Annotated in this window: 205 protein-coding genes, 11 tRNA genes, 4 pseudogenes and 1 riboswitch (2 of these 221 only partly in view); of the genes and pseudogenes, 174 read left to right on the top strand and 46 right to left on the bottom strand. The window is 44.0% G+C overall.

Features of this window, described 5'->3' with window-relative positions; translation table 11 throughout:
• The 10 genes and pseudogenes from HXT48_RS06670 to HXT48_RS06625 form a co-directional block, all read left to right on the top strand.
• On the top strand, positions 1 to 568 hold the 3' portion of the coding sequence (locus HXT48_RS06670; RefSeq protein WP_421793046.1) for an ABC transporter permease. Its footprint begins 158 nt before the window's first position; the window shows 568 of its 726 coding nt (coding positions 159-726); its start codon lies beyond the left edge, outside the window; the stop codon is at positions 566 to 568.
• A gap of 13 nt (positions 569 to 581) precedes the next feature.
• A complete protein-coding gene (locus HXT48_RS06665; protein WP_174182795.1) occupies positions 582 to 1,346 on the top strand; it encodes an ABC transporter permease in 765 nt (254 codons plus the stop codon).
• Between the two features lie 229 nt (positions 1,347 to 1,575).
• Positions 1,576 to 2,055, top strand: a pseudogene (locus HXT48_RS06660) (type I restriction endonuclease subunit R, EcoR124 family); the annotation flags it as partial.
• A 241-nt stretch (positions 2,056 to 2,296) separates the two neighbouring features.
• Entirely contained in the window at positions 2,297 to 4,015 is a 1,719-nt protein-coding gene (locus tag HXT48_RS06655) for an FTR1 family iron permease (RefSeq protein ID WP_012913767.1), read from the top strand.
• A gap of 95 nt (positions 4,016 to 4,110) precedes the next feature.
• The gene (locus HXT48_RS06650; RefSeq protein ID WP_012913768.1) at positions 4,111 to 4,755 is read left to right on the top strand and encodes an iron transporter; all 645 of its coding nucleotides are present in this window, start codon (positions 4,111 to 4,113) and stop codon (positions 4,753 to 4,755) included.
• 72 nt (positions 4,756 to 4,827) lie between these two features.
• On the top strand, positions 4,828 to 6,099 hold the full coding sequence (locus tag HXT48_RS06645) for a DUF2318 domain-containing protein (RefSeq protein ID WP_102155495.1): 1,272 nt from the start codon (positions 4,828 to 4,830) through the stop codon (positions 6,097 to 6,099).
• A gap of 12 nt (positions 6,100 to 6,111) precedes the next feature.
• Positions 6,112 to 7,446 (top strand): ABC transporter permease, encoded by a 1,335-nt coding sequence (locus HXT48_RS06640; protein WP_102155493.1) that lies wholly within the window; start codon positions 6,112 to 6,114, stop codon positions 7,444 to 7,446.
• Complete coding sequence (locus HXT48_RS06635) at positions 7,436 to 8,767, top strand: FtsX-like permease family protein (RefSeq protein WP_421793045.1); 1,332 nt, start codon at positions 7,436 to 7,438, stop codon at positions 8,765 to 8,767. Before HXT48_RS06640 ends, HXT48_RS06635 begins: the two co-directional genes overlap by 11 nt.
• A 40-nt stretch (positions 8,768 to 8,807) precedes the next feature.
• On the top strand, positions 8,808 to 9,653 hold the full coding sequence (locus HXT48_RS06630) for an ABC transporter ATP-binding protein (protein WP_103013772.1): 846 nt from the start codon (positions 8,808 to 8,810) through the stop codon (positions 9,651 to 9,653).
• 44 nt (positions 9,654 to 9,697) lie between these two features.
• Positions 9,698 to 10,297 (top strand): FMN-binding protein, encoded by a 600-nt coding sequence (locus HXT48_RS06625; protein ID WP_103013773.1) that lies wholly within the window; start codon positions 9,698 to 9,700, stop codon positions 10,295 to 10,297.
• A 12-nt stretch (positions 10,298 to 10,309) separates the two neighbouring features.
• Here HXT48_RS06625 and HXT48_RS06620 read toward each other — a convergent pair whose 3' ends face one another.
• Positions 10,310 to 10,546: a hypothetical protein gene (locus HXT48_RS06620; protein WP_162861111.1), complete on the bottom strand. Its 237-nt coding sequence runs from the start codon at positions 10,544 to 10,546 to the stop codon at positions 10,310 to 10,312.
• A 182-nt stretch (positions 10,547 to 10,728) separates the two neighbouring features.
• A complete protein-coding gene (locus HXT48_RS06615) occupies positions 10,729 to 11,232 on the bottom strand; it encodes a hypothetical protein (protein WP_012913773.1) in 504 nt (167 codons plus the stop codon).
• A gap of 193 nt (positions 11,233 to 11,425) precedes the next feature.
• Here HXT48_RS06615 and HXT48_RS06610 point away from each other — a divergent pair, with 193 nt between their 5' ends.
• Positions 11,426 to 12,166, top strand: a complete 741-nt coding sequence (locus HXT48_RS06610) for a response regulator transcription factor (RefSeq protein WP_012913774.1) — start codon at positions 11,426 to 11,428, stop codon at positions 12,164 to 12,166.
• Positions 12,160 to 13,377: a histidine kinase dimerization/phosphoacceptor domain-containing protein gene (locus tag HXT48_RS06605; protein ID WP_012913775.1), complete on the top strand. Its 1,218-nt coding sequence runs from the start codon at positions 12,160 to 12,162 to the stop codon at positions 13,375 to 13,377. Before HXT48_RS06610 ends, HXT48_RS06605 begins: the two co-directional genes overlap by 7 nt.
• Before the next feature lie 38 nt (positions 13,378 to 13,415).
• Here the strand turns inward: HXT48_RS06605 and HXT48_RS06600 are convergent, their stop codons facing one another.
• Both HXT48_RS06600 and HXT48_RS06595 read right to left on the bottom strand, forming a co-directional pair.
• Positions 13,416 to 13,676 carry a hypothetical protein gene (locus HXT48_RS06600; protein WP_012913776.1) on the bottom strand — a complete coding sequence of 87 codons (261 nt, stop codon included), beginning with the start codon at positions 13,674 to 13,676 and terminating at the stop codon, positions 13,416 to 13,418.
• Between the two features lie 189 nt (positions 13,677 to 13,865).
• The gene (locus HXT48_RS06595) at positions 13,866 to 14,078 is read right to left on the bottom strand and encodes a hypothetical protein (RefSeq protein WP_004109881.1); all 213 of its coding nucleotides are present in this window, start codon (positions 14,076 to 14,078) and stop codon (positions 13,866 to 13,868) included.
• Between the two features lie 450 nt (positions 14,079 to 14,528).
• Between HXT48_RS06595 and HXT48_RS06590 the strand changes: the two genes are divergently transcribed.
• Both HXT48_RS06590 and HXT48_RS06585 read left to right on the top strand, forming a co-directional pair.
• Positions 14,529 to 14,768, top strand: a complete 240-nt coding sequence (locus HXT48_RS06590; protein WP_219705551.1) for a type II toxin-antitoxin system RelE/ParE family toxin — start codon at positions 14,529 to 14,531, stop codon at positions 14,766 to 14,768.
• Positions 14,762 to 15,049: an addiction module antidote protein gene (locus HXT48_RS06585; protein ID WP_421793044.1), complete on the top strand. Its 288-nt coding sequence runs from the start codon at positions 14,762 to 14,764 to the stop codon at positions 15,047 to 15,049. Before HXT48_RS06590 ends, HXT48_RS06585 begins: the two co-directional genes overlap by 7 nt.
• 211 nt (positions 15,050 to 15,260) lie before the next feature.
• Here the strand turns inward: HXT48_RS06585 and HXT48_RS06580 are convergent, their stop codons facing one another.
• From HXT48_RS06580 to nrdH, 5 genes are all read right to left on the bottom strand, one after another.
• Positions 15,261 to 15,854, bottom strand: coding sequence for a hypothetical protein (locus HXT48_RS06580; protein WP_004109871.1), 594 nt, complete (start codon positions 15,852 to 15,854; stop codon positions 15,261 to 15,263).
• A gap of 367 nt (positions 15,855 to 16,221) precedes the next feature.
• Positions 16,222 to 17,301 carry a class 1b ribonucleoside-diphosphate reductase subunit beta gene (gene nrdF, locus HXT48_RS06575; protein WP_012913780.1) on the bottom strand — a complete coding sequence of 360 codons (1,080 nt, stop codon included), beginning with the start codon at positions 17,299 to 17,301 and terminating at the stop codon, positions 16,222 to 16,224.
• 82 nt (positions 17,302 to 17,383) lie between these two features.
• Entirely contained in the window at positions 17,384 to 19,609 is a 2,226-nt protein-coding gene (nrdE, locus tag HXT48_RS06570) for a class 1b ribonucleoside-diphosphate reductase subunit alpha (RefSeq protein WP_421793043.1), read from the bottom strand.
• Between the two features lie 85 nt (positions 19,610 to 19,694).
• Positions 19,695 to 20,195: a class Ib ribonucleoside-diphosphate reductase assembly flavoprotein NrdI gene (gene nrdI, locus HXT48_RS06565; RefSeq protein WP_004109846.1), complete on the bottom strand. Its 501-nt coding sequence runs from the start codon at positions 20,193 to 20,195 to the stop codon at positions 19,695 to 19,697.
• Positions 20,196 to 20,198: 3 nt separating this feature from the next.
• Complete coding sequence (nrdH, locus tag HXT48_RS06560) at positions 20,199 to 20,459, bottom strand: glutaredoxin-like protein NrdH (RefSeq protein ID WP_012913782.1); 261 nt, start codon at positions 20,457 to 20,459, stop codon at positions 20,199 to 20,201.
• Positions 20,460 to 20,884: 425 nt separating this feature from the next.
• On the opposite strand from nrdH, the gene gndA reads away from it, so the two are divergent.
• Positions 20,885 to 22,339, top strand: coding sequence for an NADP-dependent phosphogluconate dehydrogenase (gene gndA / locus HXT48_RS06555; RefSeq protein WP_421793042.1), 1,455 nt, complete (start codon positions 20,885 to 20,887; stop codon positions 22,337 to 22,339).
• A 98-nt stretch (positions 22,340 to 22,437) separates the two neighbouring features.
• Here gndA and pgl read toward each other — a convergent pair whose 3' ends face one another.
• The 4 genes from pgl to HXT48_RS06535 form a co-directional block, all read right to left on the bottom strand.
• Entirely contained in the window at positions 22,438 to 23,262 is an 825-nt protein-coding gene (gene pgl, locus HXT48_RS06550) for a 6-phosphogluconolactonase (RefSeq protein WP_102155482.1), read from the bottom strand.
• A 54-nt stretch (positions 23,263 to 23,316) separates the two neighbouring features.
• Positions 23,317 to 24,258, bottom strand: coding sequence for a glucose-6-phosphate dehydrogenase assembly protein OpcA (locus HXT48_RS06545; RefSeq protein WP_004109831.1), 942 nt, complete (start codon positions 24,256 to 24,258; stop codon positions 23,317 to 23,319).
• Entirely contained in the window at positions 24,255 to 25,835 is a 1,581-nt protein-coding gene (gene zwf, locus HXT48_RS06540) for a glucose-6-phosphate dehydrogenase (RefSeq protein ID WP_421793041.1), read from the bottom strand. The genes HXT48_RS06545 and zwf overlap by 4 nt, the downstream gene beginning before the upstream one ends.
• 103 nt (positions 25,836 to 25,938) lie before the next feature.
• A complete protein-coding gene (locus HXT48_RS06535) occupies positions 25,939 to 28,359 on the bottom strand; it encodes an acyltransferase family protein (protein WP_081378953.1) in 2,421 nt (806 codons plus the stop codon).
• A gap of 321 nt (positions 28,360 to 28,680) precedes the next feature.
• Between HXT48_RS06535 and HXT48_RS06530 the strand changes: the two genes are divergently transcribed.
• A complete protein-coding gene (locus tag HXT48_RS06530; protein ID WP_004105658.1) occupies positions 28,681 to 29,175 on the top strand; it encodes an inorganic diphosphatase in 495 nt (164 codons plus the stop codon).
• A gap of 149 nt (positions 29,176 to 29,324) precedes the next feature.
• Here the strand turns inward: HXT48_RS06530 and HXT48_RS06525 are convergent, their stop codons facing one another.
• Positions 29,325 to 30,116: a hypothetical protein gene (locus HXT48_RS06525; RefSeq protein WP_004109821.1), complete on the bottom strand. Its 792-nt coding sequence runs from the start codon at positions 30,114 to 30,116 to the stop codon at positions 29,325 to 29,327.
• A gap of 240 nt (positions 30,117 to 30,356) precedes the next feature.
• Between HXT48_RS06525 and HXT48_RS06520 the strand changes: the two genes are divergently transcribed.
• From HXT48_RS06520 to valS, 4 genes are all read left to right on the top strand, one after another.
• Positions 30,357 to 31,148, top strand: a complete 792-nt coding sequence (locus tag HXT48_RS06520) for a response regulator transcription factor (RefSeq protein WP_033888627.1) — start codon at positions 30,357 to 30,359, stop codon at positions 31,146 to 31,148.
• Positions 31,148 to 31,822, top strand: a complete 675-nt coding sequence (nth, locus tag HXT48_RS06515; protein ID WP_004109815.1) for an endonuclease III — start codon at positions 31,148 to 31,150, stop codon at positions 31,820 to 31,822. The genes HXT48_RS06520 and nth overlap by 1 nt, the downstream gene beginning before the upstream one ends.
• Positions 31,823 to 31,952: 130 nt before the next feature.
• Positions 31,953 to 33,440: an ABC transporter substrate-binding protein gene (locus HXT48_RS06510; protein WP_421793211.1), complete on the top strand. Its 1,488-nt coding sequence runs from the start codon at positions 31,953 to 31,955 to the stop codon at positions 33,438 to 33,440.
• A gap of 48 nt (positions 33,441 to 33,488) precedes the next feature.
• Positions 33,489 to 36,266, top strand: coding sequence for a valine--tRNA ligase (gene valS / locus HXT48_RS06505; protein WP_004109807.1), 2,778 nt, complete (start codon positions 33,489 to 33,491; stop codon positions 36,264 to 36,266).
• A gap of 95 nt (positions 36,267 to 36,361) precedes the next feature.
• Here the strand turns inward: valS and HXT48_RS06500 are convergent, their stop codons facing one another.
• Both HXT48_RS06500 and relB read right to left on the bottom strand, forming a co-directional pair.
• The gene (locus tag HXT48_RS06500) at positions 36,362 to 36,628 is read right to left on the bottom strand and encodes a type II toxin-antitoxin system RelE family toxin (protein WP_288231012.1); all 267 of its coding nucleotides are present in this window, start codon (positions 36,626 to 36,628) and stop codon (positions 36,362 to 36,364) included.
• A complete protein-coding gene (relB, locus tag HXT48_RS06495) occupies positions 36,612 to 36,848 on the bottom strand; it encodes a type II toxin-antitoxin system RelB family antitoxin (protein WP_041160461.1) in 237 nt (78 codons plus the stop codon). The genes HXT48_RS06500 and relB overlap by 17 nt, the downstream gene beginning before the upstream one ends.
• Before the next feature lie 103 nt (positions 36,849 to 36,951).
• Here relB and argS point away from each other — a divergent pair, with 103 nt between their 5' ends.
• Positions 36,952 to 38,748 carry an arginine--tRNA ligase gene (argS, locus tag HXT48_RS06490; protein WP_421793040.1) on the top strand — a complete coding sequence of 599 codons (1,797 nt, stop codon included), beginning with the start codon at positions 36,952 to 36,954 and terminating at the stop codon, positions 38,746 to 38,748.
• 257 nt (positions 38,749 to 39,005) lie between these two features.
• Complete coding sequence (gene brnQ, locus HXT48_RS06485) at positions 39,006 to 40,562, top strand: branched-chain amino acid transport system II carrier protein (RefSeq protein ID WP_102704518.1); 1,557 nt, start codon at positions 39,006 to 39,008, stop codon at positions 40,560 to 40,562.
• Between the two features lie 113 nt (positions 40,563 to 40,675).
• Here brnQ and HXT48_RS06480 read toward each other — a convergent pair whose 3' ends face one another.
• Positions 40,676 to 41,023, bottom strand: coding sequence for a phenylpyruvate tautomerase MIF-related protein (locus tag HXT48_RS06480; protein WP_064622123.1), 348 nt, complete (start codon positions 41,021 to 41,023; stop codon positions 40,676 to 40,678).
• Positions 41,024 to 41,107: 84 nt separating this feature from the next.
• On the opposite strand from HXT48_RS06480, the gene HXT48_RS06475 reads away from it, so the two are divergent.
• The 10 genes from HXT48_RS06475 to HXT48_RS06430 all read left to right on the top strand — a co-directional run bounded on the left by HXT48_RS06475 (position 41,108) and on the right by HXT48_RS06430 (position 53,076).
• A complete protein-coding gene (locus HXT48_RS06475) occupies positions 41,108 to 41,614 on the top strand; it encodes a GtrA family protein (RefSeq protein ID WP_064622127.1) in 507 nt (168 codons plus the stop codon).
• Positions 41,615 to 41,648: 34 nt separating this feature from the next.
• Positions 41,649 to 42,341 carry a histidine phosphatase family protein gene (locus HXT48_RS06470; protein ID WP_064622125.1) on the top strand — a complete coding sequence of 231 codons (693 nt, stop codon included), beginning with the start codon at positions 41,649 to 41,651 and terminating at the stop codon, positions 42,339 to 42,341.
• A 28-nt stretch (positions 42,342 to 42,369) separates the two neighbouring features.
• Entirely contained in the window at positions 42,370 to 43,338 is a 969-nt protein-coding gene (locus HXT48_RS06465) for a hypothetical protein (RefSeq protein WP_102704517.1), read from the top strand.
• A gap of 56 nt (positions 43,339 to 43,394) precedes the next feature.
• Positions 43,395 to 44,957, top strand: a complete 1,563-nt coding sequence (gene gltX, locus HXT48_RS06460) for a glutamate--tRNA ligase (protein WP_116431948.1) — start codon at positions 43,395 to 43,397, stop codon at positions 44,955 to 44,957.
• A 185-nt stretch (positions 44,958 to 45,142) separates the two neighbouring features.
• A tRNA-Glu gene (locus tag HXT48_RS06455) sits at positions 45,143 to 45,215 on the top strand.
• Between the two features lie 40 nt (positions 45,216 to 45,255).
• Positions 45,256 to 45,327, top strand: a tRNA-Gln gene (locus HXT48_RS06450).
• A 530-nt stretch (positions 45,328 to 45,857) separates the two neighbouring features.
• Complete coding sequence (locus HXT48_RS06445) at positions 45,858 to 47,150, top strand: metallophosphoesterase (RefSeq protein ID WP_102155474.1); 1,293 nt, start codon at positions 45,858 to 45,860, stop codon at positions 47,148 to 47,150.
• 91 nt (positions 47,151 to 47,241) lie between these two features.
• A complete protein-coding gene (murA, locus tag HXT48_RS06440; protein WP_004109784.1) occupies positions 47,242 to 48,603 on the top strand; it encodes a UDP-N-acetylglucosamine 1-carboxyvinyltransferase in 1,362 nt (453 codons plus the stop codon).
• A gap of 190 nt (positions 48,604 to 48,793) precedes the next feature.
• Positions 48,794 to 50,707 carry a serine/threonine protein kinase gene (locus HXT48_RS06435; RefSeq protein WP_102155469.1) on the top strand — a complete coding sequence of 638 codons (1,914 nt, stop codon included), beginning with the start codon at positions 48,794 to 48,796 and terminating at the stop codon, positions 50,705 to 50,707.
• Positions 50,708 to 50,742: 35 nt separating this feature from the next.
• On the top strand, positions 50,743 to 53,076 hold the full coding sequence (locus tag HXT48_RS06430; protein ID WP_064621460.1) for a hypothetical protein: 2,334 nt from the start codon (positions 50,743 to 50,745) through the stop codon (positions 53,074 to 53,076).
• An 89-nt stretch (positions 53,077 to 53,165) separates the two neighbouring features.
• On the opposite strand, the gene HXT48_RS06425 is transcribed toward HXT48_RS06430, so the two are convergent.
• Positions 53,166 to 53,238 (bottom strand) — tRNA-Ala (locus HXT48_RS06425).
• Positions 53,239 to 53,353: 115 nt separating this feature from the next.
• On the bottom strand, positions 53,354 to 54,040 hold the full coding sequence (locus HXT48_RS06420) for a DedA family protein (protein WP_004109778.1): 687 nt from the start codon (positions 54,038 to 54,040) through the stop codon (positions 53,354 to 53,356).
• Positions 54,041 to 54,267: 227 nt separating this feature from the next.
• On the opposite strand from HXT48_RS06420, the gene HXT48_RS06415 reads away from it, so the two are divergent.
• The 21 genes and pseudogenes from HXT48_RS06415 (at position 54,268) to HXT48_RS06315 (ending at position 79,968) form a co-directional block, all read left to right on the top strand.
• On the top strand, positions 54,268 to 55,011 hold the full coding sequence (locus tag HXT48_RS06415) for a hypothetical protein (RefSeq protein ID WP_004109776.1): 744 nt from the start codon (positions 54,268 to 54,270) through the stop codon (positions 55,009 to 55,011).
• Between the two features lie 130 nt (positions 55,012 to 55,141).
• Positions 55,142 to 55,411: a 30S ribosomal protein S15 gene (gene rpsO, locus HXT48_RS06410; protein WP_004109774.1), complete on the top strand. Its 270-nt coding sequence runs from the start codon at positions 55,142 to 55,144 to the stop codon at positions 55,409 to 55,411.
• A 345-nt stretch (positions 55,412 to 55,756) separates the two neighbouring features.
• The gene (locus tag HXT48_RS06405) at positions 55,757 to 58,537 is read left to right on the top strand and encodes a polyribonucleotide nucleotidyltransferase (protein WP_004109771.1); all 2,781 of its coding nucleotides are present in this window, start codon (positions 55,757 to 55,759) and stop codon (positions 58,535 to 58,537) included.
• 246 nt (positions 58,538 to 58,783) lie between these two features.
• A complete protein-coding gene (locus HXT48_RS06400; protein ID WP_076002605.1) occupies positions 58,784 to 59,647 on the top strand; it encodes an aldo/keto reductase in 864 nt (287 codons plus the stop codon).
• 14 nt (positions 59,648 to 59,661) lie between these two features.
• Positions 59,662 to 60,627 carry a polyphenol oxidase family protein gene (locus HXT48_RS06395; RefSeq protein ID WP_064622117.1) on the top strand — a complete coding sequence of 322 codons (966 nt, stop codon included), beginning with the start codon at positions 59,662 to 59,664 and terminating at the stop codon, positions 60,625 to 60,627.
• Positions 60,628 to 60,803: 176 nt separating this feature from the next.
• A complete protein-coding gene (locus HXT48_RS06390) occupies positions 60,804 to 62,228 on the top strand; it encodes a hypothetical protein (protein ID WP_064622115.1) in 1,425 nt (474 codons plus the stop codon).
• A 111-nt stretch (positions 62,229 to 62,339) separates the two neighbouring features.
• Positions 62,340 to 63,674, top strand: coding sequence for a C1 family peptidase (locus tag HXT48_RS06385; protein WP_064621721.1), 1,335 nt, complete (start codon positions 62,340 to 62,342; stop codon positions 63,672 to 63,674).
• Between the two features lie 198 nt (positions 63,675 to 63,872).
• Entirely contained in the window at positions 63,873 to 65,054 is a 1,182-nt protein-coding gene (locus tag HXT48_RS06380; RefSeq protein ID WP_421793039.1) for a 3-deoxy-7-phosphoheptulonate synthase, read from the top strand.
• 113 nt (positions 65,055 to 65,167) lie between these two features.
• Complete coding sequence (locus tag HXT48_RS06375) at positions 65,168 to 65,665, top strand: hypothetical protein (RefSeq protein ID WP_012913803.1); 498 nt, start codon at positions 65,168 to 65,170, stop codon at positions 65,663 to 65,665.
• Positions 65,658 to 66,368: a 5'-methylthioadenosine/S-adenosylhomocysteine nucleosidase gene (gene mtnN, locus HXT48_RS06370; RefSeq protein ID WP_421793038.1), complete on the top strand. Its 711-nt coding sequence runs from the start codon at positions 65,658 to 65,660 to the stop codon at positions 66,366 to 66,368. Before HXT48_RS06375 ends, mtnN begins: the two co-directional genes overlap by 8 nt.
• A 206-nt stretch (positions 66,369 to 66,574) precedes the next feature.
• On the top strand, positions 66,575 to 67,801 hold the full coding sequence (gene pstS, locus HXT48_RS06365) for a phosphate ABC transporter substrate-binding protein PstS (RefSeq protein WP_012913805.1): 1,227 nt from the start codon (positions 66,575 to 66,577) through the stop codon (positions 67,799 to 67,801).
• Positions 67,802 to 67,907: 106 nt separating this feature from the next.
• Positions 67,908 to 68,855, top strand: a complete 948-nt coding sequence (gene pstC / locus HXT48_RS06360; RefSeq protein WP_064621725.1) for a phosphate ABC transporter permease subunit PstC — start codon at positions 67,908 to 67,910, stop codon at positions 68,853 to 68,855.
• Positions 68,856 to 69,893, top strand: coding sequence for a phosphate ABC transporter permease PstA (pstA, locus tag HXT48_RS06355; RefSeq protein ID WP_012913807.1), 1,038 nt, complete (start codon positions 68,856 to 68,858; stop codon positions 69,891 to 69,893).
• 68 nt (positions 69,894 to 69,961) lie between these two features.
• A complete protein-coding gene (pstB, locus tag HXT48_RS06350; RefSeq protein WP_004109757.1) occupies positions 69,962 to 70,741 on the top strand; it encodes a phosphate ABC transporter ATP-binding protein PstB in 780 nt (259 codons plus the stop codon).
• A 253-nt stretch (positions 70,742 to 70,994) separates the two neighbouring features.
• The gene (locus HXT48_RS06345; RefSeq protein WP_012913808.1) at positions 70,995 to 72,389 is read left to right on the top strand and encodes an NCS2 family permease; all 1,395 of its coding nucleotides are present in this window, start codon (positions 70,995 to 70,997) and stop codon (positions 72,387 to 72,389) included.
• A 391-nt stretch (positions 72,390 to 72,780) separates the two neighbouring features.
• On the top strand, positions 72,781 to 73,302 hold the full coding sequence (gene rplJ, locus HXT48_RS06340) for a 50S ribosomal protein L10 (RefSeq protein WP_012913809.1): 522 nt from the start codon (positions 72,781 to 72,783) through the stop codon (positions 73,300 to 73,302).
• A gap of 97 nt (positions 73,303 to 73,399) precedes the next feature.
• On the top strand, positions 73,400 to 73,780 hold the full coding sequence (gene rplL, locus HXT48_RS06335) for a 50S ribosomal protein L7/L12 (RefSeq protein WP_004105575.1): 381 nt from the start codon (positions 73,400 to 73,402) through the stop codon (positions 73,778 to 73,780).
• Positions 73,781 to 73,930: 150 nt separating this feature from the next.
• Positions 73,931 to 74,104, top strand: a pseudogene (locus HXT48_RS06330) (peptidase); the annotation flags it as partial.
• Positions 74,105 to 74,657: 553 nt separating this feature from the next.
• Positions 74,658 to 75,989: an FHA domain-containing protein gene (locus tag HXT48_RS06325; protein WP_012913810.1), complete on the top strand. Its 1,332-nt coding sequence runs from the start codon at positions 74,658 to 74,660 to the stop codon at positions 75,987 to 75,989.
• A 20-nt stretch (positions 75,990 to 76,009) separates the two neighbouring features.
• A complete protein-coding gene (locus tag HXT48_RS06320; RefSeq protein ID WP_012913811.1) occupies positions 76,010 to 79,768 on the top strand; it encodes a hypothetical protein in 3,759 nt (1,252 codons plus the stop codon).
• Complete coding sequence (locus HXT48_RS06315) at positions 79,765 to 79,968, top strand: hypothetical protein (protein WP_004109746.1); 204 nt, start codon at positions 79,765 to 79,767, stop codon at positions 79,966 to 79,968. The genes HXT48_RS06320 and HXT48_RS06315 overlap by 4 nt, the downstream gene beginning before the upstream one ends.
• Before the next feature lie 131 nt (positions 79,969 to 80,099).
• Here HXT48_RS06315 and HXT48_RS06310 read toward each other — a convergent pair whose 3' ends face one another.
• Both HXT48_RS06310 and HXT48_RS06305 read right to left on the bottom strand, forming a co-directional pair.
• Entirely contained in the window at positions 80,100 to 80,879 is a 780-nt protein-coding gene (locus HXT48_RS06310) for a hypothetical protein (protein ID WP_041160462.1), read from the bottom strand.
• A 112-nt stretch (positions 80,880 to 80,991) separates the two neighbouring features.
• Positions 80,992 to 81,168 carry an FmdB family zinc ribbon protein gene (locus tag HXT48_RS06305; protein WP_004574103.1) on the bottom strand — a complete coding sequence of 59 codons (177 nt, stop codon included), beginning with the start codon at positions 81,166 to 81,168 and terminating at the stop codon, positions 80,992 to 80,994.
• Between the two features lie 309 nt (positions 81,169 to 81,477).
• Between HXT48_RS06305 and HXT48_RS06300 the strand changes: the two genes are divergently transcribed.
• From HXT48_RS06300 to fdxA, 10 genes are all read left to right on the top strand, one after another.
• Positions 81,478 to 82,560, top strand: a complete 1,083-nt coding sequence (locus tag HXT48_RS06300; RefSeq protein ID WP_064622061.1) for a hypothetical protein — start codon at positions 81,478 to 81,480, stop codon at positions 82,558 to 82,560.
• Positions 82,561 to 82,732: 172 nt separating this feature from the next.
• Positions 82,733 to 83,026: a co-chaperone GroES gene (gene groES, locus HXT48_RS06295; RefSeq protein WP_102155458.1), complete on the top strand. Its 294-nt coding sequence runs from the start codon at positions 82,733 to 82,735 to the stop codon at positions 83,024 to 83,026.
• Between the two features lie 193 nt (positions 83,027 to 83,219).
• A complete protein-coding gene (hisC, locus tag HXT48_RS06290) occupies positions 83,220 to 84,317 on the top strand; it encodes a histidinol-phosphate transaminase (RefSeq protein WP_102155455.1) in 1,098 nt (365 codons plus the stop codon).
• A 110-nt stretch (positions 84,318 to 84,427) separates the two neighbouring features.
• A tRNA-Tyr gene (locus HXT48_RS06285) sits at positions 84,428 to 84,509 on the top strand.
• A 1-nt stretch (position 84,510) separates the two neighbouring features.
• A tRNA-Thr gene (locus HXT48_RS06280) sits at positions 84,511 to 84,582 on the top strand.
• 4 nt (positions 84,583 to 84,586) lie between these two features.
• Positions 84,587 to 84,660: transfer RNA gene (locus HXT48_RS06275), tRNA-Met, on the top strand.
• Positions 84,661 to 84,713: 53 nt separating this feature from the next.
• Positions 84,714 to 84,884: a 50S ribosomal protein L33 gene (gene rpmG / locus HXT48_RS06270; RefSeq protein WP_004105548.1), complete on the top strand. Its 171-nt coding sequence runs from the start codon at positions 84,714 to 84,716 to the stop codon at positions 84,882 to 84,884.
• A gap of 124 nt (positions 84,885 to 85,008) precedes the next feature.
• Entirely contained in the window at positions 85,009 to 86,280 is a 1,272-nt protein-coding gene (locus HXT48_RS06265; protein ID WP_102155453.1) for an FAD-binding protein, read from the top strand.
• Between the two features lie 290 nt (positions 86,281 to 86,570).
• A complete protein-coding gene (locus HXT48_RS06260) occupies positions 86,571 to 88,202 on the top strand; it encodes an APC family permease (RefSeq protein WP_102155450.1) in 1,632 nt (543 codons plus the stop codon).
• A 122-nt stretch (positions 88,203 to 88,324) separates the two neighbouring features.
• A complete protein-coding gene (gene fdxA / locus HXT48_RS06255; protein WP_004109733.1) occupies positions 88,325 to 88,657 on the top strand; it encodes a ferredoxin in 333 nt (110 codons plus the stop codon).
• A gap of 34 nt (positions 88,658 to 88,691) precedes the next feature.
• Here the strand turns inward: fdxA and dinB are convergent, their stop codons facing one another.
• Positions 88,692 to 90,002, bottom strand: a complete 1,311-nt coding sequence (gene dinB, locus HXT48_RS06250; RefSeq protein WP_064621618.1) for a DNA polymerase IV — start codon at positions 90,000 to 90,002, stop codon at positions 88,692 to 88,694.
• Positions 90,003 to 90,111: 109 nt separating this feature from the next.
• On the opposite strand from dinB, the gene HXT48_RS06245 reads away from it, so the two are divergent.
• From HXT48_RS06245 to HXT48_RS06040, 42 genes are all read left to right on the top strand, one after another.
• Positions 90,112 to 91,044: an EamA family transporter gene (locus HXT48_RS06245; protein ID WP_004105538.1), complete on the top strand. Its 933-nt coding sequence runs from the start codon at positions 90,112 to 90,114 to the stop codon at positions 91,042 to 91,044.
• Positions 91,045 to 91,156: 112 nt separating this feature from the next.
• A tRNA-Ser gene (locus tag HXT48_RS06240) sits at positions 91,157 to 91,243 on the top strand.
• Positions 91,244 to 91,550: 307 nt separating this feature from the next.
• On the top strand, positions 91,551 to 94,427 hold the full coding sequence (locus HXT48_RS06235) for a peptidase (protein ID WP_102155449.1): 2,877 nt from the start codon (positions 91,551 to 91,553) through the stop codon (positions 94,425 to 94,427).
• 183 nt (positions 94,428 to 94,610) lie between these two features.
• Positions 94,611 to 94,904, top strand: coding sequence for a metal-sensitive transcriptional regulator (locus HXT48_RS06230; protein ID WP_004109707.1), 294 nt, complete (start codon positions 94,611 to 94,613; stop codon positions 94,902 to 94,904).
• Between the two features lie 16 nt (positions 94,905 to 94,920).
• Positions 94,921 to 95,589: a YigZ family protein gene (locus HXT48_RS06225; protein ID WP_102155447.1), complete on the top strand. Its 669-nt coding sequence runs from the start codon at positions 94,921 to 94,923 to the stop codon at positions 95,587 to 95,589.
• A 10-nt stretch (positions 95,590 to 95,599) separates the two neighbouring features.
• A complete protein-coding gene (locus HXT48_RS06220; protein WP_004109701.1) occupies positions 95,600 to 96,226 on the top strand; it encodes a hypothetical protein in 627 nt (208 codons plus the stop codon).
• A gap of 8 nt (positions 96,227 to 96,234) precedes the next feature.
• The gene (malQ, locus tag HXT48_RS06215) at positions 96,235 to 98,409 is read left to right on the top strand and encodes a 4-alpha-glucanotransferase (RefSeq protein ID WP_102703343.1); all 2,175 of its coding nucleotides are present in this window, start codon (positions 96,235 to 96,237) and stop codon (positions 98,407 to 98,409) included.
• 260 nt (positions 98,410 to 98,669) lie between these two features.
• Positions 98,670 to 99,119, top strand: coding sequence for a 50S ribosomal protein L13 (rplM, locus tag HXT48_RS06210; RefSeq protein ID WP_012913824.1), 450 nt, complete (start codon positions 98,670 to 98,672; stop codon positions 99,117 to 99,119).
• A 17-nt stretch (positions 99,120 to 99,136) separates the two neighbouring features.
• Positions 99,137 to 99,625 (top strand): 30S ribosomal protein S9, encoded by a 489-nt coding sequence (gene rpsI / locus HXT48_RS06205; RefSeq protein ID WP_004105525.1) that lies wholly within the window; start codon positions 99,137 to 99,139, stop codon positions 99,623 to 99,625.
• Between the two features lie 356 nt (positions 99,626 to 99,981).
• Positions 99,982 to 102,687, top strand: a complete 2,706-nt coding sequence (gene adhE, locus HXT48_RS06200; protein ID WP_174182675.1) for a bifunctional acetaldehyde-CoA/alcohol dehydrogenase — start codon at positions 99,982 to 99,984, stop codon at positions 102,685 to 102,687.
• 322 nt (positions 102,688 to 103,009) lie between these two features.
• A complete protein-coding gene (gene rpsJ, locus HXT48_RS06195; protein WP_003808013.1) occupies positions 103,010 to 103,318 on the top strand; it encodes a 30S ribosomal protein S10 in 309 nt (102 codons plus the stop codon).
• Positions 103,319 to 103,334: 16 nt separating this feature from the next.
• Entirely contained in the window at positions 103,335 to 103,985 is a 651-nt protein-coding gene (rplC, locus tag HXT48_RS06190; protein ID WP_004105519.1) for a 50S ribosomal protein L3, read from the top strand.
• A gap of 5 nt (positions 103,986 to 103,990) precedes the next feature.
• Entirely contained in the window at positions 103,991 to 104,656 is a 666-nt protein-coding gene (rplD, locus tag HXT48_RS06185) for a 50S ribosomal protein L4 (protein ID WP_012913826.1), read from the top strand.
• A 5-nt stretch (positions 104,657 to 104,661) separates the two neighbouring features.
• Positions 104,662 to 104,958 (top strand): 50S ribosomal protein L23, encoded by a 297-nt coding sequence (gene rplW / locus HXT48_RS06180; RefSeq protein WP_004105515.1) that lies wholly within the window; start codon positions 104,662 to 104,664, stop codon positions 104,956 to 104,958.
• A 34-nt stretch (positions 104,959 to 104,992) separates the two neighbouring features.
• Complete coding sequence (gene rplB, locus HXT48_RS06175) at positions 104,993 to 105,823, top strand: 50S ribosomal protein L2 (protein ID WP_004574091.1); 831 nt, start codon at positions 104,993 to 104,995, stop codon at positions 105,821 to 105,823.
• Between the two features lie 15 nt (positions 105,824 to 105,838).
• Positions 105,839 to 106,117, top strand: coding sequence for a 30S ribosomal protein S19 (gene rpsS, locus HXT48_RS06170; RefSeq protein WP_004114357.1), 279 nt, complete (start codon positions 105,839 to 105,841; stop codon positions 106,115 to 106,117).
• A 16-nt stretch (positions 106,118 to 106,133) separates the two neighbouring features.
• Positions 106,134 to 106,493, top strand: a complete 360-nt coding sequence (gene rplV, locus HXT48_RS06165; RefSeq protein ID WP_004105510.1) for a 50S ribosomal protein L22 — start codon at positions 106,134 to 106,136, stop codon at positions 106,491 to 106,493.
• 2 nt (positions 106,494 to 106,495) lie between these two features.
• A complete protein-coding gene (gene rpsC, locus HXT48_RS06160; protein WP_004574090.1) occupies positions 106,496 to 107,314 on the top strand; it encodes a 30S ribosomal protein S3 in 819 nt (272 codons plus the stop codon).
• Between the two features lie 4 nt (positions 107,315 to 107,318).
• Complete coding sequence (rplP, locus tag HXT48_RS06155; protein ID WP_004109684.1) at positions 107,319 to 107,738, top strand: 50S ribosomal protein L16; 420 nt, start codon at positions 107,319 to 107,321, stop codon at positions 107,736 to 107,738.
• The gene (rpmC, locus tag HXT48_RS06150) at positions 107,738 to 107,989 is read left to right on the top strand and encodes a 50S ribosomal protein L29 (protein ID WP_004105502.1); all 252 of its coding nucleotides are present in this window, start codon (positions 107,738 to 107,740) and stop codon (positions 107,987 to 107,989) included. The genes rplP and rpmC overlap by 1 nt, the downstream gene beginning before the upstream one ends.
• A gap of 2 nt (positions 107,990 to 107,991) precedes the next feature.
• Positions 107,992 to 108,258, top strand: a complete 267-nt coding sequence (gene rpsQ / locus HXT48_RS06145; protein WP_004114365.1) for a 30S ribosomal protein S17 — start codon at positions 107,992 to 107,994, stop codon at positions 108,256 to 108,258.
• A gap of 90 nt (positions 108,259 to 108,348) precedes the next feature.
• On the top strand, positions 108,349 to 108,717 hold the full coding sequence (gene rplN / locus HXT48_RS06140; RefSeq protein WP_004574089.1) for a 50S ribosomal protein L14: 369 nt from the start codon (positions 108,349 to 108,351) through the stop codon (positions 108,715 to 108,717).
• 1 nt (position 108,718) lies between these two features.
• Entirely contained in the window at positions 108,719 to 109,054 is a 336-nt protein-coding gene (rplX, locus tag HXT48_RS06135) for a 50S ribosomal protein L24 (RefSeq protein ID WP_012913827.1), read from the top strand.
• The gene (rplE, locus tag HXT48_RS06130; RefSeq protein ID WP_004109679.1) at positions 109,051 to 109,623 is read left to right on the top strand and encodes a 50S ribosomal protein L5; all 573 of its coding nucleotides are present in this window, start codon (positions 109,051 to 109,053) and stop codon (positions 109,621 to 109,623) included. Before rplX ends, rplE begins: the two co-directional genes overlap by 4 nt.
• Before the next feature lies 1 nt (position 109,624).
• Positions 109,625 to 109,810, top strand: a complete 186-nt coding sequence (locus tag HXT48_RS06125; protein WP_003808046.1) for a type Z 30S ribosomal protein S14 — start codon at positions 109,625 to 109,627, stop codon at positions 109,808 to 109,810.
• Positions 109,811 to 109,896: 86 nt separating this feature from the next.
• Complete coding sequence (gene rpsH / locus HXT48_RS06120; RefSeq protein WP_004105495.1) at positions 109,897 to 110,295, top strand: 30S ribosomal protein S8; 399 nt, start codon at positions 109,897 to 109,899, stop codon at positions 110,293 to 110,295.
• Positions 110,296 to 110,311: 16 nt separating this feature from the next.
• Positions 110,312 to 110,851: a 50S ribosomal protein L6 gene (gene rplF / locus HXT48_RS06115; RefSeq protein ID WP_004109673.1), complete on the top strand. Its 540-nt coding sequence runs from the start codon at positions 110,312 to 110,314 to the stop codon at positions 110,849 to 110,851.
• 1 nt (position 110,852) lies between these two features.
• Positions 110,853 to 111,224, top strand: coding sequence for a 50S ribosomal protein L18 (gene rplR, locus HXT48_RS06110; RefSeq protein ID WP_004109670.1), 372 nt, complete (start codon positions 110,853 to 110,855; stop codon positions 111,222 to 111,224).
• Positions 111,221 to 111,949: a 30S ribosomal protein S5 gene (gene rpsE / locus HXT48_RS06105; protein WP_004574087.1), complete on the top strand. Its 729-nt coding sequence runs from the start codon at positions 111,221 to 111,223 to the stop codon at positions 111,947 to 111,949. The genes rplR and rpsE overlap by 4 nt, the downstream gene beginning before the upstream one ends.
• Positions 111,949 to 112,131, top strand: a complete 183-nt coding sequence (gene rpmD / locus HXT48_RS06100; protein WP_004105491.1) for a 50S ribosomal protein L30 — start codon at positions 111,949 to 111,951, stop codon at positions 112,129 to 112,131. The genes rpsE and rpmD overlap by 1 nt, the downstream gene beginning before the upstream one ends.
• Before the next feature lie 2 nt (positions 112,132 to 112,133).
• Complete coding sequence (gene rplO, locus HXT48_RS06095) at positions 112,134 to 112,589, top strand: 50S ribosomal protein L15 (RefSeq protein ID WP_004109667.1); 456 nt, start codon at positions 112,134 to 112,136, stop codon at positions 112,587 to 112,589.
• Between the two features lie 194 nt (positions 112,590 to 112,783).
• Positions 112,784 to 114,127, top strand: a complete 1,344-nt coding sequence (secY, locus tag HXT48_RS06090) for a preprotein translocase subunit SecY (protein ID WP_004574086.1) — start codon at positions 112,784 to 112,786, stop codon at positions 114,125 to 114,127.
• Between the two features lie 28 nt (positions 114,128 to 114,155).
• Positions 114,156 to 114,716 carry an adenylate kinase gene (locus HXT48_RS06085; protein ID WP_012913828.1) on the top strand — a complete coding sequence of 187 codons (561 nt, stop codon included), beginning with the start codon at positions 114,156 to 114,158 and terminating at the stop codon, positions 114,714 to 114,716.
• 142 nt (positions 114,717 to 114,858) lie between these two features.
• Positions 114,859 to 115,077: a translation initiation factor IF-1 gene (gene infA / locus HXT48_RS06080; RefSeq protein ID WP_004105485.1), complete on the top strand. Its 219-nt coding sequence runs from the start codon at positions 114,859 to 114,861 to the stop codon at positions 115,075 to 115,077.
• 20 nt (positions 115,078 to 115,097) lie between these two features.
• On the top strand, positions 115,098 to 115,211 hold the full coding sequence (rpmJ, locus tag HXT48_RS06075; protein WP_003842636.1) for a 50S ribosomal protein L36: 114 nt from the start codon (positions 115,098 to 115,100) through the stop codon (positions 115,209 to 115,211).
• A 144-nt stretch (positions 115,212 to 115,355) separates the two neighbouring features.
• Positions 115,356 to 115,733 carry a 30S ribosomal protein S13 gene (gene rpsM / locus HXT48_RS06070; protein WP_004105472.1) on the top strand — a complete coding sequence of 126 codons (378 nt, stop codon included), beginning with the start codon at positions 115,356 to 115,358 and terminating at the stop codon, positions 115,731 to 115,733.
• A gap of 83 nt (positions 115,734 to 115,816) precedes the next feature.
• Complete coding sequence (rpsK, locus tag HXT48_RS06065; RefSeq protein WP_004105468.1) at positions 115,817 to 116,215, top strand: 30S ribosomal protein S11; 399 nt, start codon at positions 115,817 to 115,819, stop codon at positions 116,213 to 116,215.
• Positions 116,216 to 116,294: 79 nt separating this feature from the next.
• Positions 116,295 to 117,290 carry a DNA-directed RNA polymerase subunit alpha gene (locus HXT48_RS06060; RefSeq protein WP_004574084.1) on the top strand — a complete coding sequence of 332 codons (996 nt, stop codon included), beginning with the start codon at positions 116,295 to 116,297 and terminating at the stop codon, positions 117,288 to 117,290.
• A gap of 77 nt (positions 117,291 to 117,367) precedes the next feature.
• Complete coding sequence (gene rplQ, locus HXT48_RS06055; RefSeq protein WP_004129014.1) at positions 117,368 to 117,802, top strand: 50S ribosomal protein L17; 435 nt, start codon at positions 117,368 to 117,370, stop codon at positions 117,800 to 117,802.
• 127 nt (positions 117,803 to 117,929) lie between these two features.
• Positions 117,930 to 119,189, top strand: coding sequence for an Mbeg1-like protein (locus tag HXT48_RS06050; protein ID WP_004109646.1), 1,260 nt, complete (start codon positions 117,930 to 117,932; stop codon positions 119,187 to 119,189).
• Between the two features lie 118 nt (positions 119,190 to 119,307).
• Entirely contained in the window at positions 119,308 to 120,225 is a 918-nt protein-coding gene (locus tag HXT48_RS06045; RefSeq protein ID WP_012913829.1) for a tRNA pseudouridine synthase A, read from the top strand.
• Positions 120,226 to 120,315: 90 nt separating this feature from the next.
• Positions 120,316 to 120,401: transfer RNA gene (locus tag HXT48_RS06040), tRNA-Ser, on the top strand.
• A gap of 782 nt (positions 120,402 to 121,183) precedes the next feature.
• Here the strand turns inward: HXT48_RS06040 and HXT48_RS06035 are convergent.
• Positions 121,184 to 122,185, bottom strand: coding sequence for a hypothetical protein (locus tag HXT48_RS06035; protein ID WP_012913831.1), 1,002 nt, complete (start codon positions 122,183 to 122,185; stop codon positions 121,184 to 121,186).
• Between the two features lie 171 nt (positions 122,186 to 122,356).
• Here HXT48_RS06035 and nusA point away from each other — a divergent pair, with 171 nt between their 5' ends.
• From nusA to ribF, 6 genes and pseudogenes are all read left to right on the top strand, one after another.
• Entirely contained in the window at positions 122,357 to 123,439 is a 1,083-nt protein-coding gene (gene nusA, locus HXT48_RS06030; protein ID WP_012913832.1) for a transcription termination factor NusA, read from the top strand.
• Between the two features lie 318 nt (positions 123,440 to 123,757).
• A pseudogene (locus tag HXT48_RS06025) lies at positions 123,758 to 123,905 on the top strand (translation initiation factor IF-2 N-terminal domain-containing protein); the annotation flags it as partial.
• A 176-nt stretch (positions 123,906 to 124,081) separates the two neighbouring features.
• Positions 124,082 to 126,622 (top strand): annotated as a pseudogene (infB, locus tag HXT48_RS06020) (translation initiation factor IF-2); the annotation flags it as partial.
• 2 nt (positions 126,623 to 126,624) lie between these two features.
• On the top strand, positions 126,625 to 127,179 hold the full coding sequence (gene rbfA / locus HXT48_RS06015; RefSeq protein ID WP_004109626.1) for a 30S ribosome-binding factor RbfA: 555 nt from the start codon (positions 126,625 to 126,627) through the stop codon (positions 127,177 to 127,179).
• A 48-nt stretch (positions 127,180 to 127,227) separates the two neighbouring features.
• On the top strand, positions 127,228 to 128,331 hold the full coding sequence (gene truB / locus HXT48_RS06010; protein ID WP_012913834.1) for a tRNA pseudouridine(55) synthase TruB: 1,104 nt from the start codon (positions 127,228 to 127,230) through the stop codon (positions 128,329 to 128,331).
• Positions 128,332 to 128,392: 61 nt separating this feature from the next.
• On the top strand, positions 128,393 to 129,637 hold the full coding sequence (gene ribF / locus HXT48_RS06005) for a bifunctional riboflavin kinase/FMN adenylyltransferase (RefSeq protein WP_004105442.1): 1,245 nt from the start codon (positions 128,393 to 128,395) through the stop codon (positions 129,635 to 129,637).
• A gap of 59 nt (positions 129,638 to 129,696) precedes the next feature.
• Here ribF and radA read toward each other — a convergent pair whose 3' ends face one another.
• Positions 129,697 to 131,184, bottom strand: a complete 1,488-nt coding sequence (gene radA, locus HXT48_RS06000; RefSeq protein WP_421793037.1) for a DNA repair protein RadA — start codon at positions 131,182 to 131,184, stop codon at positions 129,697 to 129,699.
• Between the two features lie 107 nt (positions 131,185 to 131,291).
• On the opposite strand from radA, the gene HXT48_RS05995 reads away from it, so the two are divergent.
• Positions 131,292 to 131,948 (top strand): hypothetical protein, encoded by a 657-nt coding sequence (locus tag HXT48_RS05995; protein WP_012913840.1) that lies wholly within the window; start codon positions 131,292 to 131,294, stop codon positions 131,946 to 131,948.
• 103 nt (positions 131,949 to 132,051) lie between these two features.
• Complete coding sequence (locus HXT48_RS05990) at positions 132,052 to 132,141, top strand: 30S ribosomal protein bS22 (protein WP_004268639.1); 90 nt, start codon at positions 132,052 to 132,054, stop codon at positions 132,139 to 132,141.
• A gap of 718 nt (positions 132,142 to 132,859) precedes the next feature.
• Here HXT48_RS05990 and rpiA read toward each other — a convergent pair.
• The 4 genes from rpiA to HXT48_RS05970 all read right to left on the bottom strand — a co-directional run bounded on the left by rpiA (position 132,860) and on the right by HXT48_RS05970 (position 137,859).
• Positions 132,860 to 133,558, bottom strand: a complete 699-nt coding sequence (gene rpiA / locus HXT48_RS05985; protein WP_004105437.1) for a ribose-5-phosphate isomerase RpiA — start codon at positions 133,556 to 133,558, stop codon at positions 132,860 to 132,862.
• A 346-nt stretch (positions 133,559 to 133,904) separates the two neighbouring features.
• Positions 133,905 to 134,990 (bottom strand): ribonuclease H family protein, encoded by a 1,086-nt coding sequence (locus tag HXT48_RS05980; RefSeq protein WP_012913842.1) that lies wholly within the window; start codon positions 134,988 to 134,990, stop codon positions 133,905 to 133,907.
• Between the two features lie 35 nt (positions 134,991 to 135,025).
• Positions 135,026 to 136,699: a phosphoglucomutase (alpha-D-glucose-1,6-bisphosphate-dependent) gene (gene pgm, locus HXT48_RS05975; protein ID WP_421793036.1), complete on the bottom strand. Its 1,674-nt coding sequence runs from the start codon at positions 136,697 to 136,699 to the stop codon at positions 135,026 to 135,028.
• A gap of 35 nt (positions 136,700 to 136,734) precedes the next feature.
• Positions 136,735 to 137,859: a diacylglycerol/lipid kinase family protein gene (locus HXT48_RS05970; RefSeq protein WP_004110202.1), complete on the bottom strand. Its 1,125-nt coding sequence runs from the start codon at positions 137,857 to 137,859 to the stop codon at positions 136,735 to 136,737.
• A gap of 381 nt (positions 137,860 to 138,240) precedes the next feature.
• Here HXT48_RS05970 and HXT48_RS05965 point away from each other — a divergent pair, with 381 nt between their 5' ends.
• The 5 genes from HXT48_RS05965 to HXT48_RS05945 all read left to right on the top strand — a co-directional run bounded on the left by HXT48_RS05965 (position 138,241) and on the right by HXT48_RS05945 (position 147,369).
• A complete protein-coding gene (locus HXT48_RS05965; protein ID WP_004110203.1) occupies positions 138,241 to 140,058 on the top strand; it encodes a L,D-transpeptidase in 1,818 nt (605 codons plus the stop codon).
• The gene (locus HXT48_RS05960) at positions 140,055 to 141,539 is read left to right on the top strand and encodes an App1 family protein (RefSeq protein ID WP_004110204.1); all 1,485 of its coding nucleotides are present in this window, start codon (positions 140,055 to 140,057) and stop codon (positions 141,537 to 141,539) included. The genes HXT48_RS05965 and HXT48_RS05960 overlap by 4 nt, the downstream gene beginning before the upstream one ends.
• An 89-nt stretch (positions 141,540 to 141,628) precedes the next feature.
• The gene (locus tag HXT48_RS05955; RefSeq protein WP_004110205.1) at positions 141,629 to 144,109 is read left to right on the top strand and encodes a S9 family peptidase; all 2,481 of its coding nucleotides are present in this window, start codon (positions 141,629 to 141,631) and stop codon (positions 144,107 to 144,109) included.
• Positions 144,110 to 144,278: 169 nt separating this feature from the next.
• Positions 144,279 to 144,989: a Crp/Fnr family transcriptional regulator gene (locus HXT48_RS05950; RefSeq protein ID WP_004110206.1), complete on the top strand. Its 711-nt coding sequence runs from the start codon at positions 144,279 to 144,281 to the stop codon at positions 144,987 to 144,989.
• A 58-nt stretch (positions 144,990 to 145,047) separates the two neighbouring features.
• Positions 145,048 to 147,369, top strand: a complete 2,322-nt coding sequence (locus tag HXT48_RS05945) for a transglycosylase domain-containing protein (protein WP_421793035.1) — start codon at positions 145,048 to 145,050, stop codon at positions 147,367 to 147,369.
• A gap of 143 nt (positions 147,370 to 147,512) precedes the next feature.
• Here the strand turns inward: HXT48_RS05945 and HXT48_RS05940 are convergent, their stop codons facing one another.
• Positions 147,513 to 148,667, bottom strand: a complete 1,155-nt coding sequence (locus HXT48_RS05940) for a quinone-dependent dihydroorotate dehydrogenase (RefSeq protein WP_033888573.1) — start codon at positions 148,665 to 148,667, stop codon at positions 147,513 to 147,515.
• A 203-nt stretch (positions 148,668 to 148,870) separates the two neighbouring features.
• Here HXT48_RS05940 and HXT48_RS05935 point away from each other — a divergent pair, with 203 nt between their 5' ends.
• From HXT48_RS05935 to rsmD, 15 genes are all read left to right on the top strand, one after another.
• A complete protein-coding gene (locus tag HXT48_RS05935) occupies positions 148,871 to 149,728 on the top strand; it encodes a DeoR/GlpR family DNA-binding transcription regulator (RefSeq protein ID WP_004105415.1) in 858 nt (285 codons plus the stop codon).
• 512 nt (positions 149,729 to 150,240) lie between these two features.
• The gene (locus HXT48_RS05930) at positions 150,241 to 150,813 is read left to right on the top strand and encodes a peptidase (RefSeq protein WP_421793034.1); all 573 of its coding nucleotides are present in this window, start codon (positions 150,241 to 150,243) and stop codon (positions 150,811 to 150,813) included.
• Between the two features lie 413 nt (positions 150,814 to 151,226).
• Positions 151,227 to 151,523: a 30S ribosomal protein S6 gene (rpsF, locus tag HXT48_RS05925; protein ID WP_004574062.1), complete on the top strand. Its 297-nt coding sequence runs from the start codon at positions 151,227 to 151,229 to the stop codon at positions 151,521 to 151,523.
• Positions 151,524 to 151,673: 150 nt separating this feature from the next.
• On the top strand, positions 151,674 to 152,255 hold the full coding sequence (locus HXT48_RS05920; protein ID WP_004110230.1) for a single-stranded DNA-binding protein: 582 nt from the start codon (positions 151,674 to 151,676) through the stop codon (positions 152,253 to 152,255).
• A gap of 135 nt (positions 152,256 to 152,390) precedes the next feature.
• Complete coding sequence (gene rpsR, locus HXT48_RS05915) at positions 152,391 to 152,639, top strand: 30S ribosomal protein S18 (protein ID WP_004105399.1); 249 nt, start codon at positions 152,391 to 152,393, stop codon at positions 152,637 to 152,639.
• Positions 152,640 to 152,655: 16 nt separating this feature from the next.
• Complete coding sequence (rplI, locus tag HXT48_RS05910; RefSeq protein WP_004110231.1) at positions 152,656 to 153,102, top strand: 50S ribosomal protein L9; 447 nt, start codon at positions 152,656 to 152,658, stop codon at positions 153,100 to 153,102.
• Positions 153,103 to 153,381: 279 nt separating this feature from the next.
• A complete protein-coding gene (mvk, locus tag HXT48_RS05905) occupies positions 153,382 to 154,584 on the top strand; it encodes a mevalonate kinase (RefSeq protein ID WP_012913850.1) in 1,203 nt (400 codons plus the stop codon).
• A 135-nt stretch (positions 154,585 to 154,719) separates the two neighbouring features.
• Positions 154,720 to 155,817, top strand: a complete 1,098-nt coding sequence (gene mvaD / locus HXT48_RS05900; RefSeq protein WP_012913851.1) for a diphosphomevalonate decarboxylase — start codon at positions 154,720 to 154,722, stop codon at positions 155,815 to 155,817.
• Between the two features lie 9 nt (positions 155,818 to 155,826).
• Complete coding sequence (gene fni, locus HXT48_RS05895) at positions 155,827 to 158,166, top strand: type 2 isopentenyl-diphosphate Delta-isomerase (protein WP_076002631.1); 2,340 nt, start codon at positions 155,827 to 155,829, stop codon at positions 158,164 to 158,166.
• 128 nt (positions 158,167 to 158,294) lie between these two features.
• Positions 158,295 to 158,489: a 50S ribosomal protein L28 gene (gene rpmB, locus HXT48_RS05890; RefSeq protein ID WP_012913853.1), complete on the top strand. Its 195-nt coding sequence runs from the start codon at positions 158,295 to 158,297 to the stop codon at positions 158,487 to 158,489.
• Between the two features lie 103 nt (positions 158,490 to 158,592).
• Positions 158,593 to 161,013, top strand: a complete 2,421-nt coding sequence (locus HXT48_RS05885; protein WP_102155428.1) for an ATP-dependent DNA helicase RecG — start codon at positions 158,593 to 158,595, stop codon at positions 161,011 to 161,013.
• Positions 161,014 to 161,302: 289 nt separating this feature from the next.
• Entirely contained in the window at positions 161,303 to 162,451 is a 1,149-nt protein-coding gene (locus HXT48_RS05880) for a PfkB family carbohydrate kinase (protein ID WP_076002633.1), read from the top strand.
• Between the two features lie 320 nt (positions 162,452 to 162,771).
• A complete protein-coding gene (locus HXT48_RS05875) occupies positions 162,772 to 163,710 on the top strand; it encodes a nucleoside hydrolase (protein ID WP_033888576.1) in 939 nt (312 codons plus the stop codon).
• A gap of 118 nt (positions 163,711 to 163,828) precedes the next feature.
• Positions 163,829 to 165,253, top strand: coding sequence for an MFS transporter (locus HXT48_RS05870; protein WP_004110247.1), 1,425 nt, complete (start codon positions 163,829 to 163,831; stop codon positions 165,251 to 165,253).
• Positions 165,254 to 165,507: 254 nt separating this feature from the next.
• The gene (gene rsmD / locus HXT48_RS05865) at positions 165,508 to 166,092 is read left to right on the top strand and encodes a 16S rRNA (guanine(966)-N(2))-methyltransferase RsmD (RefSeq protein ID WP_012913858.1); all 585 of its coding nucleotides are present in this window, start codon (positions 165,508 to 165,510) and stop codon (positions 166,090 to 166,092) included.
• A 707-nt stretch (positions 166,093 to 166,799) separates the two neighbouring features.
• On the opposite strand, the gene trmD is transcribed toward rsmD, so the two are convergent.
• The 7 genes from trmD to cysS form a co-directional block, all read right to left on the bottom strand.
• Entirely contained in the window at positions 166,800 to 167,666 is an 867-nt protein-coding gene (gene trmD / locus HXT48_RS05860; protein ID WP_174182824.1) for a tRNA (guanosine(37)-N1)-methyltransferase TrmD, read from the bottom strand.
• Positions 167,667 to 167,707: 41 nt separating this feature from the next.
• Positions 167,708 to 168,307, bottom strand: a complete 600-nt coding sequence (rimM, locus tag HXT48_RS05855; protein WP_012913861.1) for a ribosome maturation factor RimM — start codon at positions 168,305 to 168,307, stop codon at positions 167,708 to 167,710.
• A 1-nt stretch (position 168,308) separates the two neighbouring features.
• A complete protein-coding gene (locus HXT48_RS05850; protein WP_004105376.1) occupies positions 168,309 to 168,542 on the bottom strand; it encodes an RNA-binding protein in 234 nt (77 codons plus the stop codon).
• A gap of 2 nt (positions 168,543 to 168,544) precedes the next feature.
• Positions 168,545 to 169,015 carry a 30S ribosomal protein S16 gene (gene rpsP / locus HXT48_RS05845; RefSeq protein ID WP_012913862.1) on the bottom strand — a complete coding sequence of 157 codons (471 nt, stop codon included), beginning with the start codon at positions 169,013 to 169,015 and terminating at the stop codon, positions 168,545 to 168,547.
• Between the two features lie 116 nt (positions 169,016 to 169,131).
• Entirely contained in the window at positions 169,132 to 170,307 is a 1,176-nt protein-coding gene (locus HXT48_RS05840) for an endonuclease/exonuclease/phosphatase family protein (RefSeq protein ID WP_102155423.1), read from the bottom strand.
• Positions 170,304 to 171,974, bottom strand: coding sequence for a signal recognition particle protein (ffh, locus tag HXT48_RS05835; RefSeq protein WP_102155422.1), 1,671 nt, complete (start codon positions 171,972 to 171,974; stop codon positions 170,304 to 170,306). Before ffh ends, HXT48_RS05840 begins: the two co-directional genes overlap by 4 nt.
• Before the next feature lie 106 nt (positions 171,975 to 172,080).
• On the bottom strand, positions 172,081 to 173,718 hold the full coding sequence (gene cysS, locus HXT48_RS05830; RefSeq protein WP_102155784.1) for a cysteine--tRNA ligase: 1,638 nt from the start codon (positions 173,716 to 173,718) through the stop codon (positions 172,081 to 172,083).
• 471 nt (positions 173,719 to 174,189) lie between these two features.
• Between cysS and HXT48_RS05825 the strand changes: the two genes are divergently transcribed.
• The 6 genes from HXT48_RS05825 (at position 174,190) to rpmF (ending at position 178,770) form a co-directional block, all read left to right on the top strand.
• On the top strand, positions 174,190 to 175,527 hold the full coding sequence (locus tag HXT48_RS05825) for a nicotinate phosphoribosyltransferase (protein ID WP_004110271.1): 1,338 nt from the start codon (positions 174,190 to 174,192) through the stop codon (positions 175,525 to 175,527).
• A 234-nt stretch (positions 175,528 to 175,761) separates the two neighbouring features.
• Positions 175,762 to 176,091: a DUF3039 domain-containing protein gene (locus tag HXT48_RS05820; protein WP_004110275.1), complete on the top strand. Its 330-nt coding sequence runs from the start codon at positions 175,762 to 175,764 to the stop codon at positions 176,089 to 176,091.
• 126 nt (positions 176,092 to 176,217) lie between these two features.
• On the top strand, positions 176,218 to 176,766 hold the full coding sequence (coaD, locus tag HXT48_RS05815) for a pantetheine-phosphate adenylyltransferase (RefSeq protein WP_012913867.1): 549 nt from the start codon (positions 176,218 to 176,220) through the stop codon (positions 176,764 to 176,766).
• Between the two features lie 15 nt (positions 176,767 to 176,781).
• On the top strand, positions 176,782 to 177,819 hold the full coding sequence (locus HXT48_RS05810) for a hypothetical protein (RefSeq protein ID WP_102155420.1): 1,038 nt from the start codon (positions 176,782 to 176,784) through the stop codon (positions 177,817 to 177,819).
• A gap of 2 nt (positions 177,820 to 177,821) precedes the next feature.
• Complete coding sequence (locus HXT48_RS05805) at positions 177,822 to 178,451, top strand: YceD family protein (RefSeq protein WP_012913869.1); 630 nt, start codon at positions 177,822 to 177,824, stop codon at positions 178,449 to 178,451.
• Positions 178,452 to 178,575: 124 nt separating this feature from the next.
• Positions 178,576 to 178,770, top strand: coding sequence for a 50S ribosomal protein L32 (gene rpmF / locus HXT48_RS05800; RefSeq protein WP_004574042.1), 195 nt, complete (start codon positions 178,576 to 178,578; stop codon positions 178,768 to 178,770).
• 49 nt (positions 178,771 to 178,819) lie between these two features.
• Here rpmF and rnc read toward each other — a convergent pair whose 3' ends face one another.
• Positions 178,820 to 179,659, bottom strand: a complete 840-nt coding sequence (gene rnc / locus HXT48_RS05795) for a ribonuclease III (RefSeq protein ID WP_102155418.1) — start codon at positions 179,657 to 179,659, stop codon at positions 178,820 to 178,822.
• A gap of 127 nt (positions 179,660 to 179,786) precedes the next feature.
• Between rnc and HXT48_RS05790 the strand changes: the two genes are divergently transcribed.
• The 3 genes from HXT48_RS05790 to HXT48_RS05780 all read left to right on the top strand — a co-directional run bounded on the left by HXT48_RS05790 (position 179,787) and on the right by HXT48_RS05780 (position 183,438).
• Positions 179,787 to 181,901 (top strand): ABC-F family ATP-binding cassette domain-containing protein, encoded by a 2,115-nt coding sequence (locus tag HXT48_RS05790; protein ID WP_102155416.1) that lies wholly within the window; start codon positions 179,787 to 179,789, stop codon positions 181,899 to 181,901.
• A gap of 66 nt (positions 181,902 to 181,967) precedes the next feature.
• Positions 181,968 to 182,729: a ribonuclease PH gene (gene rph / locus HXT48_RS05785; protein ID WP_012913873.1), complete on the top strand. Its 762-nt coding sequence runs from the start codon at positions 181,968 to 181,970 to the stop codon at positions 182,727 to 182,729.
• Between the two features lie 22 nt (positions 182,730 to 182,751).
• On the top strand, positions 182,752 to 183,438 hold the full coding sequence (locus tag HXT48_RS05780; RefSeq protein ID WP_012913874.1) for a non-canonical purine NTP pyrophosphatase: 687 nt from the start codon (positions 182,752 to 182,754) through the stop codon (positions 183,436 to 183,438).
• A gap of 13 nt (positions 183,439 to 183,451) precedes the next feature.
• Here the strand turns inward: HXT48_RS05780 and HXT48_RS05775 are convergent.
• Both HXT48_RS05775 and HXT48_RS05770 read right to left on the bottom strand, forming a co-directional pair.
• A tRNA-Leu gene (locus tag HXT48_RS05775) sits at positions 183,452 to 183,532 on the bottom strand.
• 70 nt (positions 183,533 to 183,602) lie between these two features.
• Positions 183,603 to 183,675, bottom strand: a tRNA-Thr gene (locus HXT48_RS05770).
• Positions 183,676 to 184,028: 353 nt separating this feature from the next.
• Here HXT48_RS05770 and pgi point away from each other — a divergent pair.
• The 10 genes from pgi (at position 184,029) to HXT48_RS05720 (ending at position 196,894) form a co-directional block, all read left to right on the top strand.
• Positions 184,029 to 185,723 carry a glucose-6-phosphate isomerase gene (gene pgi, locus HXT48_RS05765; RefSeq protein WP_248893131.1) on the top strand — a complete coding sequence of 565 codons (1,695 nt, stop codon included), beginning with the start codon at positions 184,029 to 184,031 and terminating at the stop codon, positions 185,721 to 185,723.
• A 171-nt stretch (positions 185,724 to 185,894) separates the two neighbouring features.
• Positions 185,895 to 186,055: riboswitch (M-box (ykoK) riboswitch) on the top strand.
• A 104-nt stretch (positions 186,056 to 186,159) separates the two neighbouring features.
• Positions 186,160 to 186,306 (top strand): hypothetical protein, encoded by a 147-nt coding sequence (locus tag HXT48_RS05760; protein ID WP_004110294.1) that lies wholly within the window; start codon positions 186,160 to 186,162, stop codon positions 186,304 to 186,306.
• Positions 186,307 to 186,565: 259 nt separating this feature from the next.
• A complete protein-coding gene (locus HXT48_RS05755) occupies positions 186,566 to 188,314 on the top strand; it encodes an ABC transporter permease (RefSeq protein WP_004110296.1) in 1,749 nt (582 codons plus the stop codon).
• A gap of 80 nt (positions 188,315 to 188,394) precedes the next feature.
• Complete coding sequence (locus tag HXT48_RS05750; RefSeq protein ID WP_041160550.1) at positions 188,395 to 189,909, top strand: nitrate/sulfonate/bicarbonate ABC transporter ATP-binding protein; 1,515 nt, start codon at positions 188,395 to 188,397, stop codon at positions 189,907 to 189,909.
• Between the two features lie 247 nt (positions 189,910 to 190,156).
• Positions 190,157 to 190,522: a 50S ribosomal protein L19 gene (gene rplS / locus HXT48_RS05745; protein WP_004105329.1), complete on the top strand. Its 366-nt coding sequence runs from the start codon at positions 190,157 to 190,159 to the stop codon at positions 190,520 to 190,522.
• 29 nt (positions 190,523 to 190,551) lie between these two features.
• On the top strand, positions 190,552 to 191,340 hold the full coding sequence (gene lepB, locus HXT48_RS05740; RefSeq protein ID WP_004110299.1) for a signal peptidase I: 789 nt from the start codon (positions 190,552 to 190,554) through the stop codon (positions 191,338 to 191,340).
• A 106-nt stretch (positions 191,341 to 191,446) separates the two neighbouring features.
• Entirely contained in the window at positions 191,447 to 192,190 is a 744-nt protein-coding gene (locus HXT48_RS05735; RefSeq protein ID WP_004110301.1) for a ribonuclease HII, read from the top strand.
• 13 nt (positions 192,191 to 192,203) lie between these two features.
• A complete protein-coding gene (locus tag HXT48_RS05730) occupies positions 192,204 to 193,307 on the top strand; it encodes a LacI family DNA-binding transcriptional regulator (RefSeq protein WP_012913876.1) in 1,104 nt (367 codons plus the stop codon).
• Between the two features lie 269 nt (positions 193,308 to 193,576).
• Positions 193,577 to 196,132: a hypothetical protein gene (locus HXT48_RS05725; protein ID WP_012913877.1), complete on the top strand. Its 2,556-nt coding sequence runs from the start codon at positions 193,577 to 193,579 to the stop codon at positions 196,130 to 196,132.
• Positions 196,133 to 196,183: 51 nt separating this feature from the next.
• Positions 196,184 to 196,894 carry an HNH endonuclease family protein gene (locus tag HXT48_RS05720; protein ID WP_012913878.1) on the top strand — a complete coding sequence of 237 codons (711 nt, stop codon included), beginning with the start codon at positions 196,184 to 196,186 and terminating at the stop codon, positions 196,892 to 196,894.
• Positions 196,895 to 196,969: 75 nt separating this feature from the next.
• Here the strand turns inward: HXT48_RS05720 and HXT48_RS05715 are convergent, their stop codons facing one another.
• The 3 genes from HXT48_RS05715 to trxA all read right to left on the bottom strand — a co-directional run bounded on the left by HXT48_RS05715 (position 196,970) and on the right by trxA (position 200,238).
• Complete coding sequence (locus HXT48_RS05715) at positions 196,970 to 198,598, bottom strand: MDR family MFS transporter (RefSeq protein ID WP_012913879.1); 1,629 nt, start codon at positions 198,596 to 198,598, stop codon at positions 196,970 to 196,972.
• 163 nt (positions 198,599 to 198,761) lie between these two features.
• Positions 198,762 to 199,748 (bottom strand): G5 domain-containing protein, encoded by a 987-nt coding sequence (locus HXT48_RS05710; RefSeq protein WP_421793033.1) that lies wholly within the window; start codon positions 199,746 to 199,748, stop codon positions 198,762 to 198,764.
• 148 nt (positions 199,749 to 199,896) lie between these two features.
• The gene (gene trxA, locus HXT48_RS05705) at positions 199,897 to 200,238 is read right to left on the bottom strand and encodes a thioredoxin (protein WP_012913881.1); all 342 of its coding nucleotides are present in this window, start codon (positions 200,236 to 200,238) and stop codon (positions 199,897 to 199,899) included.
• Between the two features lie 106 nt (positions 200,239 to 200,344).
• Here trxA and serS point away from each other — a divergent pair, with 106 nt between their 5' ends.
• Complete coding sequence (gene serS, locus HXT48_RS05700) at positions 200,345 to 201,631, top strand: serine--tRNA ligase (RefSeq protein ID WP_116431903.1); 1,287 nt, start codon at positions 200,345 to 200,347, stop codon at positions 201,629 to 201,631.
• A gap of 196 nt (positions 201,632 to 201,827) precedes the next feature.
• A tRNA-Ser gene (locus HXT48_RS05695) sits at positions 201,828 to 201,912 on the top strand.
• 254 nt (positions 201,913 to 202,166) lie between these two features.
• On the opposite strand, the gene HXT48_RS05690 is transcribed toward HXT48_RS05695, so the two are convergent.
• From HXT48_RS05690 to HXT48_RS05675, 4 genes are all read right to left on the bottom strand, one after another.
• Complete coding sequence (locus tag HXT48_RS05690) at positions 202,167 to 203,462, bottom strand: hydroxymethylglutaryl-CoA synthase (protein WP_415690100.1); 1,296 nt, start codon at positions 203,460 to 203,462, stop codon at positions 202,167 to 202,169.
• A 35-nt stretch (positions 203,463 to 203,497) separates the two neighbouring features.
• Positions 203,498 to 204,832, bottom strand: a complete 1,335-nt coding sequence (locus tag HXT48_RS05685) for a hydroxymethylglutaryl-CoA reductase, degradative (RefSeq protein ID WP_421793032.1) — start codon at positions 204,830 to 204,832, stop codon at positions 203,498 to 203,500.
• A gap of 87 nt (positions 204,833 to 204,919) precedes the next feature.
• Entirely contained in the window at positions 204,920 to 206,167 is a 1,248-nt protein-coding gene (locus tag HXT48_RS05680; RefSeq protein WP_410310977.1) for an acetyl-CoA C-acyltransferase, read from the bottom strand.
• A 570-nt stretch (positions 206,168 to 206,737) separates the two neighbouring features.
• Positions 206,738 to 207,319 carry a xanthine phosphoribosyltransferase gene (locus tag HXT48_RS05675; RefSeq protein ID WP_004110321.1) on the bottom strand — a complete coding sequence of 194 codons (582 nt, stop codon included), beginning with the start codon at positions 207,317 to 207,319 and terminating at the stop codon, positions 206,738 to 206,740.
• 189 nt (positions 207,320 to 207,508) lie between these two features.
• Between HXT48_RS05675 and HXT48_RS05670 the strand changes: the two genes are divergently transcribed.
• The 20 genes from HXT48_RS05670 to HXT48_RS05575 all read left to right on the top strand — a co-directional run.
• Positions 207,509 to 210,502 carry an ATP-dependent helicase gene (locus tag HXT48_RS05670; RefSeq protein WP_421793031.1) on the top strand — a complete coding sequence of 998 codons (2,994 nt, stop codon included), beginning with the start codon at positions 207,509 to 207,511 and terminating at the stop codon, positions 210,500 to 210,502.
• 142 nt (positions 210,503 to 210,644) lie between these two features.
• Entirely contained in the window at positions 210,645 to 211,058 is a 414-nt protein-coding gene (locus HXT48_RS05665) for a DUF4418 family protein (protein WP_004110325.1), read from the top strand.
• 38 nt (positions 211,059 to 211,096) lie between these two features.
• Positions 211,097 to 212,308: an FtsX-like permease family protein gene (locus HXT48_RS05660; protein ID WP_004110327.1), complete on the top strand. Its 1,212-nt coding sequence runs from the start codon at positions 211,097 to 211,099 to the stop codon at positions 212,306 to 212,308.
• Between the two features lie 2 nt (positions 212,309 to 212,310).
• Entirely contained in the window at positions 212,311 to 213,093 is a 783-nt protein-coding gene (locus HXT48_RS05655) for an ABC transporter ATP-binding protein (protein ID WP_421793030.1), read from the top strand.
• A 436-nt stretch (positions 213,094 to 213,529) separates the two neighbouring features.
• Entirely contained in the window at positions 213,530 to 214,156 is a 627-nt protein-coding gene (gene rpsD / locus HXT48_RS05650) for a 30S ribosomal protein S4 (RefSeq protein ID WP_004105277.1), read from the top strand.
• A gap of 141 nt (positions 214,157 to 214,297) precedes the next feature.
• A complete protein-coding gene (locus HXT48_RS05645; protein ID WP_421793029.1) occupies positions 214,298 to 214,972 on the top strand; it encodes a histidine phosphatase family protein in 675 nt (224 codons plus the stop codon).
• A 150-nt stretch (positions 214,973 to 215,122) separates the two neighbouring features.
• Complete coding sequence (locus HXT48_RS05640) at positions 215,123 to 215,569, top strand: DUF948 domain-containing protein (RefSeq protein WP_116431895.1); 447 nt, start codon at positions 215,123 to 215,125, stop codon at positions 215,567 to 215,569.
• Positions 215,569 to 215,814, top strand: a complete 246-nt coding sequence (locus HXT48_RS05635; RefSeq protein ID WP_116431894.1) for a hypothetical protein — start codon at positions 215,569 to 215,571, stop codon at positions 215,812 to 215,814. The genes HXT48_RS05640 and HXT48_RS05635 overlap by 1 nt, the downstream gene beginning before the upstream one ends.
• 206 nt (positions 215,815 to 216,020) lie before the next feature.
• Complete coding sequence (gene alaS, locus HXT48_RS05630) at positions 216,021 to 218,705, top strand: alanine--tRNA ligase (protein ID WP_116431893.1); 2,685 nt, start codon at positions 216,021 to 216,023, stop codon at positions 218,703 to 218,705.
• Positions 218,706 to 218,759: 54 nt separating this feature from the next.
• Positions 218,760 to 219,218 carry a Holliday junction resolvase RuvX gene (gene ruvX, locus HXT48_RS05625; protein WP_004110340.1) on the top strand — a complete coding sequence of 153 codons (459 nt, stop codon included), beginning with the start codon at positions 218,760 to 218,762 and terminating at the stop codon, positions 219,216 to 219,218.
• A 45-nt stretch (positions 219,219 to 219,263) separates the two neighbouring features.
• Positions 219,264 to 220,454, top strand: a complete 1,191-nt coding sequence (gene mltG, locus HXT48_RS05620) for an endolytic transglycosylase MltG (protein WP_116431892.1) — start codon at positions 219,264 to 219,266, stop codon at positions 220,452 to 220,454.
• 172 nt (positions 220,455 to 220,626) lie between these two features.
• A complete protein-coding gene (locus HXT48_RS05615; protein WP_080551028.1) occupies positions 220,627 to 221,043 on the top strand; it encodes a peptidase A24 in 417 nt (138 codons plus the stop codon).
• A gap of 49 nt (positions 221,044 to 221,092) precedes the next feature.
• Positions 221,093 to 222,280, top strand: coding sequence for a chorismate synthase (gene aroC, locus HXT48_RS05610; RefSeq protein WP_012913896.1), 1,188 nt, complete (start codon positions 221,093 to 221,095; stop codon positions 222,278 to 222,280).
• Positions 222,277 to 223,959, top strand: coding sequence for a bifunctional shikimate kinase/3-dehydroquinate synthase (locus HXT48_RS05605; RefSeq protein ID WP_012913897.1), 1,683 nt, complete (start codon positions 222,277 to 222,279; stop codon positions 223,957 to 223,959). Before aroC ends, HXT48_RS05605 begins: the two co-directional genes overlap by 4 nt.
• Before the next feature lie 19 nt (positions 223,960 to 223,978).
• Positions 223,979 to 224,434 (top strand): type II 3-dehydroquinate dehydratase, encoded by a 456-nt coding sequence (locus HXT48_RS05600; RefSeq protein WP_004110700.1) that lies wholly within the window; start codon positions 223,979 to 223,981, stop codon positions 224,432 to 224,434.
• 62 nt (positions 224,435 to 224,496) lie between these two features.
• A complete protein-coding gene (locus tag HXT48_RS05595; protein WP_012913898.1) occupies positions 224,497 to 226,179 on the top strand; it encodes a CTP synthase in 1,683 nt (560 codons plus the stop codon).
• A 332-nt stretch (positions 226,180 to 226,511) separates the two neighbouring features.
• Positions 226,512 to 228,050, top strand: a complete 1,539-nt coding sequence (gene sufB / locus HXT48_RS05590) for a Fe-S cluster assembly protein SufB (protein ID WP_049762345.1) — start codon at positions 226,512 to 226,514, stop codon at positions 228,048 to 228,050.
• Positions 228,050 to 229,297, top strand: coding sequence for a Fe-S cluster assembly protein SufD (gene sufD, locus HXT48_RS05585; RefSeq protein ID WP_116431891.1), 1,248 nt, complete (start codon positions 228,050 to 228,052; stop codon positions 229,295 to 229,297). The genes sufB and sufD overlap by 1 nt, the downstream gene beginning before the upstream one ends.
• A gap of 9 nt (positions 229,298 to 229,306) precedes the next feature.
• Positions 229,307 to 230,083 (top strand): Fe-S cluster assembly ATPase SufC, encoded by a 777-nt coding sequence (gene sufC / locus HXT48_RS05580; protein ID WP_004110671.1) that lies wholly within the window; start codon positions 229,307 to 229,309, stop codon positions 230,081 to 230,083.
• A 69-nt stretch (positions 230,084 to 230,152) separates the two neighbouring features.
• On the top strand, positions 230,153 to 230,686 hold the 5' portion of the coding sequence (locus tag HXT48_RS05575) for a SufS family cysteine desulfurase (protein ID WP_421793210.1). Its footprint extends 819 nt past the window's final position; the window shows 534 of its 1,353 coding nt (coding positions 1-534); it begins with the start codon at positions 230,153 to 230,155; the stop codon falls past the right edge of the window.

Below are 230,686 nucleotides of genomic sequence, written 5' to 3'. Positions count from 1 at the left end.
TCTCACACAGCTTTACGGCATGATTATGGTGTTAAACATGTTCGGCATAATAGTCGCAGCATGCATTATCTACAACATGGAATTTAAGGGAAATGCAGTAAAAAAGATGCATATGCTGTCTATGAGCGTTCCTGCTATGTACCTATGCAAATTTATGCTGCTGACTGTTCTATTACTAATCGCTATTTGCATACAAAATTTAGCACTTGCAAAAATCGGTGTAACAGATTTGCCACAAGGTACGTTTAATGTAAGTACTCTTATATCTTTTGCTGCATATTCATTTATTACGTCAATGCCTGTATTGTCCTTTATGATTTTTGTATCATCACGATTTGAAAACATGTGGGTAACGCTTGGAATTGGTGTAGCAGGATTTTTAAGCGGCATGGCATTGGCTTCTTCAGACATTGTGCTTTTTATGGCATCACCTTTTATAGTTATGCTAAAACCAGCAGTTGCCATGAGCGCGCAACCTAATACTACGGTCGTAATCGTATCCATAGTTGAAACACTTCTGTTTTTATGTTCTGGATTGTGGGCGGCTAAGAACCTGCACTATGAATAAGGAGATTATGAAAATGAGATTTTTTGAACTTCTTAGAATCGAATTTAAGAAAGTAAAGCGTAGTAAAATTATTCCTTTGATTTTTATTGCACCGCTAATTGTGGTTGGATCTGGTGTAGCAAGCCTTCATAGATACTTCACTCCAGAATATACACACGCATGGGCTGCTATGTTTATTCAAAGCGCATTAGTCTACTCATATTATCTGCTTCCGCTTAGTATGATTGTTATTTGCGTGATGATTGCAGGACGAGAAACAAGCAATAACGGAATACTAAAAATGCTGGCACTGCCTGTTAGCAGATACGCGATTTCTGCTGCAAAATTTTGCGTACTGCTATTTTATTTGCTTATGGAAATGGTCGTATTTTTTGCCGTATTCGTTATAGCAGGATTGTTTGCAACCAGTAGCACGGGAGTTGCAGAAACGCTACCAATTATGTATCTACTAAAATGGTGTTTAGATCTGTTTTTGACTATGATTCCAAGCGTAATAGTCATGTGGGCGATTACTGTGCTTTTTGAAAAGTCAATGTTATCCGTTGGATTAAATATACTTCTTGTAATTCCTGGCGTATTAATAGCAAATACTCCACTTTGGATAGTTTATCCTTATTGTTACAGCGGATATATGGTCTCCCGCTCTCTACATGCAGTTACATCAACAGGATTAGGAAACGGATTTAATCTTATACCATTTTTGCCATGTGCAATTGCAATATCTGTGTTTGTATTTTTGATTGCAATAACACAATTTGGTAAAAAAGAGATGAGATAACAAATGAAACGAAATAACAAATGCAGATGTGACTTGCAAAATCGCATATAAGATTATAGCTATACACAAAACGCATAAAACGTTCAAAACGCTCAAACGCAGTATGGAAACAAATAGAACAAAAACAAAAAAGCTTTCGGTTTTGAATGCCCCTAGTAGCAAACAAAACCGAAAGCAACACATTCAACACTCAAAACCCCCACACGCACAACAAACGCCAACACAAATCAGAGATAAAAATGTTCTTGCTTCTATTAGGTTGATGGTTGATGCAAGCCCTCAGTTGCGTAGTAAAAAGAAGCTTATTGAAGGGTTTATTGCGCAGCTTAACGAAAATGAGCTTGATAAGCTTGCGGATTCTGGAGGTAACATTACTGTTTACGATTCGAACGGCAACAAGGTGAGTATTGTTGATTGCTGGAGCGAGTATGTTGAGCAAAAGTATAATCATGACTTGGCGCAACTCGTGCAAAGCGAAGGATTAAACGATGCTTTGACTCGCAAGTTTATGGAGAAATCTTTTAGTGCTGGCGAAGTGAGTGAGCTTGGCACAGACATTAATGATTTAATGCCTAGAATGAGCAGATTTGGCGCTGCGTCTAAGGCGCGCGCTGAGAAGAAAAGTCGCATTGTGGAAAGTATGAGAAACATGTTTAATGAGTTTGTTGGGCTTATTGGCTTTTCTCAATACGATTCGCAAAAAGATTGATAATTATCGTTATCAATATCATTTTTGTAATATTTGCGAGTTTTTTGCGCTGAACTATATCAATCTACCTGATATATCGATATTATGTACCTGTGGGGCCTTTGTAATGGCAAGTTTTAGTTGGGTGCGCTCAATCGGGGTAGGGTGCGTAGATATGCAGGAAATGCGTTAACGCAAAAGGCGTAAAACGCGTGAGAAGTGCGGAATCGCAAGAAGACGCGGAAGAACGCGAGGAGATGTTATGCGCGCGTGTGTAAAAGTGCGCCGAATTATTCGTGACTCGGCTGCACTGATTCTGGCTGTGTGCATGTTGGTAGGTTGCATAGTGAGCTCGTTTGTTACAACTATTCCAGCTTTTGCAACAGATGCAGATCGTTCGTATACTAGCTGGACAGAAGTTTCTAAAGCAATCGACAATGAATTGCTACAAGGTCAATCAGAATACAATAGTGGCAATAATTCTGGAGCTGCAACTCGATTTGAAGCAGCATACAATTCCGTTTACGTTGCTTCTAACATGATTACGGTTGTGCGAGATGCAATCGGGCAGAATAAAGTTCAGGCACAAACTGATCAATTCCAGCAGCTGCAAACGCTTGTGTACCAGCAAAATCAAGGTTCACAAATAAGTGCTATTTCAACGGCTCTTGCAGCGGATGTTGCACAAACTGCATCTAGTCTCGATGCCAACTTAAAAGTGGATAAGCCAAATGTTTATGCACAAAAGTTGCGTGCGCAAATTAAAGCAGAGCGCAAAAAGCTAGATGCTGCAAAAAAGAAAAACCTTGGGCGCAATGGTCGTACGTGGGGTCAAGTTGCTCGAGAAATGAACGTTATTCTCGACAAATCGGTTGCAACCTACAAGTTTGCAAAAGGTAATAAAACTCAAGTAGCATCTGCAGTTGATTTAATTAACGAAGCCTATTACCAGTATTACGAAAAGCTTGGTTTCGAGAAGAACGTGATGAATGCAATAAGCGGAAGTCGCGTTTCGACTGTCGAGTATCAATTCAAAGAGTGCCGCCAAACAATGAACAACGGCGGAACTATTGAGCAAGCTAAAAAATTCGTGACGGATCTTAAATCTATGCTTATTGAAGACGCAGCAAAATTAGACAAAGGCGCATCTTCAAGCGCAAATCCATTTATGCAATTCATAACTAGCTCATTCGGTCAGGCTTTCGTAATTTTGCTTCGTGAAGGTTTGGAAGCGTTGCTAGTTGTTGCAGCAATTATTGCTTACCTTGTTAAATCCGGTCACAAGAATATGGTGAAGTATATTTACCTAGGTATTGCGGCTGGAATTGTGGCATCTCTTGCTGTAGCTGCACTATTCGGCTTGCTATTTAATGGCTCTGGTCCGCAGCAGGAGATTACAGAAGGCGTTGTTGCATTGTTCGCAATGCTTATGCTGCTTTACACGAGTAACTGGATGATTTCTAGATCTTCAGTGCAAGCATGGAATAAGTATATTAGTGAGCAAACAACGGCAGCAGTTTCTAAGGGAAGCTTGGTTTCTTTAGCGTTATTGAGTTTCCTTGCGGTGTTCCGCGAAGGTGCAGAAACTGTAATCTTCTATCAAGCAATCTTTGCAGTTTCAAACGGAGCTGACTCTATGATTTGGGGAGGCTTCATTTCCGCTGCTGCAGTTCTTGTAGTGATATTCTTGCTGATTCGTTTCGCATCTGTGCACATACCAATTCGCCCATTCTTTACTGGAACAAGTGCTCTTATGTCTGTTCTCGTAGTGATTTTTGCAGGCGGTGGTGTGCACGCGTTAATCGAGGGCGATGCTCTCGAAGGAATGTATATTCAAGGCTTGCCAACTAACGATTGGCTTGGGTTCTATCCGTATGTTGAGACGATTGTTGCTCAAATTGTGGCAGCAATTGTTGTGATTTCACTGCTTTGCGTATCTATTGCGCGAAGTCGTGTGAAACGAGCGGTAGAAAATAAATAAGCAAAACAACAAATAACCAACTAATAAATAATTAATAAACAACCAATAACAATAATTAAATAAAAATAACTAACAACAAACACAGAAGGTTAGATATGAAGAATAATAAAATGATGGCAATTGCAGCTTTGGCTCTTGCTGGACTGCTTGCGCTCGCTGGCTGCGGTTCTAATGGCAATTCAGCTAAAACTGATGCTAAGTCACAAGCAACCGAGCAGAAGGCTGACGACAAGGCTGACGACAAGGGCGGTGATAAGGGCTTTGAGGAGGTTCCAGTTGGTCCTCACCAAGATCAGAACATTGGACCTCTTACTATTGGCGCTGTGTACTTCCAGCCAGTGGACATGGTTCCAGCTGGTATGGGCTTGAAGGCAAGCGAAGCAAGCTTCCACCTTGAAGCCGATATCCACGCTAACCAAAAAGGTACAAAGCTTGGCTACGGTAAGGGCGAGTTCATTCCAGATTTGACTGTGAATTATGAGATTGTCGATAAGGCAAGCGGCGAATCCGTTGGTAAGGGCACGTTTATGCAGATGAACGCTTCCGATGGTCCTCACTACGGTGCAAACGTTAAGCTTGACAAAGCTGGAAATTACAAGCTCGTGCTTTCTATTGAATCCCCAGAAAAGAAGGGTTGGATGCTTCACGTCGATCCTGCTACCGGCGTAACCGGTCGCTTCTGGACTGAGCCAATTAAGGCAACCTTCGACGATTGGAAGTACACTCCTCGTCAGTGGTAGTGATAGCTAGTTAATAATTAGCGATTAATTAATAATTTTAGTAAATAATAAGTAATAGCAAAGGAGGGAGTTATGCTCAGACTGTTTGTGGCAGTTATGCCTGGGCTGCTCCCTCTTGCGCTACTCACAATGGGATTAAGCACATCGCTTACTGTTGGCGAGGGGCGAGATAAGCCTCTGAGTGCACGTTGGAGATTGTATGGGCTGTCTGCAGGCACAGTCGCAGCTCTTATTTTTGCTATACTCCGCGCATCTGTGGTAATTAATCAGCGAAACTTTATTAATATGCCGGCGTTGTGTATTGCGGTTCCGCTTGATATTGCTGCAATTATTGTGGTTATTTTTTCACACAAAATAATAAAAAATTGGCGTAATTGCCCGCTTTTAATGCACATAAGTAACGCGATTGGTGCATGTTGCTTAGCGTTTACTGTGTTTTATGCTTTACCAGATGTTATTTTGCAACTTACTATTTTCGTAGATTCAAGCACTCCGCCTTTTACATCAGACATGTTACTTCGCGCGCTTGGTTTTGTGCTTGGCGTTATTGCTGCTATCTGCTTAAGTCTTATGGTGCGTTCTTTGCGCACTACGTCTAACGCTATTTGCTTCAAAATTGCTGTAGTTTTAAGCATGATTATTTTGCTAGTGCAGCACATAACTTCACTTTTGCAGATTATGCAAGGAAGCATTTTGCTTTATATGGATGACTTTTCTTTTAGCGTGCTTGTTTGGCTAATTAATAACGCTCCATTAATGATTATGGCGCAAATTAGCGTGTTCATGATTCCTGCTGCTGCATCCGTAATAATCGGCTTTAAAACGGCTGTAGTTGGTGAAAATGCAGCAGAAATTCGCACGAAGCGAGCGTTTAAAAGGAAATCTCGGAAGTCTGCGCTCGCAGCTCTTTTGGCTGCTATCACAGTAATACTTACGCTTACTGTAGGCGTATCTATTATGAATATTAAACCAACTCTTACTCCGCCAGAACCGTATGAATTGCACGATGGTGTTGCAACTATTAATTACGTTCAAGTTTCAGATGGTCATTTGCATCGTTTCCAATACAAAGCAAAAGACGGCACTGTTATGCGTTTTATAATCATTAAAAAGAATGGTGGAGCGTATGGCGTTGGATTGGATGCTTGCGAAAACTGCGGCGATGCAGGCTACTATGAAAAAGACGGTAAGATTATTTGCCGTAAGTGTGATGTAGCAATTAATTTGGCAACTATCGGTTTTAAAGGTGGTTGCAATCCGATTCCGTTCCCGTATAAGGCTGGACATGGCAAAATCACAATTCATACTGCTGATTTAGACGTGCTCAGTTCGCATTTTAAGTAAGGGAGAGTTGCTATGTTTATGATGCGCATGGTTGCTCGATCTCTTGTGCGGCAATTGAAAAAGCGTGTGTTAATTGCGCTCGTAGTGTGCTTAAGCGCGTGCGTTAGCGTGTCAATGCTTAGCGTTGTGTATGACGTTGGAGACAAAATTAACGCAGAGCTGAGTTCATATGGTTCAAATATTGTGGTTCAGCCAAAATCTAGCGCTGTTGTAAATGATTTGTATGCTTCTCGAGAGCAGATTGATACTAATGGTTCTGAGAGTTTAAAGGCTGCGGAAAGCCACGAGTCTACTGCTTCGCTAAAAGAATCTGATGCTGCAAAAATAAAAATGATTTTCTGGGCGTTTAATATCACTAATTTTGCGCCGAAAATAATTGTTCATGCAAATCTTGAAGCGAAATCTTCTGGCGATTTGGTAGTGCCTATTATTGGAACTTGGTTTAATCGTAAGCTTGCGCTCGCTTCCGGGGAAACAACAGTTGTTGGTGTTAGAGGTTTGCGCTCTTGGTGGAAGATTAATGCAGGTCGTTGGGCAAAAGATAATAAATCTGAAGCAATGGTAGGTGCGCAGCTAGCTGAGCGTTTGCACTTAAAACTTGGCCAGCGTTTGCGTTTGATTCGTGACGAACGCGAGGTTTCGTTGCGCTTGGTTGGCGTATACGATTCTGGCGACGACGACAATAACGCAATCTACGCAGGTTCTAGCGATGCTCAAAGCCTTGCAAATAAGCCGAATAAGGTTGATTCGATTGAAGTAAAGGCGCTTACTACTCCTGAAAATGATTTAGCGCGAAAGGCTGCTAAAAATCCGGCAGTGCTAAGCCAGGAAGAGTGGGAAACTTGGTATTGCACGGCTTACCCGAGTTCGATTACTTACCAAATTGAGGAGGTAATTCCTGGAGCTGTTGCAAAGCAGGTTCGTCAAGTTGCGGCGTTGCAGGGTAACGTATTAAATAAGACGCGTGCTGTTATGGTTTTGATGACTGCGTTGAGTTTAATTGCTGCTGCTGTTGCTGTGGCGAATCTTATGGCTGCTTCAATTTCTGAGCGTTCTGGCGAGCTTGCATTGCTTAAGGCTTTGGGTGCACGTGATGGTGCTGTTGCTCGTCTTATGCTTATGGAAACTGCGGTTATTGCGTTTGGTGGAACGTTACTCGGCATGGCTTTGGGATTTGCGGTGGCGCAGATTATTGGTTTCACAGTGTTTGGCTCTTCGATTTTGTTCCGACCAATGGTATTTGTTCTAGTGTTCGTGCTGCTTGCGTTGACTGTGCTTGCGGCTGCAGGCTCGTCGATTCGTTCGATTTTGAGTGTGCGTCCTGCGGAGGTGCTTCATGGCAGGTAAATCTTATATGACTTCCAACAATTCTATGTTTATTACCATGCTATTTAGCGCGGTATTTCGTAGAAAATCGCGTGCTTTGATGGCTGTTATTGCAACGCTTGTTGGTGCTGCTACGCTGTTTTGTTTAGCTGCAATCTGCCTGGTTGTGCCTCAGCAAATGAGCGATGAAATGCGTGCTTATGGAGCGAATATTATCGTAACTCCAATTGAGGGTGAGTGGAAAAACGGTATTGATCGCGCGATGGTTTTGCACACAAACGATATGGTTCTTGCAAAAGGTGCTATGCGATCTGCTACATATCGTTACGAAAACGTGCGTATTAACGCAGCTCCGTATGTTTTAGCAGGAATAGACGTTCGTTCAGTAAAGTCGCTTAATAAGCATTGGAATGTAGACGGCTCTTGGCCTAGCAGTGGAAATGTTATGGTTGGGCGAGATGTAGCTCTTGCGATGGGCTTAAAAATAGGTTCTCGAATTGCGATTGCATATAGATCTTCGGATAATACTGCCGGCTCGCATAAGCCAGCAGAGAAGTCTGCAAATAAGTCTACAAATCAGTCTGCAGATAAGCCAGCAGAGAATCAAGCGCAAAATTCTTCTGCAAATTCTTCAGATCAGTCTGCGCAAAATTCATCTCAACAAAAGCTCGTTGAAGGCAGAGTCTCAACGGATATTATGGATACTCACGGCACAACTTTCCGCGTTTGTGGCATTTTGGATACAGGCGGTGCAGAGGATTCTATGCTATATGCGCTAAACGCAGATGTAAATTCTCTTACGGGAGTTAAGCGTGGAGCAGATGTAATTGCTTACTCGTCTTCTTCACCTAGCGTTGATGCGGTTGTGAGAAGTATTAACGACATGACTTCTATGCGCGTGCGCGCTCAGCAAGTTACTAAAGTTACTGCTGCTGACACTGGTATTATCACTATGCTTCGCAGCCTGTTCTGCATTGTATCGCTAGTTGTTCTAGTATTGATGATGGTTGGCGTGAGCACTACGATTTCTTCGATTGTGCAGCAGCGTCGAAATGAAATTGGTTTGCGCAAAGCTTTGGGTGCGAGCGCACGGAGTATTGGCGTGGAGTTTACTGCTGAAGCTGGAGTATATGGCTTCGTTGGCGGTATTGCTGGTACTGCGGTAGGGTATGTGTTTGCGCGCTTGCTTGCTGCAATGGTGTTCTCGAGAGATTTGGGCGTGAATTGGTGGCTAGTCGTGTTCTCTATTGTATTTAGCGTTGCTGCGTCTTGCGTTGCTGCATTGCCGCCTGTTTTGCGTGCTTCAAAGATCAACCCTGCGATTGTGCTTCGAGAAGAATAGCTTTTAGAGTGATTTTAGAGTGATTAGTTAAGGATTTAATATGACAGAGAATATAGAAAATAAGTTAGATAGCGCGGAGTCTAAGCCAAAAATGCTGTTGACGTTGGATCATATTTCCAAGATTTACGGATCTCTTCGAGCTGTTGACGATTTGTCGCTCACTGTGCCAGAAGGCGAGTGGCTTTCTATTGTTGGCTCCAGTGGTTCTGGCAAAACAACGTTAATGAACATTATTGGCTGCATGGATTCACCATCTAAAGGTTCCGTGTCTTTGCAAGGTCGCAAACTTGAGGATTTGAATGCCGGTCAACTCGCTGACGTTCGTAAAAACGTAATCGGTTTAGTTTTTCAAAAGTTTTATCTTGTTCCGCATTTAACAGCTGTTGAAAATGTGATGGTTGCGCAATACTATCATTCTGTTGTTGACGAAGCTCAAGCAATGGACGCTTTGGATCGCGTGGGCTTGAAGGATCGCGCTCACCATCTGCCAAGCCAGCTTTCTGGCGGCGAGCAGCAGCGTGTTTGCGTTGCTCGTGCACTTATCAACTGCCCTAAGTTGCTTCTTGCGGATGAGCCGACTGGTAATTTGGATGAAAAAAATGAGCAGATTGTGCTCGACTTGTTTAAGCAGCTGCACAATCAAGGTACGACGATTATTGTTGTAACTCACGATTCTTTGGTTGCTCAATGTGCAGATCGAGAAATTATGCTCAACCACGGTGTGCTTGTTGGTGAGCGTTGGAATAACGAGGATGCTCGCAAAGCGTATGAGGCGATTGGTGGCAAGCCTGCGTTTACGAGTGCTCACCTTGATGAAAGTGTTGTGGAAGCTTTGCAAGACCATGAGCCTACTAAGTCGCCTAAATTAGCGAATTTAGATGATTAGTTGCGTGGGTTTTAAAATATACAAGATTTGAAGGCGATGATTTTATGGTTTCAGATAATATGTTTCACGATGTTTCACGCGACGATTTGAAATCCAAAAAAGTTGCAAAAACTGTTGCTACGCTTGCAATTGTAGCTGCATCGTCTGCTATGTTGTCTGCTTGCGGTGAGCCGAGTGCTGTACCAATGAACGATGAGTTCGCTGGTAATTCTGGTCAAAGCGCGGATGATGGCGGTAATCCTTCTGGAAAGTACGATGCTGGTGCTCAGCAATCTAAATCTTCTGCGCAAAGTGAGGATTCTCAGAACCAGCAGAATCAGCCTAAAACAGACACTGGCAATTACAAAGATGGCGACTATAAAGTCAAAGCTACGTATGGTCCGGTTGCAGAAGACAGTTTCGATGTGCGCTTAAGCGTTGCAAATGGGAATGTTAGCGATGTGCAAATGACGCCTCATCCGTTTACGCCGATTTCAAGAGGCCATATGGATGCATTCTCAAAGGCTATTCCAGGAAAAATCGTTGGAAAGCCGTTGAAAGATTTGCATATTTCAGTTGTTGCTGGAGCAAGTTGGACTAGCGATGCCTTCAACAAAGCACTTGACGTTGCTCGCCAAGAGGCTTCAATCGCATCCGCAAAATAATCTACAACCACCTTAATCTTTGACTTCAAGAATAGTGCCTTCGTCGCGAATCATTGTTGCTGCCATGGCTCCGGTTGCTGCCATAAATGGAATAATAGCATCACTGTATTCGTCCATGAACTGTGCAAAATCATGATTCCAAGAAATAATTGCAACATACAAAAGAAGGAACTCAACTGCTGTAAATAATGCCCACTTAAGAATCCAAATAAGCGTTTTTTTAATAACTTTTATAGAGTTCTTGCTCATGAGTTGCCTTCTTTCCAATTTGCTGTTTTGTTTGTGAGCATTGTAGCTAATTCATGTACATTGCTTCTCGTTCGTATGTATTTTGTATTTCTAGTATAAATATTGCAATTCTTTGCAGCAATATGATGTACTCAAAACTTAATACTCAACGTAATGGTAGATTGCCAATAAGTCTTAAATCTTTACAAATCGCTTTCATCAATAGGGTGACCTTGTGGACGCTTTATTACTCGCCACAAAATCACCAATGTTAAGACGCCATTTGCAATTCCGTAGTAATAAATCCAAGGAACGTGAATAAGCCCACAAATAAAGCATGAAATAATATTTGTTAAATTATTTAGATAATTACTAAGTATTTGCTTATTTTGTGATTCGACTTTTTTGCGTTTTTGCTCAAGAGTTGTTATGTAATCTTTGTTGTTTTCTATATTCTCAACATCACTACTTATGCTGTTAGCGCCTGCGCCGTTAAGATTAGATATATTATTTCCTATATACGCATTTTTTGCTTTAATAACGCTTTTGCGCAAGAAAAAATATGCATAAGAATACAATGCAACAGAAAGAAGTCCTAAAACAAGCCACAAAACGAAAAAGCCAAAGCTACGCATAAAAGCAGCTGTTGAGGCAAGTGCCATCGCAGCTACTTCTGCGGAGTGCAATACTACTAATCGTTTTGTCATATAATCCTGCTGCAATCAATATTGAAAATGAATTTTCAACGCAACTAAAAGCTGCATATTGTTACTTATTATAATCACATTTGACTTACATGCATTACTTGTAATCATTTATTACTACACGATTTGCCCTACTTTGCGCATGCTTATAAAGTAGAATATAAGAAAAGTAGCATAAGATTGCAAGAAAGCCATTATGCAAAAAACGTATGCAATAGTAGATAACGACCCACTAGTTTTAGCGGTTATGCGAAACGTGCTCAGCAAGCTTTTGCCAAGCGAGTACGTGTGCAAATGGTGCGTAAAATCAGGCGTGCAAGCTTTGAAATATTGCCAAGTAACAAAAACGACTCCGGATTATATTTTGATTGATATGTCAATGAAAGACATGTCTGGAGTAGAGGTAATACGCGCAATTCGCGAGAAAAACAATAACATTATTTTAATTGGTATGACTTCGTATGACTGTAGATCCTACGCTTCGTCAGTAGCGCAAGTTGGTGGGCAGGCAATGGTTGCTAAAGACAATTTCAAAGGACTAGCAGAAGCTTTGCAATATTGCGATAATCAGAAGGTGTATGGCTGCCGATGTGTTAGAGATGTTGCTTACGATTTTGCTACTCCGCAAGAATCTTTTATTAGGCTTTCTAAATCAAGGTCGCGTAGCGTTTTGCCGCCTCAAGAACTAAAAATCATGGATCTGCTCTCTAAAGGTTGCACAACAAATCAGATTGCGGCTCAACTTGGTCTTATGCCAAACACTATTAACACGCATATTCATAGGATTTACAAAAAATTGCATGTTTCTAACCGAGTGCAAGCAATATCCGCGTTTGCTGCAATGCAAAATCGTGAGCAAACTAGCAATCTGCAATATTTTAATAATTCGCTTCAGAATCATCCGAATCCTTCTCAAGAAACGGATAACGCATGTTAATGAAAACATTTTCGCGCGTTATTGAGTTGGTTAAAAGCTGGAAAATTCAGCGAACTTTATTCATAATATTGGCGATTCTTGTAGTGTCAATGGATGTGCAATCGTGCAATACAGCTGGGCTGTGGCATAACCCGCAGCAATCTGCGTGTCAATACGTTTGGATGTTTGCAATATTTCTTTTGATTGCTTTTCCGCGTCAAGTATCACTCGTAACTCCGATTTTGTATTGCGTAACGTTAGCAGTACCAGGTGTAAATGCAACTTGCGTGCTTTTTGCGCTGATTGCTAGCATGTTTGTTGCAGGCTTTTATGATTCGTGGAAGTATTTGCTTTGTGCGTACATAGTTTCGCTGAATATTATGTACTTTGCAAAAATTGCGTACATTTCGCTTACTTTTCCTTGTTTTATTCTTATTTCCATGATTTGTGGTTACGTTTTGCGCAAATATTTGAACATGTTGGAAGAAAATAATCGCGCAAAAATGGATATTGTACGGAGTAAGTTCCAGTCTTATATTGCGTCGGTTGCGTTGCAATTGCATGACGATGTGAACAATGAGATTACGGATATTACACTGCTTGCAACGGATGCTTTATATGCTAAGAACAATGAACATACAAAAGAATCGTTAGAGCAGATTATTGAACATTCGCGTAATGCACTTTCCAAAGCGAGACTTGTTATCAGCCTGCTTGAGCAAACTGAACAAAAGTATGATGATTCTTTAGATTCAAATATTGCTAGTACGCAGTTTGTTTATAGTTCTAATAGCAATGATTGCATGAATTTGGCTGATTTCTTATGCAATATTCGTGCGCGTTTACAGGCTGAACGGCAAATTTGTGAGCAGCTTGGGTACTATGGTTCTCTAACAGTGGTTGATAAAAGTTCGGGGAGTGGTGATTTTGCTGCATCTGCAACTGTTAGTACTGAAAAAGCTCAATGTGCTATTCGCATGTGCAGTGAGTTGCTTACTAATATTCGTAAGCATTGCAGTACTAGCGTTGACTTTTCTATGAACGTTACTGTTGATGAGCGAGAATGCAAAATAATGTGTATGAATTCGTTGTCGAATAAGTTTGGTGGAAGACTTGTTTTTGGCAAAGGACTACTATTCCACAAAAAATCCGTGGAACGTTTAGGTGGATCTTTAAACGCGCAAAAAGATGATGATGCATGGTTGGTCAATGTTGTTATTCCGCTAAACTAGTATCAATCAGACTCTCGCTTTATCGTGGTTAATTTACGCTACCTGTCCTCTTCAAGACCAGCAGTGAATTTTTCTGCTAAGATGTGAAAGCCTTCTAAATATTCTTCATAACCATCGGCAATAATCGCATCGTCATGAACTACAAACTTATTATTTTCTAACACTACATACTTGGTAAAGAATTGCTCAAGCTCTGCAGCCAATTTATCAAAATCTTCTTCAGAAAGATTATCGTCATCGTTACTAATATTTGCTGCAGCAGATGGATTCCAATTTTTTACTCCAAAATCTTGACTCATGACATTCCTTCTTCTTAATGTAATCTATGAATATTGCATATTAGCATCTTAGACAGTAACCGAAAAGTTACTGATAAATAAAAACAACCAAATAGGATTAAAATCTACCGTAATATAACTTAGAAAATATGAAATAGAAGATTAGCGAAGTGCTGTGTGCATTTCGCTAATCTTCATGAAATAAATTGTTCAATAACGATTATCAGGTATAAAGGCACGTGCAAAAGCAACAATAAGTGTAAAAACAAATGTTTCAATCCACCTATTTGGAGATGAAATGTAAGCAATTGTATTGCCACTAAATATTGCAAAAATTCCAAGCAAGCCAATAAATGTTAACGGCATATAAGTAGCTTCTCGTTTGATAAGTCGCTTAAAATAAGCCAAGATTTGCTTTTTCATAATGATTTACCTACCACTGGTTGCGACACATTGTCACTGTTGTAACTACTGCAGCTACTGTCTTTGCTAAGCACTTCACCGCATAACTCCTTTACTTAAAACGCTATTTTGCTGCACAAATAAATTGTGCAATGGATCTCAGTGTAATAAAAAAATACTGTCATGTAATCAGCTGTAACTATTTTTAGCGACACAGTAAAATTGGCAATACTTGTAATTGTTATTTTTGGCTCAGTAGAAATTTTATGCTGCAAAAATCAACCCAAACACATACGTTATAGTGGCAGAAATTGCAAAATTAGCAAAAACTGTCACGATAACTGATATGATTGTTTACTTATATTGCAAAACTGTATCCTACAGGATAAAATACTTTTATGGAGATACTTAAAACAGATGAGTATCGCAATTGGATGAAAAAACTTTCGCGGTACTCAATCTAAAGCTCGAATTAACGCGAGGCTGAGATTATGTGAAATTGCAGGTAAGCCAGTAGGTGATTTACATCCAGTTTGCAATGGTATTAGTGAACTGCGTTTCACTTTTGGACCAGGGTATCGTGTGTATTTTGCACAAAAAGGCTTAAAACTAATGCTATTACTTGCTGGTGGAGATAAAAGTAGTCAAAGTAAAGATATTAAGCAAGCGAAGATACTTCTCGCACAATTAATTGAGGAGAAAAAATGGTAAATATAAGTAAATGGGATGCGAGTGAGTATCTTGAGGACGATGATGATGTTATTGCGTATCTCAATGCTGCAGCAGAACTTAACGATCCTCGCTTGTTGCAAGCTGCTATAGGCGATATTGCAAAAGCTCGAGGCATGAAAGAGATTGCTCAAAAAGCTGAGGTTGGAAGGGAAAGCCTTTACAAAAGCCTAAGACGAGATGGCAATCCTAGCTTTCAAACTATTGCGAAAGTTGTTCGAGCGTTAGGTGGAGGCATTGCAATAGAACCAGCAAATGCGTGACATACCAAGTTATCGTGGCAGTTTTGCTAATTTTGCAATTTTTGCCACGATAACTCGTATAGCATAGCGACTGTGCAATTAAAGTTATGCGATACAGTCGCGTAATCAGTTAAAAAATATTGCCTGTTCATCAACGATATTGATGAACAGGCAATATTTTCAAGACAACAAAATTTGGAAACTAATCTAAGTTATATTGCTAAATCGTTTACTATTTTGCTACGTCAAGAACTACTAAACGTTGTCCGCCATAAGTTCTGGCATCGAGACAAGTTTGAATAAAGTAAGCAGATTTAGGGAATTGCTCAACGTACTCTTTGAATACTTTTAGCAACTTATCCGAGCTTCCGCCACCCTCAAAGTCTTTATAATCCGCCACTTTGTAATCTTTGCCGTTTAATTTAACTGGCATGCCTTTTTGGAGTTTCTTTAATAAGATGCCTGAACTGTTCAAACGGTCTACAACCATATAATGGCCAGTGTTAACCTGGAACCAGTCGTCTTGAAGAGTCCAGTGATAGAAAGCATCTTTAACGTAAGCCAACTGATCAGGATAAGCGTCCCAAATAACGCGTTTAGTTTCACCTAGGGCTTCCAAAGTCCCTTCTTGTCCCTTTACAAAAGCTTCGGCGATTTTCTCTTTTGAGGCTTTTTTGATTGGTTTTGAATGTTTTTTGGTAGAATGACGGCTTATTTTTGTTGGTACTGGTTTGTTTGCTTCGGAGTTACCGCAGGCTGCTAGCCCCACTAGCGAGCTGAAGAGCACTACAACACAAAGTAATTTTTTATAAGTCATTTTCCCCATAAATGGATTTCTTTCTTCTTGTAGATGCGTCTAACGGATGTTAGTCATCTTTATAAACTTGAACTCCAACTTTAGTGCCTGCTCAGTTCAGTTCAAAAATCTTGGTTTGAACGTGAGTAGGAAGTGATAATCGCTGCCGATTTTTGCATAAACGAATCAACAAGACCAGTTCCTTTTCACATAGTGTACCATAAAGGCTGAGTGACCTGTGTTGCTTTCTGACTTTTTAGCTTTTTATATAGACTCTATTTAGCTGCAATAATTAACCTAACTAAATTAAAATTGGTTAACTAATTAAATTAATTAGTTAACCAATCAGTTAGTTATTCAGTTATTCAGCAAATCAGTTAGTAAATCAACTATTTGATTAGAAATCCCAATCATCGTCGTCGGTTTCAACTGACTTGCCCATAATGTAGCTGGAACCAGAGCCGGAGAAGAAGTCGTGATTTTCGTCGGCTGCAGGAGAAAGAGCAGCGAGAATTTCTGGGCTTACGTGAGTTTCTTCTTCGCTGTACTTAGCAGGGTAGCCAAGGTTCATTAAAGCTTTGTTAGCGTTGTAACGCACGAAGTCAAAAACGTCATCGTGGAAGTCAAATCCTTCATAAATCTGACCAGAATACTCAACTTCCAGATCATACAAAGTGTCGAGCAAGTTCATAGTGAACTTTTCAAGATTCTTCTTATCGTTCTCGCTTCTAAGCTCCAAACCGCGCTGGAACTTGTAGCCCGAATAATAGCCGTGAATTGCCTTATCGCGCAAAATCAAGCGAATCATATCGGCAGTGTTCATCATCTTGCCGCGAGAAGCAAAGTAAAGCGGAAGATAGAATCCCGCGTAAAGAAGCAACGAAGAAAGCATAGTTGCAGCAATCTTGCGCTTAAGCGGATCTTCGCTCTCATACTCGCAAAGCACAGTGGTGACGCGCTGCTGCAAAACGTCGTTGCCAACAGCCCAACGATAAGCTTCGTCAATCTCTTCGCTAGAGCAAAGAGTAGAGAAAATAGAGGAGTAGGAGCGAGCGTGAATCGACTGCATAAAAGCAATATTCGTGTAAATAGCCTGCTCGTGCTCCGTGCGAGCGTGCTCAATCTGGCAAAGCTCGCCAATAGTTGCCTGGCTGGTATCAAGCAAAGTCAAGCCTGTAAAAACGCGAGTAGTGGTCTTGCGCTCAAGATCGGTGAGGGAACGCCAAGAAGGAATATCGTTGCTCAGCGGAACCTTTTCTGGAAGCCAGAAGTTAGCAATAAGGCGATTCCAAACGTCCAAATCCTTGTCGTCAACAATATTATTCCAATTAACTGGGCGTACGCGCGATCCGTGATGGTAGCGGTACTGAGATGGTGTGATAGAAGCTGCCATCATAGCGTCATCTGCGATTACGCGATTTGTGCCGAAAGGCTTATCGAGGCTACTTCTAAGCTCGGTTGGGCTGAGTTCTGTCATTATTACTCCTGATTCTGTGTTTACGTTTTATAAAATTTTTAAGTTTTTGATTTGGCGTGCGAAAAATTCACAGCGTTACGACTTACAGCGTGCAGCTTACGCAACCTTCGATTTCCGTACCTTCCAAAGCCTTCTGGCGAATACGAATGTAGTAAAGAGTCTTAATGCCCTTACGCCATGCGTAAATCTGAGCCTTGTTCAAATCGCGAGTAGTCGTAGTGTCTGGGAAGAACAAAGTAAGCGACAATCCTTGATCCACATGCTGAGTTGCTTCGGCATAAGTGTCAATAATTGCCTTCCAGCCAATCTCATAGGCGTCCTTAAAGTACTGCATATTGTCGTTCGTCATGTATGCAGCAGGGTAGTAGACGCGTCCAACCTTGCCTTCTTTGCGAATCTCAATGCGAGAAGCAATCGGGTGGATTGAACTTGTGGAATGGTTGATGTACGAGATTGAGCCAGTTGGAGGAACAGCTTGCAAATACTCGTTGTAAATGCCATCGCTCAAAATCTCGTCGCGCAACTGCTCCCAATCGCTGACGGTTGGAATCGCAACGTTAAAACGGGCAAACAAATCGCGAACTTTTTGAGTTTTAGGCTCAAGCGAGCGGCTGCCATCTGTGTACTTATCGAAGTAGTTGCCTTTTCCTGCAGGCTTAGCGTAAGCGCTCGTCTTAAAGTTTGCAAAAGCGTGGCCGCGCTCTACAGCCAAAGCGTGAGAAGCCTTATAAGCGTGGTAAGCAACCGTCATAAAGTACATGTCTGTAAAGTCAAGAGCTTCCTCGCTTCCGTACTGCATGTGTTCACGCGCAAGGAAACCGTGCAAATTCATTTGACCCAAGCCAATAGCGTGACCTTCCGCGTTACCGCGACGAATCGAAGGCACAGAATCAATAGAAGTATGCTCCGAAACAGAAGTGAGCGCACGCACAGCCAAATCAACGCTTGTGTCCAAGTCGCCATCCATTGCCTTAGCGATATTAAGAGAGCCAAGATTGCAAGAAATATCGCGACCAACGTGGCTATAAGACAAGTCGGCGTTATAAGTGCTTGCTTCCTGAGTTTGCAAAATCTCAGAGCACAAGTTGCTCATAGTAATGCGACCCTCAATAGGATTCGTGCGATTCACAGTATCCTCAAACAAAATGTAAGGATAGCCAGACTCGAACTGAATTTCTGCAATCGTCATAAAGAATTCGCGAGCGTCGATGTACTTCTTGTGAATACGAGGATTTGCAACCATCTCATCGTAATGCTCGGTAACAGAAATATCTGCAAAAGGCTTGCCATATTCGCGCTCAACATCGTAAGGACTAAACAAAGCCATCTTTTCCTTACGCTTAGCAAGCTCGAAAGTAATATCTGGAATCACAACACCCAAAGAAAGCGACTTAATGCGAATCTTCTCGTCTGCGTTCTCGCGCTTAGTATCGAGGAAACGCATAATATCTGGGTGATGCGCGCTAATATACACTGCACCTGCACCCTGTCGAGCGCCAAGCTGATTAGCGTAAGAGAATGAATCTTCCAAAAGCTTCATAACAGGCACAACGCCACTCGACTGATTCTCGATTCGCTTAATAGGAGCGCCAAGTTCGCGCAAATTCGTAAGAAGCAGAGCCACGCCGCCGCCGCGCTTAGAAAGTTGCAAAGCAGAATTAATTCCGCGCGCAATAGACTCCATGTTGTCTTCCAAACGCACAAGGAAGCAGCTCACAGCTTCGCCGCGCTGAGCTTTGCCAAGATTCAAGAACGTTGGGGTTGCTGGCTGGAAACGGCCTGCAAGCATCTCGTCCAAATAGTTAAGCGCTGCTTTTTCATCGCCGTCTGCGAGTTCCAAAGCGACTGCAGCTGCGCGCTGAGCGAAGTTTTCCAAATACTTCTTTCCGTCAAAAGTCTTCAAAGCGTAAGAAGTGTAGAACTTAAAAGCACCCAAGAATGTACCGAAAGTGTGGTGAGCGGCTTCTGCGTGCTCATAGAACTTATCTAGAAACTCGTCGCTATATTTGTGGAAAACGTTGCCGTTGTAGTAGTAATTGTCAATCAAATAGTTCAAGCGCTCGCGAGTGGAAGCAAACTTCATGCTGTGTTCTTGCACGTAACCCGAAACATAAAGCTTTTCTGCTTCCTGATCTTTATCAAACTGAATGCCTTTTTCTGGGTCAAAAAGACCGAGCATAGCGTTAAGAACATGGTAGTCGCGGCTGTTGCGGATGCGCTCTGCTGTTGTACTGGCAGTTGCGCTTGCAGAATCAGTGTGATCAAGATTAAGCGAAGTAGATTCGCTCATCGGATCCGTGCTATTCATGGGGTTTGTTCCTTTCTTCATGCGTTATTTTTGCTTTTTTAAACGCTTTTTGTTTTGTTTCTTTTACTTATTTCGTTTGTTTTGTTTATTTTGTTTCTTCTGTTTCTTTGAGTTGTTTTAAAAATCTCGGTATGCCCTGCGCTACTTTTTCTATATCTTCTGCAGTTCCCGTAAGTTCAAACGAGTACATATTTGGGATTCCACACTTTCCTGCAATTTGATCACCTGCAGCGCAATATGCTTCTCCAAAATTCGTATTTCCGGAAGAAATTACTCCGCGAATAAACGAACGATTTTCGCGATTATTTAAGAATTTGCGAACTTGCATCGGTATTGCTTTCGCAATATTTCCACCGCCGTAAGTTGGAACAATCAAAACATACGGTTCGCGCACGTTTAATTCCGGTTCTTTAGGACGAAGCGGTATGCGATATACGTTCACGTTATTGCTTGGAAAATCGCAATTTTGCACAAATCTTAACGTATTTTCGGAAACTGAGGAAAAGTAGACTACAGCTCCGATTGATTCACCTTGTGCGCTAGATTCTGGTTCGCTTTGTTGTGTTATATTTTCTTGCTCACACATTTCTTATGCTTCTTTTGCTGCCTCTGCGGAAGTTCCAAGTTTATCCGCAATTTGCGCAATTAAATCTGGACGGTACCCACTCCAGGATGCGTCGGGAGCAATGACTACTGGAGCTTGACGGTATCCTGCATTTTTTAACTGTTCGAGTGATTCGGGGCTTTTTGACAAGTCTACAGTTTCGAAGTTCACGCCAAGTTTTGTGAACTGTCGCTTAGTTGCATCACACTGTGGGCAATGAGGTTTAGTAAACACTGTGATAGTCATTTCAATCTCCTCTGGTGATGGGGAATTTTGCAATTCCGTGTTGTATCGACAAAAGCCAAGTAGTTAGCTTACTCTGAATAAGCACTATTTATAGTGGTGTGTCGACTGTGTAAACACTATATATAGTTATTATTAAAATAGCTAAAAATAGCGTGTTTGTAAGCGTGTCGTGTTTTATGAAGTAAATATGAGCTTAGTTTTAACGATTAAAAATGTAATTTATTTCACAAAATTTATATTTAAAACTACTTAACTTGCACATTGTTAAGCCTTGTGCATATCCGCCTATAAAATTATTAAGTGCGTTTCTTGAAGGGGCGTAACGCAAAATAAAAAATTGTGTATTTTGTAGATAATGCAGATTGCTTGGGTGCGCAAAGCATGCGTGCAAATAACAAAACAAGTACAAGATAAGAGGTGTCATTATGACTCAAGCTCAGGCAAATATTGGTGTTGTTGGTTTGGCTGCCATGGGTTCGAATTTAGCGCGTAATCTTGCGCATCATGGAAATACAGTAGCTGTTTACAATCGTCATTATTCGCGCACTGAAACTTTAATGAATGAGCATGGCAGTGAAGGTGCTTTTGTGCCTTCAAAAACTGTTGAAGAATTTGTGGCTTCTCTCAAGCGTCCGCGCACCGCAATCATTATGGTAAAAGCTGGTGCTCCTACGGATGCTGTTATTGAAGAACTTGCAAATGCTATGGAGCCTGGAGATATTATCGTCGACGGCGGAAACTCTTATTTTGAAGATACGATTCGCAGAGAGCGTGACATTCGCGCGCGTGGTCTTCATTACGTTGGTTGCGGTGTTTCTGGTGGCGAAGAAGGTGCTTTGCGTGGTCCTTCGATGATGCCTGGTGGCACTGAGGAATCTTGGAAGACTCTTGGTCCTATTTTGGAGTCTATTGCTGCTGTTGCTGAAGGTGAGCCTTGCGTAACGCATATTGGTACCGATGGTGCTGGTCATTTTGTGAAGATGGTTCACAATGGCATCGAGTACTCGGATATGCAGCTTATTGCCGAAAGCTACGATTTAATGCTTCGCGGTTTGGGCATGAAGTCCGACGAAATCGCGGATGTGTTTAGCGAGTGGAATAAGGGCGAGCTTGATTCTTATTTGATTGAGATTACTGCGGATGTGCTTCGCCAGAAGGATGCTAAGACTGGTAAGCCTTTGGTTGAGATGATGGTGGATCATGCTGGCATGAAGGGCACTGGTACTTGGACTGTACAATCTGCGCTTTCGCTTGGCATACCAGTTACGGGTATCGCTGAAGCCGTGTTTGCTCGCGGACTTTCCAGTCAGGTTGCTTTGCGAGAAGCTGCCGAAAGTCAAGGTTTGACTGGTCCGGATGTGCATTTTGATTTGAACGATGCTGAGCGTAAGGCGTTTATTGAGGATATTCGCCAAGCCTTGTACGCTTCTAAGATTGTTTCTTATGCTCAGGGATTCGACGAGATTGCTGCTGCTGCAATTGAGCATGATTGGAAGATTGACCAGGCTGCGGTTGCTCGCATTTGGCGTGGCGGATGCATTATTCGTGCTCAGTTCTTGAACCGCGTTTCTGAGGCTTTTGAGTCCGGCGAAGCAAGCGTTTCTTTGCTTTTTGCTCCTTACTTTAAGGATGCAATTGAAAAGTCTCAAGCTGCTTGGCGTCGTGTTATTGCGCGTGCAGTTGAGCATGGTGTGCCTGTGCCAGCATTCTCTAGCTTGCTTGCATACTACGATGGTTTGTGTTCTAAGCGTTTGCCGGCTTCGCTTATTCAGGCTCAGCGTGATTTCTTCGGTGCTCATACTTACGGTCGTATTGACGAGCCAGGCGTATTCCACACTTTGTGGGCAGATCCTAATCGCCCAGAAGTAAAGCAAGATTAAAAAATAATATTTAGAGATAACAGACCTTTGCATTATTATGCAGGGGTCTGTTATTTATTGTTCTGAGTATTATGCATGTTGCTAGAAAGCTATGAAAGCTACTTAATTGCAGCTTGCAAAGTTTCTGCGGTGGTTAGCCAAGAGATTTCGTCTGTTCCGTTTGCAAAAGACGCAGGATATTCAGGATTATTAGCTCCCGAAAGTGAATTCATTAAAGCAGCGCCCTTTTCTGCTCCGGCAGTCAAAAACCAAGTGCAGCGACTGTGAGCTAATACAGGAACAGTAAGAGTTAAGCGCATAGGCGGCAACTTAGGGGAGTGATTTACTCCAACAACAATGCGATCGCGATTATTAACCTGCGGTAATCCTGGGAAAAGTGAAGCCATATGCGCATCCGGACCCATACCGAGAATTGCTAAATCAAACACTGGCTCTTTGCCAAATATGCTCACAATTTCTTCCTCATAGTCGCGCGCTGCAGCATCTAAAATAGCGTCATTTTCAGCGTCGCTGGCTGCTGCAATTTCCTCCGCGCTACGCTCGTCTGCAGGCATCTCGTGAATATGAGATTCTGCCAAAGCTTTGTTAGAAGTAAGTAAGTTAAGACACATTTCGCGAGCCTTGCGCGCGTTGCGATCCTCGCTATCATAAGCTACGAAACGCTCATCTGCCCACCAAATATGCACTAAATTCCAATTAATTGCTGGTAAAAGTGGATTGCTAACAAGCATTTGGAACATGCGTATTGAATCTGTACCACCAGTAAGAAGTAAATGGAATGGTTTATTGAGATTTTGCACATTATTTTGTGATTCCATAATAAGCGTTACTAGGCGTTGTGCTGCAACAGCTGCAAGTACATCGCGATTATCGTATCCGTAAATACTTGCGTTATGCGCAAAAGTAACTTCATTATTTGTCATAGTTGTTCCTTTTATGCCATTGAAAATGTTTCACGAATTGTTTCACGTAATGATTCACGCATTTTCTGCAGGATTATCTCTAACCAGCTGCGCATAAATTTCGTCCGGATCAATGCGCCGCAATTCTTCACTTAAGCAATCATCCAGAGTGCGAATAGGAAGCGCAATAGGTTGTGCAGCCTGTCCAGGCAGACTAATCAAAGCTTGATCTCCGCCAGCAGGACGAGTGAGTGACAATGTGCCATCCTCGCGTTCTAAAGTTACGGAAGTAATAGCTTGAGCTTCAGGATTTTCAACTATTTCTACAGGAACATGCAAGCTACTCTTAAGCCAAGCTGCCAGTAAGTGCAAAGATACGTAATGAGTAGGACCCACAATCTTCGCGCTAAGAATAGGCAAATGTGGAGGTTGATCGAGCATAGAAGCAAGTAACGCGCGCCAAGGAGTTAAGCGTGTCCAAGACAAATCTGCATCTTGCGGAGACCAGTTTTTGCGCAAGTTTTGCACAGTTTTAAGAGTATCGTCTGCTCGCTGTGCGTCAGTAATTCTGCTACTTGCCATAGCTCCAAGCAAATCGTGAGCAGGATCTTCAGGAGCGTTTGTTGGCCACCATGCAACAATCGGCGCATCTGGCACGAGTAGTGGAATAACAAGCGTATCCGGATGACGAACTAAACCGTTGTGCGGATACAAAATAATAATTTCACCAGCTCCAGCATCTGCGCCGAAACGCACTTGAGCATCAAGATTTGGCACAACTTCACCGCGCTCAGCAGCGTGTTCGCTAGACCAATCTCGAACCATTGCAATAACTCGGCAAGGATGCTCGCGACTAGCTGCGTTTGCTGCATCAAGTGCATGCTCTAATTCTTTAAGAGTTGTATCAATAAGCAAAGTGAGCACTCGACCAGTAGCGGATTCGCCGCGCTCTTCGTGCAATTCGTCGATTTTTGCTGCAATTTTGCTTGTATTGGTATCAGGAAGGTTGATAATCATGGCAATCTCCAATGGCGATTATCTCGAGCAAGCATAGCATCAGCTTCTGCTGGACCCCACGTTCCAGCGCGATACGGTTGCGGTTGTGTGCCAAGCGAACTCCAGAATTCCTCAATAGGGTCAAGAATTTTCCAACTTAAATCTACTTCTTGCGTAGTTGGGAATAGCGGTGGTTCGCCAAGAAGTACGTCAAGAATTAATCGCTCGTAAGCTTCAGGGGAACTTTCAGTAAAAGAGCGTCCGTAACTAAAGTCCATAGAAACGTCTCGAACTTCCATAGCTGTGCCGCCAGGAACTTTTGCGCCGAAACGCATAGTAACGCCCTCATCCGGCTGAACTCGAATCACAATAGCGTTACTGCCAAGTTCGCGCACAGCAGTAGACTCAAACGGCAAATGCGGAGCGCGCTTAAAAATAACAGCAATTTCCGTAACGCGCTTGCCTAAACGTTTTCCGGTTCGCAAGTAGAACGGAACTCCAGCCCAACGGCGAGTATCAACGTCAAGTCGCACTGCAGCGTACGTTTCAGTAGTGCTTTGAGGATCAATGCCTTGTTCTTCCAAGTATCCAACAGCTTTGTAAGAGCCCTGCCATCCTGCTGCATACTGTCCTCGAGCAGTGTTGGCAGCCAAGTCTTGAGGTAGTCGGATTGCAGATAATACTTTTGTTTTTTCAGCAGTCAAATCGCTAGCGCGGAAGCTTACAGGCTCTTCCATAGCAGTAAGAGCCATAAGTTGAAGCAAATGGTTCTGAATCACGTCACGAGCAGCACCGATTCCGTCGTAGTATCCGGCTCTTCCGTCAATGCCAATATCTTCAGCCATCGTAATTTGCACGTGATCGACGTAATTTGCGTTCCAGATCGGCTCGTACATTGCGTTAGCAAAGCGGAAAGCCAGCAAGTTTTGCACAGTTTCCTTGCCTAAATAATGGTCAATTCGGAATACAGAATTAGGATCAAAAACTTCAGAAACGACGCGATCCAATTCTCGTGCGCTTGCTAAATCGTGGCCAAAAGGTTTTTCAATAATTACGCGTCGCCAAGCATGCTCAGAAGAGTGCGAAAGACCTGATGCTGCAAGCTGTTGGGCAACAACTGGGAAGCTGGAAGGCGGAATAGACATGTAAAAAGCGTGATTTCCGCGAGTACCTCTGTCTCGATCAAGTTCGTTCACTGTTTTGCTTAAACGCTCAAACGCGGACGCATCGTCAAAGGTGCCGCGTACGAAACGTATGCCTTTAGCGAGATTAATCCAAGTTGACTCACGAAATGGCGTTCTGCAATGCTGCTCAATATTTTCGCGCACAAAGTTTACGAAATGTTCATCCGTCCAATCGCGTCTCGCAAAACCAGTTAAACCAAATCCTGGAGGCAAAAGCCCGCGATTAGCTAAATCATATACTGCTGGCATAAGTTTTTTGCGTGCTAAATCGCCAGTAATGCCAAAAATTACTAGGCTGCACGGACCCGCAATGCGAGCTAAACGCAAATCACGCGGATCGCGCAAAGGATTCGTCCAAGTAGATACGCTTTCCCCAGCGTCTTGCGAATCACGTAGTGTCCTCAACTCAGTCATAGATACTATCGTAATATTTCGTAGCTATTTTCACCACGCAAAACGCAATTTATTATGCTTAATAACAGTATTAAAAAGTTTTAGCGCGTTATAACTCTAATTTTCAGCCGCCGCATACAGCTAAACGAATCATCTTCGCGTATTGTGGACCGCCGATTGGAGTTAAGTGAACTCCATCGTCAGTCAAATATTCCGAGTGACCATTACTCAAACCATGCCAGTCTATAATGCCAACATTATGATGAGTTGCTGCGAACTTGCGTAAGCTATCGTTCGTTGCATCCTGCCAAGGTTGCGGAACTCGTGTGGTAACGAAATAAACAGGTCTACCTTTTGCGACATCAACCATGTGTTGAAGCACGCTATCGTCATGAGGAGGACCGTTGGTTCCAAGAGCGAAAATCACCACATCTCCAGCGTGTTTTACCGAAATATCTTTCTCGTATTCATCAGCTCCGTGGAAAATTTGTCTACTCACTTTTCCATCTATATAAGCGTTAGGCATAACTTGCATCAAATATGGTTTAGCGCCTTCAGTAATAGAATCTCCAACCATAGTTAAGTTTACGGAACAAGTATTGCGTCGTTTGTCGATCCGCGTATGAGTAGTAACAAGATTTCGTGGAACTTTTTCCGCAATAGGGAAGAGAATGCGATACTTCGATGGTGTAGGTGGAAGAGACTGTTTTACTACATTCTTTTGCACACCTTTTGGAACTGCTTTTTCTTTTGTTTCTTGCTTAGAATTAGTTTTGTCAAAAGCAGTAGGTTTTTTATTTGACGATGAAGATTGCTCTACTTGTGCTGTCAATTCTGGGCGAAGCTGCATTGACCTATGCTTAGCTATATCTTGCCAATTTACTGGCAAGATAATTAACGACACAATAATTATGCAGCACAAAGTTAGTGAGACAGAGCGAATAAGCTTAAATAATTGTTGATCTTGTATTGGCTTTTCAAATAATTGATACAAGCATTCTGCAAGTGCAACTATTACTAGTGCTTGCAAGACTTGCTCTCCTGTAGATACAGCAGTTGTTCTATTTGCTGGGTTGAATAATTCAAGAACAGGGAAGTGAACTAAATAAATTGCAAAAGAGCGTCTGCCGATATAAGCGAGCGGAGCCCATGCAAATATTCTCGAGCAAATATTATCAGTTTGCGTGCAAGACCACAGTATTAGTGTGCAAGCGGCTGCTGTTATTGTGTATCCGCCAAAAACAAATACTGAAGATGTGCCTTCTGCATACACGAAGCAGTAGCACAACACAATTGTTGCCAATAGTCCAATGCAAGATCTCTGCCATGCATGAAGTGGATTATAAAAAACAGTTTTTGGCTTATTGAATGCGTTATTTGGAAGTTCTTGTATATCTGGAGCTACGCTATTATCTGATAAATCAATTTGTAATCCTTCGCGCAAGTCAGCAGGTATTCCATCTTCAGCAAATACTTTTTCGTTATTTGCGTAGGCTTTATCTGATTTTTTCGTTAGTGCTGAATTATCTACACTACTATCTGCATTACTATCTAACTTAACTGATGAAGCTAAGCTGACCGATATGTTCTTTTTGCCCATCAGCAAATGTAATGCATGAATAAGCCACGCGTGGAATGAATGTTTGGCAAACCAAGCACCGTACATTGCTAGCATTGCACCCATTAAGAATTCTGATGCTCTCGTATCTAGAGAATAGTAGACGCGAGCTGGAGTTGTGTAATTGTTAAATAAGTAGGCAAAAGTAAAAGTAAGAATAGAAGAAAGTATGGCTAAGCCTGCTGTGATATACATGCGTATTAGCTTGCTACGCACGAATTTAATAAGTGCAGCAAGGATAATAGGCCATATAACAAAAGCCTGCATTAAAAGTCCGAGATACCAAAGATGTTTGATAGGAGAAGGTAGTCCGGACTGTTCAAAATATGAAAGCTTACGAGCAACATACATTATATTGCTAAAGAATCCGGAGCCTGAAAGAGCATCCGCTTGTAACTTTGGTAGTAGACTTGGCGAAAAAAGCCACATAATTGGTGCTGTTATAGCGATAATTCCAAGTGTTGGCGGCCAAATTCTTTTTACGCGCTTTAGTAAATACTCCCAGTAATGCCTGATTCCTTGAGTATTTTTATTATTATCTTCGATATTTTTTGCATTTTTTGCGTTTTCATCTGCGTTTAAATAGCGCAGAACTGATCTCGTGCAAAAATATCCTGCCAATACCAAAAACAGTGTTACTCCAAGGAATCCTCCCATAAGAAGGCTTGGACGCATATGAAAGCATACAATACCAATAATTGCTAGAGCTCTTAAACCGTCTATTGCTTTATTTCGCTTCGAAACAGTATTTGTAGGTAAAGTAGATGATTGTTTATTTTCAGCTTTTGCGCTATTAATAGTTTTTTCTACGGTATTATTTGCGTTTGCTGAAAGATTAGTTGAGGTCGTTTTACTAGCATTTTTTTCTGCAGGAACCTTCTTTGTTTTGAAGGATTGACCTGCTTGTGAAGCAGTGGAAGTGTTCACGCATCTCTTTTTTGTCATCTTGCCTACGCTTCGGTAACCATACTGGTATGTATGCAACATATCGTGTGTAAAACGTAGCAATAGTAACTGTGTATTGAGACACTTTTATAGCTTAAAGCGTGTCTTGTTGCTATGCCTAGGATGTGTTAGAAATATGTGATTTTATGCTACTTCTGTAAGTGATACAAAACGTTTATTATTTAACGAAATTTGTTAACAAAATTTTGTTTTATATGCTCTATTGCTGTCGTTCGTCGGTGCGCGCTAAAGTGAGATAGAACAGTTATATGAATTGTTATTAAAGTTATCAAAGGAGCCAATATGGCAGAAACTTTTAACGTTGTGGTAGAGATTCCACGCGGTTCTAAGAACAAGTATGAAGTGGATCACGAAACTGGTCGCGTATTCTTGGATCGCACCCTTTTCACAGCTATGGGTTATCCAGATGATTACGGTTATATTGATGGCACTTTGGGCGAAGATGGCGATCCACTCGACGCTCTTGTTATGATTCCAAATTCTGTGTTCCCAGGATGCGTTGTTGAGTGCCGCGCTGTTGGCTTGTATCACATGGTTGACGAAGCCGGTGGAGACGACAAGGTTTTGTGTGTTCCAGCGGACGTTCGTTTCGACGACATCAAGGATATCGATGACGTGAACGAGTATCACAAGGCTGAAATCAAGCACTTCTTCGAGCAGTACAAGGCTTTGGAACCAGGTAAGGAAGTTCTTCCTGGTGACTTCTGGGCTGGCGTTGAGCAGGCTGAGAAGGAGATCGTTGCAGCTCGCAAGCGCTTGGAAGAAAGCGAAAAATAAGTTTCGCTTTTAATGAGTAAAACAATAAAAATTAAAAGTTAATAAATAAAACGTCGAAGACACATACTGTGTTTTCGACGTTTTTATGTAAGTGCGTGCTGCTTTCAGAAGTAAATTAAAACGTAACGTTGCATACGCTTTTAATAATTTTAAGCAGCTACTAGCATTCCAAGGCCTGCAATATACACGAGTATCCCTGAAAGCATTATTGGCAATATAGAAATAGCGATATCGTGTGAAACTATTCCAGTTTCGTATTCTTCATAATTGTTGCGAACCCATAAATATGAAAGTCCTGATAGCGCGATTAGCATAAATATGCACAGTACTATAACGAGTATTCCACCGTCTAAATTGCGAAGCGATGGCATAAAGCTAATAATTGACGGCAAAAATAGCCAACCCGGAAGTGCTGCACAAGCAATACTTGCAGTAAGCGTGTGCGAAAGATTTCGTACTAAATTTGTGCGATTCTCGCGCAGCATTTGCCTCAAGAATGTTACAAATGTTGCTGCTACAAGAATTAGAGCAAAAGATACAGCCCAGCGTTCGTAAGGGTGAATTGCAGCAATGAACTTACTCATTGACACAGTTTCGTTATCAATAATGACGCTTTTTGGTAGCCATCCCTTTAATACTCCGGTTGCAAACCATGTAGAAGCAATTCCTGCGCATAATGCAATAGCTCGGTCAATTACATTTCCGTGCAGTGGCCACAACGCTATAAATGTAAGCATTATGATAAGGCATAATATAAGTGTTATTTTTGCTGTTGCGATTGGCAATATTGCTGCAATTGCGAGAAGTACTACAACAAAAATTTGGCTTACAAACATCGCTAATGCGTTCATGCTAGGTATACGGGTATGTTTTTGAACATTTACGCAAGAATTATCATTTTTCTGCATCTTGTCATTGCAGATACGTGTTTCATTGCTCATACACACTCCCTAGTGCCGTAATTTTATATTTATAAAGCGTAATATGTCCGTAAAACATTAACAAATTACTTTGTTTATTTACTAATGTAGCCTATAACCTGCACTGCGCTTTATTGTGTTGATATTTTTTATCTTTGGAAAATGCAAGTGTTGCGCTTATCGCTATTTTTCGCAGTATGGTTTACAATTCCTGTAAAGGCTGAATTTGCTACTACATCAATTGTTTGTTGGAGGCATCATATGACTGATATCACATTGATGACTTCGTGTGCTTCTCCCTCTTCAGTTTTACCTTCACTTACTTTGTTATCTCATAAAGTGCGTTTACTTTCTTTGGATACATCAAGTTTGGCAAAACTGCCCGCACAAACCATTCTTTTGCTTGATGCGCGTGAGGATTTAGCTCTCGCTAAATCAATGTGTTCTTCTCTGCGTGTTGCAAATATTACGGTTCCTGTCATATTAGTTATAACTGAGGGTGGTTTTACTGTAGTAAATCCTTCGTGGAACATTTCTGATGTTGTGCTGACTAATGCTTCTCCTGCAGAAGTAGAAGGTCGTTTGCGTTTGGCTTCTTTGCAACACGGATCTTCTGATGATTTATTTGTGCATTCGCAAGGCTCTGAAATTGATGATTCTTTCAATTCAGACAATGGAACTATGCGTTCTGGAGATCTCGTTGTAGATATGCGTAGCTACACAGTGAGTTTGCATGGTCATCCTGTTGATTTAGCTTATAAAGAATTTGAATTGCTGAAATACTTTGTGCAGCATCCGCGCAGGGTGTTTACTCGCACTCATTTGTTGCAAGAAGTATGGGGCTACGACTACTACGGTGGCACTCGTACTGTAGATGTCCATATTCGTAGGCTCCGTGCAAAACTTGGTGTTGAATATGAACATTTGATTGGCACAGTGCGTAATGTTGGCTATCGCTTCGATCCTTCGGAATCAGATGAGAATAGCGAGATTTCCGAAAGCAGCATTGAAGATGATTCTGAAAATGATGCAGATAAGCAGTCTGCGCAATAATGATTTATCAAAGTTCTAATATGCGAGAATCAAAACAAGCGAAATTAGCTCGTATTTATGCAGAGTACGATTTATTGTGCAAAGAAATACCGGAACCTAAGTGTGCATTAAATTTCAAAAATCCATTTGAGCTACTAATTGCTACTGTATTAAGCGCGCAAACTACAGATAAGCGTGTGAATATCGTGACGCCTGAACTCTTTTCTATTTTCCCCAACGCGAGTTCTTTAGCTGCTGCTCCTGTATCTCAAGTTGAGTCAATTATTTACCCTCTCGGATTTTATAGAGTAAAAGCACAGAACATTATTTCATTATCTGCATGTTTGCTTAATAATTTTTCTGGTATAGTGCCATCAAATATGGAAGCTTTAATATCGTTGCCAGGTGTTGGTCGTAAAACTGCCAATGTCGTTCTTGGCAACGCATTTGGATTACCGGGGTTTCCTGTAGATACTCACGTAATACGTGTTACAGGTCGTCTTGGTTGGCGTAAGGTTCAGAATCGTCCAAATCCTGTTGCTATTGAGCGCGAAATAACTGCTTATTTTGCTCCTAAAGAGTGGACTAATCTCTCTCATAGACTTATTTTGCATGGCAGAAAAATTTGCACTGCTCGGAATCCAAAATGTGTTTCATGCCCTTTAAATACAACATGTCCGTCGGCAATTATTTAAAGCGTGTTGTTCCCAATTCAGATATTGATATAGACTGTAGGTTATGTCAAGAACAGGCAAATATGCGTGTCACGCTTCCAGGTCATATCATACTCGTACTAGTGCAGACTGGATACCATGGGTTGTGTTTGTGGTTGTGTCTGTAATAATGAGCGGCATTTTGTGGTGTGGATGGCAAATGTACCAGGGTCATTCGCCTTTTGCTGCAATAATGCATCCAGCTAGTAACTCAGTGCTAAAAGTTGGTCTACGTACTGCTCCTGAATCTCTTGATATTAGAAACGACGACAGTGACGCTTTACAGCAAGCTTTAATTGGTAATGTTTACGAAACTCTTGTTAAACGTGGCGATGATAATAGTTTGCAACCAGGTCTCGCGAAGTCATGGGATATTTCGAAAGACGGCTTAACATATCGTTTTAATTTGCGTCAAGGTGTGCATTTCTCTAACGGTAGTGAGATGACTTCAAATTCCGTATTACAATCTTTGAAACAAGGCATCACAAATAATTATCCTGGTTATAGTGCACTTACAAATATTAAAACTGTTAATAATCCGGATGATTACACTTTAGTAATTACACTTAATAATCCAGATGCTTTACTTCTACGTCGTCTTGCTGGACGTGTTGGCATTGTCTATGACACAAAATCGATGATCGACTATGCAAGTGCTGCTCTTGGCACAGGTCCTTTCACTGTAAGTGACTACAATAAAGGCAATTCTTTAGTATTACTTCGCAACGATAAATATTGGGGAACCCCTGCTTCTTGTGCAAGTATTACTTTGCAATATTTCAATAGCGATACTGCTCTAGCTGAGGCAATGGAAAAGGGCAATATTCAAATGGCAGTTCCGCTTGAAGGTAACGAAAATAAGCGCCTTGCTGCTGTTGCTAATACGCAAATGGTAGAGGGTCAGAGCACAAGAGTGCGATTTATTGCAATAAATACAACAGTTTCGTCGATTTTCTGCGATGAGCAGGCTCGTAAAGCTGCGAGATACGCTTTGAATGCGCAAACTGTACTTGCAGCTGATGGCAATGGTGGTGTTCCAGTAGGAGGACCTATTGATCCTCTTTCAACTGGTTATGAAGATTTAAATGGATTGTATCCTTATAATCCAGGCAAAGCTGCTCCTTTGTTCCATTACTTTAGCGCAAGCTATTTAGGAACTATTAATTTTCTTGTTCCACAGGGCGAAGGTGGAGTTGGGGGCGAGCTTTCAAAACAGATTAGTTCCGTGAGCGGTTTTAAGGTCAATCTTGAAGAAGTTGATCAACAAACTATGCGTAAGCGTATTAGTGAAGGTAAGTATGATCTTGCGCTTACTACGAGCAATCGTACTTTAGATGAAGGCATGTTTGCAGAAAGCGGTTCTCCGTTCGTTTTGCAAGACGCGCGTGCTCAACAAGCTTGGATCGATGCGGTTCATTCTAAGAATGCAAACGAATATGAGACAAATGCTCGTGCATATGCGCGCGAAGTAAGCAATAATGCTGCAGCTCACTGGTTATATGCTCGAAAGAGCATTATGGCTGTAAAGTCTAATGTAAGCGGCTATACGAAAAATATGACGGATCAGCTTCTGCCATTGCAGAGCATAGTGGTGAAATAGAAAAGCGTAAGATTTGCGTTGTCGCGCTGAGTTTCTAATATTCAGTTCATGAGTGAACAGGATAATAACGCAGTAAAACACGCATATTTAACACCATTGCCTAACAAGGTTGGTGTTGATGGTCTTGAAGACAAGTGGCGTAGTAATTGGGACGAAGCTAAGACTTACGCATTCCATAATTCTCGCGACCGTAAGGCCGTATATTCTATCGATACTCCACCTCCAACCGTTAGTGGTCACTTGCACGTAGGTCACGTATTCTCTTACACGCATACGGATGTCATTGCGCGATATAAGCGCATGCAAGGCTTTGACGTGTTCTACCCAATGGGTTGGGACGATAACGGCTTGCCAACAGAGCGCCGAGTACAAAATTATTACGGCGTTAGAGTGGATACTTCGTTGAAGTATGACCCTGATTTTAAGCCGCCTTTTGAAGGTACTGAAGGTAAGAAGATTGAGGCAAAAGATCAGGTTCCTGTAAGCCGACAGAACTTTATTGAACTTTGCGAACGCTTAACTTCTCAGGACGAGAAGCTTTTTGAAGCTTTGTGGCGTAGGCTTGGTCTTTCTGTGGACTGGTCGCAAACTTACCACACTATTGGTGAGCAGCCTCGCCGAGTTGCACAAAAAGCATTCTTGCGCAATCTTGCTCGCGGAGAAGCGTATCAGAAAGATGCTCCAGGTTTGTGGGATGTTACATTCCAGACTGCTGTTGCTCAGGCTGAGCTTGAATCGCGCGAATATCCTGGTTTCTACCATAAGATTGCGTTCCGTTTTGAAGATGGTACGCCAATTTATATTGAAACTACGCGCCCAGAATTGCTTGCTGCATGCACCTCTTTGATTGCAAATCCAGAAGATGAGCGTTATAAGAAGTACTTTGGTCAGGAAGTTTATTCTCCACTGTTTAAGGTGAAAGTTCCAATTTTGGCGCATTCTGCTGCTCAAATGGACAAGGGTGCAGGCATTGCAATGTGCTGCACTTTCGGTGATGTAACCGACGTTGAGTGGTGGCGTGACTTGAATCTTCCAACTCGACCAATCATTCAGCGCAACGGCCGCATTGTAATGACCACTCCTGATTGGATTACGGACGAGTCCGGCCGCGAAATGTTCGAGAAAATTGCTGGTAAAACCACTTTCTCTGCTCGTAAGGAAATTGTTGAAGCTTTGCAAGCAGCTGGAGATATGGAAGGCGAACCAAAGCCAACAAAGCGTATGACGAACTTCTACGAAAAGGGTGATAAGCCTTTGGAAATCGTCACTTCTCGTCAGTGGTACTTAAAGAACGGTGGCACGGACGAAAAGTTGAATGCTGAGCTTATTGAGCGCGGCAAGGAGCTTAATTTCCACCCAGACTTTATGCGCGTGCGCTACGAGAATTGGGTTCATGGATTGAATGGTGACTGGCTTATTTCTCGCCAGCGCTTCTTCGGCGTGCCATTCCCACTTTGGTATCCAGTAAACGAAAATGGGGAAGTGGATTACGAGCATCCTTTGACTCCTAGCGAAGACCGTTTGCCAATCGACCCAACTATCGATGTTCCAGAAGGATTCGACGAATCTCAGCGCGACCAGCCAAACGGCTTTACTGCTGAGCAAGACATTATGGACACTTGGGCAACATCTTCCTTAACTCCGCAAATTGTGACCCGTTGGGAAGAGCCAGGTGAGGAAAATCAAGCTTTGTTTAAGGCTACTTTCCCAATGGATTTGCGTCCACAAGGTCAAGATATTATTCGTACTTGGCTGTTTAGTACGGTTGATCGTGCGCATCTTGAAAATGGCTGCTTGCCTTGGAAGCATGCTGCGCTTTCTGGTTGGATTCTTGATCCTGACCATAAGAAGATGTCTAAATCTAAGGGCAATGTGGTTGTGCCAAATAAACCAATCGAAGAGTTTGGCGCGGATGCTGTGCGCTACTGGGCAACTTCTGCAAAACTTGGCTTGGATGCAACTTACGACGAAGGTCAAATGAAGATTGGTCGACGTTTAGCGATTAAGCTTTTGAATGCTACGAAGTTTGCGCTCGCAATTGGTCGCGAAGATGATGAACATCAGGTTCTTGAGCCTGCTAGTGCGGATTGGGATTTTGCAGACGTTACGGAAGTTTTGGATCGCTCTGTTATGGCAAAGCTCGCATCCGTTATTCGTACCGCAACTGATGCGCTTGAATCTTACGAGCATTCCAAGGCTTTGGAAGCAATCGAAACATTCTTCTGGGAGTTCTGCGACGATTACATTGAGCTTGCAAAGAATCGTGCTTATGGTACTGCAGAATCAACTGGACGCACTCCAAGTGAAGCTGCTGTGAAGTCTGCTCGTACAACTCTTGGTCTTGCACTCGACGCTTTGGCTCGCTTGCTTGCTCCTTACTTGCCTTACGCTACTGAAGAAGTGTGGAGCTGGATGCATGACGGCGAAGGATCCGTGCATCGTGCTAGCTGGCCATGCGCTAAGGCGTATGAGGCTGCTGCAAACGGAGTTTCTGCAGACACTTTGGCTTACGCGGGTGAAGCTTTGGCTGCTTTGCGCAAGATTAAGTCTGAAGCAAAAGTTTCTATGAAGACTCCTATTTTGCAAGTAACTTTGAACGTTGCAGAAAACGCTTACAAGGCTGTTGAGGAGACTTTGGATGACGTTGCTGAAGCTGGTCGCGTTACTGGAGAAGTAAAGCTTAACGCTGTTAAGGCTGCAGTTGCTGGAGATTCTTCTGCTTCTGAATCTGAATCTGCTTCTGATTCTGCAGAATCTGATGCAGCTAACGTAAACGTTTCAGTTGCTCAAAGCGAACTCGGCGAAGCTCCTGCAAAAAAGAAGTAGTTGCAAGTAATCGAAAATAATGAATCGCAAAACAAAAGCGCTGGAAGTCAATCTTCGACTCCAGCGCTTTTTGTGTATTTAAAAACTAAGCATAATCACTTATTATAAATCCTGCTGCGATGGTCAATGTCCACAACAAAAACGGTCAGTACATTATTTTCAATTGCACAAATTATTCTGTAATCCCTTACTCTATATCTCCAAAATCCCGAATAGTTGCCAGTTAGTGCCTTGTCTCTGATTCGAGGATTGTCGAGATTGCTAATTTCGCGAAGCTCCTTAACGATTTGCTTGGCAATCGTTTTGTCAATTTTCCCTAGCTGTTTTTCAGCTCTTTTAGATAAATTAATCTTCCAAATCAAGGCGCTTCACCACGTCGTCGAGTGGGGATGTTTCTAATTCTCCACGTTTGTATGCTTCAATATCTGCCATTAGACCATATTCATGTTCAAGTTCATCAATTTGAGCTTCTAGTGCTTGATTCATGTAAAATGAACGGGTGCGGTGAGTGGTTTTAGCGAGCTGATCATAACGATCTAAAACGTTAGAGGGTACTCTTAATCCTGTAATTGTTGCGACCATTTTTAATCTCCAATGTAAAACATATATTACCTTACACTCAGAATAATGCAATCCAATGGGTTGTAATCGCGAAGCATCGCGCGGTAACGCTAGACTGTAAACCATGAATCCAGAAAGCTTAAGTGAATTAATTGAAAAAATTGCTAAAGATTTAGTAGCAAGCGGTAAAGCTGGCAATCTAACAGAAGATTTGATTCCTGCTGCCGAAAAACTTGCAGTTATGAGGCCAAAAGATCGCGCACACGGCGATTGGGCTACGAATGTTGCTATGCAACTCGCTAAAAAAGCTGGTATAAAGCCTCGCGATTTAGCTGAACTTTTTGCCGAGCGTTTGCAAGAAGCAGAAGGTATTGCGTCTGTAGAAGTTGCAGGTCCTGGCTTTATTAACATAACGCTTGATTCTGCTTCTGCGGCGGCGGTCGTAGACGAAGTCTTAAAGCAGGGTGCGGCTTTTGGCAAGAATACGCATTTGAGCGGCAAAACTTTGAATCTTGAGTTTGTATCCGCAAACCCAACTGGTCCAATCCACATTGGTGGAACTCGCTGGGCTGCAGTTGGTGATTCCATGGCTCGAGTTTTGGAAGCGAACGGCGCAAAAGTTGTGCGTGAATACTACTTCAACGATCATGGCGAGCAAATCAACCGTTTTGCAAAGTCTTTAGTTGCTGCAGCTCACGGCGAAGAAACGCCTGCAGATGGTTACAAAGGTGCGTATATTAACGAAATTGCGGACGCTGTTATAAAAGAAGCAAATGCGGACGGCGTTGATGTTCTTTCATTGCCGCGAATTGATCTTGGAAAAGACGAGGAAGGATTGCCTCTTGGCGAAGGCGATTCCGAGCAGCGCGAAGAGTTCCGCAAGCGCGCAGTTCCAATGATGTTTGCGGAAATTCGTAAGTCTATGCGCGATTTTCGTGTTAGTTTCGACGTGTGGTTCCACGAAAACAGCCTGTACGAGGATGGCGAAGTTGAGCGCGCTATTGCAGACTTGCGTGAGCGTGGAGATATTTTCGAAAAAGACGGCGCAACTTGGTTTGAATCCACTAAGCATGGCGACGACAAGGATCGCGTAATTATTAAGTCCGACGGAAACTACGCTTACTTTGCTGCTGATATTGCGTACTATCGCAACAAGCGTCACCGCGAGCAGAATCCTGCAGACGTAGCAATCTACATGCTCGGCGCGGATCATCACGGATATATTGGCCGAATGATGGCAATGTGCGCGGCTTTTGGCGACAAGCCGGGCGAAAACATGCAGATTCTTATTGGTCAGCTTGTAAACGTTATGAAGGACGGAAAACCTGTGCGCATGAGCAAGCGTGCTGGAAACGTTATTACGATTGACGATTTAGTTGATGCAATTGGCGTTGACGCTTCGCGCTACTCGCTTGCTCGCACCGACTACAACACAAGCGTTGATATTGATTTGGATTTGCTTGCTTCTCACAGCAACGATAATCCTGTGTACTACGTGCAATACGCTCACGCACGCAGCTGCAATGTGGCTCGCAATGCGGCTGACGCTGGAATTACGCAAGATGGCGCTGATTTAAGCTTGCTTAATACCGAGGCTGACGGCGAAGTATTGGCTGCTTTGGCTCAATGGCCTGCTGCTTTGGCTCAAGCTGGCGATTTGCGCGCTCCTCACAGAGTTGCGCATTACCTTGAGGATTTGGCAGCAAGTTACCACAAGTGGTACAACCTTGAGCGTGTTGTACCAATGGAGTTAACTGACCCTGAAAATCGTTTGCCAGAAGCCGAGCGTGAAGCTCAGCGCATTGCAAAGTGCCCAGAGCCAGCTCGTGCTGCAGCTCGCTTAAAGCTTAACGCTGCTGTGCGCACAGTTATTGCAACTGGTCTTGATTTGCTTGGAGTTTCTGCTCCAGAAAAGATGTGATTTTGCTTATTTTATATAAGATTTAGAGCAAAGCTATAGAGCATTTTTGATTACATAGGACGTTGGTAGCTTGCCAGCGTCCTTTTTTATTTTTTATTAGAGACACGCACGAATTATAAGTTTCTATCGATTAAGTACATGCAATTTATTAATATACCCTCTAATATTATTTTTGCTTTAAATCCACAAAATTACAAGGTAAGAGATTTAGCTGAATAGTATGTAAATACAAATTTATCCTTATGGGAGGTGTAAGCATGAGCGTCACAACACAAAGTGTCAGCACAGATAGTGCCCCGAAAAAAAGGAACTTGACCATTATTGAGTCCGCGTACGTGGCGGTCATGTTGTTTGGTATGTTCTTTGGCGCAGGAAACCTGATTTTCCCTGTGTTCCTTGGAGCTAATGCAGGAACTAATTTCGTGCCTGCAACAATTGGCTTTATTGTTACTGGCGTTGGTTTGCCATTGCTTGGTGTTACGGCTCTTGCAATGAGTCGCGCAAACGGTCTTTTTGAACTTTCTAGTAAGCCGAGCAAAAAATACGGCATGTTCTTTACTTGTGTGCTGTATTTAACAATCGGACCATTCTTTGCAATTCCTCGCTGCGCAACAACTTCGTACACTGTTGGTTTGGAGCGCGTTATTCCACAAGACGGAAACGGTCAATTGTATTTGTTCTTGTTCTCTGTGGTTTTCTTCGCGTTAGCATTCTTCTTTGCTATGAAGCCTAGCGGAATACTTACATGGGTTGGTAAAGTTCTTACGCCGATATTCTTGGTTTTCTTAGGTATTCTGGTATTTACTGCACTGTTTTCTCCTGTAAGCGGCGCTTCTGCGGATGCTGCTCCTATAGGGAAGTATGTTAATGAATCATTCTTTACAGGATTCTTAGATGGCTACAATACAATGGATGCTTTAGCTAGCTTGGCTTTTGGCATTATAGTTGTTAGTACTATTCGATCCTTTGGCGTAAAAGATCCTAAAGATGTGGCAGTGAATACTGTGCGATCTGGATTCTTTAGCTGCTTGCTTATGGCGTTGATTTACGTCGCAATTGTTGTTGTCGGTGTGCGTAGCCGTGCACTGTTTAAGCCTGCTGAAAACGGTGGCGTAACTTTGGCGCAAGTTGCACGCTACCATCTTGGAAACGTTGGTTTGCTTGTTCTTGCTGCAACTGTTACTCTTGCATGCTTAAAGACGGCAGTTGGTTTAATTGTAAGCTGCTCGGAAACTTTCTCTAAGTTATTCCCTAAGGGTCCTAGCTATCGCGTTTGGTCTGTGTTGATTACGCTTGTTTCGTTTGGCCTTGCAAACTTTGGTTTGAGCACAATCATCGAATATGCAGTTCCAGTATTGATGTTCTTGTATCCACTGTCAATCGTATTGATTCTTTTGGCTTTGTGCGGTCGACTTTTTGGAAATTCCAAAGTCGTGTACGCTTGGACGCTTGGTTTTACTGGTGTTGCAGCGGTATATGATTTTTTGAATAGTTTGCCACAAGCTTTACGCAGTGCATTGCATATGAACGATATGTTGGTGGTTGTTCAAAACTGGCTACCGTTCTCAGAATTTGGCATGGCTTGGGTTTGCCCTGCTGTTGTTGGATTTGTTGTTGGTTATGTCCGCATGGTTTTATTTGAAAACAAGGACATGGAAGAGGTGGCTCGTCTAGCTGCTGGTCCAGATCTTGAAGGCAGTGTTGCTAGCGACGATTATTATTCTTCAAGCGATGCTGAGTTTAAGGAGCCTGCTGACTTCGCTGTATCCGCTAAGTCTACTGTTGACGAACCTAATTTTAGTGAGCAATCCTAAAGTTTTGTAGCGTCGCGTAGACGTCATAATAATCGCCATATTTTGATGCGTATTTTACGTAACAAGATATGGCGATTTTATGCGACTTGCTAATTGAGGCTTGCGACTTGCGCCTAGAAGTTGCCGCCGTTCCAACCCCAGTCAGTAGTTGCAGTGTAACGAATATAAGTGCGATCCTGTGGAATCCCAAGCTCTCGCTCTAAAGCTGCCATAATCTGCTCAGTTAACTTTTCCCAAGCAGACCCTGGCACGCTGGAACCAAACACGTTCACCTCAACGTAAGCTGCAGGCTTAGCATTGTCTCCTGCAAAATAAATCGGCATATTGTCCTCGAATGGGCACATGAGCCAATGCTCGCTTTTTCCTGGAACTGCGCTAATTGCTTTGCCATAAGCAGCTTTTAATGCGTCGCGCTGGGTAGGTGTTGTGCTTACAGAAACATGAGTATGAATAACTGGCATAATCGCTCCTTTGCTAAATTTAGTAAGCTTTATTACGTAACAATTATATGTTATTTGTTAGCAGCCGCGTGTTTAATGGATATTATGAAAAAGCTTATTGAACAGGTTGTAAAGTTTGGAATTGTGGGCGTTATTGCCCTTATTATTGACGTTGCGCTACTCAATTTATTAATGCTTGCGCACTTAAATAATGTGGTTGCGGGTACGATTTCTTTCGTAATTTCACTTATCTTCAACTATATTGCCAGTATGAAATACGTCTTTAAACATCGTGAAGATATGGCAAAGTGGATGGAGCTTCTGATTTTTGTTATTTCCGCAGTCATAGGTTTGCTTATAAATGATTTGATTATTTGGGCTAGTACGTTAGGAATGGTTGAAAGCTTACGCGGATCTGCAGTATACGTTTTGCGCACAAATATAGGAAAACTTGTAGCTACTGTTGTTGTTGCTGTGTGGAATTTTGTTATACGAAAGTGGCTGCTCGATGATACTAAATCTCAACAGCCTGGGTATGTTGCGCAAGAAGATACGAGTTTTGCTCACCGTTTGGGAATGTGGTCGCTTAATCATACAAAAAATCGCAAGTAATTGATTTAATCTTTTAAACAGAAAGTAGAACGCAATGCCAGCTACGACAATTCATTTTGTGCGTCATGGAGAAGTTGATAATCCAAATCACGTGTTGTATGAGCGTCTTTCTGGATTTCATCTTTCTGCTCGCGGAGTGAGAATGGCGCAAGCTACAGCAAAATATATTGCCACTGTTCCGCAAATGCGCGGAATTACTGCAATTTATTCGTCTCCTCTTGAGCGAACACGTGAAACAGCGCGTGAAATCGAAAATGCTTTGCGCAATATTGCAGATTCTGCCTATGTAAAAGCGCACTATGACGAAGATTCTGCGCAATCTCAAGAAAGCGACATTATTTTAGATAAACGCTTAATTGAAGCTGGAAATAATTTCCGCGGGAAACGCATAGGTTACGGTGAAGGCGCACTGTGGAAAAACAACAATTGGAAGCTTGTTGCGAATTTGTGGAAGCCAAGTTGGGGAGAAAGCTACAGAAGTATTGCCACTAGAGTTGGCGATTTTGTGCGCGAGCAGGTTCGTAAGCATCCGGGTGAGCAAATCGTTGCAGTTACTCATGAGTCGCCAATCTGGTCTTATAGACACCTACTGGAAACCGGCCACGCTGAACATAATATGCTTCTTCGTCACACGGCTTTAGCTTCGATTACTTCTATTACTTACGATTGCGAGACTTTGCGTGTGCTTTCAATTACGTATGTTGATCCTGCTGGGCGAGTGAAGTAAGTAACATATAATGCGAAGGAGCATTGAAATGGTTAGTTCTGTTGATTCTGTCAAAGATTCTGAAGATATTAAAAATAATGAAAAAAGTATGCTAATGCTGAATGATGCAGCGCAATCTGCCGCAAAACTAACGGAATTATGGCCATTGACGGAAGCGCGACACTTAGATAACGACGCAAAATATGCGGAAAATCTTGAGGTGCGCTCAATGCGAGCAATAGCACGAATACTCACGAATCTTGATGTTACTGTGCCGGATGCTGAATTTGTGTATGAAGGTGCGGATGAAATTCCTGGACGTCCGCAAGAAATAGTAGACGCGCTACTTGCTGCCGCCGATGCTTACGACAATATGGATTCATGCTATGAGCCTAACTATGATGAAGCAGAAGAAGCAATACTAGAAAATAGTAATAATATAAATTCTATTTTTAGTAAGATTGCATCTCATTCTGCCGAAGATTCTAATGCAATAAATGCAGCAGCCGATACGTTAAATGTTGAAGGTAATTGGAGTATTAACGATATTGACTTTGCAATTAATTATGCGAAACAAATGGTTTCTTGTTATGAAAATAAATCATTGGAAATGCAAAAAATTATTGTAGTTTTAAGCTTATTAACAAATCTAATTAAAAAAACTAACGAGATTTGCGAAACTTTACCAATCTTCTTATATATTAACGAAATATGTGAGTGTGCTGGTTTGCCGCGAATGATGTTCAAGGATGCTCAATGGCGTGAGATTGTTGATTGTGTGCGCAATTCTAGCGATAAGTGTAATTGTGATATAAGTGGCGATATAAGTGCGTTGGTCAATTTTATTTCGCCGCTGCTTATTTCAGAGTGGGGAAAGCATCGTGAAGACGTGCTGTGGGATCCTGAAGTTGCGAAGAAGCTCGCAAAAGAAGAGGATGATAGAAAGTCCCGCGAGGCTCTTGCTGCGAAGTTTGCGCACGTTGAGGGTAATAAAGAATCTACGCAGGCACTTGATTAGTTTTTAGGTTGACTTATGTTTGATGCGAATGCTGCACGTCCGTAACGCGCGGCACAATGGAACCTATGACTGATATCGAGGAAACTCAAGAAGTTGCTAATAATGCAACAAAATCCGCAAAGCCTGAACTTCCAAAGAATGTTCGCGTGCGTTTTTGCCCTTCGCCAACCGGTACACCTCACGTAGGTATGGTTCGTACCGCGCTATTTAACTGGGCGGAGGCTCGCCATACTCACGGCAAATTGCTTTTCCGTATTGAAGATACCGATAATGAGCGCGATAGTGAGGAAAGCTACCAGCAGATTATTGAGGCTCTTCGTTGGCTCAATATTGATTGGGACGAGGGCATTGATGTTGGCGGAGATAACGGACCGTATCGCCAGTCCCAGCGCATGGAAATTTATAAAGACGTAGCACAAAAGCTTTTTGAAGCAGGATACGCTTATGAATCCTTCTCTACTCCTGAAGAAATTAAGGAGCGTAATATTGCTGCTGGCCGTCCTGCTGAATTTGGTTACGATGGCTACGATCGCAATCTTACGGAAGAACAGAAGCAAGCTTTCCGCGACGAAGGTCGCAAACCTGCACTTCGCTTGAAGATGCCAAATGAAGACATTACTTTTAACGATTTAATTCGTGGTGAAATTACTTTTAAAGCCGGATCTGTTCCAGATTATGTGATTGTGCGTCCGAATGGCGATCCACTTTATACGCTTACGAACCCTGTTGACGATGCGTTAATGGATGTGAATGTGGTTTTGCGCGGTGAGGATATTTTGAGCTCCACACCTCGTCAGATTGTGCTGTACCGTTATCTTATGGAGATGGGTATTGCTAAGGAAACTCCGCTTTACGGACATATGCCTTACGTTATGGGCGAAGGTAAGAAGAAGCTTTCTAAGAGAGACCCTGAGTCCAACTTGTTCTTGCATAGGGATAACGGATTTATTCCAGAAGGCTTGCTGAATTACTTGGCTTTGCTTGGATGGTCTATTGCGCCTGATCGTGACGTGTTCACTATGGACGAGATGGTTGAAAAGTTCGATGTGCGCGACGTTAAGGCAAATCCTGCACACTTTGACTTGGATAAAGCAATTTCGATTAACGCTGAGCATATTCGCATGCTTGAGCCTCAAGATTTCTTGAACCGTTCTGTGCCTTACTTGCATAAGGATGGCGTAGTTAGTGCGGATAATTGGGATGCGTTAACTGACCGCGAGCGTGAAGTACTCACCGCTGCTGCACCTCTTGTACAGCCTCGCGTGCGTTTGCTTGGCGAGGTCGCTGGAATGGTTGGCAGCCTGTTAAGTGAAGATGGCTACATTGCTCCAGATGACGACGCTCGTAAGCAGTTGAAGGAATCTGCAGGAGAGGTTCTTGACGCTGCGCTCGCTGCCTTGAAGGACGTTGATGCTGCTGATTGGCATACTGATTCCTTGCACGAGCTTTTGAACAAGAAGCTTGTTGAGGAAGCTGGCTACAAGCCGCGCTTGGCGTTTGGCCCTGTGCGAGTTGCACTTTCTGGTCGTCGCGTTTCGCCTCCACTGTTTGAGTCCATGGAAATCGTGGGCAAAGACGTGACTTTGGCGCGTTTGGCTGGTTTACGCGAGCATTTGTAAATCACCAATAATTTATAAGCGCAAATAAAATTTGAATAAGGCGGAAGTGTGGCACTATTGCTGCATTTCCGCCTTTTTATTTGTTTTATGCTTAATATATTTTCGACACGCCGCGGTTGCAAGTATTTGCTTTATGTTGTAAAGTCGCTATTTGTTGCGTCAAGAGGCGTAGCTGATAAATGAAAGCCCCCGTCGTCTAGCGGTCTAGGACTACGCCCTCTCACGGCGCCAACACCGGTTCAAATCCGGTCGGGGGTACGAAGACGGAACGGTTCCAAGAGCCGCGAAGCTTGTCAATTGGGGTATGGTGTAATTGGCAACACAGGTGATTCTGGTTCATCCATTCTTGGTTCGAGTCCAGGTACCCCAGCGAATAGCTCTCGTAGAACGAGGGCTTTTTTGTTATCTATCTGTATTACTGCGATTTGTCTCAGCGCGCGACCTTTTCTTTACATGGCTGTAAAGTTTCTGCCGCTTGTTGGCGTGAAAGCGGCAGTTTCTTTACATACATGCTCAGTTTTTGCCGTTTACTCCCGTTTACCACGCTTGCCGCACGCTTCTTATGTAGCCTTAAAATCAAAAACCCCAGTGCGTGACCGGGGTTAGAGAAAGAAGAGAAGAAGAGAGGTTAAGTTATTAAAGTCAAATTCAACTACTTGCTTGTAGTTTATTTCCTTTTGATGTATATATAATAACCACCTTATGCTGAGTGCAGTAATGCGATTACCTGTGAATTGTCTGTGAATTTGTAACTATTTTACTGAAATTGCACGTTTTTATCGCCTTTAGGTTATTTATTATCAGTATTTGCTTAATTTAGTATTTTTGAATGTAAATAATTTATGTAAACTTGCGCACAAAATTGAGTGAGTCGCGGCATATCTGCCGTATGCTTAAAGTATGACTGATTCTGCACAATCTGAAGCTCATGTATCTGCGGCACTTCCTTTATCTGTTTCGGCGCGTTTAGGACGTTTGCAGTTCCATCTTTCTGGTAAATTCCGGGTGCTTCAGTGTGCAGATGTTCAAGATGGGTTACGTATTTCACAAGATACTATTCGACTTATTGCTTCTGCTTGCGATGCTGTGCGACCAGATCTTGTAGTTTTTACTGGAAACCAGATTGCAGGTTATGAAAGAGTATTTGCAAAAACTTTTCAGCGTAGACGCTGGCAGGAATCTTCCAATATTTCAGCTTCTGATAAGAAGCAATTGGTTGATAAGGTGCACGAATTTGTTGCTAAGTTAATGAAGCCACTAGAAGATCGCAGTATTCCGTGGGTTGTTACTTATGGGAATCATGATTTCCAGTGCGGTCTGAGTAATGAAGAGCTTGATAAGATATATCAAGATTTTCCATGTTGCATGAATCGCAGTGCTTCTAATGTATCTTCTGCAAGTGCTATGCAATCGACAAAATGTGTGTTGCCAAAGCAGATTATTTTTACATGTGAGCCTGGTACTTTTGCCTTGCCTGTTATGGATGAAAAGCATGAAAAGGTTGTTTTTTCAATAGTTTTAGTTGATTCTGGAGATTATGCTAAATCCGGCGGATATGGTAGCCCTTCTAAAAAAACTATTGAGTTTATTTCTGGTCTTCCTTCTTATTTGCCTGAGCATATTTGCGTTTTTCAGCATTTTCCATTGCCGCAATATTATCGTGTTCTTCGTGAAGTTCCGCAAGAACTTGCTGCGCGCGAACATGCTATTGAAGGGTATCGTACTTTTGCTGGTCGCTATTATGCTCTTGACGAAAAACATGTTCTGCCCGATGGGTATTTAGGTGAAGGAATCAGCTGCCCTGACGTCGATAGTGGTGAATACGCTGCTTTGCTTGATGCAGGAGCTTTTGCGCTAATTGCCGGTCACGATCACCGCAATTCTTTCGCAGCTAAAGATCACGAGAGTAATATGCTATTTGTTGCCACTCCTACATGTGGTTTTGGATCTTACGGCCCTGAACCTGCTAAAAGAGGCGTGCGCTTGCTCGAATTTGATATTCGTCACCCGTTTGAACCGCGTACGCAAATGCTTGAATTTGGGAATCTTGTTGGCAAACCTTCTTCCAAAAAAGCCTATACTTATGCTCTTACAGCTGAATCTGAGCATGAATTGCCAGAAGTGGATTTATTACGTAAACCATCATTACTTACTAGATTGATTCGTCGATGGCGTCAACGATCTACGCGCTAATTTAATCAGTTTTAATAGATTGCATGAGCGCGTTGGCAAATATGCCGGTATTATAGTGAATAGTGTTTTAGCGCGAACGAAAGAGGTAAATGTGTCCGCACACAATACGGCTGAACAGAACAACAATAGTGGCATTGACGCTGCAGATGTGTTGCATGTAGAAGGTGGTAAGCCGCTTAATGGCACTATTAAAGTGCGTGGCGCAAAAAACTTTGTTAGCAAGGCTATGGTTGCAGCTTTGTTGGCACCTGGCAAGTCTGTTCTAAAAAACGTTCCTGAAATTCGCGATGTTCATGTAGTTTCTGATTTGTTGCGTTTGCATGGTGTTGACGTTGAAGTTAATGGACCTGAAGGCATTGTGACAATTGATGCCACAAAAGTGCAGCTCGCAGATGTAGCTGACGTCGACACTCTTTCTGGTTCGTCTCGTATTCCAATTCTTTTCTCTGGTCCTCTTCTTCATCGTCTTGGAGAAGCGTTTATTCCTGCGCTTGGAGGATGCAATATTGGTGGCCGTCCAATTGATTTTCATCTTGAGACGTTGCGTAAACTTGGTGCAAATGTAGATAAAGATCACGAAGATGGTATTCATATTACTGCACCTAATGGCTTACATGGCACTAAAATTCATTTGCCTTATCCTTCTGTCGGCGCAACCGAACAGACTTTGCTTGCAGCGGTTCTTGCAGAAGGTCGTACAGAGCTTTCCGGAGCTGCAATTGAGCCAGAAATTATGGATTTGGTAGCCGTTTTGCAAAAGATGGGTGCGATTATTTCTGTAGATGTTGACCGTACTTTCCGTATTGAGGGAGTAAAAGAGCTTCAAGGATACACTCATACGTCATTAACTGATCGCATCGAAGCAGCTTCTTGGGCTTCTGCTGCTCTTGCAACACACGGAGATGTGTTTATTAAGGGCGCAACTCAGCCAGAAATGATGACTTTCTTAAATGTGTTCCGTAAAGTTGGCGGACAATTTGATGTTACAGATAAAGGAATTCGTTTCTGGCATCCGGGTGGGGATTTGCATCCGGTTGCTATTGAAACCGATGTACATCCTGGTTTTATGACTGATTGGCAGCAGCCTCTTGTCGTTGCGCTTACTCAAGCGAAGGGCTTGAGTATTGTGCATGAAACTGTTTATGAAAATCGTTTTGGTTTCACGAAGCCACTTGTGCAAATGGGAGCTATGATTCAGCTTTATCGTGAATGCTTAGGTTCGCTTCCTTGCAGATTCCAGCAGCGCAATTACAAGCATTCTGCAGTGATTTTCGGACCTACTCCGTTGACAGGTCAAGATATTGATGTACCTGATTTGCGCGGAGGCTTTAGCCATTTGATTGCAGCTCTTACTGCTCAAGGTCCGTCGAATGTGCGTGGAATTTCGCTAATTGATCGAGGATATGCAGATTTTAGAGGCAAACTTTTAGCATTGGGTGCTAATATCGACTGATATATTCTTCTACTTCTTCTACAAAACGTGAGTTTTGTAGGTTTATAAGCTTTTATCCACAATGCTATAAAAAGCTTTTTTACGCATAAATTTATCGGTACAGTAGTCGCAACTGTAATTCAATTACTCAAAAAATTAACTGAAATATTTGATGAGTAGTTGGAGTTTTCAATATTGCGGAGGCGTAACGATGGTTTGTGTAGGCGGACGCTATCAGCTGCTTGGTGAGCTGGGGCGTGGTGGCACTTCAACAGTGTTTCTTGCTGTTGACACCGTTTTGCACAAGCAATGGGCTGTTAAAGAAACGCTTCTGCAAGGAGATGAAGAGTATCAACAACATATTATTCAATCCTTACGCGCTGAAGCGAATGTTTTAAAGGAATGCGATCATCCAGCTATTCCGCGAATTGTTGATTTTTTTGAAGAAAATGGTAGAGCTTATGCTGTTCGCGATTATGTAAAGGGACGTTCTTTAAAATCTATTGTAGAAGAATCTGGATTGCAAAATGTTGAAACTGTTCTTGATTTAGGTATGCAACTTTGCTCAATACTTTCTTATTTACATTCGCATTATCCGCCAATTATATACGGTGATCTTAAGCCTTCTCAGGTTATGATTTCAGAAGATGGCACAGTCCGTTTGATTGATTTTGGTGCTGCAACGCAATTATATGCAAACGGGGGAGTGCTTGATTTGCGCACAATAGACCAGTGCGACGCGCGATTTGCTACTAATATTTTTACCGCTCCTGAAATTTTGAACGAAAACTCTGCAGCAACTACTTCAAGCGATGTGTATTCGATTGGAATGACATTGCGTTACGCATTATTACCAACTGAAGTGCCTAAAACAAACGTGCAATCTGCTGTACTATTGCCTCATGAGAATCGTGAAGTAGTAGAACAATTAGTGTCTGTGCTCGCAATAGCTACAGCTACTAAACCATCTCATAGATATAAAGATTGCGACGAAATGTTTTCTGCACTGGAAGCGTGTGAGCATACAGAAAAGCATTCGCAACAATGCGACACCTCTACGAATGTATTGCGACGCAAACAATGCAAAAATAGTTTTAAGCCTAGAAAAAAGCGCTATGCAATTACGGCATTAATTGTTGTAGTACTAGTTTTTATAGTAATTTTATTCAACTGCTTAGGTTTATTTGTTGGGAATGCTTTTGTAAATCGAAATAAGCAATCTTTTGATGGTGAGCCAAGTAGTAAAAGAATTGAGGAAATACGCAAAAATAATAAAAGCTACGATTCTTACATGCAATTAGCTGAGCGCGAAAGCAATTCGGATATTGCGTGTCGCTATATTTCTCATGCAATGCAAGTGCAAAATAGTATGATCAAGAAGAAATATATAAGCAAAATATCATTTAAACCTCTCCAAATTTTATTGCAAATTCAACTTGCAGATCAGCAATGGAGTGCCAACGAAGAGCAATGTTTTGTTGGTTTGATTAATAAATACGAGCAAAACTTGCGTCCTGTAAATAAAGATTGGTTGAATATTTCTATAGAAATAGGCAAAGCGTATTGGTACTATTTTGCAGGATTTTCTGGAAAAGTTTCGCAAACAGAACGATTATCTCGTATGCGAGTAGCAAAAGTATGGTTCCAAGAGGCTCAAAAATATGAGAAAGATGCGAATAAAGCGTCTTCGCAAGCTGTAGAAACTAATTCTGATGGCATATCGCATACTGTTTCAAATCAAAAAATGTTAAGCGCGTACATCGCTATTTCTGACGCTTATGCGCAACTTGTTGATGTTTCTAAAGATTGTGCAAGCGTAGAAACGTATAAAAATTATGTGAATCAATTACAGCAGCTAATGCAAATTGTTGAGAAAGATCACGGAGACGTTTTATTTGTGGATACTGGAGAACTAGTTTTGCAATCAATTCATTCGTGGTTGCCGATGTTCCTAGAAAGCGGAGCCAGTAAACAAGAGATTCAGCAAATGTGCGACAAGGCAGAATATCTTCTTAAACAAGCGCATGCGTCAAATGATGAGGCTGTAAGTAGAAAGAAAAACGCAATCGATAGCGTCAAAAAAGTTCAAGACGAAATTAATCTAGCTTTTTTGCAAAAGAAATAAAAGAAATAAAAGGAATAATAAAAAGGAGGGAATAAATGTGTAAACAAAGAAATTTGGGGGATATGTGGTTTTTCAAGCGATTTAAATGCGGCTGCGCTCGCATTGGCGTTTATATTGGGATTATTGTATTTATTAGTGCTGCTATAGTTGTTGCATTATTGCCACTTAATTCTATTGCGTATGCAAAAAGCAGCTATAACGCAGCCAAAGGATTGCATATAGCAAATGTTTCTGTTATGACAAAACAGAAAACTGTTCGCACTCAAGGCGAGTACATGTTTACTAAACGTGCTGCTTCGCTACTTATAACTTTTGATGGATTGGACGCTTCGGAAATTAGGAACGCGCATAAAGCTACTGTTAGCGTTGGAAGATATCAAATAGTGAGTGCCAAAGTTGATTTAGCTAAGATTGAGGCGGTGTCGTCGCTAGTTAATATTCGTTATAAGATCCGACCTCGAGTATTAGGAATAGTAAGAGTTGAATTGCAAAAAGAAGGAATATACGATTTGCAAGATATCTCTATAAGACTTGCTGCTGTAACAATGCATCCTAAACGCATATGGGGAGGAGTTGACTCTAATTCTCATGTTTCAAAGCAAACTAACTATATTTCTAATGAAAGTAAACTTTCTGGCAACAAATTGCGCTCTCGTAAGCCAATATTAAGTATTCCTGATTCAGTTTTGAATGCTTCAGATTTAACAAAAGATAATTCTTATAGCAAGCGTCCAAGATATATTGTTATTGACAAAACTGTTCCTCGCTTGAGTGTTAGTTATGACAACAACGCATCGTATGAAGGCAAATATTTTCGTAATAATCGAGCTTCAAGAATATTAATACAGGATGATTCGTTCGTTTTCTCGTATTTGCTTCACGATTCTTATCCTATTGCGAAAGTTTTTGCTGATGGTAAGCAGGTTATGGTACTTACAGCTAAAAGCTTTAAAAACGATGGTGTGCATACAAACGTGTGGTATGCTGATGTTTCTTTTTCGGGGGATGCTTCTTGGGATGTTCGCTATTGTGTTGAAGATTTATCGGGTAATGCGAGTTCTTCTATCAGTAATAAATTCATTATTGATACGCTTTCGCCAACTGTTTCTATTACTGGAGTGCAACAAGGCGGAGCGTATTCTCATGCTGTAGTTCCAACATTAGTTATAAAAGATCGTTGGCTAAAACCTGCAAGCGTAACGTATTCGCTGAGAAGAATGCGATATGCTAAGGAATTGCGTTCTTTTGTGTCTAGAAAAGCTGATTCGCAAAGCGTAAGTGTGCAATACGCAGGTTTTTATAATGGAATTCAAGACGATGACGTATATCAGCTTCAGTGGAGTGCTAAAGATTTAGTAGATCATGTTATTTCTGGTAAGTTGCAATTTTCTATAAATAGAAGCGGTTCCTCATTTAGTATAGATAGTTCCACTAAAGCAATGAATCGTAAACAATTGCAAAATGCTAAAGATATTCATATTGAAGAACTCAATCCTAGCGGACTGGCAAGTCCTGCAAAAATTAGTGTTATGCAAGACGGTGTAGAGAAGATTTTATCAAAACAGGATTTTTCTGTAAACAGTCGCACAGATCGTGGCTGGCAACGATTGACTTACACTATTTTTAAACGGAATTTTGCCGATAACGCTCATTATCGTGTGCGCATTATGTCAGTAGACAAGGCAGGCAATCATTCTTGTAGCGAAAGTGCAGTTAGCAAAAAGGAAGGAATGTTGCAATTTGCACCAGCTTCCGTGCAATTTACAGTAGATAATCTTGCTCCAATCACAACAGTGTTTGATATGCAAAATAATTCTACTTATCGCACTAATAAAGAAGGAAAAATTTTACGTATTAGTGCAAAAGATAACATAGCATTGCAATATGTAACAATCGATGTTGATGGTAAAACAAATCGTATTTGGAGCGGTAAAGATGTGAATAAATCAGTTTTATCTATAAAACTAAAACCAGACGGTTTTACTCACGACGTATTAGTAAAAGCTGCAGATTATGCGGGAAATATAACAACTTTGCAATATAAAAATGTAAAAATTGTTTCTATTGCAAATAAGCTTGTAAAAAAATCTGAAGCAGATAAAAAATCTAAAAATAGCGAGAGTAAAGATGCTGATAGTTCTGATGATGGTTTAGATGATGATTCCGACAATAGCTCCGATAACGATGATTGGATAGCTCGTTCGCAAGTGAAAAAATCGGAAAAATCTTTTGAAAATGCTGATTCCTTTAAGCGAAAATCGGTAAATTATATAGAAATTGTGGCTTATATTGGCACTGGAATTATAGCAATTCTTTGTGCTGCATTAGGAATTAGCATTATTTTTAAAAAGAAAATTAGCAATCAGTAAACTATTCTAATTAGTTTTGCTAGATTTGACAGGCATTGTGCGAGAAAAATAAAAAGCCCACTGCGGTGGAATGAATGCAGTGGGCTCAGTGGAGCTAATGGTAATCGAAACCACGACCTCTTCGATGCGAACGAAGCGCTCTACCAACTGAGCTATAGCCCCAATGTCTAAGACAAATCATCTTACGACAACTCTGCACACTGTACTACAAAGCTTGTATAAAAACAACATTTCTTGTAGTGCAGCGTGCTTGAGTGTCGTAAGTTAAAATACTAGTTTATTTGTTTTCTTTATTAAGTTTTGCTGCTTTCTTTGCTTTGTGCGCTTTGTATAAACCAATAAAAGTTGGCACAAGCGAGATAAGCAAAATTGCAACAATTACTAATTCAAAATTCTTCTGTACGAAATCAATCTTGCCGAAGAAATATCCAAGAAATGTGAAAAGCGACGACCAAACGAGACCGCCTAGTACAGAAAATGGTGTGAAGCGTATCCAACGCATTCCAGAAATTCCGGAGATGAACGGCATAAAAGTGCGTATGAATGGGAAGAATCTACCCAAGAATACTGCCAGCGGACCCCATTTATCAATCATTTTTTCGGTTTTTGCAACTCGTTCTGGAGTGAGCGCTTTTACTTTCCCGGATTCTACAATCTTTCGTCCGAAGAAATGACCAATAAAGTAATTGCACTGATCGCCAATAATTGGGGCTAGCCACACTACGGCAAGTAATAGTGGAAGTGGAAGCGCGCTATGACCTGTTTGAGCGTCAGGAGCTGCAAAAAACCCTGCTGCGAAAAGAAGTGAATCTCCTGGAAGGAATGGGAAGAATACTACGCCTGTTTCAATAAAAACAATGAGAAAAATAAGGCCTAATGCTGGAGCTGTGCCCATTGCAATCCAACTTGCAATAGCTGAGCGTGGATCCTTGAGTAGGTTAACAATAAAATGAATAAATCCCATAATGTCCTGTCATAAATTTTGCGTATTTAGTGACGCTTGTTAATTAAAAATCAAGCGAAACAACTGTTATTTTGAGCCTAGCAGTCGCCATAAACGGTTGACACTTTTTGTGCACACGCTATCAGTTAATTGCGTTATAACATACAATAATAGTTAGTAATGTAATGTTGCATGGTTAAAACTTGAGAAATTGCTTGGCAATTAAAGATGGGCAGGAGAAGTAACGTATGAAGTTAAATGATGAGCATGATGGTGAATATCCACAAAGTTTTGCTCCGCTAAAGCCTAGGAAACGTTCTGCTCGTGTAATCAATGCTAATGAAGTTTTAAAAAAGAATGATGATTCGAAAAGCAAAATTCCTGACGAATATGTAAACATTGGTTTGCCGGAAACAGACTTGTCGATTGCTGATTTTTCTCGTAAGCATTCTAATCCAAAGAATTGGTGGATTTATTTTGGCGTTCTGCTTGTCGCTATTGTTATTCCGTATTGGATTGGTCGCACTATGGCAGCTCGTCATACTTCGTGGGTTATTTCGCATTGCTCTGGATTATCTTCGCAAGGTGTTGTTTTTATTTCGTGGGTAATCACAGTGTCTGCTTTTACAAGTCTTGCTATGGCGTTGATTGACACTCATCGTTGGATTTGGCGGATAATGTTTGCTGTTTTTCTGGCTTTAGAACAACTTATTGCCGGATTATGCATGCTAAACATGAGCTTCTGGTATTCGACGTATGTGGTCTATGGTCATGCTTCAGGTTTAGCGAATGCGGCAAATCTTGGCATTATTTCTGCAGGTATTGGAGTAGCTGTATTTGCTGTCATTTTTGTTGGTTTGCTTGTCATTGTTCCTAAAACCTCGGCTTTGAATGTTCTTACGCGTAGTTGGGCGTCGTTCATAATGTTTTATGCAATTGAGGTTTTGGCAATTCTAGTTGTGTTATTTGGTGGCTTTATGACCGCAATGTAATATTTGGATTTTGCGAAAATAAGTTGTTTGCAAGTGGTTGTATGATAGAGACTTGGCGTGTAACGCCCGCGGATTGAGAGCGCTACAGCAGAAGGTTGTGGCACCGCGCAGTGATATTAAGGAGGACGCCGTGGCATTAACGGCTGAAGATAAGAAGAACATTATCAACGAATACGCGACGCACGAGGGTGACACGGGTTCCCCAGAAGTGCAGGTCGCTTTGCTTAGCAAGCGTATTGCTGACCTTACTGAGCACTTGAAGGAGCACAAGCACGATCATCATTCTCGTCGTGGCTTGTTGCTCATGGTTGGTGATCGTCGTCGTCTTCTCGATTACTTGAAGCGTGTTGACATCAACCGTTATCGTTCTTTGATTGAACGACTTGGCTTGCGTCGATAGTCTTGTAGCCCGGGCTTAGCTCGGGCTTTTGTATTCTTTGTGCTGTACGCAGGTACGTGTACGCATAAAAATTGTTCACATATTCACAGATTTGGGGTAAGTGTTGTGAACAATATTTAAAATTTATAACTAAAAAGAATTAACGAATAATTCAAAAAATAATTAAAGATTGATGTATAACTGAATACGGATGATTGAAGTAACCGAAACAAAAAACACTACGAAATATTGACGTAACGCAAGTGTTGCAAAGAGTGCAAATATTCGCATATAAGTAATAATGCGAAGTCGTCAATGTTATTACGCATGTTGGTTGATTAGGTAAGTTAAGAAAAGGAGGAACCCGTGGAGGGTCCCGAAATTAAGGCTGTAGAAGCCGTTATTGATAATGGTTCATTTGGTAAGCGTACGCTACGCTTTGAAACTGGTCGACTTGCTCAGCAAGCAGATGGTGCTGTTGCCGCATATTTGGATGACGATTCCATGATTTTGTCGACGACGACTGCAGGATCTAGTCCGAAGGAAAATTACGACTTCTTCCCATTAACTGTTGATGTGGAAGAAAAAATGTATGCTGCTGGAAAGATTCCAGGTTCGTTCTTCCGCCGTGAAGGTCGTCCTTCTAACGAAGCAACGTTGGCATGCCGTATTATTGATCGCCCGTTGCGTCCGTTGTTCCCACACACTTTACGTAACGAAGTGCAAGTTGTTGAAACAATTTTGGCAATTAATCCAGATGATGCTTACGATGTTATTGCTTTGAATGCGGCGTCTGCATCTACTATGATTTCTGGTTTGCCATTTGAGGGCCCAGTTTCTGGCGTTCGTTTGGCTTTGATTGATGGCCAGTGGGTTGCTTTCCCACGTTGGAGTGAGCGCGAGCGTGCAGTATTTGAGATTGTTGTGGCTGGTCGTGTGATTGAAAACGGCGATGTTGCTATTGCAATGATTGAGGCTGGTGCTGGTAAGAATGCTTGGAATTTGATTTACAATGATGGTCAAACCAAGCCAGATGAGCAAGTCGTAGCCGGAGGTTTGGAAGCTGCAAAGCCATTTATTAAGGTTATTTGCGATGCTCAAAATGAGTTGAAGCGTATTGCAGCTAAGGAAACTAAGGAATTCCAACTCTTCCCAGAATATACTGACGAACTTTATGCTCGTATTGACGAGATTGCTCATGCTGATTTGAATGAAGCTCTTTCTATTGCTGAAAAGCTTCCTCGTCAAGATCGCATCGCTGAAATTAAGGAAGGCGTGCGTGCTGCAATCGCTGAAGAATTCACTGATATGGACGAAGCCGAAAAGGAAAAGGAACTCGGCAATGCGTTTAAAGAATTGCAGCGTCAAATTGTTCGTCGTCGTATTTTGACTGAAGATTATCGTATTGATGGTCGTGGTTTGCGCGATATTCGTACGCTTTCTGCAGAAGTTGATGTTGTGCCTCGCGTACACGGTTCTGCACTTTTCCAGCGTGGTGAAACTCAGATTTTGGGTGTGACTACTTTGAATATGCTTAAGATGGAGCAGCAGGTTGATGCGCTTTCTGGTCCACAGACTAAGCGTTATATGCACAATTACGAAATGCCTCCATACTCCACTGGTGAAACTGGTCGCGTTGGTTCTCCAAAGCGTCGTGAAATTGGTCACGGTGCTTTAGCTGAGAAGGCTTTGGTTCCAGTTTTGCCAGGTCGCGAAGAGTTCCCATACGCTATTCGTCAGGTGTCTGAAGCTATTGGTTCTAACGGTTCTACTTCTATGGGTTCCGTTTGTGCTTCTACGCTTTCTTTGCTTGCTGCTGGCGTGCCTTTGAAGGCTCCAGTTGCTGGTATTGCTATGGGCTTAGTTTCTGGTGATGTTGATGGAAAGCATATCTTCAAGACTTTGACTGATATTCTCGGTGCAGAAGATGCATTTGGTGATATGGACTTCAAGGTTGCTGGTACTTCTGAATTCATCACTGCTTTGCAGCTCGATACGAAGCTTGATGGTATTCCAGCTGATATTTTAGCTGCCGCTTTGCAGCAGGCACATGAAGCTCGTGCAACGATTCTTGAAGTTATTAACGAATGCATTGATTGCCCAGCTGAGATGAGTCCATTCGCTCCACGCATTATTACAACCACAATTCCTGTAGACAAGATTGGTGAGGTAATTGGGCCTAAGGGCAAGATGATTAACCAAATTCAGGAAGAAACTGGTGCTGAAATCGCTATTGAAGATGACGGTACTGTTTACATTTCTTCTGAAGGCGGAGAAGCTGCTGAGAAAGCTAAGGGAATCATCGATTCTATTGCAAATCCTCGTGTGCCAAAAGCTGGTGAAACTTTCACAGGCAAGGTTGTTAAGACCACAAGCTTTGGAGCTTTTGTGAATTTGACTCCTGGAACTGACGGTTTGCTTCACATTTCACAGATTCGCAATTTAGCAAATGGTGAGCGCATTGACACTGTTGAAGATGTGCTGAAGGAAGGCGATAATGTTGAAGTTATCGTACAAAGCGTAGATGAGCGTGGCAAGATTTCTTTGGCTATTCCAGGTTTTGAAGATCAAGAATCTTCTGCTCCAGCAGTGCGTGAAAATCGTTCCCGCAGTTCTCGCGACGATCGCGATTCTCGTGACTCTCGTGGCGATTACCGTCGTTCTCGCCGTGACGATCGCGATAATCATGACCGTGCGGATCGTGCAGATCGCGATGAGCGTCCTCGTCGCCGCATGCGCGATGACCGTGACGATCGAGATCGCATGGATCGAAATGACCGATACATGGATCGCGATAACCGTTATGATGACCGCAACACTCGTCGAGACGACCGTCGTGCAGATCGTGCAGATCGCGATAACCGTTACAGCGATAACGATTTTGATGAGCGTCCTCGTCGCCGCGTGCGCGATGACCGTGACGATCGTTACGAAAATCGCGATGACCGTGACGATCGTGCAGATCGTGACGACCGTGAAGATCGCTCAAATCGTCGAGATTCAGAAAATCGTCGCGTATCTGATAGAAAGCCGCGTTATGCAGCTGATGACGATCACTATGACGAGTATCGTTCGGCTCGCGAAGAGCGCGCAGAGCGTCCTCGTCGCCGCGTGCGTCGCGATTTTGATCCATTTGAGGAAGATTAATTGCGCAAATAGTATTAAAGCAAAATTATTGCTAGATACTAAATAAAAATAAATATTCGTAGAAATGCCTTCAAGCTGCGTTTGCGTTTGGAGGCATTTCTTTTAGATAGCTATTTAAATGTTTTATGCAATCTGTGCAATAAAATAAAATATAAAAAGTAGTAAAATATTGTGACCGCGTAAAGTAGCGTAATGCAATAATAAATACTCACGAAAAATATAAAACTTACAAAATAGGGGTGAAATATGGTTATGCATCGCGCATTAGGTTCGTTTGATACAACCGCTATTGGTTTTGGCGAAATGCCATTGACAATAGAAAACAATCTTGGTCACGATATGGGAATTGAAACAATTCACGCAGCTCTTGATGCAGGTTGTACGCATATTGACACAGCTTGGGCATATTACTGCTCTGGTGGTGAAGAACAAACTGGCGAAAAGCTTGTTCGTGAGGCTTTAGAAAGCTGGAAAGGCGACAAATCTTCTATTTTGGTTGCTACTAAAGTCGGTCACTTCCGTAACTTTACTGACGGGCGACCAACGTGGGGTAAGGATGGTAAGCCAGAGCATTTGATTGCGCATGCCAAAGAGTCTGCAATGGCTCTAGGCGTTGACACTATTGACTTGCTTTACTTCCACAGGCCAGATCCAGAAGTTCCATACAATGAGTCTATTGAAGCAATGCAAGAGTTGCTTGATGAAGGTGTGGCTCGAGAAATCGGTATTTCTAACGCTTCTGTGGAGCAAATCGATATTGCGCGCAACATTTTAGGAGAAAAGCTAGTAGCAGTACAAAATCAATATTCTCCAGTTCATTTAGAGAATGAAGATACGTTGCAATATTGCGAAAAGCTTGGAATTGCTTTTGTTTGCTGGAGTCCATTAGGTGGATTCCGTCATCCTTATGACGAGCATCTTTTCGATCCATTCCGCAAAGTTGCTGAAGATCATAACGTAAGTTATCAGCAAGTAGTTTTGGCTTGGGAGCTCGCTAAAGGCGATCACATATTTGTCATTCCTGGAGCTCACAGACCAGCTACAATTTTAGATAGTTTGAAAGCTTCCGATTTGCAATTAAGCAATGAAGAATTGGCTTATTTAGGCTGAAAGAAAACAATAAAATGCAAGAAACAAGCGTAACTGGTATGCCATTGCCTCACGAAGATGAGGATGGTACGCCAATTCCTGTAACCATTCCAGTGCCGTTAGGGTCTCGCACTCATGCAGTTTTTACTACTAGACTGGGTGGAATTTCTGAAGGTTCATTTGCTTCACTTAATTTAGGCGGACGCGCAGGAGATAGTGAGGAGGCTGTAGCAAGCAATCGCGCAGCTTTACAAAAAGCTTTGCAAGCTGACTTGTCGCTTGTTGCTCAAGTTCATAGCAGAGAAGTATTTGACGCAGATAGTGTAGTAGATTCATGGAATACTTCTTACGGCTTTGATGCAACAGGTTTTGCGGATTCGCAATTGAGAATTGAAGCAGATGCGCAAGTTTCAACTGCGTGCTCGCTTGCATTAGGAATGTTTGCTGCAGATTGTTTGCCAGTTTTACTTGCGGACGACGAAGCTGGAGTAATCGCTGCAGCGCATTGTGGACGAAAAGGATTGATGGCTGGAGTGCTTGATGCTGTCATCGAAGCAATGTGCGAAAAGGGAGCTGAGCGTTCTCGTATAGAAGCAGTGCTCGGTCCGTGTATTTGTGGAGATTGCTACGAAGTTGGTGAGAGTATTGCGCGCGATTTTGAAAAACGTTATCCGCAAACTGTAACAAAAACGCGTTTCGGTGGAATTGGTATTGATATTGCTGAAGCTGCACGCATTGATTTAGCGCTCGCAGGAGTTGCGAATATTGTTGACGCTTTGCCAAGAGTTACTGCAGCTACGCAATATTTGCAGGAAGATGAGGAATTGCGCACGATTTGCGAAGTAGATGGGGAAGGCGAGTCTTTGCCGGAACGTTTGCAAAATTTGCAAAACCCAATGTGCACTTTGGAAAATCCGCTATGGTATTCTCATCGACGTGCTAGTTTAGCTGGAAAATCGCATGAAGGTAGACTTCTTGCTTTAGTAATTCGCGACAAATAATCGCATATGCTATATAAACATTACTGTATTTGAGCTAGGTAGTAAGTGCAGTTGTGTGAGCTTAGCAAAAACGTGCGCAACACACGAGTGTTTTTTGCTTGTAAGTGATAGCGTTGATTCTGATGGTGTAGCACAGCGTTTTGTGCAGCTGTGTGGGGGCTTGTGAAAGGAATATTATGGTGGCTGATTTATTTCCAACCGCGTTGCGTGGGTACGATAAAGACAAGGTAAATGAAGCATTTGCAAACTATGAGCGTACTATTTCTCGTCTGCGTGAACAAGTGCGTTCAAGCGATGAATCAATTTTGCAATTACAAGCGCAATTGCAAGAAGAAAAAAATAATGTAAAACGTGCAAAAAGCGGAAATACTTTTGCATCCTTAGGTGCAAATGCGCAACAATTGCTGGCATCTGCAGAGCAGACTAGTTCTCAATTGCTTGAGCGCGCTAAGCAAGATGCTGCATCAATTAAAAAGAATGCACAAGCACAAGCTGGAACTTTGCTGAACAATGCAAAACTGGATGCTGCACATTTAATGCAAGAAGCACAAACTAAAGCAGACACAATGCTTTCCAATGCCACGCAAAAGTCGACACAACTTATGCAAGCTGCACAAGAAGATTCTGCACGTTTGCGCGATACTACTGCTAAAGATGTGCAAGCTCAAAAAGACGCTGCAGAATTAGCTTTACAAAACACTCAAGAAGAACATACGAAGCGCATGGCTTCTGAGCGCGCTCAGCAAGAAAGCAGCATTTCGCAACTTAAGTCGGAAGCTGCGCAAAAAATTGCTGAGCAGCGTGCGGCTGCAAACGAAGAGATTGCACGTGCTAAAGCTGAAACAAACGATCAGATTGAATCTGCTCTTGCAGAAGCAAATAAAAAGCTTGCTGATATGCGCGAACACGCTTCGAAGATGATGGCTGACGCACAGCGCAAAGCTGGCGAAATTACGGATGCTGCTGCTGCTAAAGCTCAAGAAATTGCAGATGATGCTCAAGTTGAACGCACGCGTACGTTAAGCCAAGTTAGTGCAGAAGTTGAGCAGATTCGAGCAGATATTGCTGCTCAACAGGAGGAAGCTACAAAGAAAGTCAATGCCTTGCTTTCTGGTTTGAAAGAGAAAGAAAGAGCAGCTCAGGAAGAAGCAGATGCTTTGGTTGATCGCGCAAAAACTGTTCATCAAGAAGCTGACGAATATGCAGCGCAAACGCATCAGGCTGCGGATAGTCAGGCTGCTGATATTGTGCGCAAAGCTATGCAGGAGGCAACTGCTCAGGTTGAAGAGCGTAGAGCTGCAGCGCAGCAAGAGCTTGATGGCATGACGACTCGATTAACCCAATTGCAGCATCGTGAGGCAACTATTACGCAGCGCGTTACGGAATTGCGTTCGCTGTTTGCGAATGCTTTCTCTGGATTTGATTTTGGGGATGCTCAACAAAACCAACAAGTTGCGCAAGCTTCTGACGATAATGAGGATTCGTCGGATGCTCAATCTTCTGCAGATGCGAAGCAGGCTCAGCGAGATGTTCAAGCTGCGTTGGCTGAATCTGAAGAAGCTAACGAGTCTCAAGAAGACCAAGACACAGATAACCAATAAAGAAAATATTGTAAAATTTGTAGATTGGCTTAAACATCGTACGCTAGAATGTGCTGGTATTTGAATAAATATTTGAAATAAATATTGATAATTAACAGGAAAGGTAGCATTGTGACTGAAATCACTGCTCTAACTGATGAAAAATTACAAGGTTTGCGTGAGGATTTTGACGCAAATCCTTTAAACCGTTTAGCTATGAATGGTGTGACTGCTGCTGGTATTGATAAAGTCGCGCGTAATTATGATCGTGCGCGCTTATTGCAGCGTCGTTTTTCTACCATTGTTGACAACGGAGATGCAACACATCAGGATCGTTCTGGCCGTTGCTGGCTGTTTAGCTCGTTGAACGTGGCTCGTTTCATTGCGAAGAAATCTCTTGGATTGAAGGAATTTGAGTTTTCTCAAAACTACGCAATGTACTACGACAAGCTTGAGCGAATTAACTACTTCTTGAAGGATGTTGCTGCTTTGGTGCGTGCAGGTGAGCCTTCAGATTCTCGCTTGATTCAGCATTTGTTGCATGACGTTATGGGCGATGGCGGCCAGTGGACCATGGCTATGAACGTTTACAAGAAGTATGGTGCTGTTCCTAAGGATTTGTTCCCAGAAACTGCTTCTTCTAAGAATACTGGTGCTATGAATACGCAGTTGCGTGCGCTTTTGCATACTGCTGTTGCTCATATGTATGTGAATGCCACTGAAATTGATGAGATTATTGCGGATGCTACTGCTGCAGGTCACAGGATTTTGACAATTCACTTGGGTGAGCCACCTAAGAGCTTCGATTGGGAGTGGACTGATAGCGACGGCAAGTTCCATCGCGATGGTGAGATTACGCCAGTTGAGTTCTGGAAGAAGTATGTGAATGCTGGTCTTGAGGATTATGTGTGCTTGGTTGACGATCCTCGCGCTGAACATCCTAAGGGCAAGAAGATTGCTATTGAGCACTTGGGTAATGTTGCTGGCGGAGACGCAACCGAGTATTTGAACGTGCCAAACCAGTTTATGAAGGATTGCGTGCGTAAGATTTTGGTTGAGAAGGGCATTCCAGTGTGGTTTGGTGCCGATTGCCATCCTATGATGGATCGCGAGAATGGCGCTTGGGCTACTGATTTGTTCGAGTATGGTCGCGTTTATGGCGTTGATTTTGATTTGGATAAGGAAGCGCGTGTGCGTTTTGCTGATTCTGCAATGAATCACGCTATGGCTTTTGCTGGTGTGGATGTTGCTGATGATGGTACGACTACTCGTCGTTGGCGCGTAGAGAACTCTTGGGGCACTGATATTGCAGATAAGGGTTACTTTACGATGAGTGACGATTGGTTCACTGAGTACGTGTATGAAGTTGCAGTGCCGAAGAATCTGCTTCCGGAAGAATATCGCAAAGCCCTAGAAGAACCAGCAATCGTATTACCGGCGTGGGATCCAATGGGCGCATTAGCATAGCTTGAAATCATTAGGATTTCAAGCTAACCTAATGTGCCGAGCTTGCTCAAAGTTGAAAGCACGGTGTGCTTTCAACGCAAGCTCGGCGGTGTACGCATCTTTATTTCAAGATGCGTACACCGACCCCACCAAGTTAGGTTGATTCTCTCCTCGCACCCACCGATCACACCAAGCACAGTTTTTATAGGATGGTGACAAATGGCTTCTACAGCTGAGCAGCGTACTTCTCGCGCGGTAAAGAAGGAAGTTGAGGAGGGGCGTAACCCTCTTAATTCTGCGAAGTTTCAGCGCTGGGAAGACCAGGTTGGCGTGGATCGCATAATAAACCGCCGCGTGCTTGAGCTGGAGCCTTTGCCAACTCCTGCTCAGGTGCTTGGTGAGTTACCATTGTCGCCGTATGCGCAGGATATTGTTGCTGAGTCGCGCGATGAGATTCGTAGCTGTTTGAATGGCGAAGATGATCGCTTGTTGGTTATTGTTGGCCCATGTTCTGTGCATGATCCTAAGGCTGCTCTTGATTATGCGAGTCGTTTAGCTAAGTTGCGTTCGGAGCTTGAAGATGAGCTTCTTATTGTTATGCGCGTGTATTTTGAAAAGCCGCGCACAGCTCTTGGCTGGAAGGGTTTGATTAACGACCCGGATATTGACGGAACGCATGATATTCATAAGGGTTTGTTGCTTGCGCGTAAGACTTTGCTCGGCGTGTTGGATGCTGGTTTGGCTGCTGCTACTGAATTTTTGGAGCCGACCAGCCCTCAGTTTATTGCGGATGCTGTGAGCTGGGGTGCGATTGGTGCGCGTAATACTGAGTCTCAGATTCATCGTCAGCTTGCTAGTGGTCTTTCTATGCCGGTTGGTTTTAAGAATGCTACGGATGGTTCCGTTTCTGCGGCTGTAAATGGCTGCTTAGCTGCGAGCCAGCATCATACGTTCTTTGGTATTGATCATCTTGGTCGCGCTTGTGCTGTGCAGACTCTTGGCAACCCTGATTGCCATGTGGTTTTGCGCGGTTCTAGTAAGGGTCCTAATTATGATGCTGCGTCGGTTGCTTCTGCTGTTGCTTCGATTCGTTTGCGCTTGGGCACTGGTTGTATGGCTTCTAACGGCGTGGTTGTGGATTGTTCGCATGGTAATTCTGGCAAGGATGAGCGTCGCCAGATTGAGGTTGTGCGTGAGATTGCAGATCGTTTGGCTGATGGCGAGCAGGGTATTAAGGGCGTTATGATGGAGAGCTTCTTGCAGGGCGGCAATCAAGATCCTGCTCCTCTTAGCGAGCTTGAATACGGCAAGTCTATTACGGATCGTTGCATTTCTTGGGAAGATACTGCCAATTTGCTAAGAATTTTAGCTAAATCTGTAGCAACTCGCCGTAGAGCTTAGAGATTAGAGATTGTAGTAAGATAATCTCAATTAATTTCTACTTGGCTTATATTCCTTACTGTATTTGCCGCCTATTTTTGCATTATATTTTGCGTACAAGGGAGTGTGTTGAAATGTATAACAAAGACTTGAATAAAGCTAATAAAGCGAATAAAGGTTTTATGTGTAAAGCATTACCGGTGGTGCGTTATATATTGTTAGCTTTGATTTACAACGGTGTGCTTTTGTTGGCTTTTGCATGGTATCGTGGCACGCATAGCGCTGGGTATACGCTTGTTACGTTTTCTGCTTTGTGGTTTAGCGTTTTTATACCGTTTGTAACTGGGATTGCTTTAATTGTTTTTGCTAGCGGATGGCGTCGCATTGTTGGTACTTTAGTTTGTGTGCTTCTTATAGCTGGATTTTTTGCTTTTCTTGCTTTGCAGGATCAAATTATTGCGTTTTTCAATGTTCCTGTTGTGAATCCTTGGTTTGATTTTACGTGCGGAGCATTGCTGAAAATTGCGACTTTGACTTTTGTTATTATGACTTTAGTATGCGTGTTTTTGGTTAAGAATAACGATAAATGCGTAAGTAGCGAAGTAAAAAAGGATGATTCTGCTAATGCCTAGTACTGAGAAAATTACGAAAGTCGCTGTTGTTGGTGCTTTAGAGGAAGAAGTTGCGCATATTGCCAGTGCGCTTGAAAACGTGACTCACGATCACTCTGCAAGTCTTGATGTATCTTGCGGCACTCTTGACTCGGCGAATGGCAGTAAAATCGAAGTCGCGGCTACTGTTGGCGGAATGGGTCTGGTTAATGCTGCTGCAACTGTGCAATATCTTATTGACGCATATAACCCTCAAGTCGTAATTTTTTCTGGTATTGCAGGAAATCTTAATAAAAATTTGCATACGAACGATGTTGTTCTTGGAAAAACTGTAAAATATCTCGATACCGATATGCGCTTAATCGGTCAATGGAAGCCATTTGCAAGCGAATTTAATTCGGATGATTATCTTCTTAAAGTAGCTAGTAAAGTGCTTACCGATATGAAAATCACGCATATCGCTGGCACTATTGCATCCGGCGGATATTTTGTTGATTCGCCAGAAAAAGTAGTGGAGGTAATTGCAGCTACTCAAGCGGATGCTGTGGAAATGGAAGGCGCAGCAGTCTTGCATGTGGCTGCTCGTAACGACGTTCCTGCACTTGTTGTGCGCGCAATGAGCGATAATGCGGATACAAAATACGAGGATTTTCACACTTTTGATATTTCCGAGTATGCGGACACTGCTGCAAAAATTACGGTAAATATTCTTCGCAATTTGTAGCATTTCGACACGCTGATGTGGTCGCCGACCTTCATTTTGCTTAAGTCGCGTTAAATATAGCGCCAAATACCGCCATTTTTGGTACCCACTTTATTTTTGCCGGTGAGGTTTTACCCACCTGTTTACGATGGTTGCGTTAATAAAAAAAGATAGGGATTAATTAAGAAAATGCGCCCAATTCGCAATACGGCTATAGGAACGCGAAAATGTGGTGGGGCGCAAGGCAATTCTTCGCGAAAGGAAAGAAGAATATGCGTAACGATATGAATAAGTCAAATATGAATAAATTTAATACGACTAAAAGCGCACTTAAGTTCCGCAGTATTGCTGCGGCGGCGCTAACTTTCGGCTTGTGTGCAACCTGCTCTGCTTGCGGAGACAATGTTCCTGCTGATAATTCCAATGCGTCAGGTTCGCAAAACACTAAGATCTCCGGCAATTTCCAAGGCTCGGGTGCTTCTTCCCAGCAGGTTGCAATGGAAGCGTGGATTGCAGGATTCCAATCTAAAAATCCGGGTGCAAAAATTGCTTACAATCCTACTGGTTCTGGTGCTGGCGTTACCACTTTTATGACTGGTGCCACGGCTTGGGCTGGTTCAGACAAAGCATTGAGTAACGACGAAGTTGAAAAGTCTAAGTCGGTTTGTGCTCATGGAACTACGGCTTTCGATGTGCCTGTGTATGTTTCACCAATTGCGATTATTTTCAACCTTAAAGGTGTTTCGGATGCTGGCAAGCATATTAATTTGGACGCTTCGACGATTGCTAAAATTTTCGACGGAAAAATTACGCGCTGGAATGATGAGGATATCAAGAAACAGAATCCTAAGCTAAAGCTTCCAGACACCCCGATTACTGTTGTTCACCGCTCCGATAAGTCCGGTACAACGCAGAATTTCTTAAGCTACGTGAAGGATGCAGCTCCGGACGATTGGAAATATGATCTTTCTGAAAACTGGCCGAATAGTGTCGGTCAAGGTGCAAAGGGCACTTCGGGCGTTGTATCTACTATTCGCATGGCAAATGGTGCGATTGGTTACGCTGATTTTTCACAGGTCGGTAAGCTCGGTACTGTTGCAGTGAAGGTGGGGGATACTTACAATGAGATTTCTCCGGAAGCTGCTTCTAAAACTTTAGCTGATTCTGAAATTGACGCAGACGCTTCTGCAAAATATCCTAATCGCGTTGTTATGAAAATTAATCACAATACGCAATCTAAGGGTGCTTATCCAATTGTGTTAGTTTCTTACGATATTGCTTGCCCGGTTTATAAAGATGCTGGAACTGCTCGATTTGTGAAGTCTTGGCTTAGCTACGTAACTAGCGCGGAAGGGCAGAATGCTGCTTCTTCTGCTGCTGGAACGGCTCCACTTCCACAAAATTTGGTAAGCAAAATTAACGCATCGATTAAGTCTGTTAAAACAGGAAAGTAAAAACTTTACAAACTGATATTATGAACGTATCGGTTATAAAGGAGAATGATTGAGTTCTACGAAAAATGCGAAAGCAGTTGCGAATAGTGCAAACGAAACTGCTCAAATTTCTGAGAGCAATAGCAAAAATTATGTTGGCACTCATCTTGTAGACCGTCTTTTTAAAGGCGTGGCTGCAGGCTGTGGCATGCTAATTTTGCTTGTTCTTACAGCAGTTGCAGTATTTCTGCTGTTTCGTGCTTTGCCGTTATTAAGTGGAAATCACAATCAAGTAAGTCATGTGTTTGCTGATTTTACTGGTGGTAAAGCGCATGATTTTATAAGCTATGTGGCTCCGCTTATTTTTGGCACAGTGCTTATGTCTGCGCTCGCGCTGCTGTTCGCATTTTTTGTGGCAATTGGTATTGCTCTGTTTATTTCGTATTATGCGCCTAAAAAAATTGTTCCGCTTTTGAGTGGAGTAATTGATTTGCTTGCTGCGATTCCGTCCGTAATCTATGGTTTGTGGGGTGGATTGGTTTTGGTTCCAGCTATGTATCCTTTCTGGGATTGGGTTTCTAAACTTTTTGGCTGGATTCCGCTATTTTCTGGTCCGGCGGCTAATCCTTCTCGTTCTGCTGCTACGGTTGCATTAGTTTTGGCTGTGATGATTTTGCCGATTATTACTTCTATGGCTCGCGATATTTTCCAGCAGGCTCCTCGCTTGCAGCAGGAAGGTGCGCTTGCGCTCGGCGCTACGAAGTGGGAGATGATTAAGTTAGCTGTTTTGCCGTTTGCAAAGTCTGGTATTGTGTCGGCTTCTATGCTTGGGCTGGGCCGTGCTTTGGGTGAAACGATGGCAGTTTTGATGATTTTGTCTCCTGGATTTACTTTTGGTATCAATATTTTCAAGGCTTCTCAAAATCAAACTATTGCCGCAAATATTGCAGCGCAGTATCCGGAAGCGAACGGACTTGGCGTAAGTGCGCTTATTGCAACCGGCTTAGTTTTGTTCGTTATTTCTTTTGCAGTCAACTTTATTGCTCGCAAAATTACCGGAAAGGCGGGCGCATAAATGGAGCATCAAATTAATAAATCTAACGAAGGTGCTGAAGTCTTCGCAGAAAATTGCGTAGAAAATCGCGCAGAAAATTCTGCGGCTCCGGTTATTGACTTCAACAAATTCCGCCCAACTCGCTCACACATAGCTGCGCGCAAACGTAAAGACATGCTTATGCGCGTGCTGATTTTCTTGTCTTTTGTTGTGGCACTTATTCCGCTTATTTCTTTGCTTTTAACAACCATTATCAATGGTATTAAGCGTTTAAATTTTGATTTTCTCACTCATAACATGACTTACGTTGTGGGCGGAAATGCTACTGGAACTGGCGGTTACGGCGGAATTTTGCACGCGATTATTGGAACTCTTGAAATAACGCTAGGAGCTATGGTTATTTCAATCCCGATTGGTTTAATGTGTGCTGTTTATTTGGTTGAGTATGCTCGCGGAAACAAAATTTCGCGCATAATTAATCTGCTTGTTGACGTTATGAGTGGTATTCCGTCTATTGTTGCTGGATTGTTTGCATTTTCTATGTTTGCTCTTCTTGCTGGTCCTGGCACAATCAATGGTTTTGAAGGATCTGTGGCTCTTTCACTTCTTATGATTCCAACAGTTGTGAAGTCTTCTCAAGAAATGCTAAAAATCGTGCCTAACGATTTGCGCGAGGCGTCTCTTGCTTTGGGAGTTACTCAGCAGCGCACAATTACAAAAATCGTTTTGCGCACTGCTCTTCCGGGAATTGTGTCTGGCTGTATTCTTGCGGTTGCGCGCGTTATTGGCGAAACTGCACCACTTCTTATGGCTTCAGGCTTTATTGCTTCCACGAATCTCAATTTATTTGATGGGCAAATGACGACTTTGCCGGTGTACGTTTACCAAGAATATTCCAAACTTTCTGCGAATTGTCCAGCTAATGCGCCGGCTTCTTGCGTAACGTCAATTCCAATGGAGCGCTCGTGGGCTGCAGCTTTAACGCTTATTGTGTTGGTGTTGTTGCTAAATATTTTGGGGCGAGTTGTAGCTCGAGTGTTTTCTGTAAAGGCGAAATAAAGCGAAGTAAATCTTAAATAAAGTGAGTTAAAGCAAAGCGAATTAAATTTTTAGAAAGTGAGCATAAAATGGGTCAACGAATTGATGTGAAGCATCTTAATATTTACTATGGTGATTTTCTTGCTGTAGAAGATGTGAATATTAATATTGAGCCAAATAAAGTGACGGCTTTTATCGGACCTTCCGGATGCGGAAAATCAACAGTTTTGCGCACTTTAGACCGCATGCACGAAATCACTCCTGGCGCGCGAGTAGAAGGTCAAGTGCTTCTTGAAGGCCGCGATTTATACGGTAAAGACGTGGATCCTGTGGCTGTCCGCCGCGATGTTGGCATGGTTTTCCAGCGTCCAAATCCTTTCCCAACAATGTCTATTCGAGAAAACGTGCTCGCTGGAGTTCGTTTGAATAATCGCAAAATTGCTAAGAGTGATGCTGACGATTTAGTTGAGTGGGCTTTACGAGGCGCGAACTTGTGGAATGAAGTTAAGGATCGCTTAGATAAGCCGGGTATTGGTCTTTCTGGCGGTCAGCAGCAGCGACTTTGCATTGCTAGGGCTGTGGCTGTGCATCCGCAAGTTTTACTTATGGACGAGCCTTGCTCAGCTCTTGACCCTATTTCTACGTTGGCTGTAGAAGATTTGATTAATGAGCTTAAGCGTGACTACACGATTGTGATCGTGACGCATAATATGCAACAGGCTGCGCGTGTTGCGGATTACACGGCATTCTTTAATTTGAAAGCTGTAGGTCAACCTGGTCATCTGGAATACTTTGCAGACACAACTACTATGTTCAACAATCCGCGCAATGCTGAAGCTGAGCGTTATATTTCCGGTCGTTTTGGCTGAGTTGTTATATACTTCTTTGATTTCGGTGTATTTCCTTGGTCAGCACGTGCGCGTAAGGTCAGAGCTGTTCGGTTGTTCAAAGGTTTCGCAATTTTCATAATTTTATGTGAGATTTTGTGATGCCTTCGTTCATTCGACGAGTCGCAGTAACCTCTGCGTGAATGCCCAAATGTAATTGCGTACGCGATTGCTCAAGTGCTTTCGCCGCGCTTTTCTGGTCTTTTGCGCTTGTAAACCAAGGAACAGAGAGTATATGGAAAAGTTCTTCCATCTCAAAGAAAACGGCACGAATGTATCAACGGAGATCACTGCAGGTCTCACTACATTCTTCGCAATGTCGTATATTATCGTCGTAAATCCAATGATTTTAAGCCAAACTGGCATGCCTAAAGGTGGCGTTTTCCTCGCTACAATCATCGCAGCAATCATTGGTACCCTTGTTATGGGCTTGTTTGCTAACGTACCTTACGCACAGGCTGCTGGCATGGGTCTTAACGCATTCTTTACTTACACAGTTTGCTTCGGCCTGCATTTTACTTGGCAAGAGGCCATGTGCATGGTGTTCTTGTGCGGTTTAATTAACATTATTATTACCGTTACCAAGATTCGTAAAATGATTATTCGTGCCATTCCGACTTCGCTTCAACAAGCAATCGGCGGTGGCATTGGTTTATTTGTGGCCTATGTGGGCATGATGAGTGTTGGCTTGATTACTTTTACTTCCAAGGATCCTGCTGCCGCTGCAAAGAGTAAACCAACTGCTGCTATTCCAGGTCTTGCTGTTATGAATAACCCTGTGCTTTGGTTATTCCTTATTGGACTTCTTTTTGCTATTGTTCTTACAGTTCTTAAAGTTCGCGCAAGCTTGCTTATTACAATTATTGCAACTTCTTTAATTGGTATTCCTTTGGGATTGACTTCTTTGAACAATGCAGTGTCTGTTACTGATGCTTTTGCTCAGCTTCCAACTACTTTCGGTGCTATTTTTAGCGATAAGGGTTTTGCATCTTTGTTTGCTGATCCTGCTCGTTTGCCGCTTGTGTTGGTAACTATTTTCGCATTCTCAATGTCGGATACTTTTGACACTCTCGGCACCTTTATTGGTACTGGCCGTCGTACAGGTATCTTCTCTGAGGCTGACGAAAAGGCTCTTGAAAACGGCTCCGGATTTAGCTCCAAGATGGATCGCGCATTGTTTGCTGATTCTATTGCTACTTCTGTTGGCGCAATTTGCGGTACTTCTAACACCACTACTTATGTAGAATCTGCTGCTGGTATTGGTGCCGGTGGTCGCACTGGTTTGACTTCCGTAGTTGTGTCTATTTGCTTCGCGCTTTCTATTGTTCTTGCGCCTTTTGCTTCTGCAGTTCCTGCTGCAGCAACTGCAGGTGTGCTTGTTGTTGTTGGTTGCATGATGGCAAGCTCCTTGAAGGAAATTGCTTGGGACGATATTTCCGAAGCAATTCCTGCATTCTTTGCTGCCGTATTCATGGCGTTCTCTTACTCCATTTCTTACGGCATCGCTGCAGGCTTCATCATGTACTGCTTAGTTATGACTTGCAAGAAGCGTGCTAAGGAAGTTCATCCAATGCTTTGGATTGTTTCCTTGCTGTTCTTGCTTGATTTCGTTGCTAATGCTGTGCTGTAAATGTGCATTTAATGTAAGGGTGCATTTTGCAAGTAGTGAACTTGTGAAACATAAAATATAAAAGTAAAAATTAAAAAATTCGAGGGTATGTAAATTACATGCCCTCTTTTTTATTTTTATAGTATTTCTCTTGACATTGTCCTAACGGCGTATTAAACTTACCCAACGTAAACCACAGACCGTTGGCGGAATTAAAAATTCCTGAAATTGATGTGTCAGGCCAGCACAGGTTGAGCGATGATTTATAGCGAATTTCGTTATGAGTCGAAAATTTAAGCACGCCTTAGTGCTTCTTATGTTGCTCTGCCAGTGCGCAGGGCTTTTTTTATTGCTCTGTTTAATTAAGCTTGATGCGTTTCTTTCACCTACGGCCAATTTAGGAAGGAACGCCATGAAGAGGCCCGAAAAGGAAGCGGTAGTTGCCGAGCTTACGGAACTTTTCCGTAACGCAGACGCTATCTACCTCACCGAGTACCGCGGGCTTACCGTTCCGCAGATTTCTACTCTGCGCGAAAAGCTAGGCCGCGATACTTCCTACTCTGTGGCTAAGAACACGCTTGCTCGTATTGCTGCTAAGGAAGCGGGCATTGAAGGTCTTGACGAGCTTCTCGCCGGCCCAACTGCAGTCACCTTCGTTAAGGGTGATTTCATTGAGGCTGCTAAGACCTTGCGTGATTTTGCCAAAGAGAATAAAGCCCTCGTCATTAAGGGCGGTTTCGCAGATGGAACCGTTTACGATGCCGAAGGTGCAAAGCAGCTCGCCGACTTGAAGTCGCGCCCACAGTTGCTTTCCGAAATGGCCGGCGCGCTCAAGGGCACCATGTCCAAGGCCGCTTACCTGTTCAACGCATTGCCAACCAAAGCAGTTCGTACAATCGACGCTTTGCGCGAGAAGCAGGAAAAGGCCGCTTGATTCCCTTGCAGCTTGCTGCATGAGACCAACCAAATGTAAAAATGTTATGGTCGTAAGGCATAAGGTATGCCCGGCCAAGTAAGAAAGGAAGCCAATTATGGCTAAGCTCACTAACGAAGAGCTTCTTGAAGCTTTCGGTGAAATGACCCTCGTTGAGCTCTCTGAGTTCGTCAAGGCATTCGAAGATAAGTTTGATGTCGAAGCTGCTGCTCCTGTAGCCGCTGTTGCCGCTGCTCCAGCTGCTGCTGGTGCTGCTGAGGAAGAGAAGGACGAGTTTGACGTCGTTCTCACCGCTGCTGGCGATAAGAAGATTGCAGTCATCAAGGCTGTGCGTGCTTTGACCAGCCTTGGCTTGGCTGAAGCTAAGGCTCTCGTGGACGGCGCTCCAAAGGCTGTTCTCGAGAAGGCTAAGAAGGAAGACGCTGAGAAGGCTAAGGCTGCCCTCGAAGAGGCTGGCGCTTCCGTTGAACTTAAGTAGTTCTAACTTTTTGTTGCTTTGCGCGTAACGCAGTTTTATGCGTGCGTGTATAGTGAAAATTAGGCGGTAGGATTATTCCTGCCGCCTTTTTTGTTGCGCTGCGACCTTTTCTTTACTTGCGCGTAAAGTTTCTGCCGCGCGTGTTATGCGAAGGTTGATGACAAGGCTGCCGCAAAGAAGTCTGATAAGAAGTCTGAAGCTAAGAAGTCTTCCGAGAAGAAGGCTGCTCCATTGGCTAAGACCGGTGCTGCTGTAGCTTTGGCTGCTGTTGCTGCTTCTGTGCTTGCTGGCATGGGTGCTGCTCTTCGCAAGATCCGTCACTAAGCTGAAATCTGATTCAGTGATGAATCATTTGGGCTTTAGCTTATTGGTTGATCGTTGAGTCGGTTTTACTGTGAATTACTTAGTCTAGTGTGCTGAAAGGTGCGCTAGACTAAGTGCTTTTGTAAAAAATTTTGTGCTCTGCACGCTGTGTAGATCTTTTAGTTTTATACAGCAATTAATTGGTTTGCGTTTGCTTGTTGATATGGTTTGCCAAATTTCCTTTTTTACTATTGATTCAGGCTTCGTTAACCGATTAATGCTGAGCACTTTGCGTTGTTGCTTTCCGCTAGGGACGGTTGGTAATATCGCAAGTTTCGAGGCTCGGAAGTTTCTTCCGAGCCTTTTGTTATTTCCATTTGCATAAAGATTTTAAAAATTATTGCAAATAAAATTCTTTGCAAAAGTTCTAGTAAAATTCCTTATAAATTTTCTTGTAAAATCTTCAAATATGAATATGTGATATTTTTATGCTTAAAATCAACAAATACTAGCGCAATATACACAAAGCATGACACAATAGTAAGTAGTGTGTTTTTTGAAGGGAGCAGATCACGTGAGTGAGCGACAAACCGTGCAGCGCTGGATGATTACAGTTGGTGGTGTCGAGCAGGCACGTGTGGGTGCAGGTCAGTCTGTAGAGATTGGTCGAAAGCCTATACGCCCGTTGCGTGAAGATGGTTTCGCGCGCGTCGACATAGTGGATAATAAACGTTCTATGTCAAAGAGGCATGCGCTGCTAATTGTAGACATGCGAGGCGTGGCAACAATACGAGATTTGCATTCAACTAACGGTACATATTTAGTCAGCGCAAATGGTGATTTGCTGCGTCTAGAGCCTGATGTTGATTTTCAGCTTCCAGATAACTTAATGCGCATGCAATTCGGTGATGTTCCTGTTGATTTTGTGCGTGTAGAAGAAGAATCTGCTGAAGTTGAAAAAGATAACGCAGTGCGTAATCTGTTCTCTTATGCTACAGATGAATCGCATGATGAGCCTGCAGCTTCAGATTTATCAGTAGATCAAATTCTTGATTTGCGCGCTGGTGAGCCAACAGGTGTTTTCCATGCTCAATCAGTTTCGCATCCTGGATTGTCTTGGAAACAAGGCATGCAGAATCATACTCAGCTCAATGATGATTCGCAAACAGATGTTGCTCCAATCAATCATGATGTAACTTTGCCTGTTATGCGAGAACAGCAGGAGGTTCCTGTAGAGCCGCGTAATTTATTTGCAGATGCGCAAGCGATTCAGCAAGAAAGTTCAACTAAAGAAGAACCTTCACAACAAGATTCTGTGATTTCTTCGGTTTCTGCAGTTGATCAAGCTGATTCAGTTGCTCAAGCTTCTCCGGTTACGCCAGTTAATCCGGAAACAAATATATTGCAAAACGAAAGTTCTCAAGAATTTCTAGTATCTCCATTAAATTCAACTGAAACTTTTGCTGAAAATATTGCCAATACTTCAGCTTTTAATGGTGCAAATACAGGTTCTAATAATCTCGATATTAACAGTTTTGGCTCTACGAATCTCGGTACTACAAATCTCGACTCTAATAATCTCGATATTAACAATTCTGATGCGGAGTACACACCTGCATTTGAGCCAGGCTCCGTATTTGAAAAAGTATCAAAAGGCGAATTTGACTCTCAAGAAAATGTAGTGGAAGCCGGCGGATTTACGTCAAAAGAAGCTGAAGAAAGTAGTGATTTTTCAAAGCAATTTGAGATGGCGCAATATTCGCAGTTGCTTCCGTTCTTGGCTGCAAACACTGGGTTATATGATGACTTATACGCGTGGCTCGCAGCTCAAGGTAATTCTGAAGTAGATGCTGCACTAGCTAGAAACAGCGGTTATAGTGCATATCGCAAAGCTATTGAACAGTAAGCAAGTAGTAGGGTGGGAATATGAGTGATACAAACAACGTGGAGCAGGATTCGTCAGAGCAAGTTTTTACTGATACAGTAGTTGAAAATACTACGTCAGAAGGTGATTCTTTAGAAAAATCTGGCTCTAACAATACCAACAGCGCTCGTACTAACGCTTTACAACATATAGTTGGGTGGAAGCAGCAATATCAGGCTCAGCTATCTCCTTCTCCACTAGAAGATATAACGCAACTTGCTGCACAATTAGAGTTGACGCATGCTCATCCTTCCGGAATTGCGCAACTTTTTGCAAGCGGAAAAGTAACATTAAAATCTTTATTCCGAGACGCTGGAATGTTGCGGGCTGCTGGGCGAAGGCTAGATCGAGTTTTTGAAGATAGAGACGCAAAAGCACACGAAAGTGGCGTTTCCGAACTTTCTTTAATAGTTGGTGTTGCATCGTGGAATGGCAACCATGTGCCTGTTCTTACGTATCCTGTGAAAGTTGTTCGTGACACTAATCAAGATGAGACCTCCGCCACTATTTATTTCTCTGGAAGTGTTGGGCTGAACAATTCGCTTGTGTCGCGTTTAAGTGAGCGTGGTGTTCAACTTAGGGAAGATGTTTTATTCGACGGATCTCAATATGAAAGTGGAACGCCAGAAACTTCTGTAGTGTTTGATGCTATTTGTAAGCAAGCTCGCTCAGCTTTTACAGATTTTGATATTGAGCGCGATATTATACTTGGCTGCTTTACAGATGCTGGTTCGCGTTTTGTAGCAGAAAGTGAACAAATTATTGACGCTTTGCAATCTGGCAATGTTGGAAATGCGATGATTGACGCTATGGCTGGCGATGATCGAGCTATTCATAAGCTTCAGTCTGCAAATAAGCTAGAATATAGTCCTTTCGACGCAGATCCTCATAGCGAATGCGAAGTTGGTGAAGTAGATAACGTTGTGCGTTATGCAGCGGAGCTTGTTGCTTCTGGAAATTCTCTGTTCGTGGATATTGATTCGGGCTCAGATTCAGCTGCGATTGCTGCTGCGATTGCTTCTCGTTCTGTGATTGCAGGACATTCTGTGTTGTATGTGCCTAATGTTGTTGAGCAGCAGAGGCGTTTCCGTTACACGTTGAATACGCATGAAATTTCCTCATTAGCATTAGACGTTGCGGATGGTCATATTGCTAAGCATGTCGATGCGCAGTTGATTGCAGCAGTTGGTGCTAGACATAGTATTGCGACTTCACGATTTGAGCAGGTTGCAGATGAGTTGGTTGGAGTGCGTTCTCGCCTTACTCGTTATTTAGGCGATCTTCATGGTATCAACGAAACTTGGGGAGTATCTGCATATCAAACAATCCAGAATCTTGCAGCAATTGCAATGTTTCCAACCCATCCGTCTACGCATGTGCGTTTAGATGTTTCTGCAGCGCACGCCATGACCGGTCATATTGAAGAGTGGTCGAAAAAATTCCACCAAGCCGATGAGCTTGGAGAGTTTAGGATAAATCCTGAAGATACTCCTTGGTTTGGCGCGTCGATATTTGACGAAAATGAAGCTATATCTGTATATCAGCGTGTTGTAGACGTGCTTCTTAAGCTTCTTCCAGCAACTCGAGAACAAGTTAAAAGCACTGTGCAAAGCTGTGGTTTCCCTGTGCCAACAACAGCTCGTGAGTGGAGTCGTCAAGTTACAGTTCTCAAAAATTTGCGACGTGTACTTGACGTATTTCAGCCTGAAATTTTTGAGCGCGATTTAGATGCAATGATTGAAGCGAGTAAGCCGAAAGTTCAGCGTAAAGCCGAAGGCACAATTATGGGCTTCTGGGAACGTAGACATCATGTTCGAGAAGCGCGCAGCTTGCTAAGAGTTGGAGCTAAAGTCGATGATTTGCATGAGGCATTAAAGATTGTTGCGCAGCAAGCAGCTCAGTGGCGTACTTTCGTGCCTCATGGCGGATGGCCTGTTTTGCCGCCAAAATTGGATGATATTGTAAATACTCAAGAATTATTAGCAAGGCATTTAGTTGCTCTTGATGCAGTGTTAGCAACAACTCTTAAGGGCGCGGATCTTGAAAATATTGAATTTGCGCAGCTTGAAGCTCGTTTGCAAGATTTGCATGACGACAGAGCATCTCTAGATACTCTCCCTGGTCGTTGCAATTTGGAGCGTGAGTTCAGCAAAGCGGGCTTATCTGATTTAGTTAGCGATTTGCGTCGTCGCAACGTTACAGGTAATGCAATTGACGGTGAGTTGCAATTGGCTTGGTGGACTACTGTTTTTGAAGATATCGTTAATTCTTCTGCAATTATTTCTCACCAAGATGGCTCCGCAATGCAAGATGTCTCTGATCGATTCGTGCAAGTTGATACAGAACATGTGCGTTCAATCGGTCCAATGGTTCAGCAAGAAGCTATGAGGCATTTGTGCGATTTATTGTTCTCGCACACGCAAGAAGCTAATCAGTTACATACTATGCTTGCAGGAAACCGTTCTGGAATTACTTTTAATAAATTATTGCGCAATTATGCGGAACTTGTGTTGGCTGCGAAACCAATACTTGTAGCTATGCCATCTACTCTTACTATGATGACTCCGTTGAGACCTATTGCAGATACTGTAATAATTGATTCGGCATCTCATATATCAAATATTGAGTTGCTATCTATTTTGTCTCGTGCTCGTCAAGTAGTAGTTTTAGCGCATAAGCAAACAGTAAGTTCTGAAAGTTTGCGTTCGCTTATTTCATTACTACCATCTGTAACAGTAGTTTCTAGAGCAACAAGGCGCTCGCTTCGTTTAGCGCGATTCTTGGAAGAACATGGTTACGGAAAGTTGCGTCACGACGTTCCTGTTGAGCGTTTGCAAGGTAAAGTTCGTTTGCATCAAATTGAAGCAACTGGAGTTCCAGTAATGTCTTCTGGGCTTATTGAAAGCAGCCAGCGTGAAATTGATGAAGTAGTTGAGCTTATTCGTCAGCGTGCGAATACGTTTACGGTTGTTCCTTCAAGCTATGTGCTTGTCGTAGTTACGTTGACAAACGTGTTCCGCAGTCGTTTAGGAGCAGAGTTGAAGTCTTTGTCTATTAAAGACGAAAACATGGCTAGATTCTTGCGACATGTGAGACTTTTGGGCGTTAATGAAGCTTCTGGAGCAATAGCAACAGATGTAATTATGTCGCTTTGCTATGCAAAAACATCTCATGGCAGACTTCTTCAGCAGTTTGGATTGCTTGAAGAAGAAGGTGGAAGCAGTATGCTTCTTGACGCTTTGGCTCTAGCTCGTCGTCATCTAGATATTGTTAGTGCGTTTACATCTAAAGATATGGAAGATGAGCGTTTGCACCAAGATGGTCCAAAGCTTTTGAAGAACCTTTTGCAATGGGCTGAGAAGTTAAGTGATAAGCCGCTTCGTCCAGAAGATGCCAACGATGTTGAAGCGCAAATTGCTGCAGAAGCTGCACAAAGAAATGTGCTATTTACTGATTTAGCTGAGCGTATTCGCTCGCGTGGATTAAAAGTTGCAGTCAACTATGGCTTCGATAATGGCGTTAGAATTCCTCTAGTAGTTGGACTTGCGGACAAGTCATTTGCTGTTGCTGTGCTTACGGATGATGCGCAATTTATGAGCGTGCAATCAACTCGTGAACGTCATCGCATGATTATTCAGGATTTGGAATCCTTGGGCTGGTCAGTTATGACAGTGTGGAGCGTTGGAGCTTTTGTCAATCCTGAAAAAGAGGTTGACCGTGTTGTTTCTCGTCTCGGGGAATTGTATGGTGACAACGAATGAGTAAATACGATCCCAATAGAAGATCTCCCCGCAGGTCAGTTAGGGTTGTTCGTGAAGGCTCGGAGCTTTTTGATGCAGATGGCGTTAAACTCGAGCCTTCTGACGAGCTTACTTTGCAACAGCGTAATCAAGACGACGATAATCGTATTTTAAGCGAATTGCCGCCTCACTGGGCGGTGTTTTCCGAGCGTATTAGTTGAGCTTGAAATACGCGAGAAGTAGCAGAATGATTTATTCTTGTTGCTGCTTGTTGCTGACTGGTCATTATCGCTAATTGCTAATAATTACCGCTGATTTCTACTAATCGTGTACGTATTCCATGACGGCAATCTCATTGTGACAATTTCATGGCAACAATTGCCAAAGAGGGGTTTGCAGACTGAGCTTGTAATAATCGCAACGCATCTGCAGCAGGCATAGCAAGAGTGGTAGTATTTTGCTGATTTTGTGAAACTTGGGTGCTTTGAGTTATTTGCATTACCGTAACATTATGAACTACGCTAACATAGCGTTCGTCAATTTCTGCAATATTGTTTTCTTCAATATCCTGGTTTTTGTTTTTATCGTTATTTTCTATAGTGCTGCTTTTAGATTTTTCGTTGTTGTGACTTTCTGCATTTTTAGAGTTAGAAATTTCTTCATCTTGTACCGGCTTGCTAAAAGCTAGATCAATTTTTTCGCCAGGAAGCAGTGTGTGATCTGCACTAGCTAAATGAATGGTAATAGAAGTGAATCCTTCTGGAATGCGCGGAATTTTACTCAATAGTGTTTGCAAAATTGGCATGCCTTTACGTATTTCGCATGTTGCAATAATAGAAGCATTCGCGCTTATATTATTAGATAGCGCTTGATTAAATACTTTATGTTTAGGCACTCGAACGTATGCAATATCGTTTACGCTAACGCGTGAACCTTTCTGAATATTGTGTTTAGCTACTGCTATAACTTGAGTTTCTTGTGAGTCAATAATAGTTGACACAACGAGTAAAGCCATCATTCCAGCACATAGCACAATAATGATTTTCCGCACGAAAGCGCGTTGCCTTCGCTGCAATAACGCACTATTTTTTGCGTTATTTTGAGATTTAAATAAAGAAAAATTTATGCTCATACCTGCATTTTGAAATATAAAAAATGCAAGAGCAAGAAAAATTGCGCGCTGTGGATAAAACCTATTAGCGCGCAATATTTAAACAATAATTAATATTTATAATTTTACAAAATCATTTATCGGTTCGATAAAAGCCTTTGCCTTTAAAGTTGATTGGAGGAGCAGAGTACACTTTGTGCACTGCATCTTTTCCGCACTGAGGGCAAATGGTAATAGGGTCATCTGAAAATGATTGATGTTCTGAAAAATCGTATCCGCATTGCTTGCAACGATAATGATAAGTAGGCAAAAGTCCCTCCGAAGTTACACGAGCACATAAGTAGCAGCTTACTGTTCCTTCACATATCCTAGTACATACTATGACAGTTATTATAGGTGTTAAATTTGCTTAGTGAATGATTGCGGCACAGCATATTGTGTGATGTCGCGCGCAATAATCCCACATTTTGGCGACACGCCGAAATGTTTATGTTGCTACACATCCTATGACTTCTTTATATTAATACTTATGGGTTATGAATCGGTGAGTGCGGTACTCGTATTAGTCATCCTCGTAGCCTTATGGTTCGGGTGGTTGCCTAAACGCACGGTTAACGGCATGAAGTCTATGCTTGAACATCGCGAGGATAGGTTTTCACCAACACTTCATCTTGTAGGTGAGTGGAGTACTGCGCGCATTTGCGACGGTACTAGTATGTTGGCAAAAGGGGCTTGTATGCAACCGACACAACAAAAACGAACATTAACTCCTGAATATATTGCGCGCATTCGCGCTGCTAGGCGTGCTGCAATACGCCGTCGTTGTGTGTTGGTAGTTGCGCTTGCTGCCTTGACTTTTGTCGTATTCTTAGCAGGATGCTCTGGTATATTTTCTCCAGTTTTTGCTCTTATTCCTGGAGCTATGTTGGCAGTAGTGCTTTATTTTGGAGCTCGTGCTTCTAAGCATGCTCGTGCTTGGGAGGCGCGTATTGCAACAATGCGCGCTGCTTCGAAATGCAAAGCTGAGGATGAGCTGTGCGAACGCCACAATAGTGCTGTTATACGCCAGTTGAAAGATTATTCTTCTGCATCTGATTCTGATTTTAATGGAGAAATCAACAGTAGTGATGCGATTTCTCAAAACGACAGTGCTGAATATTCTGTATCTCAGACTGTAGTGCCTGTTCGAAATGATGCGTCTCGTGACAATACTGAAACTTCGGTTATGGAGCAGAGCGAAATTCGTGTTGCGTTACATCGTGCGGAGCAAGAGCGCAATGCAGCGTTGCGTGAGCGTTTGTATAAAGAAGAATCTGAATCTAAAGAGTCTAATATCGTTGAGGCGGAAAATAAAGACGCATACGATTCTTCTAACGCTTTTGTGGCTTCGGAGCAAAACTATCAGTCTAATCAAGATTTAATTTCGTTCTCGCTTGATTCACAAACTAAGTCTGATTCAGGTAATGCTAATTTAGCATCTCGTACTCCAGAAAGTTTGGAAATTAAGTCAACTAAGCAAGTAGTTAAAGCTGTACCAGTTGCTAATGTTGATAATGCCAATGACGCTGCTAATTTTGCTGCTACAAACTCTTCTCAGTTCCACGAAAAAGAAAAAGTGAGCGAAGTGGATGCTCCAGAGAGTTCTGAAGACTCACTCGGCGTGGCAAATTTGCATGATGTTCTTGCTCGTCGAAATGCATGATTTAAGAGTTTTCTAAAAATTTTCTTAAAAGATTAGCACTCGAGTTGTTAGAGTGCTAAATTCGCGGTATTATGAGGCATAGAGCGTAAGTGCGGTTGCGGACGTGATCGTCAGCCTCGTCGGATTGTTTCTTGCGTACGAAATAGTATCTCTTATGAAAGGGGTGGCAACAGTGTCGATTAAGCTCACACCGTTGGAGGATAAGATTATTGTTAAGCAAGCTCAAGCGGAAACTCAGACTGCTTCTGGCTTGTATATTCCAGATAATGCCAAGGAAAAGCCACAGCAGGGTGAAGTTCTTGCCGTAGGTTCTGGTCGTCGCGACGATAAGGGCGAGCGCATTCCTATGGATGTTAAGGTTGGAGACAAGGTCCTTTATTCCAAGTACGGCGGAACTGAAGTGCATTATGAAGGTGAGGACTACTTAATCGTGTCTTCTCGTGATGTGCTTGCAATTCTTGGCTAGTATTTAGCCGGTTGAAACAATAAAACTTACGCTGGAAATGACGGAAACGTTGTTCCCAGCGTTTTTTATTGCGGTACGTAAGAATGTCTGTGGAATATTTGGATAGGCGGCAGAAACTTTACGTGGTTGTAAGGTTTTGGTCGGATTTTTGCTATTGCACAGTTAAGGCATGTGTGGAGTATGATGGAGAAGTATGACATACAAACACCGCAATATTGTAGATACAATTCCTAGCTACAAGCAGGGTAAGCCAGCTCCTAAATTGGACGGCATTCGTGCGTATAAGATTTCTAGTAACGAAAATCCTTATGAGCCTTTGCAAAGCGTAAAAGAAGCGATTTCAAATCGCGCTCTTAATGTAATAAACCGTTACCCTAATATGTGTGGCACAGAAGTTGTTGAAGAACTTGCCAAGCGTTTTGGTGTGACTGCAGACGAAGTCGTGCTTGGTTGCGGCTCTACGGAAGTTATTACGCAGCTTGTTGACTTGGTTGCAGGTCCGGGAGATGAGGTCATATATCCTTGGAGAAGCTTTGAAGCTTATCCGATTATTGTGACTGGAGCTGGTGCTACAAGCGTTCAGATTCCTAACCGTGCTGATGGTTCCCATGATATTGACGCTATGATTGCGGCTATTAGCGATCGCACGCGTTTGGTTATTTTGAATAATCCTAATAATCCAACTTCTGCTTCACTTAGCGAGGAGGAAGCTCGCAAGGTATTAGATGCTGTGCCAAGCGACGTTCTCGTACTTATTGACGAAGCTTATGTGCAGTTTAACACAGCAAAAGGCACTGCAAATGGCATAAAACTGTACCATGAGTATCCAAATGTAGTTGTTGCTCAAACGTTCTCCAAGGCTTATGGATTGGCAGGTTTGCGCATTGGTTATGGTATTGCTCCGGCTGAAGTCGTAGACGGTATGCGTAAAGTTGCTGTGCCATTTGGAGTGTCTCAAATAGCGCAGGTCGCAGCTTTGGCTTCTTTGGAAGATGACGCAAGCAAGGAGATGAATACTCGTGTTGCATCTCTTGTTGCTGAGCGTGAGCGCATTCTTGAAGCTTTGCGCGAGCAAGGTTGGAATATTGAAGATGCGTATGCAAACTTCTTCTGGATGCCATTTGGGGCAGATACCGAGCGGGCAACAGAACATTTTATTGCTGCAGGATTGTCTGTTCGCGCTTTTGCTGGTGAAGGTATTCGCATTAGTATCGGCGAGCGCGAGGCTAATGACAGGGTTTTGACAGTTTGCGAAAATTTAAAAAAAGAAGGTTTTTCGCTAAATAACTAGCTTTTTGCATAAAAGTTTTGCTTTCGGCGTGTCTTAATCTTGCATTAGTCGCGATTTCGTGGCAAAATAACAAAGTTGCCGTTTGAAGTTCACTTCTTACGGAGACTGCTGGCGGGTTTCCCAAGTGGTCAAAGGGAGCTGACTGTAAATCAGCCGCTTCGTGCTTCAGTGGTTCGAATCCACTACCCGCCACGCCTCGATAGCTCAGTGGTAGAGCACTTCCTTGGTAAGGAAGAGGTCGTGAGTCCGATTCTCACTCGAGGCTCTCTGGCGGGGTAGCTCAGCTGGCTAGAGCGTACGACTCATAATCGTAAGGTCAAGAGTTCGAGTCTCTTCCTCGCTACAACGGCCAGTAGGAGACTGGCTGGCCAATAATGAATTGTAGAGGTGAACGAAATGGCAAGCAAGAGCGCCGACATCCGTCCGGGCATTACGATGGCATGCACGGAGTGCAAAGAGCGTAATTACATCACGACGAAGAATCGTCGCAATACGCCTGATCGTCTTGAGTTGAACAAGTTCTGCCCACGCTGCGGCAAGCATACGCTTCATCGCGAGACTCGCTGAATCTTCAGCTTACTGCGCTCACGATTTTGGCTTGTTTAAGCTTATTGCTAGTTGCGCAGATTTTATGCTTATTACCCCGCTTAATGCGGGGTTTTTGTTATTTATTGCTGTTAATATTTAAACCATGAGTATGCAAGCATCTTTAGTAAATAATCCATCCTTTGCAGATATAACAACTGTTGGCGTAGGTGGCAAAATTGCGCGTTTTATAGAGCCAAAAAGTCGCGTTGCTGTTATTGAAGCGGTAGAAGATGCTGATGAGCTTGGTCTGCCTTTATGCGTTATCGGTGGCGGCTCTAATATGCTTGTTAGCGATGAGGATTTCAACGGCGTTGTTGTGCGAGATGCTAGACGTGATATTCATGTGCTTGATGAAGCAGCACCTTCAGAAGATGGCATTGATTTGCAAAGTGGTGCTCATTTAGTGCATATCAATGCTGAAGCTGGTTGTAATTGGGATGATTTTGTTTCCCATACAATTTCTCTTGGCTTAGAGGGTGTAGAAGGTCTTTCTGGCATACCTGGCACTGTTGGGGCTTCTGTTGTGCAAAATATTGGCGCTTATGGTCAAGAAGTATCTCAAAGTGTTACTTCCGTAGAAGTCTGGGACCGCAAAACAAAATCAACTATGGAGTTGCAGAAGGATGCTTTAAATTTTGGGTATCGCACTTCATTGCTTAAAAAAAGCATGTACTCTTCAGTAGGAGTTCCTGCGGACTCGTATTTTCCTACTCCTCGTTACGTTGTGCTGTCTGTTACTTTTTGTTTGAAACACAATTCAACCGGCGTTGTCTCTCATTCGCAATTAGCTAATGCTTTGCACGTAGAATTGGGTGAGCGCATGCAAACAGCAGCAATACGTCGTGAAGTTTTGCGCGTTCGTGCCTCTAAAGGCATGCTTGAGGATGCTTCTCGTTACGATAAGCTGTGGATGCGTGGTACAAAGTGTGCTGAAGGTGTTGAATTTGCTTTGCGATTGCAAAGTGAAGACTATGTTACTGGCGAATTTTTAGAGGGCGATAATATTTACAGTGATCGTCATAGTTGCGGTAGTTTCTTTATGAATCCAATACTTAGTACTAGTGAAGCCGATACTTTGCCAGAAGATGCTCCTAAATTTGATGCAATTATGCAAGATGGATCGCATGGTATAAAAACTTCTGCAGCTTGGCTTATTGACCATGCTGGATTCCATAAGGGTTTTAGGCTTATAGAAAATGGGAAACCTTCGCCTGCGGGGCTTTCTTCATTGCATACTTTGGCACTTACCAATCGTAATAATGCTTCTTGTGACGATATTGCAAATTTGGCAAAAACTATTATCCGTGGTGTGCAAAGTAAGTTTGGTGTAACGCTTATTCCTGAACCTGTTGTAATAAATATTTCTATAAACTGAAAATTTTACGAATATGATGCGTTTTATGCAGTAATATATAAGTTTATTATTTAAATTTTCACAAATAATAAAGGAACACACGGTAAAACTACCGTGTAAGCAATGTTTTGTGTAATATTTACCTACATTATCTATATAAATTTTTTATTTAATTACATTTACAGGAATAAATAAAGAAAATTAAGTAGAAATTTTATATAGGTGAAGTCGCAACTGTTTCGCAAATTTGTCGATGCGCTTCTGATTGCGGCATACCTTTATACCTATACCTCAACGAAAGTGCGTTTATTATGCAAATATGGAGAAAAAAGTCTGTTGAACAGACTATCGCTGAGACTATGGATGGTGAACGCCATCTTAAACGTACATTAAATGCTTGGGATTTGGCAGTTATGGGTGTTGCTGTCGCTGTTGGTGCCGGTATTTTCTCTGTTGGCGCTCAGGCTGCAGCATTTCATGCTGGTCCTGCTGTAATTATTAGCTTTATTATTGCAGGCATTGTATGCGGTTCTGCTGCAATGTGTTACGCAGAATTTGCTTCTATGATTCCAGTTGCTGGATCTGCTTATACGTTTACATATACTACAGTTGGTGAGCTTATTGCTTGGATTATTGGCTGGGATATGATCCTAGAAATGCTGATGGCTGGCTCAGTAATTGCAAAGTATTGGGGCGTTTATCTTAACGATTTAATGAAGCTTTTCGGTTTGAATATGACCACAAGTTTTAACTTAGGTGGTTTCACTATTGATGTTGCTCCGATTATAATCGTTGCATTCTTTACAACTATGCTTGTCCTTGGAACTAAGCTTTCTGCACGCTTCGACGGCGCTTTAACAATCTTGAAGATTGGTATCGTTCTATTCGTGGTTGTTGTGGGCTTCTTCTACATTAAAGCTTCCAACTTTACGCCATTTGTGCCACCTGCAACCGACGCTGCAAGTGTAAAGGGAATAGAAGTCTCTGGGGTTATGGCACAGCCTTTGTGGCAGTGGGTAACAGGCATGCAGCCAGCTGTTTATGGCGTTCCAGGTATTCTTTCCGGCGCGGCTCTCGTGTTCTTCGCATTCATCGGTTTTGATGTTGTTGCAACAACAGCAGAAGAAACTAAGGATCCGCACAAGAACATTCCACGAGGCATTGGCCTTGGTTTGTTTATCGTTACTGTTCTTTACATCCTCGTCGCGGTCGTAACAACTGGTATGGTTTCCTATAAGGATTTGGCAAAGCAAGCCGCTCCTTCGCTTTCTACAAGTTTCGAACTTGTGGGTGCTACTTGGGCTGCAAAGATTATTTCCCTCGGTATTGTTATTGGTTTAACAACCGTTGTGATGGTGCTTTTGCTCGGTCTTACGCGCATTATCTTCGCTGTGAGCCGCGATGGCTTGCTTCCACGTAGCTTCTCTAAGGTAAGCAAGCGTGGTATTCCTGCAAGACTTCAGATTGTTGCTGGTATTGTCGTGGCAGTCGTTGCTTCCACTCTCGATATTGGCATTCTTTCCGACATGGTGAACATTGGTACGCTTTCTGCATTCCTGCTTGTTTCTGCTGGTGTGCCGATTATGCGTATGCGCAGACCAGATTTGCACCGTTCATTTAGCGTTCCTGGCAATCCAGGGCTTCCGCTGTTTGCAGCGCTTTCTACATTCTGGCTCATGCTTAACTTGTCTGTATTGACTTGGATTCGTTTTGCAGTGTGGCTGGCAATAGGCTTTGCGGTATACTTCGGCTACTCTTACCGCAATTCTTTGCTTGGCAGGCAGTTGCGTAAAGCTAAGCAGCTCGGTGTTCCGGTTGAAACTTTGTTTGCTCAAGATGCTGCTGCTGCAGAGAAGGTAGCTGAAGGAGAAACAGAGGAGCAGGCTCGTGCAGAAGCTCAAGCTGAGGCGACTGCTGCGGCCTCGCAAGATAGTCAAAATTAATAAATTATTTATTTAGCAAGAAGTCGGCATACGGTTATATCGCATGCCGACTTTTTGTGTCATAGACTTTTCAAAAATGTTCTATAATAGAAAAGTTGCATAAAAGCAGAAAGGAGGGCGTTATGCCATATGTAATCGCAGAGCCTTGCGTTGATGTAAAAGATAAAGCGTGTGTAGATGAATGCCCTGTAGACTGCATTTATGAAGGCGATCGAACGCTTTATATTAACCCAAACGAGTGTGTGGATTGTGGAGCTTGTGAACCGGCTTGCCCAGTAGAAGCTATTTTTTATGAAGATGATTTGCCAGAAGACTGGGAGTGGTATCGCGATGCTGCGGTTGATTATTTCGACAAGCTCGGAGATTTGGGAGGAGCTACAGATGCTGGAGCTTCCGGATGGGATGAAGCTCGCGTTGCGGCATTGCCTCCGCGTTCAGATAAAGCAAGTAATTAATTATTTGCAAAGTATTATTTAATGTGGCGCGAGTTTACAATCCAATGTGGGCAGCGTTGTTGCCGTATTTTTTGCGAACGGCATCTAAAGCGTGTTCTGCGTGACGCAATCTAGTATTTTTATTCATTGTGGACATGATGTTTTGTGTAGGATTTTTAGATTCGCGAGTATTTTCCTCCAGAATATCGTTTAGAGAAGGCTGAAGTGAAACTTTGTTTGCTGGCACAAGATTATTCGCTGTAACACCAGCTAAACGAACTGGGCTTAAAAGCTTTGTGTTATTGCCTCCAAGAATGTAATTATGCACAGTTGGATTAGCTTTAGAAAGCAAAACAACGACATGCTCGTAAAACTCGTGTGTTGAATCAGTTGCGTTTTGCAAAGTAGAAGATCTAGTAACATAATGCAAGTCGCCAAAGCGTAGTTTTAACGTTATAGTGCGTGCCATAAGTTTTCTGTTTCGCAACTGTTGAGTTACTTCGCTGCAGCATTGCTGTAGTAATTGTTTAACAGCATTCTCGTTCGTGGTATCTGTATCAAGAGTTCGCTCAGTTCCAATGGATTTTTCAGGGGCATGTGCAGTCACAGTGCGCTCGTCTATGCCCCTAACTGATTGATATATCATTCTTGCTAAGATTTGCGAACCCGTTATGCGAGTAAGCGTTGCTTCGTCAACATTTTTAAGCGACGCAACAGTAGATAAGCCCCAATCCTCAAGCTTATGTATTAAAGATGAGCCAATTCCTGGTATTGCGCGCAAGGGCATTATTGACACAAAATCTTCATTACATTTTTGCGGAATAAGAAGCATTCCGTTAGGTTTTGCGTTAGTTGAAGCCATCTTTGCAATAAGTTTATTGCTGGCAATGCCAACCGAGCATGTAATATGATACTTTTCAAATACTTCTTTTCGTACCCAAGTTCCAATATTTACAGGCGATTTCCACTGTAATAAAGCCGATTTAACATTCATATAGCATTCGTCAACAGAAACTTTTTCAACTTGATTAGTAATATGCAAAAAAATATTTTCAAAAATACTTTTGGAAACGCTTGAATAGTAAGGAATGTCAACTGGCAAGAAAACTCCTTGTGGACAAAGATTTCTAGCTTTAACAACGGGCATAGCGGAATTAACGCCGTAAGCGCGCGCTTCGTAGCTTGCTGCAGAAACAACAGCGCGATTGCCTGTGCCGATAATAAGCGGCTTTCCTTTAAGCTCCGGGTGTCTTGCAACTTCTAAAGAAGCATAAAATGCATCCATGTCGACATGAAGTATGTTACAACCTGAGGTGTCGTGCCCCCAATCACGTTTCGCTGCTTGTACTCTCGGTGCTGTACTCATAAGTTTATAATAGAACAAACGTTCGATTTTATGGAAAAAATTTGTGGATTAAACTAATGTTTTTGTAAAAAAGCGTATGTCGGATCAATATTCATGTAGGGTTGTTGCTATGAAGCAATTTGTCGTCAATCTTTTACATCGCATGCCTGTGCTGCTTATTATCGTCATTGAGGCTTCAATGGTGTATACAGCAACTTCTGTTGCAAAAGTAGCTTTTAGCCAATTGGATCCTCTGTATGCAGTGTGGTATCGCGTAGGATTTATGACATTGTTGCTTTTGGCTTGGAGAAGACCATTTTCTCGCAGCAAACGTAGTCTTTTGCCAAAAACGCTACGAGAATGGGGGATTGTTGCAGCTGTTGGCGTGTCGTTAGTTGCTATGAACACTATGTTCTATGTTGCTATTAGTTGCATGGCTGTTGGTGTTGCGGTAACTATAGAATTCATAGGTCCCTTGCTTGTAGCTGTTATTACAGGTCATGAATGGCGAGAGCGTGTGGGAATTGTGATTGCTGTTTGTGGCATTATGCTGTTAGCTAGCGCTTCTATACATAGTTCAGTAAGCCCGCATTTTCTAATTGGGTTATTCGCCATTCTTGTTGGCGGTTCAATGTGGGGCCTATATATTGTTTCAGGTCGCATGTTGGCAAAAAGTTCGCACGCTATTGATCGTGTAAGTGTTGCAGCTCTTATTGGTTGGCTGTTGCAATCTGTTGTTCTTGCTGTTCCTGCAGTGCAGCATGTTATTTCGCCTAAACCAGAAGCTACTTGGGCTGCTCGCCCTGGTGGTTCTTTTGCTTTACTTGCGTTAATGTTGGTTATTGCAATATGTGCTTCTTTCTTCCCAACTTTGCTTGATCAGGTTTTATTGAAACGTGTTACTTCTGCAAAATACTCTGTTATGCAAGCGTTGTATCCTGCAATCGCGGTTATTATTGGAATGGGATTTGGTGAAATTCCAACATTGACTGATATTGCAGGAATAATTCTTGTTATGTTTGCTGTAGTTGTAACGTTTTCTGGAGATCACAATCCTGTGTAGCACTGGATATTGTTATATTAAATGTTATCTTAAAGTGTGTCGCCAAGCTTGTTTACAGTCCTTAAGAGGTGCTATAGTGTCAATTTGTTGCTGTTATGTACAGTAAACAAGTGGAGTCATGCCTGAGTGGCCGATAGGGGCACCCTGCTAAGGTGTTAGTCGTGTAAGCGGCTCGAGAGTTCGAATCTCTCTGACTCCGCGGATTACTCCGGATTGCTTTTTGCAGTCCGGAGTTTTTGTTTTTTTAAAAATCTCCACATGAAAAAATTGGGTAAGCGGCGGGTAAACGGCAAAAATTTAGGCAAGAGATTTAAGCAAAATTGTGGATTTGTGCATAACTTTTATCCAAATACTACCTTTTAACCACAATACTAAAAAAATATTTACGCAAATCTTTTCTAAAGTCATAGTTGATGTCATGAGCGCTTACTCTAGTGTTCAATGCAAATAGAAAATTATTCTCATAATTCGCTATTGCATTAAGGGTTGGGTTAAAGGAGATTTTTATGGAAACATATTTGGGGAAGCATACTAATTTTAGTTGTGCGAATAAATTGCGAAACCTCATGAAACAAAAAAATATTCGCAAAATGTTGGCATTGTTTACTTCCGCAGTACTAGTTCCTTCGGTGCTTTGTTCGCAAATTGCTATGGGATCTGTCGATAAATTAACGGGTTATTATTACAAAAAGTCGAATACTGTTGAATGGCTAAGCGAAAAGATTGCAAGGCTAAGGCTCGGTCCTGTTACGGATAAGTGGGAGGGTAGAAAGAATTCTATTTTTTGCATGGAATCTTCCGTGTTTATAGATTACAAAGGCAATATTAAGCAGATGAATGGTGAAGATTATCGTATTGCTGCAAATATTATTAAAACGCACAACAACAATGACGATGATTTAACTCAGGCTGCTTTGGCGTTTATGATTCATAATCATTTTGATATTAATCAAGATAGATGGAAGGAGGCTGTTGAAAACGGATTTGTAGACGTTGAAACAGAAACTTTAAGGAATAAGGCAGATAAGTTGTGGCAGCAGGGTGTTAAAGAAACTCCGGTTAAGGCTGTGCTAAAAAATGATTACACTAAGGGCAAGCGCATTGGCGTAATGCATATTAGTCTGCAAAATTCTAATGGAGATTCTTTAGGAGGAGTACCTATTAAAGTAAAATCCTCAAATAATCTTATTAAATTTGCTAACGGATCTGAGTCTTTTGAAGGAAAATCTAAAAAAGAAGGTTTAGATATTACTTGGAACGCACTTGATGCTGGAAACGCTCGAATTGAAGTTTCTTTTAACGCTCCAAAAGCTGAACGTTTATTCTCTCCAGATGGTCAAGATGTGATTAGATCTTTTGAAAATACATGGTATCCGCAAGATTTTTCTTTTGGTGTAGAAAAAACTTTCCAGCCGTTACTTAAGTCGAAAATATCAAAGCATGAGCTGCGTGCAGGAGAGCAGGTAGATAGTACTGTAACTAGCAGTGTTGCAGGAAATGATTCTTGGCCAGAAAATGTTCGTCTTCGCGCGCAAGGCTACTATTTTGTAGGTTCAGCTGAAGATATTTTGCATATTCAACAGCGAAATAGTGGTGAATCTGCTAAAGAGTACTTGAATCGCATGCGTTCTATGCCTAATTTGCGCCAAGTTGCTGCGGCTAAAGCTAATTTCTCTAATTCTGGCGAAACTATAACTGCAGTAGCAAAACGCGCTAATGGCGATATTACAGCATCTGATCTTGATAAAGCAGAAGCTTATAAAGTAAATGATTTAGAAGCAGGTTTGTTTGGCACATGGGTTTGGATTATTTCTCGCGATTCTCAGAATAAATCTGACCGAGAGTTTCTGAAAGATGATGTTGTGCAGCTATTTGGTTCTACAGACACTACGGCTGTTCATCAAGCAACCGTGAGCTCAGATATTGTTGCTAAGCAGCAAACTGTTGGGCTTAATACGGAAATTGTTAATGAGATTACTGTAAGAGGTCTTCCTGAAACTTACGGATCTTTTAAGGGAAATAACAGTTACGGCTTTAATGAAGATAAAAAAGCGCATATTCGCGTTTGGTGGGCTGGTGCAGGTAGCGAAAATCCTACTAAAAAAGACAACGAAAATTATATGCCGGGATCTAAAGGCGAGCCGTCTTATCAAGAGCCAAAAGAAGATAGTCATCATCGTTTGGTTGCAAAGTGGGATGTTCCTGCAGTTAATGGCGTGTACAAGATTGGCAACGGAAATATTACGCTTAGACCTATTGCTGGAACTGATAGGTCTACTACTGAGCCGAAAGTTTTGGAAAATAACGTGCATATTCGCGCTAATAAAAATAGTGAGTCAGGATGGTATGTGTTTGTTTATGATTTTCCTGGTTCTTCACGCGCTTTAGCTCATAAATCCGCGTATGACGGATTGTGGAGTCGTGCCTTAGTTGAACCGGATGTTTTAACTACCCCTGTATCTGTTACAACTAGAGTAAGCGATGAAAAAGTTAAGGCTGGTGAAAAGTTCCACGATAATGCTCGTATTACTGGCACGTTGCCAAAAGGAAGTTACGTAGTGTTTAGTGCATACGAGTATGAAGATGGTAAGGGGAATAAGAGTGATTCTAGTGGAGCTAAATGTAGCGATGCTAAGAATGGTGATGCTAAGAATGGTGACGCTAAGAAGGGCAGTGATTCTGAAACTAAGGAGATTAAGGAAGCTAAGGAAGCTAAGGAAACTAAAGAGACTAAGGAAACTGTAATATCTGCTGGAATTGAGAAAAAAATGCCTCAATCTCGCGTAAATATTACAAATAAACAAGCTGAAGAAAGTAAAAAGTCTTCTATTTCTGTAAGTTCTGCAGATATTACATTAGATCATGAAGGAACTGTTTATTGGAAAGCTGAAGTTTACGATGCTCAGGGTAATCCTTTAGCAACTCACGCATTGGGTGTAGAAGGAGAGACTGTGCAAGTTTCCGGCGGCGAGGATCGTTCTAAGAATGATGAAAATGATGAAAATGAGGAGAATAATAAAGAAAACAAAGAAAATGTAGAAGAAAATCATAGTAAAACTGGCAGTGATGAAACGGCTAGGAGTGATGATTCAACTGATTCGAAAAATGATGTGAATGATAATGCTTCCAATCAACACGACAGCACAAATAGCAACGAAAATGCTAATAAGAATTATGTTAATCAAAGTAATACAATTCCAACATCGCTTGCTGTTACTGGTGCTTCTTCAGTAACTGTGATACTTCTGGCTGTTATTACGTTAACCTTTGCTTCAGGTTTATCGTTAGGTCGTTTTTCATCTATAGTTCCTAAGCATGGGAGAATGTCTGGTGGAGCGCGACATGGCGGGATTCCTCCAATGAGGCGTCGGTTAGTGAAATAGCGCATTTTTAATGTAGAATATTTGGCGCGTTAGTCTATTGAGATTTTTTTGAAGTAGATTAACGCGTCATTTTGCAATAAATAATACGATGATGCATAATATAGATACAACGATTTATTGTATTAATTTATATATGATGTTATAACCTTTATGTGGTTGTGTAATTGATAAATCGGAGTAACGATGAAAAATTATGATATTGATAAAGAAAAACTGATAGTACGCATGCATCGAGTACAAGGTCAGCTTGCAGCAGTCAATACTATGATTGAAAACGATGCGAAGTGTCAAGATGTTCTTATGCAGCTTTCCGCTGCAACTGCTGCTTTACATTCTTTAGCAGTGATAGTGGCAAGGGAACATGTCAATAAAGAAATACATGAATCTGTAAAAATTGGTACCGAAGAAGGTGCCGATGCAGCAATGGAAGATATTTCTGGTATCATTGACAGGTTATTGCGTTACGAAAAAGCGTAGTATTGGGTAGTATCTAGTGACTAATTCGCATAATATTCTGCACACTGTTCGTCAATTGCAATCACAGCCTTTCGAGGCTTCTTTCGTAGAGAAAAAATCAGAGTTTATTGGATGCATTTGTCATATTGATAATCTTGACGATGCTGCGGAATTTATGCAATCAGTGCGTTTTAAGAATCCTAAAGCTCGTCATGTTGCTTATGCTGCAATTTGTGGCTCGTCGAAAGCTCAATTGTGTGAGCGCATGAGTGATGATGGTGAGCCAACTGGAACAGCAGGAAAACCAATATTAGATGTACTTAGATCGTCAAATTTAACAGATTGTGTAGTAACAGTAACACGATATTTTGGCGGTATTTTGCTTGGAGCTGGTGGCCTAACCAGAGCTTATGCGCGTGCAGCAAGTATGGCAGTAGAATCTGCGCAAATAGTTGATATTATTACGTGCACTCGTTTTACTTGCAAGTTGCAATATCAACAATTGCGAATGTTGCAGCATATTGTAAGCCAAATGGAAGGCATAATTGACAACGAAATTTATGGTGCTGAAATTTCCCTTAATATTGCTATTCCAACTTTAAAATCACAAGAATTTCTTGATATGGTTCAGAATGCTTTTTCTGGAAGTGTTGTGCCGGAAGCAGATGGTACTCTAAGTAATAAGCTGATAGATACTAAGCGTTAAAGGTGATTTCATGGAAAAGACTAATGAAAAAACAAACACTATTGACGATTCATCTTATGAACCTTTAACTGCTGTATATGAGCATTTACGACATAGCGAAGATTCAGCTGAGCTTCATGAATTTGCTAGGAGAGAATTACCGGATCGATCAGACCAAGCGGCATTTTCTAGAGCCACCTCCTTGCTTGAAGCAGTTGCAGGTAATATCAATACTCCAGAAGAAGACCGTATTTATTTAGCTACAGAAATGCCTTTCCCAAACATATTAGTGAAACTTTCTGAAGATTCTGCTGATAAAGTACGTTTGGCTGTTGCTGAAAATAAAAATGCTAAAAATTGGTTAGTTGGAAGACTTACTAAAGATTCATGTAACGCAGTTCGAAATGCTGCATTATGCAATCCAAAAGCTTCTTGGAAAATGCGTTTAGAGGGTGCGCAATCGGATGGCATAAGTGCTGAAACATTGAAATATCTCGCCTCCCTTGGTGTTAGTGCAGAAGAAAACGCTCCAATTGTATTAGCTTCCATGGTACGAAGAGCTGTTGCGCTAAATCCTGGTGTTCCACAAAATGTGCTGCAAGAACTATGCAACGATAAATCTGAAGATGTATCATCAGCGGCGCGCAGTCGTTGCTAACGCGAATAATGGAGCGTATGGATAATACAACAGATGAAGAAGTAGCAATGAAGCCATTACACCGTCTTGCTGAATTAATGGGCGTTGGCGTGAGTTTTATTGGTTCGGATAATCAAAAACACGAGATTCAAGATAACGTATTAGTTTCTGTCTTAGGCGCATTAGGCGTAGATGCTTCCACAAATGAGACAATAGAAAGATCTACAAACGACGTTTTAGCGTATCGACACGGTCGTATTGTTGCTCCAACAGTTTTGCACACTGTTGGCAAATGTGATGAAGTTACAGTTAATACGGGAATATTAGAATACCCAGTTGCAACATTGACATTGGAAAATGGTGAACAATATAAAGGCGATTTAACTATTGTTCCTAACGAAAATGATGTTGCATACCCTGTAAATGGAAAATTTGTTGCAACATCTCTTATAAAAATTCCTGAAGATGTGCCAATGGGTTATCACACATTGCGTGTGATAGTTGGTGAGAGACAAGAAGAAGCAACACTTATTAGTGCTCCAGAAAGCATTGATACGCTGAATTCCTTAGAGTCCAATGGAGAACAGCTTTGGGGATGGATGGCACAACTTTACTCAATCCGTTCTTCGAAGTCTTGGGGTGTTGGTGATTTTGCTGATTTGGCGACTCTTCTTACTGAAGCTAAGCAAAAAACTGGCGCTGACTTTGTGTTAATAAACCCAATGCATGCAGGTGAGCCTATAACTCCGCTTACTCCATCCCCATACCTGCCGGTTGCTCGAGGAATGGTAAACGTAACGTATATTAGCCCAGAAAGTATTCCTGAGTACGAAACGTTAAATGATAAAACTCGCAAAGAAATTGAAAAGCTTCATGGACAGGTTGAGCCGCTTAACAATGACGCGCAAATAATAGACCGTGATTCCATGTGGCGTGTAAAAATGCGTGCATTGTGGCTGATTTTCAAGGCTGGTATGTCTGAAGATCGCGCTCGCATTTTTAATGAGTTTAAGCATGAGATGGGTGACAGGCTTGAATCTTATGCCACTTGGTGCTTGTGCTACGACAAGTGGGGTGTTCCAAAGGGTGACGATTGCTGGGAGAAAACTCTTACTAAGGATTCTGAGCAAGTTCGCGAATTAGCTAATCGTTTCCCAGATACTCTTGAGTTTTATCGTTGGCTTGAGTGGGTTGCTTTTACGCAATTGCATGATGCTCAAGTTGCTGCACGTAAAGCTGGTATGAAAATCGGCATTATGTCTGATATGGCTGTTGGCGTGCATCCTGCAGGATCTGAAGTTTGGTGGAATCCGGAGAGATTTGCTAACGGAGCTACTGTTGGCGCTCCACCTGATTACTTCAATCAGCAAGGTCAAGATTGGTCTCAGCCACCTTTGCACCCATTTGAGCTTGAGCGGACTGGTTTTAAAACATACCGAGATATGGTTCATGGAATGTTTGCTTCAGCAGGTGCTGTTCGCATTGACCATATTCTTGGACTTTTCCGCTTATGGTGGATTCCAGAAGGTTCAGCTCCAAGTGGCGGTGCTTATGTTTACTACGATGCTGATATTATGCTTGGCATTTTGGCAATTGAAGCCGCTCGTGCTCACGGTGTAGTTGTTGGCGAAGATTTGGGTGTTTTGCCCGCAAATGCTTTGGAAGTGTTGCGCAAGAAGGCTGTGCTTGGTTGCACGGTTGAATGGTTCGAAGAGCGTGACGGCGAATTCCGTACTCCAGACAAGTGGCGCGAAATGACGCTTGCATCTGTAAATACGCATGATTTGCCTCCTGCTGCCGGCTATTTGCGCTATGAGCAAGTTAATATTCGTGAGCGCTTGCACTTGCTTACTGGTTCTGTTGAAGAATTCCGCGCTGGAGCTGAGGCAGAGCATCGCGCTATGATGCGAATGTTGGTCAAAGGTGGTTATTTGGATGCTCAGTTGCTTGAGGATGAGGATGCTCATACTCAGGAGATTGTTGAAGCATTGTACCGCGCTTTGAAGGCTGCTCCTTCCAGATTGTTGGCTGCTTCTTTGGTCGATGCAGTTGGAGAGTGTCGTGTGCAAAATCAGCCTGGAACGAATGACGAGTATCCGAATTGGCGTATTCCATTAGCTGATGGTGAAGGCAATCCTGTGTCCTTGGATAATATGTTTGATTTGCCTCGAGTGCAGTCGCTTTCTGCGATTATGAATGCATAACATTTTGTGCTTTATTTTGTTTGACAATTTGTTTAGCAATTTGTTTTGTATTCGTCTCAGCCTTATATAAAATAGACACTTGCAAGTAGTCGCCACTTGGCGATATACTTGCAGATTGTTGTGTTTCCCTAAGGGGTCCTTCAAAGCGCTTTTCCCACTCGCCATCGAGGACTTTCAGGGAGCCCACGGATTATGAGTAAAATATTTTCTATAAACCAAGAAGATATACGCTCGAAACACAATAGAGAAAAGGTACGATTGTGAAGACTTTCACACCGAAACCAGCAGATTTAACTCATGACTGGTACATCATCGATGCCACTGACGTGGTACTTGGTCGTTTGGCCTCTCAGGTAGCAATCTTGCTGCGTGGTAAGAATAAGCCAACGTTTGCTCCTCATGCTGATTCTGGCAATCACGTTATTATTATTAACGCTGAAAAGATTGCTTTGACTGGCAATAAGTTGAGCAAGGAACTGTATTCCCACTCTGGTCGTCCGGGCGGCCTTCGTCGTGATAGCTATGCAGAGCTTTTGGAAAGGAATCCAAAGCGTATTATCATGGCTGCCGTTAAGGGTATGCTTCCAAAGAATCGTCTTGCTAAGGTGCAGCTTGACCGTCTTCGTGTGTTCACCGGAGCTGAGCATCCGCACACTTCGCAGAAGCCACAGGTCTTCGAGATCGCTCAGGTCTCTCAGCAGGCTAAGTGAGATCAAGGAGAATAGATATGGCAGAAAATAACAACTCCGCGGTTCTTGAGAACGAAGAAGAACTGACTAGCTACACCACTGAAACCAATGCTGGTGCAGGCACTGGTACTTCCGCCATCGAGCCAGGCTACGGCACTGGTCGTCGTAAGGAAGCTGTTGCTCGCGTGCGTTTGGTTCCTGGCTCCGGTAAGTGGACTATCAATGGTCGCACTTTGGAGGAGTACTTCCCATCTCGTTTGTTGCAACGCGAAGTGAATTCACCAATCGTGTTGCTCAAGCTTGAAGGCAAGTTTGATGTTGTAGTCCTCGTTGACGGTGGTGGTACCACTGGTCAAGCTGGTGCTATTCGTTTGGGTGTTGCTCGTGCATTGAATGCTATCGATCGCGATGCAAACCGTGTTGCTTTGAAGAAGGCTGGCTTCTTGACTCGTGACGCTCGCGTTGTGGAACGCAAGAAGGCTGGTTTGCACAAGGCACGTCGTGCACCTCAGTTCTCGAAGCGTTAAGTTTCGCGAATTTATATTTACAAATGGCTCCTGGTTTTGCTGGGAGCCATTTTTGTATTTTTTATTATTTATTAAATTTGTTGAGTAAATGTTATAAATAGTGTGTAATTATCTGTCAAAATTGACATTCTAGAAAAATTTATCTATTAATCGAACATAAATCATTACAAAAAAGAACAAATAACGAACAATAGAGGATAAAGCTCGCTCATAAATAGCGCAACTCGCTTCAAAGATGCGAAAGTACAGCAAAGAGACTAAATTGTGACTTGTATCACATATTTAGCGGTGAATACTAAATTAGTTTGTTCATAAGTCTATTGATACCGCTGGTGGAACTATCGAGGAGGATACTCATGGTTGAGGCACAACACCAAGCCGAAACTGGCAAAACTGCTAGTGCTGATGACATTGCGTTAGCTGCTCAAAATGAAGTTGATAAACTTGTTGAAAAAGCAACTGTCGCTTTGAATGAGTTTGAGAAGCTTAATCAGCAGCAAATTGATCATATTGTTGCTAAAGCTTCAGTGGCAGCGTTGAATAAACATTTGGTTCTTGCAAAGATGGCTGTTGATGAAACAGGTCGTGGTTTAGTAGAAGATAAAGCTACAAAAAATATCTTTGCATGCGAACATATTACGCATTATCTAGCAGGTCAAAAAACAGTTGGTATTATTCGCGAGGACGATGTTCTCGGAATTGACGAAATAGCTGAACCGGTTGGTATTGTTGCAGGCGTCACTCCAGTTACAAACCCAACTTCTACAGCTATTTTTAAGTCGCTTATTGCACTTAAGACTCGTTGCCCAATTATTTTTGGATTCCATCCTTTCGCGCAAAAGTGCTCTTCTGAAGCAGCTCGAATTGTTCGCGATGCTGCTGTGGCTGCAGGCGCGCCAAAAGATTGCATTCAGTGGATTGAGCATCCTTCAATTGAAGCTACTGGTGCATTGATGAAACATCCAAAGATCGCAACTATTCTTGCAACAGGCGGTCCTGGAATGGTTAAGGCGGCGTATTCTTCAGGAAAACCTGCTCTTGGTGTTGGTGCTGGAAATGCTCCTGCATATGTCGATAGTGATGTTGATATTGTGCGTGCTGCAAATGATTTGATTCTTTCAAAGCATTTTGATTACGGAATGATTTGTGCAACAGAGCAAGCAATTATTGCGCATAAGGATGTATATGAGCCATTGCTTCGCGAATTGAAGCGCAGGAAAGCATATTTTGTTAACGCTGACGAAAAAGCTAAGCTTGAACAATATATGTTTGGATGCACTGCATATTCTGGAAATACGCCAAAACTTAATTCTGTTGTTCCTGGTAAGTCTCCGCAATATATTGCGCACGAAGCTGGATTTGAAATTCCAGAAGATGCTGTGATTTTGGTTGCAGAGTGCAAAGAAGTTGGCGAAATGGAGCCGCTTACTATGGAAAAGCTCGCTCCTGTACACGCAATGCTTCGCGCAGAAAATAAGGAACAAGGCTTCAAGATGTGTGAACAGATGCTTGTGCATGGAGCTGGTCACACTGCTGTAATTCACACAAATAATCAAGATCTTGTGCGCGAATATGGTGTTCGTATGCATGCTTGCAGAATTGTTTGGAATTCTCCTGGATCTCTTGGTGGCGTTGGAGACATTTACAACGCGATTGCTCCTTCGCTTACTCTTGGATGCGGATCTTATGGTGGAAATTCCGTTTCTGGCAACGTACAAGCTATAAATCTTCTTAATATTAAGCGTATTGCACGAAGGAATAATAATATGCAATGGTTCAAGATTCCGGCTAAAACTTATTTTGAGCCGAATGCTATTCGTTATTTGAGAGATATGTACGGCGTTGAGCGCGCAGTTATTGTGTGCGATAAGGTTATGGAGCAACTTGGCGTAGTCGATAAGATTGTTGATCAGCTTCGTGCTCGAGATAATCGCGTTAGCTTCCGTATTATTGATTACGTTGAGCCTGAGCCAAGCGTTGAAACAGTTGAGCGTGGCGCCGCAATGATGCGTGACGAATTCCAGCCAGACACAATTATTGCTGTTGGTGGCGGTTCTCCAATGGATGCTTCTAAGATTATGTGGCTTATGTATGAGCATCCGGAGATTTCTTTCGCTGATTTGCGAGAAAAGTTCTTCGATATTCGTAAGCGCGCATTTAAGATTCCGCCTCTTGGTAGCAAAGCTAAGCTTATTTGCATACCAACTTCTTCCGGAACTGGTTCTGAAGTTACGCCTTACGCTGTTATTACAGATCACAAGACTGGATACAAGTATCCTATTACGGATTACGCTTTGACTCCAACGGTCGCAATAGTCGATCCTGTTTTGGCTCGTACTCAGCCGCGTCGATTGGCGTGCGATTCTGGTTTTGATGCTTTAACTCATGCTATGGAAGCTTATGTTTCTGTTTACGCAAATGATTTTACGGATGCTATGGCTTTGCACGCTTCGAAACTTATTTGGGAAAATCTCAACGATTCTGTGAATTGTGAAGATTCTCAGCGCAAGATTGAAGCAAAAGAAAAAATGCATAATGCAGCTACTATGGCTGGAATGGCGTTTGGTTCTGCATTCTTAGGAATGTGCCACGCTATGGCTCATACTATTGGTGCTTTGTGCCACGTTGTACACGGTCATACGAACGCAATTTTGCTGCCTTACGTTATTCGCTATAACGGTCAAATTCCGCAAGAGCCAACTAGCTGGCCAAAGTACAACCGCTATATTGCTCTTGAGAGGTATCAGGAGATCGCTAAGAATCTTGGTGTAGATCCTGGTAAAACTCCTGAAGAAGGCGTTGAAAATCTTGCTCGTGCTGTTGAAGAGTATCGAAATGAAAAGCTTGGAATGGACGCTTCGTTTAAGGCTTGTGGCGTAGACGAAGCGTACTACTGGTCGATACTTGACAATATTGGCATGCGTGCTTACGAAGATCAGTGTGCGCCTGCAAATCCTCGTATTCCGCAAATTGAGGATATGAAGGATATTGCTATTGCTGCATATTATGGTGTTTCTCAAGAAGAAGGCCATCGCATGCGCTTGGAGCGTGAAGCGGCGTAATTATTTGCATATCTAGTTAATAATGGCAGAAGCTCAACTAATTGTAGTTTCTGCCATTTTTTGTTGGAAAATAGCCGACACGCCCGGTTTTTAATAATCGAAGGTTGATGGTTTAATTACTTAGTTGCCTGTTTTAAGGCTCGCATATTGTAATTAAAAAAAGCGAGCGCGGAAGCAAAAACTTTGAATCGAAATCTTTTTGTATGAATAGGTTTTTGATGCCGCGCACTGATGTGGAATTACCCTAGGGGTTTATTCTCGCCGGTGCCCTTGAATTCAGGTTGGTAAACAGTAAACGAATCGCTAGAAAGGGCGGACGGCAATGGCGGGACAGAAAATCCGCATCAGGCTTAAGTCCTATGACCATGAGGTCATCGACCAATCGGCGAAGAAAATCGTCGAGACGGTGACGAACGCGGGCGCCACAGTGGTGGGTCCGGTTCCTCTGCCGACCGAGAAGAACGTGTTTGTTGTTATCCGTTCTCCTCATAAATACAAGGATTCTCGCGAGCATTTCGAGATGCGCACTCATAAGCGCCTCATTGACATCGTAGATCCAACGCCAAAGGCTGTGGATTCTTTGATGCACATTGACCTGCCTGCGGATGTAAACATCGAGATCAAGCTGTAGGAAGGGGGAGAAAGTAATGTCGCAGAATAAGAATCGCACTGCATTGCTCGGCCGCAAGCTGGGTATGTCGCAGGTTTGGGATGAAAACGGCTTCTTCGTCCCCGTAACTCTGGTTGAAGTTGCTACTAACGTAGTTACCGCTGTAAAGACTGTAGAGTCTGACGGTTATTGCGCAGTACAGCTCGGTTACGGCCAGATTGATCCTACCAAGGTGACTAAGCCATTGGCTGGTCATTTTGCAAAGGCTGGTGTAACTCCTCGTCGTCACCTCGCTGAGGTGCGCACCGAGAACGCGGCAGATTATCAGCCAGGTCAGGAATTGACTGCTGAATTGTTCGCTGAGGGTTCTGAAGTAGATGTCACTGGCACTACCAAGGGTAAGGGTTTTGCTGGCACTATCAAGCGTTGGGGCTTCAAGTCCTATCGTCGTACTCACGGCTCGCACAAGAACGAACGTCGCCCAGGTTCTGTGGGCGCTTGCGCAACTCCAAGCCGCATTTTGAAGGGCAAGCGTATGGCTGGTCGCATGGGTCATGTGACTTCCACCGCGCTTAACCTCACCATCGTTTCTTCGGATGTCGAGAACGGCATTCTCGCTATTAAGGGCGCTGTTCCAGGTCCTAAGGGCGCAATCGTTCTCGTCCGTTCGGCAGTGAAGGGAGCCTGATAATTATGGCAAACGTAACTCTGAACGTCACTGATACTAAGGGCAATGCAAACGGAACCGTTGAAGCTCCTGCTGAAATTTTCGGCATCTCCAACGAAGACGTTTTAGCTCACGGTCCACTGGTTCATCAGGTCGTAATCGCTCAGCTTGCTGCTGCTCGTCAGGGCACCCATGCTGTGAAGAATCGTGCTAATGTTTCCGGCGGCGGTAAGAAGCCATGGAAGCAGAAGGGCACCGGTCGTGCTCGCCAGGGTTCCATTCGTGCTCCTCAGTGGGTACATGGTGGCGTTGTTCACGGTCCAGTTCCTCGTAAGTACGATCAGCGCACCCCGAAGAAGATGAAGGCAGCTGCTCTTCGCTACGTTCTTTCGGATCGTGCAAATGCTGGACGTATTGCTGTAGTTGACTTTGGTATTAAGGATGTTCCATCCACCAAGACAGCTGTTGCAGCACTTACTCCTGTGACCAATAACCAATTCACTACTGTTGTTCTTTCTCGTGAGAACATCAATGAGTGGATGTCTGTACGCAACATTCCAACTGTTCACGTGATCTTCGCTGATCAGCTCAACACTTACGATGTTGTTACAGCTCAGTACGTCGTCTTCTCCAAGGAAGGCTTCGAAGCCTTCGTTGCTGCTAAGACCGAGCCTGTCGTTAAGGAGGCCTGATTTAAATGGTCGCAGTCCATAACCCAGCACATGACGTAATTCTTAAGCCAGTTGTTTCTGAAAAAAGTTATGCAGCTTCTGATCGTGGTCAGTACACTTTCGTAGTGGCTCCAGATGCTAACAAGGTTCAGATCAAGCAGGCTATCGAAGAAATCTTCAAGGTCAAGGTGACAAACGTTAACACTTTGAACCGCGCTGGCAAGTTGAAGCGCTCTCGCACCGGTTTCGGCCGTCGTGTGAACCAGAAGCGTGCTATTGTCACCGTGGCTGAAGGTCAAACGATTGACATCTTTGGTAACTGAAGGCTAGCCGAGAAAAGTAAAGGAATACTATATTATGGCTATCCGCGTTTATAAGCCGACGACTGCAGGCCGTCGCAACGCTTCGGTTTCGGATTTTGCCGAGATCACGCGTTCTACGCCTGAAAAGTCGCTGGTACGCAAACTCAGCAAGACTGGTGGTCGTAACTCTTACGGCCGCATGACTTCTCGCCATCGCGGCGGTGGTCACAAGCGTCAGTATCGTCTCATCGACTTCAAGCGTTGGGACAAGGATGGCGTGCCAGCAAAGGTCGCTCATATTGAGTATGACCCTAACCGTTCCGCTCGCATCGCTTTGTTGCATTACGCAGACGGTGAGAAGCGTTACATTATCGCTCCTGAAGGCGTTGCCCAGGGTGATGTTATTGAGACCGGCGCTCAGGCTGATATTAAGCCAGGCAACAACCTGCCTCTGAAGAATATCCCAACTGGTACCGTGGTTCACGCAATTGAGCTTCGTCCACTTGGTGGTGCGAAGATTGCTCGTTCCGCTGGTGCTGCTGTTCAGCTCGTCGCTAAGGATGGTGCTTATGCGCAGTTGCGTATGCCATCTGGCGAAATTCGTAACGTGGACGCTCGTTGCCGCGCTACTGTTGGCGAAGTAGGTAATTCCGATCACGCCAATATCGAGCTTGGTAAGGCAGGTCGCGCACGTTGGCTTGGTCGTAGACCAATCACCCGAGGCGAATCCATGAACCCTGTGGACCATCCACATGGTGGTCGCACCCGTGGTGGTAAGCCACCAGTTTCTCCATGGGGCAAGGGCGAGGTTCGTACACGTCGTCCAAAGAAGGCTTCGAACAAGATGATTGTTCGTCGTCGCCCGAATGGTAAGAACCGCAAGTAAGGGAGTGTCGAATAGATGACTCGTAGCATCAAGAAGGGCCCTTTCGTCGACGCCCACTTGCAGAAGAAAGTCGACGAGCAAAACGACAAGGGTACGCACAATGTCATTAAGACTTGGTCGCGTCGTTCGATGATCACTCCTGATTTCATTGGACACACCTTTGCCGTACATGATGGCCGCAAGCATGTGCCGGTATTCGTTACCGAAGCCATGGTTGGTCATAAGCTCGGTGAGTTCGCCCCGACCAAGACCTTTAAGGGTCATGTGAAGGACGACAAAAAGGCACGCCGCTAAAGGAGAGTTAGGACACATGGAAGCTAAAGCAATCGCTCGTCACGTTCGCGTGACGCCGCGCAAGGCTCGCCGCATGGTCGACCTCATCCGAGGCAAGCGTGCAAGCGAAGCTATTACCATTTTGAAGTTTGCTCCTCAGGACGCATCATTGCCGGTGCGCAAGGTTCTTGAAAGCGCGATTGCTAACGCTCGCGTTAAGGCTGAAAAAGCCGGTGAACCATTCCGTGAGCAGGACTTGGTCATCAAGGAAACCTATGTGGACGAGGGTGTAACGCTTAAGCGTTTCCGTGCTCGTGCACAGGGTCGCGCTGCGCGCATTAACAAGCGCACAAGCCATATCACTGTTATCGTCTCGCTTAAGGAAGGAGCCCGCTAAAGATGGGTCAGAAGATCAATCCTTTCGGCTATCGCCTGGGCATCACCGAGAATCATCGCTCTAAGTGGTTCTCTGACTCCAACAAAGCTGGCGAGCGTTATCGTGACTTCGTCCTTGAGGATGACAAGATTCGCAAGGAAATGAGCCATGACCTCGAGCGTGCTGGCGTATCTCGTATCGTTATCGAGCGCACTCGTGATCGCGTTCGTGTAGATATTCACACTGCTCGTCCGGGTATTATCATCGGTCGTCGTGGCGCTGAAGCTGAGCGTGTTCGCGCAAAGCTCGAGAAGCTCACAGGCAAGCAAGTACAGCTCAACATCTTCGAAGTGAAGAACGCTGCACTTGACGCTCAGTTGGTTGCTCAGGGAATTGCGGAGCAGTTGACAAACCGTGTTACATTCCGTCGTGCTATGCGTAAGGCACAGCAAGATGCAATGCGTGCAGGTGCCAAGGGTATCCGTATCAAGCTCTCCGGTCGCCTTGGTGGTGCCGAAATGAGCCGCTCTGAGTTCTATCGCGAGGGTCGCGTTCCACTGCAGACCCTTCGTGCCTTGATTGATTACGGCTTCTTTGAAGCTAAGACCACATACGGTCGTATCGGCGTAAAGGTCTGGATCTACAAGGGTGATATGACCGAGCGTGAGTTCGAAGAGCAGCAGGCTCAGCAGGGTAAGCGTGAAGGTCGTCGTGGTGGCGATCGTCGTCCACGTCGTGGCGCACGTCCTGCTAACCAGCAGAAGGCTGCTGAAGCACAGGCTGAAAAGCCAGCTGAAGCTGCAGCTGCTGAAGCTCCTGCCGCAACGGAAACGAAGGAGTGAGCAGATGCTTATCCCAAAGAGGACTAAATATCGTAAGCAGCACCGTCCTACCCGTAGCGGCATGTCTAAGGGTGGCACCGAGATCGCTTTCGGCGATTTTGGTATTCAGGCGCTGGCTCCGGCTTACATCACTAACCGACAGATCGAGGCAGCTCGTATCGCAATGACTCGCTACATTAAGCGTGGCGGTCGTGTGTGGATTACGATCTTCCCAGATCGTCCATTAACCAAGCACCCGCTTGGTGCGCGAATGGGTTCCGGTAAGGGTGCTCCAGAATTCTGGATTGCCAACATCCACCCAGGACGCGTAATGTTCGAGATCGGTGGTGTTTCTGAGGACATCGCTCGCGAGGCTTTGCGCCGCGCTATCGATAAGCTCCCAATGAAATGCCGTGTTATTGCGCGTGAAGGCGGTGACATCTGATGCCAGTCGGAACTGCAGACTACACCATCAAGAATTTGAACGAGAAGACAAATGCTGAGATTGAAGGCTTCTTGAAGAAGTCTAAGGAAGAGCTATTTAACTTGCGCTTCCAGGCAGCAACTGGTCAACTCGAAAACAGCGCTCGCCTCAAGGCGGTCAAGCACGACATTGCCAGGATGTATACTATCCTGCGTGAGCGTGAACTCGGCATCAGCCAAGAGCCTGGCGCCACTGAGGTCAAGGAGAAGTAAGCATGGCTGAGAACCAAGAGCGCAACTTCCGCAAGGTTCGTCGCGGCTACGTCGTGTCCGAGGCCATGGACAAGACAATCGCCGTTGAGCTGGAGCAGCGTTCGACACACCCGCTTTACGGTAAAGTCGTTCGCTCCACCCGCAAGGTCAAAGCCCATGATGAACACAATGAGGCACATATTGGCGACCTCGTGAGTATTATGGAAACTCGGCCACTGAGCAAGACCAAGCGTTGGCGTCTCGACTCGATTATCGAGCGCGCCAAGTAAACAAGTTCGGCAAGGCTCCGCGCTTCACCTGTGTCTGCTAATGTGTAGACACAGGTGAGTGGGGAGAACCAGCTCGGCTAAGGAGAATCAATGATTCAGCAGGAAACGCGGCTTCATGTCGCCGACAACACGGGTGCTAAGGAGTTACTTGCCATCCGCGTGCTCGGTGGATCGAAGCGACGCTATGCCGGCATCGGCGACATCATCGTCGCCTCCGTCAAGGACGCGATCCCTGGCGGGTCGGTCAAGAAAGGCGACGTAGTTAAGGCTGTCGTCGTCCGTACTGTCAAGGAGCATCGCCGTGTCGATGGTTCCTATATTAAGTTCGATGAGAACGCCGCCGTAATTCTCGGCTCCGGTCGTGAACCAAAAGGCACTCGTATCTTCGGACCAGTCGGTCGTGAATTGCGTGATCAGCGCTTCATGAAGATTGTGTCCCTTGCTCCGGAGGTGATCTGATATGGTAGCCAAGATTAAGTCCGGCGACCAGGTGAAGGTCATTCGCGGCAAGGATCGCGGTAAGGAAGGCAAAGTAGTTCGTGTACTAGCCGATGACCGTTTGATTGTAGAAGGCGTTCAGATCGTTAAGAAGCACGTTCGCGCCACCCAGCAGGGTCAGCAGGCGGGCATTGTTTCGGTTGAGGCTCCAATCCATCGCTCTAATGTGATGGTTATTGATCCAGAGACCAAGCAGCCTACACGCGTTGGCGTGATTGTTAAGCAAGAGGCTCGTGACGGCAAGGTTAAGACCGTGCGCGTGCGTGTCGCCAAGAAGTCCGGAAAGGAGCTGGCATGACCGATACTACAGTTGAGTTGCCGGCAACTCCGCGCTTAAAGCAACAATACAAGGATGAAATCGTACCAGCCTTGGAGAAAGAATTCGGCCACACTAATCCTATGCAGGTGGCTCGCGTGCAGAAGGTTGTCGTCTCTATGGGTGTCGGCGCTGCAGCTCGTGATTCTAAGCTCATTGAAGGTGCGATTAAGGATCTCACTTTGATTGCCGGCCAGAAGCCAAAGGTAACTAAGGCAAAGAAGTCTGTCGCTCAGTTCCATTTGCGCGAAGGTCAGGCTATCGGTGCTTACGTAACTCTTCGTGGCGATCGTATGTGGGAATTCTTGGATCGTTTGCTCACTCTGGCTTTGCCTCGTATCCGCGATTTCCGTGGTATCAATGGCAACCAGTTTGACGGTCAGGGTAATTACAACTTTGGTCTTACGGAACAGTCTATGTTCCATGAGATTGATCCTGACTCGATTGATCATCAGCGTGGTATGGACATCACCGTGGTGACTACCACCAAGGACGATGTGGAGGCCAAGTCTTTGCTTAAGCACCTCGGTTTCCCATTCAAGGAGAACTGAAATGGCAAAAACCGCTCTGAAAAACAAGGCGGCCGCCAAGCCGAAGTTCAAGGTACGCGCTTATACGCGTTGCCAGGTTTGTGGTCGTCCTCACTCCGTGTATCGCAAGTTCGGTCTGTGCCGCATCTGCCTTCGTGAGAAGGCTCATCGCGGTGAGTTGCCGGGTGTTACGAAGTCCAGTTGGTAAATATCGACGCTGAAGGTCCACTGCTTGAAGACAAAGTTCTCATATAGAGGCGGTGGAAACCACGGCGAGAAAGGGCGTTAGCCCACATGACAATGACAGATCCAATCGCAGACATGTTGACACGTCTGCGTAATGCGAGCGCGGCAAAGCACGATACCGTGGAAATGCCGTACTCCAAATTCAAGGCGAATATCGCCGAGATTCTGAAGCACGAAGGCTATATTAAGGACTTCGCTGCTAAGGAAGCTAAGGTTGGACAGACGTTGGAAATTACGTTGAAGTATGGCTCCAATGGCCAGCGTTCTATCCAAGGCATCAAGCGCATTTCTAAGCCAGGCTTGCGTCGTTACGCAAAGTCTGATGCTTTGCCAATGCCTCTTGGTGGCCTCGGTATTGCTATTATCTCGACCAGCTCGGGATTGTTGACTCAGAAGGAATGCCTCGATCGAGGCATTGGCGGCGAAATCGTCGCCTACGTATGGTGAGAAAGGAGAGCTGAAGATGGCATCGCATATTGGTAAGCTCCCCGTCGACATTCCTGCAGGCGTGGAAGTAAAGATTGAAGGTCAGTCCTTCAGCGTCAAAGGCGCTAAGGGTTCTGATTCTTATGAAATTCCAGAGGGAATCACCGCAGCAGTCGCTGACAATCAGATTGTTCTGACTCCAGTTGACGATTTGCGTCCAACTCGTGCAAAGCATGGTTTGGCTCGCGCAATTGTTGCTTCTATGGTGAAGGGTGTACATGAAGGCTACACCAAGACTTTGGATATTGTCGGTACCGGTTATCGTGCAGTGATGAAGGGCAAGGGCATTGAGTTCTCGCTCGGTTATTCTCACACTATTACCGTTCAACCACCGGCAGGTATTGAGTTCGAGTTGCCAAATCCTAACCAGGTAATCGTAAAGGGCACCGATAAGCAGACTGTTGGTCAGGTTGCTGCTAACATTCGTAAGCTTCGTGCTCCAGAACCTTACAAGGGTAAGGGTATTAAGTACACCGATGAACGTATCCTGCGCAAGGCTGGAAAGGCTGGTAAGTGATATGAGCGTTAAGATTTTCGGTAAGGGTACCAAAGTCGCACGTTTGCGTCGTCACGCCCGTCTTCGTAAGCACATTGCCGGCACATCTGAACGTCCTCGTTTAGTTGTTTCCCGTTCTAACCGTCATATGGTTGCTCAGATTGTGGATGATACCAAGGGAATTACTTTGGTAAGTGCTTCCACTTTGACTGCTGACTTCGCTGGTTTCACTGGCACGAAGACTGAAGCTGCAACCAAGGTTGGCGAATTAGTAGCGGCTAAGGCGAAGGAAGCGGGTATCACCGCTGTAGTCTTCGACCGTGGCGGTAACAAATATCATGGTCGCGTCGCAGCAGTGGCTGAAGGCGCCCGTCAGGGAGGTCTGGCACTGTGAGCGACAACGAAAAGGAAACCCAAGTGGCTGAAGAAACTCAGAACACTCAGGCATCCGCTGAGGAGCGTAACGATGATCGTCGTTCTCGCCGTAACAAGGGCGAGGGTAAACGCGGCGAACGTCGTAATCGTCGTGAAGAAAACCGTGGCGAAGAGCTTCTGGATCGCGTAGTTACTATTAACCGTGTTTCCAAGACCCACAAGGGTGGTCGTACCTTTAGCTTTGCAGCACTTGTTGTTGTTGGCGACGGTAAGGGCACTGTTGGTGTTGGTTACGGCAAGTCTCGCGAAGTTCCAGCTGCTATTGCTAAGGGTCAGCTTGACGCTAAGAAGCATATGTTCACTGTTCCACGCATTCGTGGCACCGTCACTCATCCAGTGCTCGGTCACGATGCTGCTGGTACTGTGTTGCTCCGTCCAGCTGCTCCAGGTACTGGTGTAATTGCTGGTGGTGCTGTACGCGCTGTTATGGAATGCGCCGGCATCACGGACATCCTCACCAAGTCCATGGGCTCTGCAACTGCTGTAAACGTAGTGCGTGCTACTGTGGACGCTTTGAAGAAGCTCGAAGAGCCAGAAGAGATTTCTGCTCGTCGTGGTCTTTCTCTTGAGGAAGTCGCTCCTGATGCTTTGCTCCGTGAGCGTGCTGCTGGCATTGCCGAAGCTCGCAAGGCTCGCGAAGAAGCTCAGGCCGCCAAGGCATCTGAAGCAAAGGATGGTGAGTGATGTCAAATTTGAAGATCACTCTGGTGCATGGTTTAGTTCATACAACTGAGCGCCAGCGCGCGAATGTTCATACGCTCGGCCTTCATAAGATTGGTCACAGCGTAGTTCGCGAGGACACCCCCGTCAATCGTGGCTTGGTTATGGCCGTTCGTCACTTGGTGAGCGTCGAGGAGGTCGACTGATTATGGCTAACGAAGAACCAATGCTGCATATGCACACGTTGCGTCCAGCTCCAGGAGCTAAGAAGGATCGCATCCGTGTAGGTCGTGGTGAAGGCTCTAAGGGTAAGACCTCAGGTCGTGGTGATAAGGGCACAAAGAAGCGTTATCAGGTTCGTCCTGGCTTCGAAGGTGGTCAGCTCCCACTGTACATGCGCTTGCCTAAGTTGCGTGGCTTCAAGAGTCCTTTCAAGAAGGAATTCCAAGTCGTCAACGTTGCAGATCTTGCTGACCTTTTCCCAAAGGGTGGCGAGGTTACTGTAGCTGACCTTATTACTAAGGGCGCTGTACGTGATGGCTATCCTGTAAAGGTTCTTGGCGATGGTGAATTGACTGTTGCTTTGACTCTTAAGGGTATGAAGGCTTCTGCTTCTGCTAAGGCAAAGGTTGAGGCTGCCGGCGGCTCCATCAGCGAAGAGTAGTTAAAGGCTACTTAAAGCTTGATGCAGTTATAAATCTGTGATAGTCCCTCTAGCATTGTCTAGAGGGACTATTTTTATCACCAAAACTCACAATAACCTATTTCAGTAGGTACCGTGGGTTAAACTATCGTCTCAGAGTTTGTTTTTTGCACTGTTGCGCCTAGGAGTGCGCGAAAAAAGGGAGGAAGACCCAGGTGAAAACGTTAATCCAGGCCTTCAGGACGAAGGAGTTGAGGAACAAGATCCTCTTCGTCTTCGCTATGATAATTATTTATCGTATTGGTTCATTTATTCCGATTCCGGGTGTGGACTATAAAGTTGTGCACGCTTGCACTGTTAAATTAGCTTCATCGAGCGAGAACTTTATTGGGTTAGTTAACTTGTTCTCAGGTGGCTCGCTGTTGCAGCTTTCTATTTTTGCTTTGGGTGTTATGCCTTACATCACTGCTTCCATTGTGATTCAGCTTTTGCGCGTGGTTATTCCTCGCTTCGAAGCTCTTCATAAGGAAGGTCAGTCTGGAGAAACAAAGCTTACGCAGTACACGCGTTACCTAACTATTGGATTGGCAATTTTGCAATCTACTACGATTTTGGTAACAGCACGTACGGGTGCTTTGTTTAATTATCAGTGCGGAAATAATATTATTCCAGACGGAAGCATGTGGAGCCTTATTGTCATGGTTTTGATCATGACTGGCGGCACTGGTCTTATTATGTGGATGGCAGAACTCATTACCGATAAGGGTATCGGTCAAGGCATGTCTGTCTTAATCTTTATGTCTATTTGCTCTGGCTTCTTACCAAAGCTTTGGGAGATTGGTTGGGGAACCAACGGTTCTAATGGCGATTGGAATAAGTTCGCTATTGTTGGTGGCGTTTTGATTGTTATCCTCATATTTGTTGACTTTGTTGAGCTTGCTCAGCGTCGTATTCCTGTGCAGTATACGCGTCGCATGATTGGCCGAAAAATGTATGGCGGCTCTTCGACTTATTTGCCATTAAAGGTAAATATGAGTGGTGTTATTCCACCAATCTTTGCTTCGTCAATTCTTGCTGTTCCTACCCTTATTGCTCAGTTTGGAGATAAGAGCAAGGCTTGGGTGAATTGGATTGAAGCTAATTTGGCTAATTCCACTTCTGCTTGGTATATTGCGTTTTACACAGTAATGATTGTGTTCTTCTGCTTCTTCTACACAGAGATTACTTTTAATCCTGATGAGACTGCAGATAACATGAAAGAGTATGGTGGCTTCATACCAGGCATTCGCGCTGGTAGTGCTACAAGTCATTATCTTAGCTATGTTATGAATAGGTTGAATACTGTCGGTGCTATTTATTTGCTCTTTGTTGCATTGATTCCTACCGTTTTGATTATGGCTTTGCATTTGAATACAAAATTGCCATTTGGTGGTACAACAATTTTGATTATTGCTGGCGTTGGTTTGGATACGTTGCGTCAAGCAAAGGCTCAGACTGAACAATTCCAGTATGCTGGTTTCTTGTTCAAGCATGATGAGCAAAAGCAAGTATCTAAGTAACTACAGTTAGTGAGCTAAGGAGATGAATATGCGATTACTAATTATGGGTCCACAGGGCGTTGGAAAAGGCACTCAGGCCGCTTTGTTAAGTGAGCATTATGGCATTCCAGCGATTTCTACTGGTGATATTTTCCGCTATAACCTTAAGAATCATACTGAGCTTGGAAAACAGGTTCAGGGATATCTTGACAAGGGCGAGTTGGTTCCAGATGAGCTGACTAACAGCATTGTTAAGGATCGTCTTGCTCAGGACGATGCAAAGAGCGGCTGGATTCTCGACGGTTATCCTCGCAACGCTTCTCAGGTTCAAGCTTTGGATCGTATGTTGGAAGAGCTTGGCACTCCTCTCGATCACGTTGTGGCTCTCGAGGCTGAGCGCGATGTTTTGCTCGAACGCATGCAAAAGCGTGCAGTGGAGCAAGGTCGTTCTGACGATACTCCAGAAGTAATTGCTAAGCGTTTAGAAACGTATGAGAAGGAAACAGCTCCATTGCTTGATATCTATGATAGCCGCGGTCAGTTGGTTGAAGTAGATGGCGTTGGAGATATTAAGGAAATCAATAATCGCATTGTTGAATCACTTAATTAAGTAGTGCGTTTTTAAATTTAAAAAGTAAAATGCGTTCTGTTCGACACGCCGAGTGTTGAATGGGACGCATTTACTGTATTATAAAAGATTGGCGTGTCTTCGGATGCGCAAAGTAGTATGCCCAAGGAACGGAACGAGGCTCATGGCAAAAGACGGTGTGATTGAAGTCGAAGGCACGGTAGTAGAAGCACTACCAAATGCGATGTTTCGCGTTCAGCTTGAGAATGAGCACATTGTTTTAGCTACGATTTCTGGTAAGATGCGTAAAAATTATATTCGCATTCTTCCTCAAGATCGTGTAGTGCTAGAAATGAGCCCTTACGATCTAAATCGTGGGCGTATTACGTACCGTTATAAGTAAGGTACAAGCAAAGGAAAACCATGAAGGTCAGCCCTAGCGTGAAGAGGATCTGCGAAAACTGCCGCGTGATCCGCCGTCACGGCCGCGTCATGGTGATCTGCATTAACCCACGTCATAAGCAGCGTCAGGGCTGAGCAGATTTCCATCGCGGAATACAAAGAATAAGGCGCTAAGTCACAGCCTAAGCTGAACCCTGGGTGCGCAGGCCCAGGCCGCACTTAATTTCTATTAGTGCGGAAGACTTGGTGCACGACCTGCGTAACAGTAAAGGAATTACAATGGCACGTCTTGCCGGAGTAGATATTCCCAATGAGAAGCGCATTGAGATTGCCCTCACCTACATTTTTGGTGTTGGTCGTACTCGCGCTAAGGAAACGCTTGCCGCGACCGGTGTTAATCCGGACACTCGCGTCAAGGATCTTACGGATGAACAGCTGATCACCTTGCGTGATTATCTTGAGGCCAATTACAAGATTGAAGGCGATTTGCGTCGTGAGATTGACGCTGACATCCGTCGTAAGATTCAGATCAACTGCTATCAAGGCCAGCGTCATCGCAAGGGTCTTCCTGTGCGTGGTCAGCGTACTAAGACTAATGCTCGTACTCGCAAGGGTCCGAAGCGTACTGTCGCCGGGAAGAAGAAGGCCACCCGATAGTAGTCGGTGGTCGGCTCTAGGCCACGGATATATTTCCATCGTCTAGACATACCAACTCATTCGTCATTAGGAAACGAGGGTCAATGGCAGCTGCAAAGCAAGCCTCGCGCAAGCCGCGTCGCCGGGACCGCAAGTCGGTGCCGGTTGGGCAGGCGCATATTAAATCAACATTCAATAACACGATTATCTCCATTACCGATCCATCCGGTGCAGTCCTTTCTTGGGCTTCCGGCGGTGATGTCGGCTTTAAGGGTTCCCGTAAGTCGACTCCTTACGCTGCAGGTATGGCTGCTGAGTCTGCTGCACGCAAGGCAATGGAGCATGGCCTCAAGAAGGTCGACGTGTTTGTTAAGGGTCCAGGTTCCGGTCGTGAAACCGCTATCCGTTCCCTCCAGTCCGCGGGTCTCGAAGTTGGTTCTATTACCGACGTTACCCCACAAGCGCATAACGGCGTACGCCCACCAAAGCGTCGCCGCGTCTGAGCACTCTTACGAATCCATCCATCCAACCCGCTTATGGGCGGCGAGTGCACCACCGACCAGAAGCTGAAAGGATACCAAAGTGCTTATCGCACAGCGTCCGACACTTACCGAGGAATCACTGAATCCCCAGCGTTCTCGCTTTACTATTGAGCCGCTGGAACCAGGTTTTGGCTACACTCTCGGCAATTCGCTGCGTCGTACCTTGTTAAGCTCTATTCCAGGTGCTGCCGTTACTTCGGTTCGCATCTCTGGAGCTTTGCATGAGTTTACGACTCTGCCAGGTGTTGAAGAAGATGTCACTGAAATTCTGCTGAACATCAAGGGCATCGTGCTCACGAGTGAGTACGACGAGCCTGTAGTGATGTATTTGCGCAAGAATGGTAAAGGTGAGGCCACTGCTGGAGATATTACTCCTCCAGCCGGTGTTACTATTGCTAATCCTGACTTGCATATTGCTACACTCGCAGAAGATGGTGAACTTGAAATTGAGTTTACTGTTGAACGCGGTCGCGGCTACGTGCCAGCTCAGATGAACAAGCAGGAGAACAGCGAAATCGGCCGCATTCCTGTGGATTCGATCTACTCACCAGTTTTGAAGGTGAGCTATAAGGTCGAAGCTACCCGCGTGGAACAGCGCACGGACTTCGATAAGCTCATCCTGGATGTGGAAACCAAGCCAGCTATTACACCGCGTGATGCAGTTGCATCTGCAGGCTCGACTTTAGTTGAGCTTTTCGGTCTTTGCCGTGAGCTTAACGTTGATGCTGAAGGTGTTGAAGTTGGTCCAGCGCCAACTCATGATGAAGCTGATTCTCAGTTGGCTATACCGATTGAAGATATGAATTTTACTCAGCGTAGCTATAATTGCTTGAAACGTGAGGGTATTCATACAGTCGGCGAACTGGTAGTTCACACTGAGCAGGATTTGCTCGATATTCGTAATTTCGGCATGAAATCCATCGATGAAGTTAAAGAGAAGTTGCAGGCAATGGGTCTGTCTTTGAAGGCTTCACCGATTGGCTTCGACGCCAATAATCTCGAAGGTGGCACTTTCTTCTCGCCTGAAGACGAGTAAGTTCCGCCTGCAATCGTCGTAACGTTCGGATGTTCGGGTTGATGCCCACCTGAACGATGCGACAATAAGGAGTAATAATGCCTACACCGAAACAAGGCCCTCGTCTGGCTTCTAGCCCGGCTCATGAGCGCCTGATGCTGGCCAATATGGCGACCAGCCTCTTCCAGCACGGTCGTATCGTAACGACGTTGCCAAAGGCAAAGCGTCTTCGTCCGCTTGCTGAGCGTTTGATTTCGTTCGCTAAGCGTGGCGATTTGCATTCGCGTCGTCGTGTGTTGCGTGTAATTCGCAACAAGTCCGTGGTTCACGTGCTTTTCACTCAGATTGCTGAGCAGATGAAGCAGCGTGAAGGTGGTTACACACGTATCGTGAAGATTGCTCCACGTCGTGGTGATACCGCTCCTCAGGCAATTATTGAGCTCGTAACTGAGCCAGTAAGCCCAAAGAAGGCTGTTGTGAAGGAAGCTGAAGCAGCTACCAAGGTTGCAGCTAAAGAAGAAGCTGCCGAGTAGTTTGCATTCCAGCTTTACGCATCGGTAAAGTGAATCTTAAAGCAAGCGTTTAATCGCTTCTTGAAGAATTGCTAAAACGAGTCGAGGATTTCCTCGGCTCGTTTTTTGTTTGTATTATTATTAAGTTATGCCGAATATTTTGGATCAAGTAAGAAGCGATTTTCGTACTTTTGCTCAAAGAAGTTTTAATTCTGTTGATGCTTTGATTTTGTGTGAGCTTTCATACATAAATATGCCAAAATCTATTCCGCTATATAACAGTGAGTCAAAAGTTATTTCGACTACGCCTATTTACGATCTGCTACGTTTTGAAGATTTTTCGTCGATGTTTTCTTCTGGAGTAGCTAAGGTTGATAAGTTTCGTCAAGAGTTACTTTTTGCAGTTGCAGCTAATCCGCGCTACAGAGGTATTAAAGTAGGGGAAATTCTTGAACGATTTGATAAATCGAATGCTCATGAATCTTGTGAACAGCAGTTTGCTGGTGTTACTTTTGACCTTAGTTCTTGTGAAGGAATTGATAATCCGAATACTATTGTTGTTGCTTTTAGAGGAACTGATAATACGCTTGTTGGGTGGAAAGAAGATTTTAATATGGCCTTTCGCTGCCCAATTCCAGCTCAGGAGTCAGCAGCAGAATATTTAATTTCTGTAACACAAAGATATAGTAAATATATTGCAAAAAAAGCTAGTTTATTACAAAAAATTTCCTCGTTTTTCGCAAAATCAACTAATTCGAAGCGTGACAATTGCGATAACAATAATAAGCGCGATAATAATAACAAGCGCAATAACAGCCCGAATATTATTGTCACAGGTCATTCAAAAGGTGGGAATATGGCGTCCTATGCTACTATGCGATTGGATGCGGAAAATGAAAAACTTGGCAATCTTGTATCTAAAATTTATTCAATGGATGGGCCGGGTTTTGCAAATGATGTAGTAGATACTAGCGTTTTTTCGTGCGTGGCAAGTCGAATAGAGAAAGTTGTGCCGCAATCTTCGATTATTGGGCTTCTTATGGATAATGGATTGCCATATAAAGTAGCTAGGGCTGATTCTGTTGGTTTAATGCAACATTTTGGCATGTATTGGCATGTTGAGGATGGTGATTTTGACTATCGAGATGAAGTTACTGCTCGCGCTGCTGCAATCGCAAAAGCTATGAATTCTTGGATGTTTGATTTGCCTGTTGAGGAACGAAAACGCAGGATTGATAGTGTGTATAACGTTTTGTCGAGTTTAGGTTATCCTACTTTTGATTTATTGGGTTCTCATTGGTCTGAGCTTGTGCCAAAATTACTTGGAATGGCAACGCACTTGGATGCGAAGTCTTATGAGCTTATACGCGGAATTATTGCTGCTGTTGCTGGCGTAGGCGTGAAGTAACTGTGGTGAAGCAAGCTTTATGAGTAACTGTAGATGGAAAGTAATACTAAGCGGAAGCAACTGTAAACGGAATTTAATTGCGGAATTATTTAGTTATGACGAATGGAAGGTTTTTTAAATGCGACTTCGCTTAGATTTAGCGTATGATGGCGGCGGATTTTACGGTTGGGCTAAGCAGCCTACTTTGCGCACCGTGCAGGGTGAAATTGAGGGGGCTTTGCATACAGTATTGCGCGTTCCAGAAGGGGATTCTGCTGAGCCGTTGCGCCTTACTGTGGCTGGACGTACGGATACGGGCGTGCATGCATCGCATCAGGTTTGTCATCTTGATGTTTGTGAAGAAACTTTATTGCGATGCGTAGGTCATACCGGATTGGACGGTGTTTGCGCGCTCGAGTACAGGCTTAAGCATGTTTTGCCACAAGATATTTCGTTGCATAAGGTTAGCGTTGCGCCCATTGGTTTTGATGCACGCTTTTCTGCGTTAGAGCGCACGTATGTGTATCGTATTTGCGACGCTTCTGATTATTGTGATTATGACCCTCGTATGCGCGGTTTTGTTTTGAAACTTGATGATGTTTTGGATGTTGATGCAATGAACCAGGCTGCGAGGCTTATGATTGGCCTTCACGATTTTGGATCTTTTGCGCGCCCTAATCCTGGAGGCACTACTATTCGCGATGTAAAAAGTGCCTGTTGGGAACGCGTGGGAACGCGTGCTAATGACGTGCGCGTTAAGCTTAAAACTGGATGCGTGCCGCCTGTTGAGCAGGGTTTGCTTGAGTTTACTATTGTTGCTGATGCTTTCGCTCACAATATGGTGCGCTCTCTTGTGCAAGCTTGTGTGCAGATTGGGTGTGGTAAGCGCACGCTTGATTGGTTTGTTGAGAAGATTAATACGCCGCTTCGAGAAGGTTCTACTGGTCCTATTGCGCCGCAAGGTTTGACTTTAGAATATGTGGCGTATCCGCCAGATAATGAGCTTGCAGAGCGTGCAGAAAAGATTCGCGCTCGCCGTGATTCTGCTGAGTTATAGCGTTTCAACTCGCCATAAATTTATATTCGCGCCATGGTTTACAATTGAAAAGTTGCGTTTGCGCGCGATTTTGTTGCGCGAATCGTAAGTGGATGAATGTCCGAGCGGTCTAAGGAGCACGCCTCGAAAGCGTGTGAGGGTAAAATCCTCCGCGAGTTCGAATCTCGCTTCATCCGCAGAATAATAAGCTTCAAGCGTATTTCGCGCTTGAAGCTTTTTTATTCTGCCGAGCTTGCTCAGGTTGGAAGCACAGTGTGCTTCCAACGCAAGCGAGGTCTTTCTGCGTCAATAAAGACGCAGAAAGTGTGGGCTAGTGTGTTTAACGTAGTGTGTTAGGTTTGTGTTGCCGTATTTCGCGCTTGAAGCTTTTTAGGGTTATAGGCCAAAAAGTGTGTAAAGCTAAGCTGATGAGTATTCTGTGGCATAAACTAGCCTCAGCACTGTTAAAAACTCAGTCAAGTATCTTAAGAAAGTAACGGTCATATGTTACTCGCGCAGTACGTAATCTGCGTTAGTAACAGCCTTTGACGATTTATTGTTAAATACTCAGCTAATACATGCTTCGAACGCCGCTTAACATAAGAAATAACCTACATTCGATATACTGCGAGCCTTACTGCTATAAGGGTTATGAGCTTATTTTTTACACACTTTTTGTCCAGGTGGCGAATGTGCAGAAAACAGATTCGATTACCGCAAAACCCTTGTATTGCAAGGTCTAAGACATGATTTCTTACACACTTTTTGGCCTATAACCCTAATCCGCGCGAACTTTCTCTCGCGTTTGGAGTGTTTGAGGTTGTGTGACCCTCCATCTGTGAGAGAGTCTCCTCGTGTTTGGAGCGTTTTGTTTTGGAAATTGCTCCAAACGTGCGCAACTTATCTCGCGTTTGTGGTTAAGTCCTATTTTGTGTGTAAAAGGGAATGCCCTATAGGCTAAAAGCCCCAAGGTTAAGTTTTACTTCAAAATAAGCTTTGTATCAGTAGGATACCCAAGTTCATAAGCTCTTAACAGTCTAGATGTGATTAATTGCACAATTGCATTTTTAAGAGTTTGTTGGGCGCGCATTACAGAATCGTTATCATCGCTTTTTGCAGTAACGTTATTCTCGGATGCATTATTATTTTTTGACGTAATCGTTATTATTTGATTAAAAGCAGCTAGTTCTTCTCTAGCGCAATCCATGTAAGCTATAGCGGTAATCGGCAGATCTTTTCCGCTTACTGAATCATGTGTTTTTCCGCTTTCTAACGTCTCTTGAGGAATATCGTAAACTTTTTTGCGCAAGTCTGTTCCTTCTCCTGCAGCTCGCATAAGAGTTTGAGCATTTGTCGACGCCATATCGCTGTATTCCAATGCAATATTTTGCTCTTTTCGCGCTGCTAGTGTCTGTAAAATAAAAGCAAGTTTGTCTTCAGCTTCTGCAGCTTGAGCCAAGGGCTGATGTGTCCATTTGAAGTTTTTGTAATGATTTATTACTTCTATAAGATTCGCGTATGAATCATGCTCCATTTGTTGCGCTGTTGTAGTTTTTGTATTTTCTGAGCTTTCGTTTCCGCTTTTATTGCTTACATTATTTGAATTTTCGTCACTATTTTTCTTTGAAAGCATTTCCCATTGAGCTTGCGTGCTGTATACAATACTTTCGCTTAATCTTCCTGGGCATTGCTGAGCGACAGTTTTCCAATATTTCGCTGCAGTTTCAAAATCCTTAAGGGATGTGTTATTCTGGTTCTTTTTGATTTCGCGCTGCCTTTTTTGCGCAAGCCTGTATGCTTTAGCACATGCATTTTCTGGAGCTGCTGTGTGAACTGTATGCTCGACATGAATGTTTTGCAATGTTCCGCAAGCTGTTAGAAGTGGAGATATTAAAACGCATATAAGAAGCACGAGTGCTCTGGCAATACTGCGTTTTACTTGTTTGTATATATCATTTAACAAAACATAAAGTGTCTGCATAATCTACTAAAATAGCCACTGACTGTGACCAATATCGATTTATTAATTTGGTATTTGTTCTAAGTCTGTAACAATTAAAGCTAGCTGTTATTAGAAGAAAAAGATAAGTGTGCTCTAATAGTTACAATTGATAATCATAAATTAATGCGTTATAACGAGAGGACGTGCGCGATGGAATTGGATTTGGCGGGAATGCATCAGCTTGCGGCACAGCAGGGGATTAATGCCGAGGAGCTGGACGAGGCGCTCGCCGAGGCCTTGCGTCTTGCGTATATGAAAACCGCTCATCCTGCAAAGCATGTGCGAGTTGAATTGGACGAACGTGCAGGTTCGTTCACTGTGTGGGCTAGGGATGAAATTCCTGGTAAACCTACTGAAGATAACCCGTATCCAGCTCCAACGCTGGGAGAGGAGTATGACGATACTCCGCGTGATTTTGGTCGTTTAGCTGCTGCGACGGCTCGTCAAGTTATTAGTCAAATTTTCCGTAAAGCTGAAGATGATCGCGTATTTGGTGCGTTTTCTGGTCAAAAAGGCAAACTTATCAACGGCATCATTCAACAAGACGCAAAAGATAACACTAACATCCACGTTGCTGTTGGAGATGTTGAAGCTATTTTGCCGCGTCGCGAGCAGGTTCCAGGTGAACGTTACCGCCATGGTGAGCGTATTCGCGTATATGTCGTAAATGTTGCGCGTGGTCTGCGTGGTCCAGAAATTGTTGTTTCACGTTCACATCCTGAATTAGTTCGTCGTCTTTTTGAGCGAGAAGTGCCGGAACTTGTTTCTGGAGCAGTTTCTATTATGTCGATTGCACGTGAAGCCGGAGCTCGCACAAAGATTGCTGTTAGAGCTAATACTGAAGGTGTGAATCCAAAGGGTGCTTTAATTGGTCCTGGCGGTTCACGCGTGCGTGCTGTAATGGAAAACTTGGGTCAAGAGAAAATTGATATTGTCGATTGGTCGTCTGATCCAGCAAAGTTTGTTGCTGCTGCTCTTTCGCCTGCTACTGCTACACAAGTGCAAGTAGTGAGTGAAAAGAATCAAACTGCAGTTGCTTTTATTCATGATGCTCAGCTTTCTCTTGCTATTGGTAAAGAAGGTCAGAACGCTCGTTTGGCTGCAAAGTTGACTGGTTGGAAGATTGGTATTGAGTCTGCGGAAGAGCATGCTAAGAAGGTTGCTGCAGCTCAAGCACAAAATGCTCAGCCTGCTTCAGCTGATTTGAATAATAACGCATCTGCTGCTGAATAGATTGTTAATTGAGAAGTGCTAAATATTTTTAGATTGATATTTCCGCAATGTTTAGCACTTCTTGATTGTTTATTTTGTTAGTGGTGTGCAAATAAAGTAGTCTCTCGCGTGGCATTTAGCGACACTCGAGTCAATCCAACGTTTCGAGTATGCTAAAAGCTGGAATCTGGGCGAAAGGCAATCGCCATCGTCCGGCGGGAGACGAGGTATAAGATCATGGTCGCACGATGATATATCGCACGATAATAAATAATAAGCTCGCAATAATGTAAAGTGGTCGCGTGTACTAGCGCTGCCACAGACAGAGGAGAACACTGAGTGGTTAAAAAGCGCGTGTATGAACTGGCCAAAGAATTTGGTGTAGACAGTAAAACCGTGTTGGAGCGTTTGAAGAGCATGGGCGAATTTGTTAAGTCTGCTTCTTCAACAGTTGAGGCTCCAGTAGTTCGTCGTTTGCAAACAGCGTTAGCATCTGACGGAAATAAGTCCGAAAAGGCATCTAGTGCAAGTAAGCCTGCTGCGCCAAAAGCTAAGCCTCAAGCTAAGCCGCAGGCTAAACCTCAAGCTAAAGATTCGTCACACAGTGATTCTGTAGCTGGCTCTTCTGCTAACCAGCCTGTGCACAACACAGCTTCTCATTTTGTTCCAAAGCCGGGTGCAAATCATACTCGTTCAAACAATCCTTCGCGTTCTAATGCTGCTGCCGGCGAAAATAGAAAAAATGATCGTCGCAATGATAATCGTGATAATCGCGGCGAATCGCGACAGCAAGCTCAAGGTCAATCTCACTCAGATCGTTCACAGATGCCTCCTCGCCCTCGTCCGCACCAGAATGCACAAGGTGCAGGCGCATCTGCTCCACGTCCTGGTAATAATCCGTTTAGCCGTAAGCAAGGTATGCGTGCTCCTACACCTGGAGATATTCCACGTCCTCATCCGATGTCTCGTCCTGGTGCTGAAAATGGCCGCGGTGGTCGTCCAGGTCAAGCTGGCTCTGGACCTCAAGGTTCGCGTGGTGAACGTGCAGAACGCGGTGGCCGCTCGCGTGGTGGCCGCTCTGGTCAAGGTGGCGCACGCTCATCGCAGTGGTCGGGTCAGCGTCGTGGTCAAGGTGGCGCAGGTGCTGGCTCTGGTGCATCTTCTCGCCCATCTGCAGAATCTCGTTTTGCATCTCAAGGAGCTAGCTTCCAGGCTGCTGCAGCAGGCGCACCTAATGGTGGTCCATCGCGTGGCGGCGGTCGCGGTCGTGCAGGAGCTGCAGGCGCATTCGGTCGTCAAGGTGGTAAATCTTCTAAGGCTCGTAAGAATCGTTTAGCGAAACGTCGTGAATACGAAGAGCTTAAAGCACCAGTGATTGGCGGCGTGCGTATTCCTTCTGGTAACGGCGCTACGATTCGCTTGCGTCAAGGCGCAACTCTTTCTGATTTGGCGGAAAAGATTGATGTAAATCCAGCAGCTTTGGTAACTGTGCTCTTCCACTTGGGAGAAATGGCAACATCTACACAATCTTTGGATGAATCAACATTCCAAATTTTGGGTGAAGAAATCGGCTGGAATATCAGCATTGTTTCTGCTGAAGAAGAAGATAAAGAGCTTTTGCAGCAGTTTGACATCGATTTGGACGAAGAAGAGCTGCAAGAAGATGACGATTTGCAATCTCGTCCGCCTGTTGTTACTGTTATGGGTCACGTCGATCACGGTAAAACTCGCTTGCTTGATACCATCCGTAAGTCGAATGTTATCGATCGCGAAGCAGGTGGCATTACTCAGCGTATCGGTGCTTATCAAGTAACTGTAAATCTTGAAGGAAAACCTCGTAAGATTACGTTCCTCGATACTCCAGGTCACGAAGCGTTTACTGCTATGCGTGCTCGCGGTGCTGAGCTTACAGACGTTGCAATTCTTGTTGTTGCAGCAGACGACGGCGTAATGCCTCAGACTGTTGAAGCTATTAACCACGCTCAAGCTGCTCATGTGCCAATTGTTGTGGCTGTGAACAAGATTGATGTTGAAGGTGCTAATCCTGAAAAGGTTCGCGGTCAGCTTACAGAATACGGTTTAGTTGCTGAAGAATACGGCGGCGACACCATGTTTGTGGATATTTCTGCAAAGCAGGGCACTAACGTCAATAAGCTTCTTGAAGCTGTGTTGTTGACTGCTGACGCTGAGCTTGATCCTAAGGCAAATCCAAATATGGATGCTCGCGGTGCAACTATCGAAGCTCGACTCGATAAGGGTCGTGGTGCTGTTGCTACTGTTCTTGTGCAGCAAGGTACTCTTCACATTGGTGATTCTATTGTTGCTGGCACTTCTTATGGCCGTGTGCGCGCTATGCTTGACGAGAACGGCAAGCATTTGCAGGATGCGGCTCCTTCCACTCCTGTTCAGGTGCTTGGTTTAACTTCTGTTCCAACCGCTGGCGACTTGTTCTTGGTTACTTCGGACGACCGTTCTGCTCGTCAAATTGCTGAAAAGCGTGCAGCTACAGAGCGTGCAGCTCAGCTTGCTAAGCGCCGCAAGGTTGTGTCTCTTGAAAGCCTTAAGGAACAGTTCGCTAAGTCTGAAGTTGACATGCTGAACATCGTTATTAAGGGCGATTCTTCTGGTTCTGTTGAAGCTTTGGAAGATTCCTTGATGAAGATTGAGGTCTCTGAGGAAGTTGGCATCCAGGTTATTCACCGCGGTGTTGGTGCAATTACTCAGAATGATGTGAACTTGGCAACTGTCGATAAGGCTGTGATTATTGGCTTCAACGTGCGTCCAAACCGTCAAGTTGCTGATTTGGCAGACCGTGAAGGCGTGGAAGTTAAGTACTACTCAGTTATTTACAAGGCAATCGAAGATATCGAAGCTGCTTTGAAGGGTATGCTTAAGCCAGAATTCGAAGAAGTTGTTACTTCGCATTCCGAAATTCGCGAAATCTTCCGTTCTTCCAAGTTCGGCAATATTGCTGGTGTTATGGTTCAAGATGGCGAAGTCAAGCGCGGTACGAAGTGCCGTATTTTGCGCGACGGCGTTGCTACAGTCAACGACCTGGAGATTTCCAGCTTGCGTAGGTTTAAGGATGACGTGCAATCCGTTAGCGAAGGTTACGAAGCTGGTATTAATCTCGGCAGCTTCAATGACATTGAGCTTGGCGATATAATCGAAACCTTTGAAATGAAGCAGATTGAGCGCAAGTAATTATGGCAGGAACGAATCCTAGAGCTGCACGTATTGCAGCATTAATTCAGCGCGTAATCGCTTCTAATATGGAATCGCATTTGCATGATAAGCGTTTGGCGAGTGTGACTATTACGGAAGTGCGCGTTACGAACGATTTGCAAATTGCAAAGGTTTACTGGACGCAACTTGGTCACGAAGGTAAAGAGCAGGGTGAGCGTCAGCGTGCAGCACAAGCTTTGCAGCAGGCTCACGGTCGACTGCGCTCTTTGGTCGGTGCAAAAGCTGGATTGCGTTTGACTCCCCAATTGCAATTTATTTATGACGAAGTGCCATCTGAAGCGCACGAAATTGAGGATATTCTTGTTGCAGCTCGTCATCGTGATGAAGAATTAGCTAAATTGCGTGAAAATGCTAAGTATGCTGGCGATGTCGATCCATATAAGAAGCCGCGCGAAGTTGAAGAATCTGACGATGACTTTGACGATGATAATTTCGACGACGACGATTTTGACGACGACGATGACTTTGAAAGCGACGACTTTGAAGGCACGTCTGAATCGTCTGACAACAATTAAATCTCAAAGCAAACTCAATGTGAATCGTATAGTAGCTAGATTTAACTTATGTGCATACCAGATTCAGGATTACTGCTTGTAGATAAGCCGCAAGGTGTTACAAGTCACGATATTGTTGCATGCGCTCGTCATTTGTTGCATACAAAGCGAGTTGGGCACGCAGGAACGCTTGATCCTATGGCAACAGGATTGCTAATCATAGGTTTTGGCAACGCAACGCGACTTTTAAATTACATGTTGGGGCACAATAAAACCTATGAAGCAGTAATCCGCTTAGGAGAAGCAACTACTACTGATGATGCAGAAGGTGAAATTCTTCCGGATGACGCATTAAATATAGGTCCGGGGGTTCACGTCGCTAATAAAGACATGTCTTTTGAAAAGTCACTGTCTTTTGAGCGAATTAAGCAAGTTGTTAGCGAAAATTTAGTAGGCAAAATTATGCAAGCTCCTACTGCTTTTTCTGCTATTAAAATTAATGGTCAACGCGCTTATGATTTAGCGCGCGAAGGAAAATCAGTAGAGATTGCTCCTAGAGAGATATTTGTTAGTGATTTTTCAGTGAGCAATCCTCGAATTACTAGGGGAGTGAGTGGGAAACTCGTATGCGATATATCTGCAAAAGTTTCTTGCAGTAGTGGAACATATATTCGCGCTTTAGCTCGTGATTTAGGTCGCTTACTAGGAGTTGGTGGACATCTTACTCAGCTTCGTCGCACTAGCGTTGGTGATTTTTCGGTTACTGATTCGCGAGTTCTTAAACTTCGCTCGCAAATGCGAGAATTTACTGATCGCAATGGAGTATTGCAGCATCGCTCAAAAGCAGTTCCTAGTGACGATTTTGACGCAAATAATATGCTTCCTAAAATTTGCTTAAATATGATGGATGCAGCTTCGCATTCGCTTCCAACTTTAAGCATTGATGAGAATCAAGCTAAAGACTTGCGTTTTGGGCGCTGGATTGAGCTTAAATCTGGCATAAATTACGAAAATTATCCTGCAATAGCGTACGTTCCAAACGCAAATACTGAGGAATGTGACGTTGTTGCAGTAGTTGAATTGACAAAAAATATAAAAAGTAATCAAATCAAACCAATTGTGGTATTTCCGGCAAGCGAGAAGACTGGTAAACTAGATAAGTATTTAAAATAACGAATTGCGTATTTTGCGTAGTTTGCTTGAGTAATGCTTGAACGCGGATAGTAAGGATATCATGAAGGTCATCGACATTCGACCAGATGCCAACGGCATGATTAATTGGCCAACGTTAAGTGCAGAGCGTAAAGCGGTTGTTACCATTGGCGTATTCGACGGTATGCACAAAGGTCATCGCGAGGTTATTCGTCGTACTGTGGATCTTGCGCATCGTCATGGAGCGTTTTCAGTAGTGATTATGTTTGATCCGCGTCCAAGCGTAGTGCATGCTAATCCTGATTTATACGATGATTTTGGCGACGTTAATTCTAAACTTCCGGACGATCCGGATGCTCTTACAAGCGTGCGTCAACGTTTGCGCGTGATGTCACAGTTGGATGTTGATCATGTTGTGATTGTGCGCTACAGCCTTGCTTTTGCTGCAAAATCGTACCGTTTCTTCTTAGGTCAGCTCGTTGGAAAGCTTGGTATGCGAGCATTAGTTCTTGGCTCTGATGCTGCGCTTGGTGCTCGTCGTGCTGGTGATATCAAAGCAATTCGTGAGTTGTCTCAAGCAACTGGAGTTTTTGAGCTTATTGAAGTAGAGGATTTGGGTCCAGATGACGTTCGCGTGCCTGATCCTATTGTTCGTGAAGTTCCACAGGAGCCTGGAGATCCTAAAGATCCTTCTGAGGGCATGAATAAAGCTGAATATCGTGCTTGGAGTAAGAGCATGCCAAATAAGAAAGTGCGTGCTTGGAGTTCTACAAATGTGCGCTGGATGTTGGCTACTGGTCGAGTCAAAGAAGCGCGTGAAATTTTGGATCAGCCGCATCGCGTTGAAGGAACAGTAGTTCATGGAGACGAGCGTGGGCGCGAGATTGGATTCCCAACAGTAAATCTTGGCGAAAAAATTGAAGGCTATGTGCCAGTTGATGGCGTGTATGCAGGTTGGGTTGTTGATTTAGATGCTGACAATAAGAACGATGTCAGACCATCGAAAAATGCTGTTCCAGATGTGAGTGTTTTGCGTCGTGATGAGCTTCATTTAGGCGTTCATTCTCCGTGGCGTTGGCCTGCTGCGATTTCTATTGGAACTAAGCCAACATTTAATAAAGATGGCGAAGAAGATGCAGAGCGCACTGTTGAAGCTTACGGATTGTTCGACGATTGGAAAGACTTGTACGGGCATCGCGTTTGCATTGAGTTTGCTAGTTTCTTGCGTCCGCAACAGGCTTTTGACTCAGTTGACGCGCTAAAAGATATGCTCAAAGCTAATGTTGAGCAAGTGCGTGAGATTACAGACGCTGAAGCTGAAGTCTGATTTTGATATTTGCGCTTAGTGGTTTTTAGTTGCGATTATTTTTGCTAGCTGCGTTTAGCTTATAGTCCAAGTGCTTTTAACGCTTCTCGCACTGTGCTAACTTCAATAATTTCTAATCCTGGAATACTAACGCTTTTCCGCATATGGCAAACTATTGCGCGCCTATATCCTATTCGCGCAGCCTCGCGCAATCGCGGCTCTATTCTTGGCACTGGGCGAACTTGACCGGTTAAGCTCATCTCGCCAATTGCGCAAGTTTTAGGAGTTACTGCTTTCCCGGCAGCAGCGCTAGCTAAAGCTGCTACGATTGCCAAGTCGCAAGACGGCTCCTTTGCCAACGCTCCTGCAATAGTAGATACGTACAAATCTTTTGCAAGCAAATTAACGCGTCCGTGACGATACAAAACTGCTGTAAGCATTGCAAGACGGTTAGAATCAACACCAGAAACTGCACGGCGAGGAGTGGGCAGAGCCGATTGTGTTACAAGTGCTTGTATTTCAATCGGCAGGCTTCTGTGTCCTTCAAGTGTAAAAGTGACGCAAGTTCCGTCGTTTGTGCCATCTTGCGCATTTTTACCTTGATTATTGTTTTCTGTAGAAGACAAAAACAGTCCGGAAGGATCCGGCACTTCCTCAATTCCTTCACCGCTCATATCGAAGCAGCCAACTTCGTCTGTAGGTCCAAAGCGATTCTTTACAGCTCTTAGCATGCGTAGCGCTGTTTGTGTATCGCCCTCAAATTGACATACTGTGTCTACTAAATGTTCAAGCGTACGCGGCCCTGCTATTGAACCATCTTTTGTAACGTGCCCAACTAAAAGTATCGGAATATTGTTAGCTTTAGCAACGTCGATAAGTGCACTCGCAACTTCTCTAACTTGTGTAGAACCGCCTGTAATACCATCTACTTCTTGTGCGGAAATCGTTTGCGCAGAATCGACAATAGCAAGCGTAGGGTGATGCGTTTCAATAAGATCTAGTACAGTGTCAAGATCGCCTGTTGTTGCAAGTAATAAATAATCGTTTACAGCGTTAATTCTAGACGCGCGCAATTTAACTTGCGCTGCTGATTCCTCGCCGGAAATATACAATACAGGGGGAGTGTTGCTTTCTTTTGATTGCTTAGATACGTAAGCTGCTGCTTTTAGAAGTAGTGTTGATTTTCCGATACCTGGCTCTCCTGCTATAAGAGTTACGGAGCCTGGCACAAGTCCTCCGCCTAATACGCGATCGAATTCGCTAAAACCAGTATGGATGCGCATTGCGTCGTCTGCTTGAATTTCGCTAATTGGTTGCGCGGATGTTGCTGAATCGAGAGTTGAATGTGCGATATTGCGATTAGAAGTAGTTATGCTATCTGGTGAATATGCGCGCGATGCTGTTGTTGCGCGCGGTGTACGTGTTGTACGAGATAATCCGCTAACTCGTGCCTCTCTAAACTCGTTCACTGTGCCCCATTCGCCACATTCAGGGCAGCGACCGTACCATTTTGAGCCGCTCCAACCGCATTCGGAACATAAATAGTGAAGAGTAGATTTACTAGCCATATCTCGACGCTATACGCTTTATTAGACAATCATATTTTGTATTTGTTTTTGATTGTAAAGCGTTTTTGCGCACTAAAAGCGTCATCGCGATGTGACATAATGCAAGTATGTCGAAATCGAATGCTTCAAGTATGAATGCTTCAAAGATGGGTGCGTTGAATATGAATTCCTCAAGTGTTAATAATTCATCACACAGCAAATTATTAGTTGTGTTGACTTCAGCTGTAGTAATTGTGGTTTTGGCTCTAATTTCAGCATTTATGTGGCCAGGTTGGGCATTGAATCACGAAAATGTTGCGAGCAAAAATCATATGGTAATGCCTAAAACGCCTTCTATGCCATCGAAACCTTTGCCAGCATCTTCTACGGCATTGCTTAAGGCTATGCCTGATAGCGTACTTGATTTCGCTCGTGTTGACGCTATACCTAGTGCAACTTGGACTGAATCGTCGCCTTTGGAGGAATATTCTGTTAAGTACTCAACTGGTCAGCCAGATGGGGAAGTGTCTGTAACTGTTGCTCAATGGTCGAATCGCGATTCTGCGAACAAACAGTATGAAGCGTTAGTTGATGGACTTAAGGGTTCTGAAATCGCAAGTGGAAAAATTCAAGTTTCTGGCAAGGCTGCCGGTAGCTATGTGTTGCGAAATGATGAAAATGATAAATCACAGGCTAGTGCATTGTGGCAGAACGATACCGCTGTTTTTGAAGTGAACGGCGCAAAGCAAGCAGTAGAGCGTTTTTATCACAGATTCCCAATGTAAATGTTGTAAAAAATGATGTTCTTTGTAATATCACTCCACAAAGTCGTTAAAACGGTGTAACATTAGGCAAGTTGCACACTTTACATAGGAATGGAGGCTTCAGATGGGTTCTGTCATCAAGAAGCGCCGCAAGCGGATGAGCAAGAAGAAGCACCGCAAACTGCTGCGTAAGACTCGTCACCAGCGCAAGTAATTTTCTTGCTATGCGTTGATGCGTGTCTGAACATTTAGGCACGTAAGACTTTTTTGAAGCGTCGGTTTTCCGGCGCTTTTTATTTATTTATATATTTCGCGGATTGTCTTGCAAATATTCGTGTGGTAGAGATTTGAGATTTTTCGCACTGAGCGCGGCGAACGTCAGAGCCGCAGGCTGCTGATTCGCCAATCGAAGAAGAAAAATCGAAAAATCTCTGCGATAAGGCACGGTTATTAACGAATTAGCATGCAGAGTTTGGGGGATTTCTTTACGAGCACTAAAAGAGGACTGGGCGCATTGACTTGCCGGAGCGCTTAAAGCGTAGCGCGCGGAGGCACTTCAATGCGGAAACTCGCTTAAGTTGGAAGTCCAGTGGACTTCCAACGCGAGTTTCGCAAGCGAGCGTAATAAAACGCGAGCGTATCGTTAAAAAACGTTTAAGAATAAAGCGCCCGAAGGAACGCTCGCGCGGTCTAGGTGCGCTCGCTACTGAGCTTGCGTTGAAAGCACACCGTGCTTTCAACTTGAGCAAGCTCACGCTCCGAGTTGCTTTCGCGCGCACAATGCTGCGCTCAAGCAGGTCGTAGCGCATGCGAGGAGAGAAATCCCCCAAAACTCGCGCCACACCAAACAAAAACTCGCGCAACAGTAATAAAAAAGTAGAGCCCGCGTTTGCGGACTCTACTTTCGTTTTATTTAGTTGCGATTAGTTTCGCTACTTATTTGGGTTGGTAAGCGTGCGAGGACCGTTAGGGTCGCCGACGATCACAGTGTCAACCATGTTCAAGAACAAGCCGTGTTCCACAACGCCAACAGTTTCAATCAAATCTTTCGCCAACTCCTGTGGATGCTCAATGCGCTCCATATGCAAATCAACCACAAAGTTGTTCTCGTCAGTGCGTACTTCCTTGCCGTCAGCATCGAGACGCAAAACTGGCTTATATCCGCGCTTTTCGAACTTACGAATCACCTGAGCAGATCCAAACGGAATCACCTCAACAGGAAGTGGGAACTTGCCAATCGTGTCGACTACCTTGCTTGCGTCAACAATCCACACAATGCGATCGGAATTAATAGCTACAATCTTTTCCCAAAGAAGAGCTGCGCCGCCGCCTTTAATACCGTTGAAATTCTTGTCAACTTCGTCAGAACCATCGATTGTAACGTCAATGTGATCCACTTCGTTAATGTCGAGAATCTTAATGCCGTAGCCTTCTGCTTGCTCTTGTGTGCGACGAGAAGTGGTGACTCCTGTGAAGCTCAAGCCTTCTTCCTTAACTCTGCGACCAAGCTCGTCAACCAAGAAGCGCACTGTAGAGCCGGTGCCAAGACCAACCATCATTCCATTCTTTACAATCTTTGCGGCTTCAATGCCTGCTGCTTTTTTAAGCGCGTCTTGTTGTGCTTTATCCATTATTCCTGCTTTCTTATGTTTTGTTATTCCCGAGTTCGTCGATGAACTTCCATCGCATTTGCGGGAGAGGCGCTTATGCTTTTATGCGTGCCTCGTTTTCGTACATTTCCATATTAGTCTGCGTGCAGATTTTTTGAACGGAGCTGGGCGCTCGCACCCTCCAAACGCGGGCGTGACGACCTGCTTTCGCGCTCAAAGTGTAACGCGCGAAAGCAACTCGGAGCGTGAGCTTGCTCAAGTTGAAAGCACGGTGTGCTTTCAACGCAAGCTCAGTAGCGAGCGCGCCTAGACCGCGCGAGCGATCTACTACGTTTGGAGCTCAACGCCGAGCAAATTCCAAAGTAACCTATGAAAGGTAGAAGGCGGTTGGAGATAAATGCAAGGTGCCGTCTGGTTCTACGTAGCCGTTTACGTTGATTGTGCCGGAAATAAAGCGCGCTTCGCCGTTAAAACTTGGGCTTGTGTTTGGTGGTGGAGTAAATTGCAGCACGCCAGAAACACTTAATCCTTGAACTGGTTTAGATGCAGTTTGCGTAACATTTTGCTTTGTTTTTGGAACTTCTTGAACAATAGTTATAGCGTCTTGCTGGTGTGCGTCTTGCTGGTGTGCATCTTGTTCATTTTCTATTGATAGTGCATCTTTTTCGCTATTTTCTAACGTTTCACGCTTTGTTTCACGCGCTTGTTCGCGCGCTGATTCATTTGCAGATTCAGTTAGATCACTAGTGTTTTTACTATTTTGTGCAGAAAAATCAGGATTAATATCTTCGCCAACTGTGCGTTCAAGATGGTATTTTGCATGAGAAATTTTGCCATCTAAAAGCATTTTCGCATCACTTGGCACATTCGTACCTTTTGCATATTCAGAAGCAAGAAGCGACTTCCAGCCTTCTAAAGGCAAGTATCCGTCCTTCAAACCATTTCGGCAATCTTCCGCATATCCGCGCGCTAATGTATCAACTTTTTCGTTTCCTTCGTTTCCTGCGTGACCCTTAACCCACACGAATTTTACGGCGCCTTCGCGCTTAGTAATTTCCGCGTCGATTGCTCGAATCAGCTCGGCATTTTTAACAGGTTCATTTTTAGAGTTTTTCCAACCGTTCTTTTTCCATCCGTGAATCCACGTAGTTGCGCAGTTTATAGCGTATTGTGAATCACTTTCGATTGTGAGCGGCTCTCTTCCAGGATGTGCTCGTAAAGCTTCCAAAACCGCGCATAATTCGCCAATTTGATTTGTGCCATTAGTTGCGCCTCCAGCATCTGCATTGCCTGTGTGATGATGTTCGTTAGAGCTACCAGACTCGTCAATGTGATCTGCCCACGCCCAACCCATTGAACCATTTGGGTTTCCGAGCGCGGAACCGTCTGTTGAAACAACAATCATGACAAAACCTTTCAAAAATGCGCCGGCTGCAGATTGCAACCAGCGCAATTAGTAGATTTCTTTATTTACGCAAGATTATTACGTTACGCTAAAGCCTTGTCGACTACAGCAGTAGCTTCCTCAAGCACCTTGTCAAGTGCTTCTGGAGAAACGAAGGATTCTGCGTAAACCTTGTAAATATTCTCGGTACCAGATGGGCGAGCAGCGAACCAGTTGTTCTTCGTCGTCACCTTCAAGCCACCAATCTTTGCGCCGTTTCCAGGAGCTTCTGTAAGCTTTGCGGTAATATCTTCGCCGGCAAGCTTGGTTGCTTCCACGTCGTTGCCGCTCAAAGCTGCGAACTTCTGCTTCTGCTCAAGCGTGGTTGGGGTATCAACGCGCTTATACCAGCTTTCGCCAAAGCGCGCAACCTGATCCTGGTGAAGCTGAGCTGGGTTCTTGCCAGTCTTTGCAGTAATTTCCGCAGCGAGTAAATCAGGAATCAAACCATCCTTATCGGTGGTCCACACGCGACCATCTTTGCGCAAGAAGCTCATGCCGGAGCTTTCCTCGCCGCCGAAAGCAACTTCGCCGCTAAAGAGTGGGTCAACGAACCACTTGAATCCAACAGGAACTTCCACAAGCTTTGCGTTAATAGAAGCAGATACGCGGTCAATCAAGGAAGAAGACACAAGCGTCTTGCCGATAGCAGTATTCTTTGGCCAATCTGGGCGAGCACCGCCGAACAAGTACTCCACGCACACCGCGATGTAATGGTTCGGGTTCATAACGCCCCAGTTCGGGCACACAATACCGTGACGGTCAGCATCTGGATCGGTGCCGCCAACCAAATCGTACTTATCCCAAGCGCCAGCGTTAAGCTGATCAACTAAGCCCTTCATTGCGTAAGGGGAGCTTGGGTCCATACGAATCTTGCCATCGTGGTCAATAGTCATGAATCGCCAAGTTGGGTCAACTTCTGGACGCACAACGCCAATGTTCAGGCCGTACTTTTCGTTCATAAGTGGCCAGTAGTTTACGCTTGCGCCGCCGAGTGGGTCAATTCCCAAACGTACGCCGCTGGAACGAATCACGTCGAAGTCGATTACGTTTGCCAAGTCGCTTACGTAATGTTCGCGGTAATCGAAGCCTTCAACCAAATCAGACTTGATTGCTTCCTCGAAAGGCACGCGCTTTACGGACTTGTAGTTGTCGAGCAATTCGTTTGCGCGGTTTGCAATCGCATTAGTTACGTCTGCAGGTGCAGGGCCGCCGGTTACAGGATCGTACTTAAAACCACCGTCGGTTGGAGGATTGTGCGAAGGAGTGACAACAATGCCATCAGCCAAGCCGTCTCCGCTAAAACGCTGAGTGCCGTCGGCTGCGCGATTATGAGTCAAAATAGCTTGGGACACAACAGGAGTTGGCACGAAGTCGCCGCGAGAATCCACGCGAACGTGAACTCCGTTAGCAACCAAAACCTCAATAGCGGTTTTTTGAGCAGGCTCAGAAAGAGCGTGCGTATCGCGACCAATATAAAGAGGGCCAGTTACGCCAGCGCTCTTGCGATATTCAGCAATAGCTTGCGTAATAGCCACAATATGAGCTTCGTTAAACGAAGTTTTCAAAGCGGAACCACGATGACCGGACGTGCCGAAAATCACGCGCTGTTCTGGAATGTTGGAATTTGGAACTTCATCATAGTAAGCGCCAACCAAAGCGTCGACGTCGACTAGATCTTCTGGGGTGGCGGGCATTCCCGCATTTTTTGCTACCATAATTTTTTATTTTGCCACGGCGCTTGTATTTTATATTATTCACTCACAGTAACGCTGGTTTTTACGCTTGCTGGCACGCGCACGCACAGGGCTTGTTTATCAACAGTGAAGCGCAAATGCTTTGTGTAACCCAAAATGTCGCCGTCCACCTGCACTGGCGCCGCTTTTTCCAACTGCACTTCCGCGCTAAATCCTTGCGTTTGGTCAATTCTGGAGCCTGCGGATAGCGACTCCTGCTGCAGAGCGTGACCGGTTACGGTTTGGTGTACTACTCCGCGGAATAAATTAGCCCAGCCGATTAATCCGCCCGAAGTGTCAATAATTTCAAAGTCGAGCACGCCGTCGTCGTAAGCGGCTTCTGGCATTAGCGAGAACATAGGAATTTGCCCGCAGTTTCCTGCCATAAGGGTTCGGAAGGTGAGTCCTTTTAGTACGCTTTCGTCGCCGTTTGATCTTTGTAAGGTAACGGTTGCACGATACTTCGGCATAAACAAATGTTTAACTCCGGCCACAAAATAAGCAAGCCAACTAATGTTTTTCTTTAGCTTCGGGTCTGTGTCGTCAATCATAAGCGCATCAAAGCCAATTCCGGCAATAATCAAAAACGCATGGCCGTGGTCCTCTTTCGGATTGTCCAGAATCGTTACTCGCCCAACATCAACCTGCCTAGATCCATGCGAAGTAGCCACGCGCAATGCAGCTTCCACATCGTTTACAGGTATGCCCATGTTTCTTGCAAAAAGATTTCCGGTGCCAATAGGAATAATTCCCATAGCGTGTCCTTTGCCGCTTACTGCGCTCGCAACTGTTCTAACTGTGCCGTCTCCGCCAACTGCCACAACAACGTTCGCTCCGTTGGAAAGTGCTTCTTGTGCGCATTCACGTCCGTCTTTATCTAACTGAGTGTCTATTATTTCGTAAGTTAGTTTGCGCTTGTCGCAATAATTTTGAATACTTTCGCGGTAAGATTCTGCCTGCGGCTTTGAAGGATTTAGAATAAACGCGTAATGTACAGAGTCGCCGTGTCGTTTTGCGAGTTTTTTCGCTAAATGATGCCGTTTCATGGCGCGCGTAACAATCATGATGACGAATGGAGCGAGTACAAGCGCGAATACAATCATCATAAGAGCAATAGTCGCTTGAATAGGCATAATTGGCATACCCTCTATTCTTGCACATTATTTCTATTGCTACGATAAATTTTGCTTAATACTGTGAATATTTACGTTTTTTACACATTTGTATAGTATGTATTGTTTTTATAAATATCGTTTATTGCTTGTATTAGATGTTTATTAGTTACTCATCAGGTGTCGGCTAGTTGCTAGTTAATTGTGCATTTTGCTGCTTTTGCTTGTTCTTTGCTCGTTTTTCACGTGTATTATTCGCATTAATTCTGTACTAAATATTTAGTTAGTTATATAGCTAGTTATGTAACCAGTTATGCTCTCCTGCTTCGCTAATACTAATTTCGTGCGTCGCTAGTGGTAAACTATGCAAGCGTGTCTGTCGCATATAATTATTAAGCAGAGGTTTTGAATATGGCTGAATTACAGCAAAATTTTGAGGGAGATGAATCCCTCAATATTACACCTAGTAATATGCCTGATGATGCTAGTGACGATACTGTTGCTTTTATGCAGGTTCCTCAAAGTCATGTAGAAGATCAAATAGCTGATAATTCTGTTAATTATGAGGGAACTCTTGCTGATAATTTAGGCGAAGTCGCCGATGAAGAAGATACTTCTGGAGACATTGTTGACGATATCGTTGAAGATATTGCGGGTAATAAGAAGAATGTGTTTGGTAATAATGCTGCATCTTATGGCATGTATGCAAATGCAACTCCTGCCGATTCAACTGCAACCGATTCATTTAGAGTAGTAGAGCCGAAAGCAAAGAAACATCGTACGAATCGTTCCGCACTGGCGTTGATGTATTCGCTTCTTATCTTTGTTATTTTGTTAGCAGCAGCATTTTTTGCACTTCATTTGTATTTCAACAATCGAGTTGCTCCAGGTGTTGATTTTGGTGATGCTTCTATTACGCGCAATCTCACTGGCTATCAGGAAGATTCTGTAAGCAAGACTGTTCAGAATGCTGTGGATCATAGCGAATTAGAAATTAGTGACGATCAAGGAAATAGTATTGATGCAGATTTGAGTCAGCTTGGTGTCAAGATTGATAAGAACGCAACTGTAAAAGCTATTATGAATGCTAAGCGAGATAATTTATTTACTCGTATTATGCCTTGGGTTCATCAAACTGTGAGCTTGAAAGCTGTACGTGATGATTCTGCTTTGGATTCGTACTTATTGCATAAGTTTATTCGTGAGAAGGATCGTGCTGTACCTTATAGTGCAGTTTTCGACAAGGATTCTGAATCTTACAAGGTAGAGGATGGCATACCTGGTCGCACTATAGAAACTATGTCTGTTCGTGAAGCAGTAAAAAAGTTAATTGCTTACCCTGGTAAAACAGTAAAAGTTTCTGTTACATCTCGACGCACTGACGCTCCTATTAAGCTTGATGCAGCGCAGAAACTTGTAAATGATTTAAATAAACTTCTTGAGAAAAAAATCACGTTTAATAACGGTGACGGTAAAGATTTTACGGTTCCAAAAGAAGCGATTGCGTCTTGGATCAGTATAAAAGCAGATACGACTCGCCGTAAGCTTTCTTACACAATTGATGCAGATAAAGCAGATTATTATTTGTCTCAAGTTCTTCCAAAAGAACTTAATCAGCAAAAAATTAATCAAGAAGATGCAATTGATAAAGAAGGTAGGTTTATTTTCACAACGCTTAAAGGTTCTAATGGTGTTGAAATTAACTATTCCAATAGTGTTGCGAAAAAGGCTGTAGAATCTTTGCGCAATGGCAATGATTTCAAGATGGCTGTTCCTGCGAAAATCACTAAGTTTACCGTTGAAAAGAAGCTTGTTGAAATGCGCATTGTTGTTGACAAAACAACCCAAACGGCTTCTGTTTATAAGAATGATGAACTTGTAAAAACATTCCCTGTTTGCACAGGTAAGCGCGGTGCTGATGATTCAGCTTCCGGCACATTCTTTATTTACTTGCGTTATGCTTCACAAGATATGCGCGGTAGGAACGGCGATGGCTCTCCTTACTTCTCTCCTGGAGTGCGTTGGGTTAGCTATTACCATGGTGGAGAAGGCTTCCACACTGCTTCTTGGAATTATAAGGGTATTGCAACTGGCGATGCTGCAAATCACGGCTCTCATGGTTGCATAAACATGTATGAGCAGGATGCTCGCTGGATTTTTGAAAATTGCCCACGTGGCACTATTGTACAAATTGTTGGCACGACTCCAGATGGTCCGGTACGCGAATGAGCGAATCTGTGGGTAACTCACTTAACAAAGATGAACGCGCCGAAGAACTTTTGCTTTCTGCGCGTTCTAATCTTGAGTGTGTGCAAAGTCCACAATCTACTCCGAAGTTAGCTGCGTCTAGACGAATTAGCAGCGCGCCAATTCCTGTGCATGTTACTGCAACATTGTTTGACACTCCGTCTAAAGCTGAGTGTATTGACAATAAGCCATTGCTTGTGCGTTTTGGTCGCAGGCTCGTTACGTCTATTGTCGGCATGTGGATGCGTCTTGCTGGTCGTGTTGCTCGTCGTCTTGGCTGGTTTCCAAGTGTTGAGCCATATATTGGGTATGGAACGCATAGATATGCTCGCTTGATTTGCAGAACTGTGTATGCTCCAAAGCTTGGTCATCATTCTGCTCTAAAACGCGGAATTTACGCGATGCTTGTTGTTCCTGCTGTGCGTGTGCGCGTGGCTTTGTCTATTGACGGTATTCCTGTAGAAACAGCTCAAATTGGCGATTCTGAAATATACGATAAGCCTGAAGGTTCGCGCGATGGTAGTGCAGAGTATTGTATTTCTGACCGTGCAGGGTATTTAGATTTAATTACTGAGCGCGCTTTAGAGCCTGGTCGTCACGTTGTTTCGTATTCTGTTAGTGACCGTGAGCCTGTAAAAGCGAGCTTGTTTGCTATTGACGCAAATGTTCCTGTTGGTGTTATTTCGGACGTTGACGACACTATTATGGTAACTCAAGCGCCTTCGCCAATTCGTGCTGCTTATAACTTGCTTATTATGAATCCTGCTCATCGTTCGCCAGTTACTGGAATGTCTGAGTTTTTCCAGTCTTTAGAGCGTTTACGTGACGATATTCCATTTTTCTATCTTTCTACTTCTCCGTGGAATGTTGAGGCTTCAATTCGTCACTTTATTGATCGCGAAAAGTTTCCTGAGGGTCCTCTTCTTCTTCGTGATTTGGATCCACGTCCTAAAACTTTTATTCCAAACGGACCGCAACATAAATTAGAATTTGCAACTCAGCTTATGGATGATTTTCCTGGCATGCGTTTTGTGCTTATTGGCGATGATGGTCAAAAGGATCCTTTAACGTATGCGAATATTATTCGTAAGCATCCAGGTCGTGTGCTTGCAGTAGGTATTAGGCAATTGCGTAAGCGTGCTACTGTTGAGGATTTTCGTCGTAAATTATCTCGTGATTTTGCGGTTGCTTTAAGTGCATCTAAGCGTGCGTATGTTTTTTCGGATGCTCTTGATACTACGTGTGAAGCTGCGCAAGAAATTCCTACTATGGCGATCGAAAAATTACATAATGCCAATGAGTTTTCTGGTGATATTGATGATTTTGATGATGCTCAAATGCGCATAATTGAAGCAGAAGGTGCTGTTGGTACTTTGCAAGGCGTGCCATTTTTTGCAGCTCCTCAAGGCAAAGATTTAGCCAAAGTAATGCTTCCGTTTATAGAGGAAGCGATTGCGAAATAGTATAAAATAATTGCAAAATAATTTTGTAATATTAAAGAATTGCAGAAAATATTTCGTTACTAATATATAAAAGCTGAAGAAAATACTTAATGAAAATTAAAAGAGGTGTAGCTATGAATAATCAAGATTTTGCGAAGCCAAAAGCGGCAGAACGCATACCGTCGACGCGTGAATTCCATGGCGACACTTATATAGACGAATATGCTTGGATGAAAGATCGCAATAATCCTAAGCTTATGGAATACATCAATAGTCAAAATGCTTATACTGAACAGCGTGTAAAGCACTTAGAAAACTTGCGTTCTACATTATTTGACGAGTTGCGCTCAAGAGTTCAAGAAACAGACATGTCTGTTCCTGTGCGCATGAATAATTACTGGTATTACGTGCGCACTGAAAAAGGCAAACAATACGCTGTGCAATGCCGTATGAAAGTCAAAAATAGTGACGATTGGAATCCGCCAACTATCGACAATTCTGCAAAACCTGGCACAACTGATGGTGAAGAAATTTTATTTGATGCAAACCTTGAATCTGAGCACTCTGGTGGCAAGTTCTTTAGAGTCGGTGGAATGGATTTGAGTACCGACGGTTTGAGAATGCTGTACGGTGTCGACACTCAAGGCGATGAACGCTTTAACTATTTTATTCGTGACTTTTCTACAAAAACATGTTCTTGGTTGCAGTTAGAAGAATCGTGGGAAAATCTTGCTTCTGCTTCACTTTCTCCAGATGGAAAATGGGTGTTTTATGTAAAGCTTGATGATGCTTGGCGTCCTTATCAAGTTTGGAGGCATAAGGTTGGCACTAGCGTTTCTAATGATGTAAAAGTTTTTGAAGAAACTGACGAGCGATTTTTTGTTGACGTGTATGAAAGTTTTGACGAACGATACATGATGATCAGCAGTAGTTCAAAGACTACGTCGCGCGTGCTTATGCTTCCTTTGAGCAATCCTGAAGGCGAATTCCGTATGGTTATTGAGCCGGTTGAGGGGGTGGAATACGATATTTCTTTCGCTTGCTTTGAGAATGCTGGCGAAAATGGTGAAGATATTCCAATTGCGATTGTGTGCCATAACGCTAAAAATCCTAATTTTGAAATTGACATTATTGATATGAGAGGAAATTCCGGCAAGTTTGATGAGCATATAACGTATAAGCTTTCGGATGGAGTATGTGTTGCGTCGGGTTCTCCTTATGGTTGCGAGCAGGGAGATGCTTGGCAACAAGGTGCTGGAAGTGAGCCTATTACAAAGCCTTATAATTCGCCTCAAAATCCTGAAATATTGCAAAATGCAGTTGGATTGAGCATAAGCGGATTGTCAATGTACAAAAATTATGTGGCACTAGCTTATCGTTCTCAAGGTTTGCCGCATTTGGCTGTAATGAGCAAGAAGCGCGCTGTTGAAGATTTTTTGCAAGCAAAACCGTGGCGTTTTTGCGAAGTGCGACCGCTTTCTTCCCAGCTTGCGAATCAATTTACGGATCAACTTTCTTCTCAACTTGTGGATCAAGCGCAAGCCGAATCACGTGCTGCGCTCGCAAATATTTCACAAGAAGAAATCAACAATAATCGCCTATTGAGTATTTCTATGACTGGAAATCCTTCGTACGAAGCTCCGCGTATGCGTTACGCTTTTGGTAGTTATGCGACTTTAGGTCAACTTCGCGAGTTGGATCCTTTAACAGGCGAAGATGTGTTGCTCAAGCAAGGTAAAATTTTAGGTGAATTTAATGAGCGCAATTATGCTGAAAAGCGCGTTTGGATTACTGCTCGAGATGGTGAGCGTGTGCCAGTGTCTCTTGTGTGGCGTCCGGATAAAATTTCTCAAACTGACTCAATGTTTATTACTGGTTATGGAGCGTATGAAGTTAGTTCAGACCCTACTTTTTCTGTCGGTCGCTTGAGTTTGCTGGATCGCGGCGTGTTATATGCGCAAGTGCATGTGCGAGGCGGCGGCGAAATGGGTCGTGCGTGGTATGAACAGGGTAGGCGCGTCAATAAAAAGCATACTTTTGAAGATTTTGCTGATGCCACGCGTGCTTTGCAAAATGCTGGTTTTGCTTCCGCTTGTCATACTGTTGCAAACGGTGGTTCAGCAGGAGGCTTGCTTATGGGTGCTATAGCAAATATGGCTCCGGAATGTTATGCAGGAATTGAAGCAGACGTGCCTTTTGTAGATGCCCTTACGTCTATGCTCGACTCTTCTTTGCCGCTTACTGTAACAGAGTGGGATGAGTGGGGCAATCCACTCGATGATCCTGAAGCTTATGCTTATATGAAATCGTATACTCCTTACGAAAATGTGCCTTGCGTAAAAATGGAAGATGGTTGCAAAAAGTTAGCTGATTTTCCGAAAATCTTAATCACGTCCTCTATTCACGACACGCGCGTGCTTGTTACGGAACCTTTAAAATGGCTCGCTAAATTGCAAGCTTCTGGAGTTGACGCAATTGCTCGTATTGAAACTGACGGTGGTCACGGTGGCACTTCTGGCAGGTACAGGCAATGGCAGGAGTTAGCTTATGAAAACGCATGGTGCCTGCATGTTATGGGTATAAACAGTTAGTTGGAAGCGGCAGAAACTTTACTGCGTTGTAAAGTAAATGTCGTTTCCACGCCTTTCGTGATATCATGGGTCAAGTGATGTGCGTTTTTCGCTTGCGTTTGCGCTCATTTACATACAGGTAGTTCAATGGAGATATCTACTTATTGCTTAATGAAGGGGTAGAGCAGCAATGGCAACACTCAACGTTGACAGCGATGAATTTTCACTGCAACATACCGCATTGTTTAAGCAAGTTCCAGCTGATCAAGTAAAAGAATTGATGCAGTATTTACAAGAATCAACATTTAAAAAAGGTTCTGCAATTTTTAATGAAGGCGATACTGACCATCGAATGTACTTGCTTGAGCGAGGAAGAGTAAAATTAGTTCGTCATTCAAACGACAATCGTGTGCAATTGTTAAGTATTCACACTCCTGGCGAAATTCTAGGCGAAATTCCCGTTTTTGACCCTAGCGGCGGTCCTCGTACAGCTTCAGCAATATCTATTACCAACAATACTAGAGTTTTATGGCTAGAAAATGACGTGTTATTCCATTGGTTAAACAATCACCCTAGTGTTGCAGTAGATATGCTTCAGGTGCTTGCAGCGCGCATGCGAGCAAATAATGAGCGAATTTCCGATTTAGTTTTTATGGATGTTCCTGCTCGTTTAGCAAAGACTTTGCTGAATTTAGCTTCAAGATTTGGTGAGCCTATGAGCGATGGCTTGCTTGTGCCGCATGATTTAACGCAAGAAGAGCTTGCGCAACTTGTTGGCTCGTCACGCGAAACAGTTAACAAAGCGCTTATGGATTTTGCAAACAGGGGTTGGATTATGCGCCAAGGCAGGTCAATTATTATCTACAAGCCTGGCATGCTTATTCGTCGAGCTGAACGTTAAAATGCGAATGTTTATGATGCTAGTTTTCAAGTAGAGGCAAACCTTTAAAATAGTACGCATGTCGAAAAAGAATTCACTGACTGTTCGCCGTGTGTTAGCACTGTTCCTTACCTACATCACTTTGTGTGTTGCAGGAGGTATTGCAGCAAGTATTATGTTTGTTCCTGGCGTAATGAGCGTGAATAGTGTAGTGAAAACAGTAGTGCCTTCACTTCGCGTTGACGGCATCGATTTTGATGTTACCGCGTTGCCGCAAAAATCGCGACTTTACGCTTCTGATGGCAAAACTATTATTGCAACTTTTTATGCTCAAAATCGCACTGTAGTACCGCTTCGACGCATATCGCAATATATGCAGCGAGCAATGGTTGCTCGTGAAGACCGTCGATTCTTTGAGCATTCCGGCGTAGATATGCAAGGTGTTATTCGCGCATTCGTGCAAACATTCGTTAAAAAGGGAGATATGCAAGGTGGCTCTTCCTTAACTCAGCAATATGTAAAAAATGTGCTTATGATTAAAGCTCGCGAAAATAACGATCCTTTAGCTGAGTATCACGCTTCTGAAGGCACTATTGCACGTAAATTACGCGAAATGCTTATTGCAATTCAAATGGAGAAAAAATACTCTAAACTTGAGATTTTGCAGGGATATTTAAATATTGCGCAGTTCGGTAGCAATAATATTTACGGCGTAGAAACTGCAGCTCATCGCTACTTCAATACGAGCGCTGCAAAACTTAATCTTGTGCAATCAGCAACTATTGCTGCAATTACAAAGAATCCTTCGCGTTATGATCCTTCTATTGAAACAAATCAGCCTGAAGCGCAAAAGCAGCGCAATATTGTACTTGATTTAATGCTTCGTCAAGGTTTTATTACTAAGAGCGAGCATGATTCCGCTGTTGCTATTCCTCTTAAAAGCACTCTTAACATACAGAGGGAAGTTTCTAAAATTGGATGTCAAGCTGCAGGCGACGCAGCATTCTTCTGCGATTATGTGACGAAGAAAATTTTGCACTCTCGCGAGTTTGGTAAAACTGCTGCCATGCGCGAAAAGTTGCTTACTGAGGGTGGTCTTGATATTTACACAACTATGGATTTGCGTGCTAGTAAGGCTGCTATGAAAGCTGCTAGGGATACGATTCCTGTAAATGATAAGAGCGGTTTTGAGGTTTCAATTGCGGCAATTAAGCCTGGAACTGGTGAAGTTTTGGCGTTTGGTAGCAATCGTATTTATGATGCTACGGATGCTGCAAAATCAGATCCTACGCATACGGCTTTGAACTACGCTGTCGATGAACGAGATGGTGGCGGTCTCGGTTGGCAAATTGGTTCTACTTGGAAGCCAATTAATATGGTTGCGTGGATGCTTGCTGGAAAGTCAATTAATCAGCCTCTTCGCACTTCTATGCTTTATAATAATGCTGATTTTAATTGCAGCAAATTCCGCGGAGTTGGTAGTTGGTTAGTTCAAAACTCTGGTGGTGGCACAACTAATCCGGAAACTCCTTTGCAAGGTCTTGTGCGCTCGCATAACACCACTCAGGCTTCTATGGCTCAGCAAATTAAGCTGTGTTCAATCGCGGATGCTGCTCGCATACTTGGCTACCACAATTCGCCTCTTGGTCAGGAAAGCGTGTATTCTGCTAACTCGCTTAATCCGCCTATGACGATTGGTTCTGTGCAAGCTTCGCCTTTAACTGTGGCGAATGTGTATGCAACTATTGGTGCTGATGGCGTGGCATGTGATCCTATTGCTATTAAGCGAGTTGTTGACAAAAACGGTAAGCGTTTGAAAGTTCCTAGTGCGCATTGCCATCAAGCAATTCCAAAGGGAATCGCTCAAACTGCTGCTTATGCGCTGAATCAGGGTGTTGTGCAACCTGGCGGCGAGGCTTCAACTACACAACTTGATGGCGGTCGCAAGACTTTCGCAAAAACTGGTACTAACGAGCAGTACTACATGACTACAGCTGGTTTTGTGCCGTATCAAGTTGCTTCGTTTGTGGCAGTTGGTAACGCTGAATCACAGAAAAGCTTTAATGGCATGACTATTAACGGTCGCACAATGGCAGCTTGGTACGGTATGTATATTGCAACCCCAGCGTGGAAACAGTTTATGAACGACTATTTGAAAGCTGCTAACATTCCTGTTGACAACGATTATGGCAAGCCTGATCCAAAGTATACTGCCGGTGGAACTCTGCCCGGCACGCCTAAAAATACTGTTAAAACTGATCAGCAGAAGCGAGATGAAGACGCCAGAAAGCAGGCAGCACAAGAACAGCAGGAAGAAGCTAAGACGCAAAAGAACACGCAAGATCAGTACGGCACTGCTCGCCGCGACGACTATGGTGATTCAGAAACTGATAATTACTAAATGGTATTTGTTAACTCGTAATTGCTAGTTAACTTACTAAATACTAAGTTGTTTTGTGCTGTTCCTTATACAAATAAACCCTTACTTATGCTACTTGATTGTGAGCAAAGTAAGGGTCATTTTTAGCGCAAATACGCACTGTGCTAGTTCAAATCCGCACCAACTGCGTCTGCAACATGCTCAAAGCCGTCGCGCTTCAAAAGATCCGCAAGTCCGCGTTTCAGCGTCGTAATTTGTTGCGGTCCTCTGTACATAAGTGACGTAATAAACATAACCAAGTCAGCGCCTGAGCGAATCTTCTCATATGCTTGCTCTGGCGTAAATACTCCGCCAATGCCTGCAATAGCAAAACGTTCACCAAAAGCTTTGCGCGTGCGTCGAATAAGCTCGTTGCTTGCGCTGTAGGTAGGACCTCCAGAAAGTGCTCCTTGCCAATCTTCCGGAACATCAAGTCCTGCGCGATTCTTTTGCAAGTTTGCAATACTTACTCCGTCAACTTTATGTTCTGCAAGTACGTCAAGCAAAGACTTGAACTGTTCCCAACCGCCGTGTAAATTAAGCGGCATCTTAACTAACGTTGGCTGAGGTCGCTTAATAGTGTCAAGATCAGTGAATAATTTGTCAAGTGCTTCCGGCTGACTAAATGGTTCACCCACACGCGTGTTCGGGCATGAAATATTTACTTCAATTATTGAGCTTTTTCCGGCTGCACGTTCCATAGAAATATGGTAGTCTTCAATTCCTTCTTCCAAGTCGCCAACTAAGTCGTCGTTTGTGCGCGCAATAGAAATAGACATATTCATAGATTTTGCATGCGTCCAAGCTTTCTCGGCTCGTGCAACAACGGCTTCGCTGCCATCGTTTGCTAGTCCTGCGTGTACAAGAATAGAGTCATATTCTGGAAGGCGATGATACCAAGGTTTTTGATTTCCTTCGCATGGTCGGCTTGTGGTAGAGCCAACTGTTTCAAATCCAAAGCCGGCGTTGTCTAACACGGTTGCCATTTGGCAATTTTTATCTAGTCCTGCACTTAAGCCAAACGGGTTTGCAAAATCCACACCCATGACATTAGTTTCTAGCACCGGGTCTGTGTAGTTAAGCATTTCGCGAAGAAGCCACATTAACCCAGGAGTGCGTTCGCTAAATTTGCAAAAATTAATCATGCGATCATGCGCTTCGTCTGGAGGAATGTTAAAAACAAAATGCGGTTTAATAATGTGTTTGTATGAGAATGTAAAAAGGTCTGTCGTTGCTTTATTGACGACATTGTGCAATGAGTGTTCAGAAACGTAATACATACTTATATAGTAGGGCATTATTGTTATATGCGCTATTACTTAGTGTATTTTGTGCGTTTCCTTACTTAACGTGCGTTCGTTTTTGTGCGATTTTTCATAAAACTTGCTTTGCTTGACAACAAAATGTGCGTTCTTTTCGTTTTAATGCCCTGAAACGCTCAATTACGTTTGTTTTTTGCGTTTACGTGTGCGATAATGTTCGTATGATTTCTTCACAGCGTCAACATTTGATTTTAAGCCGTCTCCGTACGCGCGGTGCTGTTCGCATTACTGCGCTTTCTAAAGAGCTGAACGTTTCTGCTATGACGGTTCGCAGGGATATTGCCGAGCTTTCGGATCGTGGGCTTTTAAAGCGCGTTCACGGCGGTGCTGTAACGACTAATACTCTGCTTTCGGAGCCGCTGTTTTCTGTAAAGTCGCAGATGGACATTGGTTTGAAGGATGCAATTGCGCGTTTGGCTGTGGACTATGTTTCTCCTGGGGATGTGATTGCTATTGGCGGCGGTACCACTGCTTATGTGTTTGCGCAGCATTTGCTCGAGTCTCGCAGGGCTTCTGGCATTACGATTTTGACTAATTCGATTCCTGTTGCGGAGCTTGTGCAAGCTTTAGAGTCGAAGGATGTCGAGGTTATTGTTACCGGCGGCGTGATTACGCGTTCCAATTCGCTTGTTGGGCCTATTGCAGATAAAGTTGTTGCTTCTCTTCGTGTGAATACCGTTTTTCTTGGCACGCATTCTGTGTCTCTTCCTCGCGGATTCCTTATGCCAAATTCTCTGGAAGCTGCTACGGATATGGCTTTAATGGATATTGCGGATCGCACGATTATTTTGACGGATCATACTAAATGGAGTTGTACGTCGCTTTCGCTGTTTGCTCGTTTTGATCAGGTTGATACTGTTATTACCGACGATGGTTTGGATGCTGATTCTCAGCTTCGCACGCGTGAGCTTGTAAAGGATTTGGTTTTGGCACCTGTTATTGATGAGCGAGATGTTCTTGATGCGTCTAATGCTGACGATTTAGTGAGTTCTGGAGATTCTGACGATTTGCTTGATTAGTATTTTTGCAAATATTTTTGCAAAGTTTAATTTTGCGCGCTGATGATTTTAATGCCCGAGTGAGTTGTTTACGCGGGCATTTTTGGTTTTTTCTGTTTGGTTTTGCTTCAAGTGTGTCGATGTTTAAACAAATTTCGCCGATAGTTAAATATTGCGTTTTTTGTTGTTTTATAAGGCAGTTAGAGAAATCACAAAACTCAAACCTTAAAGAAAGCTGAAAAAATGTTAAAAAAATCCAGTATATGGTGTGTCGTGTAATTTTTATCAAAAAATACAGAAAAATGCCGTAAATATTTCTGCTTTTTAATGAATATAACGAATATTTATCAAGATTTTTGTATTTTTGATGCTGAGAAACCTGAATTTTAGTGTTGAGTTTTCTGAGAGCTTGCGGTAAGTTTTAACTCAGTTACCTGTTGAATCCCTAGTTCACTGGTACGAGCGGGAAACCGCAAATGGCAAATTTTTCTTCGCATACCCTAGTGCGAAGGAGAAGAAGAAAGGAAAATGTTATGTTGAATAAGAAGACTATCGCCGCATTCGCTGCTGGCGCCACCCTCCTCTCCGGTTTCGCTTTTGCTGTCCCAGCAATGGCTGAGGCTCCTGCAGCTCCTGCAGCTCCTGCAGCTCCTGCAGCTCCTGCAGCTCCTGCAGCTCCTGCAGCTCCTGCAGCTCCTGCAGCTCCTGCTGAACCTACTTATAATAAGTCATTCTATAAGACTGAGACCTTTGAAGAGCTTGATGCTCGTTTGGCTAAGGAGAAGGCAGAGAAGGAAGCTAAGGCTAAGGCTGAAGACGAGAATGATAAGTATGAGCATTCTCCATTTGGCAATAAGGACATGGATTACGCGAAGTGTGTGAAGCTTTACGGTAAGGATTCTCTCGAGTGCAAGGCTGTCGCTGACTACCTCAAGCGTCATGGTCAGAAGGTTGATGACAAGGCTAACGACAAGAAGTCTGATAAGAAGTCTGAAGCTAAGAAGGCTGCTCCATTGGCTAAGACCGGTGCTGCTGTAGCTTTGGCTGCTGTTGCTGCTTCTGTGCTTGCTGGCATGGGTGCTGCTCTTCGCAAGATCCGTCACTAAGCTGAAATCTGATTCAGTGATGAATCATTTGGGCTTTAGCTTATTGGTTGATTGTTGAGTCGGTTTTTCTGTGAATTACTTAGTCTAGTGTGCTAAAAGGTGCGCTAGACTAAGTTTTTTTTATGACAATTTTGTGCTCTGTACGCTCGTGTTCACGTCTTCGTCCTCTTTTTACGCAACTGTAAAGTTTCTGTCGTTATTTGCTGGTTTCGCGGCTTTTTCTTTACGCTGCTGTAAAGTTTCTGCCGCCTGACACCATCGTTTAAGCGCGTAACTCTCGTCGTCACGAGCGTGCTGTAAAATAGCAAAGTTGTGTGCGGTTTTGGTGCTTATCATCAAACATATCGCGCATATTTTGCAAACACACTCCTGCTGTGGAAGGTCCACAGCCGATAGTCCGAAGGAGGTGGGTGATGTCTGCACATAAGTATGAACTGATGTTCATTGCAAATCCTGAACTGGATGAGCACGGTCTTAAGAAGTTGACCGAGCAGTATCTTGAGCTTGTCACCAACGAGGGCGGTTCCGTTGACGGCACCGATTACTGGGGTCGCCGCAAGTTTGCCTACGAAATTGAAGGCAAAACCGAAGGTAACTACGTTGTGGTGAACTACACTGCCGAGCCATCTGTAAGTGACGAACTTGACCGTGTTTTGAACCTTAATGAATCTGTAATCCGCACGAAGATTCTTCGCAAGGACGCTAAGTAAAAACTAGCAAAACTAAGTAAGCTCTAGTGAATTAAATAAAAACTAGTTAAGCTAAATAAATACGTAAACAACCGCGCATAAGTTGCGCACAAAATTGCCAGTAATCACTGATATGTGATTACGAGTAAAGCGAGAAAGAAAAGGCACGATATGGCAGGTGAAACAATTATTACCGTCGTGGGAAATCTCACTTCGGATCCTGAATTAAGGGCACTTTCCAACGGTGCTTCTGTTGCGAGCTTTACCATTGCATCCACACCTAGAACGTTTAATCGTAATACGAATCAGTTCGAGGATGGGCCTGCATTATTTATGCGTTGCTCAGCGTGGAGAGACTTGGCAGAACATTGTGCAAACAGCCTTTCTAAAGGCACGCGCGTGATTGCTCAAGGCAGGTTGTCGCAGCGTTCGTATCAAGCGCAAGACGGCTCGAATCGCACAGTTGTTGAACTTACGGTTGACGAAATTGGTCCATCTTTGCGTTATGCAACTGCGCAAGTTAACCGCCAAAGCTCTTCAACAGGTTTTGCTGGTGGCTCGCGCGCATCAAATGCTGCTGGCGCAGGTTATGCTGGCGGAGCAAATTATGCTGCTAGCCAGGCTGCTTCTCAGCATGCCGCAAATTCTTCAGCGGCTGATCCGTGGAGTGCTGCTGCGCCAACAAACGATAGTTTTTCAACTTTCGGTGCCAATTCTGATTTTGGCGGCGATTCTGAAGAACCTGAGTTCTAGCGTTTTAGTTGAGCTATAGATAGCGTATTTATTTGTTTATTTATGCACTTATTTACGCGCTTACTTAATCCTTATAAATACATCATCAGTTACATGTTATGCAAAAAGCATAACGGATTTGAGAGAGGACATCTTATGTCACGCAAAAGGCCGCAACCACCGGTCAAGCCTTTCAAGAAGAAGCCAAATCCTTTGAAGGCTGCCAAGATTACTGAAATTGATTATAAAGACGTTGCTTTGCTGCGCAAGTTCGTTTCTGACCGCGGCAAGATTCGTTCCCGTCGTATCACCGGCGTAACCGTGCAGGAACAGCGCAAGATCGCGAAGGCAGTGAAGAATGCTCGCGAAATGGCTTTGCTTCCTTACGCCACTACCGGTCGCTGATTGAGAGGATAGGAATATGGCTGAAACCAAGGTTATTCTTACCAAGACTGTTGCCAACCTCGGTCACTCTGGTGACGTTGTTGAAGTTAAGGCTGGCTATGCTCGCAACTACCTGATTCCTCAGGGTCTTGCTTTTGCATGGAACAAGGGTGCTGCTTCCCAGATTGAAGCAATGCGTCGCGCTCGTCTTGCCAAGGCTGTTGCCACTCGTGAAGAGGCAGTTGCAGCTAAGGCTCAGATTGAAGGCACCGTTGTGGAGCTTTCTGCTAAGGTTTCCGAATCCGGCAAGCTTTTCGGTGGCATTTCTGCCGAGAAGATTGCTGCCGCTTTGGCTTCCAAGGCTCAAGTTGAGGCTCGCGCAATTAAGGTTGCTACTATTAAGACCACTGGTGAGTTCCCAGCAACCGTAACATTGCATCCGGAAATCACCGCTTCCTTCACTGTTAAGGTTGTGGCTGAGTAAGTAGCTTTGTGAATTTTACAAAACATGTTGTAGCAAGCAGATTCTTGCTTTTAGTGGTTTTCTGCTTGTAATACATGTGGATTGAACTTAAGCATTAGCTCTGCGTTTGCGTTGTATTGAGTTTTCTCATTGCGATGCTGCGCAGAGTTTTTTTATGCTGCAATATTTTGAAAATGTGAATGTGTTGTAAGTGTCACGTGCGTAACGTAGTTTTTTAAGTTCTACTCGACTAAATTAGAACAGTTGGAAAATTACGAAATTATCAAGGAGATGCAAACTGTGCTGGAAAGCAAATATGAACTGGCCGACGAGTTTAGTATGAACGCAAAAGCGCAAGATGCCAGCATATCTGCTATTCGCAATGACGAAGAGTATGCTTGTAAAAATTCCGCAATTACACCTTCCGCAATTACGAATCTCGAAAACGCAATAAAATACAGCAATCACAAAGGATACGGCGAAACTTGCGCGAAGGTTATTCTTTTTGGCGAACATTCCGTGGTTTATGGTCATTCTGCAATAGCTTTGCCGCTTAAAAACTTGCGTATGCGCGCTGTCGTAACTAATTGCAATGAATCTTTAGTACCTGTATCGTGTAAATCTTTATCTTCTGCTTCGTGTGAATCTTTAGCATCTGCATCACGCGAATCTTTAGCATCTACGACGAATCTCGATTCACATATAACTCTTTCGTGCCTTGACTTTACTGGCAAACTTTCCGAAATTCCTACGCGCTTTAATAGCATACGAACAGCAATTCGCGCGTCGCTAGAGTTTGCAGGGTGGAGCGGTGAGAATTTGCACATTTTTACCGAGTCTGATTTTCCAGCAGAACGAGGTCTTGGCTCGTCTGCGGCTGCTGCTGGTGCTATAATTCGTGCGATTCTTGACTATTATGGCGTTTCAGCTAGCGATGATGAGATTTTTAAGTTGACGCAGACTGCTGAGTGCGTGGCTCACGGACGTTCTTCAGGCTTGGATGCCACTGCAACCGCTGCTTCCTGGCCTGTGCGTTTTAGTCGTGGCTGTTTTGATCGCATGGAAATTAACATGCGTGCGTGGCTTGTTTTGGCGGATTCTGGATGCAAAGGAATGACTCGCGAAACAGTTGAAGCTTTGCATTCTCGTTTAGAATCGAATCCTGTTGAAGTTGGAGCGCAGCTCAATAAATTGGGGGAGATTGCGGCTGTTGCAGAAGATGATTTGGTGTTTGGTCGTATTGAAAATATGGGTAAGCAAATGACTTTCGCACACCGTATTTTGGCGGATTTGGGCGTAAGTACTGCGAAACTTGACACTTTGGTAGATGCTGCTTGCAAACATGGCGCGTTGGGTGCAAAACTTACTGGCGGAGGTGGTGGAGGATGTGTCATTGCGCTGGCTGATAGTGAGGATGCTGCTAAGCGAGTGAGTGAAGCTTTTAAAAATGCAGGAGCTTGCGATACGTGGATTGTGAATATAGGTGATTCTGCAATAAATTGAATCTTATTTTTACTTGAAATGTAGCATAAACTTTACAGTTATTTAAAGAAAAGAAGCTTGTGCGCACTGTTTTGCTAAAACATTGACTAGCACATTAACAAACGAGAATTACGTATCTGCCGCAAAAGGAACAGTATGCAAAATGTTGAAATTCAGCCAAAAATAACGTTTGACGCTAGTCTTTCACCCAACTCAGCTTTTGCTAAAGCAAACGCGAATATTGCGCTGATTAAGTATTGGGGTAAGCGCGATGAAAAGCTGATTTTGCCTTATACTTCCTCGCTTTCGCTCACTCTTTCGGATTTGTCCACAACTACAAGCGTAAGTTTTGTGAATAATCTTGAACAAGATACTTTTACTTTAGATAATGAAAAGATTTCGTCATCTGCCAAAACTTTTCGTCGCGTAGTAGCTATGCTCGATTTGGTGCGTGAAATTGCAAGAATTTCAACGAAAGCAAGCGTTATTTCGCATAATATTGTGCCAACTGCTGCTGGTCTTGCGTCGAGTGCGTCTGGTTTTGCAGCTCTTGCGTCTGCTGCCTCGTACGCTGCTGGATTAAACCTAACTCCACGAGAACTTTCTAGACTTGCAAGACGTGGTTCTGGTTCAGCTTGTCGTTCGATTTTTGGAGGACTTTCAATTTGGCATGCAGGTTGCGACGACGAAACATCTTACGCAGAGCCTATTGAAAACGCACAAGTTGCGCTTAAAAATTTAAACCTTGCTATGATTGTTGTTACTTTGGACGATAGCAAAAAGCCGATTTCTAGCCGAGAAGCGATGCGCAGAACGGTTGAAACTTCGCCAACGTATATGCAATGGGTTGAGCAGTCGAAAGACGACCTTGAAATTGCTAAAAACGCAATTAAGCGAGCAGATATTGAGCAATTGGGTGAGGTTGTTGAACGCAATGCTTTTGGAATGCACGAAACTATGCATAATGCTGTTCCGTCGGTGAATTATTTAACTAGCAGCACGCATATTGTGCTTGAAGCGGTTAAAAATATGCGAAAAGATGGTTGGCTGGTGTGGTCTACGATGGATGCTGGTCCAAATGTGAAGGTGCTTACTTCTGGAGATGATGCTTATCGTGCGATGTGTCAGTTGCGCTCGCGAGTTGAGGATGGTTTACGTAATTCTAGCGTTTTTTGTAATACAGAATATTGCGAGCCGAAATTTGCAATTGCGCTGCCAGGTGACGCTGTGACGGTGAGTACGAGTTTAAAATAGGCGGATAATATGACTCAAGTGCGCTCTAGTGCCCCAGGAAAGCTTTATATTGCTGGCGAGTATGCTGTTGTTGACGGCTGTGCTGCAATTGTTGCTGCTGTTAGTCGTTATGTAACAGTTAGCATAAGTGATGAAACCTTAAACGAAGAGTTACGCGAAAATTTGCAGAAAAATGCCCCTAGTAGCAGAAATTATTGTGGTGCAATTACGTCAGATGCTGAAAAATATAAACCGCTTCTTTGGGCGCGTGCATCCGACGGAAGTATTGAAATACAAAACGACGGAAAATATGCTTATGTGCTCGCTGCAATGGGCGTAGTCGACGCTTATGCTAGTGAGAAATGTGCGCCAAATATTAACCGCAAAAGTTACAATGTGCATATTTCTAGCGAACTTGATGATGCAAAAACTGGTAGAAAATACGGTCTTGGATCTTCTGCTGCAGTAACTGTTGCAGTTATTCGCGCGTTGTGCAAATGGTATGGTTTGAATCTTTCGACTCCAGAAATTTGCAAGCTAGCGTTGATTGCGTCGTCGAGTGTTAAAAAATCCGGAAGCGGTGGAGATGTTGCTGCCAGCTCTTATGGCGGTTGGACTATGTATCGCGCGTATAGCCGAGAGTGGCTTGAAGCTGAGCTGACGCTAGTAAAATCCGGATGCTCTGATTTCGGTGAGTTGTTGCACAAAAAGTGGCCACGACTGGAAGTTAAGCGTTTAAATGTAGATAAGTCGCTAAAACTTTTAGTCGGGTGGACTGGTTCTCCTGCGTCTAGCGCAAAGCTAGTAAGTAGCGTAGAAAGTAGCGTTAAAACTAGTGCTGAAGGTAGTACGGAAAGTAGCGTCGAAACTAGTGCTTTTGACAATAAAAATCAACTTTTTACTTACGAAGATTTTTGCAAACAAAGTGAGATTTGCGTGCAAAAACTTGCGCGCGCAATTGAAAAGTTTGAAATAAGCGAAATTTCTAGCGGTTTTGCTCAAAATCGTGCGTTGTTACAAAAATTAAGTGCTCTTACTGGAACTGTTATCGAAACGCATGAACTTACAAAATTTATTGAAATTGCGACTTGTGCCGGTGTTCCTGCAAAAACTAGCGGTGCAGGCGGGGGAGATTGTGCAATTGCGCTGTCGACAATTTATGACAATAATGTAATTGAAACTATGAAATCTACTTGGGAAGCCAATGGAATAAAGCCATTGAATATTGATGTTACGGAAATTTTTGGAACTGGTAAGCCTTCTGAAAATATTGTATTAGACGCGTTTGCTAAGAGTCGCGAACCTAATGCACAATCTGTTCAATCTTGCACAATACAAAACCGCAAAGACGCGCATATTGCGCTTGCGGACAAGCAGTATAAAACTCGTGCAGATTCAGATTTTGACAAAGTGCGTTTTGTGCCGAATGCTTTGCCGCAAGTTGCGCTTGAAGAAATTGACGCTAGCGTGAACGTGCTAGGAAGCGAAGTATGCGATTCTGTGCATTGGTGCTCGCCGATATATATTAACGCAATGACCGGCGGAAGTGATGCTGCTAAAAAAGTGAATGCAAGTCTTGCTAGAGTTGCTGCAAAAAATTCTGTTGCTATGGCGAGTGGATCTTTGAGTGCTGCTCTTCGAGACGAAACTTTACTCAGCACTTTCAGTGTCATAAGAAGCGAAAATCCACATGGATTTGTGATGGCAAATGTTAGCGCTGGAACTAGTGCGTCTGATGCATTGCGTGCTGTAAACATGATTCATGCGAATGCGTTACAAGTGCATTTAAATGCTGCACAAGAGTTGGTTATGCAAGAAGGAGATCGCGATTTTCGAAATTGGTTGTGCAATATTGAGTCTATTGTCAGTGCGTGCGAAGCACTAAGCGTGCCTGTGATTGTGAAGGAAACTGGATGCGGAATTTCTGCTAAAGATGTTCATCGTCTTAAAGATGTTGGAGTGCGCACTGTAGATGTGTCTGGTCGTGGCGGAACTAATTTTGTAACAATAGAGAATGCTCGCAGGAACTTAGGCGACTGTGATTATTTGGCTGATTGGGGTCTTACTACTGTTGAGTCGCTGGTTGACATACGCAAGTGTGATTCGTTAAAAAATATGGAAGTTTTCGCAAGTGGAGGAGTTCGCACGCCTTTGGATGTTGTGCGTGCGTTGGCTTTGGGTGCTTCTGCAGTTGGTGTCGCTGGCGAGTTTTTGCATACGCTTATGCATGAAGGTGAGGATGCGCTTTCTTTGCAAATTGATAACTGGAAGAAGCAAATTAGGGTGATTATGGCTCTTCTTGGATGCAAGACAGTCAAGGATTTACAAGAAAAGACTGAGTTTGTGCGCGCGGATTGTCTTGGTAAGTGATATACTTGTGTAGTTGTGCGTTCAAGCGTGCTTATTTGTTTATGCAATGTGCGTAAGTAATTTGCGTAAGTAGTTCGTGTGTTTGAATGACGCAAGACTTGCAAGTCAAAGAAAATAGGAGTCCAATTATGGCAGCTCGTTGCGCAGTATGTGGCAAGGGACCTCAGACTGGTTTCACTGTTTCACATTCGCATATCCGCAATAAGCGCACCTTCCGCCCGAACCTTCAGCCGGTTCGCACCACCATTGATGGCGAGAACGTTCGCCTTCGTGTGTGCGTGAAATGCATTAAGGCTGGCAAGGTTCAGCGCGTTGAGGCGTGATTCGCGCATTGTATTGCGTTTAAATTGTAAGGCCCTGAGTGTTGCTCGGGGCTTTTTTGTATTTGCGTATTTTTTCGTGCGCACGTTATATTCCTGATTGCGAATGATTTATAATCGAAATATGCTAAATACGCCCACGAACTCAGCCAAAATGCATACTTCGCTTTGTGCAATAATCAGCAATAAGCGACGCGTTTCTGCATTAAAATCTTTGGGCATAGTCACAGTCGAAGACGCATTGACTTACTACCCGTTTAGAGTCACAAGTCCATTGAGAATTGCGAACTTAAAAGATATAAAAATTGGCGAAGAAGTGGCTTTCTATGCGCAAGTTCAGTCAATTAACGTTGTGCCTATGAACGCTCGTCGCGGTTTTAGAATCGAAATTAACGTTTTGCAAGATATGCAAGCGGTAGCTCAACTTATTTATTTTTCTAAAAATCGTCAATACGCTCAGTGGCTTTCCGCAAAGATGCATGTTGGTGAAATGGTTGTTGTTGGCGGTACGTCTAGCGCTTTTAATGGTAAATTGCAATTTACGCATCCTCAAATTCTTACTGTATCTGCTGTAGAAGAAAGTGATAGCTTGCATCAATCTCGCGATACTGTAAGAAGTGTGGAAGATGGTTTGGCGCGTATGAGCGCGCCTATGCCCGTGTATCATGCAAATTCTAGGATTTCCAGCGAGCATATTCACGAAACTATACTTTCTATACTTTCTGCACTTTCTAAAGATTCTGAAGATTCCGCAGCTTCTAAAAATTCCGCAGCTTGCACTAGTGAATTCCTGCAAATCCCAGATATTACGCCTGAATCAGTGCTAAAAAAACGTAACCTCATGACTAGAGCGTCAGCAATATACTCAATTCATAATCCGCAATCAGTTGACGAATTTTATAAAGCTGTTGACTCGTCGCGCTATGAAGAAGCTTTTATTTCCCAAGTAGCTGTATTGCGATCTCGTGAAGATTCTAAAGATAATCAAGCAAAATCTTGTAATAATTCTCTTATAAGAAATGAATTTGTGGAAAGTTTGCCGTTTGAGCTTACTGCAGGTCAAAAAGATGTAATTGATGAGATTGTACGTGACATGCGTGAGCACCATCCGATGCGTCGCTTGCTTCAAGGTGAAGTTGGTTCCGGAAAAACAGTTGTTGCGCTCGCTGCAATGCTCGAGGCAGTTGGATCAGGCTATCAGGCTGTGCTTGTGGCTCCTACTCAAGTTCTGGCGTCTCAACATGCCGAAAATTTGCGCCAAATGATTGCGCGCGCGAATCTAAAGGTGCCTGTAATCGTCGTAACTGGAGGCATGAGACTTGCGGATCGCAGACGTGCGCTAGCGAGTGTGGCAAGTGGAGAGCCTTCGCTTATTGTTGCAACTCATGCAGCGTTCTCGTCGACTTTTAAGCCGACTAATTTAGCTTTGGTAATTATTGACGAGCAACATCGTTTTGGTGTTGAGCAGCGCGATGTTTTGTTGCGCAAAATGAGCGTAGATTCGCATAATAGTGCTGAAAAGTCTTTTACACCGCATCTTTTAGTAATGACTGCAACGCCTATTCCGCGCTCTGCTGCTATGACGTGGTTCGGTGATTTGGATGCTTCGTATTTAACTGAACTGCCTGGAGGTAGAAAACCTATTCGCACTTTTGTTGTGCAAGAATCGGATGCGAATACTATGGCGAGAATGTTTGCGCATATTCGTGCTCGCATTGATGCAGGTGAGCGTGCGTATGTTGTTTGCGCGCATATTGATGATGATTTTAATGAGGATTCTGGTAGGGATTCTGGTAGTGCTTCTGTTAGTAATTTTGGTAGGGATTTTGATAGCGATGAATCTGAAGGTTTTGAAGATGTTTCGCAATCTGTGCAATCTAATCAATCTGAAGAAAATAACGCAGATTCTTTGCGCAAACTTCATACAGTTAACGGCATTTTGAAGCGGCTTTCAGCTTTGCCGCAATTTAAAGGCGTTACTTTTGCTAAGCTTACTGGTCGCGACGATGATGCTACGAAACGCGAAACGATGGAACGTTTTGCGCGCGGAGATGTGCAAGTTCTTGTAGCTACAACGGTTATTGAGGTCGGTGTTGATGTGCCTCAAGCGAGTTGCATTGTGATTTTTGACGCGGATCGTTTTGGTCTTGCGCAATTGCATCAGTTGCGTGGACGTGTTGGGCGTGGTGGCACGAATTCTTGGGCATTTTTGGTTGCGCAAACTGAGGATGGAAGTCTTGCTCAAGAACGTTTGCAAGTTGTTGAAAATTCGCTAGATGGTGCCGTAATTGCTAAGAAAGATTTGGAATTGCGCAATGTTGGCGATGTTCTTGGCGATAAGCAGTCGGGTGGTCGCTCGAGTTTGAAGATTTTGCGAGTTGTTAAGGATGCAAAGATTATCGCTATGGCTCGTGAAGATGCGTTGGAGACTTTGCAAAAAGACACTCATCTTGTTTCGTTGCCGTATCTTGCAGGTGCAGTGCTTGATTTTACGAGAGGTGGAAGTGCGCAAATCGTAAGCAATTAAAATTCTAAAGTTCTGAATTTGCGCGCAAAATATCTTATAAAGATTACAATATTGTATGAATAAATTATCCTATAAAAAAAGTATAAAGAAAAAATTATTGCATATTTATGCACTTAATTTAGTAAAAAATACGGTAAGAAACTATTTTTAATTGATAATTAATATCAACTTTTGTTGGATATAATATAAAAAAACAACAAAATTACATAAATTTACGTGCATATTATGAGAATTGTGAATATCCTAGATAGTAGGCATCATTTGTAATCACAATAGAGATGAGGCGACAATGACCGAACGCGAACAACAAATCTTGACTTGGATTCAACAAAACCCGATGATTAGCCAACAGGAACTTGCAAATCTCGCAGGAATTACTCGTTCAGGTGTGGCTGCTCATATTTCCAATTTAATTCGCAAAGGATATTTACGAGGTAAGGGATATATTGTTACTCCTCCAAGTTATGTGACTGTTGTTGGCGGAATTAGCATGGATGTTCTTGGCATTGCTTGCGGAGATTTGATGGATTACACGTCTAATGCTTCCCGTGTGCGCTATATGCTAGGCGGTGTTGGAAGGAATATTGCAGTCGCGTTGGAACGTCTTAATATTCGCACAAGCATGGTTTCTGTCTACGGTGGCGATCACAACGGAGAGCTTTTCCGCATTGATGCTGCTGCAAACGGCTTAGATATTGGTTATGCGAAGCAACTTCCTGAGTCAATGACTGCTTCGTACATGTATGTTGGTGACGCTTCTGGTCAGCGTTTGCTTGCTTTAGACGATATGAGTATTTACGACCACATGACTCCTGATTTTTTGCGTGAGCGCATGTCCATTATTGAAAATGCTGATATTTTGGTGTTGGATACTAATATTCCGCAAAAGTCAATTGAGTGGCTATGTGACCGTTATCGCCGTCCTATTATTGTTCGTGCAATTACGGATGCAAAAGCTCCTCGAGTGCTTTCTAGATTGTCTCGTATTGACACCCTTATTTTAGATACTGCTGAATCGCAGGCTTTAACTGGCGTTAATGCTGTTGACGAGCGTTCTGCAATTCGCTGTGCGAATGTGCTTCTCAAGCGTGGAGTAAAACGTGTATTTGTAAATGCCGGTCGCGCAGGAGTTGCTTATGGTGTTGCAGATGAGGGAGTGTCGTTCTATCCTGTCCCAGTTAAGCGCGTCCAGAGAATGATGCTAACTCGCGGAAATAGCAATGTTGGTGTTGAAGCAGTCGGCAACGACAACGGCTCTAGCGATGCTGCTACTGCGGCGCTTATTTACGCGCGATATAACGAATTTGATTCTTCAAAAACTGGCAGATTTGCGGTTGCTGCTGCAGCTTTGAATACTGAATCTATGCAGCCTGTACATGAGTTGTTTAATCCAGAACTTATTTCTCAACGCATGACGAATATTCATGAGCGCATTTAATTAGTGCTTTTTGCGCTGATTTTATTTCTTTTATTTAATTTACGAATTAATCTTGTAAATTTTTCTTGCATACAATAGTAGGTCTGCTATACTTGTTATTAGTCATTTGTTTAGTTATATAAACAAATGTTAGGTAATTAGTGTTGTATGATGCAATGGAGCGTATGTGCAGCGAAATGCGTAGTGGCGTACGAGCATGGATCATAGAGCAATTTACGCATAAATTAACAGCAGTTAGTAGCAAACGTAATAGCAAAAATAACTGAAAACTATTTACGTAAGTTATTAACAAGAAGTTAGTTATCTACGAAGGAGTAATGATGACTTCAATCATCCTAGATTGCGATCCTGGCCATGATGACGCCATGGCTATTCTGTTGGCACTTGGTAACCCAAATATTGAGTTGCTCGGCGTAACTACAGTTGGCGGCAACCAAAGCCTTGAAAAAGTCACGTATAATGCGCGTGCAACTCTCGAAATGGCTCGTGCAACTCACATTCCAGTTCACGCAGGCTGCGACCGACCAATGGTCCGCCCTCTGGAAGTTGCGGCTTCCGTGCACGGCGAAAGCGGCTTAGACGGCGTAACGCTTCCAGAACCAACGCGACCATTGGACGAAGGCCACGCTGTAAATTGGATTATTGATACGATTATGAGCAACGAACCTGGCACGATTACGCTTGTACCAACTGGTCCGCTCACCAATATTGCTATGGCAGTGCGCCTTGAGCCACGAATCGTAAGACGTGTGAAGGAAGTTGTGCTCATGGGCGGCGGATATCACGTTGGTAATTGGAGCGCGGTTGCTGAGTTTAATATTAAGGTTGATCCAGAATCTGCGCATGTTGTGTTTAATGAGGATTGGCCTATTACTATGGTCGGCCTTGATTTGACGCATCAGGCACTTTGCACTCCTGAAGTGCAAGCAAAGATTAATGCTATTGGCACGCCTCTTTCTGCGTTTGCTAGCGGTTTGATGGACTTCTTCCGTAAAGCGTATAAGGATAATCAAGACTTTATTGATCCGCCAGTTCATGATCCTTGCACGATTGCTTATTTGATTGACCACAGTGTGGTGGCTACTCGTCGCTGCCCTGTAGACGTTGAAATTAAGGGCGAATTAACAGTTGGTATGACCGTTGCAGATTTGCGCGGACCAGAACCATCCGCAGAAGAATGCCATACGCAAGTTGCAACCAAACTTGATTTCGATAAATTCTGGGATTTGATTATTGACGCGCTGAAGCGTATCGGCTGATTTGTACTAGAATTATTCACGATATTTTGCGCAACAATACTGCAAATTTACCGAAAGAAAATAAAGCGGTAAAGTTGCGCAAAAATAAAATTTATACGAAATTTGATATGAGGCTATTATGACTGAAGTTTCATCTCCAACGCCTTCCATGCTAGACAAGGGTGGGCGATCAATTGTTGCGCTAATGACGGCGCTACTCGTTGCTATTTTTGCTTTCCAGCTCAACGCTTCAATGCTTTCTCCAGCATTAGCAACAATGACAAAAGAGCTTCACGCAACCGATACGCAAATCGGCTTAACTCAAACAGTGTTCTTTACTGCTGCTGCTTTATTCTCACTGTTTTTGCCGCGTTTATCTGATTTAGTCGGTCGTAAGAAGGTGCTTATTGGCATTTTGATTTCAACGATTGCGGGCTGCGTAGTGTCTGCGCTTGCTCCAGATGTGAATATTTTGATGCTTGGACGTATTTTGCAGGGTGCTTCTGGTCCTGTAGTGCCGATGTGCTTGATTATGCTTCGCGTGCGCGTAACTGAAGAAAAGCGTTACGCAAAGCTAATGGCAATTTTGACATCTGTAAACGGTGGTATTGCTGGCGTTGATGCGTTGCTTGGCGGTTGGCTTGCTGGAAAGTTTGGTTTCCGTTCGGTGTTCTGGACTATGGCAGGTATTGCTGTAGCGGCAGTGATTATGGTGATTGTTGCTGCTGAAGAATCTTATGCGGAGGAAACTTCAAAGATGGATTGGTTGGGCGTTGTGACGCTTGGTATTGCGTTCCTTGCAGCATATCTTGCTATTAATGAAATTGATAAGCTTGCAAATGCTAACTTGACTATGGTTGCAGGCCTTGTGGTAGTGGCTGTAATCTTCTTCGCGATTTTCTGGAGAATTGAAGGAAAGATTGCTGCTCCTTTGGTTTCGACGCATTACATGAAGCAGCGTCGCACGTGGGGCTTGCTTTCTTGCACGCTGCTTACCATGACTGGCGTTTTTGCTTTGATGAATGGTGTAGTGCCGCAGCTTGCTCAGGATGCTAAGTTTGGTGCTGGCTTGGGTGCTGACGTGGTGAGCTTTGCAACGTTGACGCCTTACGCAATTATTGGCTTCTTGTTTGGGCCTGTGGCTGGTATGCTGGCTGCCAAGTTTGGTTACCGTTTGGTACTTCGTGCTGGCATTATTGTCAGTGTGATTGGCGTTGTGTTTGGTATGTATGTTGCTAATAATCCATCGGTGTGGTCTTTGGTTGCGCTTTCGCTGGCTTTGGGCGTAAGCTACGCAGGTGTTGCAAACATTATGCTTAACGGACTTGGTATTGTGCTTTCTCCAAAGGATAATCCAGGATACTTGCCAGGCATGAACGCTGGTGCTTTTAACTTGGGTGCTGGCTTAAGCTTTGCAATTCTTTACGCTGTGATGACGAATGTTGCAGGAACTAATGGTGCAACAGGCGGATACATGGCTTCGATGGTTGCGGGCATTGTGTTACTTGCGCTTGCGTTTGCTTGCTCCTTCTTAATCCCGAATCCTGAAGAAGTAAATAAGTAAGATTGACGCGTGAGTTTGCGTAATCTTAAGTGAATAAAATTAAGCGGTAAAGCTAGGATTTCCTATGCTTTGCCGCTTTTTGCTTTCTGCGCGCGACACTTCCTTTACACAGCTGTAAAGCGAGTATCGAAACCGAAAACAAATGCCAGTAAATTCTCCAACAAATGTGTTTAAAACTCATAGACAATACTAAATAATCACAAAATCGCATTGAGTAACAATGACTGTCGGGAGGGGGAGGATAAGCTAGAAGAATGCACATTATTGCTGGACGTTTTAAATCTTTGCCGCTTACTTCAGCGCAGTCGTGTACAAGACCTACTACAGATCGCACGAAAGAAGCGATATTTTCTAGGCTCGATTCGTGGGATGTTATGCACAATGCTCGCGTTCTTGATTTATTCGCCGGCACAGGTGCGTTAGGAGTTGAGGCGCTATCTCGTGGCGCGCGTGAGCTTGTTTCTGTTGAAGCAAATTCGCAAGCGGCTGCGCTGATACTTCGTACGTCGAAAGCGTTGCAGAGTTCAAAGGTTTGGGATTCTGCGCTTTCTATGAGGGTTCTTCGAAAGCGCGCGGAGCAGTTCGTTGCGGATTATAGTGGGGAAGCGTTTGACTTGATTTTTATTGATCCGCCTTATGCTTACGAAACTGCGGATTGCGAAAGTTTATTGACTTCGATGATTGCGAGCGGAGTTGCGAGCGTTTCTGCGGATACGTTGATTGTGTTGGAGCGTAGCGCGCGAAGTGTTTTGCCGACTATGCCTGAGGGCTGGGAGCTGTTTGATACGCGTAATTACGGAGAAACTTCCGTGCTGTTCATTCAGCCTAAGCGCGATTGATCTGATTCGGCTTCGTTACAATCTGTTTTTGTACTCAGGATGTGGCGCGAGTTTCGGGGGATTTCTTTCCTCGCATGCGCTACGACCTGCTTTCACACAGCATTGCGCGCGTGAAAGCAACTCGGAGCGTGAGCTTGCTCAAGTTGAAAGCGCGGTGTGCTTTCAACGCAAGCTCAGTAGCGAGCGCGCTTTGCGCGTGAGCGTTCTTTCGGGCGCTTTATTCTTAAACTTTTTTAACGATAAGCTCGCGTTTTATTACGCTCGCTTGCGAAACTCGCGTTGGAAGTCCACTGGACTTCCAACTTTAGCGAGTTTCCGCATTGAAGTGCCTCCGCGCGCTACGCTTTAAGCGCTCCGGCAAGTCAATGCGCAGTCCTCTTTTAGTGCTCGTAGAGAAATCCCCCAAACTCTGCGTGTTTAATCGTTAATAACCGTGCCTTATCGCAGAGATTTTTCGATTTTTCTTCTTCGCTTGGTGAATCAGCAGCCTGCGGCTCTGACGTTCGCCGCGCTCAGTGCGAAAAATCTCAAATCTCTACCACACGAATATTAGTACATTGAAGTTAGCGTACTAAACAGGTGGTGGTGTTATGGTGGAGAGATTTTGTGTTGTGCGTGCGGCAGCAATAATGTTAGTGTTCTCTAATCAACAAGTAATTAACGCTAGCATAGCAATACTGTTGCCGGAGTATTTCCGGCTTTTGCTGCTAGCGCGAGTTTTTGCGCGGATGATCGCCAGAAACTTCCCATCTGAGCGACATAAGCGTTTTTCGATCCGCTTTATCTATCTTGTGGCAGTCCAATTTTTCAATCAAATCAGGTCGAATTTCGCTTGTGCGAGATATAGCTTCATCTCGACGAAAACGATCAACTTTGGCGTGATTTCCGGAAGTGAGTATTTCCGGAACGCTTATACCTCGCCAAGTAGTTGGACGCGTGTATTGATGGTGTTCCAAGAGTGCGTCCGATCCTGTGTACGACTCTTCAACAATCGACTCAGGATTTCCCATAAACCCAGGGATTAAGCGTGTAATTGCCTCAAGCATAACGCTTACTGCAACTTCTCCGCCATTTAGCACGTAATCGCCAATTGAATACTCGCGTACGTCAATTCCTTGCGCGCGGTAATATTCTGGAATCCTAGCGTCGTAGCCTTCGTATCTGCCGCATCCAAATACCAAATGATTTGCGTTGCTTAATTCCGTTGCGTCTTTTTGCGTAAATAGTGGGGCAGAAGGGTTCGGGAATATAAGAATTGGTTTAGTTGAGTCTATTTTATTAGTCACGATTTTTGCTTCTTCGCAACTATCGCACGTATCGCACGTATTTTTTACTTCAGATTTTGGCAAGCTAAGCAGCTCGTCTAAGCATTCCGCCCAAACCTCAGGCTTCATAACCATGCCAGCACCACCGCCAACCGGCGTGTCATCAACAGATTGATGCACATCGTGAGTCCATTTGCGTAAATTGTATGCGCGAATTTGCAATAAACCATTATTTTGCGCTTTGCCTAACAAACTTAGGTCTAGCATGCGAAAATATTCTGGGAATACGGAAATAATATCGATGTCCATCATAAGGCACTCTACTACGAAAACTGATAAAACTATGAAAACTACGAAAGCCCCGGAATTAGACCGCCCGGAGGATCAATAGTCAAATACCCGTTTGCAACGTCAACTTCCGGCACAAGTGCCTCAACAAATGGCACAAGCGCAGTCTTATTATCGTCGTCAATCGGATTATTCAAGCGGATTTTTAGCAAAGATTGCGCACCGTCGAGCACATCCACAACTTTTCCAATAGTGCAAGCCGGCAGCCCAAGCTGATTTTCTTCGCACAAGCGCGCTTGTAAACCGACTAAATCCTTAATATACCAAGCATTTTCGGCAGCAAGTTCTTGCGCATCTTCCGCATGTACATACAATTCAGTGCCATTAAGTGCTTCCGCATCGTTGCGATTTTGTGATTCTTCGAATAGTAAAATCCAACGATTTTTGAATGTTCTTGCGTTCTCAATAACGAACTCGCGCTCGCCGTCTGCAGTGCACAATACATTTCCTGGCTCAAAACGTTCGTAAGGCTCATCTGTAAAAATTTGTACAGTAACTTCGCCTTTTAAACCTTGGGCTTTACCGATACGACAAACCCTCAGCAGGTCATTACGACTTTGCTGAGGGTTGTCAAAAGATTGTTGGTCTAATGCCACGTTCATCTCACTTACGTACGTCCATAATGTCAACGCGCACATTGTGGTTGCTCAAAGCTTGCACAACAATGCGAATTGCATTAGCGGTACGACCATTGCGTCCAATAACGCGACCAATATCTTCAGGATTCACGCGTACTCGAAGCAATTCGCCGCGAGCATTTTCGTGAGAACGTACCGACACGTCATCTGGAAAATCCACGATGTTCTTAATGAGATGTTCAACAGCTTGAGCCAGCATGATTACTCAGCCTTTTCCTCGGCTTCGGCAGCTTCCGCAGCTTCAGCTGGGACTTCTTCGGCTTCGTTTGCAGCGGCTTCAGCTGCAGCCTGAGCCTTAGCAGCGGCTTCAGACTTAGCGGCCTTCAGCTTCTGAGCTTCAGCTTCAACAGCTTCAACGCGAGCCTGTGCGTCTGGACCAGCTTCAGAAGTCTTCAACGTGCCTTCGGCACCGTCGAGACCCTTGAACTTCTGCCAGTCACCAGTGATCTTCAAGAGTTTCAACACTGGTTCGGTTGGCTGTGCGCCAACGCCAAGCCAGTACTGTGCGCGCTCAGAATCAATCTGAATCATAGATGGCTGCTTGTTTGGATCGTAAACGCCGATCTCTTCGATGGACTGACCGTTGCGCTTGTTGCGTGAATCAGAAATGACTACACGGTAAAAGGCATAGAACTTCTTGCCCAATCGCTTAAGACGAATCTTGGTTGCCAAAATGGCTCTCCTTATAACTAGAGTCGTGGAATTTCGTTCGGGTGTGGGGCACTCCTTGCGAGCTTCCACATGTTCCTCACGTGGTCGGGAAGAGGGCGCCGATTCACGCGAATAACTTATCTATTATGCCTGCGCGCTTGGACGTTTTTATCTAGTGATTGTAGGTCGATTGCTGCGATGTATGCTAAGTGATCAGTGCCGTCGACAACTACATTCTTTTGCCATAGTGCGTTAGATTTACAGTTTTTTGCGCAAAATAGCACATGGTCAAGTGTAAGATTTGGCCACTTAAGCCATGTAGGCCATGTGCGTAGACGCTTTCCAAGCGAAAGCGCAACGTCTGTAAATCCGTATTTCAAAAGCGAGCGAAAGCTTGGGTGGTCGACTGTGGAATTAAGATCGCCAGTAACAATAGTAAGAGTTGCTAAATCGCAAGTTTTCGAAGTAGATTCGTCAGCGCATTCGTTAGTGCAATCGGCGAAAGAATCAGTAGTAGAATCAATAGTCGCAAGTGCGCGAATTCCATTACTCCAAGCAGCACACCCACGCATCGGTGACTTTGGATGTGCAGAAGCAAATTTCACCAAAACTTTTTCATTTGCACCAAAATCTAAGCAAGTTGTAACGCTTGGTACGCTTGCAGCTTCAATTTTTACGGAATTATTGCAAGTAGAAATCGCGGAATATTGCGTAAAAATAGCGTTGAATCCGCCGTTATTATGCTCACTTTGCGCACCTACGCACGAAGTTGGAAAAATCTTGTATATTCCAAGTTTTTCAAGATTTTTTACTAAAGACTTGCTTAATTCTTGTAAAAGTAACGTATTTACGTGATATTTTTTCGCTATTTCTATTATTTCGGATGCGCTCGCTTTTCCGTATCTGCAGTTAAGAGTCATCACGCGTATTTCTTGATGCTGTTCCTTGCAGCTTTTGCGCGACGACCTGCTTTCGTGCAACCTACGTAATTTTGCAAACCAGTACGGCGTATGCGACTTAAGCGAAATCAAAAATAGCACAGCGTACGCAATACATAAATATCCGTAAGATTTCGCGTAAGATTGCGCTAAATTAAGCGAGTGCGCTACTTTCTCTGCGCAGCATGTATACAGCAAAAAACCGCCAAAATTACACAAAAACAGTGCTCCCACAACGTAAGTTGCAAGTGGAAGCAGCGCAATAATATACGGAAGTGGGTTATATTTATCCGCACCTGCTGGCAGCCAACGCAGCAGCTGCCACAAAAGAAGCGGCACAAATATAACCCACAAAAACGCCAATACTAAAATCATCGACCGAATAAGCCAGCTAATCCGCCGCCAAAGTTAGGTGGCAGTTGATTATCTTGATTTGCATCTTCGGAATTCATAAGTTCCTTAAGTCCTTCAGGAAGATTCTGAAGATTTGGTTGCTGTGGCTTTGCAAAAGCAGAACCTGCAACATCGTCGCTAGTAGATTCGCCAGAAAGACGCTCACGCAACGCGCGCTCTTCAGCTTCCCTGCGCATTGGATTTCCGGACTTTCCGCCCTTCTTCTTGCCTTTCTTATCTTTGCGCTTCGACTTACTGCCGGCTCCACCGAATCCAGGAATCCCGCCCATGCCAGGCATTCCAGCGCCTCCGCTCATTCGCTTCATCATTTTTGCAGCCTGCTCGAAACGTTGCAAAAGTGCATTAACTTGCGAAACGCTCACGCCTGAACCAGCAGCAATTCTCGCGCGGCGAGATCCGTCAATAATCTTTGTATTTCTACGCTCTTGAGGAGTCATAGAGCGAATAATTGCCTCAGTTCGGTCAATTTCCTTATCGTCAAACTGCTCAAGCTCCTGACGGTGAGCTGCCATTCCAGGCATCATGCCCAAAAGCTTCTTCATTGAGCCAAGCTTACGAACTTGCTGAAGCTGCTCCAAAAAATCATCCAAACCAAAGTTGCCTTCAGCTATTTTTGCAGCAGCCTTGCGCGATTCTTCTTCGTCGAACTGCTTCTGTGCGTGCTCAATAAGCGTCAAAATATCGCCCATATCGAGTATGCGTGAAGCCATTCGATCAGGATGGAAGATTTCAAAATCCTTCAAACCTTCACCTGTAGAAGCAAACAAAATCGGCTTTCCAGTAACGCTTGCAACCGAAAGTGCAGCACCGCCTCGAGCGTCGCCATCAAGCTTAGAAAGCACAACGCCAGTAAAGTTCACGCCATCGTTAAAAGCTTGAGCAGTGCGAACAGCATCCTGACCAATCATTGCATCAATAACAAACAGCACTTCTTGCGGTTGCACGGCATCGCGAATATTGCGTGCCTGCTTCATAAGCTCTTCGTCAACACCCAAACGACCTGCGGTATCAATAATCACAGTGTCATACATTTTTTCGCGCGCATAATTAATAGAATCGCGCGCAACCTTAACAGGGTCGCCTTTAGTGAACCATGGCAAAGAAATCGCGCTTCCGCCTGTTTGCACACCCTTTTCTGGAGCAAATACAGGAACTCCTGCGCGCTCGCCAACAACTTGCAGCTGTGTGACTGCATTAGGTCGTTGCAAATCTGCTGCTACAAGCAAAGGAGTATGACCTGCATCCTTTAGCCAGTAGCCCAGCTTTCCAGCAAGCGTAGTTTTACCTGCACCTTGCAAACCTGCAAGCATAATTACAGTTGGAGGGTACTTCGCAAAATTAAGCTGCCTATCTACACCTGCGCCCAATACCTGCGTAAGCTCGTCGTTTACAATTTTCACAACTTGCTGAGCTGGATTTAAAGCGTGCGAAACTTCCTCACCAAGAGCGCGCTCGCGAATTTGAGCAGTGAATGAGCGGACTACTTCCAACGCAACGTCTGCGTCGAGAAGTGCGCGGCGAATCTCGCGAATTGTGCCGTCAATATCGGATTCTGATAGCTTGCCTTTGCTGCGCAAATGCTTAAAAGCATTGGAAAGGCGGTCTGTTAACGAACTAAATGCTGCCATAGTTTTCCATTCTACCTGTTGTTGCTAACGTAACTTTAGTGCAATTGCTAACTTGATTTGCTAATTAATACTTTCGCGTTTTCTTTTGCTTTTGCGTTACTTTCGTTTATTGCAAATGCCAAGATGATCCTTGCGAAGTATCGACAATTACAATTCCTGCGTTATTTAACGCGTCGCGAATAGCATCTGCAGTAGCAAAATCCTTTGCTTTTCTAGCATCTGCTCTAGCTTTAAGTTGCAAAGTAATTAAAGAGTCCAAAGCTGAGTGTTCTTTGTTTTCCTTGCCGTTTGAGCCTTCTGCAGGCGATTGATTATCGTTCGAAGCCCACGTTTGTGCGTAAGGATCCAAGCCCAAAGTATCTAACATAGCTCGCACTTGCAAAACAGCGAGATATATGAGCTTTTGTACGCTTTCGCTTTGTGCTTGTGAAGAATCTTTGCTGCAGTCGTCAATAAGAGTATTTCCTTGACGAATTGTAGTAAATATTTCTGCGATTGCGCCAGAAACGTTAATGTCATCGTTCATAGCGCGAGTGAAATCTTCCGGAAGCTCGTCTGCGTTAACAGAGCGCACTTCTTCGCAAGTTGGCTTCTTGTCAAGCAATCTGTCAGCTCTCTCGAGGAAGTTCATAATGCGATCATAAGCCGATTTTGACTCCACCAAAGCTTGGTCAGACCACTCCAACATTGCGCGATATTGCACTGCTCCCAAAGCATATCGCACAACCCAAGCCGAATTATTTGCCAAAACTACTGGTACGGAAAGACCATTTCCCAACGATTTTGACATTTTTTCACCTTTGGCGGTAACCCATGCTGAATGCATCCACACATTGGCGCTTTCCCATCCAGCAGCACGCGTTTGTGCCATTTCGTTTTCGTGGTGAGGGAAACGCAAATCCAGGCCGCCTCCGTGAATATCGAAATCATTTCCAAGATAACGATGACTCATAGCAGAGCATTCAATATGCCAACCAGGGCGTCCCTCGCCAAAAGGAGTTTTCCAGCGCGCATCCGGCTGATCGAAATCGCAAGGTGCTTTCCAAAGTGCGAAATCCCTAGGATCGTGTTTGTCTGGTGAAGCATCTGCAGGATCTGTTGGATTGTAAATATCGTTTTCGGCAGCGTCTACGCTTGGACCTTTCGCGTCTGCGATAGCTGCGGCTTCATCTGCGCAAGTTTCATTTTGGTTCTGATTTTGGTGCGTTAATTCGCCGTAATGCTCCCAACTTGGCACGTCAAAATAGACATTTCCAGTAGGATTTCCGTCATTGTCTTTAATAACATATGCGTGACCGCGTTCGATTAAGCGTTCAATCAGCTCAACCATGTCTGTAATATGACCTGTTGCGCGTGGCTCAACTGTTGGCGCAAGCACTCCTAAAGTATTGTAGGATTTTGTAAATTCGCGCTCGTAAATATATGCTCGTTCCCACCAATTTTGCCCTGATTCGTTGGCTTTTTTCATAATTTTGTCGTCAATATCTGTGACGTTTCTAACAAACGTGACTTTGTATCCTAAACGCAGCATCCAGCGACGGATTATATCGAATGCGATCGCTGCGCGAATATGACCAATATGCGGAGAACTTTGCACTGTTGCGCCGCACACGTACATGCCTACTTGACCATGCTTTTTAGGTACGAAAGTGTTCGTTGAATGTGAAGCCGTGTTGTATAAGTGCAGGTTTTCTGCGGCTTTAGTAACTTTTGCAGTCTCTTCGTTCAAACTCTTATTAAGCATAATTGCTATTATAAATGCTTCTTTATACTGCGATTTGGCATTGCTTTGTCTATTACTCCAAACGTGCGCAACTTTTCTCGCGTTGGCGCGACGGCCTGCTTGAGCGTAGCACAGCGCGCGCGAAAGCAACTCGGAGCGGAAACTCGCTTAGGTTGGAAGTCCAGTGGACTTCCAACGCGAGTTTCGTAAGCGAGCGCTTATAGTGCGAGCTTGTGGTTTGGCACTCCAAATGTGGGGAACTTATCTCGCATTTGGAGCGTTATCCGTTGCGCAGTGCTCAGGTATATCGTCGCGCTCGCTGTTTCCCACACAGCCCAAGTATCAGCCAAGTAACAAGCTCAGTAGATAGAGCTAATATGATTCCAGTGTTACGTTGCGAATACTTATTAACTACTCGCGCGAATACGCCACTCCCAAAGAATTGGTAATTAGTAACTAGTTTTTATTTTGTTCGTTACTGAAAGGAATATCATGGCTGAGATTTCATCTGCTCTTATGACGGACATGTATGAATACACTATGCTCGACGCTGCTCTTAAAGACGGCACTGCAAATCGCAAGTGCGTTTTTGAAATTTTTACGCGCCACTTGCCTCAAGGTCGTCGTTACGGAGTCGTTGCCGGCATGGGTCGCATTTTGGAAGAGCTGCAAAAATTCCATCTTTCGGAAGATGATTTGCGTTTCTTAAGTGATCGTAAAATTGTTAGCGCAGAAACCATTGAATGGCTGGAAAATTTCCGATTCCACGGTAAAATTTCCGGTTATCGCGAAGGTGAGATGTTCTTCCCTAACTCGCCAATTTTGCAAGTAGAAGGCACTTTTGGTGAGTGCACTTTGCTTGAAACTGTGCTTCTTTCTGTGCTTAATTATGATTGCGCGGTTGCGTCTGCCGCAGCACGTATGGTTTCTGCCTCCGCAGGTCGTCCTTGCATGGATATGGGCGGCCGTCGCACAAACGAATATTCTGCAGTTGCTGCATCTCGCGCAGCGGTTATTGGCGGTTTTAAGGGAACCGCAAACTTGCTTGCTGCAAAACTTTACGGATTGAAGGCAATCGGAACCGCAGCTCACTGCTTTACTCTTGTTCACGACACTGAGCGTGACGCTTTCACTTCTCAAATTGCCGCTCTTGGCAAAGGCACTACGCTTCTTGTTGACACTTATAATATTGAGGAAGCTGTAAAGACAGCTGTGGAAGTTGCAGGCCCTGATCTTGGTGGAATTCGTATTGATTCTGGAGATTTGTGCGCTTTGGCTCGTCGCGTAAGAAATCAGCTCGACGAGTTGGGTGCTAAAAACACAAAGATTACAGTTACTAATGATTTGGACGAGTATGCTCTTGCTTCCTTACAAAATGCGCCTGTGGATTCTTACGGCATCGGCACAATGCTTGTAACCGGCTCCGGTGCTCCAACTTGCGCAATGGTTTATAAGCTTACTGAGCGCGAGGGAGCAGATGGTGTAATGCAACCTGTTGCTAAGCGTTCTAAGAATAAAGCGACTGTGCCTGGACGTAAGTTGGCGTATCGTTCATACGATTACAGCAACGATTCTTGCGGTGTAGCTGATTGCGAACGCGTGATTTCTGGTTCGGAAGTTGCGCTCGCTCAGTTTAAGCCTAAGGATTCGTGGGAAAATCTGCTAGTTGATTACATGGTCGACGGTGAAGCTGACGAACAGTTTATGGGTCACGATGCGATTATGCGCGCACAGGATTATTGCGCTTCTGCTTTGAAGCGACTGCCTTTGGCTGCGCAAAGTTTGATGCGCGGAGACCCTGCAATACCAACAGAAATTCAAGTACTGTAAAAGTACTATAAATTAATCTTTTTAAAACTAAACTTTACTAAATAACTAAATAAGATTCGCAAATAATTTTCGCGAATAATTCGTAAATAATTCATGCGTAAAGACTAACGTTTCTGACAGCTTTTTTGAGCGTTTGTTGCGATAATGCTTTATGCTTGATTTTGCTAATAAAATTCAATTAAATTTTAGTGCGCTACGAAATTCGTTACACAATGCGTTACGAAAGGATGCGATATGTTTTCATCTTTAGAAGCAGATAATGCGTTAGATGCTGTTATGGAATCTGGTTCGCAATCCGCAGATCCAGATTCTGGTTCCGGCACAAGCACTTCTGTTCTAGAACGTCCAGAAGTTGACGAAGATGCTCGTCTAGATGATGGTGGTAATGCAGATCGTTTTGCGCACTATGTGTCAAAAGACAGAATTGAAGAGTCGCGCTTAACTGGTCGACCAGTGGTAGCTTTATGCGGTAAAGTGTGGATTCCTCGACACGAAGCAAATGACTACCCAGTTTGCCCTGAATGCAAGCGCATATACGAGGAATTAGGAAAGTTTAATTTTTAAGTAATTATGCTGCGTATTTAAGTAGTTTATATTGCGTATTAGCGTTACTTCTATCTTTAACGATAAAAGTAACGCTATTTTTTAATATATTTTTGTTCTGAGCGCAATGGGTGATAATCTAAAAGCATGACTATAGCTGTGTGCCCCGGCTCGTATGATCCAGTCACTGCCGGCCATTTAGACGTAATACAACGTTGTACGCATCTATTTGATGAAGTACATGTGCTAGTTGCGGTAAATGCCGCAAAGACTCCGTTATTTTCTGAATCTGAGCGCGTAAAAATTATTCAAGAAGCAATAAATAATTTGCCGCAATCTCAAAATAGCTTCAATCGCGATTGCAAAATAGTAGTAACTTCAACAGCTGGTTTGATTACTGACTACTGTACAAAAGTTGGTGCTACAGTAATCGTAAAAGGCTTACGTCAAAACGGTGATTATGAGGCAGAACTTGGAATGGCACTAGTGAACCGCAAATTAGCAGGTATCGAAACGCTTTTCCTACCTGCTGATCCTGTGCTTGAGCATGTTTCAAGCTCTGTGGTTAAAGATGTTGCTCGTCATGGGGGAAATGTTACTGGCATGGTTCCAGATAACGTAATACCCTTATTAAAAAAGCTTTTTAGTGAGCAATCATTAGGCGTAGATAATAATTCATCTATGCTGAACAATTGAACAGGAGAGTAGAAGATGACAAATAAAAATGAACTTACTGACGTGACTTCTGGATTATCTAGTGAAGGAGACGACACGATGGAGCGTGAAGTGCAAGTTGATCGCAATCAAAAGCTTCCATTACATCCGGTTCTCGCAGATGAAGAAGATGCTCAAGACGGCGTTGTAAATACAACACATTCCGACGTGCGAAGTGCGCGTGAAGGCGACCTATTAGTTGATGCAGATGCTGACAATACAGAAACGTCATCTGTTGCGGCAGTTGGAAGTGTTTCTGCTGCGGAAGATGTGCAGGATAATGGTGCTGATGGTGCAAATAAGAACAAGAAAAATAGCAAAGCAGCTTCTTCGCCAGCATCATTTTCTCCTTTCCCTCTTCCAGATTTACGAGAGCGAGAAGATGGTGGCGTTATCGACTTTGAGGAAAATGAATCTGAAACTTCAAAAGTAGCTGCAGAAACAATAAGCGATGAAGCGCGTTCAAAGAGCCGCGCTGAATTTACTACAGTTTACGACATTATTGACGCAATGGAAGCAACTCTTTCGGAAGCCAAGAATGTTTTGTTTGCTGCAGGAATGGTAAAAATTGATCGCGATGAGTTCGTTGACCAGTTAGCGCGTTTGAAAGATATGCTTCCTGTGCAATTGGAGCGAGCTTCTGCGTTAATGCGAGAAGCAGAGCGACGTTTGCGTACAGCGCAAGCACAAGCAAGCTCTATTGTTTCTTCAGCGCAATCTCAATCTGCAGAAATAATTGAAGAAGCGCAAGAGCGTGCTCAATTTTTAGCAGGTCAAGAAAACGTAACGGCTTTAGCAAAACAGAAAGCTCGCGATATTCTCGCTACTGCGCAAGCAAAATCAGACAAGCTTACGCAAGGTGCGGATCAGTATTGCGCGACTGTTATGGAAGGCTTAAAGCAGCAGCTAGATAAATTAGAACAAGATGTGCAAGCGGGTCAGCGAGTGTTGGAAGATCGTCGTCGAGCTGCAGCGCACGTACAAAATGACATTAGCTCATCATTGTATGACGATGATGAAGAGGAAAGGAATTAGTAATGGCTTCGCATCCATCCCAATCACCATGGGCTGTTCCAGTAGCGCAAATGGCTGCGCGCGCTGGTAGTAGCATGTCGTTGCATCGCGTATTTCCGGCGCCGGAAGGTATTGGAGATTACGTTATTGGCGTAAAGCCAGACAGTGATGTTATGGTTGATGGCGATTTTGATGCTGTGGCTGACGGCTTAATGTTTCAGGGCAGTATTACTGCTCCGGTGCATGCAGAATGTACTCGATGCTTGATGCCGCTTCGTCGCGATTGGAAAGTGGATGTGTGCGTATTCTTTCCATATGCTGACTCGCGTTCTAATCGTTCGGATAATCGCAATACTCGTGGCGATGCGGATGAAGCTGAATCGCAAATTTGGGATGAAAATGACGAGTCGGGCAATGTGTATCCGCTAGTTGCGGGTGGTGATTTTGCGGATATTGAGGCTCTTATTCGCGACACGATGGTAAGTGAGCTGCCGTTGCAACCGTTGTGCGAGCCGGATTGTCGCGGACTTTGCTCTCAGTGTGGCGAAAACTTAAACGAGCATCCAGATCATCATCATGACGTTACGGATATTCGTTTTGCTGCTTTAGAGGATTTGAAAGCTCAGCTTGAGCAGAATGAAAAGCGGCATTAATTTTAGTGAGTTGTAAAGTTTCTGTCGCACTAAAGAGAAATTAGGTTGCGCAATTTGTACGGCGCTTGCTGTAATATACAGAACGCTTAAGCTCAATCGATTGAACGAAATAGAGGAAAGAATTATGGCACTGCCTAAGTATAAGACCTCGCGTGCTAATACGCATTCGCGTCGCGCTAATTGGAAGGCGTCTGCCGTGCAGACTGTGACTTGCCCGAACTGCGGTTCTCAGGCATTCCCACACATGGCTTGCCCATCTTGCGGAACCTTCCGTGGTCGTGTTTATCGTGAAGCTATTCGCTCCGAGCACACCAAGTAGGTTTTATTAATAGAAACCCTGCCATCGACGGGTGGCAGGGTTTTTCTTTTTATTTACGCGCGTCGAGTGCGTGCCAAGCGATTTCGGCGGCTGCGAGTTGCGCTTTTCGTTTGCTAGAGCCACTTCCGACTCCCAACACTTCGTCGCCATCCTTATGTGCCAAAACCGCGCGAGCTTCAAATACTGGAGCGTATTCTGGCCCAGAAACAGCCATTCGATACTCTGGATCTTCCAAACCCATATCGTGAGCTTTGACAGTAAGCGAAGTCTTCCAATCGAGAGCTGGTCCTTCAGTTAGCACTTCCGCCAAAGTGTCGTCAATCAAACGATGCACAACTCTGCGAGCTTCATCAATTCCATGTTCAACAAAAGTTGCACCAATAAGTGCTTCAACAATATCGCACAAAATTGAATCTTTATTATTTCCGCCCTGCTCCATTTCTCCGCGACCGAGAAGAATATACGCGCCAACATGCAGCTTTTCGCGCGCAACAGCAGAAAGCGCCCATTCAGACACAGCTTTCGCTCGCATCTTCGCAAGCTGACCTTCAGTCATGTCTGGGTGTGCAGAAAACAGCGTTTCTGTAGAAACTAACTCAAGCACAGCATCGCCCAAAAACTCAAGTCGCTCATAATTTCGTGTGCCAGGATGCTCGTGCGAGAACGAGCGGTGGGTGAGTGCTTCTACCAAAAGATCCGGCGAAATAGTTGTGCCTAAAGCGTTTAAAAGTTCCTGTGTTGGGTCTCCAGGACGTGTTTCACCGCCATCTAATCTCAAAACTCCATCTTCGTTGTGTTGCACATGCGAGTTGTTTTGATTATTTTGATTGTGTTTGCTCTGCATATTCTGTTGATTCTGTTGATTCTGTTGATTGTTCTGAGTTTTCATAGCACGTATTATTATAGTCCTACTACCAACACAAGCGCTTTTAAGCTTCGCGTTCGCATTTGCGATCGCATTTTTCCATATTCCTTCTATATCCTTTCGTATAAGTGTTCAGCTATATTTGTGGATTATGCCTACGTATGATTTGGGATTAGAACGAGTTTCGCTAGAATTTGCTACAAAAACGATTTTTAAAGACGTTACTATTGGAGTTTTTGAAGGTGACAGAATCGGTATTGTTGGAAAAAATGGCGACGGAAAGTCAACGCTACTTCGACTACTTGCCGGTAAAATGCAGCCTGATTCTGGTCGCGTTACGAAGCGCGGAGGGCTTACTTTTGGCATGTTGGACCAGCGCGATCCATTGGACGATAACGCAACTGTGCGCGAGGCTGCTCTTGAAAATCGCGAAGATTACGAGTGGGCTGCAGATCAGTGTTCGCGCGAAATTGTAGAAGCGCTTCTTGGCGGCATAAATTTGGAAGCGAAAGTTGGAACGCTTTCTGGAGGTCAGCGCAGGCGCGCAGATTTAGCAAGATTATTGTTGCACGACTGGGATATTTTGGCTTTGGATGAGCCTACGAATCATTTGGACGTTGTGACGATTCATTGGCTTGCAGAGCATCTTCTTCACCGTTGGCAGGACGGTCAAGGTGCGCTTTTGATTGTGACGCACGACCGCTGGTTCTTGGACGAGGTTTGCACTTCGATGTGGGAAGTGCACGACGGCGTAATTGATCCTTTCGAGGGTGGTTACAGCGCTTATATGATGCAACGTGTGGAGCGCGAACGCCAAGCGGATGTGCGCGAAGAGCGTCGCAGGAATTTGGCGAGAAAAGAGTTAGCTTGGCTTTCCAGGGGTGCTCGTGCGCGTTCTACTAAGCAAAAGTTCCACGTAAAGCAAGCGCGCGAGCTTATTGCAGATGTGCCGCCGCTAAGAGACACTCTTGAATTGAAGAAAATGGCAACTTCGCGTCTTGGTAAGCAAGTTGTTGATTTAATTGACGTTACGCAAATTTTCGATAACGCTCAGCAGTTAAAAAATATCGATCCGGATATTGCAGAAAACGCATCTTTAGGTGAAGATAATGCAGAAAAATCAAATAAAGTCGATATCGTAGAATCTGCTTTTGCGCAACCAACTCACGTGGGAAGCGTTACTATTGCCGTTGACGAAAATCAAGAAAATTCTCTTGAAAATTCTGCGGAAAATACTTCGGAAAATACTGCTACGAGCGTAGAAAACATTGCAGAAACTTCAGCTGCATCGCGCAAAACTATTACTGGACGCATGATTTTAGACGATGCAACTTGGCTTATAGGTCCAGGCGATCGTTTTGGAATTGTGGGTGTGAATGGAGCAGGAAAATCAACATTATTAAACATTATTGACGGATCTCTAAAGCCTACGCTTGGACACGTAAATATTGGCAAGACTGTAAAATTTGCCGTGCTTTCGCAGCGGCTAGAAGAGCTTGAAAAGCTTGGAAAATATAAAGTAAAAGAAGTTTTAAGTCGCTATAAGCCTAGCTATATTATTGATGGCAAAGAAGTGACCCCAGGTCAGCTTATGGAAAGGCTTGGTTTTAAGCCCGAGCAGCTTATGACACCAATTGCGGATCTTTCGGGCGGTCAAAAGCGACGTATGCAGCTGCTGCTGATTTTGCTAAACGAACCAAACGTGCTGATTATGGATGAGCCTGGAAACGATCTCGATACTGACATGCTTGCAGTTATGGAAGATTTGCTCGATACTTGGCCTGGCACTTTGATTGTTGTTTCGCACGATCGCTACTTGCTTGAGCGCGTAACAGATCAGCAATTTGCGCTTATTGACGGCAAAATTCGTCACCTTCCAGGCGGTGTAGATGAGTATTTGCAAATTGTAGAAAAGCTGCAACGCGATCACGAAAATAGTAGTGGTACTACTGGTACTGTTGGCGCTTCAAGTACTGCGAATGCTTCGAGTGCTGCAAATTCTACAACTAAAGAAAGTTCAGAAAGTACAGTAATTGAGCCCAAACTTACCGGCAAAGCCTATCACGATGCTGCAAGGCGAGTTTCAGCAATCGAGCGAAAACTTACAAAGCTTGAAGAAGAAAAGTCGCAAATTGAAGCGCAAATGGCTGCGCATAACCCAAGTGACTTTGTTGGACTTCAATCTCTTAACGAAGATCTCCAAAAAAACGAGCAAGAAGCAAGTGCTCTTGAGGATGAGTGGATGGAGCTTTCTGAGCAGCTTTAGTACAAAATTGCTGCGTGCTAAGAAGATGAAATAGAAGATAACAGCCACGTGCTAAATTTGTGAGGTATGACTCAAATCAAGGATATGTTGGAATCTGTAAAACCAATTCGCGTTGACGGTCGTGATGTTGACGAGCTCCGACCTGTGCACATAACACGTAAATTTACTGATGTTCCTGAAGGCTCTGTGCTTATTGAGTGTGGCAATACGCGCGTAATGTGTACCGCAACTTTTACGGTTGGTGTGCCTCGTTGGCGTAGAGATTCCGGTTTGGGTTGGGTAACTGCCGAATATTCTATGCTTCCTAGAGCAACAGCTGAGCGAACTGATCGCGAATCTGTGCGTGGAAAAATTGGTGGTCGCACTCACGAAATTAGTCGTCTTATTGGTCGCTGCTTGCGCGGTGTAGTCGATATGAAAGCGATGGGTGAGTGCCAGATTCAAATTGATTGCGACGTGTTGCAAGCGGATGGTGGAACTCGTACTGCTTCCGTAACTGGAGCTTATGTAGCTTTGGTAGATGCGCTTCATTGGGCAGAAAAGAATGGTCATATTCGCTCTGCTGCAAATGTTATTAAGGATTCTATTTCCGCTGTCTCTGTAGGCGTTATTAACGGCACTCCTATGCTGGATTTGCCTTATGTTGAGGACAGTCAAGCTATGACAGATATGAATGTAGCTATGACAGGTTCCGGTACTTTCATTGAAATTCAGGGCACTGCAGAACATCGTCCATTTAATCGCGACGAATTAAATACGTTACTTGATTTGGCAACTAAAGGTAATCGCGAATTGCAAGCTGCTCAAAAAGCCGCTTTAGCAAAATAGAAGAGATTGAAGGAGAACGGGCGTGAAGCTTATTGTGGCAACACATAATGAGGGAAAACTCGTTGAAATCAAGCAAATTTTAGAGGAGCAATTGTCGAAACTTGCAGACAGTTTCGAGTTAGTAACTGCAGGTTCTCTTGGCTTGCCTGATCCTGTGGAAACTGGCGTGACTTTTGAACAGAATGCTTTGCTCAAAGCGCGTGATGTTGCTGCAAGAACAGGTTATCCCGCTATTGCAGACGATTCGGGTCTTATCGTTGATGTGCTTGGTGCTGCCCCTGGTATTCTTTCTGCTAGGTGGAGTGGTGTGCATGGAGATGATAAAGCTAATAATGAGCTTCTTTTGCGCCAACTTTCTGATATCCCAGATCAATGTCGTACTGCTCGTTTTCGTTGTGCTGCAGCTCTTGCTATTCCGGATGGGTGCAGTGAGGTTCCTGAAGGCAGTGTTATGTCGCATTCTCACGGCTTTGAGACTGTTCGAGTCGGAGAAATGGTTGGTCACTTGTTGCGCGAGGCGCACGGAATTAATGGTTTCGGCTATGATCCGCTATTTGTGCCAGATTTTCAGCCTATTCGCGATGGTGTGCAAATGAAAGGTTTGACTAGTGCAGAGCTGACTCAAGAAGAAAAGAATGCTATTTCGCACAGAGGTAATGCTTTGCGCGCACTTTTGCCGGAGTTGCAGGCATTATTTATTACTGAATAAGCGAAAAATTTCGTGCGCGAGATGGGACTTGAACCCACACGTCGTAAGACACAGGAACCTAAATCCTGCGCGTCTACCATTCCGCCACTCGCGCATAGACTCATATAAACAATCGAGCGAATAAAAACAAATCAAAAGTATTAATACACTCGAGTGAGTCAGAGAGCCACTTGACAGAATCGAACTGTCGACCTTCTCATTACGAGGGAGACGCTCTACCGACTGAGCTAAAGTGGCATGTTGCCCGAGACGCATTCGCGACTCGCGCACAAATCAAACACTATATATCATATTTTTGAATTTGTCCAATTTGGCGCGTCGTGCAATAGATAATGTTCCAAATGTGAGATAATTTCCTCGCGTTTGGAGTGATAAACCACAGATAACCCTCCAAATGCAGGGTAGGTTGCGCGCGTTTGGGGCACTGCACATCCTCAAACTACAAATTTTTATGTGTAAATTATCAGTGTGATTGTGTTCATTTTTGTGTTAAGCTTCGCGTGTTTCTGTCTGCTTTTGTGAGTATCTTGTGAATTGGACTATAGTGACGGTTGCTGTCACGTCAGTTGAAGAAATGAAAGGACCTTACAATGGCCATCAATCCGCCAGTTGACGCCGTAAAAACCCCAGAGTGGGCTGCATTGCAGAAGCATTACGACGAGTTGCAATCAGAAGGCGTTTGCCTGAAGAAGTGGTTTGCCGAGGACGCAAATCGCGTGGATAAGTTGAGCTTCGAAGCTGGAGATCTCCACTTCGATCTTTCTAAGAATTTAATTAAGCCTGAAACTCTTAAGCTTTTCGCAAACCTTGCAAAGGCAGTCAAGCTTGACGAGCGCACTAAGGCAATGTACACCGGCGTGCACATTAACAATACTGAAGATCGTGCAGTTTTGCACACTGCTTTGCGTCGTCCTGCAGAGGATGCTGGCAAGTTCATTGTTGACGGTCAAGATACCGTTGCAGACGTGCGTGAAGTGTTGGGTCGCATTTACGATTTTGCTAACGAAGTTCGTTCTGGCGCTTGGAAGGGCGTTACCGGCAAGAACATCAAGACTGTTGTAAACATTGGTATTGGCGGTTCCGATTTGGGTCCAGTCATGGTTTACGAAGCCTTGAAGCCATACGCTGACGCCGGCATCAGCGCTCGCTACGTTTCTAACATTGATCCAAACGATATGGCAGAAAAGACCAAGGATTTGGATCCAGAAACCACTTTGTTCATCATTGTTTCCAAGACCTTCACCACTTTGGAGACTTTGACCAATGCTCGTACCGCTCGCACTTGGTTGCTGAACAAGCTTCAGGAGTGCGGTGCTATTGACGGAAGCGACGCAAAGAAGGCTGAAGCTGTTGCTAAGCACTTCGTGGCTGTTTCCACCAACCTTGAGAAGGTTGAAGAGTTCGGCATCAACCCAACCAACGCTTTTGGCTTCTGGAGCTGGGTTGGCGGCCGCTACTCTGTGGATTCCGCTGTCGGCACTTCTTTGGCTGTTGTCCTCGGTCCAGAGCGTTTCGAAGAGTTCTTGAAGGGCTTCCACGCAATCGATACCTACTTCGCTGAGACTCCATTCGAGAAGAACGTTGTTGTGCTTCTTGGTATGCTCAACGTTTGGTACCGCAATTTCTACAAGGTTGCTTCTCACGCTGTGCTTCCATACGATCAGTACTTGCACCGCTTCCCAGCTTATTTGCAGCAGCTCACCATGGAATCTAACGGTAAGTCTGTGCGCTGGGACGGCACTCCTGTAACAAGCGAAACCGGCGAAATCTTCTGGGGCGAGCCAGGCACCAACGGTCAGCACGCTTTCTACCAGTTGATTCACCAGGGCACTCAGCTTATTCCAGCTGATTTCATTGCTTTCGTGAACACGCCAAATCCTACTAAGGATGGCGATCAGGATGTGCACGAGCTCTTCTTGGGCAACTATCTTGCACAGACTAAGGCTCTTGCTTTCGGCAAGACTGCTGATGAAGTTCGCGCTGAAGGCACTCCAGAGGAGATTGTGCCAGCTCGCGTGTTCAAGGGCAACCGTCCAACCACGTCCATTTTCGGCGATGCTTTGACTCCATTTAGCTTGGGTGAGTTGATTGCTCTCTACGAGCACATCACCTTCGTTGAAGGTACCGTGTGGGGCTTGGATTCCTACGATCAGTGGGGTGTGGAGCTTGGAAAGCAGCTTGCAAAGCAGATTACTCCTGCAATTTCTCAGGATGATGAAGCTTTGGCAGCTCAGGATGCTTCTACGCAGAGCTTGATTCGCTTCTATCGCGCTCATCGCAAGTAAGATAGTAGTCATATAGGCAATCGTTTTTAGTGATTGTTGGTTTATAAGTCTCTTGGCGTTAATTCGTCAAGAGACTTTTTGTTTAGCATCTGTCGCTGAGTTTTATAGGTCTCAAGTGCATTGCAATGTGTTTTGCTGCATATTGACACAACTGCAACAATAATTTATAATGAGCACGGTCGGTAGGTAAGGCTACCACGGGGATAAGGGTTGCTGCCGCAACACAGTGGAGACACTGCACGCTGGTTAACAGTCGTTGTCGAATTTAAGGCTTCGACTAATGCAACGCCACCGCCCTGCGAAGCTGAAGCTTGAACGACGTGGCACGCTTAACATGCATTTGTGTGTTTTGGTGCGTCTCTGTTCTCTTGTAAACCTCCGATTCAATGATGAAGATTTGCGCCGGCAGCGCACTAACTTAAGGAGGTGATTTGCCGTGAAACATGACAGTAAAAGCCATAATTCTAGTACTCGTACTGATGAAGGCTCCGACACTATTGGCAGTAGTAGTTCGGATGTTCCTCCTGAATATATGAAGCCGGCAATCATCGAATTTAGGTTGCAAAACTTGCGAAATATATAACTTACGAATACAACTTGCGAAATATAATTTACGAAGTTAAAACGTGAGTTCTAGTTATTTGCGCCTGTAACGTAATCAATGGTGATACGGCTACGCAAGAATTTACACAAGAAAAGTTACGCAGATCTTTACGCAAGAATTTACGAAAATCTAAATAGAAATCCGCATAGAAATCTCAATAGATATCTGCGTAATAAATGAATAGAAATAAAAAATACACGAAGGTGAACCCACTTATTGCCTATTCGAGGACTTTATTATGACCGTATTTACAACTTCGCGCAAAGAAAGCGCAGGTGTGCAAGTCGACGAGAACACTCGTTTCTGGTCGGATATTATTGTGTGCGTTGGCATTATTGCCGTTTTTGGCGTAACTGCCTTCCTTATTCAGCGCATAAATCAGCCGATTGGTCCAAGTGGCATACCATCTAAGGTATCCACGGACTTAATCAATCTGCCTTACTACACTTTGCGCTCAGTATTTCGCATGCTGATCGCATTAGTTGCATCTCTTATATTTACTATTGTTTATGGCTCTCTTGCAGCTCGCAGTCGTAGGCTTGGCAAGGTGCTTATTCCTCTTCTAGATATTTTGCAATCAGTTCCAATTCTTGGCTTCCTTTCGGCAACTGTCACTATTTGGTTGGTAATTTTTCCTGGATCAATGCTTGGTGTTGAAGCCGCTTCGATTTTTGCTATTTTTACGAGTCAAGCATGGAATATGACTTTTTCGTTCCACCGTTCGCTGCTCAGCGAGCCAAAGGAACTGGATGAGGCAGTTCGTAGTTTGCAACTCACGCATTGGCAACGTTTCTGGGTGCTAGACATGCCTAACGCAATGATTCCGCTGCTTTGGAATTGCATGATGTCTGTTGGAGGCGGATGGTTCTTCCTTACAGCTTCGGAAATGATTTCCGTAAATAATCACACTTACGCTCTTCCTGGCATCGGTAGTTTTGTGGCACAAGCTGCTGCCGAAAATAAGCTTGGTCTTATTTGGTGGGCTATTGTGTCGATGGTGATTGTTGTTTTGGCACTTGACTTCTTCTTGTGGAAACCGCTTACAGCTTGGGCTGAGCGTTTCCGCATTACGCAAAGCGCATCTGATAATGAGCGTCACAGTGCTATTTTGACTCTTATTCGTCACTCTCATGCAGATGAAGTTATTAGTAAGCTGTTTTTGCCAATTCGCGAGTGGCTTGAAAAAGTAACGCGCCCATTCGGTCGCACAGGCTCCAAGTGGCCTCATAAGGCTGCTCAGCATAAGCTTGGTGATTGGGTATTCAACGTTATTATGCTAATTATTGTGGCTGCTGGCGCCGCCCATATGCTTTACTTTGTGTATACAACTGCAGGTTTGCATGAGTTCATTACTGCAGGCATGCTTGGTGGCATCACTTTTATGCGCGTTGCTGCGTTGATTTTAATAAGCTCGCTTATTTGGGTTCCTGTTGGTGTTGTAATCGGCATGAATCCTAAGATTTCGCGTATTATGCAGCCTATAGTGCAAATTCTTGCTAGCTTCCCAGCAAACTTCATCTTCCCGTTTGCTATGGCTTGGTTTATGTCTTGGCATATTGATCTTGGTTGGGGAAGTATTATTTTGATGGCTCTTGGTACGCAATGGTACATTCTGTTCAATGTTATTGCAGGTGCTAGTGCTATTCCGGATGATTTGCGTGAAATGACGCGCAGCTTCCGCTTGGATCGTACTTTGCGATGGAAGACGCTTATTTTGCCGTCTATTTTCGGTTCATGGTGCACTGGCGGTATTACAGCTGCAGGCGGTGCTTGGAATGCTTCGATTGTGTCTGAGATTGTGGAATATGGAAAGAACCACATGGAAACTCAGGGTTTGGGTGCATATATTACTAATGCAACTACTTTAGGAGATTCTGCGCGCACTTTAGTTGGCGTAACTGTTATGAGCTTGATTGTTGTTTTAAGCAACCGATTATTCTGGTCGCCAATGCAACGTATTTCCGAAAAACGTTACGTATTGAATTAGATCGACTAACAAATCGACTAATAAATTTACTAATAAATCGCTTAAAATAACAAAATTTTATGGAAAAGATTGGCAAAATTATGAATACTTTAAAGAGCAATGCAAAAAAAGTGCAATCCTCAATTACAAGCGATATTATCGACGCAAAGCACATCAGTCAAAGCTTCACTTCTGACAGTGGCACTACTCAGCACGTTTTGCACGATATTTCTTTCACTCTTCGCGAGGGTGAAATCGTGGCAATATTGGGACGTTCTGGTGCTGGAAAATCAACTTTTCTACGCACAATGGCTGGTCTTGTGCAGCCAACAGAAGGCACAGTAACATATCGCGGACGCGAGCTGACAGGCCCAAACCCAGGAGTTGCAATCGTATTTCAAACCTTCGCTCTTATGCCGTGGCTTACAGTACAAGACAATGTGGAACTTGGCTTGCGTGCTAGAGGTGTTAGTAAAGAAAAGCGTACTGAGCTTGCTTTAGCTGCAATTGATGCAATCGGTTTGGATGGCTTTGAAACAGCGTATCCTAAGGAACTTTCCGGCGGTATGCGTCAGCGAGTTGGTATTGCGCGCGCGTTGGTGCTGAGACCAGATGCATTGTTTATGGACGAGCCGTTCTCTGCTCTCGATGTGCTTACTGCTGAAAACTTGCGTCAGGAAGTTCTTAAGTTGTGGTCTAGCGAGGAGCGAGATATTAAGTCTGTGCTTATTGTGACGCACAATATTGAAGAAGCTGTGCAAATGGCTGATCGCGTTGTGGTTCTTGGATCTCATCCAGGTCACTTAATTGCTGATGTGAATGTTGATTTGCCTCGTCCTCGAGATAAGCACAGTGCTGAATTTGAAGCGATGGTTGATAATTTGTATGCTATTTTGACTGGTTCTGCTCCAGAAAGCACTGCAGAGCAAGACGCTTCCGAAGATGCTGATTCTCAAGATCAAGCAAATAATGCAACTAATGAAGATGCTGAAGATAACGAAGCTGCAGCAATTGCAGATATGCTTATTCAGCGCCACCATGACGATGAAGATGAAGATAAGCAAAGTGAGGATGAAGCTGAAGCAGGTGAGACAAAGGCAGAGCCTGTGGCTGTTCGTTTGCTTCCAAACGCTACACCAGGTGGTATGGCTGGTTTGCTTGACGTGATTTCTGAAAGCCCAGATGGTATTGATTTGGCTGATTTGGCAGCTGATTTGTCGTTTGAGATTGATGATTTGTTCCCACTTGTTGATGCTGGCACGATGCTTAATTTGCTTACTGCAGAAAATGGTCATATTACTATCACTTCTGAGGGTGAAGAGTGGCATAATGCCGATATTTTGCACAGTAAGCAAGTTTTTGCTCGTCTTGCGATTGAACATGCGTCTCTTGTGCACGCAATTGATCAAGCTTTGAGTAGGAATCGTAACGGAAAGCTTCGTGGCGAGCTGATTTTGGATTTGTTGCGCAGTAAGCACACGGATGCTTTGGCGCGTCAACAGTTTGATATTGCAATTAGCTGGGGTCGTTACGGCGAGTTGTTTGATTATGACGCTGATGATGACGAGTTGACTCGTACAGTTGAAACTGCTCCTCTCGATGGAGTTGTGCGCTGAAATAGTGCGGAATAGTGCGGAATTATGCTCAATAATGTCCATTATTGAGCATAAATTTGGTACTTGTATGCTTTCGATAAAGGGATGCCGCATAGTTCTTTTATCTTTTAGGTCTAGTCGCTTCTTATTTAAGATTGCGCGGATCGGAAGCCCCCTAAAAAGCGAACTTTTTGGGGAAAGATTTGCGTAGCACATTTGTTGCTAACGCTTACTATGCGTCGATATGCGGCGGCGATGGAGGAATATTATGGTAAATGCTGTAGAAGCATTTGATGCTAAGCATCTTAAGGCTGCTGAAGAAATTCCAGCTTTCCGTCCTGGCGATACCGTTGACGTCAACGTTAAGATTCAGGAAGGCAACAACACTCGTATTCAGACTTTCACCGGCGTTGTGATTGCTCGTAAGGGTGCTGGCGTGCGTGAAACTTTCGTTGTTCGTAAGGTGAGCTTCGGCACTGGTGTTGAGCGTCGTTTCCCACTTCATTCTCCAGCTATCGATTCGATTAAGCTGGTTCGTAGCGGTCGCGTTCGTCGCGCTAAGCTGTACTACTTGCGCGCTTTGCGTGGTAAGGCTGCTCGTATTGCTGAGCGTCGCGATAACTCTGCTAAGTAAAATTAGAACTTATGTGAAGGGTATTTGTTATGACTGATGACACGCAAATTAGCGATACTCATATCGTTTCAGTAGCGGGTCATGGTATAGATCCTTCACCGGTTCCGCCAGAGCCGGAAGGAGATTTACCTTCCGGCTCTCGCATGTTTAAGCGCAAAAATAGAAAAGGTAAGCATTTTGCACATTCTAAGCGTGCTAAAAATGACCGCCTAACTTTGCGCGATGCTATAACATGGTTCGGTATTCCAGTATTAGTAGTGATACTTATTCGTGTGTTCCTATTTGGAGCTTACACAATTCCTTCTGGCTCTATGCTAGATACTATTCATATTGGCGATTATGTTATTACGACTAAGCTAACTCCGCGCTTATTCCCATTAAAGCGTGGAGATATTGTTGTTTTTGAGGATCCTGCACATTGGTTGAGTGGTGAAAATTCTTCCGGTGTTGTTGGCAAGGATTTAATTAAGCGTCTTATTGGTTTGCCTGGGGATACTGTTGAGTGTAAAGGCGCTGGGCAGCCTATTGTTGTAAACGGTGTTCCAATACGAGAATCTTCCTATATTCGTCCTGGTGTTGACCCGAGTGCTTTTCCGTTTAAAGTAAAAGTTAAAGCTGGTCACGTGTTTGTTTTGGGCGATAATCGTTCTAATTCTGCGGATTCACGATATCATCGCAATGATGGCGATGATGGCTTAGTTCCGATTTCCAAAATCGAGGGCGTTGCTGTGTTTAGATCGTGGCCGCTTGATCGAATTGGTCTTTTAGACGAACACCATGATGATTTTAAAGATGTGCCTGATCGTCCTGCAAAATAAAAGTATTAACGCAATGTTGTTAACGCAATGTTGTTAACGCAATGTTATTAACACAATCGTATTAGAGCAATTGTATTAGCAAAACTTATACAAACTAATTTTAATTATGTCAAATAAATCATCCAATATACCGCTTGTTCCATCATTTAAATATGAGCAAGATCTGCTTTGCGAAGGCTATGATTGGGTTATTGGTCTTGATGAAGTAGGAAGAGGCTCTCTTGCAGGTCCTGTGATGGTAGGAGCTGCAGTTATTGGAATTAAACAAGTAAAAGAAAACTATATGCCTGAAGGCTTAGCTGATTCTAAATTGCTGAGTGAAAAGCGTCGAGAAGAGCTTTATGAACCGTTGCAAAAATGGTGTACAACTTGGGCAGTCGGGTCTTGCACTAACACAGAAATTGATGAGTGGGGTATTAGCTATGCTCTTGGTGTTGCTGCATTAAAAGCAATTTCTAAAGTTGAGGAAGATATTAAAAAGCTAAGTTTTAGCGTAAATGCGAATACGCGTGAGAATACGCGTGAGAATTCAAACTTTCGTATTGCAGCAATATTGGATGGACCTTGCGATTATATTGACAAAGTCGCAAATACTTTTGACGCTCCTTACATTCCTGAGCCTGTAAAAGTCCATACTTTAGTAAAAGCAGACAGACAGTGTGCGAGCGTAGCTGCAGCTGCAGTTTTGGCAAAAGTTACTAGGGATAATCTTATGGTATCTCTTGCTAAAAATCCGAAATATGCAGCCTACGATTGGGCAAGTAATAAGGGTTACGGCTCTTTAGCTCATCGCAATGCCATTAAAAAAGTAGGACCTAGCGATTTGCATAGATTGTCTTGGCATTTATAAGCGAGGGGTATATATGGCAGAAAATGAAGCAAAACGCGTGTCAATGATCGATGTTGCGCATGCTGCTGGCGTAAGTCATCAAACTGTTTCTCGCGTTATTAATAATTCTCCTGATGTTTCTGCTAACACGCGAATTAAAGTTCTGCGAGTTATTGAGCAACTTGGGTATTATCCAAGTAATTCAGCGCGCGCATTAGCGACTAAGAGGTCGCGTACTTTAGGGCTTATCGTTGGTGCAGAAAATAGAACATCTCGAAACATTATTGCTCCTATAGAAGCGCAAGCAAAATCTCGTGGTCTTTTTCTTTCTATTAGCATGGTCAACGAAACGTTATGTGAACAAAGTGATATTCAAGATTTATGCGAGAGTTTTGAAGAGCAAAATGTCGACGGATTAATAATTGACGCTCCAACAGACGCAATATTTACGTCACTGTGTCGTACGCGTATTCTTAAGCCGTGCGTATGTGTTACTGCTACTCATGGTGCAATAAGCGCGCATGAAGGCATGAATATGTTGCGTTCTCATAGCAACGTTGAGTATTCAATGATTGGGATTAATCAATCTCGCGCAATGAACGATATTGTGTCACTTATTGCGCATTATGGACATCGAAATGCCATTTATATAGCAGGTCCTTCACAATGGAGAGGTGCTGCAACGCGACTCATTGCATGGCGTTCACTTTCAACTGCTCAAGGTATTCATTCGCATATTGTGCAATGTACTTCGTGGAAGTCTTCTGAAAGTTACGCGCGAATGAATCATATGATTGAGAAATTTGGTATAGATGGCATTGCATTGCCGACTGTTATTGTTGCTTCAAGCGATGAGCAGGCAGTAGGAGTTGTGCGTTCCTTGTATGAGCACGGTTTGAAAATTCCGAGTGATATTAGTGTTGTTGGTTTCGGCGATATTCCGGCAATAAGTGATTTTTTCCCACCTCTTACAACTGTGAGTCTCGATATGCAGCAATTAGGGTCGTTGGCAGTGCGTGAAGCTTTGAGATTAATGAATCATGGGCCTGAACCAGCATTCCCAGATATGTCTCATGGAGTTGGACAAATACCTGCTAGCTTAAAATTGCGTTCTTCTATTGGTGCAGTATTGAGATAATTTTGCGATCGTGAAAAATTGTATTAAAAAATTATTGAGAATAGAATTAAAAATGGTATTTTTAATTATTTTTTTGATTATTTAAATATTGCGTGAAACAGTTGTGAAACAACTTTATTTTCTTAATGCTAATATCTGGCAAAATGGCTTAAAATCAGCATAATTACGCGGCTGTCGGCGTGTTGATGGTGTGTGTGAAGCGTAATCTTAACATCTGTTGGGAGTGTGTGGTTTTTGAATAAATATGGAATAAAGAAAAGGATCAGGAGATGATAAATCGCTGCTTTGCGTTCGTGCCAGGAATTAAGCATCTAGTTGTTTTAAGGTCGGCGTGTCTTGCGATTTCTTATCTTGTAAACATAGCTTTTGTCTACGTTTGCGTTGGGATGTTGTCTCCAGTATTAAGACCTGTTCGTTCTACTGGAACTTCTTTAATGAGTTCTGTTGAATTTACGTCTTACATTATTGTTTTAACTGCTATTATTTTGCTGAAATATGCAGTTTTTTACTGGTCGTGTACTGTTTGTGCAGAAATTGAGTCGCGAATAGCTATGCGTTTGCGCCCTAAAATGTTGCGCGCAATGTTATCTCTACGCTCTGTAGATATTGAAGATTCTCATGACATTACTTCTTTGCGCGTAAATGAAGATATTTTTGCAATACAAAGTTTTGTTGCTTCTTTAGTTCCACAAATTATTGCATCTATTCCTGTTCCTGTAGTCGTTTCTGCAGCACTATTTACAGTTAACCCTGCTATAGCTGGGATTTGCGCATTAGCTGCATTGTTTAATGTTGCTTCTCTTATATTCTCGTTGGCACTAAGCCCAGTATCGTGGCGTTGTGTAAGTGCATTATTTGCCTATGTTATTGCTGGACTCGCAATTGTTGCAACTGTTTGGTTATCTTCCGTTAAAGGTGTAGGTCTTGCTGCAGCTCTGTTAACAATGCCTTTGTTAATGTTAAGCGTCCAGCCACTGAGAATTGTTGGTAAGAATATGCATGTAGTTAAACATGCTGTTCATGGTTTGAATCATGTTGAAGCATTGTTGCAAATGGTTACTGATTCTCCTGCTCCAATAGCATTTAGTGACGATGGTTCAACATTATCTTTGCCTGATGGCTCAACCAATATTGCTTTGCGTATGCGATGCAATATTTCGGGAAATAATGCGAATACTAATGAAGCTCAGCGTTTATCGATAATTGCAAAATCTGGTGAATTGCAAGTTATTCCAAGTAAATATCATCATGTTATGCGTGAGAAAATACTTTCTGGAACAGGTTTTAATAAATCTGCTGACATATTGCTTTCTTATAGCGACCGTTATGATATTCATGAAGACGACGTTTCTCCATTTGTAGTTTCTGAAGTATTTGACGCAAACGATAGTGCATCTTACTTGTCGTTGAACGATGCAAGTTCTGCAGCTTTAGCAGATATTGTTACTATAGTTAGCGAGCGAAGTCATCTATTTTCCACAACATTGCGAGAAAACTTACTTTTGGCTGCTCCAACAGCTACGACTACTGCGATGTGGGATGCATTGCGAGCTGTGCGAATAGATGGTGTTGTTTATGCCGATTACGACGGTCTAGATATGCCAATAGATAGACTTTTTAATAATCCTGAAGCATCCTATAATTCTGAAGATTTAAAGCGTCGCGTTATTCTTGCTAGAGCAATTTTAAGACACACTAAAGTGTACGTTTTTGATTATTCCCAATGTGATATTAGCAATCATGAGGCTGAAGAAATTGTTAAAATATTGCGTCGCATAGCGCGTTATGCAAATGTAATAGTATTAATGCCAAATGATGATGGCATTAGCTCAACGGACGAAATAGCAACTGTAGAATCGTATCGTCATGTTGCTAATGATAGTTCTAAAAATATTACGCAACTAAATCAATTAAACGAATCTCAAAACTCGCAAAACTCGCATAATGTTGAGCAAGCTCAGCAAGATTCTAATAAAAACAAGCATATTTCTTCTATTGCAAGTATTGCTTACACTTATGAAGTGAGAACAATCTCAAAGTTCAAACGTGCTATTTTTGCTTTTATATCAATGTTTAGTACTGCTCTCAATCTTGTTTCTGCAGTATGTATTCCTGTTGCTATTGTTTCAGCAATGTTTGCTGTTGCAGGACGTCCAATATTTGGTTTTGTAATGCAACAGTGCGTGCTTGTTGCTGTTGCTTGTATGGCAGTTCGTGCATTAACTCTTGTTACAACATTTGCAGGTGTAGATATGCATCACGAACATTGGCATAAAGCTCATATCAGCATGAATGTTGGAATGATATTTGCAGTTGTACCTCTTATGGTTGTTTTGTACTATTTCGATGCGAATTTGTCTTATGTAGCTATTGTTTCGTGCGTGTTTATTATGTTTATTGTTCCTCGATACTTACTTATACGCTTCAAGCATATTGCAAATAAAGTGCGCATTGAACAGCATGAAGTTGAGAATGAAGTAAGTGATATTGAGCTTGGTATCGATGAAGTACTTGCATTTAGGCAAGGTGAGCATTGCGTTAATCGAATGGTTACTTCAATGCATAAAGTTTCTCAACAAAGAATGCGTCTGGCTCGTAAAAGTGGAGGCATGTCGGCACTTGTTCTTGCTATATCGTTAATTAGCATTTCTGTAGCCGCACTAGTAGTTTCTCACACCATTCATCCGGTGCCAGCTAATATTCCAGCATGGAGTACGGTTTATGCTGTTATGGCAATGGTTTTGCTGGTAATTATGATTCAGCAAGTTGTAGATGTTGTTTTACAAAGAATACCGTCTGTTATGAGAGTTAAGAGCAGTAACTAACTTTAATTTAAAAAATATTGAATATGCATAAGTTGAGTTGGGGGACTGAGCATGCGTAATCGTTGTAACAAGAGGCAGTTTCTTGCGCTGTTCTGGATGCTGCTGTTTGCTGTTTTATGTGGGATTGTTATTGGCTTGTTGCTTCCTAAAATAAACAGTAGCGTTGGGAAAATTACAGGAGAATATGAAGCAAGCGGAGAAGCTGCGCAAGCATTGGAAAAATTGCGTATATCTAAGCCTTATCGTTACGGGTACGAGCGTCAAGTATTTGGATATCGTACTACTGACGATGACAGTAACGGATGTGACGTTAGGGAAGACGTTTTAGCGCGTGATTTACAAAATGTGAAATATAAGTACGCAGGATCCTGCCAAGTGCGTTTCGGCTTGTTGCATGATCCGTATACTGGCAAAGATATTCACTTCGTGCGTGGGCGAAAAACCAGTGCATTAGTTCAAATAGATCATGTTGTTGCATTACAAAATGCGTGGGAATCTGGAGCGTGGAAATGGAATCGTGCAAAACGATTAAAATTTGGCAACGATATGATGAACCTACTCGCGGTTGAAGGAGCTGCTAATCAAGAAAAAGGTTCCGCGTCCGCAGCTTACTGGCTTCCTTCAAACAAAACCTTCAGGTGCGAATATGTTGCTAGGCAAATAGCTGTTAAGTATAAATATGGTTTAACTGTAACTCGCGAAGAAAAGCAGAGTATGGAAAGCGTATTGCATAACTGTTCTGCACAAAAATTACCAAAGTAAGGATTTCTCAGTTTGGTATTCGTAAAGCGACTTAGTAAGCGTTTAGTAAGCGTTTAGTAAGCGTTTAGTAAGCGTTTAGTAATGATTATGAGTGTGATCGTGCATTACGTCGTGATGCTCTGCTGAATGAGGAATATGCAACACGCGCATGCGATCAATAGCTCTACGCGCAAGATTGTGAGCAGAACCCGTGCCTTCGCCCTTGACTCCAAAAATAACGATAAGAGCCATAATTCCTGTAATAATAGCACTAATGCGCAAAGTCCATTGAACTCCGAAAATACTAGCAGCAACATCGGCAGCGTGACCTGTGCCAGAATGGTGAAGAGTTGTCAATACTGTCATTGTAACTACTAAAACAGGTGCTCCAATAGCTCCCCAAAGCTGACGCATAGTATTAGTTACAGCCGAACCATCGCCAAGTTCTTCCTTACGCAAACAATTAAGCGACCACGTAGTTATTGGCATAAGCAAGAATCCCATGCCAATTTGGCGAGTAAACTGCCAAATGGAAATCCACCAAATCCACGTATCCATGTCAATAAGACTCATCATTACAGTGCCAAAAAACAGAATAATAGAGCCTGCCATAGCAACTGGGCGCACTCCAAAGCGATCTAGCATACGACCACCAAAATACTGCGAAATAGCCATGCCGAACGCTCCAGGAAGCAGAATTAAGCCGCTCATAGTTGCTGAAAAACCACGATCAGACTGAATATAAAGCGGAATAAGTACCATAATTGAGCTGAAAGCAAAAAATGTAAGGCAAGCGCAAATAGTACCTACCATAAAGTAGCGGTTTTTAAGCACATTAAGACCAAGAAGAGGAGTGTGACCGCGTTTTTGCGCTCGCAACTGCCTTGTAACAAACCAAGCAATTCCACAAGCGCCAATAATCATAGGAGCCCAAGATAATGGGTGTGAAATTCCGCATCCTTCAATATTAGTGAATCCAAACATGAGCCCGCCGAAGCCAATAACCGAAAGGCCAACCGAGAAGAAATCAGCATGCGCGTTAAGATCGTGTTCTCCAAAATTATGCAAGAAAAATACTGCCAAAACGACGGATATTGCTCCGATAATAGTAAGAGAGCAGAAAATAGAACGCCATCCATTAATATCAGTTTGCAAACCGCCAATAGTAGGACCGATTGCTGGAGCAATACTCATAGCCATGCCAACGCTTCCCATTGCCATACCTCTGCGAGTAACAGGGTAGACGGAGAATACGGTAATTTGTAAAACAGGCCACATTACGCCAGTGCCAATAGCTTCAAGAGTTCGACCAACAAGTGCCATCATAAAGTCGTTACTAAGCCATGCAAGTACGGATCCAAAAGTAAAAAGCGACATGGAAGTAATAACAATTTGGCGAGTAGAAAAGCGTCTTGTTAAAAATGCTGTAAGTGGAACCATAATTGCCATAATCAGCTGGAAAATAGAAGTAAGCCACTGACCAGTTGTGACGCTTATACCAAATTCTTGAACTATTGTTGGCAATGCTGCAGTAAGTTGTAATTGTGCGAAATTGCCGATAAATGTAATAAACGTAAGAATAGCGAGAGAAATTAAAGCAGGACGTGTAAGACGATTGTTATTGTATGCTTCTTCGCCTGTTAATGCATGACTGAGATCTTGGCTTTTATTAGACAGCCATGTTGAGTGCGTCAAAATAAAACATCCTTTTTTGTTCTTAAACATAGTTTTTCTTAAGCGTATTTTTAAGCATAGGTGGCAAAAGTCAATCGACTTAAGTCTATTCTCTTATCTATTACAACAAAAATTGCAAAACTTAATTTACGCAAAACAAAAGTTATTTAAAAATTTATTTTGCGCAAAACAATGATATTTAGACTGATTCTAATCAGTAGCTGTGGTAGGAAAGCCAATGATTGTAAGCGCCTTGAATGGAGCCATAACGACCATTGCAATAATTCCAGAACCAGCGGAGCTGCGTTTGATAGTTAGTTGCCCAATCAGCGCCAGCAGAAGCCATTTTTCCGCCTGGCAAAGCTTGAGGTAAACCGTAGGCCCCAGAAGGATTCATTGCGTTTACGCGCCAACCGGACTCATGAGAAATAATAAATACTGTTGCAGTAAAATCAGCTTCACTATAACCGTTAGAGATAAGCCAGTCGTGAGCCCATTGTTGCATCTCGCCAGCAGGAACAGTCGTACCGATAGAAGCAGCTAAGCCAATTCCGGCAGAAGAGCCGCCAGTTCCAACAAGAATAACCTTATCTTTTGGAGCTTTTTTAACATAAGAAGCAAAAATATTAGAGGAAACTATTTTTCCCTTAGCTCGAGTAACTATTTTTGCTGTTTCCATTACGCCGTTAGCGCCTTCACTTTGCACCTTCTCAGTACCTTTTGGAAGTGCAGCAGTTTTCTTTTTGACGACGTTAAACGCGATTGGGTCGTCGGAATTTTCTAATTTTGCGCCTGCGCGATTAATCGTAATAACAGTTGATTCGCTGACTTTAGTTGTAAGAGATGGAGTAACAACATCGTGTGGCTCAAGAGTGATATCTCCAGCATCAAGAACGGATTTTACATCAGTGAAATTAGTGCCCAAAATAGTACGATGATGACCATTTATAACAACGTTAATATATGAAGTCGCACCATTATGTAACATACTACGGCTAGCACTACGAGAAACTTGCGAAGAATCGGTTGCCGAATAAGAAGTAACCTGAACAGCGTGACCTTTAGACGAAGCGTAAAAATCTCGCGAGGTAAAACCAAGTATCACCAAAGCAACGAAGCCCAAAATAACCGCACTAACTCTAGCCCACTGTCGTAAACTGAGTGAACCAAGCGTAACAGTATGCTTACGGTGACTGGCCATAACCCTCCTTATTTCTGCAATTACTCTATTGATACTTGCAAACGCCCGCAACGTAGACTAATAAAACATGAGAAACATGCGTTAAAATGTATGTGCAAAACGTATATGCAAAACCTCACGTATTATATCTCATGGCATAGTCTATAAATCAGGATTCAGAATCATCAGATTCGTAAGATTTAGCTTGTTCAACCAAATCTTCCAAATCAGAAGCTAGTAATGCTCCAGCTTGTCTATAAATAACTTCGCCGCGCTTAATAACCATTACTGTTGGAACAGCTTGGATTTGAGCAGCTGCAGCAATCTCGTTGCTTTTGTCAATATCAACTTTTACGAAAGGAATTTCGGGATATTTTTCGCTGACCTTCTCAAAAATAGGACCAAAAGATCTGCATGGACCGCACCATGTTGCCCAAAAATCAACAACAACTATTTCATTTGTCGAAGCAATCTTCTCAAAATTTTCTGTAGTAGCATGTATTGCTGCCATATTACCCCCTCAATATTTTGCGTATTTGCTTTATTGTACGTGCCGCCTTGCATAAAGTTGCCGATAGTGCGCTTATCTGTCGTCTTGCGGCACTAGGCTAGGAGTCATGCTTGATATCCAATTTATTCGTGAACATGCCGACGTAGTTAAGGAATCGCAGCGCAAGCGCGGTGAATCCGTTGAGCTCGTCGATGAAGTATTGCACAGCGATGATTTGCGCCGAACCGCTCTTAAGGCTTTTGAAGAAGCTCGCGCCGAGCAAAAAGCTATTGGTAAGAAGGTTGCAACAGCTAGCGCAGAGGAAAAGGCTGCGCTTATTGCCGAAACTAAAGAATTAGCTTCGAAAGTTGCGGAATACAAAGCTGAATCCGAAAAAGCTACTGCCGACTACACTACAGCAATGTGGAAGCTTTCTAACATCGTTGAAGATGAAGCTCCAGAAGGCGGAGAAGACGACTATGTTGTAGTTAAGAAGGTTGGTACGCCTCGCGATTTTGCAGCTGAAGGTTTTGAGCCAAAGGATCATTTGACTCTTGGAACTGGCGTTGCTGGAATTGATATGCGTCGCGGCGTGAAGGTTGCAGGATCTCGCTTCTACTTCTTGCGCGGTGCTGTGGCTCGCTTGCAAATCGCAATGCTTACTATGGCTGTTGATCAAGCCGAAGAGCACGGTTTTACGCTTGCGATTACGCCAACGCTTGTTCGTCCAGAAGTAATGCGCGGAACTGGCTTCTTGAATTCTCACGCGGACGAGATTTACCGTTTGCGCGAACCAGATGATCAGTATTTGGTCGGTACTTCCGAGGTTGCTTTGGCTGGCATGCACGAGGATGAGATTCTTGACTTAAGCAATGGTGCTTTGCGTTATTGCGGTTGGTCGAGCTGCTACCGTCGTGAGGCTGGTGCTGCTGGAAAGGATACTTCCGGTATTATTCGTGTGCATCAGTTCGATAAGGTTGAGATGTTCGTTTATTGCAAGCAGGAAGATTCTCGCGCTGAGCATCAAAAGTTGCTCGGTATGGAGCAGGAAATGCTTGCTAAGGTGGAAGTGCCTTACCGCATTATTGATACTGCTGCAGGTGACCTTGGTTCTTCTGCCGCTCGTAAGTTTGATTGTGAAGCTTGGGTTCCAACGCAAGGACGTTACCGTGAGCTTACTTCTACTTCTAACTGCACTGAGTATCAGGCTCGCCGATTGAATGTGCGCGAACGTATGGAAGATGGCGGAACTCGCCCAGTTAGTACGCTTAACGGCACTTTGGCTACTACTCGCTGGCTTGTGGCTATTTTGGAAAATCATCAGCATGAAGATGGTTCGATTGATATTCCAAAGGCTATGCAAGCTTATATGGGTGGCAAGGAAGTCATTGAGCCTACTAAGTGGGAAGCGTGAGTTTACTCGTGCACAAACACGGCGTTTGTTTCAAAAAACCGTTTAATTAGCTACAAAGCCCGGGAAATTGCCTGGGCTTTATTTTTTAGTTGATAAGCTTTTTGAATCTGGGTGTTGTGTGTTGCGTTCTATACGTGATGATATGCTTACCACTTGTGCGTTGAAAACGGCAATTTGATTGCTTTCATGCGCAAATGGATGGGTGTCCGAGCGGTCTAAGGAGACGGTCTTGAAAACCGTTGTAGGGAAACCTACCGCGAGTTCGAATCTCGCCTCATCCGCAGAGTAATAAGCTTCAAGCTGCATTTCGCGCTTGAAGCTTTTTTATTCTGCCGAGCTTTCTCAGGGTTGGAAGCACAGTGTGCTTCCAACGCAAGCGAGGTCTGCCTTCGTAAATAAAAACGAAGGCAGGGCAGACTAGTGTATTCCAACGCGAGCTCGGGAAATTAGCAAATTGCGGCAGAAACTTTACGTGGGTGTAAAGAAAAGGTCGGATACGCGCGAGAATCCGATCGAAACGTGCGCTCGCTCGATTTTAGCGCGCGGAGTAGTGACGCTCTTGTGATGTGATGTCGTCCAGGAAGAAGCTTGCACCTTCGCGGCAAGACGTGCTGCTTTCGAAATCTTCCGGAGCGTAAGGCGCAACGCTTTCAAACATCTCCTCGTAATCAGCAACGCTTAAATGCACGCGCGAATCAAGCATATCCGCATGCTCGCGCGCAAACAGCGCATCTCTAAATCCTGGCGCAATCGTGCCGCTGAAAAATTCACCAACAGCGCCGGAACCATAAGAAAATAGTCCAATCTTATCGCCGCTTTTAAGTGCAGTAAGATCACTATTTTCGCAAGTAAATTCGTCTAACTCAAGTAAAGACAGCAATCCCAAATACAGGGAACCCGTATAGATGTTGCCTACACGACGGCTGTACTTCGTGCTGGTTTCGTAGCGCGAAAGTAAGCGATTGCGCGACGACTCGCTTAGGTTGCTATTATCGCAAGAATCAGAGCAAGAATTTGCGCAAGAATCCATCGCAGCCTTAAGTGCTTTCAAACCCATTTTCGTATATGGCAAATGGAAGCACAATCCGGCGAAATCGCTGAAATTGCAATCGTTTTGCGCGCAATACTTTTGCCAAACTTCGCAGAAAAATTGTATGTATTGCTCGGTTGAAAACTTGCCGCGAGCAAGAGCGGTGTCTTGGTAAACAGGTCGCCAAAAGTCCTGAATATCCGCGGATTTTACAACGCTGTCGTCGTTAATTTTAAGCACGTGCGGATTCGCGCTCACAAGCATTGCCACAGCCCCAGCGCCTTGCGTAACTTCGCCAGGGGTAGCAAGCCCGTAGCGCGCAATATCGGCTGCAATAACAAGCACTTGCGGATTTTTTTCTGCGTGCGCGCGCACGTAATCGCATGCCATCATCAAAGCTGCCGTTCCGCCGTAGCAAGCCTCTTTTACTTCAATAGAGCGCACCCACGGCGTGAGTTTTAGCAGATTTTGAACGTATAGCGCGCTGGATTTACTTGCGTCGACTCCGCTTTCTGTGCCGACGATTAGCATTTTGAGGCGATTGCTATCGATGTGGGGTAGCAGTGGGAGCGCAGCTTGCGCGGCGAGAGTGACGATGTCTTGATGATTTGGTGGCACAGATTGTTCGCTTTGACCGATTCCGATTGTGAATTTGTTAGGGTCGATTCCACGGTGTTCCGCCAGTTCTTCGAGGTTTAGGTAATAGTGCGGCGTTGCGAAGGAGATGCGGTCGATGCCGACAGCAAGGGGAGTGGTTGCGGAGGTTGTGGTTGCTGATGTTTCGGTATTTTGTGTGTTCATTTGTCCTAAAATTCCTAAATTTTTCTTAATTTTTCTTAATTTTTACTTGATTCTCGTAACTTTTGAAGTAATTGCGTAACTTTTTCTGTAGTTCTTTCTGCGGGGCTAAGTTGCAAAATATCATGCGCGATTTCCGCGATTTCCGCACCTTTGGCACCTGCTGCAATTGCTAGGTTTGACGACTGTAATGCCATATGGCCTGCTTGAATTCCAGGGCCTGCTAGTGCGCGAAGAGCCGCAAGATTTTGTACCAAACCGAGCGCGGCAAGCGTGTTTCTAAAGTCGTTTGCGTTTTTGTAATTGCCGATTTTGATCGCGAGTTTTGCCATTGGAAGCGATGAGATTGAGCCGCCAACAATGCCGATCTGTAGCGGAATTTCAATACTGCCATGGAGTATGGTTTTTCCGTTTGAAGTTTCGGTGTTCCACTTTGACAGTGGTAGGTAGCGACCGGAGCGCGCCGCCCACGCGTGTGCTGCCGATTCTAGCGCTCGCGTATCATTTCCTGACGCGAGCGCGGCTCCTGCGATTCCGTTTAGGATTCCTTTGTTGTGCGTGGCGGCGCGCGCAGGGTCGCTGGCGGCAAGCGCGCTCAATGCCGCGATTCGGCGCGCAAGGCGTTTTCCTTCGCTCTCTCGCTCAGAGTCTTCCAGCCGCCTGGATGCTAGTGCTTCAACCGGTATATGCACTTCTGCTGTGGTGGCAACGCGGCTGGTGTTTGTGAGTATTGCCACTAGCGCCTGCACGCCGAGCCAGCTCTCCAGCTGGGCTTTGACGGCTTCGCCCATAGTGTTTACTGTGTTGGCGCCCATTGCGTCGCATGTGTCTACGTCAATCTCGAGCTTTGCGAAGCCGTGCAAAGCTGAAGCGCGGCATTGTCGCGCGCCGCCACCCCTTTTACTCATTGATGGGTGTGACTCGTTTGCAATGCGCAACAGTTCTGCAACCTTTTCTTTATCTTCAACGATTCTGCGCAATTGCGCCGCCACGCTCCCGTCTGCGTCCTCAAAAGCTATTTGCGCTGTAGTCACGTATTGTGGGGAACGCGCAATAATTCCGTATCCAGCGCCAGTCTCCGCCGCAATTCGCGCCCCATTGCACGCAGCTGCAATCACGGACGGCTCCTCGGTTGCAACCAGCACGTCCCGCATTTCGCCGTTCACAATCAGCCCACGCACAACGCCAACCGGCAGCGTATACTTTCCAATTTGATGCTCAATCATATGATTTGCAACGTCTGCAGGAATTGTAGTATCAGAACTTTCCGCAAACTGTTTAAGCAAAAATGTTGCATCAGCATCGTTAATTGCGCCCTCATTTTGCAAGGTTTTTATGCGATTTTCCACGCTTAATTCGCGAAAAGCAGTCATCGAAATCACCTCATGATTTGTAGACTACGAATGCTTCTGATCGCTTCGCATTCTGACTTAGTTGTTTTGCATTCTGACTTTATTGTTTTACATTCTGACTTGATTGTTTCGCATTCTAATTTGCATAGAAACGCCGATTCCGCCGCCGACGCACAGCGCAGCAACTCCATTTAACTTATTGCTATCTCGCAAAGCGTATATAAGCGTCGTCAAAATCCTCGCTCCGCTAGCGCCAAGCGGATGTCCGAGTGCAATTGCTCCACCGCGTACGTTTAGTTTTGACTCGTCAATATGAAGTTGCTCCGCAACGGCAATGCTTTGCGCTGCAAACGCTTCGTTTATTTCGAATAAATCAATGTTGTCAACGTTGCTACCGGTCGCATTTAGCATGCGTTCCATCACATGTTTTGGAGCGTATCCCATTAAATCTGGGTCGATTCCGCCTTCTGCGAATCCCACAATTTGCGCAAGATATTCAATTCCGTGCGCTTGCGCGTAATCTTTGCTCATAAGCACTAGAGCTGCAGCTCCGTCGTTAATTCCGCTTGCGTTTCCTGCAGTTACAGTCGATTCGTGCTTGCAAACTTCGTTCTCGCCAACTTCGCAAGTTGCGTCCGCAGTTTCTTCCGACGCTTTAAAAAGCGTGCGCAATTTCGACAACTGCTCTAAAGACGTATCTTCGCGAGGATGCTCGTCGCGAGTTATAACAGTTCCGTTTGCAAGCGTTACTGGCACAATTTCAGAAGCAAAATCGCCTCTTTTAATAGCGGCAACAGCTTTTTGGTGAGATTTAAGTGCAAAAATATCTTGTGCTTCGCGAGTGATACCAAATTTTGCTGCAACATTTTCTGCAGTAACGCCCATTGCGTCGCCAGTAAAAGCATCGTTTAAACCGTCTCGTTGCAAACCGTCAATAAGCGCAAAATTCCCGTATTTATGTCCGCTAAATCGCGAATTAGTTGCGTAAAACGGTACGTTGCTCATGCTTTCAGTGCCGCCTGCAACAACAACTTGCGCATCTCCCATAACGATTGCGGATTGTGCTAAGCGCACTGCTTTTAAGCCGGATCCGCATACTTCGTTAATTGTCATTGCGCAGCTAGAAGTATCTAATCCTGCTTTTAACGCAATTTGGCGAGCAACGTTTTGTCCGCTGCCTGCTTGTAATACGTTTCCAAAAATAGCTTGATCCACGTCGTGTGAGCTAATTCCAGCGCGTTCTATTGCTGCTTTTGCTGCGATTGTTCCTAAATCAACTGAGGAAAGCGAAGATAAGCTGCCGCCGAATTTGCCAATAGGCGTACGTACAGCGCTTGCAATCACCACTTCAGTCATATGTTTAGCCACCTAATCAATTGTTTGTTGCAATACGTGTTGAAGTATACCAACCGGACTACTTTATCGTATTTTTCGACAAAATTACCATTTGCGAAAAATTTTTCTCGTTTCCTTCACAATTAGACTTACTTCAGTGAGTTTATGTTTTTGTGAAAAGTGATTACTTGTTGATTAGCGAACGCTATCATTAATGCTGCTGCACACACCACACCGGGCATACATATCACACACCAAACCGCAGCTTAATTTCGTGACTTTAGTTGCACGAATACCAGTGTGGTAGAGATTTGAGATTTTTCGCACTGAGCGAAGGACGCTCGCGCAGCGCTTTGACCGAGCTTGAAATCATTGGGATTTCAAGCTCCTTCAAAGCGTGATTTGGCTCAATTGTGAAGCACGGTGTGCTTCACATGCCAAATCAGCCGAACGGCTACCAATAGCCGTGAGGAATAAGCTCGCTACGAAACTCGCTAAAGTTGGAAGTCCACTGGACTTCCAACTTTAGCGAGTTTCCGCTCCGAGTTACTTTCGCGCGCTACGCTCTAAGCGCGAAAGCAGGTCGGAGCGCTACTTACGGAACGAAATCGAGCCGTCAACAGGATCCATCGCATCAACAATTGCCAGCGAATCCAAGTCATATCCGGCTTCACGAAGCGCATCTCCACCACCTTGGAAGCCCTTTTCGATAGCGATTCCAATGCCTGCAACGCTAGCTCCAGCATGATTGCAAATGTCGATTAATCCTTGCAAAGCTTTGCCGTTCGCCAAAAAATCATCCAAAATAAGCACGCGATCTTCCGCACTTAAATACTTACGTGACACAATCACCGGAAACTCGCGCTGCTTTGTAAAAGAAAATACCGTAGATACGTATTGGTCGCCATCGAGATTAATCGACTGAGCTTTCTTTGCAAAAACCACAGGAACTCCACCAAAATGGCGTGCTGCAACACATGCGATTCCAATACCAGAAGCCTCAATCGTAAGAATCTTAGTAATATTTGCGTCGCGGAAATGCTCAGCCCAAGCGGCTCCCATATGATCAAATAAATTCACATCGCACTGGTGGTTCAAAAAAGCGTCTACTTTTAATACATTGCCTGGTTTTACGATACCATCTTGGAGAATGCGTTCTTCCAGTTCTTGCACGATGCGCCCCTTCTTACGAACAATTACATTGCAGTACGCTCAAGCATACCCAAGTTCGTGACACAATACGAGTAAAAACGACTGCAGCATGTGGTAAACCTGATTAAATACGTGCGCAATTAAAACGTGGGGGCGTTTTATTGCTGAAGCTAAAACGTAGGTAATTGGCGGCATTAATGGAGTACAAGTATGAGCGTAAGTATGGGCGCAAGTATGAATGCAAATATGAGTGCAAAAGATAGCGATTACGGATATGTAAGTGATTTGTTGGGGAATCCAGTTGATTCGTTCGATTCTGACGATAGTTTTTACGAGAATGTTGCGGATGTGAATGATTATGCCAACTACAGTTACGACGAGTATGCTGACGCTTATGCTAAAGAGCCTGATTTTACGCAGCAAGAATATGCGTCTGATCAAGAATCAGTGCCTCCTCAAGAATCAGTGCCTTCCCAACAAGAAGCTCTTGCCCAACAAGAACTGCTTCCTCAAGAATCTCAAGAATATTCTCAAAATTCCGCACATTCTAGAGTTGCAGTTGACGCGCAAAAACTACTCGACGGCTTAAATCCGCAACAATCTCAAGCAGTCCAATACGACGGACCGGCACTGCTTATTGGAGCAGGAGCTGGAAGCGGCAAAACGCGAGTTCTTACGCGAAGAATAGCTTGGATATTAAGCCAAAAAGATGCCTGGCCAAGCCAAATTCTTGCCATCACTTTTACAAACAAAGCAGCTGCCGAAATGCGTGAACGTTTAAGCAAACTTATTGGTAGCGAAGCAAATACTATGTGGGTTTCGACGTTCCACTCTGCATGTGTGAAAATACTTCGCAGATCAGGACAGTATATTGGCTTAAAATCAGGCTTTTCTATTTACGATACTTCCGATTGCGAGCGATTAGTAAAAATTATTGCAACAGAGCTTAACGTTGATATTAAGCGTTTTACGCCACGCAGCATTTTGGGCAAGATTTCGGATTGCAAAAATAGTTTAATCACTTGGCGTGAGCAACTAGACATGTATGCTAACGATTACAAGCCTGGTGTTGCAGGTCAACAAATTGCGCACGCTGGCAATTCTGAAGCTGTCTACGCAACTATTTATGCGGAATATCAGCATCGTTTATCTCAAGCAAATGCGGTTGATTTTGACGATTTAATTATGCGAACTGTGCAACTCATGCGCGAAGTACCAGAAGCTGCGCAATATTACCGACGTAAGTTCCGCTATATTCTTGTAGACGAGTATCAGGATACGAATCACGCTCAATACGAGCTTATTCGCGAGCTTGCTGGAGTGGATGTAAAGCAAAATAGTGCAAATCCATCTCAGCAAAATAACACTCCTGCATCAATCACAGTTGTAGGCGACTCCGACCAGTCGATTTACGCTTTCCGCGGAGCAGATATTCGCAATATTCAAGACTTTGAAAAAGATTTCCCAAACGCTACAACTATTATGCTTGAGCAAAATTATCGCTCTACGCAAACTATTTTGGATGCTGCAAATGCAGTTATTTCGCATAATCAAGGACGAAAGCCTAAAAAATTGTGGACGGCATTAGGTAAGGGCACTCCAATTACTGGTTATGCAGCAGACAGTGCTCAACAGGAAGCAGCTTGGGTTGCGCAAGAAATAGCGCGATTAGCAGGTGAAGAGGGCGTTGCTTATTCGGATATGGCGATTATGTATCGCGCTAATGCACAGTCTCGTTCGCTGGAAGATGCGCTCGTTAAAGCAGGTCTTCCGTATCAACTTGTTGGCGGCACGAAGTTTTACGAGCGTCGCGAAGTAAAAGATGCGCTCGCATACTTGCAATCTATGGCAAACCCAGATGACGATGTGAATATGCGCCGAATTTTGAATGTGCCTAAGCGTGGGCTTGGAGCGCGTGCGGAGGCTTTGCTGACGCTTTACGCTCAAACACAAGGAGTTAGCTTCTGGCAAGCTTTGGAGCATTTGGAGTCAATCGAAGGCATGCCAACTCGCACTGCAACCAAGCTTAAAGAGTTCCGCGAGCTTATGCACAATTTAATTACTTGTATGCAAAACGATGACTCGAAACCTTCTAAAGTTATTGACAGCATACTGAACGACAGTGGTTTGCTGGAGGATTTGCAACGTTCTGAAGATCCTCAAGATGCCGCTCGCGTGGATAATTTGTCACAATTGCAGTCGGTTGCAGCTGAGTATGAGCAGAATACGCCGGATGCTAGTGTTGCTGGTTTCCTTGAAACGACGGCGCTTGTGGCTGATTCGGATCAATTGCCGGATGAAAATGAGGACACTGGTAAAGTTACGTTGATGACGCTTCACACGGCTAAGGGTTTGGAGTATCCGGTTGTGTTCCTAACTGGCATGGAGCAGGGAACTTTTCCGCATTCTCGCGCTTTGGAAGACGATGGCGAGCTTTGCGAGGAGCGTCGTCTTGCTTATGTTGGTATTACGCGAGCTAAGCAGCGTTTGTATGTTACGCGTGCTGCTGTTCGTGCGCAATGGGGGCAGGCTCAAGATATGCTTCCAAGCCAGTTTTTGGATGAGATTCCAGATAATTTGATTGATTGGAAGCGCAGAGAGTCTGATGTTGAGCGTTGGGGTGCTTCGTCTAGACGCGGCGATGATTTCGATAGCGATTTTGATAGCGACTTCGGCGGCTGGGATGACGATTATAGCGATGCGTTTAGTGAAAAAACAACTTATGGTGGAAGCAGTTACAGTTCTGAAAAATCGCATGGCTCTAAGTCTTACGGAAGAAATAAATCGTATGGCTCGAGTTCTTACGGAAGAAATAAATCGTATGGCTCGAGTTCTTACGGATCTTCTTACGGAAAGTCTTATAGCAAGTCTTATGGCTCTTCTTACGGTTCTTCTTACGGCTCGTCTTATTCTAAATCGAATTGGTCTAAGTCAAGTGCAGTAAAAACGCGCAAAGTTACCGCAAAAACTGCGGCTTCAACAAACGCAACAAAAGTTGGTTCAACTTCCGCAGTTATGAATAAAGACAATCATCTAAATATTCAAGACTTCCAAGTTGGCGACAAAATTACTCACGATACTTACGGCTTAGGAACTGTGCTAGCAACGCAAGATAAGGGCAGAAACTCAATTATTACAGTCGATTTCGGCTCCGATGGAGTAAAGCGACTAATGCTTAGAGTTGCACCAATCGAGAAATTGTAAAATCTTCTATTTATGCACTTTAATGTAAGATAAATTTTTAACAAGGACGTGGCATTCGCGGGTGTGGGTGCCGAGAAGCGTGTTGCATTAACGAAAATGTGACACTAAAAAATAAAAACATACATTTAATGAGGTATAAATTATGAAAAACAAATTATTCGCATCAATTCCTGCAATTATTTTCGGCTTGCTTATTGCCATTGCACCATTGACGTTTGCAAAGCCATGCTCAACCGGAGGCATGCACAAAATGCATATGATGATGCAACCTATGGCATGCTACTACACAGGTCGTGCAGCTGTTGGAATCGGCTTAGTTATTGCAGTACTTGGAATTATTGCGTTATTTGTTAAAGAAAATGTTCGCATTGGTTTAAATATTGCTGTAGTTGTGAATGCTTTGCTTATGCTTGCTGTTACAACATTCCTTATTGGCGTGTGCAAGAGCCCAATGATGCATTGTGCATCCGTTATGCGCCCAACGTTGATTGTTCTGTCTGTGCTCGCATTGGTATTCGCAGCTGTTTCCGTGTATTTGGATAATAAAGAAGATTAATAGTTCAAATAGTTCGAAAAGCTTACTAAAGCAAAATTATGCGCACTATTACGCTAAAGCGATTGCCGCTGGAAAATCTTAAACGCAAGCCATTGCGCACTGCTGCACTTATTATTGTATCTGCGTGCTTGTCTGCAATATTTTTCGGCGGCTCGCTGATTTCTATGAATCTTGAACGCGGCTTGAACAGTATGCGAGAACGCATGGGAGCCGATATTATGGTTATCCCTCAAGGTACGCACACTAAGGCAGAAGCGTTGCTTACAAACAGTGGTTCAAGCACTTTTTATTTCACTAACGATATTGAGAATTTAGTAAGACGCTCTCCGGGTGTGCAAAAGGCGAGTGCACAAACGTATATTTCTTCGCTTTCTGCAGGATGTTGCGCTGAAAAATTGCAAATTATTGGTTTTGATCCCGATTCTGATTTTGTTATAGGTCCTTGGATTTATTCTCAACATAAGCAGAAGTTACAAAAAGGCGAGATGATTGCTGGCGCAAATGTAATCGTGTCTTATATGAATACTGTTCGTCTTTTTGGACACCAATGGCCTGTAGCTGCACAGCTTGCAAAAACCGGCACAAGCATTGATAATTCAGTGTTTGTGCGACGCGAAAGTGTGCCGCAAGTAGTTGAGTATTCAACGAAAGTAGGGCACACTGCTATTCCAAAGGAATATGCTAAAAAAGCAGTTTCTGCAGTACTTGTAAAAGTACAAAAGGGTTACAGCGCGCAAGAAGTTGCAAAAAATATTCGCAAAACAACTGGTCTTTCAAGCATTGGCATAGTTTTTCCGGGCGGAATTACAGCAACTACGCAAGCTAATCTTGGTGTTTTTACTCGCACGTTGACTTTTATAATTGCTGCGTGCTGGCTAGTTGGATTGCTAGTTTTAGTTGCAGTGTTTTCAACATCTGTAAACGAGCGCAAAAAAGAGTTTGCTTCTCTTCGCATACTTGGCACAACAAGAAATATGCTTTTAGGCGTTGTCGTTAGGGAATCTGCGATACTTGGCTTAGTTGGTGGAGTATTGGGTGTTGCGTCTGCAAGTCTTATATTGTTCCCTTACAGTTCTCTTATTTCTGAACAATTGCAGCTTCCGTATTTGGAAGTGACTGCGCTACCAGTAGCAGTGCTTATGTTAGCGTCTGTGCTACTTGCGCTTGTTGCAGTTGTTGTAGCTTCAGCACTTACCACATTGCGCATTGCTATGCGCGAAACGTATTTGACACTTAGATCAGGTGAGTAAGTATGGAAGATAAGAGTCAAAAACTGCCAAGTAATGAGTTTGATATTTTACCTGTTGTTGAGCTTACTCGTGTAACTCGCGAATTTATGCGCAGAAAACACAAATTTTTTGCAGTAAATAACGTGAGTTTTGCGCTAAATAGCGGCGATTTTGTGGCAATCGTTGGAAAGTCAGGTAACGGAAAATCTACTTTACTAAATTTGATTGCTGGGTTATTGAAGCCAACGCATGGAAGTGTAAAAGTTTGCGGCGAAGAGATTTCTGAACGCACTTTTAGTGATGCAAAAATGTCTCGTTTGCGCGCATGTGATATAGGTTTTGTGACGCAATCGCAGACGCTTTTACAAAATCTTACTGTGCATGACAACATACTTTTACCTGTGCAAATTGCAGCTAGTGCTTGTGAAGTAAGTAAGTCTGGAATAAGTAAGGCTGAAGTAAGTAAGTCTGAAGTAAGCGAAGATTTAAACGAGACTCGCGCGTTAGAACTTTGCAAGCAATTGCATATTGAAGATTTACTGTGGTGCTACCCAAATGAGCTTTCGGGTGGTGAAATGCGTCGCGTAATGATTGTGCGCGCGCTAATAAACAATCCAAAGCTTCTTATTCTTGACGAGCCTACTGGCGATTTGGATGTAGAGCATACTCGCATAGTTGTGAAAATGTTGCGCGAGGCTGCAAAAAATGGTGTGGCAGTGCTCATGGTAACTCACGATGTTGAGGCTGCTCGCTGTGCGGATTGCACATACACAATGGATTGCGGATTGACTTGCCGGAGCGCTTGAAGCGTAGCGCGCGAAGGCACTTCAATCCGGAAACTCGCTAAAGTTGGAAGTCCAGTGGACTTCCAACGCGAGTTTCGCAAGCGAGCGCGTTACTCGCGCGAGCGTTTTGGCTGGTTTGTGGAACATTTGCCGAGGAACTTACAACGTGAGTTTCGCGCTCAGTACGAAAAATATCAACAATTATTCTTAGTGGTGTGTAGAATCAGAAACGATGCCTATTTTGTGTAAGCATCATCTGGAGCCTTAGCCCATCAGTGGGTCGGCGCGCGGTAGTTATGGCGTTATTTCAACGTTTTAATACTTGCGCGTTCGTGTGTTAGCACGAAGAAGCACTGGAGAGGCCGGCTCAGCGTGAATAATTTTTAGGCGATTTTGCGATTGACTAAAAACTTGGTTCACGTTCCGTTCAGATAACGACAGAATTAAAGGATTAGTTATGACTAATATTCAGCGTTCTCGCCGTCAGGTGCGTCTTTCTCGCGCCCTCGGCATCGCTTTAACCCCAAAGGCTCAGCGTATCTTCGAGAAGCGTCCATATGCTCCAGGTGAGCACGGTCGCACTCGTCGTCGCACCGAGTCCGATTACGCAGTACGTCTTCGCGAGAAGCAGCGTCTTCGCGCTCAGTACGGCATCTCCGAGAAGCAGCTTCGTGCTGCTTACGAGAAGGGTACGCACACTGCAGGCCAGACCGGTGACGCAATGCTCACCGATTTGGAAACTCGTCTTGATGCTTTGGTTTTGCGTGCAGGCTTTGCTCGCACCACCGCCCAGGCTCGTCAGTTTGTTGTGCATCGTCATATTTTGGTTGATGGCAATCTTGTCGATCGCCCATCTTACCGTGTGAAGCCAGGTCAGACCATTCAGGTTCGTGCCAAGAGCCAGACCATGGTTCCATTCCAGATGGCTGCAGAAGGCGTTCATCGCGACGTTTTGCCAGCAGTTCCTGGTTACCTCGATGTGAATCTTGCCTCTTTGAAGGCTACTTTGACTCGTAAGCCGGAAGTCGATCAGATTCCAGTTGAAGTCAACATTCAGTACGTCGTCGAATACTACGCTCGTTAATTCGCCGATTTAATTCTTAAGGACATACCGCTTGACCCCTGTTGCGCATTCGCGTGGCAGGGGTCAATGCGTTTTTGTCGATTTCATCGGTTTGTTTGGTGTTTTCGACAGTTATGTACCGCTTAGTGCAATAATGGAGCTATGTTGCTGCATCTTTATTTAGTGCGTCACGGACAGACGCTATTTAATCGCTATAATCGACTGCAAGGCTGGTCAAATTCTCCGCTTACTGAAAAAGGTTTGAAAGATGCGGATACTGTCGCAAAAAAGCTGCAAAATATTACTTTTGCTGCAGCTTACTGCTCGGATACTACGCGTGCGCAAATCACGGCTCAGTGTATTCTCGACGTAAATGAAGCTGCCGGTAACGCGCGTCCAAAGCTTGTAAGCGATATGCATTTTCGTGAGCAATGCTACGGCTATTTTGAAGGTCAAGATATGCAAATGGCTTGGTGGGCTGCAGGAGCGCCTCACGGAGCGCACACTTATAACGAAATTGTTGAAAAATTTGGGCTTGCAGCCACTCGTGACATGCTTAAAGAAGCGGATCCTTTCCACGATGCCGAGTCAGATATCGAATATTGGACTCGCGTAGAAGAGGGTTTTGCGTTAATCGCTTCAAATTCTTTGCTTAACGATGGAGATAATGTTTTGCAAATTTCGCATGGCAACACTTTGCTAAGTCTTATGCACCGTTTTGCGCCTGCAGGCTACGATTTAAGCGAACGCCCTCAAAACGGAAGCGTAACTAGGCTCGATTTTGACACTACTAAACCTATTGATAACGCTATTACTATTCAAGGCTACAACGAGTAGCTTTTTGCTACAGCTTTCTTAACGTATGCGTCGTTACCGTTCGTTAGTCTTAAGTCATTGCGAATGGTTTTAACTGTAGTCTGATTTGCTGTTGTATTAGCTTTCAGCGCGGTGAAGTCTTAAGCAAAAATGGTACAGAAAGAGGTTACGATGAGCGTTGGAGACATAGCTGCTCTTATTGCCGCGATTGCGTTTACTGTGCTTTCGGGTTTTTTGATTTATCCGCTAATTAGATTGGGCAAGTTGTTCGATCAGATTGCGAAAACTGTCAAAGAGTCGGGTGAGCATGCGATGCCTGCAATTGACGAGTCTGTGACGACGATTAAGCAAGTTAATAAGACTCTTGACGATGTAAACGCTGTTTCAGGAGCTACGCGCACAACTGTTACGAATATTGGTGCTCTTACTGATTTGTATGGTGCTTTCCTTGGAAAACCGCTCGTAAAAATTGCAGCTGCTGGTTATGCTCTAAAAGATACTGTTTCTTCTTTCTTCAATAAGCCGACTGTGCCAACAGACAAGAATAGTGCCAATCGTAACGTTTCAAAAGAATCCTCTGACAAGAATGCAACTAATAATGCAGGCAGGGGAGAGTAATGTTCAAGCGTTTATTTTGGATGTTTATTGGCATTGTAATTGGTGTTCTTACAGTTACGAAGGCTCGTGCATATGTTAAAGCAAAAATGCCGTCTTCTGCTAGTCGTTTTATTTTTGATGAGGAACCGAAAAATATCACATTGCGCACAGTAATGGGATTGTTTAAAGATTTCAATACTAGCCGTAAAGAGCATGAAGCTGAGCTTAATTCTCGTTATGCTAATCGTAGAAATAGGGAATTTTAAATAAAAAACAAGTTTTTCATAATTTCGTTACTTTGCTAAGTTTAGTTAAGTTAAGTATTGAAGTACTATATTGAATGTTTGCATGATTGCGTCGTGCGTCATGCGGCACGATTTCGTGTGGGCGTTGCATGTGGCTTTTGTTTGTGACGGTTATTTGTGACGGTTTGCGTGGGTCTTGCTAAAAATTACACAAGGAGTTCGTACGTATGCGCACAGCAGAAATTGCAAAGCGTTATCTTGACTATTTTGCTAAGAATGGTCATATGGTTGTTCCTTCGGCTTCTCTTATTTCGCCGAACCCAACTACGTTATTTACTATCGCAGGCATGGTGCCGTTTATTCCTTACTTGCTCGGAGAGCAGACGCCTCCTTCGCGTCGTATGGCTTCGAATCAGAAGTGCGTTCGCACTCTAGATATTGACGAAGTTGGTAAGACTACTCGTCACGGCACTTTCTTCCAGATGGTTGGTAACTTCTCGTTTGGCGATTATTTTAAAGAGGAAGCTATTCACTACGCTTGGGAGCTTTTGACAACTCCTCAAGATAAGGGCGGCTACGGTTTTGACCCTGAAAAGCTTTGGGTTACTACTTATACTGACGACGATGAAGCCCGCGCAATTTGGAAGAACGAAGGCTTCGACCCAGAGCATATGCAAGTTTTCGGTATGGAAGATAACTTCTGGACTACCGGCGGTCCTGGTCCTGGCGGTCCATGCTCCGAAATCTACGTGGATCGCGGTCCTAAGTATGGTCGCGACGGAGGTCCGGCTGCTGACGAATCTCGCTTTATTGAGATTTGGGATTTGGTTTTCGAAAATTACCAGGTAGATAACGTCAAATCTAAGACTGATTTGCATATTGCTGGCGAACTCGATCAAAAGAATATTGATACAGGCGCTGGTTTGGAGCGTTTGGCTTACCTTATGCAAGGCAAGGAAAACATTTACGAAACCGATGAAGTTTACCCAGTTATTGAAGCGGCAGAAAAGCTTAGTGGCGTAAAGTATGGCAGCAACGCTGATGCGGATGTTCGTTTCCGCGTTGTAGCAGATCACGTGCGTTCCGCTTTGATGATTATGAGCGACGGAGTGCGTCCAAGCAATGTTGGCCGCGGATACGTGCTTCGCCGTCTTCTTCGCAGAACTGTTCGCGCAATGCGTATGCTTGGCGTGCAAGACCCAGTTTTGCCAACGCTTTTCCCAGTTTCTAAGTCTGCAATGGAGCCAAGCTACCCGGAGCTTAACGATACTTTCCACGAGGTTAGCGAAGCTGCTTACGGTGAAGAGGATGCTTTCCGTCGCACTCTTGAAAAGGGCACGACTATTCTCGATTTTGCTGTTGAAAAAGCCAAGAAAGAGCATAAGGATGACCCTATAGTTGGCGGCGCAGACGCGTTTACTTTGCACGATACTTACGGCTTCCCAATTGAGCTTACTCTTGAGATGGCAGCCGAGCAGGGTGTTAAGGTCGACGAAGCTAAGTTCCGCGAGCTTATGAGCGAGCAGAAAGGTCGCGCTCGCGCGGATGCTTTGAAGAAGCGCCACAATGTGGATGTTAGCGTTTATGACGACATTAAGAAGGCTCTCGAAAAGCCAATTGACTTCCTCGGTTACACTGACTTCTCCAGCCGTTCTAACGTTTTGGCAATTGTTGAAGCAGGTAAAGGCTCTGTTAAAAGCGTTACTGCTCCTGCAAACGTTGAGATTATTCTCGACCGCACGCCATTCTACGCTGAGCGCGGCGGCCAGATTGCTGACCAGGGCGAGATTATTTCCGATGACGGCGCGATTTTGGAAGTTGACGATGTTCAGCGACCAATCAAGGATTTGATTGTTCACAGCTGCCGACTTACCGAAGGAACTCTTAGCGTTGGTGCTCCTGTAAACACCAATATTGACCAGGTTCGTAGAGCTGCTTTGGCTCGAAGCCACACTGCTACGCATACCCTTCACAAGGCTTTGCGAGAAGAGCTTGGTCCACAGGCAACTCAGCGCGGTTCCGTGGTTGATCCAGACCGCTTGCGCTTCGACTTCCAGTGGCCAAAGGCTGTTGATAAGGATGCGCTTTCTCGCGTTGAAGCTCGCGTAAACGAGCGTATTCGCGACGATTTGCAGGTTGTTCCTAAGGAAATGCCAATCGACGACGCTTTTAAGCTTGGAGCAATGCACTTGTTCGGCGAAAAGTACGGCGATGTTGTGCGCGTTGTTGAAATCGGCGACGGTTGGAGCCGCGAGCTTTGCGGTGGCACTCACGCTAAGAGCACCGGAAAGATTGGTATGGTTACAATCCTTTCCGAGTCTTCTATTGGCTCTGGTGTGCGCAGAATCGACGCTCTTTGCGGCGAGGCAGCGTACGAGTATGGCGCCCGCGAGCACACTTTGGTTGCGCAATTAGCAGACATGGTTAATGCTCGCCCAGACGAGTTGGTTGAACGTTTGGAATCTTTGCTTAACAAGATGAAGGATTCTGATCGTAAGCTTGCTTCTGTTTACGAAGCTCAATTAAATGAAGCTGTACCAACATTAGTTGATGAAGTAAAGAATAGTAACGAAAAAGTTAAGTTGGCTCTTAAGAATGTTGGCAACTTTGGCTCATTCGATGCTTTGCGCAAGACAGTCCTAGATATTCGTGCTCGTTTAGGTGAAGATGCTCCAGTGGTTGTTGCACTTGCTGGTGTTAATGAAGACGATCGACCAATGATTGCAGTAGCTACAAACGAAGCTGCTCGCGGTCTTGGTGCTAAGGCTGGCGACTTGGTTCGTACTGCTTCCAAGGTGCTTGGTGGCGGCGGTGGCGGCAAGCCAGACTTCGCTCAGGGCGGTGGTACAGATGCTTCTAAGCTTGATGAAGCTCTCGAAGCTGCGAAATCAGAAGTAGCTAAGCTCGCCTAGTGCGTGTTTTACAGCTTAAAAATTTACGAATCTATACCAAAAGCAACACGAAATATGGTGTGGTTAGGTATTGATTTAGGTGACGCAAGGGTCGGACTTGCACTTTCCGACCCTGGTCTCACCTTTGCACATCCTATTGGTAATGTGCAAGTGTTTGGAGATTCCTTCCATGCTATAGATGAAGTGCTTGAAGTTATTGAAGATAACAATGTAGAAAAAGTTGTTATAGGCTTGCCTTTGCAACTTGATGGCACTGAAGGAAAATCTGCTAAAAAAGCTCTGCGCTGGGGGAAGAATCTAATAAAACGCATGCAAATATTGCATGACGAAAAAGATTGGGCGTTGGATTATATGCCAGAAGTAGTTTGGAAAGATGAGCGTTTGACAACAGTAAGTGCTCATCGTCAGCTTTTGCAAGCGGATCTTTCTACTAAAAAGCATCGTCCAATGGTAGATCAGCAGTCGGCAGTGTTGATTTTGCAGTCTGCGCTTGACGCAAATAATGCAGAGTAGTTTTGAAAATCGAATAAAAGCAGAAATAGCGAAGAGGAGAATAGCGTGTCTGACAATTTTGATGAATTTTTTGACAAACATGCAAAGTGGACTGAGCATGATGGCGAGCCGTCGTCAGAATCATCTAATTCTTCTAAATACAAGTCTTCGACTGTTAGCTCCAGAAAACGTGCTAAAGCTCGTCTTGAAGCAAAAAAACGCAGGCGTAGAGCAAAAGTCGTTTTATCTATTCTGCTCGTATTCGTATTAGCTGTTGTTGGATATTTTGGATACAGTGCGGTTCGCGCGTGGAAATTATCTCAAAATAGCGAGTCTGTTGCAGATTGGCCAGGCCCAGGCTTTGGAACGGTTGAGTTTACTATTGACACCGGCGAGGGTGCTATTAGCGTTGCCAACAAATTAGTTAAGGCAAATGTTGTTAAATCTCAATCAGCTTTTACTTCAGCTGTTTCTGCAAATAATAAAATTTTGTATCCTGGCGTTTACTCACTGAAAAAACATATGGCTGCTATTGATGTAGTTGATATTCTTTCAGATCAAACAAAAGCAGGCGGATTCCTTGAAGTTCGTGCAGGGGATCACGCAGCAGACGTTTTGCAAAAAGCTTCAACATTATCTGGAATAAGTTTAGATAAATTCAAGGCTGCGTTAGCTGATGGTGCTGCAGGAATTCTGCCTGCTGAAGCAAACGGTAGTGTTGAAGGCTGGCTAGAGCCTGGAGCTTATAACGTAAAAGCTATGAAAAGTGCGGATGCTATTCTTTCCGCAATGGTAAAAAAGCGTATTGAAAAACTTGATTCTCTTGGAATTCCTAAAGGTAAAGATAGAGAAAAAGCCTTAATTATGGCATCTATTGCCGAAGCTGAAGTGAATAATCGCGAATATTATGGCAAAGTTATTCGCGTAATACTGAACCGTTTGGCAAAAGATATGTCGTTAGGAATGGATTCTACTGTTGGTTACGGCGCGGGAGTAAAACCTATTAAACTCACGCAAGCAATGCTTGACGATGCAAATAATCCGTATAATACACGTATTCATAAGGGTTTGACTCCTACGCCTATTGGCATTGCTGGAGACAACGCTCTTCTTGCCACTATTAAGCCTCAAGACGGTCCGTGGCTTTACTTCGTCACCACGAATTTGAAAACTGGCGAAACGAAGTTTGCGGATAACAAAGACGACTTTTTGAAGTTCCGCGACGAGTACAAGCGCAACAATCCCGAAGGTAACTAAACTGTTAAATAAAAATATAGCTTTTAACCACATATATGTTTTGAGGTTGTAACAGTTTCGCAAGTTTTCGTAATCTGCTTTAATGAAGCAATTAATTATTACGATACTATCGGTGCTGCCAACGCTCACATGTTTAATTTCAGTTTGCGCAACTGACATAAAAAGTCGCGTAGTGCCAAGACTTTGGGTTGTTATTGCAGGAATTTTTCAATCTTTTGCGAATCTCATATATTCGGTTATTTTGTTTAGAAATATTAGCGTGCTTATTTTCGGCTGGATTTCTTGCGTAATTATTTTTGTAATTTACTGGAGTATGCGAAAAATTTCCGCAAAAAATGCTATTGGCTTCGGAGATGTTACGAGCGCGTCGATGATTGCGCAAGCCTTGGTATTATTCGGCTTTTACTGCTTAATTTACTGGTTCGCTTTAGTTGGAGCAGTTGGCTTACTTTGGCTTTTGCTATGGAAAATTTACTGCAAAATCTGCTCGCCAATCAACGCATCAATACCATTCGTACCAGTAGAAGCAATATCTGCGATACTCGCAGCATTGCTGTCAATAACAACCTGCTCAATACTTGGTAGTTAGTAGAGTAAAGTATTTAGACGCGTAAATTACTTGAGAATGGAGAAATGGCATGCTTAGATGGCAAACGGCAGGGGAGTCGCACGGTGAAGCGTTAGTAGCCATGATTGAAGGTTTGCCGGCTGGCGTGCACATTACTAGCAATGATGTAGTTTCGGCACTTGCTCGCCGTCGCCTTGGTTATGGTCGTGGCGCGCGTATGAAGTTTGAGCAAGACAAAGTGCGTCTTTTAACTGGAGTTCGCCACGGCGTAACGCTTGGTTCTCCGATTGCTGTAGAAATCGCGAATACAGAGTGGCCAAAGTGGACCGAAGTAATGAGTGCAGATCCTTTGGATCACGAGGTTGAGCAAGTTGGCAGAAATGCTCCTTTGAGCCGCCCTCGTCCAGGGCATGCGGATTTAACTGGTATGCGCAAGTATGGTTTTAATGATGCTCGCGAAGTTTTAGAGCGTTCGAGTGCTAGGGAAACAGCTTCGCGCGTTGCTTTGGGTGCTATTGCTGATGCGTTTTTACAGCAAGCTTTAGGCGTGCGCACAGTTGCGCATGTTATCGGCATTGGCGGCGAATACACTAACAAAAGTTTAGCTTTACCAACACCAGATGATGTTGCTGCTTTGGATGCTTCTCCAGTTCGCACTCTCGACAAAGATGCGCAAGCGCGAATGATGGCTCGCATCGACGAAGCAAAAGCAAATGCAGATACGCTCGGTGGAGTAGTGGAAGTGCTTGCTTACGGCATGCCTGCAGGAGTTGGCACATACGTTGAGTCGGATCGTCGCTTGGATGCGGCTCTCGCGAGCGCGATTATGGGAATTCAGGCTATTAAAGGCGTGGAAATTGGTGACGGTTTTGCAGAAGCAGATCGCCCCGGATCGGCCGCGCACGACGAAATGGTAACAGACGAAAATGGGAAAATTAAGCGTCTTACTAATCGAGCTGGAGGAATTGAAGGCGGAATGTCGAACGGCGAAATCATTCGCGTGCGCGCTGCAATGAAACCAATTCCGTCTATTCCACGCGCTTTGCGCACAGTGGATGTGCTTACTGGCGAAGCTGCTCAAGCTATTAATCAGCGCTCTGATTTCACTGCTGTGCCAGCTGCTTCTGTAGTTGCAGAAGCGATGGTAAGGCTTACTTTAGCTAAGTATGCTTTGGAAAAATTCGGCGGAGATTCTTTGCAAGAAACGCGCCGAAATGTGGAGTCTTACGTAGCTTCCTGGCCGGAGAATATGAAATGAGCAACACTAAACTTCCGCTAGCTGTTATTATTGGCATGCCTGCTGCTGGAAAAACGCGTGTTGGCCGCGAAGTTGCGCATCTTATGAATCTGCCTTTTTATGATACAGATGACATGATCGAGTGCGATATTGATATGTCAATACCGCAATATTTCGAGGAATATGGCCAGGATGCTTTTCGTAAAATAGAAGCTCGCATAGTGCGAGAGGCAATTTTGGGAGATACACCTACAGAAGATTCTACAAAGGGAATAGTTTCGCTTGGTGGCGGTGCGCCTATGCGTGAAGAAACTCAAAAAGTTTTGCGTGAGTATATGCGCTGTGGCGGTCGCGTTGTGTATTTGCAAGCAAATGCTAAAGAGGCTATTGAGCGTGCAAGCTGGAATAATAATCGTCCTATGTTTTCTGGAGAAGATGCGCAAAAGCGTTGGATGGAATTATTTGAGCAGAGAGATCCTGTTTTTAGAGCGGTATCGAATATTCACATGCAAACAAAAGGTTCGACTCCGTATATGGCTGCAGAAAAATTAAGGAGCATGATTATGCAACGTATTGTGCACGTAACAGGTGAAGGAATTGAACCATACGATGTGCGAATTGGTGACGGTGCAATGCAACTTCTGCCGCAAATGCTTGGAACTAAGCCAGTTAAAGTGGCGTTAGTTCACACGCAACCTGTTCAGCGTCATAGCGACAAAGCTCGAACTATTTTGCGCCAATCTGGTTACGAAGTTTTCGACATGTTAATTCCGGATGCAGAAGCTGGAAAAACTATTAAAGTTGCAAGTGGATTGTGGGCTAACCTGGCAGAAGCTGGTTTTACTCGTTCGGATGCAATTGTTGGTTTAGGCGGAGGAGCAGCAACGGATGTCGCTGGATTTGTTGCTGCAACTTGGATGCGTGGAATTCGCTATGTAAACTGCCCTACTTCGCTTCTTGCGATGGTTGACGCGTCTACGGGCGGTAAAACTGGTATTAATACGGATGCTGGAAAGAATCTAGTCGGCAGCTTTTACACTCCAGCTGGCGTTTTAGCAGATACTTCTACGCTTGCAACTCTTCCAAACGATATTCTTATTGAAGGCTTGGGCGAGGTTGCAAAATCTGGTTTTATTCGCGACGGCGAAATTTTGAAGATTCTTAGCGATGCCAATAACGCAAGGCTTTTGCGTGAATTTAATGGGGATGATTTAGAAAATAATAACGAACTTCATGAACTGCTCGTGGAGCTTATTGAACGCACAGTTAAAGTAAAGGCGTATCACGTATCGAGCGATTTAAAAGAGCAGGGTTTGCGCGAGTTTTTGAACTACGGGCATACGCTTGGTCACGCTATTGAGCAGATTGAGCACTTCCGTTGGCGTCATGGAAACGCTGTAGCTGTTGGCATGGTTTTTGCGGCGGAGCTTGCGCAAATTTTAGGATATTTGGATGCGGGAGACGTTGCGTATCATCGTTCGCTTTTGGATTCGCTTGGATTGCCAACTTCGTGGCAGTGTGCCAAAGATGCGGATGCTGCTTTTGAGTGTGTGCTTAACCTTATGCATCGCGACAAGAAAGCGCGCGGCAACATGCTACGTTTCGTAATTTTGGATGGTATTTCTAATCCTATGCATTTAGACAATCCGCCTATTGAAGCTGTTCGTGAAGCTTTTGAGCGCGTTTATAAGCAAAAATAATTAATCTTGCGAGGTAAAAATGGAAAATCAGCATACAAAAAAAGTGCTTGTTGTAAGCGGACCGAATTTAGGTCGTTTAGGCGTGCGTCAGCCGGACGTGTACGGTAGCGAGAACTTTGAAACTTTGCGCGAGAAATGCGAAAAGTGGGGTGCGGAACTTGGGTTTGAAGTAGAAGTGCGCCAAAGTGACGACGAAGCGCAAATGGTTCACTGGATGCACGAAGCTGCCGATACTCATACGCCTGTTGTTATGAATCCTGCCGCTTTTACACACTACAGTTACGCGCTCGCGGACGCTGCTCACATGGTTTTGGATGCTGGAGTTCCGCTCATGGAAGTGCATATTTCTAATCCTGCTGCGCGCGATGCTTTTCGTAAAATTAGTGTAATTAGTCCTGTTGCAACCGGCACTATTACAGGCATGGGATTATACGGCTATAAGCTCGCTTTGGAAGCTGTTGCGCATCTTGTTTGATTTTGTTCGATTTTTTGCGAATCAACACCCAGCGTCGAGGCTCGAAGATACCATGGAGTTCCATGGTTAGAAGACAACATGGTAACTCTCAGGAGCATATTACAAAGCATATTTTTGTCACAGGTGGCGTAGTTTCGTCCCTCGGAAAAGGCCTTACAGCATCATCTTTAGGTCGACTTTTACGCAGTCGCGGATTGCATGTATTACAACAAAAACTTGACCCTTATATCAATGTTGACCCGGGTACAATGAACCCATTCCAGCATGGCGAAGTCTATGTTACGGAAGATGGTGCAGAAACAGATCTCGATATTGGTCATTACGAGCGATTCCTCGATGTTTTCTTAAGCCAGAAAGCAAATGTTACAACTGGTCAGATTTATCAATCTGTGCTTCGTAAGGAGCGCGCTGGCGAATATTTGGGTCAGTGCGTGCAAGTTATTCCGCATATTACTGGCGAGATTAAGTCGCGTATGCGCGCGCAAGCTTCCGACGATGTAGACGTGATTATTACGGAAATCGGCGGCACAGTTGGCGATATTGAATCCCAGCCATTCTTGGAGGCTGCTCGCGAAGTTCGTCGCGATTTAGGTCCTGAAAACTGCATGTTTGTGCACGTTTCTTTGGTACCTTATATTGCTGCAGCGCACGAGTTGAAGACTAAGCCAACTCAGCATTCTGTGATGATGCTGCGTCAGCTTGGTATTTCTCCAGACGCGCTTGTTTTGCGCTCCGATCGTCCGCTTAATCAGGCTATTAAAGACAAGATTTCGCTTATGTGTGATGTCGATGCTGAAGGCGTTGTGAACTGCGTTGACGCTCCAAGCATTTACGATGTGCCGAAGATTTTGTTCAACGAGGGCTTGGACGCTTACGTTGTTCGCGAGCTTGAGCTTCCATTCCACGATGTTGATTGGAACGAGTGGGAAGATTTGCTTGAGCGCGTGCATCATCCAAAGCATGAGCTAAACATTGCAATCGTTGGAAAGTATATTGATTTGCCGGATGCTTACCTTTCTGTTACCGAGGCTATTAAAGCTGGCGGTTTTGCAAACTGGGCTAAGGTGAATGTGCGCTGGGTTGCTGCCGACAAGTGCGAAACTCAAGAAGGTGCAGCTGCGGCTCTTGACCAAATGGACGGCATGGTTATTCCAGGCGGCTTCGGCATTCGCGGTATTGAAGGTAAGATTGGCGCACTTCGTTACGCTCGCGAGCATGGTTTGCCAACGCTTGGTCTTTGCCTTGGCTTGCAATCTATGGTTATTGAGTACGCTCGTCACGTGCTTGGGCTTGAGGATGCTAATTCCACTGAGTTCGAGAAGGATTGTGGCGATCCAGTAATTGCGACTATGGAAGAGCAGAAGGATATCGTGGCTGGTAAGGGAGATATGGGTCACACAATGCGACTTGGCTCTTACCCTGCAATGCTTGAAGAAGGTTCTATTGTTGCTGAGCTTTACGGCACTACGCATGTTACTGAGCGTCATCGTCACCGTTACGAAGTGAACGTGGCATATAAGGATCGTTTGCGCGAAGCTGGCTTGCGTATTAGCGGCCAAAGCCCAGATGGTAATTTGACTGAGTTTGTGGAGCTTCCAAAGGAAGCTCACCCATTCTACGTAGCAACTCAAGCTCATCCAGAGTTTAAGTCTCGTCCAACTAAGCCTCATCCACTGTTTGCTGGATTGGTTGCGGCAGCACTGGAACATCAGGAAGCTGCTGCTAGTAGTAAGGCTGATAAGTAAGGCTTAAGTAAGAATTAAGTAAATAGAAATAAGCGGTAAGACTGGGTTTTCCTAAGTTTTGCCGCTTTTTCATTCGCAACCGATCTTTTCTTTACACGCGCGTAAAGTTTCTGCCGTTTTTGTTTTATTAGATTGTGATAAACATTACGTTTTGCGCGTAACACGGCTATACCAAGAAATCGCATTACGAGGTAACCTTAGATAGGTGATAATTGAGTGGGGAGAGTGCAAAAGTAGCGCTTGGGGAGCAGCTTTTGCCAATTGATACGTACCGCGCGCAGGTGTGCGTTAAGTATGGAGGTGTTACAGGCTTTATGAGCGATACTGGCAATATGAATGATACTGGCGTTACTGGCGATACAAGCGTTGCAGCAAGCGATGGTAATCTAGCAAAAAATAAAGCTGCAGACGTTGAAATGAGCCAGTATGTGGCAGATCGCGCTCGCGTAAACGAAGAGAAAATCCGCCAAGATGAGCAAATTGTTGCTGAATTTGGTGATTACAATTACGGCTGGCACGATTCGGACGCTGCAGGCGAGGCTGCAAAAAAAGGTATTGACGAGTCGGTTGTTCGCGCAATTTCTGCCGATAAAAACGAGCCGGAGTGGATGCTAGATCTTCGCTTGCAAGGCTACCGCGCGTTTTTGCAAAAGCCAATGCCGGATTGGGGCGTGGATTTAAGCGGTTTTGACGCTGACGATTTTAAATACTACGTGCGCCCGGTTCACGATCAAGCAAAAACTTGGGACGATTTGCCGGAAGATATTCGCAAAACTTACGATCGCTTAGGCATTCCGGAAGCGGAGAAAAAGCGCTTAGTTTCAGGCGTTGCAGCACAGTACGAGTCGGAAGTTATTTACAATTCGATTCGCGAAGACTTGGCAGCTCAAGGCGTGATTTTTGTTGACACGGATACGGCAGTGCAAAAGTATCCGGAGCTTGTAAAAAAGTATTTCGCAACCGTGATCCCTGTTGACGACAACAAGTTTGCAGCTCTTAACACCGCGGCTTGGAGTGGCGGCTCGTTCGTGTATGTTCCAAAAGGCGTGCACGTGGATATTCCGCTTCAAGCTTACTTTAGAATTAATACGCCGAACATGGGTCAGTTTGAGCGAACGCTTATTATTGCGGACGAAGGCTCTTATGTGCATTACGTTGAAGGTTGCACGGCTCCAATTTATTCCACGGATTCGCTTCACGCTGCAAACGTTGAAATTGTTGTGGAAAAGCATGCGCGTGTGCGTTACACAACAGTGCAAAACTGGTCAAATAACGTGTATAACTTGGTAACTCAGCGAGCTTACGTGCGCGAGGGCGGCACAATGGAGTGGGTTGACGGAAACATCGGCTCCAAAGCTACTATGAAGTATCCTGCTTGTATTCTTGCCGAGCCTTACGCAAAAGCGGAGACTATGTCTTTGAGTTTTGCTGGCCGCGGACAATATCAAGATACTGGTGCGAAGATGATTCATTTAGCTCCTCACACGAGTTCTACGATTGTTGCTAAGTCGATTTCGCGCGGCGGCGGACGTTCAGCTTACCGCGGTCTTGTGAAGATTATTAAGGGTGCGAAGGGCTCTAGTTCGTCTGTTGTGTGCGATGCTTTGCTTGTTGACGATTTTTCCAGGTCCGATACTTATCCGCATGTTGACGTGCGCGAAGATGACGTTTCGATGGCTCACGAGGCCACTGTTTCCAAGGTTTCGGAGGATCAGCTTTTCTATTTGATGAGTCGAGGGCTTGAAGAAAAAGAGGCTATGGGCATGATTGTTCGCGGCTTCGTGGAGCCGATTAGCCGCGAGCTGCCAATGGAGTACGCGCTTGAGTTGAATCGCTTAGTTGAGTTGCAAATGGAAGGATCCGTGGGCTGATGAGCGAAGATTTAAAAGAGAATTTAGGCAATAAAATGACGGAAAAAGAAATTACTATTCCTATAGCAGACCCTAATGATCCGTATGCGGTTCCTGCAGCAATGCCTTCTAGCGCAGATAAATCCGTGCGCTCGTTTAATGTGGAAGATTTTGCGATTCCAACTAGAAAGCAGGAAGATTGGCGATATACTCCAGTTGAGCGAATTTCCGAGTTTTTCGAGCGTTTTGAACCATCTAATAGTATTCAAGTAACTCTTGAAGGTGTTGGTGGAGCTGCATTGGATGATTCTTACGTTGGTAGCGACGGTTCCGTAAGTTTGCAAGTAAAGCCGAAAAACGAGGCTCCTCATACCGATATGAAGCCGTCTGATCGCGTAGCTGCAGTCGCGTGGAATACAGCGAAATCTGCATACGTGCTTCACGTATCTGGCGAAATCAAAAAGCCAATCGTACTGAAAATTCAGGGTGATAATGTTAATACGCTTGACGCATTGCACTTAGTAATCGAAGCGGATTCTCGCTCGAATGCTGACATTATTATCGAACATACCGGCTGCGCAAAACTTGCTGAAGGTGTGGAAATCATCCTCGGAAAGCACGCGCACGTTTCTACTACCTTTATTCAAGAGTGGGATTCGGGCAGTAAACACGTTGGAAATCAGCGTATTCACGTTGGTGAGGGAGCTTCGCTTCGCCACACGATGGTCACTCTTGGCGGAAATGTTGTGCGCATTCGCATGGATCAGGATTTTGGCGGCGAACAGGGTGATTTGAACATGCTCGGCATGTATTTTGTGGATCCAGGCGAGCATGTTGAGCACCGCACGATGGTTGTGCACAACTATCCAGAATGCAAGTCGCGAGTAGTGTATAAAGGTGCCTTGGAAGGAAAGGGCGCGCATTCGACTTGGGTTGGAAACGCGCTTATTAAGCCGGAAGCTCCTGGCACGGATTCGTACGAGTTGAACCGTAATTTAGTGCTCACTCCTGGAGCAATCGCCGATTCTGAGCCGAATTTGGAAATTGAAAACGGAAATATTATTGGTGCCGGTCACGCAAGTTCAGTCGGCAGATTTGACGACGAAGAGCTTTTCTACTTGCAGTCGCGCGGAGTTAGTGAGATTGAAGCCAGAAAGCTTGTTGTGCGTGGATTCTTTAACGAGCTTATTGAAGAAATTGGCGTTCCGGAAATTGTTGATCACTTAATGAAGGCGATTGAGCGCCGTCTTGCAAGAACGGAAGAATAGGAGAAAAACATGTCAACTTTGGAAATTAAGGATTTGTACGCTTCTGTAGAAACAAAAGAAGGTCGCAAGCAAATCTTAAAAGGCGTAAATCTTACAGTTAATTCTGGCGAAACTCACGCAATCATGGGTCCTAACGGATCTGGAAAGTCTACTCTTGCCTACACTTTGGCAGGGCACCCAAAGTATGAAGTAGATTCGGGTCAAGTTCTTCTCGACGGCGAAGATATTTTGAAAATGACTCCTGACGAACGCGCGAAAGCCGGATTATTCCTCGCAATGCAATACCCGGTAGAGGTACCTGGTGTATCTATGACGAACTTCCTTCGCACTGCAAAAACTGAAGTCGAAGGCAAAGCTCCATCTTTAAGAAGCTGGGTGAAAGAACTTAGCGAGGCTATGAAAAAGCTTCGAATGGATCCAAAATTTGCGTCGCGTTCTGTAAACGAAGGCTTTTCTGGCGGCGAAAAGAAGCGCGCGGAAGTTTTGCAACTAGAGCTTTTGAAACCAAAGTTTGCGATTTTGGACGAAACTGATTCCGGACTCGACGTTGACGCTCTTCGAATTGTGTCAGAAGGCGTGAATCGCGCCAAGGAAAACACCGGTTTGGGCATTATGATGGTCACGCATTACACGCGAATCCTTAAGTATATTAAGCCGGATATTGTGCACGTTTTTGCGCAAGGTCACTTTGTAAAGACGGCAGGACCGGAACTTGCGGACGAGCTGGAAGAAGAAGGCTACGACAAGTATTTGCCGGAAGGTGCAACAGAGTCGGCGCTGGCTTAAGCGCGGTTCATAAAATAATAGTTTTAACTAACGGCTTAGAATATGACTACAGTGACTGAAGAAAATATTATGCGAGAATTTAGCGATTTGCGCTCGCAGTTTCCGATTTTAAGTCGCACAGTTCATGGCACTTCGCTTCACGATACTGTGCACGGAAAACCCTTGATTTACTTGGATTCTGCAGCTACTTCGCAAAAGCCGCAAGTTGTAATCGATGCCGAAAAAGAATTTTACGAAACAATTAACGCTGGTGTGCACAGGGGAGCGCATGAGTTGGCGGCGCTTTCCACGGTTGCGTTCGAAGAAGCGCGTGCGAAAGTTGCGCGGCTTGTTGGAGCATGCGCGGACGCTGGCAGCGAGGAAATTATTGTTACTCCGGGCGCGACCGGCGCACTTAATCTTCTCGCAACTGCTATTGGTAACGCTAGTGCGAAGGCGAGAATTTGCAAAAAATGCAGCGATGATTATGCCGATTCTGCTGATTTTAAGCGTGATTTCCGCCAAAATTTTGCGCTTCGTGAAGGCGACGTAATAGTCGTATCTCGCGCGGATCACCATTCTGTCTTGCTTCCATTCCAGGAGCTGGCTCTTCGCACGGGAGCA

The sequence above is a fragment of the Gardnerella sp. KA00127 genome (assembly GCF_049244125.1).
Classification (GTDB): domain Bacteria; phylum Actinomycetota; class Actinomycetes; order Actinomycetales; family Bifidobacteriaceae; genus Bifidobacterium; species Bifidobacterium swidsinskii.
This window is presented reverse-complemented; position numbering and strand designations above follow the sequence as displayed.

Excerpts from the sequence above, each read along its gene's own strand:
- HXT48_RS05730 (WP_012913876.1), top strand. The coding sequence starts at position 192,204 with ATGGCAGAAAATGAAGCAAAACGCGTGTCAATGATCGATGTTGCGCAT.
- HXT48_RS05640 (WP_116431895.1), top strand. The coding sequence starts at position 215,123 with ATGAGCGTTGGAGACATAGCTGCTCTTATTGCCGCGATTGCGTTTACT.
- HXT48_RS06475 (WP_064622127.1), top strand. The coding sequence starts at position 41,108 with ATGAAAAAGCTTATTGAACAGGTTGTAAAGTTTGGAATTGTGGGCGTT.
- rplX (WP_012913827.1), top strand. The coding sequence starts at position 108,719 with ATGGTAGCCAAGATTAAGTCCGGCGACCAGGTGAAGGTCATTCGCGGC.
- HXT48_RS06230 (WP_004109707.1), top strand. The coding sequence starts at position 94,611 with ATGAAAAATTATGATATTGATAAAGAAAAACTGATAGTACGCATGCAT.
- truB (WP_012913834.1), top strand. The coding sequence starts at position 127,228 with ATGTGCATACCAGATTCAGGATTACTGCTTGTAGATAAGCCGCAAGGT.
- HXT48_RS06315 (WP_004109746.1), top strand. The coding sequence starts at position 79,765 with ATGAGTAAATACGATCCCAATAGAAGATCTCCCCGCAGGTCAGTTAGG.
- HXT48_RS05930 (WP_421793034.1), top strand. The coding sequence starts at position 150,241 with ATGTTGAATAAGAAGACTATCGCCGCATTCGCTGCTGGCGCCACCCTC.
- HXT48_RS06390 (WP_064622115.1), top strand. The coding sequence starts at position 60,804 with ATGGTGGCTGATTTATTTCCAACCGCGTTGCGTGGGTACGATAAAGAC.
- rplV (WP_004105510.1), top strand. The coding sequence starts at position 106,134 with ATGGAAGCTAAAGCAATCGCTCGTCACGTTCGCGTGACGCCGCGCAAG.
- HXT48_RS06595 (WP_004109881.1), bottom strand. The coding sequence starts at position 14,078 with ATGAAAAAGCAAATCTTGGCTTATTTTAAGCGACTTATCAAACGAGAA.
- fdxA (WP_004109733.1), top strand. The coding sequence starts at position 88,325 with ATGCCATATGTAATCGCAGAGCCTTGCGTTGATGTAAAAGATAAAGCG.
- rpsK (WP_004105468.1), top strand. The coding sequence starts at position 115,817 with ATGGCAGCTGCAAAGCAAGCCTCGCGCAAGCCGCGTCGCCGGGACCGC.
- HXT48_RS05685 (WP_421793032.1), bottom strand. The coding sequence starts at position 204,832 with ATGACTGCTTTTCGCGAATTAAGCGTGGAAAATCGCATAAAAACCTTG.
- rpsJ (WP_003808013.1), top strand. The coding sequence starts at position 103,010 with ATGGCGGGACAGAAAATCCGCATCAGGCTTAAGTCCTATGACCATGAG.
- HXT48_RS06415 (WP_004109776.1), top strand. The coding sequence starts at position 54,268 with ATGAAGTTAAATGATGAGCATGATGGTGAATATCCACAAAGTTTTGCT.
- gndA (WP_421793042.1), top strand. The coding sequence starts at position 20,885 with ATGACTCAAGCTCAGGCAAATATTGGTGTTGTTGGTTTGGCTGCCATG.
- infA (WP_004105485.1), top strand. The coding sequence starts at position 114,859 with ATGGCAAAAGACGGTGTGATTGAAGTCGAAGGCACGGTAGTAGAAGCA.
- ruvX (WP_004110340.1), top strand. The coding sequence starts at position 218,760 with ATGGTGTGGTTAGGTATTGATTTAGGTGACGCAAGGGTCGGACTTGCA.
- HXT48_RS05955 (WP_004110205.1), top strand. The coding sequence starts at position 141,629 with ATGAAAATTAAAAGAGGTGTAGCTATGAATAATCAAGATTTTGCGAAG.
- nrdE (WP_421793043.1), bottom strand. The coding sequence starts at position 19,609 with ATGAATAGCACGGATCCGATGAGCGAATCTACTTCGCTTAATCTTGAT.
- HXT48_RS06470 (WP_064622125.1), top strand. The coding sequence starts at position 41,649 with ATGCCAGCTACGACAATTCATTTTGTGCGTCATGGAGAAGTTGATAAT.
- trxA (WP_012913881.1), bottom strand. The coding sequence starts at position 200,238 with ATGGCAGCAATACATGCTACTACAGAAAATTTTGAGAAGATTGCTTCG.
- HXT48_RS06085 (WP_012913828.1), top strand. The coding sequence starts at position 114,156 with ATGCGATTACTAATTATGGGTCCACAGGGCGTTGGAAAAGGCACTCAG.
- HXT48_RS06345 (WP_012913808.1), top strand. The coding sequence starts at position 70,995 with ATGGAAAAGTTCTTCCATCTCAAAGAAAACGGCACGAATGTATCAACG.
- ffh (WP_102155422.1), bottom strand. The coding sequence starts at position 171,974 with ATGGCAGCATTTAGTTCGTTAACAGACCGCCTTTCCAATGCTTTTAAG.
- pgm (WP_421793036.1), bottom strand. The coding sequence starts at position 136,699 with ATGGTAGCAAAAAATGCGGGAATGCCCGCCACCCCAGAAGATCTAGTC.
- rplI (WP_004110231.1), top strand. The coding sequence starts at position 152,656 with ATGGCTGAAACCAAGGTTATTCTTACCAAGACTGTTGCCAACCTCGGT.
- rplS (WP_004105329.1), top strand. The coding sequence starts at position 190,157 with ATGGTAAATGCTGTAGAAGCATTTGATGCTAAGCATCTTAAGGCTGCT.
- rpsM (WP_004105472.1), top strand. The coding sequence starts at position 115,356 with ATGGCACGTCTTGCCGGAGTAGATATTCCCAATGAGAAGCGCATTGAG.
- HXT48_RS06655 (WP_012913767.1), top strand. The coding sequence starts at position 2,297 with ATGCGCGCGTGTGTAAAAGTGCGCCGAATTATTCGTGACTCGGCTGCA.
- HXT48_RS06245 (WP_004105538.1), top strand. The coding sequence starts at position 90,112 with ATGAAGCAATTTGTCGTCAATCTTTTACATCGCATGCCTGTGCTGCTT.
- rpsI (WP_004105525.1), top strand. The coding sequence starts at position 99,137 with ATGGCAGAAAATAACAACTCCGCGGTTCTTGAGAACGAAGAAGAACTG.
- rplW (WP_004105515.1), top strand. The coding sequence starts at position 104,662 with ATGGTCGCAGTCCATAACCCAGCACATGACGTAATTCTTAAGCCAGTT.
- HXT48_RS05990 (WP_004268639.1), top strand. The coding sequence starts at position 132,052 with ATGGGTTCTGTCATCAAGAAGCGCCGCAAGCGGATGAGCAAGAAGAAG.
- HXT48_RS05600 (WP_004110700.1), top strand. The coding sequence starts at position 223,979 with ATGGAAAATCAGCATACAAAAAAAGTGCTTGTTGTAAGCGGACCGAAT.
- HXT48_RS05820 (WP_004110275.1), top strand. The coding sequence starts at position 175,762 with ATGTTTTCATCTTTAGAAGCAGATAATGCGTTAGATGCTGTTATGGAA.
- HXT48_RS06610 (WP_012913774.1), top strand. The coding sequence starts at position 11,426 with ATGCAAAAAACGTATGCAATAGTAGATAACGACCCACTAGTTTTAGCG.
- rpiA (WP_004105437.1), bottom strand. The coding sequence starts at position 133,558 with ATGGATAAAGCACAACAAGACGCGCTTAAAAAAGCAGCAGGCATTGAA.
- HXT48_RS05870 (WP_004110247.1), top strand. The coding sequence starts at position 163,829 with ATGACTGAAGTTTCATCTCCAACGCCTTCCATGCTAGACAAGGGTGGG.
- rpsR (WP_004105399.1), top strand. The coding sequence starts at position 152,391 with ATGTCACGCAAAAGGCCGCAACCACCGGTCAAGCCTTTCAAGAAGAAG.
- sufD (WP_116431891.1), top strand. The coding sequence starts at position 228,050 with ATGAGCGAAGATTTAAAAGAGAATTTAGGCAATAAAATGACGGAAAAA.
- rbfA (WP_004109626.1), top strand. The coding sequence starts at position 126,625 with ATGGCAGGAACGAATCCTAGAGCTGCACGTATTGCAGCATTAATTCAG.
- malQ (WP_102703343.1), top strand. The coding sequence starts at position 96,235 with ATGGAGCGTATGGATAATACAACAGATGAAGAAGTAGCAATGAAGCCA.
- HXT48_RS06400 (WP_076002605.1), top strand. The coding sequence starts at position 58,784 with ATGGTTATGCATCGCGCATTAGGTTCGTTTGATACAACCGCTATTGGT.
- HXT48_RS06635 (WP_421793045.1), top strand. The coding sequence starts at position 7,436 with ATGGCAGGTAAATCTTATATGACTTCCAACAATTCTATGTTTATTACC.
- relB (WP_041160461.1), bottom strand. The coding sequence starts at position 36,848 with ATGGTCGCAACAATTACAGGATTAAGAGTACCCTCTAACGTTTTAGAT.
- HXT48_RS05665 (WP_004110325.1), top strand. The coding sequence starts at position 210,645 with ATGAAAAACAAATTATTCGCATCAATTCCTGCAATTATTTTCGGCTTG.
- HXT48_RS06445 (WP_102155474.1), top strand. The coding sequence starts at position 45,858 with ATGACTGATTCTGCACAATCTGAAGCTCATGTATCTGCGGCACTTCCT.
- HXT48_RS06465 (WP_102704517.1), top strand. The coding sequence starts at position 42,370 with ATGGTTAGTTCTGTTGATTCTGTCAAAGATTCTGAAGATATTAAAAAT.
- HXT48_RS05875 (WP_033888576.1), top strand. The coding sequence starts at position 162,772 with ATGACTTCAATCATCCTAGATTGCGATCCTGGCCATGATGACGCCATG.
- pstB (WP_004109757.1), top strand. The coding sequence starts at position 69,962 with ATGGGTCAACGAATTGATGTGAAGCATCTTAATATTTACTATGGTGAT.
- pstA (WP_012913807.1), top strand. The coding sequence starts at position 68,856 with ATGGAGCATCAAATTAATAAATCTAACGAAGGTGCTGAAGTCTTCGCA.
- HXT48_RS06615 (WP_012913773.1), bottom strand. The coding sequence starts at position 11,232 with ATGACAAAACGATTAGTAGTATTGCACTCCGCAGAAGTAGCTGCGATG.
- dinB (WP_064621618.1), bottom strand. The coding sequence starts at position 90,002 with ATGAGTACAGCACCGAGAGTACAAGCAGCGAAACGTGATTGGGGGCAC.
- sufC (WP_004110671.1), top strand. The coding sequence starts at position 229,307 with ATGTCAACTTTGGAAATTAAGGATTTGTACGCTTCTGTAGAAACAAAA.
- HXT48_RS05960 (WP_004110204.1), top strand. The coding sequence starts at position 140,055 with ATGAGCGAATCTGTGGGTAACTCACTTAACAAAGATGAACGCGCCGAA.
- HXT48_RS05710 (WP_421793033.1), bottom strand. The coding sequence starts at position 199,748 with ATGGCCAGTCACCGTAAGCATACTGTTACGCTTGGTTCACTCAGTTTA.
- rpsD (WP_004105277.1), top strand. The coding sequence starts at position 213,530 with ATGACTAATATTCAGCGTTCTCGCCGTCAGGTGCGTCTTTCTCGCGCC.
- rpsH (WP_004105495.1), top strand. The coding sequence starts at position 109,897 with ATGACAATGACAGATCCAATCGCAGACATGTTGACACGTCTGCGTAAT.
- rpmJ (WP_003842636.1), top strand. The coding sequence starts at position 115,098 with ATGAAGGTCAGCCCTAGCGTGAAGAGGATCTGCGAAAACTGCCGCGTG.
- pstS (WP_012913805.1), top strand. The coding sequence starts at position 66,575 with ATGTGGTGGGGCGCAAGGCAATTCTTCGCGAAAGGAAAGAAGAATATG.
- rplD (WP_012913826.1), top strand. The coding sequence starts at position 103,991 with ATGGCAAACGTAACTCTGAACGTCACTGATACTAAGGGCAATGCAAAC.
- HXT48_RS06300 (WP_064622061.1), top strand. The coding sequence starts at position 81,478 with ATGAAGTCTATGCTTGAACATCGCGAGGATAGGTTTTCACCAACACTT.
- fni (WP_076002631.1), top strand. The coding sequence starts at position 155,827 with ATGACTCAAGTGCGCTCTAGTGCCCCAGGAAAGCTTTATATTGCTGGC.
- HXT48_RS05735 (WP_004110301.1), top strand. The coding sequence starts at position 191,447 with ATGTCAAATAAATCATCCAATATACCGCTTGTTCCATCATTTAAATAT.
- pgi (WP_248893131.1), top strand. The coding sequence starts at position 184,029 with ATGGCCATCAATCCGCCAGTTGACGCCGTAAAAACCCCAGAGTGGGCT.
- mvaD (WP_012913851.1), top strand. The coding sequence starts at position 154,720 with ATGCAAAATGTTGAAATTCAGCCAAAAATAACGTTTGACGCTAGTCTT.
- hisC (WP_102155455.1), top strand. The coding sequence starts at position 83,220 with ATGACATACAAACACCGCAATATTGTAGATACAATTCCTAGCTACAAG.
- HXT48_RS06045 (WP_012913829.1), top strand. The coding sequence starts at position 119,308 with ATGCGACTTCGCTTAGATTTAGCGTATGATGGCGGCGGATTTTACGGT.
- HXT48_RS06525 (WP_004109821.1), bottom strand. The coding sequence starts at position 30,116 with ATGAGCAATGAAACACGTATCTGCAATGACAAGATGCAGAAAAATGAT.
- rnc (WP_102155418.1), bottom strand. The coding sequence starts at position 179,659 with ATGAAAACTCAGAACAATCAACAGAATCAACAGAATCAACAGAATATG.
- sufB (WP_049762345.1), top strand. The coding sequence starts at position 226,512 with ATGAATGATACTGGCGTTACTGGCGATACAAGCGTTGCAGCAAGCGAT.
- HXT48_RS06530 (WP_004105658.1), top strand. The coding sequence starts at position 28,681 with ATGGCAGAAACTTTTAACGTTGTGGTAGAGATTCCACGCGGTTCTAAG.
- HXT48_RS05805 (WP_012913869.1), top strand. The coding sequence starts at position 177,822 with ATGGCTTCGCATCCATCCCAATCACCATGGGCTGTTCCAGTAGCGCAA.
- coaD (WP_012913867.1), top strand. The coding sequence starts at position 176,218 with ATGACTATAGCTGTGTGCCCCGGCTCGTATGATCCAGTCACTGCCGGC.
- HXT48_RS06235 (WP_102155449.1), top strand. The coding sequence starts at position 91,551 with ATGGAAACATATTTGGGGAAGCATACTAATTTTAGTTGTGCGAATAAA.
- rpmC (WP_004105502.1), top strand. The coding sequence starts at position 107,738 with ATGCCAGTCGGAACTGCAGACTACACCATCAAGAATTTGAACGAGAAG.
- HXT48_RS06420 (WP_004109778.1), bottom strand. The coding sequence starts at position 54,040 with ATGGGATTTATTCATTTTATTGTTAACCTACTCAAGGATCCACGCTCA.
- HXT48_RS06545 (WP_004109831.1), bottom strand. The coding sequence starts at position 24,258 with ATGATTATCAACCTTCCTGATACCAATACAAGCAAAATTGCAGCAAAA.
- rplN (WP_004574089.1), top strand. The coding sequence starts at position 108,349 with ATGATTCAGCAGGAAACGCGGCTTCATGTCGCCGACAACACGGGTGCT.
- HXT48_RS05940 (WP_033888573.1), bottom strand. The coding sequence starts at position 148,667 with ATGTATTACGTTTCTGAACACTCATTGCACAATGTCGTCAATAAAGCA.
- rplB (WP_004574091.1), top strand. The coding sequence starts at position 104,993 with ATGGCTATCCGCGTTTATAAGCCGACGACTGCAGGCCGTCGCAACGCT.
- HXT48_RS06220 (WP_004109701.1), top strand. The coding sequence starts at position 95,600 with ATGGAAAAGACTAATGAAAAAACAAACACTATTGACGATTCATCTTAT.
- nrdH (WP_012913782.1), bottom strand. The coding sequence starts at position 20,459 with ATGACTATCACAGTGTTTACTAAACCTCATTGCCCACAGTGTGATGCA.
- gltX (WP_116431948.1), top strand. The coding sequence starts at position 43,395 with ATGGAACCTATGACTGATATCGAGGAAACTCAAGAAGTTGCTAATAAT.
- HXT48_RS05645 (WP_421793029.1), top strand. The coding sequence starts at position 214,298 with ATGTTGCTGCATCTTTATTTAGTGCGTCACGGACAGACGCTATTTAAT.
- HXT48_RS06630 (WP_103013772.1), top strand. The coding sequence starts at position 8,808 with ATGACAGAGAATATAGAAAATAAGTTAGATAGCGCGGAGTCTAAGCCA.
- HXT48_RS06320 (WP_012913811.1), top strand. The coding sequence starts at position 76,010 with ATGAGTGATACAAACAACGTGGAGCAGGATTCGTCAGAGCAAGTTTTT.
- HXT48_RS06480 (WP_064622123.1), bottom strand. The coding sequence starts at position 41,023 with ATGCCAGTTATTCATACTCATGTTTCTGTAAGCACAACACCTACCCAG.
- ribF (WP_004105442.1), top strand. The coding sequence starts at position 128,393 with ATGAAGGTCATCGACATTCGACCAGATGCCAACGGCATGATTAATTGG.
- HXT48_RS05825 (WP_004110271.1), top strand. The coding sequence starts at position 174,190 with ATGGCTGAGATTTCATCTGCTCTTATGACGGACATGTATGAATACACT.
- HXT48_RS06580 (WP_004109871.1), bottom strand. The coding sequence starts at position 15,854 with ATGGGGAAAATGACTTATAAAAAATTACTTTGTGTTGTAGTGCTCTTC.
- HXT48_RS06645 (WP_102155495.1), top strand. The coding sequence starts at position 4,828 with ATGCTCAGACTGTTTGTGGCAGTTATGCCTGGGCTGCTCCCTCTTGCG.
- rplJ (WP_012913809.1), top strand. The coding sequence starts at position 72,781 with ATGAAGAGGCCCGAAAAGGAAGCGGTAGTTGCCGAGCTTACGGAACTT.
- rpsS (WP_004114357.1), top strand. The coding sequence starts at position 105,839 with ATGACTCGTAGCATCAAGAAGGGCCCTTTCGTCGACGCCCACTTGCAG.
- HXT48_RS05970 (WP_004110202.1), bottom strand. The coding sequence starts at position 137,859 with ATGCCAATTATGCCTATTCAAGCGACTATTGCTCTTATGATGATTGTA.
- HXT48_RS05885 (WP_102155428.1), top strand. The coding sequence starts at position 158,593 with ATGATTTATAATCGAAATATGCTAAATACGCCCACGAACTCAGCCAAA.
- HXT48_RS05750 (WP_041160550.1), top strand. The coding sequence starts at position 188,395 with ATGAATACTTTAAAGAGCAATGCAAAAAAAGTGCAATCCTCAATTACA.
- HXT48_RS06395 (WP_064622117.1), top strand. The coding sequence starts at position 59,662 with ATGCAAGAAACAAGCGTAACTGGTATGCCATTGCCTCACGAAGATGAG.
- HXT48_RS06380 (WP_421793039.1), top strand. The coding sequence starts at position 63,873 with ATGGCTTCTACAGCTGAGCAGCGTACTTCTCGCGCGGTAAAGAAGGAA.
- rplL (WP_004105575.1), top strand. The coding sequence starts at position 73,400 with ATGGCTAAGCTCACTAACGAAGAGCTTCTTGAAGCTTTCGGTGAAATG.
- HXT48_RS05715 (WP_012913879.1), bottom strand. The coding sequence starts at position 198,598 with ATGTTTAAGAACAAAAAAGGATGTTTTATTTTGACGCACTCAACATGG.
- rpsQ (WP_004114365.1), top strand. The coding sequence starts at position 107,992 with ATGGCTGAGAACCAAGAGCGCAACTTCCGCAAGGTTCGTCGCGGCTAC.
- HXT48_RS06125 (WP_003808046.1), top strand. The coding sequence starts at position 109,625 with ATGGCAAAAACCGCTCTGAAAAACAAGGCGGCCGCCAAGCCGAAGTTC.
- serS (WP_116431903.1), top strand. The coding sequence starts at position 200,345 with ATGCTTGATATCCAATTTATTCGTGAACATGCCGACGTAGTTAAGGAA.
- alaS (WP_116431893.1), top strand. The coding sequence starts at position 216,021 with ATGCGCACAGCAGAAATTGCAAAGCGTTATCTTGACTATTTTGCTAAG.
- HXT48_RS06640 (WP_102155493.1), top strand. The coding sequence starts at position 6,112 with ATGTTTATGATGCGCATGGTTGCTCGATCTCTTGTGCGGCAATTGAAA.
- HXT48_RS05670 (WP_421793031.1), top strand. The coding sequence starts at position 207,509 with ATGAGCGTAAGTATGGGCGCAAGTATGAATGCAAATATGAGTGCAAAA.
- rplP (WP_004109684.1), top strand. The coding sequence starts at position 107,319 with ATGCTTATCCCAAAGAGGACTAAATATCGTAAGCAGCACCGTCCTACC.
- HXT48_RS06585 (WP_421793044.1), top strand. The coding sequence starts at position 14,762 with ATGGTAAATATAAGTAAATGGGATGCGAGTGAGTATCTTGAGGACGAT.
- rsmD (WP_012913858.1), top strand. The coding sequence starts at position 165,508 with ATGCACATTATTGCTGGACGTTTTAAATCTTTGCCGCTTACTTCAGCG.
- HXT48_RS06310 (WP_041160462.1), bottom strand. The coding sequence starts at position 80,879 with ATGAGCATAAATTTTTCTTTATTTAAATCTCAAAATAACGCAAAAAAT.
- HXT48_RS05965 (WP_004110203.1), top strand. The coding sequence starts at position 138,241 with ATGGCTGAATTACAGCAAAATTTTGAGGGAGATGAATCCCTCAATATT.
- HXT48_RS05635 (WP_116431894.1), top strand. The coding sequence starts at position 215,569 with ATGTTCAAGCGTTTATTTTGGATGTTTATTGGCATTGTAATTGGTGTT.
- HXT48_RS05660 (WP_004110327.1), top strand. The coding sequence starts at position 211,097 with ATGCGCACTATTACGCTAAAGCGATTGCCGCTGGAAAATCTTAAACGC.
- HXT48_RS06625 (WP_103013773.1), top strand. The coding sequence starts at position 9,698 with ATGGTTTCAGATAATATGTTTCACGATGTTTCACGCGACGATTTGAAA.
- rplQ (WP_004129014.1), top strand. The coding sequence starts at position 117,368 with ATGCCTACACCGAAACAAGGCCCTCGTCTGGCTTCTAGCCCGGCTCAT.
- HXT48_RS06265 (WP_102155453.1), top strand. The coding sequence starts at position 85,009 with ATGAGTATGCAAGCATCTTTAGTAAATAATCCATCCTTTGCAGATATA.
- argS (WP_421793040.1), top strand. The coding sequence starts at position 36,952 with ATGAATCCAGAAAGCTTAAGTGAATTAATTGAAAAAATTGCTAAAGAT.
- HXT48_RS05725 (WP_012913877.1), top strand. The coding sequence starts at position 193,577 with ATGATAAATCGCTGCTTTGCGTTCGTGCCAGGAATTAAGCATCTAGTT.
- nusA (WP_012913832.1), top strand. The coding sequence starts at position 122,357 with ATGGAATTGGATTTGGCGGGAATGCATCAGCTTGCGGCACAGCAGGGG.
- HXT48_RS05850 (WP_004105376.1), bottom strand. The coding sequence starts at position 168,542 with ATGCTGGCTCAAGCTGTTGAACATCTCATTAAGAACATCGTGGATTTT.
- brnQ (WP_102704518.1), top strand. The coding sequence starts at position 39,006 with ATGAGCGTCACAACACAAAGTGTCAGCACAGATAGTGCCCCGAAAAAA.
- adhE (WP_174182675.1), top strand. The coding sequence starts at position 99,982 with ATGGTTGAGGCACAACACCAAGCCGAAACTGGCAAAACTGCTAGTGCT.
- nrdI (WP_004109846.1), bottom strand. The coding sequence starts at position 20,195 with ATGTGTGAGCAAGAAAATATAACACAACAAAGCGAACCAGAATCTAGC.
- HXT48_RS05840 (WP_102155423.1), bottom strand. The coding sequence starts at position 170,307 with ATGATTTTAGTATTGGCGTTTTTGTGGGTTATATTTGTGCCGCTTCTT.
- rpmB (WP_012913853.1), top strand. The coding sequence starts at position 158,295 with ATGGCAGCTCGTTGCGCAGTATGTGGCAAGGGACCTCAGACTGGTTTC.
- HXT48_RS05880 (WP_076002633.1), top strand. The coding sequence starts at position 161,303 with ATGACCGAACGCGAACAACAAATCTTGACTTGGATTCAACAAAACCCG.
- pgl (WP_102155482.1), bottom strand. The coding sequence starts at position 23,262 with ATGACAAATAATGAAGTTACTTTTGCGCATAACGCAAGTATTTACGGA.
- HXT48_RS05690 (WP_415690100.1), bottom strand. The coding sequence starts at position 203,462 with ATGAACACACAAAATACCGAAACATCAGCAACCACAACCTCCGCAACC.
- HXT48_RS05720 (WP_012913878.1), top strand. The coding sequence starts at position 196,184 with ATGCGTAATCGTTGTAACAAGAGGCAGTTTCTTGCGCTGTTCTGGATG.
- radA (WP_421793037.1), bottom strand. The coding sequence starts at position 131,184 with ATGGCTAGTAAATCTACTCTTCACTATTTATGTTCCGAATGCGGTTGG.
- HXT48_RS05790 (WP_102155416.1), top strand. The coding sequence starts at position 179,787 with ATGCCTACGTATGATTTGGGATTAGAACGAGTTTCGCTAGAATTTGCT.
- HXT48_RS06665 (WP_174182795.1), top strand. The coding sequence starts at position 582 with ATGAGATTTTTTGAACTTCTTAGAATCGAATTTAAGAAAGTAAAGCGT.
- HXT48_RS05950 (WP_004110206.1), top strand. The coding sequence starts at position 144,279 with ATGGCAACACTCAACGTTGACAGCGATGAATTTTCACTGCAACATACC.
- HXT48_RS05935 (WP_004105415.1), top strand. The coding sequence starts at position 148,871 with ATGATTTCTTCACAGCGTCAACATTTGATTTTAAGCCGTCTCCGTACG.
- rpmF (WP_004574042.1), top strand. The coding sequence starts at position 178,576 with ATGGCACTGCCTAAGTATAAGACCTCGCGTGCTAATACGCATTCGCGT.
- rplF (WP_004109673.1), top strand. The coding sequence starts at position 110,312 with ATGGCATCGCATATTGGTAAGCTCCCCGTCGACATTCCTGCAGGCGTG.
- HXT48_RS06605 (WP_012913775.1), top strand. The coding sequence starts at position 12,160 with ATGTTAATGAAAACATTTTCGCGCGTTATTGAGTTGGTTAAAAGCTGG.
- HXT48_RS05680 (WP_410310977.1), bottom strand. The coding sequence starts at position 206,167 with ATGACTGAAGTGGTGATTGCAAGCGCTGTACGTACGCCTATTGGCAAA.
- HXT48_RS06035 (WP_012913831.1), bottom strand. The coding sequence starts at position 122,185 with ATGCAGACACTTTATGTTTTGTTAAATGATATATACAAACAAGTAAAA.
- HXT48_RS05655 (WP_421793030.1), top strand. The coding sequence starts at position 212,311 with ATGGAAGATAAGAGTCAAAAACTGCCAAGTAATGAGTTTGATATTTTA.
- HXT48_RS06600 (WP_012913776.1), bottom strand. The coding sequence starts at position 13,676 with ATGAGTCAAGATTTTGGAGTAAAAAATTGGAATCCATCTGCTGCAGCA.
- rplE (WP_004109679.1), top strand. The coding sequence starts at position 109,051 with ATGACCGATACTACAGTTGAGTTGCCGGCAACTCCGCGCTTAAAGCAA.
- rpmG (WP_004105548.1), top strand. The coding sequence starts at position 84,714 with ATGGCAAGCAAGAGCGCCGACATCCGTCCGGGCATTACGATGGCATGC.
- lepB (WP_004110299.1), top strand. The coding sequence starts at position 190,552 with ATGACTGATGACACGCAAATTAGCGATACTCATATCGTTTCAGTAGCG.
- HXT48_RS05605 (WP_012913897.1), top strand. The coding sequence starts at position 222,277 with ATGAGCAACACTAAACTTCCGCTAGCTGTTATTATTGGCATGCCTGCT.
- HXT48_RS06520 (WP_033888627.1), top strand. The coding sequence starts at position 30,357 with ATGACTGATATCACATTGATGACTTCGTGTGCTTCTCCCTCTTCAGTT.
- mtnN (WP_421793038.1), top strand. The coding sequence starts at position 65,658 with ATGCCTAGTACTGAGAAAATTACGAAAGTCGCTGTTGTTGGTGCTTTA.
- HXT48_RS06260 (WP_102155450.1), top strand. The coding sequence starts at position 86,571 with ATGCAAATATGGAGAAAAAAGTCTGTTGAACAGACTATCGCTGAGACT.
- HXT48_RS05920 (WP_004110230.1), top strand. The coding sequence starts at position 151,674 with ATGGCAGGTGAAACAATTATTACCGTCGTGGGAAATCTCACTTCGGAT.
- rplC (WP_004105519.1), top strand. The coding sequence starts at position 103,335 with ATGTCGCAGAATAAGAATCGCACTGCATTGCTCGGCCGCAAGCTGGGT.
- HXT48_RS05995 (WP_012913840.1), top strand. The coding sequence starts at position 131,292 with ATGTCGAAATCGAATGCTTCAAGTATGAATGCTTCAAAGATGGGTGCG.
- rplR (WP_004109670.1), top strand. The coding sequence starts at position 110,853 with ATGAGCGTTAAGATTTTCGGTAAGGGTACCAAAGTCGCACGTTTGCGT.
- cysS (WP_102155784.1), bottom strand. The coding sequence starts at position 173,718 with ATGCTTAATAAGAGTTTGAACGAAGAGACTGCAAAAGTTACTAAAGCC.
- HXT48_RS05810 (WP_102155420.1), top strand. The coding sequence starts at position 176,782 with ATGACAAATAAAAATGAACTTACTGACGTGACTTCTGGATTATCTAGT.
- nrdF (WP_012913780.1), bottom strand. The coding sequence starts at position 17,301 with ATGACAGAACTCAGCCCAACCGAGCTTAGAAGTAGCCTCGATAAGCCT.
- HXT48_RS06435 (WP_102155469.1), top strand. The coding sequence starts at position 48,794 with ATGGTTTGTGTAGGCGGACGCTATCAGCTGCTTGGTGAGCTGGGGCGT.
- HXT48_RS06050 (WP_004109646.1), top strand. The coding sequence starts at position 117,930 with ATGCCGAATATTTTGGATCAAGTAAGAAGCGATTTTCGTACTTTTGCT.
- HXT48_RS06620 (WP_162861111.1), bottom strand. The coding sequence starts at position 10,546 with ATGAGCAAGAACTCTATAAAAGTTATTAAAAAAACGCTTATTTGGATT.
- valS (WP_004109807.1), top strand. The coding sequence starts at position 33,489 with ATGAGTGAACAGGATAATAACGCAGTAAAACACGCATATTTAACACCA.
- rpsC (WP_004574090.1), top strand. The coding sequence starts at position 106,496 with ATGGGTCAGAAGATCAATCCTTTCGGCTATCGCCTGGGCATCACCGAG.
- zwf (WP_421793041.1), bottom strand. The coding sequence starts at position 25,835 with ATGACTGAGTTGAGGACACTACGTGATTCGCAAGACGCTGGGGAAAGC.
- rplO (WP_004109667.1), top strand. The coding sequence starts at position 112,134 with ATGGCTAACGAAGAACCAATGCTGCATATGCACACGTTGCGTCCAGCT.
- HXT48_RS05755 (WP_004110296.1), top strand. The coding sequence starts at position 186,566 with ATGACCGTATTTACAACTTCGCGCAAAGAAAGCGCAGGTGTGCAAGTC.
- HXT48_RS05595 (WP_012913898.1), top strand. The coding sequence starts at position 224,497 with ATGGTTAGAAGACAACATGGTAACTCTCAGGAGCATATTACAAAGCAT.
- HXT48_RS06650 (WP_012913768.1), top strand. The coding sequence starts at position 4,111 with ATGAAGAATAATAAAATGATGGCAATTGCAGCTTTGGCTCTTGCTGGA.
- rph (WP_012913873.1), top strand. The coding sequence starts at position 181,968 with ATGACTCAAATCAAGGATATGTTGGAATCTGTAAAACCAATTCGCGTT.
- trmD (WP_174182824.1), bottom strand. The coding sequence starts at position 167,666 with ATGGACATCGATATTATTTCCGTATTCCCAGAATATTTTCGCATGCTA.
- rimM (WP_012913861.1), bottom strand. The coding sequence starts at position 168,307 with ATGAACGTGGCATTAGACCAACAATCTTTTGACAACCCTCAGCAAAGT.
- HXT48_RS05945 (WP_421793035.1), top strand. The coding sequence starts at position 145,048 with ATGTCGAAAAAGAATTCACTGACTGTTCGCCGTGTGTTAGCACTGTTC.
- rpsF (WP_004574062.1), top strand. The coding sequence starts at position 151,227 with ATGTCTGCACATAAGTATGAACTGATGTTCATTGCAAATCCTGAACTG.
- HXT48_RS06430 (WP_064621460.1), top strand. The coding sequence starts at position 50,743 with ATGTGTAAACAAAGAAATTTGGGGGATATGTGGTTTTTCAAGCGATTT.
- rpmD (WP_004105491.1), top strand. The coding sequence starts at position 111,949 with ATGTCAAATTTGAAGATCACTCTGGTGCATGGTTTAGTTCATACAACT.
- nth (WP_004109815.1), top strand. The coding sequence starts at position 31,148 with ATGATTTATCAAAGTTCTAATATGCGAGAATCAAAACAAGCGAAATTA.
- aroC (WP_012913896.1), top strand. The coding sequence starts at position 221,093 with ATGCTTAGATGGCAAACGGCAGGGGAGTCGCACGGTGAAGCGTTAGTA.
- HXT48_RS06375 (WP_012913803.1), top strand. The coding sequence starts at position 65,168 with ATGTATAACAAAGACTTGAATAAAGCTAATAAAGCGAATAAAGGTTTT.